At 65.2% G+C, this 230,686-nt stretch carries 186 protein-coding genes, 1 pseudogene and 2 riboswitches (2 of these 189 cut by a window edge); of the genes and pseudogenes, 91 read left to right on the forward strand and 96 right to left on the reverse strand.

The annotated features are described in order from the left end of the window. Positions 1 to 344 carry the start of a TonB-dependent copper receptor gene (locus ACFPPA_RS14495; protein ID WP_377321716.1) on the reverse strand. The gene continues 1,720 nt to the left of window position 1, outside the view, so only the first 344 of its 2,064 coding nucleotides appear in the window; its start codon is at positions 342 to 344; the stop codon falls past the left edge of the window. Positions 345 to 516: 172 nt separating this feature from the next. After that, complete coding sequence (locus ACFPPA_RS14500) at positions 517 to 900, reverse strand: DUF2946 domain-containing protein (RefSeq protein ID WP_377321136.1); 384 nt, start codon at positions 898 to 900, stop codon at positions 517 to 519. Positions 901 to 1,087: 187 nt separating this feature from the next. Between ACFPPA_RS14500 and ACFPPA_RS14505 the strand changes: the two genes are divergently transcribed. Next, the gene (locus ACFPPA_RS14505) at positions 1,088 to 1,411 is read left to right on the forward strand and encodes a hypothetical protein (protein WP_377321138.1); all 324 of its coding nucleotides are present in this window, start codon (positions 1,088 to 1,090) and stop codon (positions 1,409 to 1,411) included. A gap of 209 nt (positions 1,412 to 1,620) precedes the next feature. Here the strand turns inward: ACFPPA_RS14505 and ACFPPA_RS19075 are convergent. Next, positions 1,621 to 1,722, reverse strand: a pseudogene (locus ACFPPA_RS19075) (hypothetical protein); the annotation flags it as partial. Positions 1,723 to 1,860: 138 nt separating this feature from the next. On the opposite strand from ACFPPA_RS19075, the gene ACFPPA_RS14515 reads away from it, so the two are divergent. The 12 genes from ACFPPA_RS14515 (at position 1,861) to tatC (ending at position 14,132) form a co-directional block, all read left to right on the forward strand. Further along, complete coding sequence (locus ACFPPA_RS14515; RefSeq protein ID WP_377321140.1) at positions 1,861 to 2,973, forward strand: NAD(P)/FAD-dependent oxidoreductase; 1,113 nt, start codon at positions 1,861 to 1,863, stop codon at positions 2,971 to 2,973. 63 nt (positions 2,974 to 3,036) lie between these two features. Next, positions 3,037 to 3,342 (forward strand): high-potential iron-sulfur protein, encoded by a 306-nt coding sequence (locus ACFPPA_RS14520; protein WP_377321142.1) that lies wholly within the window; start codon positions 3,037 to 3,039, stop codon positions 3,340 to 3,342. A 68-nt stretch (positions 3,343 to 3,410) separates the two neighbouring features. Then, a complete protein-coding gene (locus tag ACFPPA_RS14525) occupies positions 3,411 to 4,478 on the forward strand; it encodes an FAD:protein FMN transferase (protein ID WP_377321144.1) in 1,068 nt (355 codons plus the stop codon). 1 nt (position 4,479) lies between these two features. Beyond that, the gene (locus ACFPPA_RS14530) at positions 4,480 to 6,681 is read left to right on the forward strand and encodes a 4Fe-4S binding protein (protein ID WP_377321146.1); all 2,202 of its coding nucleotides are present in this window, start codon (positions 4,480 to 4,482) and stop codon (positions 6,679 to 6,681) included. A 45-nt stretch (positions 6,682 to 6,726) separates the two neighbouring features. Then, positions 6,727 to 8,712 carry a TAT-dependent nitrous-oxide reductase gene (gene nosZ, locus ACFPPA_RS14535; RefSeq protein WP_377321148.1) on the forward strand — a complete coding sequence of 662 codons (1,986 nt, stop codon included), beginning with the start codon at positions 6,727 to 6,729 and terminating at the stop codon, positions 8,710 to 8,712. Positions 8,713 to 8,779: 67 nt separating this feature from the next. After that, positions 8,780 to 10,072, forward strand: a complete 1,293-nt coding sequence (locus tag ACFPPA_RS14540; protein ID WP_377321150.1) for a nitrous oxide reductase family maturation protein NosD — start codon at positions 8,780 to 8,782, stop codon at positions 10,070 to 10,072. After that, complete coding sequence (locus ACFPPA_RS14545; RefSeq protein WP_377321152.1) at positions 10,056 to 10,994, forward strand: ABC transporter ATP-binding protein; 939 nt, start codon at positions 10,056 to 10,058, stop codon at positions 10,992 to 10,994. Before ACFPPA_RS14540 ends, ACFPPA_RS14545 begins: the two co-directional genes overlap by 17 nt. Further along, the gene (locus tag ACFPPA_RS14550; protein WP_377321154.1) at positions 10,991 to 11,824 is read left to right on the forward strand and encodes an ABC transporter permease; all 834 of its coding nucleotides are present in this window, start codon (positions 10,991 to 10,993) and stop codon (positions 11,822 to 11,824) included. Before ACFPPA_RS14545 ends, ACFPPA_RS14550 begins: the two co-directional genes overlap by 4 nt. Then, positions 11,821 to 12,555, forward strand: coding sequence for a nitrous oxide reductase accessory protein NosL (locus ACFPPA_RS14555; RefSeq protein WP_377321156.1), 735 nt, complete (start codon positions 11,821 to 11,823; stop codon positions 12,553 to 12,555). The genes ACFPPA_RS14550 and ACFPPA_RS14555 overlap by 4 nt, the downstream gene beginning before the upstream one ends. A gap of 10 nt (positions 12,556 to 12,565) precedes the next feature. Continuing rightward, positions 12,566 to 12,940 (forward strand): twin-arginine translocase TatA/TatE family subunit, encoded by a 375-nt coding sequence (tatA, locus tag ACFPPA_RS14560; RefSeq protein WP_377321158.1) that lies wholly within the window; start codon positions 12,566 to 12,568, stop codon positions 12,938 to 12,940. Positions 12,941 to 12,949: 9 nt separating this feature from the next. After that, positions 12,950 to 13,381: a Sec-independent protein translocase protein TatB gene (tatB, locus tag ACFPPA_RS14565; protein WP_377321160.1), complete on the forward strand. Its 432-nt coding sequence runs from the start codon at positions 12,950 to 12,952 to the stop codon at positions 13,379 to 13,381. After that, positions 13,368 to 14,132 (forward strand): twin-arginine translocase subunit TatC, encoded by a 765-nt coding sequence (tatC, locus tag ACFPPA_RS14570; protein ID WP_377321162.1) that lies wholly within the window; start codon positions 13,368 to 13,370, stop codon positions 14,130 to 14,132. The genes tatB and tatC overlap by 14 nt, the downstream gene beginning before the upstream one ends. A gap of 214 nt (positions 14,133 to 14,346) precedes the next feature. Here the strand turns inward: tatC and ACFPPA_RS14575 are convergent, their stop codons facing one another. The 4 genes from ACFPPA_RS14575 to azu form a co-directional block, all read right to left on the reverse strand. Further along, positions 14,347 to 15,819, reverse strand: coding sequence for a UbiD family decarboxylase (locus ACFPPA_RS14575; RefSeq protein WP_377321164.1), 1,473 nt, complete (start codon positions 15,817 to 15,819; stop codon positions 14,347 to 14,349). A 121-nt stretch (positions 15,820 to 15,940) separates the two neighbouring features. Next, complete coding sequence (locus ACFPPA_RS14580; protein ID WP_377321166.1) at positions 15,941 to 16,789, reverse strand: prephenate dehydrogenase/arogenate dehydrogenase family protein; 849 nt, start codon at positions 16,787 to 16,789, stop codon at positions 15,941 to 15,943. Positions 16,790 to 16,859: 70 nt separating this feature from the next. Further along, the gene (locus ACFPPA_RS14585; protein WP_377321168.1) at positions 16,860 to 18,824 is read right to left on the reverse strand and encodes a pyridoxal phosphate-dependent decarboxylase family protein; all 1,965 of its coding nucleotides are present in this window, start codon (positions 18,822 to 18,824) and stop codon (positions 16,860 to 16,862) included. Between the two features lie 261 nt (positions 18,825 to 19,085). Beyond that, positions 19,086 to 19,532, reverse strand: a complete 447-nt coding sequence (gene azu, locus ACFPPA_RS14590; RefSeq protein WP_377321169.1) for an azurin — start codon at positions 19,530 to 19,532, stop codon at positions 19,086 to 19,088. A gap of 601 nt (positions 19,533 to 20,133) precedes the next feature. Here azu and tpx point away from each other — a divergent pair. Continuing rightward, positions 20,134 to 20,637, forward strand: a complete 504-nt coding sequence (gene tpx, locus ACFPPA_RS14595; protein ID WP_377321170.1) for a thiol peroxidase — start codon at positions 20,134 to 20,136, stop codon at positions 20,635 to 20,637. Between the two features lie 8 nt (positions 20,638 to 20,645). On the opposite strand, the gene ACFPPA_RS14600 is transcribed toward tpx, so the two are convergent. Next, a complete protein-coding gene (locus ACFPPA_RS14600; RefSeq protein ID WP_377321171.1) occupies positions 20,646 to 21,056 on the reverse strand; it encodes a group III truncated hemoglobin in 411 nt (136 codons plus the stop codon). Between the two features lie 161 nt (positions 21,057 to 21,217). Between ACFPPA_RS14600 and fdxA the strand changes: the two genes are divergently transcribed. Continuing rightward, positions 21,218 to 21,541, forward strand: a complete 324-nt coding sequence (fdxA, locus tag ACFPPA_RS14605) for a ferredoxin FdxA (protein ID WP_377321172.1) — start codon at positions 21,218 to 21,220, stop codon at positions 21,539 to 21,541. A 202-nt stretch (positions 21,542 to 21,743) separates the two neighbouring features. Further along, on the forward strand, positions 21,744 to 24,047 hold the full coding sequence (locus tag ACFPPA_RS14610; RefSeq protein ID WP_377321173.1) for a nitric-oxide reductase large subunit: 2,304 nt from the start codon (positions 21,744 to 21,746) through the stop codon (positions 24,045 to 24,047). A gap of 69 nt (positions 24,048 to 24,116) precedes the next feature. Here the strand turns inward: ACFPPA_RS14610 and gap are convergent, their stop codons facing one another. Continuing rightward, a complete protein-coding gene (gene gap, locus ACFPPA_RS14615) occupies positions 24,117 to 25,118 on the reverse strand; it encodes a type I glyceraldehyde-3-phosphate dehydrogenase (RefSeq protein ID WP_377321175.1) in 1,002 nt (333 codons plus the stop codon). A gap of 184 nt (positions 25,119 to 25,302) precedes the next feature. On the opposite strand from gap, the gene ACFPPA_RS14620 reads away from it, so the two are divergent. Continuing rightward, positions 25,303 to 26,118: a S1/P1 nuclease gene (locus tag ACFPPA_RS14620; protein ID WP_377321177.1), complete on the forward strand. Its 816-nt coding sequence runs from the start codon at positions 25,303 to 25,305 to the stop codon at positions 26,116 to 26,118. A gap of 15 nt (positions 26,119 to 26,133) precedes the next feature. Here the strand turns inward: ACFPPA_RS14620 and ACFPPA_RS14625 are convergent, their stop codons facing one another. Next, entirely contained in the window at positions 26,134 to 28,134 is a 2,001-nt protein-coding gene (locus ACFPPA_RS14625) for a S9 family peptidase (protein WP_377321179.1), read from the reverse strand. A 215-nt stretch (positions 28,135 to 28,349) separates the two neighbouring features. Between ACFPPA_RS14625 and pyk the strand changes: the two genes are divergently transcribed. The 3 genes from pyk (at position 28,350) to ACFPPA_RS14640 (ending at position 31,492) form a co-directional block, all read left to right on the forward strand. Then, on the forward strand, positions 28,350 to 29,819 hold the full coding sequence (pyk, locus tag ACFPPA_RS14630) for a pyruvate kinase (RefSeq protein ID WP_377321181.1): 1,470 nt from the start codon (positions 28,350 to 28,352) through the stop codon (positions 29,817 to 29,819). A gap of 95 nt (positions 29,820 to 29,914) precedes the next feature. Continuing rightward, positions 29,915 to 30,355, forward strand: coding sequence for an energy transducer TonB (locus ACFPPA_RS14635; protein ID WP_377321183.1), 441 nt, complete (start codon positions 29,915 to 29,917; stop codon positions 30,353 to 30,355). A gap of 132 nt (positions 30,356 to 30,487) precedes the next feature. Continuing rightward, positions 30,488 to 31,492 carry a class I fructose-bisphosphate aldolase gene (locus tag ACFPPA_RS14640; protein WP_377321184.1) on the forward strand — a complete coding sequence of 335 codons (1,005 nt, stop codon included), beginning with the start codon at positions 30,488 to 30,490 and terminating at the stop codon, positions 31,490 to 31,492. 100 nt (positions 31,493 to 31,592) lie between these two features. Here ACFPPA_RS14640 and ACFPPA_RS14645 read toward each other — a convergent pair whose 3' ends face one another. Together ACFPPA_RS14645 and ACFPPA_RS14650 are read right to left on the reverse strand one after the other, a co-directional pair. Next, positions 31,593 to 32,192 carry a porin family protein gene (locus ACFPPA_RS14645; RefSeq protein ID WP_377321185.1) on the reverse strand — a complete coding sequence of 200 codons (600 nt, stop codon included), beginning with the start codon at positions 32,190 to 32,192 and terminating at the stop codon, positions 31,593 to 31,595. A 209-nt stretch (positions 32,193 to 32,401) separates the two neighbouring features. Next, positions 32,402 to 33,061: an outer membrane beta-barrel protein gene (locus ACFPPA_RS14650; protein ID WP_377321187.1), complete on the reverse strand. Its 660-nt coding sequence runs from the start codon at positions 33,059 to 33,061 to the stop codon at positions 32,402 to 32,404. A 262-nt stretch (positions 33,062 to 33,323) separates the two neighbouring features. On the opposite strand from ACFPPA_RS14650, the gene tkt reads away from it, so the two are divergent. Further along, the gene (tkt, locus tag ACFPPA_RS14655; RefSeq protein ID WP_377321189.1) at positions 33,324 to 35,333 is read left to right on the forward strand and encodes a transketolase; all 2,010 of its coding nucleotides are present in this window, start codon (positions 33,324 to 33,326) and stop codon (positions 35,331 to 35,333) included. Between the two features lie 92 nt (positions 35,334 to 35,425). Here tkt and ACFPPA_RS14660 read toward each other — a convergent pair whose 3' ends face one another. Then, the gene (locus ACFPPA_RS14660) at positions 35,426 to 36,064 is read right to left on the reverse strand and encodes an HAD hydrolase-like protein (RefSeq protein WP_377321191.1); all 639 of its coding nucleotides are present in this window, start codon (positions 36,062 to 36,064) and stop codon (positions 35,426 to 35,428) included. Further along, positions 36,064 to 37,245 (reverse strand): phosphoglycerate kinase, encoded by a 1,182-nt coding sequence (locus tag ACFPPA_RS14665; protein ID WP_377321193.1) that lies wholly within the window; start codon positions 37,243 to 37,245, stop codon positions 36,064 to 36,066. The genes ACFPPA_RS14660 and ACFPPA_RS14665 overlap by 1 nt, the downstream gene beginning before the upstream one ends. Positions 37,246 to 37,434: 189 nt before the next feature. Between ACFPPA_RS14665 and maiA the strand changes: the two genes are divergently transcribed. After that, positions 37,435 to 38,106 (forward strand): maleylacetoacetate isomerase, encoded by a 672-nt coding sequence (gene maiA, locus ACFPPA_RS14670; protein WP_377321195.1) that lies wholly within the window; start codon positions 37,435 to 37,437, stop codon positions 38,104 to 38,106. A gap of 128 nt (positions 38,107 to 38,234) precedes the next feature. Here the strand turns inward: maiA and ACFPPA_RS14675 are convergent, their stop codons facing one another. After that, positions 38,235 to 39,347, reverse strand: a complete 1,113-nt coding sequence (locus tag ACFPPA_RS14675) for a PilT/PilU family type 4a pilus ATPase (RefSeq protein WP_377321197.1) — start codon at positions 39,345 to 39,347, stop codon at positions 38,235 to 38,237. A gap of 200 nt (positions 39,348 to 39,547) precedes the next feature. Between ACFPPA_RS14675 and ACFPPA_RS14680 the strand changes: the two genes are divergently transcribed. From ACFPPA_RS14680 to glmS, 5 genes are all read left to right on the forward strand, one after another. Then, positions 39,548 to 39,994, forward strand: a complete 447-nt coding sequence (locus ACFPPA_RS14680) for a DUF4398 domain-containing protein (protein WP_377321199.1) — start codon at positions 39,548 to 39,550, stop codon at positions 39,992 to 39,994. Further along, entirely contained in the window at positions 39,991 to 40,650 is a 660-nt protein-coding gene (locus tag ACFPPA_RS14685; RefSeq protein ID WP_377321201.1) for a hypothetical protein, read from the forward strand. The genes ACFPPA_RS14680 and ACFPPA_RS14685 overlap by 4 nt, the downstream gene beginning before the upstream one ends. Positions 40,651 to 41,005: 355 nt before the next feature. Next, positions 41,006 to 41,233 (forward strand): YdcH family protein, encoded by a 228-nt coding sequence (locus ACFPPA_RS14690; protein ID WP_377321203.1) that lies wholly within the window; start codon positions 41,006 to 41,008, stop codon positions 41,231 to 41,233. A gap of 166 nt (positions 41,234 to 41,399) precedes the next feature. Then, positions 41,400 to 42,770, forward strand: coding sequence for a pyridoxal-phosphate dependent enzyme (locus tag ACFPPA_RS14695; RefSeq protein WP_377321205.1), 1,371 nt, complete (start codon positions 41,400 to 41,402; stop codon positions 42,768 to 42,770). A 136-nt stretch (positions 42,771 to 42,906) separates the two neighbouring features. Further along, the gene (gene glmS, locus ACFPPA_RS14700; RefSeq protein WP_377321207.1) at positions 42,907 to 44,736 is read left to right on the forward strand and encodes a glutamine--fructose-6-phosphate transaminase (isomerizing); all 1,830 of its coding nucleotides are present in this window, start codon (positions 42,907 to 42,909) and stop codon (positions 44,734 to 44,736) included. An 80-nt stretch (positions 44,737 to 44,816) separates the two neighbouring features. Here glmS and ACFPPA_RS14705 read toward each other — a convergent pair whose 3' ends face one another. From ACFPPA_RS14705 to rfbB, 5 genes are all read right to left on the reverse strand, one after another. Further along, positions 44,817 to 46,229 (reverse strand): mannose-1-phosphate guanylyltransferase/mannose-6-phosphate isomerase, encoded by a 1,413-nt coding sequence (locus ACFPPA_RS14705; RefSeq protein ID WP_377321208.1) that lies wholly within the window; start codon positions 46,227 to 46,229, stop codon positions 44,817 to 44,819. A gap of 195 nt (positions 46,230 to 46,424) precedes the next feature. Then, positions 46,425 to 47,360, reverse strand: coding sequence for a dTDP-4-dehydrorhamnose reductase (rfbD, locus tag ACFPPA_RS14710; RefSeq protein WP_377321210.1), 936 nt, complete (start codon positions 47,358 to 47,360; stop codon positions 46,425 to 46,427). Then, complete coding sequence (rfbC, locus tag ACFPPA_RS14715) at positions 47,357 to 47,914, reverse strand: dTDP-4-dehydrorhamnose 3,5-epimerase (protein WP_377321212.1); 558 nt, start codon at positions 47,912 to 47,914, stop codon at positions 47,357 to 47,359. The genes rfbD and rfbC overlap by 4 nt, the downstream gene beginning before the upstream one ends. Continuing rightward, positions 47,911 to 48,801 carry a glucose-1-phosphate thymidylyltransferase RfbA gene (gene rfbA / locus ACFPPA_RS14720; RefSeq protein ID WP_377321214.1) on the reverse strand — a complete coding sequence of 297 codons (891 nt, stop codon included), beginning with the start codon at positions 48,799 to 48,801 and terminating at the stop codon, positions 47,911 to 47,913. Before rfbA ends, rfbC begins: the two co-directional genes overlap by 4 nt. Further along, positions 48,798 to 49,847 (reverse strand): dTDP-glucose 4,6-dehydratase, encoded by a 1,050-nt coding sequence (gene rfbB, locus ACFPPA_RS14725; protein ID WP_377321216.1) that lies wholly within the window; start codon positions 49,845 to 49,847, stop codon positions 48,798 to 48,800. The genes rfbA and rfbB overlap by 4 nt, the downstream gene beginning before the upstream one ends. Before the next feature lie 202 nt (positions 49,848 to 50,049). Between rfbB and ACFPPA_RS14730 the strand changes: the two genes are divergently transcribed. The 7 genes from ACFPPA_RS14730 to ACFPPA_RS14760 all read left to right on the forward strand — a co-directional run bounded on the left by ACFPPA_RS14730 (position 50,050) and on the right by ACFPPA_RS14760 (position 60,632). Continuing rightward, positions 50,050 to 51,216, forward strand: coding sequence for a trans-sulfuration enzyme family protein (locus ACFPPA_RS14730; RefSeq protein ID WP_377321218.1), 1,167 nt, complete (start codon positions 50,050 to 50,052; stop codon positions 51,214 to 51,216). Between the two features lie 115 nt (positions 51,217 to 51,331). Further along, positions 51,332 to 52,180, forward strand: a complete 849-nt coding sequence (locus tag ACFPPA_RS14735) for an ABC transporter permease (protein ID WP_377321220.1) — start codon at positions 51,332 to 51,334, stop codon at positions 52,178 to 52,180. Between the two features lie 25 nt (positions 52,181 to 52,205). Continuing rightward, entirely contained in the window at positions 52,206 to 53,585 is a 1,380-nt protein-coding gene (locus ACFPPA_RS14740; protein ID WP_377321222.1) for an ABC transporter ATP-binding protein, read from the forward strand. 70 nt (positions 53,586 to 53,655) lie between these two features. After that, on the forward strand, positions 53,656 to 57,918 hold the full coding sequence (locus ACFPPA_RS14745) for a rhamnan synthesis F family protein (protein WP_377321224.1): 4,263 nt from the start codon (positions 53,656 to 53,658) through the stop codon (positions 57,916 to 57,918). A 36-nt stretch (positions 57,919 to 57,954) separates the two neighbouring features. After that, positions 57,955 to 58,809, forward strand: a complete 855-nt coding sequence (locus tag ACFPPA_RS14750; protein WP_377321226.1) for a class I SAM-dependent methyltransferase — start codon at positions 57,955 to 57,957, stop codon at positions 58,807 to 58,809. Between the two features lie 177 nt (positions 58,810 to 58,986). After that, entirely contained in the window at positions 58,987 to 59,919 is a 933-nt protein-coding gene (locus ACFPPA_RS14755) for an NAD-dependent epimerase/dehydratase family protein (protein ID WP_377321228.1), read from the forward strand. Between the two features lie 131 nt (positions 59,920 to 60,050). Then, positions 60,051 to 60,632, forward strand: coding sequence for a hypothetical protein (locus ACFPPA_RS14760; RefSeq protein ID WP_377321230.1), 582 nt, complete (start codon positions 60,051 to 60,053; stop codon positions 60,630 to 60,632). A 150-nt stretch (positions 60,633 to 60,782) separates the two neighbouring features. On the opposite strand, the gene ACFPPA_RS14765 is transcribed toward ACFPPA_RS14760, so the two are convergent. The 3 genes from ACFPPA_RS14765 to ACFPPA_RS14775 form a co-directional block, all read right to left on the reverse strand. Then, complete coding sequence (locus ACFPPA_RS14765) at positions 60,783 to 62,942, reverse strand: hypothetical protein (RefSeq protein WP_377321232.1); 2,160 nt, start codon at positions 62,940 to 62,942, stop codon at positions 60,783 to 60,785. Positions 62,943 to 63,281: 339 nt separating this feature from the next. Beyond that, positions 63,282 to 64,361: a glycosyltransferase family 2 protein gene (locus ACFPPA_RS14770; protein ID WP_377321234.1), complete on the reverse strand. Its 1,080-nt coding sequence runs from the start codon at positions 64,359 to 64,361 to the stop codon at positions 63,282 to 63,284. A gap of 23 nt (positions 64,362 to 64,384) precedes the next feature. Continuing rightward, positions 64,385 to 65,326, reverse strand: a complete 942-nt coding sequence (locus ACFPPA_RS14775) for an NAD-dependent epimerase/dehydratase family protein (RefSeq protein WP_377321236.1) — start codon at positions 65,324 to 65,326, stop codon at positions 64,385 to 64,387. Positions 65,327 to 65,736: 410 nt separating this feature from the next. Here ACFPPA_RS14775 and ACFPPA_RS14780 point away from each other — a divergent pair, with 410 nt between their 5' ends. Further along, a complete protein-coding gene (locus ACFPPA_RS14780; RefSeq protein WP_377321238.1) occupies positions 65,737 to 66,603 on the forward strand; it encodes a lysylphosphatidylglycerol synthase domain-containing protein in 867 nt (288 codons plus the stop codon). A 1-nt stretch (position 66,604) separates the two neighbouring features. On the opposite strand, the gene ACFPPA_RS14785 is transcribed toward ACFPPA_RS14780, so the two are convergent. From ACFPPA_RS14785 to ACFPPA_RS14830, 10 genes are all read right to left on the reverse strand, one after another. Further along, entirely contained in the window at positions 66,605 to 67,228 is a 624-nt protein-coding gene (locus tag ACFPPA_RS14785) for a class I SAM-dependent methyltransferase (protein ID WP_377321240.1), read from the reverse strand. A 124-nt stretch (positions 67,229 to 67,352) separates the two neighbouring features. Then, positions 67,353 to 68,528 (reverse strand): NAD-dependent epimerase/dehydratase family protein, encoded by a 1,176-nt coding sequence (locus tag ACFPPA_RS14790; RefSeq protein WP_377321717.1) that lies wholly within the window; start codon positions 68,526 to 68,528, stop codon positions 67,353 to 67,355. A 443-nt stretch (positions 68,529 to 68,971) separates the two neighbouring features. Beyond that, positions 68,972 to 70,042 carry an acyltransferase family protein gene (locus ACFPPA_RS14795; RefSeq protein ID WP_377321242.1) on the reverse strand — a complete coding sequence of 357 codons (1,071 nt, stop codon included), beginning with the start codon at positions 70,040 to 70,042 and terminating at the stop codon, positions 68,972 to 68,974. Positions 70,043 to 70,124: 82 nt separating this feature from the next. Continuing rightward, entirely contained in the window at positions 70,125 to 72,158 is a 2,034-nt protein-coding gene (locus tag ACFPPA_RS14800; RefSeq protein WP_377321244.1) for a hypothetical protein, read from the reverse strand. Next, positions 72,155 to 72,856 (reverse strand): class I SAM-dependent methyltransferase, encoded by a 702-nt coding sequence (locus ACFPPA_RS14805; protein ID WP_377321246.1) that lies wholly within the window; start codon positions 72,854 to 72,856, stop codon positions 72,155 to 72,157. The genes ACFPPA_RS14800 and ACFPPA_RS14805 overlap by 4 nt, the downstream gene beginning before the upstream one ends. After that, positions 72,834 to 73,226, reverse strand: a complete 393-nt coding sequence (locus tag ACFPPA_RS14810; RefSeq protein WP_377321248.1) for a GtrA family protein — start codon at positions 73,224 to 73,226, stop codon at positions 72,834 to 72,836. Before ACFPPA_RS14810 ends, ACFPPA_RS14805 begins: the two co-directional genes overlap by 23 nt. Beyond that, positions 73,226 to 74,428: a glycosyltransferase family 2 protein gene (locus ACFPPA_RS14815; RefSeq protein WP_377321250.1), complete on the reverse strand. Its 1,203-nt coding sequence runs from the start codon at positions 74,426 to 74,428 to the stop codon at positions 73,226 to 73,228. Before ACFPPA_RS14815 ends, ACFPPA_RS14810 begins: the two co-directional genes overlap by 1 nt. 169 nt (positions 74,429 to 74,597) lie before the next feature. Then, the gene (gene galE, locus ACFPPA_RS14820) at positions 74,598 to 75,572 is read right to left on the reverse strand and encodes a UDP-glucose 4-epimerase GalE (RefSeq protein ID WP_377321252.1); all 975 of its coding nucleotides are present in this window, start codon (positions 75,570 to 75,572) and stop codon (positions 74,598 to 74,600) included. Positions 75,573 to 75,643: 71 nt separating this feature from the next. Continuing rightward, positions 75,644 to 76,588, reverse strand: a complete 945-nt coding sequence (locus tag ACFPPA_RS14825) for an electron transfer flavoprotein subunit alpha/FixB family protein (protein ID WP_377321254.1) — start codon at positions 76,586 to 76,588, stop codon at positions 75,644 to 75,646. A 122-nt stretch (positions 76,589 to 76,710) separates the two neighbouring features. Continuing rightward, positions 76,711 to 77,457, reverse strand: coding sequence for an electron transfer flavoprotein subunit beta/FixA family protein (locus tag ACFPPA_RS14830; RefSeq protein WP_377321256.1), 747 nt, complete (start codon positions 77,455 to 77,457; stop codon positions 76,711 to 76,713). A gap of 299 nt (positions 77,458 to 77,756) precedes the next feature. On the opposite strand from ACFPPA_RS14830, the gene ACFPPA_RS14835 reads away from it, so the two are divergent. Together ACFPPA_RS14835 and ACFPPA_RS14840 are read left to right on the forward strand one after the other, a co-directional pair. Next, on the forward strand, positions 77,757 to 78,743 hold the full coding sequence (locus ACFPPA_RS14835; protein ID WP_377321258.1) for a glycosyltransferase family 2 protein: 987 nt from the start codon (positions 77,757 to 77,759) through the stop codon (positions 78,741 to 78,743). Further along, positions 78,736 to 79,683, forward strand: coding sequence for a glycosyltransferase family 2 protein (locus tag ACFPPA_RS14840; protein WP_377321260.1), 948 nt, complete (start codon positions 78,736 to 78,738; stop codon positions 79,681 to 79,683). Before ACFPPA_RS14835 ends, ACFPPA_RS14840 begins: the two co-directional genes overlap by 8 nt. A 26-nt stretch (positions 79,684 to 79,709) precedes the next feature. Here the strand turns inward: ACFPPA_RS14840 and ACFPPA_RS14845 are convergent, their stop codons facing one another. Then, positions 79,710 to 81,311 (reverse strand): electron transfer flavoprotein-ubiquinone oxidoreductase, encoded by a 1,602-nt coding sequence (locus ACFPPA_RS14845; RefSeq protein WP_377321262.1) that lies wholly within the window; start codon positions 81,309 to 81,311, stop codon positions 79,710 to 79,712. 173 nt (positions 81,312 to 81,484) lie between these two features. On the opposite strand from ACFPPA_RS14845, the gene ACFPPA_RS14850 reads away from it, so the two are divergent. The 7 genes from ACFPPA_RS14850 (at position 81,485) to ACFPPA_RS14880 (ending at position 90,349) form a co-directional block, all read left to right on the forward strand. Then, a complete protein-coding gene (locus tag ACFPPA_RS14850) occupies positions 81,485 to 82,882 on the forward strand; it encodes an amidase (RefSeq protein WP_377321264.1) in 1,398 nt (465 codons plus the stop codon). A 288-nt stretch (positions 82,883 to 83,170) separates the two neighbouring features. Continuing rightward, positions 83,171 to 84,085 carry a sulfate adenylyltransferase subunit CysD gene (gene cysD / locus ACFPPA_RS14855; RefSeq protein ID WP_377321266.1) on the forward strand — a complete coding sequence of 305 codons (915 nt, stop codon included), beginning with the start codon at positions 83,171 to 83,173 and terminating at the stop codon, positions 84,083 to 84,085. Next, the gene (gene cysC / locus ACFPPA_RS14860) at positions 84,085 to 85,986 is read left to right on the forward strand and encodes an adenylyl-sulfate kinase (protein ID WP_377321268.1); all 1,902 of its coding nucleotides are present in this window, start codon (positions 84,085 to 84,087) and stop codon (positions 85,984 to 85,986) included. The genes cysD and cysC overlap by 1 nt, the downstream gene beginning before the upstream one ends. 87 nt (positions 85,987 to 86,073) lie before the next feature. After that, complete coding sequence (gene gcvT / locus ACFPPA_RS14865; protein ID WP_377321270.1) at positions 86,074 to 87,174, forward strand: glycine cleavage system aminomethyltransferase GcvT; 1,101 nt, start codon at positions 86,074 to 86,076, stop codon at positions 87,172 to 87,174. A gap of 102 nt (positions 87,175 to 87,276) precedes the next feature. Continuing rightward, complete coding sequence (gcvH, locus tag ACFPPA_RS14870) at positions 87,277 to 87,672, forward strand: glycine cleavage system protein GcvH (RefSeq protein WP_377321272.1); 396 nt, start codon at positions 87,277 to 87,279, stop codon at positions 87,670 to 87,672. 735 nt (positions 87,673 to 88,407) lie between these two features. Then, entirely contained in the window at positions 88,408 to 88,998 is a 591-nt protein-coding gene (gene metJ, locus ACFPPA_RS14875; RefSeq protein WP_377321274.1) for a met regulon transcriptional regulator MetJ, read from the forward strand. A 325-nt stretch (positions 88,999 to 89,323) separates the two neighbouring features. Continuing rightward, entirely contained in the window at positions 89,324 to 90,349 is a 1,026-nt protein-coding gene (locus ACFPPA_RS14880) for an energy transducer TonB (RefSeq protein WP_377321276.1), read from the forward strand. 82 nt (positions 90,350 to 90,431) lie between these two features. Here the strand turns inward: ACFPPA_RS14880 and ACFPPA_RS14885 are convergent, their stop codons facing one another. After that, positions 90,432 to 91,721, reverse strand: coding sequence for a serine hydrolase domain-containing protein (locus ACFPPA_RS14885; RefSeq protein ID WP_377321278.1), 1,290 nt, complete (start codon positions 91,719 to 91,721; stop codon positions 90,432 to 90,434). A 55-nt stretch (positions 91,722 to 91,776) separates the two neighbouring features. On the opposite strand from ACFPPA_RS14885, the gene ACFPPA_RS14890 reads away from it, so the two are divergent. Next, on the forward strand, positions 91,777 to 92,364 hold the full coding sequence (locus tag ACFPPA_RS14890) for a LemA family protein (RefSeq protein ID WP_377321719.1): 588 nt from the start codon (positions 91,777 to 91,779) through the stop codon (positions 92,362 to 92,364). Positions 92,365 to 92,420: 56 nt separating this feature from the next. Next, entirely contained in the window at positions 92,421 to 94,337 is a 1,917-nt protein-coding gene (locus ACFPPA_RS14895) for a M48 family metallopeptidase (RefSeq protein WP_377321280.1), read from the forward strand. Between the two features lie 107 nt (positions 94,338 to 94,444). Here ACFPPA_RS14895 and ACFPPA_RS14900 read toward each other — a convergent pair whose 3' ends face one another. Then, on the reverse strand, positions 94,445 to 96,028 hold the full coding sequence (locus ACFPPA_RS14900) for a GMC family oxidoreductase (protein WP_377321282.1): 1,584 nt from the start codon (positions 96,026 to 96,028) through the stop codon (positions 94,445 to 94,447). A 117-nt stretch (positions 96,029 to 96,145) separates the two neighbouring features. On the opposite strand from ACFPPA_RS14900, the gene ACFPPA_RS14905 reads away from it, so the two are divergent. After that, positions 96,146 to 97,411, forward strand: coding sequence for an NTP/NDP exchange transporter (locus tag ACFPPA_RS14905; RefSeq protein WP_377321720.1), 1,266 nt, complete (start codon positions 96,146 to 96,148; stop codon positions 97,409 to 97,411). Positions 97,412 to 97,441: 30 nt separating this feature from the next. Here ACFPPA_RS14905 and ACFPPA_RS14910 read toward each other — a convergent pair whose 3' ends face one another. From ACFPPA_RS14910 to mtgA, 3 genes are all read right to left on the reverse strand, one after another. Then, complete coding sequence (locus tag ACFPPA_RS14910) at positions 97,442 to 97,870, reverse strand: CBS domain-containing protein (protein ID WP_377321284.1); 429 nt, start codon at positions 97,868 to 97,870, stop codon at positions 97,442 to 97,444. Between the two features lie 96 nt (positions 97,871 to 97,966). After that, entirely contained in the window at positions 97,967 to 98,905 is a 939-nt protein-coding gene (locus tag ACFPPA_RS14915) for a glycosyltransferase family 2 protein (protein WP_377321286.1), read from the reverse strand. Positions 98,906 to 98,967: 62 nt separating this feature from the next. Then, complete coding sequence (gene mtgA / locus ACFPPA_RS14920; protein ID WP_377321288.1) at positions 98,968 to 99,708, reverse strand: monofunctional biosynthetic peptidoglycan transglycosylase; 741 nt, start codon at positions 99,706 to 99,708, stop codon at positions 98,968 to 98,970. 99 nt (positions 99,709 to 99,807) lie between these two features. Here mtgA and hslO point away from each other — a divergent pair, with 99 nt between their 5' ends. After that, a complete protein-coding gene (gene hslO / locus ACFPPA_RS14925; protein WP_377321290.1) occupies positions 99,808 to 100,707 on the forward strand; it encodes an Hsp33 family molecular chaperone HslO in 900 nt (299 codons plus the stop codon). A gap of 78 nt (positions 100,708 to 100,785) precedes the next feature. On the opposite strand, the gene ACFPPA_RS14930 is transcribed toward hslO, so the two are convergent. Further along, complete coding sequence (locus ACFPPA_RS14930; protein ID WP_377321292.1) at positions 100,786 to 103,695, reverse strand: bifunctional diguanylate cyclase/phosphodiesterase; 2,910 nt, start codon at positions 103,693 to 103,695, stop codon at positions 100,786 to 100,788. 250 nt (positions 103,696 to 103,945) lie between these two features. Between ACFPPA_RS14930 and ACFPPA_RS14935 the strand changes: the two genes are divergently transcribed. Beyond that, on the forward strand, positions 103,946 to 104,857 hold the full coding sequence (locus tag ACFPPA_RS14935) for a hypothetical protein (protein ID WP_377321294.1): 912 nt from the start codon (positions 103,946 to 103,948) through the stop codon (positions 104,855 to 104,857). Between the two features lie 88 nt (positions 104,858 to 104,945). On the opposite strand, the gene ACFPPA_RS14940 is transcribed toward ACFPPA_RS14935, so the two are convergent. From ACFPPA_RS14940 to ACFPPA_RS14960, 5 genes are all read right to left on the reverse strand, one after another. Next, positions 104,946 to 105,848, reverse strand: a complete 903-nt coding sequence (locus tag ACFPPA_RS14940) for a DUF4097 family beta strand repeat-containing protein (RefSeq protein WP_377321296.1) — start codon at positions 105,846 to 105,848, stop codon at positions 104,946 to 104,948. Positions 105,849 to 105,865: 17 nt separating this feature from the next. Then, positions 105,866 to 106,306 carry a hypothetical protein gene (locus tag ACFPPA_RS14945; RefSeq protein WP_377321298.1) on the reverse strand — a complete coding sequence of 147 codons (441 nt, stop codon included), beginning with the start codon at positions 106,304 to 106,306 and terminating at the stop codon, positions 105,866 to 105,868. Continuing rightward, entirely contained in the window at positions 106,303 to 106,848 is a 546-nt protein-coding gene (locus ACFPPA_RS14950; RefSeq protein ID WP_377321300.1) for an RNA polymerase sigma factor, read from the reverse strand. The genes ACFPPA_RS14945 and ACFPPA_RS14950 overlap by 4 nt, the downstream gene beginning before the upstream one ends. 157 nt (positions 106,849 to 107,005) lie before the next feature. Next, the gene (locus tag ACFPPA_RS14955; RefSeq protein ID WP_377321302.1) at positions 107,006 to 108,820 is read right to left on the reverse strand and encodes a phosphoenolpyruvate carboxykinase (GTP); all 1,815 of its coding nucleotides are present in this window, start codon (positions 108,818 to 108,820) and stop codon (positions 107,006 to 107,008) included. A 131-nt stretch (positions 108,821 to 108,951) separates the two neighbouring features. Further along, a complete protein-coding gene (locus ACFPPA_RS14960) occupies positions 108,952 to 109,530 on the reverse strand; it encodes a TetR/AcrR family transcriptional regulator (RefSeq protein ID WP_377321304.1) in 579 nt (192 codons plus the stop codon). A 143-nt stretch (positions 109,531 to 109,673) separates the two neighbouring features. Between ACFPPA_RS14960 and ACFPPA_RS14965 the strand changes: the two genes are divergently transcribed. Then, the gene (locus tag ACFPPA_RS14965) at positions 109,674 to 110,573 is read left to right on the forward strand and encodes an alpha/beta fold hydrolase (protein WP_377321306.1); all 900 of its coding nucleotides are present in this window, start codon (positions 109,674 to 109,676) and stop codon (positions 110,571 to 110,573) included. A gap of 12 nt (positions 110,574 to 110,585) precedes the next feature. Next, the gene (locus tag ACFPPA_RS14970) at positions 110,586 to 113,054 is read left to right on the forward strand and encodes an acyl-CoA dehydrogenase (protein ID WP_377321308.1); all 2,469 of its coding nucleotides are present in this window, start codon (positions 110,586 to 110,588) and stop codon (positions 113,052 to 113,054) included. A gap of 115 nt (positions 113,055 to 113,169) precedes the next feature. Here the strand turns inward: ACFPPA_RS14970 and ACFPPA_RS14975 are convergent, their stop codons facing one another. From ACFPPA_RS14975 to ACFPPA_RS15000, 6 genes are all read right to left on the reverse strand, one after another. Further along, entirely contained in the window at positions 113,170 to 114,177 is a 1,008-nt protein-coding gene (locus ACFPPA_RS14975) for a diguanylate cyclase domain-containing protein (protein ID WP_377321310.1), read from the reverse strand. After that, positions 114,174 to 114,743, reverse strand: coding sequence for a chemotaxis protein CheB (locus ACFPPA_RS14980; RefSeq protein ID WP_377321312.1), 570 nt, complete (start codon positions 114,741 to 114,743; stop codon positions 114,174 to 114,176). The genes ACFPPA_RS14975 and ACFPPA_RS14980 overlap by 4 nt, the downstream gene beginning before the upstream one ends. After that, positions 114,740 to 115,603 (reverse strand): CheR family methyltransferase, encoded by an 864-nt coding sequence (locus ACFPPA_RS14985; RefSeq protein ID WP_377321314.1) that lies wholly within the window; start codon positions 115,601 to 115,603, stop codon positions 114,740 to 114,742. Before ACFPPA_RS14985 ends, ACFPPA_RS14980 begins: the two co-directional genes overlap by 4 nt. A gap of 7 nt (positions 115,604 to 115,610) precedes the next feature. Next, the gene (locus ACFPPA_RS14990; protein WP_377321316.1) at positions 115,611 to 119,264 is read right to left on the reverse strand and encodes a response regulator; all 3,654 of its coding nucleotides are present in this window, start codon (positions 119,262 to 119,264) and stop codon (positions 115,611 to 115,613) included. Between the two features lie 67 nt (positions 119,265 to 119,331). Beyond that, positions 119,332 to 120,279 carry a CPBP family intramembrane glutamic endopeptidase gene (locus ACFPPA_RS14995; RefSeq protein ID WP_377321318.1) on the reverse strand — a complete coding sequence of 316 codons (948 nt, stop codon included), beginning with the start codon at positions 120,277 to 120,279 and terminating at the stop codon, positions 119,332 to 119,334. 87 nt (positions 120,280 to 120,366) lie between these two features. Continuing rightward, positions 120,367 to 121,968 (reverse strand): peptide chain release factor 3, encoded by a 1,602-nt coding sequence (locus tag ACFPPA_RS15000; RefSeq protein WP_377321320.1) that lies wholly within the window; start codon positions 121,966 to 121,968, stop codon positions 120,367 to 120,369. A 109-nt stretch (positions 121,969 to 122,077) separates the two neighbouring features. Beyond that, positions 122,078 to 122,250, forward strand: a riboswitch (yybP-ykoY riboswitch). Positions 122,251 to 122,255: 5 nt separating this feature from the next. Between ACFPPA_RS15000 and ACFPPA_RS15005 the strand changes: the two genes are divergently transcribed. Continuing rightward, positions 122,256 to 122,822 (forward strand): manganese efflux pump MntP, encoded by a 567-nt coding sequence (locus ACFPPA_RS15005; protein WP_377321322.1) that lies wholly within the window; start codon positions 122,256 to 122,258, stop codon positions 122,820 to 122,822. 90 nt (positions 122,823 to 122,912) lie between these two features. On the opposite strand, the gene ACFPPA_RS15010 is transcribed toward ACFPPA_RS15005, so the two are convergent. The 9 genes from ACFPPA_RS15010 to ACFPPA_RS15050 form a co-directional block, all read right to left on the reverse strand. Then, positions 122,913 to 124,310 (reverse strand): M20/M25/M40 family metallo-hydrolase, encoded by a 1,398-nt coding sequence (locus tag ACFPPA_RS15010; RefSeq protein ID WP_377321324.1) that lies wholly within the window; start codon positions 124,308 to 124,310, stop codon positions 122,913 to 122,915. 192 nt (positions 124,311 to 124,502) lie between these two features. Next, positions 124,503 to 126,632: an elongation factor G gene (fusA, locus tag ACFPPA_RS15015; RefSeq protein ID WP_377321722.1), complete on the reverse strand. Its 2,130-nt coding sequence runs from the start codon at positions 126,630 to 126,632 to the stop codon at positions 124,503 to 124,505. A gap of 340 nt (positions 126,633 to 126,972) precedes the next feature. Beyond that, a complete protein-coding gene (locus tag ACFPPA_RS15020; protein WP_377321326.1) occupies positions 126,973 to 127,335 on the reverse strand; it encodes a response regulator in 363 nt (120 codons plus the stop codon). Then, the gene (locus ACFPPA_RS15025) at positions 127,335 to 130,808 is read right to left on the reverse strand and encodes a chemotaxis protein CheB (protein ID WP_377321328.1); all 3,474 of its coding nucleotides are present in this window, start codon (positions 130,806 to 130,808) and stop codon (positions 127,335 to 127,337) included. Before ACFPPA_RS15025 ends, ACFPPA_RS15020 begins: the two co-directional genes overlap by 1 nt. Before the next feature lie 194 nt (positions 130,809 to 131,002). After that, complete coding sequence (locus ACFPPA_RS15030) at positions 131,003 to 131,290, reverse strand: hypothetical protein (protein WP_377321330.1); 288 nt, start codon at positions 131,288 to 131,290, stop codon at positions 131,003 to 131,005. 534 nt (positions 131,291 to 131,824) lie between these two features. After that, entirely contained in the window at positions 131,825 to 132,499 is a 675-nt protein-coding gene (locus tag ACFPPA_RS15035) for a M24 family metallopeptidase (protein WP_377321332.1), read from the reverse strand. A 77-nt stretch (positions 132,500 to 132,576) separates the two neighbouring features. Then, on the reverse strand, positions 132,577 to 132,945 hold the full coding sequence (locus ACFPPA_RS15040) for a DUF1304 domain-containing protein (protein ID WP_377321334.1): 369 nt from the start codon (positions 132,943 to 132,945) through the stop codon (positions 132,577 to 132,579). A 142-nt stretch (positions 132,946 to 133,087) separates the two neighbouring features. After that, positions 133,088 to 134,257: a fatty acid desaturase family protein gene (locus ACFPPA_RS15045; RefSeq protein ID WP_377321336.1), complete on the reverse strand. Its 1,170-nt coding sequence runs from the start codon at positions 134,255 to 134,257 to the stop codon at positions 133,088 to 133,090. A gap of 137 nt (positions 134,258 to 134,394) precedes the next feature. Next, complete coding sequence (locus ACFPPA_RS15050) at positions 134,395 to 135,120, reverse strand: 2OG-Fe dioxygenase family protein (RefSeq protein ID WP_377321338.1); 726 nt, start codon at positions 135,118 to 135,120, stop codon at positions 134,395 to 134,397. 355 nt (positions 135,121 to 135,475) lie between these two features. Further along, positions 135,476 to 135,593, forward strand: a riboswitch (SAM riboswitch). An 87-nt stretch (positions 135,594 to 135,680) separates the two neighbouring features. Here ACFPPA_RS15050 and metX point away from each other — a divergent pair. The 3 genes from metX to ACFPPA_RS15065 are packed head-to-tail and all read left to right on the forward strand — an operon-like array spanning position 135,681 to position 139,091. Then, on the forward strand, positions 135,681 to 136,712 hold the full coding sequence (gene metX / locus ACFPPA_RS15055) for a homoserine O-succinyltransferase MetX (protein WP_377321340.1): 1,032 nt from the start codon (positions 135,681 to 135,683) through the stop codon (positions 136,710 to 136,712). 40 nt (positions 136,713 to 136,752) lie between these two features. Beyond that, positions 136,753 to 137,940, forward strand: coding sequence for a cystathionine gamma-synthase (metB, locus tag ACFPPA_RS15060; protein WP_377321342.1), 1,188 nt, complete (start codon positions 136,753 to 136,755; stop codon positions 137,938 to 137,940). A gap of 50 nt (positions 137,941 to 137,990) precedes the next feature. Then, entirely contained in the window at positions 137,991 to 139,091 is a 1,101-nt protein-coding gene (locus ACFPPA_RS15065; protein WP_377321344.1) for a homoserine dehydrogenase family protein, read from the forward strand. A gap of 11 nt (positions 139,092 to 139,102) precedes the next feature. On the opposite strand, the gene ACFPPA_RS15070 is transcribed toward ACFPPA_RS15065, so the two are convergent. The 5 genes from ACFPPA_RS15070 to ACFPPA_RS15090 all read right to left on the reverse strand — a co-directional run bounded on the left by ACFPPA_RS15070 (position 139,103) and on the right by ACFPPA_RS15090 (position 146,790). Beyond that, entirely contained in the window at positions 139,103 to 141,340 is a 2,238-nt protein-coding gene (locus ACFPPA_RS15070; RefSeq protein WP_377321346.1) for an alpha-N-acetylglucosaminidase, read from the reverse strand. A gap of 120 nt (positions 141,341 to 141,460) precedes the next feature. Continuing rightward, positions 141,461 to 142,429, reverse strand: coding sequence for a DMT family transporter (locus ACFPPA_RS15075; RefSeq protein WP_377321348.1), 969 nt, complete (start codon positions 142,427 to 142,429; stop codon positions 141,461 to 141,463). A 67-nt stretch (positions 142,430 to 142,496) separates the two neighbouring features. Further along, complete coding sequence (locus ACFPPA_RS15080) at positions 142,497 to 143,321, reverse strand: AraC family transcriptional regulator (RefSeq protein ID WP_377321350.1); 825 nt, start codon at positions 143,319 to 143,321, stop codon at positions 142,497 to 142,499. A 160-nt stretch (positions 143,322 to 143,481) separates the two neighbouring features. Next, positions 143,482 to 145,146, reverse strand: coding sequence for an APC family permease (locus tag ACFPPA_RS15085; RefSeq protein WP_377321352.1), 1,665 nt, complete (start codon positions 145,144 to 145,146; stop codon positions 143,482 to 143,484). Positions 145,147 to 145,407: 261 nt separating this feature from the next. Continuing rightward, on the reverse strand, positions 145,408 to 146,790 hold the full coding sequence (locus ACFPPA_RS15090; protein WP_377321354.1) for an L-serine ammonia-lyase: 1,383 nt from the start codon (positions 146,788 to 146,790) through the stop codon (positions 145,408 to 145,410). A 69-nt stretch (positions 146,791 to 146,859) separates the two neighbouring features. Between ACFPPA_RS15090 and ACFPPA_RS15095 the strand changes: the two genes are divergently transcribed. After that, a complete protein-coding gene (locus ACFPPA_RS15095; RefSeq protein ID WP_377321356.1) occupies positions 146,860 to 147,096 on the forward strand; it encodes a glutaredoxin family protein in 237 nt (78 codons plus the stop codon). Positions 147,097 to 147,208: 112 nt separating this feature from the next. Here ACFPPA_RS15095 and ACFPPA_RS15100 read toward each other — a convergent pair whose 3' ends face one another. The 5 genes from ACFPPA_RS15100 to ACFPPA_RS15120 form a co-directional block, all read right to left on the reverse strand. Continuing rightward, on the reverse strand, positions 147,209 to 148,576 hold the full coding sequence (locus tag ACFPPA_RS15100) for a DUF697 domain-containing protein (protein ID WP_377321358.1): 1,368 nt from the start codon (positions 148,574 to 148,576) through the stop codon (positions 147,209 to 147,211). A gap of 12 nt (positions 148,577 to 148,588) precedes the next feature. Next, positions 148,589 to 149,140, reverse strand: coding sequence for a YceI family protein (locus ACFPPA_RS15105; RefSeq protein WP_377321360.1), 552 nt, complete (start codon positions 149,138 to 149,140; stop codon positions 148,589 to 148,591). Then, entirely contained in the window at positions 149,137 to 149,718 is a 582-nt protein-coding gene (locus ACFPPA_RS15110) for a cytochrome b (RefSeq protein ID WP_377321362.1), read from the reverse strand. The genes ACFPPA_RS15105 and ACFPPA_RS15110 overlap by 4 nt, the downstream gene beginning before the upstream one ends. Further along, on the reverse strand, positions 149,715 to 150,341 hold the full coding sequence (locus ACFPPA_RS15115; RefSeq protein WP_377321364.1) for a YceI family protein: 627 nt from the start codon (positions 150,339 to 150,341) through the stop codon (positions 149,715 to 149,717). Before ACFPPA_RS15115 ends, ACFPPA_RS15110 begins: the two co-directional genes overlap by 4 nt. A 119-nt stretch (positions 150,342 to 150,460) precedes the next feature. Further along, positions 150,461 to 151,465: a polyprenyl synthetase family protein gene (locus ACFPPA_RS15120; protein WP_377321366.1), complete on the reverse strand. Its 1,005-nt coding sequence runs from the start codon at positions 151,463 to 151,465 to the stop codon at positions 150,461 to 150,463. Between the two features lie 191 nt (positions 151,466 to 151,656). Here ACFPPA_RS15120 and ACFPPA_RS15125 point away from each other — a divergent pair, with 191 nt between their 5' ends. The 3 genes from ACFPPA_RS15125 (at position 151,657) to ssb (ending at position 154,654) form a co-directional block, all read left to right on the forward strand. After that, on the forward strand, positions 151,657 to 152,853 hold the full coding sequence (locus ACFPPA_RS15125) for an MFS transporter (RefSeq protein ID WP_377321368.1): 1,197 nt from the start codon (positions 151,657 to 151,659) through the stop codon (positions 152,851 to 152,853). Between the two features lie 124 nt (positions 152,854 to 152,977). Continuing rightward, positions 152,978 to 153,964 (forward strand): VTT domain-containing protein, encoded by a 987-nt coding sequence (locus ACFPPA_RS15130; protein ID WP_377321370.1) that lies wholly within the window; start codon positions 152,978 to 152,980, stop codon positions 153,962 to 153,964. Positions 153,965 to 154,144: 180 nt separating this feature from the next. After that, positions 154,145 to 154,654 (forward strand): single-stranded DNA-binding protein, encoded by a 510-nt coding sequence (gene ssb / locus ACFPPA_RS15135; protein WP_377321372.1) that lies wholly within the window; start codon positions 154,145 to 154,147, stop codon positions 154,652 to 154,654. Between the two features lie 189 nt (positions 154,655 to 154,843). Here the strand turns inward: ssb and ACFPPA_RS15140 are convergent, their stop codons facing one another. Then, positions 154,844 to 155,701, reverse strand: coding sequence for a LysR family transcriptional regulator (locus ACFPPA_RS15140; RefSeq protein WP_377321374.1), 858 nt, complete (start codon positions 155,699 to 155,701; stop codon positions 154,844 to 154,846). Between the two features lie 325 nt (positions 155,702 to 156,026). Between ACFPPA_RS15140 and ACFPPA_RS15145 the strand changes: the two genes are divergently transcribed. After that, positions 156,027 to 156,551 (forward strand): lipocalin-like domain-containing protein, encoded by a 525-nt coding sequence (locus ACFPPA_RS15145; RefSeq protein ID WP_377321376.1) that lies wholly within the window; start codon positions 156,027 to 156,029, stop codon positions 156,549 to 156,551. A 530-nt stretch (positions 156,552 to 157,081) separates the two neighbouring features. On the opposite strand, the gene ACFPPA_RS15150 is transcribed toward ACFPPA_RS15145, so the two are convergent. The 9 genes from ACFPPA_RS15150 to ACFPPA_RS15190 form a co-directional block, all read right to left on the reverse strand. After that, the gene (locus ACFPPA_RS15150) at positions 157,082 to 158,731 is read right to left on the reverse strand and encodes an ArnT family glycosyltransferase (protein WP_377321378.1); all 1,650 of its coding nucleotides are present in this window, start codon (positions 158,729 to 158,731) and stop codon (positions 157,082 to 157,084) included. Between the two features lie 154 nt (positions 158,732 to 158,885). Then, entirely contained in the window at positions 158,886 to 159,905 is a 1,020-nt protein-coding gene (locus ACFPPA_RS15155; RefSeq protein ID WP_377321380.1) for a glycosyltransferase family 9 protein, read from the reverse strand. Between the two features lie 179 nt (positions 159,906 to 160,084). Further along, the gene (locus ACFPPA_RS15160; RefSeq protein WP_377321382.1) at positions 160,085 to 160,888 is read right to left on the reverse strand and encodes an SDR family oxidoreductase; all 804 of its coding nucleotides are present in this window, start codon (positions 160,886 to 160,888) and stop codon (positions 160,085 to 160,087) included. A 19-nt stretch (positions 160,889 to 160,907) separates the two neighbouring features. After that, a complete protein-coding gene (locus tag ACFPPA_RS15165) occupies positions 160,908 to 161,561 on the reverse strand; it encodes a tetratricopeptide repeat protein (protein WP_377321384.1) in 654 nt (217 codons plus the stop codon). After that, complete coding sequence (locus ACFPPA_RS15170) at positions 161,558 to 162,232, reverse strand: TenA family transcriptional regulator (RefSeq protein WP_377321386.1); 675 nt, start codon at positions 162,230 to 162,232, stop codon at positions 161,558 to 161,560. Before ACFPPA_RS15170 ends, ACFPPA_RS15165 begins: the two co-directional genes overlap by 4 nt. Further along, on the reverse strand, positions 162,219 to 163,700 hold the full coding sequence (locus ACFPPA_RS15175; RefSeq protein ID WP_377321388.1) for an AMP-binding protein: 1,482 nt from the start codon (positions 163,698 to 163,700) through the stop codon (positions 162,219 to 162,221). The genes ACFPPA_RS15170 and ACFPPA_RS15175 overlap by 14 nt, the downstream gene beginning before the upstream one ends. Before the next feature lie 8 nt (positions 163,701 to 163,708). Further along, positions 163,709 to 164,446: a thermostable hemolysin gene (locus ACFPPA_RS15180; protein WP_377321390.1), complete on the reverse strand. Its 738-nt coding sequence runs from the start codon at positions 164,444 to 164,446 to the stop codon at positions 163,709 to 163,711. A 171-nt stretch (positions 164,447 to 164,617) separates the two neighbouring features. Further along, a complete protein-coding gene (locus ACFPPA_RS15185) occupies positions 164,618 to 165,118 on the reverse strand; it encodes a type 2 periplasmic-binding domain-containing protein (protein ID WP_377321392.1) in 501 nt (166 codons plus the stop codon). Positions 165,119 to 165,121: 3 nt separating this feature from the next. Then, complete coding sequence (locus ACFPPA_RS15190) at positions 165,122 to 166,222, reverse strand: hypothetical protein (RefSeq protein ID WP_377321394.1); 1,101 nt, start codon at positions 166,220 to 166,222, stop codon at positions 165,122 to 165,124. A 210-nt stretch (positions 166,223 to 166,432) separates the two neighbouring features. On the opposite strand from ACFPPA_RS15190, the gene ACFPPA_RS15195 reads away from it, so the two are divergent. Both ACFPPA_RS15195 and ACFPPA_RS15200 read left to right on the forward strand, forming a co-directional pair. Then, the gene (locus tag ACFPPA_RS15195) at positions 166,433 to 168,190 is read left to right on the forward strand and encodes a sensor histidine kinase (RefSeq protein WP_377321396.1); all 1,758 of its coding nucleotides are present in this window, start codon (positions 166,433 to 166,435) and stop codon (positions 168,188 to 168,190) included. A gap of 10 nt (positions 168,191 to 168,200) precedes the next feature. Beyond that, positions 168,201 to 169,580, forward strand: coding sequence for a sigma-54-dependent transcriptional regulator (locus ACFPPA_RS15200; protein WP_377321398.1), 1,380 nt, complete (start codon positions 168,201 to 168,203; stop codon positions 169,578 to 169,580). 50 nt (positions 169,581 to 169,630) lie between these two features. Here the strand turns inward: ACFPPA_RS15200 and ACFPPA_RS15205 are convergent, their stop codons facing one another. The 3 genes from ACFPPA_RS15205 to ACFPPA_RS15215 form a co-directional block, all read right to left on the reverse strand. Continuing rightward, complete coding sequence (locus ACFPPA_RS15205) at positions 169,631 to 170,857, reverse strand: AGE family epimerase/isomerase (protein ID WP_377321400.1); 1,227 nt, start codon at positions 170,855 to 170,857, stop codon at positions 169,631 to 169,633. Further along, entirely contained in the window at positions 170,854 to 171,828 is a 975-nt protein-coding gene (locus ACFPPA_RS15210; RefSeq protein ID WP_377321402.1) for a carbohydrate kinase family protein, read from the reverse strand. Before ACFPPA_RS15210 ends, ACFPPA_RS15205 begins: the two co-directional genes overlap by 4 nt. A gap of 63 nt (positions 171,829 to 171,891) precedes the next feature. Then, complete coding sequence (locus ACFPPA_RS15215; RefSeq protein ID WP_377321724.1) at positions 171,892 to 173,124, reverse strand: sugar MFS transporter; 1,233 nt, start codon at positions 173,122 to 173,124, stop codon at positions 171,892 to 171,894. Positions 173,125 to 173,370: 246 nt separating this feature from the next. Between ACFPPA_RS15215 and ACFPPA_RS15220 the strand changes: the two genes are divergently transcribed. From ACFPPA_RS15220 to ACFPPA_RS15235, 4 genes are all read left to right on the forward strand, one after another. Then, positions 173,371 to 175,692 (forward strand): GH92 family glycosyl hydrolase, encoded by a 2,322-nt coding sequence (locus tag ACFPPA_RS15220; RefSeq protein WP_377321404.1) that lies wholly within the window; start codon positions 173,371 to 173,373, stop codon positions 175,690 to 175,692. A 91-nt stretch (positions 175,693 to 175,783) separates the two neighbouring features. Beyond that, positions 175,784 to 177,565 carry a sensor histidine kinase gene (locus tag ACFPPA_RS15225; RefSeq protein WP_377321406.1) on the forward strand — a complete coding sequence of 594 codons (1,782 nt, stop codon included), beginning with the start codon at positions 175,784 to 175,786 and terminating at the stop codon, positions 177,563 to 177,565. A gap of 9 nt (positions 177,566 to 177,574) precedes the next feature. After that, positions 177,575 to 178,021, forward strand: a complete 447-nt coding sequence (locus ACFPPA_RS15230) for a response regulator (protein ID WP_377321408.1) — start codon at positions 177,575 to 177,577, stop codon at positions 178,019 to 178,021. 102 nt (positions 178,022 to 178,123) lie between these two features. Beyond that, entirely contained in the window at positions 178,124 to 179,701 is a 1,578-nt protein-coding gene (locus ACFPPA_RS15235; RefSeq protein WP_377321410.1) for a sensor histidine kinase, read from the forward strand. A gap of 103 nt (positions 179,702 to 179,804) precedes the next feature. On the opposite strand, the gene ACFPPA_RS15240 is transcribed toward ACFPPA_RS15235, so the two are convergent. From ACFPPA_RS15240 to ACFPPA_RS15255, 4 genes are all read right to left on the reverse strand, one after another. Continuing rightward, the gene (locus ACFPPA_RS15240; protein ID WP_377321412.1) at positions 179,805 to 181,205 is read right to left on the reverse strand and encodes a sigma-54-dependent transcriptional regulator; all 1,401 of its coding nucleotides are present in this window, start codon (positions 181,203 to 181,205) and stop codon (positions 179,805 to 179,807) included. Positions 181,206 to 181,321: 116 nt separating this feature from the next. After that, entirely contained in the window at positions 181,322 to 182,398 is a 1,077-nt protein-coding gene (locus ACFPPA_RS15245; protein WP_377321414.1) for an alpha/beta hydrolase, read from the reverse strand. 72 nt (positions 182,399 to 182,470) lie between these two features. Then, positions 182,471 to 184,729, reverse strand: coding sequence for a glycoside hydrolase family 65 protein (locus tag ACFPPA_RS15250; RefSeq protein WP_377321416.1), 2,259 nt, complete (start codon positions 184,727 to 184,729; stop codon positions 182,471 to 182,473). 50 nt (positions 184,730 to 184,779) lie between these two features. Beyond that, the gene (locus tag ACFPPA_RS15255; protein ID WP_377321418.1) at positions 184,780 to 186,045 is read right to left on the reverse strand and encodes an MFS transporter; all 1,266 of its coding nucleotides are present in this window, start codon (positions 186,043 to 186,045) and stop codon (positions 184,780 to 184,782) included. Positions 186,046 to 186,408: 363 nt separating this feature from the next. Here ACFPPA_RS15255 and ACFPPA_RS15260 point away from each other — a divergent pair, with 363 nt between their 5' ends. Further along, positions 186,409 to 187,368 carry a LacI family DNA-binding transcriptional regulator gene (locus tag ACFPPA_RS15260; protein WP_377321420.1) on the forward strand — a complete coding sequence of 320 codons (960 nt, stop codon included), beginning with the start codon at positions 186,409 to 186,411 and terminating at the stop codon, positions 187,366 to 187,368. Here the strand turns inward: ACFPPA_RS15260 and ACFPPA_RS15265 are convergent. After that, positions 187,365 to 188,951 (reverse strand): tetratricopeptide repeat-containing sulfotransferase family protein, encoded by a 1,587-nt coding sequence (locus ACFPPA_RS15265; protein ID WP_377321422.1) that lies wholly within the window; start codon positions 188,949 to 188,951, stop codon positions 187,365 to 187,367. The two genes, ACFPPA_RS15260 and ACFPPA_RS15265, sit on opposite strands and share 4 nt — an antisense overlap. 109 nt (positions 188,952 to 189,060) lie before the next feature. Then, positions 189,061 to 190,881 carry a beta-L-arabinofuranosidase domain-containing protein gene (locus ACFPPA_RS15270; RefSeq protein WP_377321424.1) on the reverse strand — a complete coding sequence of 607 codons (1,821 nt, stop codon included), beginning with the start codon at positions 190,879 to 190,881 and terminating at the stop codon, positions 189,061 to 189,063. Positions 190,882 to 191,198: 317 nt separating this feature from the next. Here ACFPPA_RS15270 and pgmB point away from each other — a divergent pair, with 317 nt between their 5' ends. From pgmB to ACFPPA_RS15285, 3 genes are all read left to right on the forward strand, one after another. Beyond that, entirely contained in the window at positions 191,199 to 194,288 is a 3,090-nt protein-coding gene (gene pgmB / locus ACFPPA_RS15275; protein WP_377321426.1) for a beta-phosphoglucomutase, read from the forward strand. Between the two features lie 99 nt (positions 194,289 to 194,387). Beyond that, positions 194,388 to 196,976: a TonB-dependent receptor gene (locus ACFPPA_RS15280; protein WP_377321428.1), complete on the forward strand. Its 2,589-nt coding sequence runs from the start codon at positions 194,388 to 194,390 to the stop codon at positions 196,974 to 196,976. A gap of 217 nt (positions 196,977 to 197,193) precedes the next feature. Next, positions 197,194 to 199,017: a tetratricopeptide repeat protein gene (locus ACFPPA_RS15285; protein ID WP_377321430.1), complete on the forward strand. Its 1,824-nt coding sequence runs from the start codon at positions 197,194 to 197,196 to the stop codon at positions 199,015 to 199,017. A 32-nt stretch (positions 199,018 to 199,049) separates the two neighbouring features. On the opposite strand, the gene ACFPPA_RS15290 is transcribed toward ACFPPA_RS15285, so the two are convergent. Beyond that, complete coding sequence (locus ACFPPA_RS15290) at positions 199,050 to 199,700, reverse strand: TIGR02466 family protein (protein WP_377321432.1); 651 nt, start codon at positions 199,698 to 199,700, stop codon at positions 199,050 to 199,052. A gap of 201 nt (positions 199,701 to 199,901) precedes the next feature. Continuing rightward, on the reverse strand, positions 199,902 to 201,494 hold the full coding sequence (locus tag ACFPPA_RS15295) for a winged helix-turn-helix domain-containing tetratricopeptide repeat protein (protein WP_377321434.1): 1,593 nt from the start codon (positions 201,492 to 201,494) through the stop codon (positions 199,902 to 199,904). A 119-nt stretch (positions 201,495 to 201,613) separates the two neighbouring features. On the opposite strand from ACFPPA_RS15295, the gene ACFPPA_RS15300 reads away from it, so the two are divergent. Further along, positions 201,614 to 201,838 (forward strand): tautomerase family protein, encoded by a 225-nt coding sequence (locus tag ACFPPA_RS15300; protein WP_377321436.1) that lies wholly within the window; start codon positions 201,614 to 201,616, stop codon positions 201,836 to 201,838. 67 nt (positions 201,839 to 201,905) lie between these two features. Here ACFPPA_RS15300 and ACFPPA_RS15305 read toward each other — a convergent pair whose 3' ends face one another. The 3 genes from ACFPPA_RS15305 to ACFPPA_RS15315 form a co-directional block, all read right to left on the reverse strand. Further along, complete coding sequence (locus ACFPPA_RS15305; RefSeq protein WP_377321438.1) at positions 201,906 to 203,273, reverse strand: glycoside hydrolase family 125 protein; 1,368 nt, start codon at positions 203,271 to 203,273, stop codon at positions 201,906 to 201,908. Beyond that, complete coding sequence (locus ACFPPA_RS15310; RefSeq protein ID WP_377321440.1) at positions 203,270 to 205,450, reverse strand: alpha-galactosidase; 2,181 nt, start codon at positions 205,448 to 205,450, stop codon at positions 203,270 to 203,272. The genes ACFPPA_RS15305 and ACFPPA_RS15310 overlap by 4 nt, the downstream gene beginning before the upstream one ends. Before the next feature lie 104 nt (positions 205,451 to 205,554). Further along, positions 205,555 to 207,153, reverse strand: coding sequence for a sensor histidine kinase (locus ACFPPA_RS15315; RefSeq protein ID WP_377321442.1), 1,599 nt, complete (start codon positions 207,151 to 207,153; stop codon positions 205,555 to 205,557). Between the two features lie 286 nt (positions 207,154 to 207,439). Here ACFPPA_RS15315 and sucC point away from each other — a divergent pair, with 286 nt between their 5' ends. From sucC to ACFPPA_RS15330, 3 genes are all read left to right on the forward strand, one after another. Further along, a complete protein-coding gene (sucC, locus tag ACFPPA_RS15320) occupies positions 207,440 to 208,642 on the forward strand; it encodes an ADP-forming succinate--CoA ligase subunit beta (RefSeq protein ID WP_377321443.1) in 1,203 nt (400 codons plus the stop codon). A gap of 11 nt (positions 208,643 to 208,653) precedes the next feature. After that, the gene (sucD, locus tag ACFPPA_RS15325) at positions 208,654 to 209,526 is read left to right on the forward strand and encodes a succinate--CoA ligase subunit alpha (RefSeq protein WP_377321445.1); all 873 of its coding nucleotides are present in this window, start codon (positions 208,654 to 208,656) and stop codon (positions 209,524 to 209,526) included. Positions 209,527 to 209,599: 73 nt separating this feature from the next. Continuing rightward, entirely contained in the window at positions 209,600 to 211,231 is a 1,632-nt protein-coding gene (locus ACFPPA_RS15330) for an NAD+ synthase (protein WP_377321447.1), read from the forward strand. Between the two features lie 138 nt (positions 211,232 to 211,369). On the opposite strand, the gene ACFPPA_RS15335 is transcribed toward ACFPPA_RS15330, so the two are convergent. Then, the gene (locus ACFPPA_RS15335) at positions 211,370 to 212,203 is read right to left on the reverse strand and encodes an outer membrane protein assembly factor BamD (protein WP_377321449.1); all 834 of its coding nucleotides are present in this window, start codon (positions 212,201 to 212,203) and stop codon (positions 211,370 to 211,372) included. A gap of 103 nt (positions 212,204 to 212,306) precedes the next feature. Here ACFPPA_RS15335 and rluD point away from each other — a divergent pair, with 103 nt between their 5' ends. The 3 genes from rluD (at position 212,307) to clpB (ending at position 216,812) form a co-directional block, all read left to right on the forward strand. Next, positions 212,307 to 213,281, forward strand: a complete 975-nt coding sequence (gene rluD, locus ACFPPA_RS15340; RefSeq protein ID WP_377321451.1) for a 23S rRNA pseudouridine(1911/1915/1917) synthase RluD — start codon at positions 212,307 to 212,309, stop codon at positions 213,279 to 213,281. A 69-nt stretch (positions 213,282 to 213,350) separates the two neighbouring features. Next, the gene (gene pgeF, locus ACFPPA_RS15345) at positions 213,351 to 214,100 is read left to right on the forward strand and encodes a peptidoglycan editing factor PgeF (RefSeq protein WP_377321453.1); all 750 of its coding nucleotides are present in this window, start codon (positions 213,351 to 213,353) and stop codon (positions 214,098 to 214,100) included. A 114-nt stretch (positions 214,101 to 214,214) separates the two neighbouring features. Continuing rightward, positions 214,215 to 216,812, forward strand: a complete 2,598-nt coding sequence (gene clpB / locus ACFPPA_RS15350) for an ATP-dependent chaperone ClpB (RefSeq protein ID WP_377321455.1) — start codon at positions 214,215 to 214,217, stop codon at positions 216,810 to 216,812. A 151-nt stretch (positions 216,813 to 216,963) separates the two neighbouring features. Here clpB and ACFPPA_RS15355 read toward each other — a convergent pair whose 3' ends face one another. After that, complete coding sequence (locus tag ACFPPA_RS15355; protein WP_377321457.1) at positions 216,964 to 217,701, reverse strand: CsgG/HfaB family protein; 738 nt, start codon at positions 217,699 to 217,701, stop codon at positions 216,964 to 216,966. 642 nt (positions 217,702 to 218,343) lie between these two features. Here ACFPPA_RS15355 and ACFPPA_RS15360 point away from each other — a divergent pair. From ACFPPA_RS15360 to tolB, 14 genes are all read left to right on the forward strand, one after another. Further along, positions 218,344 to 218,685 carry an FmdB family zinc ribbon protein gene (locus ACFPPA_RS15360; RefSeq protein ID WP_377321459.1) on the forward strand — a complete coding sequence of 114 codons (342 nt, stop codon included), beginning with the start codon at positions 218,344 to 218,346 and terminating at the stop codon, positions 218,683 to 218,685. A 126-nt stretch (positions 218,686 to 218,811) separates the two neighbouring features. Next, on the forward strand, positions 218,812 to 219,414 hold the full coding sequence (locus tag ACFPPA_RS15365) for a DUF3011 domain-containing protein (protein WP_377321461.1): 603 nt from the start codon (positions 218,812 to 218,814) through the stop codon (positions 219,412 to 219,414). Positions 219,415 to 219,554: 140 nt separating this feature from the next. Then, positions 219,555 to 221,327: an aspartate--tRNA ligase gene (aspS, locus tag ACFPPA_RS15370; RefSeq protein ID WP_377321463.1), complete on the forward strand. Its 1,773-nt coding sequence runs from the start codon at positions 219,555 to 219,557 to the stop codon at positions 221,325 to 221,327. A 106-nt stretch (positions 221,328 to 221,433) separates the two neighbouring features. Next, on the forward strand, positions 221,434 to 222,084 hold the full coding sequence (locus tag ACFPPA_RS15375; RefSeq protein ID WP_377321465.1) for an esterase/lipase family protein: 651 nt from the start codon (positions 221,434 to 221,436) through the stop codon (positions 222,082 to 222,084). An 88-nt stretch (positions 222,085 to 222,172) separates the two neighbouring features. Next, positions 222,173 to 222,907, forward strand: a complete 735-nt coding sequence (locus ACFPPA_RS15380; RefSeq protein WP_377321467.1) for a YebC/PmpR family DNA-binding transcriptional regulator — start codon at positions 222,173 to 222,175, stop codon at positions 222,905 to 222,907. Positions 222,908 to 222,942: 35 nt separating this feature from the next. Next, positions 222,943 to 223,464 carry a crossover junction endodeoxyribonuclease RuvC gene (gene ruvC, locus ACFPPA_RS15385; protein WP_377321469.1) on the forward strand — a complete coding sequence of 174 codons (522 nt, stop codon included), beginning with the start codon at positions 222,943 to 222,945 and terminating at the stop codon, positions 223,462 to 223,464. Beyond that, positions 223,461 to 224,057: a Holliday junction branch migration protein RuvA gene (ruvA, locus tag ACFPPA_RS15390; protein WP_377321471.1), complete on the forward strand. Its 597-nt coding sequence runs from the start codon at positions 223,461 to 223,463 to the stop codon at positions 224,055 to 224,057. The genes ruvC and ruvA overlap by 4 nt, the downstream gene beginning before the upstream one ends. 15 nt (positions 224,058 to 224,072) lie before the next feature. Then, complete coding sequence (locus ACFPPA_RS15395; RefSeq protein ID WP_377321473.1) at positions 224,073 to 226,004, forward strand: potassium transporter Kup; 1,932 nt, start codon at positions 224,073 to 224,075, stop codon at positions 226,002 to 226,004. Positions 226,005 to 226,097: 93 nt separating this feature from the next. Then, the gene (ruvB, locus tag ACFPPA_RS15400; protein WP_377321475.1) at positions 226,098 to 227,147 is read left to right on the forward strand and encodes a Holliday junction branch migration DNA helicase RuvB; all 1,050 of its coding nucleotides are present in this window, start codon (positions 226,098 to 226,100) and stop codon (positions 227,145 to 227,147) included. Continuing rightward, on the forward strand, positions 227,140 to 227,559 hold the full coding sequence (ybgC, locus tag ACFPPA_RS15405) for a tol-pal system-associated acyl-CoA thioesterase (protein ID WP_377321477.1): 420 nt from the start codon (positions 227,140 to 227,142) through the stop codon (positions 227,557 to 227,559). The genes ruvB and ybgC overlap by 8 nt, the downstream gene beginning before the upstream one ends. Before the next feature lie 34 nt (positions 227,560 to 227,593). Beyond that, a complete protein-coding gene (gene tolQ / locus ACFPPA_RS15410; protein ID WP_377321479.1) occupies positions 227,594 to 228,280 on the forward strand; it encodes a protein TolQ in 687 nt (228 codons plus the stop codon). Between the two features lie 14 nt (positions 228,281 to 228,294). Beyond that, positions 228,295 to 228,747, forward strand: a complete 453-nt coding sequence (gene tolR, locus ACFPPA_RS15415; RefSeq protein ID WP_377321481.1) for a protein TolR — start codon at positions 228,295 to 228,297, stop codon at positions 228,745 to 228,747. Next, a complete protein-coding gene (gene tolA, locus ACFPPA_RS15420) occupies positions 228,734 to 229,681 on the forward strand; it encodes a cell envelope integrity protein TolA (protein WP_377321483.1) in 948 nt (315 codons plus the stop codon). The genes tolR and tolA overlap by 14 nt, the downstream gene beginning before the upstream one ends. 8 nt (positions 229,682 to 229,689) lie before the next feature. Further along, positions 229,690 to 230,686, forward strand: the 5' portion of a protein-coding gene (tolB, locus tag ACFPPA_RS15425) for a Tol-Pal system beta propeller repeat protein TolB (RefSeq protein ID WP_377321485.1). Its footprint extends 320 nt past the window's final position; only the first 997 of its 1,317 coding nucleotides appear in the window; the start codon lies at positions 229,690 to 229,692; the stop codon falls past the right edge of the window.

The following is a 230,686-nucleotide window of genomic DNA, read 5'->3' on the forward strand; positions in this document are numbered from 1 at the left end:
TGCGGCGCGATGTAGGCGGTCGGCGGATCCATCCGCGAGGGACAACCACCGCCGAGCTGTCCTCCGTCGATGAGGATATCCAGGCGTGAGCCGACCATGCCGCGCAGCACGGGATCTCCGTTGCTGCCGCCCTTGCGGATGGTGGAGAAGCCCGGGATGCTTTTCAGGAAGTCGGCACCGTCGCTGGCAGGAAGCGGTTGCCTGGGTGTCTTGGGACGGGTGATCACGGTGAGTGGCGTGTCCTGCATCGGCGCGGTGACCACGATCGGTTCCAGCGTCTGCGCGGTCGGGCCCTCGCCGGCCAGCAACGACATGGGTGTGAGGTTCAGCGCCAGGGCAATCATCACGCATGGGTGGCGACAGCGCGGCCGATGCAGTGAACGAGATGCAGGTGGGGACGGCGCGATCGCATGGGCGCGCTCGGAAGAGATGGGATGGGACACGGGTATACCTCGAATTTTTCCGACAGAGAGGCACGCGTCGGAGTGAACCGCCGCGTATCCTGATCAACGATGTTCAGTCGTGCGCGGAAAGCGGCGGGCCGCGGGGGGCGGCTGCGAGGATGGTGTGTACAAAGCGGCTGTGCCGAGTCGATCCAATTCGCAGGGGATACGGCAGCGGCACCGGCAGGGCGGCTTGCCAGTCGGAGCTGGCGAGTGCCGACGTGTGATGAAACAGGCTGCAATACCCGCAGAACGTCATCGGGTGAGGATGCGGATGTTTCGTGCCCGGCGAGCATGGCTGTTCCATGTGCGCCATCGGCTGCACGCCCGATGCCGTCGGTGCCGCGCCGGAGCGAGCCGCCAGGGTTTGCGATACGACGGGCGCGACGATGGTCAGCCAGATGGCCGCCATCGCCAGCCATGCCGAACGCTTCCCCATGCTGCGCGTGCGGATCAAGTGCTCCCCTCTGGCCGACCATTGGCCGGCGGAAGTGTTTCACGCTGCCTCGCGGCACGTGCTGTGACACGGTGTCGCGTGTGCCTGATGTGCCTCATGGCAGCGATTCCCGATGCTCATCCAGAATGACTGCAGGCAAAAGAAACTGCCGCAGAGCGCTGCGGACCAGATATCGCGAGGCGAGTGCATGCCCGACTACATCCAGGCCTGGCAATGCGTCGGCTGCGGCAAGATCGAGGCGCCGCAACCGTGCATCGGCGTGTGTCGCGATCGGAAGATCCTGATGGTGGGCAAGGACGAGCACGAGCAGGTGCTGGCCGAACTGGCCGACGTGCAGCAGCAACTCCAGGGACTGCAGGCGGTATTGCTGCAGCTGGCCTGGTCGCAGCCGCGCGACGGACAATGGGAGCGTTGTTGGCGGGCGCTGCAACTTCGGGCGCGCGAGTGGATTGCCGATCCGGGCGAGGGCGCTGTGGAGATAGGCGCAGTCGACCCCTCAGCCGGGAGCTGAACCGGCAAGCGTCGTCCACAGTGCATCGACCCAACGCTCCACCGCGGGATCGAGCATGATCGGCTTGCTCCACGTGCGACTGGTTTCGGACGGCCATTTGTCGGTGGCGTCGATGCCGGGTTTCGAGCCGAGACTCGGCGTCGGACCGGAAAATCCAGGCAGTCGATCGGGCTGTTCTCGACCAGCATCGAGTCGCGCGCCGGATCGACCCGGGTCGCCAGTGCCCGGATCACCCGCGACCAGTCGCGCACGTCGATGTCGTCGTCGGTGACGATCACGAACTTGGTGTAGGTGAACTGGCGCAGGTCCATACGCGCGGAACATATCCTGCGATGCGGCCTTCGGTCACAGGCCCGGGGCGCCTGAAACTGATCGAAATCAAGAGCACTCCTGCCATGGTCGTGCAGACTTCCAACTCTGCGGCGATTTTGCCAGAGGCGTGCATTTCAATGAGCGAAAGGTCGATTTGTACGGACGCGGTGATCGTGGGTGCCGGGCCCGTAGGATTGTTCCAGGTGTTCGAGCTGGGTCTGCTGGGCCTCGGCGCGCACATCATCGAGTCGATGCCGCAGGTGGGCGGCCAGTGTATCGAGCTGTATCCCGACAAGCCGATTTACGACATCCCGGCGGTGCCGGTATGCAGTGCGCGCGAGCTGATCGAACGGCTTCAGGAGCAGGTTCGGCCGTTCGCCCCCCAATTCCACCTGGGCGAGACGTTGACCACGGTCGATCGTCTGGAAAGCGGCCGCTTCAAGCTGACCACCAGTGCCGGAACCTCGTTCGATACCGGAGCGCTGATCATTGCCGGCGGTCTTGGGGCATTTTCGCCACGCAAGCTCGCACTGCCCGGCGTCGACGCCATGGAAGGTCGCTCGGTCCACTACAAGGTGGTCGATGCCAGCAAATTCGATGGCAGGGACATCGTGATTGCCGGCGGTGGCGATGCCGCACTGGATTGGTCGCTGGCACTGGTCGATCGTGCCAGGAGCATCGTGCTGGTGCATCGTTCGACCAAGTTCCGGGCGGCACCTGCCCACATCAAGCGCATGCAGGAGCTGTGCGATGCCGGGCGCATGCAATTCTTCGAAGGCGACATCGTGGGGCTGGATGCGCCACGAGGCGAATTGAAGTGGGTACGCGTACGGGCACGCAGTGGTGTGGTGCAACGAATCGAGGCGGAGCAATTGCTGGTCTTCTGGGGATTGCATCCGGCACTCGGTCCGATCGCGGAATGGGGCCTGCAGCTCGATCACCAGCAGATCGCGGTCGATACGGCCACGTTCCAGACATCGACGGCCGGCATCTATGCCGTCGGCGACGTGAGTACCTACCCCGGCAAGAAGAAACTGATCCTGTCCGGTTTTCACGAGGCAGCCTTGTGCGCCTTCGCGGTGAAAGAGCACCTCAACCCGGGCGAGAAGGTGAATCTGCAATACACGACCACCAGCCCGATCATGCACAAGCGCCTTGGCATCGCGGCCGGTTCCGATGACAAACCGGTCGAACCCCTGGTGGGCCGGGGTGGTGCGGGCAATACAGGGGTTACGACCCGCAAGCAGTGAGATGCATGCCGGCACGCGGCATGCGTGTGTGAAACGAAGCAACCAGAGCCTCAGGAGATATTCATGAAAAAGAACGATGTTGAATTCGACGCCAGCCGCCGAACTTTGCTGAAGAGCGGCGCCACGATCGCGGTGATCGGTGCCGTAGCCGCAACCGGCCTGCTGAAGACCGCGCCGGCACGGGCGCAGGCCGGCAAGGCCTCCCAGGCGGTGGCGATGTATCAGCCCAAGCCGCACGGCAAGGACCAGTGCGACAACTGCATCCATTTCATCCCCGGGAAAACGCCGAAAGATGCCGGGACCTGCAAGGTCGTCGACGGGAGCATTTCGCCACAGGGCTGGTGCGTCATGTACGCGCGCAAAGCCTGAGGCAGGGCTGCAGTTGCCTCGTCTGAAAGGCTTGTCTGATTGGTTTGCAGTGGCGGGAGGGTGATGTCATGCGAGTTCCGGAAGCAATGGAAGAGCCGTGTTCGCCGGACAGGCGAAGACTGCTCAAGGCCATTGCCGGTGTGGCGGCGGCTGCAGGAGTGGTTGGCGGATCGGGCTGGTTCGTGCTCAGGCGCGAACGCAACCTGTTCGAGGTGCGCCGCGAACAGACGCTGATGCAGACCTCCGTTGCGATCACCTGCCTGGCCGACGATGTCGACAAGGCAGGGGTCGCCATCGATGCCGCGTTCCGGCGCATGGCGGACGCGGTTGCGGTTCTCACCCGGTTCGATCCGGCCAGCCCGGTGGCGCGCCTGAACCGTGATGGCCATCTGGAGAACCTGTCACCGGAGCTGAGAGAGGTCTTGCAGCGTTCGTTGGCGATCTCGGCGATAACGGACGGCGATTTCGACATCAGCGTCCTGCCGGTGCTGGAGTATTTCGAGTCGATGCGCCAGCCCGCCGTGCTCGATACGCGCGATCGCACGCAGATCGGGCAGAGGGACCAACTGATCAACTACCGCCGCATCGCGCTGAACGCGCGCGGCGTGCGGTTCACCCAGGCCGGCATGGCGGTGACGCTGGACGGGCTGGCCAAGGGCTACGTCATCGACCAGGGCATCGTCGCGTTGCGGGCAGCGGGTATCGAGCATGCCCTGGTGGATGCCGGCGGCGACGTGCGGGCGATCTCCGGCAACGATTTCAGGCATCAGTGGCACGTCGGCATCGTCGACCCGGGCAACATCGACCAGATCGCGTCCGTCGTGACCTTGCGCAATGCCGCGCTGGGCACCTCCGGCAACTACCGGATCTTCTATTCCTCCGACAAGAAGCTGTTCCACGTGATCAACCCGCATACCGGTTATTCCCCGCTGAACTACTCCAGCGTCACGGTGATGGCGGAAACGTCGGTGGACGCCGATGCCATGAGCGTCGCCGCCGCCTCGATGCCGCTGCCGCGGTTGCGGGAAGTGATGGCCGCGCAGAACGATCAGTGGCTGGTCTTCTCCAGGGACGCCCGCAACAGCTGGCGTTCCCGCGACCTGCCTCAGGTATCGGGCCAGGCAGAGGTGGCCTGACATGCGCGCACCGCCGTTCAAGCATCCCGGCCGCGATTCGGGCAGCCTTGCCAGCCGGCTGCTGCTGTTGTGCATGGCTTGTCTTCTGCTGCTCGTCTCGATGGATGCCGTTGCCGGCATCGATCAGAAGTTTCCCGAGGTGCGGGGTTATTTCCCCGGCGCGACGCGGTTCGGCGACATCTCCGGCAAGCCACCAGCAGCCACGGTCTATGACGGCGACAAGGTCATCGGTTACGTGTTCGAGTCGGTCATGGTGGCGCCCGTCCCCGCGTATTCCGGTCAGCCGGTCAATATTCTCGTGGCGATCGACCGGGCCGGCAAGATCATCGGTACGAAGGTGCTCGAACAGCACGAGCCGATCCTGCTGGTCGGCATACCGGTGCAGCGGCTGTACGATTTTGTCGAGCGCTATGTCGGTCACAGCGTCAAGGACAAGATCGTCGTAGGCGGCAGCCGTGCTTCCGGTACGGTCAAGATCGATGCGATCAGCAGCGCCACCGTGACCTCGATGGTGGTCAACGAGACGATCATGAATGCGGCGCTGGATGTCGCCGTATCGCGGCATCTGGTCGCCGGGTCGCTGGCCAGCGAGAGCGCCCCCGCGACGATCCGCACCGACGCGTTCAAGCAGGCCGACTGGCGGCAACTGACCGGGAATGGCGCCTTCCGCCGGCTGCATCTGACCCGCGGAACCGTGATCGATGCATTCAAGGGTCAGCCCGAAAGCGGCCTGGTCGACGACCCGACCGCGCCTGCGCCGGGTCACGAAGGCGACACCTTCATCGATCTCTATTACGGCGACATCACCCCGCCGACGGTGGGCAGGAACCTTCTGGGAGACTCTGCCTACAGTTCGATGATGCGCGGCCTCAGCCCCGGCGACGAGGCGATCGCGGTCGTCGCCAACGGCCTCTATTCATTCAAGGGAGTGGGCTACGTCCGCGGTGGGATCTTTGACCGCCTGCATGTGATGCAGAACGGCAAGCTGTTCCTGTTCAAGGACACCGACTTCGTCTCGCTGGACGATCCGGCTCTGCCCGGCATGCCGGCGTTCAACGAGAAGGGCATCTTCATCCTGCACCACGGCAAGGGATTCAATCCCGGCGGCCCATGGACGCTGCAACTGCTGGTCAACCGTCAGGTCGGGCCGCTGAAAAGCATCTACAGCACGTTTACCGGGGGCTACCAGATTCCGGCCGACTACGTCACCCAGCCGAAGGTCAACAGCAGTCCGATTCCCGATGACGCGCCGTTGTGGGTGAAGATCTGGTACGGCAAGCGATTCGAGATCGCCGTGCTGGTGGCCGGGCTGTTCTTCCTGTCGCTGATCCTGGTTTTCCAGGACTGGGTGGTCAAGCGCCCGCTGCTGCTGGAGCGCCTGCGTGTGGGCTTTCTCATCTACACCGTCCTGTTCATCGGCTGGTATGGGCTGGCACAGCTTTCTGTGGTCAACATATTGACCTTCGTCAACGCGGTCATCCACGGATTCCACTGGTCCACGTTCCTGATGGATCCGTTGATCTTCATCCTGTGGACGTTCGTGGCGGTGTCCCTGTTGCTGGTGGGCAGGGGCGTCTATTGCGGCTGGTTGTGTCCGTTCGGCGCGCTGCAGGTACTGATCAACAAGCTGGCGGTGAAGTTCAAGGTGCCCCAGCTGGAGCCGCCGCCGTATGTGCACGAGCGGCTGTGGGCGATCAAGTACATCGTCATGCTGTTTCTGTTCGGCCTGTCGCTGCAGTCGGTCAACCTGTCCGAGCGATTCGCGGAGGTCGAACCGTTCAAGACCGCGATCAACCTGCATTTCATGCGCTCGTGGGGCTACGTGGCCTACGCGGTGCTGTTGCTGGGTGCAGCTGCCTTCACCAACAAGGTCTATTGCCGCTACGTCTGTCCGCTGGGGGCCGGTCTGGCGATCTCCGGACGCTGGCGCCTGTTCGAATGGCTGCGCCGGCGCAAGGAGTGCGGACATCCCTGCCAGATCTGCGCCAACGAATGCGAGGTCAGGGCGATCAGCCCGCTGGGTCCGATCAACTACAACGAGTGTCACTACTGCCTGGACTGCCAGGTGACCTACGAGAACGACCGCAAGTGCCCGCCGCTGGTCGAGCATCGAAAGAGAAAGGAGAAGGCGTCACGCCCGTTGCCCACACGTGTCGTCATGGAAACGGCAGACACGGAGGGACCGGCAGAAATACCCAGGTAGGCCAGCAAGCTGTTCGAGATGCCACTAATTTGAGGAACCATAGCCATGAGCGACAAGACAAACGACCAGAATCCGGAACTCAAAGCCGGCCAGTTCAGAGCGTTGACGGAAGCGGAGATTGCCTCGCTTCCCGGCCAGCCGGGTAACCCCGGCCGCCGGGGTTTCATGAAAATGGGCGCGCTGGCGGGCCTTGCCGGCGTCGGCGGCACGCTGCTGACCGGATGCGGTCGCGGGGCGACGGGCGACCAGCCCGTGGCGGGCAAGGCTCCTGCCGCGGCGGCCACGAGCATGCCGGAGGGTCACCCGACTGAAGTTGCACCCGGTCATCTGGACGAGTACTACGGCTTCTGGAGCGGTGGCCAATCGGGCGAATTGCGCATCCTTGGCCTGCCGTCGATGCGTGAACTGATTCGGGTGCCCATTTTCAACCCCAGCTTTGCGATCGGCTGGGGCATCACCAACGAGAGCAAGCGGGTGCTGGGCAAGGACTTCCCGCCGGGCGGCGACTTGCATCACCCGCACATGAGCCAGACGAACGGACGTTACGACGGCCGCTACCTGTTCGTGAACGACAAGACCGGCACCCGCGTCGCCCGTGTCCGCTGTGACGTGATGCGCGCCGACAAGATCATCGACATCCCCAACGTGGCGGACATCCACGGCATGCGCGTGCAGCGTGAACCGCGCACCGGCTACGTGTTTGCCAACTCGGAATTCAGGGTCCCCAGTCCCAACGACGGCCGCGACCTGGACGACCCGAAGAAGTACCAGACCATGTTCACGGCGATCGACGGCGACACCATGGAGGTTTCGTGGCAGGTCATCGTCGACGGCAATCTGGACAACACCGACTGCGACTACGAGGGCAAGTACGTAGCGTCCACCTGCTACAACAGCGAGGAGGCGGTGGACCTTGCCGGCATGATGCAGAACGAACGCGACTGGGCTGTCGTGTTCAACATCAAGCGCATCGAGGCGGCGGTCAAGGCCGGCAAATTCAAGACCATCGGCAAATCCAAGGTGCCGGTGGTCGATGGTCGCCACGGATCTCCGCTGACCATGTACATCCCGATTCCGAAGAGCCCGCATGGACTCAATGCTTCCCCGGACGGCAAGTATTTTGTCGCCAACGGCAAGCTGTCGCCGACCTGCAGTGTGGTCGCGTGGAGCAAGGTCGACGACTATTTCGACGGCAAGCTGAAGGACCCGCGCGACGCGGTGATCGCCGAGCCGCAGCTCGGACTGGGCCCGTTGCACACCTCGTTCGACGGTCGTGGCTATGCCTACACGACGTTGTTCATCGACAGCCAGATGGCGAAGTGGAACATCCAGGACGCGATCGACGCCTACGCGGGCAAGAAGGTCAACTACCTGCGGCAGAAACTCGACGTCGCCTATCAGCCCGGTCATTGCCATACCTCGTTGGGCGAAACGCGCGACGCGGATGGCAAATGGCTGGTGTCGCTGAACAAGTTCTCGAAGGATCGCTTCCTGCCGGTCGGCCCGCTGCATCCCGACTGCGATCAGCTGATCGACATCTCCGGCGACCAGATGGTGCTGGTGGCGGATACGCCGGTATTCTCGGAGCCGCATGATGCCGTGATCGTTCCGCGCCAGCTCATGGCGGGCAAGATCAAGCGCATCTGGGACCGCAAGGACCCGTTCTTTGCCGAAACCGTCGCCCAGGCCAAGAAGCACGGCGTCGTTCTGGAGAAGGACAGCAAGGTCATCCGCGAGGGGAAGAAAGTCTTTGTCTACATGACCAGTTCGGCGCCGAAGTACGGGCTGGACAGCTTCAAGGTGAAGAAGGGCGATGAAGTGACCGTGGTGGTCACCAACGTCGACGACATCGAGGACCTGACCCACGGATTCTGTCTCAGCAACTATGGCATCAACATGGAGATCAGTCCGCAGGAGACTTCGTCCGTCACCTTCATCGCCGACAAGCCGGGAGTCTATTGGTACTACTGCACGTTCTTCTGCCACGCGCTGCATCTGGAGATGAGAGGCCGGATGCTGGTGGAGGCGTGATGAGTGGCTCGATCCGCCGGAGCCTCCGCTCCGGCGGGTCCGCCTCGTCCTCGGCTAGAGGTGACCATTGAACTTCCGCAGCCTTTGGCTCCTGCTCCTGCTGGCGGCACCTCGTGCCTGCCCGGCGGCGCAAGCGCCATATTCCCTCGAGAAGGCAGTCGCCGCGGCGGCGACCGGGGCCGTGGTGAACGTCCCCGCCGGCGTTCACCACGTGCACCTGCACCTGGACAAGTCGATATCGCTGGTGGGCAGTCCCGGGGCCGTGCTCGATGGTGACGGCTCGGGCGACGTGATACGCGTGTCGGCGTCCCACGTGCGCATCGATCACCTGACGATCCGCCACTCCGGTTCGGACCTGACCGCGATGAATGCCGGTATCTACGTCGACCGGGCGCTGGACGATGTGACGGTCTCGAACAACAGGATCGAGAATGTACTGTTCGGCGTCTATCTGGATGGTGCCAATCATGTCGTGGTGAACGGCAACACCATCGTCGGCATGCCGGAGCTGCGCGTACCGGATCGGGGTGACGGGATTCACCTGTGGAATGACACCGGCTGCACGATTTCCGGGAATGACGTGAGCAAGACCCGGGACGGCATCTACGTCTACATAAGCCCGGACAACACGATCGAAGACAACCGGATTCACGACGTGCGCTACGGCGTCCATTACATGTATTCCAAGCGGAATTTGCTGCGCGGAAACATCAGCCACGGCAACACCGCCGGCTTCGCGCTGATGGCGTCAGATCATCTGCACATCATCGGCAACCAGGCGTATGACGACATGTCGTACGGGCTTCTGCTCAACTACGTCAACTACAGCGAGATTCGCGGCAACGAGGTGCGCAACATCCAGGGACAATTCGATACCGACGGGCAGGTCATCGCCGGTGCCGAGGGCAAGGCGATCTTCGTGTATCTCTCCCAGGGCAACACGATCGCGGACAACCTGCTGGAGCATTCGCGTATCGGCATCCATGTCACCGCGGGCTCCGACCAGAACACCATCTACGGCAATGCCTTCGTCGACAACAAGACCCAGGTCATGTACGTGCAGAACAACGCCGAGGAATGGTCATGGGACCGGCGGGGCAATTACTGGAGCAACTATCTGGGTTGGGATCTCAACGGCGATCGCATCGGCGATGTCCCTTACCGGCCCAACGATGGCGTCGATGTGCTGCTGTGGAAATATCCGAGCGCACGGGTATTGATGTCGAGCCCCTCGATCCTGCTGATGCGTTATGTGCAGCACGCGTTTCCGGTGTTCACTCCGCCCAGTGTGCAGGACAGCCATCCCCTGATGCGAATTCCCGAAAATTCGAGAGCGCGAGCACATGACCAACGCCATTGATATTTCCGCTCTCGGCAAGCAGTACAAGGGTGTCGCAGCCCTGGCCGGCGTCTCGGCGACCGTGCCGATGGGCAAGGTGGTGGGTCTGCTGGGCCACAACGGCGCCGGGAAATCGACGCTGATCAAGCTGATCCTGGGACTCATCGAGCCGACCAGCGGTCACGTCGAGGTATTGGGCGAGTCCCCGTGGGGAAGTCATGCCGTCTCGCTGCGCCGTCGCATCGGGTATCTGCCCGAGAGCGTGGCGTTCTACGGCAACCTCACCGGAAGCGAGGTGATCGACTACCTCGCGCGGCTGAAGCGTGCATCGCGGCAACAGGCCGGCAAACTGCTGGAACGCGTCGGCCTGGAATACGCCAGGGACCGACGCGTCTCCACGTATTCCAAGGGCATGAGGCAACGCCTCGGCCTGGCGCAGGCGCTATTGGCGTCGCCCGAACTGGTGGTGCTGGATGAACCGACCGGGGGCCTCGATCCCCAGGCGACGCGCGAGCTGTATGAGATCGTTGCCGAACTGCGTGCCGAGGGGCACAGCGTGCTGGTGTCGTCGCATGTGCTTGCCGAACTCGAACCGCATATCGACAGTGCCCTGATCCTGCGTCAGGGCGAGTTGCTCGCGGCCGGCAGCGTCGGCGACTTGCGCCGGCAGTCGGGGCTGCCCGATATCGTCGTGGTACGGCTGAAGGAGGCTGCCGACCCGGAATCATTCGCTCGGGAGCTGGCCGAGCACGGGCTGGCACACGACGTGCGGCGCGACGGCCAGTTCGAGATCCGGATCGCCGAAGGGGGCAAGCTGGCCCTGCTGCAACGGCTTGCCGCGGATCCGGCGATCGACGACATCGTGATCAAGGAGGCATCGTTGGCACGCCTGTATGACTACCTTGGCGCCGGCACGGGACGGCAAGAGGAGGGAAAGGCATGAGCAGCATCCTGATCATTGCCAGGAAGGAGTTTCGCGACGATTTCCGCAATCGCTGGACGATCGCCATGGCCGTGCTGTTCGCCGTGCTGGCGCTGAGCATTTCCTACTTCGGCGGCGCCGCGGCCGGCAAGATAGGCTTTACCTCGTTCGACGCGACCTTGGCCAGCCTGACCACGCTGGCGGCTTTCGTGATTCCGTTGATCGGCCTGCTGATCGCCTACGACATGGTGGTTGGCGAACAGGACAACGGCACCCTGTTGCTGGTGCTCAGCTACCCGATATCGAGAGTCGAACTGGTCGCCGGCAAGTTCGTCGGTCATTGCAGCGCGCTGGCCACGGCCACCCTGGTGGGCTTCGGCGTGGCGGTGGTGATCATTCAGATCATGCAGCCCGAGGCGCGAACCACCGCAGCCTGGCTCAACATGGGCAATTTCGTGCTGAGCGCCTCGATGCTCGGCGCAAGCTTCGTCGCATTGGCCAGCGTGATCAGCGTGATGACCCACGACAAGGCGCGTGCGGCAGGCCTGGCCCTGGTGACCTGGTTGGGCACGGTGATCATTTTCGACCTCTGCCTGCTGGCGGTCCTGGTCTTCAGCGGCGGCAACCAGTGGGAGCAGTCTCTCTTCCCGCATTTGCTCTACCTGAACCCGATCGACGTCTTCCGGCTGATCAACCTGACCACGCTCGGGTCGGGCAGCGGGAACGAGCTGTTCATGGGCATGACGGCGACCCATGTCTATCGCCCCTGGGTGCTCTACCTGGTCATGTCGCTGTGGATCGTCATTCCGTTTGCGCTGGCGCAGTTTCTGTTTCGTCGGAAGGAAGTATGAAAATCCACACATCACGCCGGCGGGGCCCGCACGCGGTGACCCGTGTCCTCGGACCGTTGCTGGTAGCACTGGCCATTCTCTTGCTGGCCGCTTGCGAAAGCGACCGGCCACCGCCGCCTCAGCTCGCGGTGGACATCCATGAGGGCGATGTCTGCGCGGTGTGCGGCATGTATATCGAGGCGGGACCCGGGCCGCGCGGGGAGGCTTATGTTCAGGGCTACAAGGCCCCCCTGAAATTCGGCTCGACCCGCGATTTGTTCGCCTATGCCTTGCAACCCGAAAACAGGACCCGGCTGCAGCACCTGCTGGTGCAGGACAGCGCCCGGATCAATTGGCAGCATCCCTCCAACGAAGCCCGTACGTTTGTCGATGCGCGGACCGCCTCCTACGTGGCCTGGCAGCCACTGAGTGGCCTGATGGGACCGACGTTTGCATCGTTTGCCTCCAGGAAGGACGCCGAGGCATTCGTTCGCACGCACGGCGGCGAAATATTGAGCTTTTCCGATGTGACTCCCGAGCTGACCTCGATGCTTGGCTTCGGCTGCCCAACCCGGGGTTCCCCCGCATTTGCCCTGGCCAGGGCCTGCCTTGCGCCGGAGCATTCCGCCGATTCGCCGCAGCTGGCGCAGGACGAACGTCCCGATCCGCTGCACGCTCCGGCCGTCATGCACGAGATCGACCCGGGGCTGCGAAGGAATCGCCCCGCTCCGCTTGATGGGCGGAAGCACTGATGTCGGGAACATGCCCGTTGCGCGGGAGCTGGAAACCGATGTCGTGGCGGCAGCATTCGCCGGCTTGCCGGGGCCGCCGGCATCGCGTGCCGACTGGCCTGGAAGACAGCCTGTTCACGAATTCTTCCATTCTGAAATTGCATCAGGAATACCTATGAGCATTTGGCATCTGATCATCCTTGTCGTCGTGGTGGTATTGGTTTTTGGTACAGGAAAATTGAGCAGTATCGGTCCGGATCTGGGCGCCGCCATCCGGGGCTTCAAGAAGAACCTGAATGGCGAGGACGATCGGGATCCAAAGGCGGAAGGCCAGTGGACGGCAGAGGTCCTGTCATCCGAAAGCGACGTTCGACAAGACGCTCGCGAGCGCGCCAGCAAGCCCTAGGGGTCTCGGATGATTGATTTCGATATCGGCAAGCTGTTCCTGCTTGCGTTGATTGCACTGGTCGTTCTTGGCCCCGAGAAGCTGCCCGTCGCTGCGCGCACGGCGGGCGCGATCATGCGTCGAATGCGCGGCGGCTGGAACAGTGTTCGTGCCGAGGTGGAGCGCGAACTGCAGGTCGCCGAGATAAGACAGGCAGCGCGCCATGCCTCGGAGCATGTGGCCTCGGCGCAAGCGGAACTCGACGCAAGCCTTGGTCCGCTCCGCAAACCACTCGATAGCCGGGCACTGAATACGCTGATGCAGTCGACGCCGCCTCGTGACAGCGCATCACCGGACTCATCCCGTCAGGTTCCGCCGGGGCTGACTTCCGCGGCCGGGTCCTCCAGCGAGTCGCCTGGTCAGGGCCAGGCCACCGAGGATCTCGCGCATGACCTCGGTTGAATCAGGCAGTACCGCCGAGGCGTTGCAATCGGGTCTGTTTTCCCATCTTCTCGAACTGCGCTCGCGGTTGCTCAAGGCGACCGCGTTCGTGCTCCTGGTGTTGCTGGGGCTGGTGCCGTTTGCGAACAGGCTCTATGCGCTCCTGGCGGCGCCGCTGGTCTCCCGCTTGCCGACCGGCGCCCATTTGATAGCGACCGAGGTGACCAGCCCCTTTTTGACCCCGTTGAAACTCGCCCTGTTCACCGCACTTTTTGTCAGCATGCCGATGATCCTGTACCAGCTGTGGGCCTTCGTGAGGCCCGGCCTGTACGCGAGTGAAAAGCGACTGGCCCGGCCATTGCTGGCAGCCTCGCTGGTGCTGTTCTACCTGGGATGCGCGTTTGCGTTCTTCCTGGTCTTGCCGGCGGCTTTCAGGTTTCTCGCGGCGGTAACTCCGCAGGGTGTGGAGATGATGACCGACATCACCCACTACCTCGACTTTGTGATGTTGGTGTTCTTCGCCTTCGGTCTTTGTTTCGAAGTGCCCGTGGCGGTAGTGATCCTGGCTGCGGTGGGTGTGGTCGATCTTGCCGGGTTGCACGGCAGTCGCCGCTACGTGATCGTCGGCGCGTTTGCCATTGCCGCGGTGATCACGCCACCGGACATCACCTCGATGATCATGCTGGCGGTGCCCATGTATCTGCTGTACGAGTTGGGCGTGCTGACGGTGAGGTGGCTGATCGTCCCGCGCGTCCCGGCAGCCGAACATTGAGATCCTGTCTTCACGGGACGATTCAGTCCGACGCACTCTTCAGCGCGAAGCTCCCGCGGATCGGCGACGGATGGAAGGGCGCCGACCGGGGGATGGCCCGGTCGGGATCGGAGCCGCGCGACGGCCACCGGCAGCATCCGTGGACCGACACCGGTCGCAGGTCGCTCGCCGGCCATCGTTTCCCGGGAACGCTCTGCCGGCGGCTCACGGCCGGCTAGCGTGATCGTTCCAGCTCTTCCCACAAGGCATTCATCCGACGCTCCACGGCGGGATCGGACACGATCGGCTTGCTCCACGTGCGACTGGTTTCGGACGGCCATTTGTTGGTGGCGTCGATGCCGAGCTTCGAGCCGAGACTCGGCGCCGGACTGGAAAAATCCAGGTAGTCGATCGGGGTGTTCTCGACCAGCATCGAGTCGCGCGCCGGATCGACCCGGGTCGCCAGCGCCCAGATCACCTGCGACCAGTCGCGCGCGTCGATGTCGTCGTCGGTGACGATCACGAACTTGGTGTAGGTGAACTGGCGCAGGTACGACCAGATGCCCATCATCATCCGTCGCGCATGGCCGGGGTACTGCTTGCGGATGCTGACCACCGCGATGCGGTACGAGCAGGCTTCCGGCGGGAGGTAGAAGTCCACGATCTCCGGGAACACCTTCTGCAGGATCGGCACGAAGATCTCGTTCAACGCCAGCGCCAGCACCGAGGGTTCGTCGTGCGGGGCGCGGCCCATGTAGCTGCCGTGATAGATCGCGTCCTGGCGCAGGCGCATGCGCTCGATCGTCAGCACCGGGAAATGGTCCTGCGCGTTGTAGTAGCCGGTGTGGTCGCCGAACGGCCCTTCCAGCGCGGTATCGCCGGGATGGATGAAACCTTCGAGCAGGATCTCCGCGCCGGCCGGTGCATCCAGGCCCGTCAGCCGGCTTGGCCATACGCGCGTGCGCTGGCCGCGCAACAAGCCGGCGAATTCGTACTCGGACAAGGTGTCGGGTACCGGCGCCACCGCCGCCAGCATGGTGGCCGGATCGGCGCCCAGCGCCACCAGCACGGGAAACGGCCGGTCCGGGTGCGCGACCTTCCAGTCGGCGTAGTCCAGCGCGCCGCCACGATGCGGCAGCCAGCGCATGATCACCCGGTTCGGTCCGATCACCTGCTGGCGGTAGATCGCCACGTTCTGCCGCGGCTGCCGGGTGCCGCGGGTGACCACCAGGCCCATCGTGATCAGGCGTCCGGCGTCGCCCGGCCAGCAGTGCTGGATCGGCAGGCGCGCGAGGTCGATCTCGCCGCCCTGCAAGGTTTCATGCTCGAACGCCGCCTCGCGTACCCGCTGCGGCGCCACGTGCGCCAGCTGCGCCAGTTCCGGCCAGGTGGCGAGCGCCTGGCGCAGGCTGGAGGGCCAGCGTGGTTCCTTGATCGCGGCGAGCAATTGGCCCAGTTCGCGCAGGCTCGCCAGCGGTCGCCCGGCCAGCGCCAGCTCGATCCGCCGGCGGTGGCCGAACAGGTTGCCCAGCATCGCGTGGTTCGAGCCGACGGCCTGTTCCATCAGCAGCGCCGGGCCGCCCTCGCGCAGCGCACGCAGGCACAGCGCGGTCGACTCCAGCCGGGGGTCGACCGCGCTGGCGACATGGACCAGCTGCCCGCTCTGCTCAAGCCGGCTCAGGAAGGAACGTAAATCGTGGAAGCTCATGCGCGAATGCCCGATCGGGGCATGCAGCCTCGCCGGTTCCCGCCCGATGCGCACTGACCCAGGTCAAGCCGGTCTCGCCGGCGTCCGCGCTCGAGCGGCGCGCGGGGAATCCCATCGAAAATCAGGCGGGATGTTCGGGCCGGTCCGGAATGGCCAGCGTCGCGTCGTCGGCGTCGCCCTGAAGCTGCTCGTGGATGCGGCCCAGCGAGGCGATCAGTCGGGTGCGCGCCTCGGCGGCAAACGGATTCTCCTGCTGGATCGCGGCGAACAGATGGCCGGCGTCACCGCGCACGGCCGCCAGCATGTGCTTCAGGCCCTGGAACGAGGGCGGTGCCACGGTCAGGTCGTCGTCCACGCCCATGTCGACCAGACCCTTGGCGATGAAGAACGCCAGCGCGTGGGTACTGGCCATGGCCTGGTCGTGGGTCGACGGATCCTGCGCGATCACCTCGCAGCCGAGTCCGGCAAGCATGTCGGTGGTTCGGCTCGCGGCCTCGGGATGCCGCGGGCTGGCGCAGATCACCGCACGCAGCGGCCGTTCGCCGCGGGCGAGGCTGAGCGGGCCGAACAGCGGATGCGTGCCGGCATGGGGAATCTGCGCGCCCAGCACTTCGTCCAGCAAGGCGCAGGGATGCAGCTTCACGCTGCCGACGTCGATCACGGTGTGTGCGGGGCGAAGATGCGGCCGCAATGCGAGCAGGGCGTCGCGCATGTGCGGTACCGGCATCGCCAGCACCACCCACCCGGCCCGATCGACGGCCTCCGCGGCGGTGGCGGTCGCGTACTCGGCCGGCACCGCCGCATGCGGGTCATGGATGCGCACCGCATGGCCGGCCTGCAGCACCAGTTCGGCGAACGCGCGACCGAAGCGGCCGTAGCCGAGGATCGCGAACCGCTGCGCGACGGCGTGCGGCGGATCGCCGCGTCCGGCGGTGTTGGCAGGAATCGCGCGGGGAGCTTGCGGCGTCATCGGTGCGTCTGTGGCAGGAGGGTGCGCTGACCATCCTGCATGTGACCGCCCTGCGCAAGGCCCTGCCGGTTCATCCCGTGGCCGCACGCGCCGTCAGGGCCGACGCGCGCACCTTGCGCTGCAGGAATTCGAAGTAGCGCTCGATGTAGCTGATGCCGTTTTCATGGTCGATCAGGAACGGGTTCATCAAGGTGTGTCGCAGGATCACCAGGCGATCGTCATCGCCGTCGCCGGCGAGACTGTCCGGTTCCAGATCCAGCGCGTCCAGGATCCGCTGCATCTCCGCGGGCCCCAGCATGTCCGGTCGCAGGCTGGTGACCGAGCCGAAGAATTCCTTCATCTGCAGCGGCTGGCTGGGATCGCAGCGCAGGGTGTCGTGCAGTGCGCGGAGCCACGCGTTGGCCCCGGCCACCTCGCGGTTGCCGCGTGGATTCATGGCAAGGCAGACCAGGTTGCTGTCCGGGACGAACGGCAACAGCACGTGCATCACGTCGGCGACCTCCAGCGCAAACCGTTGCGCGCACGCGGTGAAGATCTCGGCGGCGCGTACGGTGGCCATGGGCAGCCGGCCGAAGTGTCGATAGTCCAGCGGCAGCACCTTGTGCGTCACGTACACGGCCGCCGCCGCGGCGCCGGACTTGGAGCCCTCCGGCACGAACTGGCCGAGACTGCGATAGCGCGTCAGGTAGTCGCCGGGCGTGCTGCCGTGGAACACGTAATCGGCGCGTTCGGCCAGCAGCGTCATGGCGCGGTGATCGCGGCAGATGAAGGCGCCGGCGCCATAGGGGAGATAACCGAGCTTGTGCGGATCCACGGTCACCGAGTCGGTGTCGCCCAGTGCGGCGAATGCCGCGTGCACCTCCGGCGTGGGGAAATGCACGTAATCGGCGGCCACTTCGGTGCGCGTGCGCAGCCTGCCGTCCTGGTGCCGGAACAGGGTGGCCAGGTAGCCGCCCCAGGCGGCGTCCACATGCACGGAGAAATCCAGCCCCTGCGTGCGGACCCCCTTGCGTGCGGCCAGCACGGCATCGACCGGATCGATGGTGCCGTACTCGGTGCTGCCCAATACCGCCACGCACATCAGCACCGGTTGCCGCTCGCGCGCGCAGGCGGCCAGCGTCGCGTCCAGCGCCTGCGGATCCATCCGCATGCCGCGGGTCGGCACCAGGCGCAGCTGATGGCTGCCCAGGCCGAGCAGCTTCATCCCCTTGCTCCAGGAGTAATGGGCGGTCACCGGCGCCAGCACCAGCGGCACGCGCAGGGTGGGGTGCACGGCGAAGAAGTCGGCCAGCCCGCGGTGCTCGATACGTTCAGCCTCGACCCGCTGGTGCCATCGCTTGCGCTCGCCCTGCGTCTGCGCGGCCAGCCACGCCTGCCATCGTTCCTGCAGCGCAATGGTGTCGGCCGCGGCGAGGTTGAACGCAGCCCAGTCATCGGTCGGCAGATCCAGTTCCGGTATCCCGGCGGCCCGCAGCGCCACCGGAAACGCCTTCAATGCCAGCGCCAGCCGCAAGGCCTGGTAGTTGGCCACGGTGCCACCGGAGGTGAGGTGGCCGAAGGCGCAGGCCGGCAGCGCGGGATCGTGCGGATAACCGAGCATGCGCGCCAGCTGCAGGCCTACCTGCACCTCCATGTCGACGGTGACCGGCGCGGCATCCTCGCTGACGTTGTTGGGGTTGTAGGGCAGGGTCAGCATCTGCGCGGCCAGCCCCGGCAGCAACAGGTCGGACACCATGTGGCCGACGTAGCGGGGGCTGTGGAACGGCACCGACTTCTTCAGCGCGGCCGACAACAGGTGCAGCTCGCGCCGCATGCGCGATTCGAACGCGAGGTAGTCCGGATGGTGCGCGGCCGCGGTGGCGATCGCCGGCGGATCTTCCGGGTGGAAATTGCGCCGCCAGTAGACATGGTCGCGCAGGAATTCGACCAGCAGTTTTTCCAGCAACGCATCGTTCTCGCCGTACGGGCCGAGAAAGCAGGCGTCCAGCGTGTGGTCGCGGGTGCCGTGGGCGGGCAGTGGCAGGGCGGCCATCATGCGGGCCGTGACCTCGGGCTTGTTGCGGTGCGCATCGTCGATCTTCCGGAAAACGGGAGTCTCATGCTGGAGGCATGCCGGAGTGGGTGCACTGATGCACGTCAATTGCAGGGCGGGTTGCCGCGCACCGGGTCGGGCGGCGTGCTGACTTCGGTTGCCCGCGATGGCTGCCGGCAGCCCGTGCCGCCCAACGCGAGAACGCGACGCCATCGGTGATGGCGTCGCGTTCCAGGGTTTGGTTCATCTGACGACCGTGTCGATTCAGTTGAGGACGACGGTGCCCTTCATCAGTGACGCGTGTCCGGGGCAGGTGCAGAAGAAGCTGTATGCCACGCCGGGCTTGAGCGCTGCCACCTTGAACGTGGTGGAGGTGGTCTCGCCGCCGCCGATCAGCTTGGTGCTGGCGACGACGCGATCATCGTTCGGCTTGACGTAGTCGTGATCGATACCGGCCGCGGCGCCATCGTTGATGACTGCCTGTTCATCGGCCTTGGGCGCGATCACCACGTTGTGACCCATCACCGAGCGCGGCATGCTGCCGACATTGTCGAGGGTCACGGTGAAGGTCGTGCAGGTCTTCGGCACTTCGATGGATGCCTTGTTGAAGCGCAACATGTCATTGCCTTCGACCTTCGCAGAGCAGCTGGCTGCCCAGGTGGGGGCGGCGACGAGGCCCAGCAGCATCAGGGCAAAGATTTGAAGTTTCATGGGGTGTCTCCAGTGGTGTTTGAATGTCTTGCCGAACAAGTTATCGGGTTCGCATGGGCCGGCATTTGATCTGGATCATCTGGCGGCAGCGGGGCACCGGACTGTTCAGCTCATCGAGCGACTGCCGATCGGCCGGCCGCAGGAAAGGCACCGCGGCCAGCGGCGCCGGTATCGGCGTCGGCAATGGCATCGCCGGACCCGGCAGGCGCAGGATCTTGATCCGGGCGTGCTGCCGAAAAATGGCCTGGTGGCGCGGTTTGCGCCCGGTGCGGTGGAGCGGGCGCGATCGCCATGTCGTTCACGGCCAGCCACGGCGATACCGGGTCGGAAACGCCAGGGGGAACGGTGCACGGGGGCTGGATCGGCGCGCCGCGTCGAACCGGCGCGGCAATCTGCCGCATGGTCGCGGCGATCGTCCGGGGCGCGATTCGTTCGGTTCGCGACCACTTGCGCCGGGTCGGGGCCGCCCGATGATGCGACCGGGACAAGTGGCATCGGCCGGGGTCATCCGGGCCGGTGCGTCCGGCCTGAGGACGGGCATCGTATTTCCGGCCGCGACCATGTTTTACTTGCCGCCGTCCATTCAATCACGGGGTGTGCCATGTCCGACGTCACGTTCAAGGGTCAGCCGATCAGCATCAACGGTCAGTTTCCGCGGGTGGGGAGCACGGCACCGGGGTTCGAACTGGTGGGTGGCGACCTGTCCGACGTCGCGCTGTCGGATTACGCCGGCAAGCGCAAGGTGCTGAACATCTTCCCCAGTATCGACACACCGACCTGCGCCATGTCGGTGCGCCGTTTCAACGAGCTGGCAAGCCGGTTGGACAATGTCGTGGTGCTGTGCATCTCGGCCGACCTACCGTTCGCGCAAGCACGTTTCTGCGGTGCCGAGGGACTGGACAGGGTGGTCAACCTGTCGCTGATGCGCGGTCGCCAGTTCCTCAACGACTACGGTGTGGCAATCGCCAGCGGCCCGCTGGCGGGTCTGGCCGCGCGCGCGGTGCTGGTGCTGGACGAGCACGACAGGGTGATCCACGCCGAGCTGGTCGGCGAGATCGCCCACGAGCCGGATTACGAGGCCGCGTTGAAGGCGCTGGGCGGCTGAGCGAGTGCCTACGCCTGACCGACGCTGACGATCGGTACGCCGAACGGACGTGCCTGCGCGTTCAGCCCCAGGCCGTACTTGAGGCTGCGTCCGATCCGTCGGGCGTATTCCACCATCTGCGCGGCGCTGGCTTCGTCCAGTACTTCCGCGCAGGTTTCCAACCACAGCGCGATCCAGTGGTCGAAGTGTTCGGCGCGGATCGGGTGCGGTCGATGTGCCGCCATCGGGTTGCCGCGGTAGCTGCCCGCGCGCAACGCCACCGACGACCAGAACGAGGTGAGCAGGGCCTTGTGTTCGTCCCAGTCGTGCACCGCCGCGTTGAACACCGGCCCCAACTGCTCGTCGACGCGCACTTTCTCGTAAAAGCGATCGACCAGGCGGGCAATGGCGGCTTCGTCAAAGGGTATCGCTGGATTCATGCGGGACAGGTTGGGTGGGCTGGACAGGACGGGATGGAGGGAGACCCATCGCGGGCATTCTGCAATGACGGAGGAGGGATCGCCCTGACCTGGATCATGGCCGGCACGATCATGCTCGCCCACACTGCCGCCATGCCATGCCGGGTCCGACAGGAGACACGATGACCCACGTCGTCACCGAGAACTGCATCAACTGCAAGCACACCGACTGTGTCGAGGTGTGCCCGGTGGACTGTTTCCACGCGGGCCCAAACTTCCTGGTGATCGATCCAGACGAATGCATCGACTGCACGCTGTGCGTGGAGGAGTGCCCGGTCGGCGCGATCTTTCCCGAACTCGACCTGCCGGCGGGACAGGAAATCTTCACGGCCATCAATGCGGAACTGGCGCCGGAGTGGCCGGTGCTGACCAGCAAGATCGCCGCGATGGAGGATGCCGACCGATGGGACGGCGTGCCGGACAAGCTGCCGCTGCTGAAACGCTGAGCCTGTCCGGCAATTCGTTGTTCTCGCAAAGGCGCCATCTGGCGCCAAATGGCGCTATGGTGTGCGAAGTCGCGGGCACGGATCGGTTCCGCATCCATCCGGCCGGCGTGGGGCAGGCTGAATCGGGGTGTACAGCCGGCGCAGGGTTACCTGTCTGCACGTCACGGGCTTGCAACCTTTCGCTCTACCGGGGAGAGCAACGATGAATGAAGCAGCACAACCCTTGACCGACCACGATAGCGAGCTGTCGCCCTGGTGGTTGCGAGTCGTGGTGATCGTGATGGTGCTCGGCTTTGCCGGTTTGATCGCGATCACCTCGCTGGCGTACCGCAATGCGCCGCCGATTCCCGCCCAGGTGGTGGATGCTCAGGGCGCCACGCTGTTCAGCGGCGATGACATCCGCGATGGCCAGGCGGTATTCCTCAAATACGGCCTGATGGACAACGGCAGCATCTGGGGCCACGGCGCCTACCTCGGACCAGACTACTCGGCGGAAGCCCTGCATCGCCTCGGCGAGAACACCGCTGCCGCCATTGCAGTGAAGCAATATGCCGAACCGCTTGCCGCACTGGATGCACAGCAGCAGGCGGCGGTGCATGCCGCAACGGCGGTGGTCCTCAAGACCAATCGTTACGACGCCCGGAGCGGTGTCCTGCGCCTGATCGAGCCGGAGGCGATCGCCTACCGCCAGCAGATCGGCTACTGGACCGACTACTTCAAGGATCCGACGAAAAATGGCGGGCTCAAGCCGAACCTGATCAGCGATCCGGCGGAACTGCACCAGTTCACCGCCTTCGTCAGCTGGGCCGCATGGGCGTCGGTGGCGAATCGGCCCGGTACCCAAGCCTCCTACACCAACAACTTTCCGTACGACCCCAGCGTGGGCAATGTGGCTACGCCGAACGCGTTGCTGTGGAGCGCACTCAGTCTCTTGGTGCTGCTGGCCGGCATTGCGATGGTGCTGCTGGCGTTCGGCAAGTTTGATTACCTGGGCTGGGTCAGTCGCGACCATCACGTGCACCCGCAGCTGCTGCCAGGACAATCCAGCGCGGGCCAGCGCGCTCTGATGAAGTTCTTCGTGGTGGTCGCGCTACTGTTGCTGATGCAGGCGCTGGTCGGTGGTGGCGTGGCCCATTACCGCGCCGATCCGGGCAGCTTCTACGGCTTTCAGCTGGAAACCATCTTCCCAAGCAACCTGTTGCGTACCTGGCATCTGCAGACCGCGATTTTCTGGATTGCCACGGCCTACGTGGCAGCCGCGCTGTTCCTCGGGCGCTCGTTGCGTGCCGATGAACCGCGCTGGCTGGCTGGCTGGATCCATCTGCTGTTCGCCGCCTTCGTGGTGGTGATTGGGGGCAGCCTGCTCGGCGAGTGGGCCGGCATGGTGCAGAAGCTGGGGCACTGGTGGTTCTGGCTCGGCGATCAGGGCTGGGAGTATCTGGAACTGGGACGAATCTGGCAGTACCTGCTGGTAGTCGGCCTGCTGGTATGGTTCGCGATCCTGTGGCTGCTGGCGCGCCCGCGTGCAGTCGCCAACGTGGCTGCACGACCGCTGGCCAAGATGTTCCTGTTCGCGGCGATCGCCATCCCGGTGTTCTATGTGCCGGCGTTGTTCTTCGGCGCCAGGACCAATTACACGGTAGTGGATACCTGGCGCTTCTGGATCATCCATCTGTGGGTCGAGGGATTCTTCGAATTCTTCGCCACCACGGTGGTCGCGCTGACCTTCTACCAATTGGGTCTGACCCGGCGCAACGTGGCGTTGCGGGTGATCTACCTGGACGCGATCCTGTACTTTCTCGGCGGTCTGATCGGCACCGGTCATCACTGGTATTTCAGCGGTCAGAGCAACTTCAACATGTCGATGTCGGCGATGTTCTCGGTGCTCGAGGTGGTGCCGCTGACCCTGCTGACGCTGGACGCCTGGGACTTCGTGCGCACCACCCGCGGTGATTGCGATGTCTGCGGCAAGTCAGTCTCGGTGCCGCACAAGTGGACGTTCTACTTCCTGATGGCAGTGGGCTTCTGGAACTTCGTCGGTGCCGGCATGTTCGGTTTCTTCATCAACCTGCCGATCGTCAGTTACTACGAAGTGGGCACCCAGGTCACGCCGACCCACGGCCACGCGGCGCTGATGGGCGTGTTCGGCATGCTGGCGATCGCGCTGATGGTGTTCTGCCTGCGCCAGACCAGCAGCGACGCGCGCTGGCTGGGCATCGAGAAGTACGTCAGGGTAGCTTTCTGGGGCACCAATCTGGGTCTGGCGATGATGTTGCTGCTGAGCCTGTTCCCCAGCGGCGTGCTGCAGCTGTGGGACGTGGTGCAGCATGGCTACTGGCATGCACGCAGCATCGACTACATGAGCATGCCGCGTTCGCACGTGATCGAGTGGCTGCGTCTGCCGGGCGACCTGCTCTTCATCATCTTCGGCGCCATCCCGCTGGTGATCGCCTCGATCAAGGGCTATCTGGGGGTGCGTGCAGACGCGGCGGTGCAGACGCACTGAGCCGTCCCCGCCATGAAAAACCCGCGCCGCTGAAGATCGGCACGGGTTTGGGGAGGGTAGACGAATCGATTACTTCGCCACCACCCGCACCATCTCCAGGCACTTGTTCGAGTAGCCCCATTCGTTGTCGTACCAGCTCACCAGCTTGACGAAGGTGCTGTCCAGCGCGATGCCGGCGTCCGCGTCGAACACCGAGGTGCAGGTCTCGCCGCGGAAGTCGGTGGCGACGACCTTGTCCTCGGTGTAGCCGAGCACGCCCTTCAGCGCGCCCTGGCTCTGTGCCTTCATTTCCGCGCAGATCTCGGCGTAGCTCGCATCCTTGACCAGCTCGACCGTCAGGTCGACCACGGACACGTCCGAGGTCGGCACGCGGAAGCTCATGCCGGTGAGCTTCTTGTTGAGCTCGGGGATCACCACGCCGACGGCCTTGGCCGCGCCGGTGGACGAGGGGATGATGTTTTCCAGGATGCCGCGGCCGCCGCGCCAGTCCTTGTTGGACGGACCGTCGACGGTCTTCTGCGTCGCGGTGGCGGCATGCACCGTGGTCATCAGGCCGCGCTTGATGCCCCACTTGTCGTTGAGCACTTTCGCGATCGGCGCCAGGCAGTTGGTGGTGCACGAGGCATTCGAGATGATCGCCTCGCCCTTGTAGGTCTTGTCGTTCACGCCGAACACGAACATCGGCGTGTCGTCCTTCGACGGCGCGGACAGGATCACTTTCTTCGCGCCGGCATCCAGATGCTTCTGCGCGGTGACCTTGTCCAGGAACAGGCCGGTGGATTCGATCACCACGTCGGCGCCCACCTCGCCCCATTTCAGCGCGGCCGGATCGCGCTCCTGGGTCAGCCGGATCTTCTTGCCGTTCACCACCAGCTGGCCGTCCTGCACCGCCACGTCACCCTTGAAGCGGCCGTGCACCGAGTCGTAGCGGAGCATGTACGCGAGATAGTCCGGCTCGAGCAGGTCGTTGATCGCCACGATCTCGATGTCGCTGCCGAAGTTCTGTACCGCTGCACGAAGCACGTTGCGACCGATGCGGCCGAAGCCGTTGATGCCGACCTTGATGGTCATGAGGGGGCGTCCTCCAGAAGGGAATGAAAACGGGACCGCGGCAAGCGGCCGGCAAAGCCGCGATTTTACAGCCAATCGGCGTCGGGCGCTCGCGGGCGCGGGCAGGCGATGCCCGACGCACGATGCCATCAAGGTTCAAACCGGCTGTGGCAGACTGGCCCGATTGCCCCGCCGGATCATCCGCATGACCTTCAGCCGCTGCGCCATCGCCGTCCTGCTCGCCTGCCTCGCCAGCATTCCCGCGCAGGCGTGGGGGCCGCTGGGTCACAGCGTGGTCGCCGACCTGGCGCAACGGCACCTGAGCCCGGCGGTCGAGGCCGAGGTGGAGCGCCTGCTGGCGCCCGAGCACACCCGTTCGCTGGCCGACGTCGCCAACTGGGCCGACCAGCTGCAGGACGATCCGGCTCGCGCGGCGCTGTGGAAGCAGACCCGCAGCCAGCACTACATCAACTTCCGTGGTGGCAGCGATTGCGACTATGTGCCGCCGCGCGATTGTCGCGACGGGCGTTGCGTGGTGTCCGCGTTGCGGTATTACGTCGGTGTGCTGGGCGATCGCGGCCAGCCGGACAACGTGCGCCGCGAGGCGCTGAAGTTCGTGGTGCATTTCGTCGGCGACATCCACCAGCCGCTGCATGCCGGCTATCGCGACGACAAGGGAGGCAATACCTACCAGGTGCAGTTCGACGGCAGGGGCAGCAACCTGCACAAGGTATGGGACTCCGGCATGCTCTACAGCCGCGGGCTCGACTGGCAGGACTACGCCCGGGAGCTCGATTCGGCGGTGCCGGTCGCCTTGCCGACGCCGATCGCGCCGCTGGACAATCCCTATGCGCAGTGGGCCGAGGAATCCTGCCGGATCAGCGCCGTGCCCGGTTTCTATCCGAGCGGCCACCGCATCACGTCGAGCTACGTCAGGGCCGAGCTGCCGGTGGCCGACCTGCGCCTGCGCGAGGCCGGCCGGCGCCTGGCCGCCGTACTCAATCGCGTGCTGGCGCCGTGAGGCGCCGCCCCGGGGTCAGCGGGTGATGGCGTCGGCCTGGCCAATCGAGCGGTCGAGGAAGTCGAGCATCTTGCGGTAGGCCTCGACCCGGTGGGCCTCGACGAAGAAGCCGTGGCCCTCGTCGGGCTCGACCAGGGTGTCGTAGCTCTTGTGCCGCGCGTCCAGCGCCGCGGTGAATTCGCGGAAATTGCTGAACGGAACGCGTTGATCGGCGCCGCCGTGGATCAGCAGCAGGCGCGCCCTGATCCGCCCGACCCCGGCCAGCGGCGAGTGCGCCAGCAGCTCGGCCGGGTCGCTGCCCATGGTTTCGTGCATGTAGTTCAGCCCGGCGTTGGTGGACTGCGTATCGCCCTTCTGCAGTTGCACGCGCATGTCGTAGACCCCGGCGTAGCCGATCGCGCAGCGATACAGTTCCGGTTCGCGCACCACGGCCTCCAGCGCGGCATAGCCGCCGTAGCTGGCGCCGTAGATGCACAGCCGGGCCGGATCGGCGTAGCCCCGGCTGACCGCCCAGTGGGTGGCATCGACCAGGTCGTCCTGCATCGCCCGTCCCCACTGCCGGTAGCCGCGGCTGATGAAGCGCGTGCCATAGCCGCCCGAACCGCGATAGTTGACCTGCAGCACCGCGTAGCCGTGGCCGGCCAGCATCTGCACCTCGGGGTCGAAGGTCCACTGGTCGGAGATGCCGAACGGGCCACCGTGCACCATCACCACCAGCGGATAGGGTGCATGACCGGACGGCAGGGTGATGAAGCCGTGCAGGGCCAGTCCGTCGCGCGCGGTGAGCGCGATCGGCTGCACCGGACGCATCTGCAGCGGATCGATCCGGCGATACGCGCTGAGCAGATGATGTGCGCTGTGGGTGGTCAGGTCGAGCAGGAAATAGTCGCCGGGATTGCGGTCGCTCTGCTCGTGGATGATCGCGCGCTTGCCGTCGGCACTGAAACTGGACAGATACACCAGCCGTCCCGGGAACTGCTTCGCCAGCGCGCGGTTGAGCCGGGCTTCGGGGCTGTCGCTGTCGATGTAATGCAGGTCGGGCCGGCCGTCGGCGGTGATCACCGCGTAGTAGTCCCGGCCGTCCGCGCTGGGCAGCAGGCGCAGCGGATCGGCGAACTGGCCGCGGTAGACCAGGCTGCGCTTGCCGCTGGCCATGTCCATCAGTTCGACCGCGTCCGGTTTGTCGCCCTGGCTGCTGCTGATCACGTACAGCTTGCGGTTGTCCCGATCGAAGCCGATCGGCATCAGCACGACGCCGGAGCGCGCCGGGTCGTTGCGCAATACCCATGCGTCGCCGTCGCCCTGCCTCGTCCACAGCCGCGTGTCGAGGTGGTCGGTGCTGGCGTAGGCGACCCGCACGCGACCCGCGTGGTCGGCGACGAAGTCGGCATCGTGGGCCGGTGAACCGCCGATGCGCCGTGCACTGCCGGTCATCACGTCGATCGTCTCGACGCTGTTGTCCACGCCCTTGCGGCTATCGCTGTACGGCCGCGTGGCGATCACGATGCGGCCGCGGTCGGCCAGCTCGGTGCTGACCACCCACGCGAAAGCGGCGCGCTGTTCGCGCTGGCCGAGGCCGGTTTCGGTGTTGGCGTGGGCGCGGAAGCCGAACAGGGTGAGTGGACGGCTGCCATCGGCGCCGATCGCAAACAGCTCGCCGGTCGGGATCGGCGTGTCGAGCCCGTCGAGCTTGATCGCCACCGTGCCGATCAGCCGATGCTCGCCGGCCCAGCGGTAGTTGCTGATCAGCTGGTACGAGCCGGAGTTCAGCGCCCGCAGCGGCCTGGCCGTGGCGGCGTCGAGGATGACCAGCTGGTTCTGCTGCGGCTTGCCGGGAACGGGTGCCAGCGCGGCCAGGTAGTGACCGTCCGGCGAGATGCTGACGTGGGAGAAATCCGGATCGCGCGCGAACTCGTCGATGCCGTTCCGGCCTGACGCCGCCGTATCCGTGGCGATCGCGCAGCTCATGCCGACCATCGCGGCGAGCAGCACGATCCATCCCGAGATCCTTGCCATGATGTCCCCGCAAGCATGAGCCCGGTCCGCAGCATGGATTCCCGCGCTGCCGCTGACAAGTCGCCGGCCGGCGGTCCACCGTCGGAGCGGTCCCGAATCTGCCCGGCTCCGTCGTCGCCTGCTGGACGTGTCGGCCGTCGCATCTGGACGCCCATACTTCCATTGCATACGTTTGCATCGTGGCACCGCCGCCGACTTCTGCTAGCCTCGGCGACATGACCAATACACCTTCACGCCGCACCAAGATCGTCGCCACCCTGGGTCCCGCCACCGATGCGCCGGGCATGCTCGAGAAGCTGATCGCCGAAGGCGTCGATGTGGTTCGCCTGAACCTGTCGCACGGCGAGCCGGACGATCACCGCGCCCGCGCCCGTGCCGTGCGGGCGGCATCGGTCGCCGCCGATCGCGAAGTCGGCATCCTGGCCGACCTGCAGGGGCCGAAGATCCGCATCGAGACGTTTGCGAACGGGCCGGTTCAGCTGGTCGACGGCGCGCCGTTCGTGCTGGATTGCCGTCCCGACGTGCCACCGGGCGACGCCACCCGGGTCGGCGTCAGCTATTACGCCTTGCCGCAGGACGTGCATGCCGGCGACGTGCTGTTGCTGGATGACGGATTGATCGCCTTGACGGTGCTGGACGTGGTCGGCAGCGAGGTCCGCTGCGAGGTGCTGGTCGGCGGCAAGCTGTCCAACCGCAAGGGCCTCAACCGGCAGGGTGGCGGGCTTTCGGTCACCGCGCTGTCGGACAAGGACAAGGCCGACATCAAGCTCGCGGCCGAGATCGGCGCGGACTTCCTGGCGGTGTCGTTCGTGCGTTCGGCCGATGACATGCACCAGGCCCGTCGGCTGTTGCAGGAGGCCGGCGGCAGCGCGGCGCTGGTCGCCAAGATCGAGCGCGCCGACGCGATTCCGGTGCTGGGCGAGATCATCGACGCCTCCGACGTGGTGATGGTGGCGCGCGGCGACCTGGGCGTGGAGATCGGCGATGCCGAATTGCCCGGGCTGCAGAAGAAGATCATCCGCGAATCGGTCGCACGCAACCGCGCGGTGATCACCGCCACGCAGATGCTGCAGTCGATGGTGCGTTCGCCGATCCCGACCCGTGCCGAGGTGCTGGACGTGGCCAACGCGGTGATCGACGGCACCGACGCGGTGATGCTGTCCGAGGAGACCGCTGCCGGTGCGCATCCGGACAAGGCGGTGGCCGCGATGCGCCGCATCTGCCTCGGTGCCGAGCGCCAGTTCGAGCCGAAGGAAGACCTGAAGGCGGGCGGGCATCGGCTGGATCGCAGCGATCAGGCGATCGCACTGGCGGCGATGATGCTGGCCGGCGAGCTGGGCGTGCGCGCGATCGTGGCGCTGACCGAATCCGGCGCCACCGCGCAGTGGCTGTCGCGCTACCGCACGGCGGTGCCGATCTATGCCCTGTCGCCGCAGGCCAAGGCGCGTCGGCGCATGCTGATGCTGCGCGACGTGCAGCCGGTGGCGTTCACTCACCAGGGTGCGAACTCCGCAGCCAATGCACTCGCCGCGGTGCAGCAGCTGTTCGCCCAAGGCCGCCTCAGCGAAGGCGACCGGGTCGTGCTCACCCACGGCGATCATGTGGGCCAGGGCGGCGGCACCAATACGCTGAAGCTGCTCTCGGTCGGCGTCGACGGCATGGTGGAGAGCCTGCGCGATCTGTGATGCTGACGGGCGGCTGTCCGGTCCTCCTGGGTTGACGTCGGGTGGATGGCCGGGCGGTTACACTTGAACCCGTCCTTCCCGTACTGGAGCTCACCATGAAGACCGTATTCCGTCCGCTGCGCCAGGCTCTGTTGCTGGCGCTGACCCTGGGGTTCGTGGCGCCGGTGCTGGCCCAGCCGCACAAGGTCGATCAGCAGAATCTGTACCGTTACTGGATCCTGCTCAATACCAAGGTGCAGATGGATGTGCCCAACAGCGGGCTGAATCTGGACAAGCCGGGGTGTGCGGCGGTGACCTACACGGTCGGTTCCGATGGCGTGCCGCTGGACGTGCGGGTGGTCAAGGTGGTGCCCAAGAGCGACCTGGGGACGGTGGCACGCAGCGCGGTGTCCCATTTCCGCTACGGCCCGTCGCTGAACAACAAGATCGGGCAGCCCGTGGCGACCTACTACATCGTGCCGTTCAATGCGCCGAAGGACCCGGCGGCCCGCCAGCAACTGACGGATGCCTGCAAGTTGCCCGGTTACGGCTCGTAACGCCCGACGTCGGGCGGCCCGGCCGGCCCGGCGAATCTGGCCTATAATCCCCGTTTTGAACCACGCCGCTTCGACCCCGAGGCGGCGTCAACCTTGTGCTGGCGGGTCCCGCCCTCGCACCACGGAGTCGTCATGAGTATTGAAGATCTCGAAAGTATTGCCCTGGCGATGGTCGCGCCCGGCAAGGGCATCATCGCCATCGACGAGTCGACCAAGACGATCGCGAAGCGGTTCGAGGCGGTCGGTATCGAGAATACCGAGGAGAACCGTCGCGCCTACCGTGAGATGCTGCTGACCACGCCCGGCCTGAACGAGCACATCTCCGGCGCGATCCTGTACGACGAGACGATCCGCCAGTCGACCAGGGACGGCGTGCCGTTCACCCAGTTGATGAAGAAGCTCGGCATCATTCCCGGCATCAAGGTCGACAAGGGGCCGCAGCCGCTGGCCGGTTTTCCCGGTGACGTGGTCACCGAGGGCCTCGACGGCCTGCGCGAGCGCCTGCAGGAATACGCCCGGCTCGGCGCGCAGTTCGCCAAGTGGCGTGCGGTGATCAACATCAGCGAGGAAAACCCCAGCTCCACCGCGATCGAGGCGAACTGCCACGTGCTGGCGCGCTACGCCGCGCTGTGCCAGGAAGCGGGCCTGGTGCCGATGGTGGAACCGGAAGTGCTGATGGACGGCGATCACAGCATCGAGGTCAGCTACGAGGTGCACGAAGCCGTGCTGCGCAGCCTGTTCAATGCGCTGTACGAGCAGAACGTGATGCTGGAAGGCACCATCCTGAAGATCAGCATGGTCATCCCGGGCAAGGACTGCGAGGAGCAGGTCGATGTCGAGGAAGTCGCCGAAGCGACCGTGCGCGTGCTCAAGTCCACCGTGCCGGCCTCGCTGCCGGGCATCGTGTTCCTCTCCGGTGGCCAGTCGGACCAGCAGTCCACCGCGCATCTGAACGCGATGAACCAGATCGGTCCGCATCCGTGGCCGCTGTCGTTCTCGTATGGCCGCGCCATGCAGCAGGCGGCCCTGAAGTTGTGGTCGAAGGACATGAAGGCGAACTACGCCGAGGCACAGAAGACCGTGTATGCGCGGGCACGCGACAACGGCCTGGCCGCACTGGGCCAGTGGAACGGCTGATCCGCAGCATGCCCCGCCGCTGAAACGGTGCGCGGGACCGGACAGGAAAAGGGCGCCTTGCGGCGCCCTTTTTTTGGCCTTGCGACCTGTTGCAGGTCTATCAGAAGCGGTATTCCGCGCTGACCGAGACCATGTCCGAGCTCAGGTTCACGTGGTCCTTCTTCGCGTCGTAATAGTCGTAGTTCAGACCCACGCTGACGTTGTTGCTGAAGTCGTAGCCGACACCGGCACCGGCGTACCAGCTGGTGTTGTCAAAGCCCTTGCGAACCGGGTTGGCATCGTTGCTGAGGCCGTGACCCTGCCAGCCGTAGACGCCGGTACGTGCGCTGACGTACCAGTTCGGGGTGACGTTGAAGTGCCCGTTCACGCCGGCAGTCCAGCCGTGCAGCTGGGACTTGTTGTCCGCCACGACCGGCTGGTTGTTGAACACGTTCTTCGCATGGATGTTGCCCAGGTCGTTGTAGCCCACCTCGGCACCCACCGCGACGGCCGGGCTCAATGCCCAGCGGTAGCCGCCATTGATGGCGTAACCCGTGCTGGTGTCGTCATACGCGCCGTGATTGAGCGAGGCCTGACCGACATTGCCGTTGACGAACCAGCCATCGTTGTGGGTCGGGGCGCTCTGCGCGAATACCGCGGGGACGGCCAGCAGGCCGGCGGTGCTGAGGGCGAGGGCAAGCAGGGTCTTCTTGATTTTCATGTGGAGATGCTCCTAGTTGTCATGGCAGTCGGCCTGGGGGGGAGTTGGCCGCTGCTGAAAGTGCGCTACCCAAATCAGGCGGCGACACTGGACGGTTAGATGAGGCGCTGGCGGAAAGATTCAATACCGGCAAGTTTATTATTAAGCCAGTGTTAATCCGGCGACCGCGGTACCCGGGGGAACGAGTACCCGACGCCTCATGCCGTATCTCAGAAACGGTATTCGGCACTCACCGAGGCGGTGTCGGTGCTCAGGTCGATGCCGTGCTTGTTGGCGCGGTAGTAGTCGTACGACAGGCCCAGGCCGAAATGGTCGGTGAAGTCGTAGCCCACGCCAGCGCCGCCGTAGAGGTCGACCTGGTTCAGATCGTGGCGGTTGATGTCCTGGTCGCTGTAGCCGTGCCCTTTCCAGCCATACACACCGGCACGACCGCTGAGGTACAGGCCCTGCCAGACGTTGATGCGGCCATTCACGCCCGCGGTCCAGCCGCGCAGGGCCTGACGCTGGGCGGTCTGATTGACGTTGTTGCTGTTGAACGCGTTCTTGAGCTTGAAATTGCCCAGGTCGTTGTAACCCACGTCGACGCCGAGGCCGAGATCAGGGCCGACCTTCCAGCGATAGCCGGCGCTGAGCGAATAAGTGGTGGGATGAGCGTCGTACGGGCCCTTGTTGATGTGCGCCTGACCGACGCTGGCGTCGATCAGCCAGTTGCCGCTGCCGATCGCCTGACCCGGCTGGTAATTGCCGCCGGCCTGGGTGTCGCTGGCGGCGGGGCTGCTGTCGATCGGGGCAGGGCTGTCCTGTGCCAGCGCGGGCAGGGCACAAACGGCGGCCGAAACCAGTGCGAGGGCAAGTAGTGTCTTTTTCATGGGGATACCTTCTTGACTGCTTATGACAACGCGCTGCCCGATCCCTGGGGATGGGTCGGGCAGCGGCGCATGGAAACCACACGCCGCGCCATTGGACGGGTTCGAGCCTGAAGCGTTTCGGTATCCGTCAATGAAAAATTAAGGCTGAATTAATCTGCCGCCGGAAAACGGGCCCCCATGGGGCGTGCGCCACGGGTCCGGCGCGACAGCGAACGTCCGGATCAGCGACAATGCGCGTTTTGCGCCTGCCGGAGACTGCCCGATGACCACCCGCCGCGAACTCGCCAACGCCGTGCGCGCCCTAGCCATGGATGCCGTCGAGGCCGCCAAGTCCGGCCACCCCGGCATGCCGATGGGCATGGCCGACATTGCCGAGGTGCTGTGGAACGACTTCCTGCAGTTCAATCCGGCGAACCCGAAATGGTTCAACCGCGACCGCTTCGTGCTCTCCAACGGTCATGGCTCGATGCTGCAGTACGCGCTGCTGCACCTGACCGGGTTCGACCTGCCGATGGACCAGCTGAAGCACTTCCGCCAGCTGCATTCGAAGACTGCCGGCCACCCGGAAGCCAGCGAGACACCCGGAGTGGAGACCACCACCGGCCCGCTCGGCCAGGGCCTGGCCAACGCCGTCGGTTTCGCGCTGGCGGAGAAAGTGCTGGCGGCGCATTTCAACCGCCCCGATCACGCCGTGGTCGACCATCACACCTATGTGTTCCTGGGCGACGGCTGCCTGATGGAAGGCATCTCGCACGAAGTCGCCTCGCTGGCCGGCACCTGGAAGCTGGGCAAGCTGGTGGCGATCTATGACGACAACGGCATCTCGATCGACGGCGAGGTCCAGGGCTGGTTCACCGACGACACGCCGGCCCGTTTCGAGGCCTACGGCTGGAACGTGATCCGTGGCGTGGACGGGCATGACGCGGAGGCGATCGGCAAGGCGTTGAAGGCAGCAACAGGCCAGAGCGACAAGCCCACGCTGATCTGCGCCAAGACCATCATCGGTTTCGGCGCGCCGCACAAGCAGGGCAAGGAAGAAAGCCACGGCGCACCGCTGGGCAAGGACGAGGTGGCGGCCGCCCGTGAACAGCTGGGCTGGCACTACGGTCCGTTCGAGATTCCGGCCGACATCTATGCCGGCTGGGATCACAAGGGCAAGGGCGCGCAGTGCGAACGCTCGTGGAGCGAAGCGTTCGAGGCCTACGCCCGGGCGTACCCGGAACTCGCCGCCGAGCTGAAGCGCCGCGTCGCCGGTGAGCTGCCCGCCGACTGGGCCGGCAAGTCGCAGGCGTACATCGCCAGGCTGCAGGCCGAAGGTCCGGAAGTGGCCTCGCGCAAGGCCTCGCAGATGAGCCTGGACGCGTTCGGCCCGCTGTTGCCGGAGCTGATCGGCGGCTCGGCCGACCTGGCCGGTTCCAACCTCACCAAGTGGAAGGGCAGCCTGGACGCGGCCACCGGCAACAGCGCCGACGGCAAGGGCAACTATGTGTATTACGGCGTGCGCGAGTTCGGCATGACCGCGATCGCCAACGGCCTGGCCCTGCACGGCGGCTTCATTCCCTACGACGCCACCTTCCTGGTGTTCTCCGACTACGCGCGCAACGCGGTACGCATGAGCGCACTGATTCCGGCCCATGCGATCCACGTCTACACGCACGACTCGATCGGCCTGGGCGAGGACGGCCCGACCCACCAACCGGTCGAGCACATGGCCAGCCTGCGCTACATCCCGAACAACCAGCTGTGGCGTCCGTGCGACGCGGTGGAGTCGGCGGCGTCGTGGAAGGCCGCGATCGAGCGCAAGGGTGCGCCGTCCTGCCTGGTGTTCTCGCGGCAGACGCTCAAGCATCAGCAGCGCAGCGAGCAGCAGGTCGCCGACATCATGCGCGGTGGCTACGTGTTGTCCGATCCGCTGGATACCCGCTTCAAGGCGATCCTGATCGCCACCGGCTCCGAAGTGGAGCTGGCGATGGAAGCGGCACGCGCGCTGGCGCAGCAGGACATCGGCGTGCGGGTGGTGTCGATGCCGTGCACCGAGGTGTTCGACGCGCAGCCGCTGGAATACCGCGAGGGCGTGCTGCCGGGCTGGTGCCGTGCACGCGTGGCGGTGGAAGCGGCCACGGCCGACTTCTGGGCCAAGTACGTGGGCCTGGACGGCGAGGTGGTCGGCATGACCACGTTCGGCGCCTCCGCTCCGGCGCCGCAGCTGTTCGAGCACTTCGGCTTCAGCGTGGCGCACGTGGTCGATGCGGTGAAGCGCACCCTCAAATAAGGTTCGTCGCGATCGCCTCCTCTCCCCTTGGGGGAGAGGATTGAGTGAGGGGCGGGTGCTCGCGGGAATGGCTGTCTGGACGTCGGGTCGGCTCAGGCGAGCAGCAGCGCGGCCAGTTCGTCCGGCGTCGCCGCCATGGCATGGGCGCCGGCCAGTTCCAGTTCGGCCCGGCTGCCGAAACCCCACAGCACGCCGATGCCGCGGACGTCGTTGGCCACCGCGCCGTCGATGTCGAAGTGGCGGTCGCCGATCATCACCGCATCGGCTGGCTTGCAACCGAAGTCCGTCAGCGCCTCGGCGATCATCGAGGCCTTCTCGCTGTGCGGGCTGTCGGGGTGGGGGCCATACAGGCGCAGGAAGGCCTCGCCAAACGGCAGATGGGCAATGATCGGAGCGGCGTGCCGGTGTGGCTTGCTCGTCACCACGGCCAGTTGGTGGCCGGCAGCAAGCAATCGCTCGATCAGCCGCGCGATGCCGGGGTAGATCTCATGCTCGCGCCAGCCATGCGTGTTGAAGCGCTCGTGGTAGTACTCCACGGCCGCCTCGATCCGCCCGGCGTCGTGAGCCAGCAGCGGCGCGAAGCTGTGCCGCAGCGGCGGACCGATCCAGCGACGCAGTTCCTCATGCGCCGGCGCGGGAACGTCCAGCCTTGCCAGCGCATGTTTCACGCACGCGGTGATGCCCTGCTCGGAATCGATCAGGGTGCCGTCGAGGTCGAACAGGCAGAGCATTATTTCGCCGCGCGTGCCTTCAACGCGGTGACCGCGGGCAGTTCCTTGCCCTCGAGGAATTCCAGGAAGGCGCCGCCGCCTGTGGAGATGTAGGAGACGCGGTCGGCGATCCCGTATTTTTCGACCGCGGCCAGCGTGTCGCCGCCGCCGGCGATCGAAAACGCACTCGATTCGGCGATCGCATGCGCCAGGGTTTCGGTGCCCTTGCCGAACGCGTCGAACTCGAACACGCCGACCGGGCCGTTCCACACCACGGTGCCGGCCCTGGCGATCAGCTCGGCGTAGCGCCGGGCGGTCTGCGGGCCGATGTCGAGGATCATCTCGTCGTCGTTGACCTGGTCGACCGCCTTCACCGTGGCGGTCGCCTGGGCGGAAAAGTTGGAAGCCACCACCACGTCGACCGGCATCGGCACGTCGACGCCACGGCGCCTGGCGTCGGCCAGCACCTTTTTCGCGGCATCGACCAGCGCCGGTTCGACCAGCGAGTTGCCGATCGAATGGCCCATCGCCATGATGAAGGTATTGGCGATGCCGCCACCGACGATCAGCTGGTCGACCTTGCCGATCAGGTTGTCCAGCAAGGTCAGCTTGGTCGAGACCTTGGAGCCGGCCACGATCGCCAGCAGCGGTCGCGCCGGATGTTCCAGCGCCTTGCCCAGCGCGTCCAGTTCGGCGCACAGCAGCGGGCCGGCCGCGGCGACCGGGGCGAAGCGGATCACGCCATGGGTCGAGGCCTGCGCCCGGTGCGCAGTGCCGAACGCGTCCATCACGAAGATGTCGCACAGTGCGGCGTACTTCTTCGCCAGCGCCTCGTCGTCCTTGCCTTCGCCGACATTCATGCGGCAGTTTTCCAGCACCACGACCTCGCCGGCGGCCACCTCGACGCCGTCCAGGTAGTCCGCGACCAGCCGCACCGGCGTGCCGAGCTTGTCGCCCAGCCACCGCGCCACCGGCGCCAGCGAGGCCTCGGCGTCGAACTGGCCTTCCTTCGGACGACCCAGGTGGGACATCACCATGACCCGGGCGCCGGCATCGCGAGCGGCCATGATCGTGGGCAGCGCCGCATCGAGTCGCTGGGTCGAGGTGATCTGCCCGTGGTCGTCGAACGGCACATTCAGATCCTCGCGGATCAGCACGCGCTGGCCGCGCAAATCGAGGTCACTCATGCGGATGACGGACACGGCGGATCTCCGGTGATGGGCTTGAATCGTCCAGAATGGACGGCAGCCGCGTATTGTCCGGCCCGTTGCGCCCCGATGCAAACCGGAGTCGGGTCATCGGGCGGCGGGCGACGACGTTGCAGTCGCCCATGCGCCGAGGCCACACTTGTGGCTAAACTGGCGCTTACGTGCAGGGGGAGAGGACGGCTCATGGCTACCGGTCTGGTGCTTTATGGCTACTGGCGCTCCAGCGCCGCGTATCGGGTGCGCATCGCGCTCAACCTGAAAGGGGTGGAGTACGAATCGCGGCCGGTACACCTTGTCCGCGAGGGTGGCGAGCAACATGCCGCGGCGTTTCGCGAGGTCAATCCGCAGGAGATGGTCCCCTGCCTGCTCGATGGCGACCGGGTGATCACACAGTCGCTGGCGATCATGGAATACCTCGACGAGAAGTATCCGGAGCTGGAGACCTCGCTGCTGCCGATGGATGCACGTGGGCGTGCGCGGGTGCGCGCGCTGGCGATGGTGGTGGCCTGCGATACCCATCCGCTGGGCAATCTGCGTGTGCTGCAGCGGCTGGAATCGCAATTCGGTGCCGACGAGGCGCAGCGCGCGGAGTGGTCGCGGTACTGGATCGACACCAGCTTCAAGGCGCTGGAGGTGATGCTGGCCGACAATGCGGCCACCGGCCGTTACTGCCACGGCGATTCGCCCAGCATGGCCGATATCTGTCTGGTGCCGCAGTACTACAACGCCTTGCGCTGGAAGCTGCCGCTGGATGCCTACCCGACCGTGCGCCGGATCTGCGAGGCCTGCAACGAACTGGAGACATTCCAGCGCGCGGCGCCGGAAGCCCAGCCGGATGCGCCGGTACCTGCCTGAAGCGAATGGTTCGCGGACCTAAAGCCCCTCGCGCTGGCCGGGGCGGTTTCCCGGCGAAAGGCGATCTTGCCGGTCCGTCGCCGCGGTAACGGGCCGGCCGGCCGTTGTTGCCGATGTCCGACAGACTCCTAGAAGCCCATGCCGTAGGGATCGTTGCCGGCCAGTTCCTGATCGCTGTTGCCGCTGTCGGCGAGCCGGATCTTCAACGCCAGGCCGTCACGCGAATCGGACTTGTTGAGTACCTCTTCCAGCTCCACGCGGCCGTCCTTGTACAGCCGGTACAGCGACTGGTCGAAGGTCTGCATGCCTTCCTGCAGGCTGCGATCCATCGCCTCCTTGATCTCGTGGGTCTGGCCGCGGCGAATCATGTCGCGGATCAGCGGGGTATTCAGCAACACCTCCGCGGCGGGAATGCGGCGGCCGTCCTTGCCGATCACCAGGCGCTGGCTGATCACTGCGCGCAGATTGAGCGAAAGGTTCATCAGCACGTTCTTGTGTGCCGATTCCGGGAAGAAGTTGAGGATGCGCTCCAGCGTCTGGTCGGCGTTGTTCGAGTGCAGCGTGGCCAGGCACAGATGGCCGGTCTCGGAAAACGCGATCGCCGCTTCCATCGTGTCGGTGTCGCGGATCTCGCCGATCATGATGACGTCCGGCGCCTCGCGCATCGCGTTCTTCAGGGCCTCGTGATAGCTGTGCGTGTCCAGGCCCACTTCGCGCTGGTTGACGATCGATTTCTTGTGCCGGTGCAGGTATTCGATCGGATCCTCGATGGTGAGGATGTGGCCGGCCGAATGCGTGTTGCGCTGGTCGATCATGGCCGCCAGGGTGGTGGACTTGCCCGAGCCGGTGGCGCCGACCACCAGGATCAGCCCACGCGGTTCCATGATCAGGTCGCGGAAGATGCCTGGCAGCTGCAGCTGGTCGATGCTGGGGATTTCGCTCTTGATCGCGCGGATCACCATGCCCACTTCGCCGCGCTGCTTGAACACGTTGATGCGGAAACGGCCGGCTTCCTTGACCGCGAGCGCCATGTTCAACTCGAGATTGCGCTCGAATTGCGGCACCTGGCCTTCGTCCATCAGCGAATAGGCGATCTTCTTCACCATGCCGCCGGGCAGGCCGGTATTGCCCAGGGGATACAACTTGCCCTCGACCTTGATGTTCACTGGAGCGCCGGTGGTCAGGAACATGTCCGACGCGCCCTTGTCTACCATAAGCTTGAGGAAGTAGCCGATATCCACGTTTGTCCCCTGTTTCCCAATGCGCATTGCAATGATGGATTATGCCTGTCCACAATACGTCGCGACACACCATGAGGAATGTGATGCACATCTTTTCCCCGCTGGCCGGATCCGTTGGCCGCACCTGTATGGCAACGGCTGCCCTGGCACTGACACTGGCGCTGTCCGGCTGCGCCACGGCGCCCCCGCCGAATGATTCGATGAATCTTGCCCAGACGGAGTTGCAGGCGGCGCGCGAGGCCGGTGCGGCCGATTACGCGCCGGTCGACCTGGGCTTTGCGCAGGACAAGTTCCAGCAGGCCCAGGCGGCCATGGCCGAGCGCAAGTATGCCGATGCGGCCAATCTGGCCGGGGAATCGAGTGCCGACGCCGAACTGGCGCGGGCCAAGGCCCGGCTGGGTGCGGCGCGGGCCCAGATCCAGAGCAAAATGCAGGAAAACGATCGCCTGCGTCAGCTGGGCGAACAGTCCGCGACCGACGCGCCGCCCCAGCCACAGGCCCTGCCCTCCAGTCCGCCAGCTACCCAGGACATGCCGGCGCCGGCATCGTCGGTCCTGTCGGCACCGCCGGGCAATGGTTTCCAGACCGTGCCCGCGGACCACCAGCTGCCGGCCTCGGGCTCCAGCACCTCCGGAGGCCAGCCATGAAGCGTCCCACTGCCATCCTCGCCTTTGTCCTGCTGGGTCTGGTCGCCATGGGATCGGCGCACGCGCGGCAGGATGACATCGACATCAACCGCCTCACCAGCAGCCTCGACCAGCTCGCCAACGACCCGAGCCTGGGCGGTTATGCGCAGGCCGAGCAGGCGCGTGCGCGCGATGCGATCAACCGCCTGGCGCAGGCGAGCTCGCGCGAACGGGCGCATGACCTGTACCTGGCGGAACGTCGTGTGGATCTGGCCAAGACCGCGGCGCAGCTGCAGGATGCCCAGGTCAAGCTGACCCAGCTCGATCGCGAGCACGACCAGATCCTGCTGGACAACAGCCGGCGCGACGCGGAAATGGCGCGCCGTGAGCTGGAGCGCCAGCGCCTGCAATACCAGCTGGCGCAGGAGGAGGCGGCCCGGCTGCAGCAGCAGGGTCAGGAATACTCGCAGGCAGCCGAGCAGGCACGGGCCGAAGCCGAGCGCGCGAACAAGCTGGCGGCGGCGCAGAGCAAGGTGGCCAGGGCGGCCCGGCGCGAAGCCGCACTGGCCGCGCAGGCCGCCAAGGCGATGCGTTCGCAACTGGAAGACAGCAACAGTCCCGCCAAGGCCCCGGCCGAGCACAAGAAGCCCGCGAAAAAACCCGCCGGCCATCGCTGAAATCGGCGTATTCGAGCCACCCGCAAGCGCCGGCCGGCCAGTGCCGGCTGGCGCTTGCGGGTGGCCGATTTGGCAAATGTAAAATACTGTTTTGACAGGTATTTCACATAGTGCCGATGCCCGCACACCTTCATGAAATCGGGCTTGCGGCGCCCTTGTCGGGAGAGTAGGGTCGAAGTCCCACGAGGCATCCCCGCCTTGTGGGTCATCGACCTGAACCATGCGCCTATCCCACGTTCAAATCTCCCCTCGCGTTCCGGTATCCCGGCGCGGGTCGTGGTTGCACGCGTGCGTTCGGTCGTCCGCGGATGTCGCGGTCGTGGCATCCGCCAGTCCACTCGCAGGAGGTCGGATCATGTTTGAAAACCAGCAGCGTGATGATGTCGAGGCATTGATGAAGGCCGATGCCGAATTCCGTCGGCTCTATCAGCATCACAAGGAACTCGACAGCAAGGTGCACGACGCCGATATCGGCGTGCTTCCCATCGACGATGTCACTCTCGCCAGCATGAAGAAGGAGAAATTGCTGGCCAAGGCGCGACTCGAGCGCATGTGGGCGGACCGGGTGCACCTCATCCACTGACTCTGCGGTTTCATCACACACACGGCCCCGGGCCCTTCCTGCTCATCGGAAGGGTTGTCGGGGCCGCGGTGTGTCTGACGGGCGGTCGGGCGGCTCGGTTATGATGGCGGTCTTGCCGGAACGATACGCAGCCCGCGTGACCGGTTTCCCCAGCCACGGAGCCCCCATGACGGTTCACCAGAGTGTTCTTGAACTGATCGGACACACCCCGATGGTGCGTGCGCAGCGCCTGGAGACCGGGTTGTGCGAGTTGTTTCTCAAACTCGAGAGCACCAATCCCGGCGGCTCGATCAAGGACCGCATCGGCCTGTCCATGATCGAGGGTGCCGAAAAGGACGGCAGGATCCGCCCGGGCGACACCCTGGTCGAGGGCACCGCCGGCAATACCGGGCTGGGCCTGGCCCTGGTCGCGCAGCAGAAGGGCTACCGCCTGATCCTGGTGGTGCCGGACAAGATGAGCCGCGAGAAGATATTCAATCTCAAGGCGATGGGCGCCGAGGTCGTGCTGACCCGTTCGGACGTGGCCAAGGGGCACCCCGAGTACTACCAGGACATGGCCGAGCGCATCGCGCGGGAAACGCCGGGGGCGTACTTCATCAACCAGTTCGGCAATCCGGACAACCCGGCGGCGCACATTGCCACCACCGGGCCGGAGATCCTGGAGCAGATGGACGGCAGGGTCGACGCCGTGGTGCTCGGCTGCGGTTCGTCCGGCACGCTGAGCGGGCTGTCGAAATATTTTGCCGAGCATTCGCCGCGGACCGAACTGATCCTGGCCGATCCGGTCGGCTCCATCCTCACCCAGTACATCAACGAAGGCACGCTCTCGACCAAGTCCGCCAGCTGGATGGTCGAAGGCATCGGCGAGGATTTCCTGCCGCCGATCAGCGACTTCACCCGGGTCAGGAAGGCCTACGCGATTCCCGACCGGGAGAGCTTCCTGACCGCGCGCGAGCTGCTGGCGAAGGAAGGCATCCTGGGCGGCTCGTCCACCGGCACGCTGGTGGCCGCGGCGCTGCAGTACTGCCGCGAACAGACCGGCCCGAAGCGGGTGGTGACCCTGGTCTGCGATACCGGCAACAAGTACCTGTCGAAGATGTACAACGACTACTGGATGCTCGACAACGGCTTCATCGAGCGCGAGAAGCACGGTGACCTGCGCGACCTGCTGCTGCGCCCGTTCGCCCAGCGCGACACTGTGGTGGTCGGCCCGAACGAGCTGCTGATCACCGCGTACAACCGCATGAAACTGTACGACGTGTCGCAGCTGCCGGTGATGGACGGTCACAAGCTGGTCGGCATCGTCGACGAGTCGGACGTGCTGATGCATGTGCATGCCGACGAGACCCGTTTCCGCGACGCGGTGTCCACCGCGATGATGACGAACCTGCAGAAATTGCCCCTCAGCGCGCCGATCGAGTCGTTGCTGCCGGTGTTCGAGCGGGGCCACGTGGCGATCGTGATGGACGGCGAGCAGTTCATGGGCCTGATCACCCGCATCGACCTGCTGAACTACCTGCGGCGCAAGGTGAACTAGGACGCTGGTGGGCTTTGATCGGTCGGCCGGTCATGGACTGGCCGCCGCGAAAGCCTGGCGTAATGCGATCACCGCAAGATGCAGCCTGTGACGGAGCCGCTCCGGGTTCCGCCTCCTTGCAAGGGAAGTCCTGCCGATGTGTGGAATAGTTGCCGCCGTTGCCCAGCGCGATGTCGCACCGCTGCTGATCGTGGGCCTGAAGGCGCTCGAATACCGTGGCTACGATTCGTCGGGCCTGGCCGTACTCGATCACGGGACGGTCAGGCGCGTGCGCGCCAAGGGCAAGGTGCGCGAGATGGAAGCGCTCTACCTCGCCGACCCGTTCCCCGGCGGTACCGGCATCGCGCACACCCGCTGGGCCACGCATGGCGTGCCGAACGAGGTGAATGCGCATCCGCACGTGGTGGGCCGGGTCGCGCTGGTGCACAACGGGATCATCGAGAACTATGCCAGCCTGCGCCAGGAGCTGCAGGCGCGCGGCCATGCGTTCAGCTCGGAAACCGACACCGAGGTGATGGCGGCGCTGATCAACCAGCGCATCGACCAGGGCATGCCCCTGCGCGAAGCGGTGCTGGTGACCGTGCGCGAGCTGGAAGGTGCCTACGCGATCGCGGTGATCAGCAGCGACGAGCCCGACCGCGTGGTCGGTGCGCGTCGCGGCGCACCGCTGCTGGTCGGCATGGGCATCGGCGAGAACTTCCTCGGCTCGGATGCGCAGGCGCTGATCCAGGTCACCAACAGGATGGTCCATCTCGAGGAGGGTGACGTGGTCGAGATCACCCGCGACAGCGTGCAGGTGTTCGGCCTGGACGGCCAGCCGGTCGAGCGGGCGGCGTACGAGAGCGAGCTGTCCAGCGATGCGGTCGAGCGCGGCGAGTACCGCCATTACATGCAGAAGGAAATCTTCGAGCAGCCGCGTGCGGTGGCCAACACGCTGGAAGCGCGGATCGGCCCGCACGGGGTGTTGCCGAACATCTTCGGCATCGACAGCGCCCCCTTGCTGCAGGCCACGCGCGGCCTGCACATCATCGCCTGCGGCACCAGCTATCACGCCGGCATGGTCGCCAAGTACTGGATCGAGGAATTTGCGCGGCTGCCGGTCAGCGTGGAAGTGGCCAGCGAATATCGCTACCGCGATACCGTGGTGCCGCCCGACACCCTGTTCGTGGCGATTTCACAGTCCGGCGAGACCGCCGATACCCTGGCGGCACTGCGTGAGTCGCGCCGGCGCGGCTACCTGGGCACGCTGGCGATCTGCAACGTGCCCGAATCGTCGCTGGTGCGGGAGGCGGATCTGAAGCTGATGACGCGGGCCGGTCCGGAAATCGGTGTGGCCTCGACCAAGGCCTTCACCACCCAGCTGGCCGCCCTGGGGTTGCTGGCGCTGGACCTGGCGCACCGCAACGGGCTCGACCCGCAGCGCTATGCGGCGCTGTGCGCCGAACTGCAACACCTGCCGCGGGCGCTCGAGGATGCACTCACTCTGGAGCCGGCGATCATCGAACTGGCCGCCGAGTTCATCCATCGCCAGCACGCGCTGTTCCTCGGTCGCGGCGTGGAATATCCGGTGGCGCTGGAAGGCGCGTTGAAGCTCAAGGAAATTTCCTACATCCACGCCGAGGCGTATCCGGCCGGCGAGCTCAAGCACGGTCCGCTGGCGCTGGTCGACGAGGACATGCCGGTGGTGGCGGTGGCGCCGAACGGCCCGCTGCTGGACAAGCTCAAGTCGAACCTGCAGGAAGTCCGCGCCCGAGGTGGCCGCCTGATCGTGTTCGCCGATGGCGCCGCCGGCATGGACGACATGGCCGGCCACGGCGAGATGCTGCGGGTGGAATCCGGCGGCAGCTTCATCGCGCCGGCCGTGTTCACCGTGCCGCTGCAGCTGCTGGCCTATCACGTCGCCGTGCTGCGCGGCACGGATGTCGACCAGCCGCGCAACCTGGCCAAGTCGGTGACGGTCGAGTAGCAAAAGCTTCGTGGAGAGGAGTGGGAAAGGCGTTGGATCAGCGCTCGCTTCCCGCTCCCGCCTCTTCTCGCTCTTCGTTCTCAGGCGCGGCCGTAGACGTCGTCGTAGCGGACGATGTCGTCTTCGCCCAGATAGCTGCCGGACTGTACCTCGATCAATTCCAGTGCAACCTTGCCGGGATTGCGCAGGCGGTGCTTGCTGCCCAGCGGGATGTAGGTGCTCTGGTTTTCGCCGAGCAGGAACACCTTGTCGTCGCAGGTAACTTCGGCGGTGCCGGACACCACGATCCAGTGCTCGGCCCGGTGGTGATGCTTCTGCAGACTCAACGACGCGCCCGGCTTGACCACGATGCGCTTGACCTGGAAGCGTTCGCCGGCTTCGAGCGAGTCGTAGTTGCCCCATGGCCGATGCACCACCCGATGCAGCGAATGCTCGCTGCGGCCGGCGGCCTTGAGCTGCTCGACGATCTTCTTCACATCCTGCGCCGCATCGCGATGCGCCACCAGGGTCGCGTCCGGCGTGGTCACCACGATCAGGTCGTCGACGCCGACGGTGGCGATCAGATGGCGGTCATGCGAGCGCAGCAGCGAGTTGCGAGTGTCCACCGTCATGGTGTCGCCCTCGCGCAGATTGCCGTCGGCATCCTTGTCGCCGGTCAGCCACAGCGCCGACCACGAGCCGATGTCGCTCCACGCGCAGCTGACCGGAATCACCGCGGCGCGCCGGGTCTTCTCCATCACCGCATAGTCGATCGAGTCGTCCGGGACCGCCGCGAAGGCATCACGGTCGATGCGCACGAAGTCCAGGTCGACGGAGGCTTTCGCATGGGCGGCACGCACGGCCGCCAGCATGGCCGGCGCGTGCTCGGCCAGCTCCTCCACATAGCGTGATGCCTTGAACAGGAACATGCCGGAGTTCCAGTCGTAACCGCCATCGGCGAGGTAGGACTCGGCGGTGGCGAGATCGGGTTTTTCGACGAACTGGCCGACCTGGTAGCCGTTGTCGTCGATGGCCTGCGCACGACGGATATAGCCGAAGCCGGTTTCCGGGCGATCCGGACGAATACCGAAGGTCACCAGCCAGTCCCGGGCGGCCAGCGGCATGGCCTCCTGCACGGCGGCGACAAACGAGGCGGTGTCGCCAATCAGATGGTCGGCCGGCAATACCAGCAGGATCGCGTCGGCATCATGCTGCAATGCCTGCAATGCGCCCAGGGCGATCGCCGGGGCGGTGTTGCGCGCGACCGGCTCGAGCACGATGCTGGCGTTTTCCACCCCCGCCTCAAGCAATTGGTCGGCGGCGAGAAAGCGGTGGTCCTCGCTGGCCACCACGATGGGTGCGCCGACATCCGGCAATTGCCGGGTGCGGGCGATCGTCTGCTGGAACAGTGTGCCGTTGCCGACCAGCGGCAGGAACTGCTTGGGCAGGTTCTTGCGCGATACCGGCCACAAACGGGAGCCGCTGCCGCCGCTGAGGATGAGGGGAATCAACACGGGTTCGCACCTTCCTGGATTAAACCGAAAGACCTCCGGGATTATCGCCCAGGCATGCCCCCCTGTCTGCAGGCAGCCCCCCCGTAGGAGCCCACCCTGTGGGAGCGGCTTCAACCGCGATGCTCCTGTCTTGGTTCAGTGCAAAAGCATCGCGGCTGAAGCCGCTCCCACAAAAGCCGCTCCCACAAAGGTCGCCTACCGGGTGAGCGAAGTGAGCTGGTGCATGACCTCGCGCAAGCCTTGCTGCCAGTTGGGCAGGGTAAACCCGAACTGCTGCTGGAAACCACGGTTGTCCAGCAGCGACCAGGCCGGGCGGCGGGCGGGAGTGGGGTAATCGGCCGTGTGGATCGGGACCACGTTCGGTGCCCGCTCGATCAGGTCGGCGGCTAGCGCCTGCTCGAAGATCGCAGTGGCGAAACCGTGCCAGGTGGTACTGCCGCTGGCGACCAGGTGATGGACCCCGCGCAGTTGCGCGCGTTGCGCGGTATCGGCCCGCTGCCAGCGGTCGAGCGCGGCGACGCTGGCGTCGACGATCAGCCCAGTGTCGGTCGGTGCGCCATGCTGGTCGGCCACCACCCGCAGCTCGTCGCGCTCGGCGCCCAGCCGCAGCATGGTGCGCAGGAAATTCTGGCCGTGCGCGGCATACACCCAGGCAGTGCGGAAGATCAGATGATCCGTGCCGCTGTCGCGCAGCGCCTGCTCACCGGCCAGCTTGCTGCGGCCGTAGGCGCCCAGCGGGTGGGTCGGCGCATCGACCGCATACGGTTGGGCCTGCTCGCCATCGAACACGTAGTCGGTCGAATAGTGGATTACCAGGGCCGCGTTGGCCGTCGCCCAGCGGCCGAGTACGCCGACCGCCTCGCCATTCACGCGCGTGGCCAGCGCCTCTTCCTGCTCGGCACGGTCGACCGCGGTATAGGCGGCGGCATTGACGATCACGTCGGGTTGCAGGCGGTCGAGCAGGGCCGGCAGGCTGGCCGGTGCGGCCAGATCGGCCGCTTCACCATGACCGCCGTGGGCGAGCGCGCCGTCGCGGCTGGCCGCGATCACCTGGCCGCGCGCCGCCAGGCCGGGGTGGTCGAGAAACGTGCGGCCCAGCTGACCGTTGGCGCCCAGCAGCAGGATCTTCACGGCATGAAAACCGGCAGACGCTCCGCCGGGACATCCTGCAGCAATGGCGTCTTGCGGTCCTTGTCGGAAAGCAGCGGCTCGCTCAGCGGCCAGTCGATGCCCAGCGCGGCATCGTTCCAGCGGATGCCGGCATCGGCGCTGGCGTCGTACAGCGCGGTGCACTGATAGGTGAAGGTGGCGAACTCGGACAGCACACAGAAGCCGTGCGCGAAACCTTCCGGCACCCAGAAATGCCGATGATTGTCGGCAGTCAGCATCACCGCGGCCGATCGCCCGAAGGTCGGCGAACCGCGACGGATATCCACCGCCACGTCGTAGACCTCGCCCTCGAGCACGCTGACCAGCTTGCCCTGCGGATTCGGCCACTGGTAATGCAGGCCGCGCAGCACGCCTTTTGCCGAGCGCGAGACGTTGGTCTGGATGAACTCTGCCTCGATGCCCGCTTCCTGCCACCTGCCCTTGTTGTAGCTTTCATAGAAGAAACCGCGGGCATCGCCGAACACCTGCGGTTCGATGATCAGTGCGCCGGGCAGGGCCGTCTCGATCACCTTCATCGGGCGTGCCCCTCGCGCAGCAGGTTCTGCAGGTATTGTCCGTAGCCGGTTTTGGCCAGCGGTTCGGCCAGCCGCAACAGCTGTTCGTCGTCGATCCAGCCGTTGAGGTGGGCGATCTCTTCCGGACAGCACACCTTCAGGCCCTGCCGGTTCTCGATCGTCTCGATGTAGTTGCCCGCTTCCATCAGCGATTCGTGAGTGCCCGTGTCCAGCCAGGCGAAGCCGCGGCCCAGTTGCTCCAGGTGCAGCGAGTCGTCGTCGAGATAGCAGCGGTTGAGGTCGGTGATCTCCAGCTCGCCGCGTGACGAGGGCTTCAGCGCCGCCGCGTAGTCGCAGACCCGGGCGTCGTAGAAATACAGGCCGGTGACTGCGTAATGCGACTTCGGCCGGGCCGGCTTTTCCTCCAGCCCGACGACTTTGCCGGTGGCGTCGAACTCGGCCACGCCGTAGCGTTCCGGATCCTTCACCCAGTAACCGAATACGGTGGCGCCGTGGTCGCGTGCGGCTGCGCGCTTGAGTCGTTCTGTGAAGCCGTGCCCGTAGAAGATGTTGTCGCCCAGCACCAGGCAACTGGGCTTGCCGTCGATGAAATCCCGGCCGATGGTGAATGCCTGGGCCAGCCCGTCCGGCGACGGTTGCACCGCATAGCGGATATCGAGTCCCCACTGCGAGCCGTCGCCGAGCAGACGCTGGAACATCTCCTGCTCATGCGGGGTATTGATCAACAGGATCTCGCGGATACCGGCCAGCATCAGGGCGGCCAGCGGGTAGTAGATCATCGGCTTGTCGTATACCGGCAGCAGTTGCTTGCTGACCGCGCGGGTGATCGGATACAGCCGGGTGCCGGAACCGCCGGCCAGGATGATGCCCTTCTGCGTGGTGGTCATGAGCCGAGGCGCTCCATCCGGTAGCTGCCGTCCAGCACGCGTTGCACCCAGGGCTGGTGCTCGAGGTACCAGTCCACCGTCTGCGCGATGCCGCTCTCGAACGTCTGCGATGGCCGCCAGCCCAGTTCGCCTTGCAGCTTGCGCGAGTCGATCGCGTAGCGGCGATCGTGGCCGGGGCGGTCTTTCACGAACGTGATCAACGAGCTGCGCGGGCTGCGATCGGCCAGCGGCCGGCGCGCATCGAGCAACGTGCAGATCGCCTCCACCACTTCGATGTTCGTGCGCTCGGCGTTGCCGCCCACGTTGTAGGTCTCGCCGACGCGGCCGCCATCCAGCACGCGGCGGATCGCGCTGCAGTGGTCGCCGACGAACAGCCAGTCGCGGATGTTCAGGCCATCGCCGTAAACCGGCAGCGGTTCGCCGGCCAGCGCCTTCTGGATCACCAGCGGGATCAGTTTCTCGGGGAACTGGTACGGGCCGTAGTTGTTCGAGCAGTTGGTGGTCAGCACCGGCAGGCCGTAGGTGTGATGGAACGCCCGCACCAGATGGTCGGACGCCGCCTTGGAGGCCGAGTAGGGCGAGTTCGGCGCATAGGCGGTCTGTTCGGTAAACTTGCCTTCGTCGCCGAGCGAGCCGTAGACCTCGTCGGTCGACACGTGCAGGAAGCGGAACGCGTCACGCGCCGTCCCTTCCAGCCCGCGCCAGTAATCGCGGGCGGCCTCCAGCAGGGCCAGCGTGCCGACCACGTTGGTCTGCACGAATTCGGCGGGGCCGTCGATCGAGCGATCCACGTGCGATTCGGCGGCAAAGTTCACGACGGCGCCCGGGCGATGCTCGGCCAGCAGGCGGGATACCAGCGCGCGGTCACCGATGTCGCCATGCACGAACACGTGCCGCGGGTTGCCGTGCAGCGACGCCAGGGTGTCCGGATTGCCGGCATAGGTCAGCTTGTCCAGGTTGACCACGTGCAGCCCGTCGGCGACCGCCTGCAGCACGAAATTGGCGCCGATGAAGCCGGCGCCGCCAGTAACCAACAGAGTTTTCATGAGGCCTCGATCAACGTCCATATGAGCGCGGATTATGCCATGCCGACCAGCTGAATCCGACCGCAACGCCCTCTCCGGAAGTCTCGGCCCTTGCTGCAATCGTTGCCGTTAAGGCAATTCGCGTGGCTTCGCGGGTATCATGACAGGCTCGCTCCCTGTGGCATGGTCGCCGACCCAAGCCGCACCAACCAAGATGCCAGTCATGACCAAAAAAGCCACCCTTCCTCACGCACTGGGCACCCGCGCCATCCACGCCGGCCAGCATCCCGACCCCAGCACCGGTGCGATCATGACGCCGATCTATGCCACCTCGACCTACGTGCAGGAGAGTCCGGGCAAGCACAAGGGTTACGAGTACTCGCGCTCGCAAAATCCCACGCGGATGGCTTACGAACGTTGCGTGGCGGATCTGGAAGGCGGCGTGGCCGGTTTCGCGTTCGCCTCGGGCCTGGCTGCCGCCGCTACCGTGTTGGACCTGCTCGACTCGGGCAGCCATGTCATCGCGATGGACGACCTGTACGGCGGCACCTATCGCCTGTTCGAAAAGGTGCGCCGCCGCTCGGCCGGGCTGGATTTCAGCTTCCTCGACCTGAACGATACGGCTGCGATGAAGGCGGCGCTGAAGCCCAATACGAAGATGATCTGGGCCGAGACGCCGACCAACCCGATGCTGAAGCTGGTCGACCTGGCCAAGGTCGCCGCCTTCGCGAAGAAGCACGGGCTGATCCTGGTGGTGGACAACACGTTCTGCTCGCCGATGATCCAGCGTCCGCTGGAATACGGTGCGGACCTGGTGCTGCATTCGGCCACCAAGTACCTCAACGGTCATTCGGACATGGTCGGCGGCATCGTGGTTGCGCGCGACAAGGAAATCGCCGGGCAGATGGGTTTCCTGCAGAACTCGGTGGGCGCGGTGGCCGGTCCGTTCGACTCATTCCTCGCCATGCGCGGCCTGAAGACCCTGCACCTGCGCATGAAGGCGCATTGCGAAAGCGCGCTGGAGCTGGCGAAGTGGCTGGAAAAGCACCCCGCGGTCGAGCGGGTAATCTACCCCGGTCTCAAGAGCCATCCGCAGCACGCGCTGGCCAAGCGCCAGATGGATGGTTTCGGCGGCATCATCAGCATCGAGATCAAGGGTGGGCTGAAAAAGGCCAAACGCATGCTGGAACGCTGCAAACTGTTTGCGCTGGCCGAATCGCTCGGCGGTGTCGAAAGCCTGATCGAACATCCGGCGATCATGACCCACGCTTCGGTGCCCGCGGCCAATCGCAAGCGGCTGGGCATCAGTGATGGGTTGATCAGGCTGTCGGTGGGTGTGGAGGATATTCGTGACTTGCGTGGCGAGTTATCAACGATTTTGGACAGCTGATTAATTACGCCGAACTGCTCATGCCGCTACTACGAAGGTACTGCTGCCATGTGTACTCACGGCAATTCGCCAAGTGCTCAAATGCCGCGGTTGCCCGCAACCCCTATGATTTGACATGGAATGCGACGCCTTTATGAATCCACATGACAACAGGCCCGCCACGCCGATTTCCGCTGCAACCAGTATCTGGAAGAACAGGGAGCTGATCGTGCAGATGACTCGGCGCGAAGTCGTGGGGCGCTACAAAGGCTCGACGCTGGGTCTGCTCTGGTCTTTTCTCAACCCAATGCTTCTTCTGTTTGTCTATACCTTCGTCTTCTCCGTGGTATTCAAGGCGCGTTGGGGTACCGATATCGGCGAAACCAAAACCAAATTCGCGATAATATTGTTTGTGGGCATGATTGTGCACGGATTGTTTGCTGAGGTCATAAACAGGTCTCCGGAATTGATTTTGGGTAACGCCAATTTCGTGAAAAAAATCATATTTCCACTCGAAATTCTTCCAGTAATAACGCTGGCGTCGGCGCTGTTTCATGCAATGGTCAGCACTGCGGTGCTGCTGATCTTCCTCCTTGTGATCAATGGCCATCTGTCATTGACCGCAATGTACATTCCTTTGGTGATACTACCGCTTGTAATGCTCACTCTCGGCTTATCCTGGATATTTGCATCTCTCGGTGTGTTCATTCGAGACATCGGTCAAATTACCAGCATCATCACCATGGTGATGATGTTTTTGGCGCCAGTATTTTATCCGATCACCGCGCTGCCCGAAAACATTCGGCCGATCATAATGGCCAACCCCTTGACCTTCATTATAGTGCAGGCTCGTGACGTTCTTGTTTGGGGGAGGGCGCCTAATTGGGTTGGTCTGGCGACCTATGCGTTGGTCAGCGTAGTCATTGCTTCGCTTGGGTATTTTTGGTTCCAAAAAACTAGAAAGGGCTTTGCAGATGTCATCTGACCAGGCCAAAGCCGCGGCATCGATAATGTCCACGCAAGTGTCAACTGTTGCCAACGACAACATCGCCATTGCTGTTCATAATGTCAGCAAATGCCATCTTATTTATGACACGCCGCGTGACCGTCTTAAGCAATTCCTGATGCCGAGATTGCAGCGGATGGCCGGGCAGCGGCAAAAGACGTATTTTCATGAATTTTGGGGCTTGAAAAATGTCTCGTTCGAAGTAAAGCGAGGCGAGACCGTTGGTGTCATCGGCAGAAACGGCGCGGGTAAATCGACACTGCTTCAGATCATCTGCGGAACGTTGACTCCGACAATTGGCAGAGTGGAAACAAAAGGCCGAGTGGCCGCGCTGCTTGAGCTGGGCGCAGGGTTCAATCCTGAATTCACTGGCCGCGAAAATGTCTATTTGAATGCTGCATTGCTCGGTTTGACGAAGGAAGAAATCGACAATCGTTTTGATGATATTGCGGCCTTCGCTGATATTGGAGAATTTCTCGAGTTGCCGGTCAAGACATATTCGACGGGCATGTCGGTACGGCTTGCCTTTGCAGTACAGTCCGTGATCGATCCTGACATCTTTATTGTCGATGAGGCGCTGGCTGTCGGAGACGAGAAATTTCAGAGAAAATGCTTTACCCGGCTCGAGAGTCTGAAGAACAACGGCTGCTCGATTCTATTTGTCTCGCACTCGCCAACGAGTGTGGTTGAGTTGTGCGATCGCGCATTGTTTCTGGAAGCCGGCGAGCGACTTATGTACAGCGGGGCTGCCAAGGCGGTGCGCGCTTACCAGAAGCTGATTTATGCCGCGCCTGAGGTACAGAAGGAGTTGGCCGAACGCTATCGAGTCACCGATCAATCTGGTGAAGTGGCGGAGTTTCAGAGCGACGATTTACCGTGTGCTGGCGATACCACTGGGCCATCAGATGCCTTCGATCCAGGATTGGTGCCTGAAACGACAACGAGGTACGCAGTTCAGGGCGCTGAAATCGAGGGTATAGAAATTCGCAATGCCAGCGATCAGATAGTTAATTTGTTGCGCCCCGGTGGGGATTACCAATTCATAATTACGGGTGAATTTCGCAAAAGCTTTCCTAAAGTTTATTTTGGGGTGCACATCAAAACCATTTCCGGAGTGGAGGTCACGGGTCAGCGATATCCGCAAGAGGGCACGTATGTGGAGAACGTGCAAGCGGGGCAGAAATTCGCGGTCAAGTTTGGCTTCAAGATGGCGATGCTTCCGGGGGTGTATTTTGTGGGTGGTGGAGTATGGTCATCCGAAGAGCCCACGTGTTTGCATCGAATGCTTGACGCGCTGATGTTCCGGGTTATCTCACTCGGTCGAGCGAAATCCTTCGGCTATGTGGACGTGTCTTCCATGGAACCAGAAGTCATCTTGCGATGATTGTCATACTTGGGCGTCGGTCAATATTGTGTATTAGTCATCGGTGATGACGGTTAATGGTATTCACCAAATGGATAGTATCGATAATTTGCCATTCTCGAAGAGCGAGCCTGTCTGGACCCACCTTAGGTGGAACAGCTATCTGTCGTTGCGTCATAAATTGCTCTACGTTGCGACGCCAAAAGTTGCCTGCACGTCGCTGAAGTGGTGGTTCGCTTCGCTAGAAGGATACGCGGAGGCTTTGCGTGCCCCTAACGGGAGTCAGGAGACCGATCCGGAACTTGTTGTCCACGATACCTTTCACATAGTTGCCCCGGAGGTCACTGGACTGCTCCCGGAAGCTTTGGTTGAGTCGCTCACTGCTGATGATTACTTCAGATTTGCGGTGGTGCGAAATCCTTTCAAGCGAATCTTCTCCGCCTGGCAGTCAAAGGTTCTGCTTAGGGAGCCCTTGCAGATGGACACATTTCTGCAACAGGACTTTGTAAATCATCCGATTGGCGACCTAGGCGATATTTCAAAAGCCTTCGAACGATTCCTTGAGCACTTGGTTGCTAGCGAGACGCCTGCGTTCCGCGATGTTCACTGGATATCCCAAGTCGACATTTTACGCCCCGATCTAGTCAGCTATTCCATGCTAGCGAAGATCGAGGATACCGCAGCCCTCAGTCAGGCGCTGTCGGATCGACTAGGCCATGGTGTTGAGGACCCGTTCGCGGCTAAGCGTTCGAATGAGAGTTTGATTCCCTATCTGCCCGATCTGATTACTCCCCGTAGTCTTCAGCTGATGCGTTCGATTTATGCTGCTGATTTTGAAGCGTTTGGATATGCGACGGGTGCACCTTCTGGTAATGAGACGTTCTCCGCGGAGCAATGCGATATAGCAATCAAGGCGATTAGCATGCTTCGTGGCAGGCACCAGCGTTTCACTGAGGTCCGCACGGTTCACAAATCTCAAGTGTCGGTGCTGGATCGGACGGTGGCCGAGAAGGAGGCGGAAATCGCTGCGCTTTCGCAGGCGTTGGCGGAACACGAAGCATCAGCGAGCGTGCTTGGCGCGGAGGCGCATACGCGGAATGCACAGCTTGCCCGGTTTGACGGGCTAATATTGGATCGAGACACAAAGCTCAGTGAGCTGGGCGAATCGCTGGCCGAACGTGCAGCGCATCAGCAGTATCTCGAGCATGCGCTAGAGGAAGGTAGAAGCGAAGTAATTCAGCTCAAGGCCGAAAAGGATATGCAGGCTGCCCGGTTTGAGGGGGCAGTGCTGGAACGGGACGCGAAGCTCGGTGAGCTGAGCGAATTACTGGCCGAGCGCGTCGTGCAACAGCAGCGCCTTGAGCACTTGTTGGAGCAAAGCACGAATGAAATCATCCAGCTCAAGGCCGATCGGGATGCGCAGAGCGTCCGGTTCGAGGGGGCATTGCTCGATCGGGACACGAAGCTCAGTGAGCTGAGTGAATCGCTGGCCAGGCAGGCTCTACAAATGGATGACGTTGTCGGCGATTTGGCGGTAAAGAGTTGCGAGCTGGCAAAGTTCCGTAGGTTGCTGGATGAATCCGGCATCGAGCTCAGAAAGTTAACGGTAGCCAAGGAAATGCTTGAGGACATGAATAGTCGAATGAAGGAGACATTGGTTTGGCGGCTTGCGAGCAAACTTAGCCTGGTCAAAACGCCGGTCACCGGTCAAGACAGTATCGAGACGACAGGTACGAAGGTACCCAAGGGATTCGATGCAGCCTGGTATTTAGAGGAATACCCCGATGTGGCTGCCAGCGGCATGGATCCCTATCAGCATTATGTATTGAATGGGAAGAGTGAGGGTCGTCAGCCCGCTGCGAGAACTGTCTCTCGCTCACGCCTGAAAAAAGTTCGGGTCTTGCGCTCCGGATTGCTGTCGGCGGTGAAGCAGGCGGGCGGCATGCGTAAGGCGGTTGAAAAATTGGCTACGGTGGCCAAGCGTGATGGATGGTTTGTTTCGGATTTCGACGAAGCATTTTACCTAGAAAATTATCCAGACATCTGTGAAGCGGGGGTCGATCCCTATGAGCACTTTGTGCAGCATGGCAGGGCCGAAGGCCGTATAGGTCGAAGCCCTCGGCTGCAATTGCAGAAAGGCTCGTTGCCTCTGGACTCCAATAAGAAGACCGTGCTGGTGGTCAGTCACGAAGCGTCGCGAACGGGTGCTCCCATCCTCAGCCTCAACATTGCCAGAGAACTGCAGAAGCGATTCAACGTCATCGTTCTCGTACTGGGCGATGGGCCGATGATACCGGCCTTTTGCGAAGTCGTACCATTGGTGGTCGGCCCCATGCCCGTTAACGGCAACGTCGGCTTGGCCGGTGCCGTCATAGCGCAACTGGCGCTGTCTCACGAATTTGAGTTCGCTATCGTCAACAGCATCGAGTCGCGGTTTGTGCTCAGGAGGCTGATGGAATTATCGATACCGGCTATCAGCCTGATCCATGAATTTGCAGGGTATACACGTCCGCTGGATGCCTTTCCCTTTGCCATCTTCTGGTCGGCGGAAACGGTGTTTTCGGCGCGGATAACCCATGAGAATGCAGTGGCTGGGAACGCAGAGCTGGCGGGGCAGCCGTTCCACATCATGCCGCAGGGGCGCTGCACCATGCTTGCTCACGCGGTCGACCCCGGCGCTGACGCGCTTGAGAGGAGTCGCTTATTGCGCATTCTTCGCCCCGACGGCGACGCTGACAAAGGCACCATCGTCATTGTCGGCATAGGGTATGTGCAGTACCGTAAGGGCGTGGATCTTTTCCTCGAATGCGCTGCCAGGGTGATCAGGTCCGAGGGCGGCGAGCGCTGCCGGTTCGTCTGGATCGGCAAAGGCTACGACCCAGTGAATGACATGGCCTATTCGGCCTACCTCGCCGAACAACTTCAGAGATCAGGCCTGCAGCGGCAGTTCACCTTCATGGGAGAGACCGCCGCCATCGAGCAGGTCTATGAGTCCGCAGATATCCTGATGCTGAGCTCTCGGCTGGATCCCTTACCCAACGTGGCAATCGACGCCATGGCGCATGGGCTACCGGTGGTGTGCTTCGCCAATACGACCGGCGTTGTGGACGCCTTGGTCGATAGTGACCTGTCCGAAGAGTGCGTGGCGCCATACCTGGACACCGCCGCCATGGCGGAACTCGTGCTCAATCTCGCCCGCTCAAAAGATCTAAGGAATCGGGTGGGCACGCGGTTGCAACAAACAGTGCGTGACCAGTTCGATATGGAGCGCTATGTGGCCGGCCTCGAAGGCCTCGCCAGGGAGGCAAGGCTTCGGCTCGCCAACGAGGTCGAAAGCACCAAGGTCATACTGGAATCCGCTGTGATGAGGCCTGACTTCTTCTTGCGCCTTTATGACAAGTACGCGACACCTGATGAAATGGTGCGGTACGGATACGTGCGAAGCTGGGGTGCGGGCATCTCGAGAAGGAAACCTTTCCCCGGATTTCATCCGGGCATCTACGCAGAGCGGCATGGTGTGGAAAAGCCCGGGTTGGATCCCTTGGCCAGCTACGTGCGCGCGGGTCTGCCCGAGGGTCCTTGGCGCTTCGAAATCATCAGTTCAGAAGATGTCCCGGGCAAAACACTGGGAGAGGTTCGCGTTGCGCTTCACCTGCATGTCTACTACCCGGATCTGCTTGGCGAAATACTGGAACGCCTGAGCATGAATGTCACCCGACCCGACCTGTTTGTCAGCGTGCCCAATGAGAAAGTCGCAGCCGTTGTTCGAAAGATGGTCAGGAAATATACGAAACAGCTTGTGAGGATCGAGATCGTCCCCAATGTGGGGCGCGACCTCGGGCCGTTCCTGACGACTTTCGGTGGCGCCTTCATCGATCAGTACGACATCGTCGGGCACCTGCACACGAAGAAATCCGTCGACATCGCCGACGAGGACACTGGGAAGGCCTGGTCCCAATTCCTGATGGAAAACCTGTTGGGCGGAAAAGCCTGCATGGCGGATATCATCCTCGGGCGAATGGCCGCGGACCCCTCAATAGGCATCGTATTTCCCGACGATCCAAACATGGTCGGGTGGGGCGCCAACCGGCCATACGCGGAGCAACTTGGCAGCAAGCTGGGTCTGGATGATTTTCCGGAAAATCTCGCGTTCCCGGTGGGCTCGATGTTCTGGGCACGAACCGAGGCCATCCGGCCGTTCTTTGATCTTCGCCTCGACTGGCAGGACTATCCGGCGGAACCGCTGCCCTACGATGGTTCAATGCTGCATGCTATCGAAAGGATGCTGCCTCTTGTCGCTGAGAAGCAAGCCCGCCGCATTGTCTTGACGAACGTGGTTGGAGTGACAAGGTAGCTCATTGACATTTATCCCACTGGAAGGACTGGTCTTATGATCGACTATAGTTTGGGTTGCAAATTGCCAGTGGAAGACTGGGCGAACCTCAATCGCAGCGGAGTATTCGAGGACCCATCGTTGAGCAAATACGTGGGCCCGTATCCGCCCGATGACTTGATGTACAACACAACGGGTGTGAGCCGCCAATCCGAATTCGCAGCCCACGGCGCGGATTTCTGGGTTGCGCTTTCGCGGGCTTCTCCCAAGACACTGAGCGGGTATTCCAGTGTCCTCGATTTTGGCTGCGGCTGTGGGCGCCTAGCGCGCATGTTCAAGGGACATCCGGGTTACGTGGCTGGTTGCGATATCGATCATCGACACGTTGAATGGTGTGCGTCGGCGATCGATCACTTCGACGCGAGGCTTTCCAAGGTCAAGCCACCGATTCCGTTCACGACGAATGAATTTGAGGCGGTCATCTCCATCTCGATTTTCAGTCACCTGAACGAGAAGGGCCAGGATGAGTTTCTGCAGGAACTTGCCCGTGTCTGCAAGCCTGATGGGCGGCTATTCCTGACCATCCACGGTCAGCGTGCAATGACGAGAGCGTTAGCCGAGCCGAAAATCAAGAGCATGCTGGACATGCCGGAAGAATCTTTTGAAAGAGCTCGGAAAAAATTTGAAAGCGACGAGTTGGCTTTTGTCTTGCAACATGGGCATTTGACGACAGTAATCGATGGAGTAGCGATTGCCGGCAAGGTAATTTCTGATCCCTTCGAATACGGTATCACGTTCATGTCGGAGACCTACGTTCGCGCGCATTGGAGCCAGTGGTTTGATATTCTTGATTATCGCTCTGGCGGGATTCACGATTTTCAGGATATTGTAGTTCTCCGGCCGAAGAAATAAGTGGAAGGGACTCCCATTTTATCTACGAATCAGTGTGAGAAATGAATGGGGCGTTGACCTTAAGTTTGTAGAGTTTTCGCTGTTTCCCTAATCGATTTTTATCTTCGTCCGGTCTTGGTGTTTCTTCAGCCACTATGACGAAAGCCTCTGAAGCATCATGTTGGAGCAAATCAAGCAATGAAATGCGTCATTTTCGGAGGAGGGGGGTTCATCGGTTCGGCGATCGCTGACAGGTTGCTCAGGGATGGTCACGAGCTGCGGATATTCGAGCGTCCCCGGGTCGAGCCGTATCGAAAATTCGTCGACGGCGAGCAAGTGGAGTGGGTGACTGGCGATTTGCAAAGCGTCCACGACGTGGGCGTTGCGCTCGAGGGAGCCGACGTTGTGCTGCATCTTGTCTCCACGACGTTACCAAAGAGTTCGAACGACGATCCGATCTATGACGTTCAGAGTAATTTGGTGGCAACCCTGCAGATGCTGGACCTCATGGTGGCAAAAAATGTCCGACGGATGATTTTCATCTCCTCCGGTGGAACGGTATACGGTCCTCCGGAAAAACTTCCGGTGGACGAGGATCATCCCACCCGGCCGCAAATTTCCTATGGCATTGTCAAACTGGCCATCGAAAACTATCTGCTGATGTATCAGCGCTTGCACGGTATCCGTACGACCATTCTGAGGGTGGCCAATCCGTTTGGCGAGCGCCAGCGCGTTGAGACGGCGCAGGGTGCGGTCGGCGTATTTCTGCATCGTGCATTGTCTGGCCAGCCGATTCAGATATGGGGCGACGGCGAAATCGTAAGGGACTACATCTATATCAGCGACGTGGCTGATGCGTTCGCTGCAACCTTGAGCTATGCAGGCACAAAAAGCGTGTTCAATGTCAGTTCGGGCGCAGGCATGAGCTTGAATGGCCTGGTTGCCAACATCGAACAAGTGCTGGGCCGGTCCGTGGAGCGACAGTATCTGTCGGCGCGCTTGATCGACGTGCCGATCAGCGTCTTGAGCAATCGGCTTGCCTTGGCAGAGATGGGCTGGTCTCCGAAGGTTTCGTTTTCGGACGGACTCACCAGGACCGCCGAATGGATGGCTGACGTCCTCGCCAGGTAAGCGTGCATTGCAGACCCTTCCGAGGAAGGTGACAGCCGCCTTTCATATTCGGTGTGAAATAATTCCGAATCTCAAATATCTCGCAGCGGCTTGCTGCGATCTTCCAATCCTTTGCCTAAAGAGGTGCTGTCATGTCCTTTTCTGGAAGAGTCGCATTGCTGTTGGCGCTCGGAATCTTCACCGCGGGCTGCTCACCTTCGGACGGGCCAGCGGATCATGCCGATACGGGATCACCCGCTGCGGCCGATGCTTCGCCAGGTAGCGTTGCGGCATCAGCTGCCGCGACGGGCTTCATGCCGCTAACCGCTGACGAACTGAAAGTGGCGAAGACTGCCTCCCCGGGCAGCTGCAACGTCGAGGCATTGGGCAATACCGTCTTCGGCTCGGCCCCGCTGGACGTGAAGGATAAATCCACCACGGTTGGAGGCTGGTTTCTCTCTGCCGTCTCCAGGAAGTCGGGAGTGCCGGCACAACTGCGCGTCGTGAACATGGCGGGCACCGAGGGCTGGCAATTGCCGATCAGGAGCTGGGTTGCTCGACCCGACGTCATTTCCACCATGCACGCCGTCGATTCCGGAAATGTCGGTTTTACGCAAGCAGTGGATTTCAAATCGTTGCCAGCGGGGCAATATCATCTGCTGGTGACGTTCAAGAATGCCGGGCAGGCTTATGCGTGCGACAAAGGGAGCATCATCAAGATAAGTATTGATTAACTGGCAGCTGCCCCGCGAGCGGGTCCGGCGTTTGAACGCGGCGCGTGTTGCGATGGACCAACCCCGCCAGCAGTTTGGTGCTGAGACGCCGCTGACCCTGCACCCGCGAGTGCGCACGCGGTGCGTGTAAGGGTAGTTGTCGCCTGTTTCTTACCCACTTGAGTTGCCGCTGAGGCGCTGCTGGCAGAGTTGTTGGATACGGTCCGTCCCGGTGCGAAGGCGGTCTTCGCACAGCGCCAAGCTGGCCGAAAGCCGCTTGTATGCCGCCCAGACTGGGCTTGAGCCGTTACCGGGTCTGCGTATTCCATCTGTCATCGCTTTTAGCGCAGCAAAAGACAGCACTACGGCTATGCACATCAGCACATACGCTGGTGCAAGCAAGCGTGGCTGCATGCCATGGAATGAGGAAATGTCGACAATCCCCAGCAGTAGCAGCCTCGATGCAATCAGGGCCCAGACCGCTGCTGCGAGGACCGTGATTTTGTCCAGTCGGCGTTTGAACACCGCTAAACCGGCGACGAGGAACATGGCCAGCAAGGCTGCTCCCGCAAGCCATGGTAGTAAGAGCGAATAGGTGCGGAGAAAAAACCGATGTACCGCCGTCGAAGCTCTGGCCTGAATCTCCGGGCGGGCATCGTGATTGGGGTATTTGGAGAGTGCATCGATGTTCAAGGTTGCCGCGCCGAAAGAGGATTGAAAGCGTTGGCCAGCCCGTTGCAAGAGATTCAGCGGCAGGGTTGCGCCTTGATCATCCACGAAGTTGAAGTGGCAGGGCGTTCCGCACGCGACCGTAAAGTCGAAGCGATCCTTCGCAGCGCCCGGATCATTGAGGCCCGCCATCAGGTCCGGACTGGCGACGCGCGAAATGGGGAAGCTCCGGGTAGGGCCGTTGGCTTGGTCGACCTGGCCGGAGATCCAGCTGTGTGACGGGGATATATACCAGCCCGCAATGTGAAACTTGTCCTCGTTTGCGTCCCGCTCCGAATTTACTGGCGTGATGACCGGATTCCCGAGAAACGCGAGATTGACATTCAGATCCTTCGGGCTGCCGGCACTTATCCCTGGATTGAGATCGACGGGTTCTTCGTCAGTTATGAGGCGTATTCCCTCGAGCAGGCTGGCGGGAAGGTTACGCCACTCGTCTTCCGAGATATGGGGCAGGAGTGCAAAAAGGGATGGCGAACACTTGAGGCGATGGTCGCGACAGGCTCGAGTTACTTCACCGGTCAGGTTCTGGAAGAAGTCTGCAGCCCGATCTGGAGACGCGTAATACCCTTTGGTGGCTGCGGCATCGCGGAGAGCCCACATGAACCAGCCACCCGCAATATCGCCGCATGTTTCTGGATACATCGAGCAGCCAAATTGCCAGAGCGTCTTTCCGTTGGCCGGATCAAAATAATCCTTCAGGCTTCGGAAGCTGGGACTCACGGCGTATATGGCGAATCGCGCCTGCCGCGAAACCGGTAGGTAGGGAGTGCGTGGCCCGGCGTCCACCGACTGCAGCGCCGCAAGCGCATTCTTGAATGGCGCGCTGTTCATTTCCACCCCCGTGGCCCTGCCGTAGGCGACCCAATTGAGGCAGGAGAAGCCGATCCGGCATGTCACGAGGGCAGCGATCATCACCAGCATGGGCGTGAGGACGTGATATACGAACATGCGCTTGCGCCATGCAACCCATGCGCCGTAAAGCACGAAGATGCCGATTCCTGGAGCGATCCAGATGCCTTCTTCCCGGGTCAGCGCCATCCAGCCGGCCAGCATGCCCGTCAGCAGGGCCCATCCAAGACGGGCTTTAGGCCTAAATTCCCCGAATAACGTGTAACTCAGGGCGGCCAACACCAGTAACGTTTGGCCCGGGTAGATGCTTTCCCGCAGGACGTGCGGGAGGTAGGGTGCTGGCGCCCAGAGCGTGAATATGAACCCGAATACTGCCAAGTTGGGCATTTTGGCGAGTCGAGCGAACACCCAGAAAAACAGGGCGATGGCGCCGCAATTGAGCGTGGCCTGGGACAAACCGACAGGCAAGCCCAGCCATGAATTGAGCGCCAGGAAAAGCGGATAGCCCGGTCCTTTCGCCAAAGTATTCTGGCCGTAGGGACCCAACCAGTGACCGGCAGCGAGGTATCGACCCAAGGCCATGAAAAGACCATCATCCTGTAAAAGATTGGTCCGGACGACGATGGGAGTGTGGGACGCTACGATCAGGAAGGCGATAGCCGCGACAGAAGCAACGCCCCTACGCATAGACGCTGGCGAGGTGAGCCTATAGCGGAAAAGCCGCGAGCCGAGCGAATTGGCAAGTGTATTCATCAGGTTGACCGTGGATCCCATTGCGAAGCGCGACCTTGGAACGGAGCCAAAAGAGGTCCCAGCGTTGCATCCTGAACCCTAATGCACTTCAGGCCCTAAATCATATTGAATAATCCAAAACAGCTGGCGAGCGAGAGCATGGGCGCACATGTTAGTGGACGGCTGCCGCAGAGATGGGTTTTTGTCATTTACGTTGATACCGAGATTGAAAGGAGCACGCGGTTTGGTAGGGCCGGCGCTGACTCCCAGTGCGATACCGATCACCATATTTCGCAGGCGTGCCATTGGAAAATATCCGACCAGGACATGCGCTATTAAAACCAACGCAGTTAACGAAATTTATCTGTAGCGAATCCAGGTGAAAAACAACACGGAGCAGAACTTGATGGCGTAAGACAGATCGTTGCCCTTCTTGCTTTTTCCGGAATGTCTCTGCTTGAAATGTATCGGTACCTCCCGAAAGCGAGCCCCTGTCTTGGCAGACAACATCAAAAACTCGGATGCCTGAAATTGATCCTCATGCAAATTCAAAAGCTTCAATGAAGATACCTTTATCGCCTTGAAACCGCTGGAAATATCCGTTATTTGTTGTCCGCTAAGTAAATTGAATAAAGCCGTGAAGAATTTGACTCCCCAGTGACGCCAAACAACCGTGATATCGTGTTTTCCTAGTATCCTCGATCCAATCACCATATCCGCTTCGTCTTTCATCAAGGGCTCTACCAAGGAGGGAATTTCTTCCGGGTTGTTCTGGCCGTCGGCATCGATCGTCACTACATACTGATACCCCAAATTGATTGCCAGTTCGTAGCCAGCGCGCAACGCGGAGCCCTGGCCCCGATTCGTCATTTGTCGAAAATATACGCAAGGCGATGCAACAACAATATCACGGGTGTTATCGCTGCTGCCGTCATCTACAAGCAGAACGGTCAGCGATTTCCCAAAATCGATAAGGCTGCTGAATCGATCAATCAAATGAGAGAGGTTTTCAGCCTCGTTGTACGAAGGGACAATGCACAATACCTGCCGTTGATCCTTTTGAGGAATCTTTTTATATTCGTCAGAAGTGTAAAAATTCGTCAAGGAAAACTCTCTGTTCAATAAATCCAGCTTGCGCTTGTTTACTTCGCTCTTGTCCAACAGCTGCAAAATAAGCATGAACAAAATGCCGATGGCGAGGATCATGGACAGAATGATGCCGCCGTTCTGGGCGGGAGAAAGTCCGAAAAGTCTGGCCGTCGATCGAATAACTACATGTAAGGCGCTGATCACGATCAGCAATACGCCGGCGACGAACAGATACTTATCTTGTACTCGCGCTGTCGTGAAGTCACGCAGGCGCTTGCCTGAGAAAAACATCAGCAACAGTCCGACGACTACACTGAAGGGACGAAAGGAATTGAAGAATAATTCATACATTTGAGCTGTTTCCTTCCACGTTGCTACAATACGTGTTCTTTGTACCATTTTATGGTCTTTTCCAATCCATCCGGAAGCGACGTTTCAGGCTTGAACCCGAGTTTTTCCTGAGCCTTGTCATAAATTGCAAAGTTTTTATCCACCTCGCCAACTCTCACAGGTTCATACTTGATCGGTATGACCTTGTTCGGAAAATGACGATAAATGGCGTCGGCCAGCTGCGAAATGCTAGTACCTTGTCCCGTTGCCAGGTGGAAAATATCGAAATTTTCCGTATCCTTGTTCAATGACAAAATAATTCCATTACATAGATCTTCCACATAAATGTAATCGCGCACGGAAGTTCCGTCGCCATATATTGTAATAAACCGACCTTCGTGAATTTCCTTGATGTATCGCGTAATCACACCTTGTTTGTGCGCGCTGTACTTTCCGTATACGTTAGCAAATCGACAGCACACTGTCTTCATGCCATACGATGCTGCATATGCGCTGCAATACCCTTCTCCTGTCAGCTTGCTCGCGCCGTATGGGGATATTGGTTGCGGTACTGATTTCTCATTGACGGGAGGTGTGGCATTACCCATCAATGCGCCTCCTGTTGAGGCAAATACGAATTTCCTGACATTTGAAAGTCGTGCGGCTTCAAGGACATTCAATGTCCCCTGTGCGTTCACGCGGAAATTGTCTATCGGAGTTTGGACTGAGTCGACTACATTACCAAAGGCTGCCAGGTGAATAACCGCATCCACATTTGTGAAACACGGAAGGATTTCATCCAATTGACGGATGTCTCTCCGGTGAAATTGGACATCAACGCCATCCAGATATGAATTACGGCCTACCGACAAATTGTCCACGACGACTATTTCTTTGCCGTGATCACGCAACTGACGAATTAGGTTTGCGCCAATGAAGCCAGCACCGCCAGTTACCAGAATCCGGTGATAATTGTAGTAGTTCATTGTTTTTCGGTCTATTTTTGGAATCAAAGGCGATTGCGTGACCCCGGTTCGATCGAAACCGCTCGCGAAAAGATATCCCGAGTCACTTCGTTCACAATTTCCTAATTGCGATCCTTGATCTTTCAATGACAATTATTTGAAGTCATGCGGTTCATTGCGAGAAAAACCAGCACCCCCAAGCTGGGACGTTATCGATACAACCTTATCCAAAGCCAACTTGAAGCGCAAGGAACGATGGCTGTCGGGACGGTGCGGAACCAGCTGTTGCAAGGTGAGCGTCCACCACCTGCTAGGATGGCGTGACACGACTTTGGTGCGAAATGAGCGTTCACCCTGCGCTTGCGAAGGCCAAATATTCCTGTTCAGGCTGGAATAGACATGGCGTTGACTGTGGATGATAGATATCTACCATGAACAAGCTTTTACGGAATTCATTGCGCCTGTTGGTCCTTTTGGCTACAGCGGGAGTCTTCAGTTACTACTTGAAGAATCATCCCGATCTGCTCAAGCAACTCGTGCGTACTCCGCCACATGTGGTGGCGGTGCTCGTGTTGCTGTACCTAGCTTGGTTTGGTGCAATGGCGTTAACTGTTCAAGCTACCCTGCGTATCTGTAACTGCACCCTTGGCGTGGGAGAAAATCTATTGCTCAACACGTACTCTACGCTGGTCAACTTCTTCGTGCCCGGGCAGGGTGGTGTGGCCGTGCGAGGGTTATATCTGAAACGTCGTTACCAGCTGGGCATGCGCCACTTCATTCTGGCGACGTTGATTTACTACATGAGTTACGCCATTGGCAGCGCGTTCATGCTGCTTGTCTCTAGTCGGCCATGGTGGCAGACCACGCTCGGCGTGACACTTGTTGTGATGGGAAGCATATCGATAATGTATTTGTACGAGCGGCGGTCAGGGGCGAGAACAGACGCACTTGACATGCGATTTGCGAACTTTGGTTTTCTTTTTGTCGCGACCATGATACTGCTGATTGCGCAAGCGAGTATCTATGCCTACGAGTTACGTTCGATCAACCCCGGTGTAACTTTGCAGCAGGCGGTGACCTATACCGGCGCTGCCAATTTTTCAGTGTTTGTGGCTTTGACACCCGGGGCCATCGGTATTCGTGAGTCCTTTCTGTTCTTCAGCCAGAAACTGCATCATGTCGATACATCCACGATCATGGCGGCAAACGTTTTGGATCGCAGTATATTTCTTGTTTTCCTGGGGCTCCTGTTTATTTTTAGTCAGGGAGCTCATATCAAGAAAAGCCTCGATTTGTAGCTTACTGTTCGTCAGGGTGGGGAAGCTTCCTGAGGACAACCAGCTGGTTGCCGCCGAACTGAAATTTCTGGTACCGCTCAATTTTGAAGCCGAATTCAATACAGGCGTGCATAAAAAGCTTTTTGTTGAAAATTGTGACGTGATCGTCAATTACGTCTTTACGTACTAGTCCGATAAATGCAAGCGCCCGGAGGATGACGTGATTCCCATAGGGCGTCGGTGTTGTAATGATGACAAGCCCGTCGTCGATCAATATCCTTCTCAGATTCAAGAATATCGCCTTGAGATTCCAGAGGTGCTCTATTACCGCCAGCGCCAACACGCAGTCGTACTTTTCTTCCAGGGGCCAGGTGATCGTGTCGAGATCGAATGAATAAAAGGAATGGTCTGGATACCTGGTCCGAAGTTCGGAGATGCTGCTTTCCAGGGCCTCGACTCCGGTGTAAGACGAGATCGCTTTACGCACTTCACTGGAATCTAGGATGGTGGCCGCTCCACAGCCGAGTTCGAGCATGTCGCCCTTGAGGAATGGGACAACCCTGTTCGTGCGCGCCGATGCGAGCCATTTGGTGAGGGGTGCTGCGTCATTTAACCCGACATAAGGGGTTTCGTTTATTTCTTTCATGGATGTCCGGCCCGAAGATGCATTGCCTGAGATTGACGAAAACGCTTCGAGGTCCGCGCTGAGCGTCTGACATGTGCGCGAGGCTTCGAAGGGTTTACGATTTGCTGTTGGCCCATGACGTCGATCAGGTCTTGCTGGTGGCGACGTCCCGGTTCCACAGCGATACGCACGGGATCCTGCTGCGGTCGCAGCGGTAGGCGTACTTCTTGGCGATTTCCGTGACTTCCTCCATCAGGCCCTCGCTTAGCGTGATCGGGTCCAGGCCCAAGTGCAGGAAGCGGTCGTTGGCCACGTGCAGCTCGTTCTCGTCGGCCTCGTTGCGCGGGTTGGGCAGGTTATCGATCTTGGCGCCGGTGCGGTCGGCGATCATCTTGGCGAGGTCGCGCACGCGGTGGGTTTCAGTCATCTGGTTGAAGATGTGCACGCGGTCCCCCTTTTTGGGCGGATTCTCCAGCGCGATCTGGATGCACTTGACCGTATCTTGGATGTGGATGAAAGCGCGGGTCTGGCCACCCGTTCCATGCACGGTCAGCGGGTAGTCGACCGATGCCTGCATCAGGAAACGGTTGAGGACGGTGCCGTAGTCGCCATCGTAGTCGAAGCGATTGATCAGGCGCTCGTCCATGCGGGTCTCGACGGTCTGGGTGCCCCAGACGATGCCCTGGTGCAGGTCGGTGATGCGAACCTTGTCGTTCTTGTTGTAGAAGTGGAACAACAGCTGATCCTGCGTCTTGGTCATGTGATAGATGCTGCCAGGGTTGGTGGGATAGAGAATTTCGCTCTCTACCAATTCGCCACCCTCGACTTCGATCTTCACCTTGAGGTAGCCCTCGGGAATCTTCATTCCTGCAGTGCCGTAGCCGTATACACCCATGGTGCCCAAATGGGCGATGTGGATGTCCAGTCCGCTTTCCACAACTGCGGCCAGCAGGTTGTTGGTGGCGCCGATGTTGTTGTTGACGGTGTAACGCTTGTGCCTGCTCGACTTCATCGAGTAAGGGGCTGCGCGCTGCTCGGCAAAGTGAACGACGGCGTCGGGTTTCCACGTGCGAATCACGTCCAGCAGGCGGTGGTAGTTCACGGCCACGTCGAAGTTATGGAATTCGATGTCCTTGCCGGATACCTCTTTCCACGTGCGCAAGCGCTCGCCCATCGGGCGGATTGGTGTGAGTGACTCGCACTCCAGCTCGATGTCGATATTGCGCCGCGACAGGTTGTCGACGATCAGTACGTCATGGCCCTGGGCCGAGAGATGCAGTGCCGTCGGCCATCCGCAGAAGCCATCACCGCCAAGAACCATCACTTTCATCGTGCTTCTCCTTCAGTTCGATCGGGGCGCTTCGGCCCGTTCTGTTTTCGTGCTTGGAATCTCGTTGTTGTTGCCGGTTGGATTCGCCGCCAGTGCGGCCGGTGCGTCCATGCAATTCTGGTCTCCCGGTTGGGCGCGTTTTAGATGGCGGGTTAAGGGTCGAACTGCAGGCCGCATTCCCTGGACGCTTCATGCTCCCCCACCAGCGTCCCGCATGTTCTCCCTCGCCGAATCCGGTGGCCTATGTGCGAGGGGGCATGATCAAGATAAGTTGACGGTTGAGTCTCCTTCAATGGCAGCCCGCTTCAGGCGGCTTACATAGTGAGGCCACCGGTCGCTACAGACGATGATGCCCTTTTGGGGCGCGCTATGCGAGCGCGCGTCGCGAGATATCACGGCGGTCCGGTGGAAGCTTCCCCCTCTGACACGCCGGCTTAACCAGCCGCCTCAGCCGATTCGGCTAGCCCGCGACCTTTCGCAGGCCGCTCTCCAAAAGATGGCAGCTTCTTCCTGAGGCCCATTGCCGGTTTTTCGATCAGGCGCCATGACAAGTAGGCGATGGGAAAGACAATCACAGTCGAAAGAAGGATGTTCATATAAGCACTTTGGCCTGGTCTCCATACCAATTGCTGAATTGGCCAAGCATAGATATAAACGCCATATGAAATATCCCCCAGCCGATCCATGTCGAAGTGAGGTAGTCGGTAAGTGAAGATAAACAACAGATAAGTAAGGCAGATCGGGTACACATACTCGAAGTGCCCGAATTCCACCGCGGCAAAGGGGCCAATCGAGGCGGCGATTGCGAGAGCCCAATTCAGTGGCAGCGCCGTTCTGTTGATCCATGCCAGCGAGCCAAGCAGGAAGAACGTCAGCGGACTTGCAAAACTACTCGACTGCTCAAACAGCGGCAGCGAGCCCGAGCTGAAATGCGTGACGGCCAGCAATATAACCAGTGCAGCACTGGCTCTGATGCGTGTGTCGAGTACACCAAAAAATCCCAGAAGTACCACGAGCAGGTAGCATCGAAGTTCAACCGGCAGAGTCCACGATGAACCGTTAGTAGCCCCGGCAAAGTGGTTGTGCGAAAAGACATAAGGCAAGTTGTACTTCCACTCCCACAGCGTGGCATTCCACATATTGGCCCAAGGGTTGGAATGGAAGTATTGTTCGAGGGATACGCTGGTGCACAGGGGGCCGATTAACAGTATGGCAACCAGAGAATAGACGATGACCGCCGGGTATAGCCTCAGTGCGCGGGAGGCGACGAATGCGGTAGCCCCTCTTTTTGTAAATGAGGCGGTGACCAGATAGCCGCTAATTGCGAAGAACCCGCTGACTGCGATACTACCTATCCATGCGTAAGGTAGCAGGAGTCTCGAGATGGGATCAGACCCATTTGCCGAAATTGGGAACGAGTGACCGATAAGTACTGACCACGCCAGAATGAATCGCAGAAAAGTGAAATTATTGTCTCGACGCTTTTCAAAATCTGACAGCATCATGAGCGCTCCTCGCTCGAGAACATCTCTTCGATTGTATGGCGACAATTGATAGCCACTTGCCTGGGGAGATGTGGGGCGGTCCTCATGAGTCTCGGCTCAGCTCGCGCATTCTTCGTATCGTTGCGTTTAGCGCAGCAAACGAGAGCACTACGGCTACGCACACCAGCACATACGCCGGCGAAAGATATGGGGTGATCATGCCCGGAAAGGCGGAAATATCGACTATCCCGAGTAGCAGCAATCTCGATACAAGCAGGGCCCAGACGGCAGTGGCCAGCACACTTATAGTCTCAAGCCGGCGCTTGAAGAGTGCTACGCCAGCGACGATCAGCATCGCCAGCAGGCCGGCGGCGGCTAGCCACGGCATGACGATGGAGAAGGCCCCGCCGAAGAAACGTCTTACCGCTGTCGCGGCCCTGATCTGGATATCCGGGCCGAGGGCTCCGGCGGAGTGCTCCGAGACCACATCGATGTTCAGGGTGGCCGCGCCAAGGGGGTATTGGACGTGTTGGCCAACCAATTGTCCAAGGTTCAGCGGTATGGAAGCGCCACGCTCGCCAACGAAGTTGAGGTTGCAGGGGGTGCTGCACACTATATTGAAGTCGAAGCGTTCCTGCGACGCGCCGGGGTCCTTGAATGCGGCCACCAGATCGGGGCTGGTGACGCGTGCAATGGGGATGATCCACGTATCGCCGTCGGTTTGCTCGATTTGGCCCGAGACCCAGTTGCCAGTTGGCGATCGGTACCAGCCTGCAACATGATAGTTGTGTTCAGGAGTATCTGCTTCTGAATGTTGCGCCGTTATAACCGGATTTCCAAGAAACGCGCGGTCGGCTTCAATATCCCTCGGGTTTCCGGAGCTCCGTCCCGGATCGAGGCTAGGTAGTTGTGCGTCAGTGATTTGCCGAGCTCCCGACAGCAGGCTGGCGGGAAGCTTCCGCCACTGGTCGGCAGAAATATGAGGCAGCAGTGCAATAGGAGAGGTCGAACACGTCAGTCGATGATTGCCGCAGGCCCGGATCACTTCGGCGGTCAGTTTCCGATAGAAGGCTGCCGCCTTGACCGGCGACGCGTAATAGCCCCTGGTGAAAACCGCATCGCGAAGTGCCCACATGAACCAGCCCCCCGCAATGTCGCCGCAAGTCGCTGGATAAAAGGAGCAGCCGAATTGCCAAGGTGTCTTTCCGCCAGCCGGATCAAAATAGTCCTTGAGGCTGCGAAAGCTCGGGCTCACGGCGTAAATCGCGAAGCGCGCCTGCCGCGAAACAGGCAGATATGGGATGCGTGGCCCGGCATCCACCGATTGCAGCGCTGCGAGCGTCTCCTTGAACGGCGCGCTATTGGTTTCCACACCTGTGGCTCTGCCGTAGGCAATCCAGTTGAGGCCGGAGAAGGCGCCCTGGGTCGCCACGAAGGCAAGCATCATCGCAAGCAACGGCAACAACGCATCGCGGGCAAGCGAATGCCTGCGCCAGGCGACCCATGCGCCATAGAGCACGATGATCGTGACGCCCGGAGCGATCCACACGCCTTCCTCGCGCGTCAGTGCGAGCCAGCCGGTGAACAGGCCCGATAGCAAGGCCCACTTGAGCCGTGTTTTTGGGGGTAATTCGGCGAACAGTGCGTAGCACAGTGTTCCCAGCACCAGCAGGGTTTCACCAGGGTAGATGGCGTCCCGCATGATGCGTTCGAGGTAGGGTGCCGGCGCCCAAAGCGTGAAGATGAACCCGCAGAGCGCGAGGTTGGGCATGCTCGCGAGTCGAGCGAAAACCCAGAAGAAGAGGGCGATGGCGGCGCACTGGAAGGCAGCATGGGACAAGCCAACGGGCAGCCCCAGCCAAGAATTGATGGCCAGGAAAAGTGGATAGCCCGGTCCCTTCATCAAGGTGAACTGACTGTAGATTCCAAGCCACTTTCCAGCGGCGAGCTGCTTGCCCAAGGCCATGAAGAGGGCATCATCACTTGAAAAATCGGCATGAATGACGATCGGAGTGTGGATCGAAAAGATAAGGAAAGCGATCGCAGTTATCGCGGCAAGGATTCTACGCACGAGAGTCGGTGAGACACGCCTCCAGTGCTTTGCATGCGCAGCCAGCGAATCGGGATGCGTCCTCATCGTTCCGACCTGTCACGCCGGAGAGCGATAATCAGCAAATTACTCGGCCAACCACCAAGTGCCACCGAGGAAACGCTGACATCGAAATCTGGCAGGGCTGCGGCAATACGCCTGCATTCCCTCGAGCTAAGTAAGTTCAGGTTTTCCTCAGAAGCGAAGAAGCTCATGCCACAGGCTCGAAGTGCCGCTCGAAACCAGGTTTTCGGTAGCCAATGCAATAGTGGCAACACAGTGTGAAACTCGACGGGAAACCAGCGATTTGGCGTAGTGAGAAAGACTGCTTTCCTGGAAACGCGAGCGCATTCAAGGACAAACTTGATCTGGTTCTCATACGAGCCCACGTGCTCGATTACAGCGGAGGAATGAACGACATCAAACGAGCGGTCCTCAAATGGCATGTCGAGACCACTTGCCTGAATGAACTTCATGCCGGGGTATTGCTGCTCGAGAAATGAAGCGTCATCAATGCCCAAAGCAGTGACTCGGTCTTTATGTGGATACCATGCCTCGATATAATTGGACGCCTCGTAGCTGCGATCGCTGGTGACTCCGACGTCGAGCAAGGAGTCGTTCTTGCATATCGCCACGTCTCGCAGGAATCGCGAATACATGCGCCGCCGCTGATAGGCCGCCAGTCTCACTGGCAAACTGTCCGGCTTGGCGATGTTGTATTGGCTATTGGGACGGCTTCGAGACATGAGAAAACACCCAGGTGGAGGACAGTACGAAGCTGATGCTTCCGGCGAGAACTGTGCTCACCGCGGCGATCACCATGTTCGACGAACTTGGATAGTAGTGTGCTAGGGCCTGCGTCGAGGCTGCGGTGAGAAGTGCGGCCAGCGCCTGTACTGCTGCATATCGCGGCAAAGTAACGGTGTGCGACGCATTGGATTCGAAGGTCCATGCTCGCTGCAATGCGTATGCGATACCGAATGAAATTAGGTATGCGGCAGCCGTTGCCAAGAACGGTGGAAATCCACCGCGCGCTTGCAACACCCAGGCGAGCGCAAAATAAAGGAGTGCGCAACCCCCGCCAACGACCAGAAACCTTGCCATTCTTCCGTGCATCAGCCTGGCTCACCTTGTGCCGCGTCGGGCTTCACGGGGCTTTTCACCTCGATATCGAGGAAGGCCGATAGAAAGCTGGTAAAGGCGACTTGGGTCGCCAATGCGATAGCGGTCCCCGAGACCAGAAGCAGGCGCAATATTTCACCGTACTGCAATGGCCCGAAATCGGCGTGTCGCCAGATATTGAGGCAGTGAAAGACACCCATGCCACCAGCAACCAGGAGAACGCCAGCGAACATCAGTGCGCGTTCCAGTGTCAGCGGTGAAACAGCCCTCCTGAGGCGATAGTCAGCCGGCAACAGTCCGCTCGAGGCGGCATATCGTCGGGCTACTACGGCAAACGATATGCATTGGGTCCCGATGATCATCGTGATACACCCGACGATGATGCTGTGAATATCGAGAGTGACGCCACGCGCTATCGTCACCGGTCCCGGAAACAATGCGAACGTCAGGATCGCACCCAGGACGAAGGTGATAAGTCCCGGATACAGGAACAGCCAGCGTGGGCTAAACAACAGCAGAAAACGCAGATGGCGCCAGCCGTCACGCCAGGTACGCAAATGTGGCGGTCGCGAGCGACCATCCTTGGAAAGGGTGGTGGCAACTTCGGTGATGGAGTACTTCGCCAGGGCTGAACGGACCACCAATTCGCTGGCGAACTCCATGCCAGTGGTCATGAGATTCAGCGCGAGAATTCGCTGGCGATTGAAGCCACGAAGTCCACAGTGGAAGTCCCTGACCGGGATGGAAAAGAACAGACGTCCGATGAAGCTCAGCACCGGGTTCCCCAGGTAGCGATGCAGAAAAGGCATGGCTCCCGCAGCGATGCCGCCCTTGAATCGGTTGCCCATGACAACGTCAAAGCCCTCGCGAAGCTTTTCAACGAAGGGAGCAAGTCTGCTGAAGTCGTAGCTGTCGTCAGAGTCTCCCATGATCACGAACTGTCCGTGGGCATTCGCGATCCCATGGGACAGGGCCGCCCCATAGCCACGAATGGGGACATGGACCACTCTGGCACCATGCCTCTCAGCAATTTCGATGGAACCATCAGTGCTGCCATTGTCGGCAATGAGCACTTCTCCCTGGATTCCGCTGCTCTGAAGAAACGCCCGCGCCTTGTCGATACATGTGGCTAGTGTTTCAGCCTCATTGAGGCAGGGCATCAAAATGGTCAATTCTAATGTGGATGTCTTGTCCATGTTAAACATGTTCTCCGAATATTGCCTTCAGACCGTCAAAGGAAGTAGTGCTTATCCAATGAGCTTCATCTATAGCCATTGACCAAGGGTCTAGTGACACAGGATGTCGTGCGTTCCGGGCTGTCGGCAAACAGCATTGTGCCCGGTCGTGCTGTTCATTGAGGCACAGTCAGTGCTTGATACGCCGATGCCAGCGCCAGGCTGTCTCTATGATGTCAGTGATATCAGTTACTTGTGGCGTCCATTCCATCAGCATCCTGGCTTTGTCGCCAGAGGCAACCAACACAGCTGGATCTCCTGTTCGTCGTTGTGCGTACTTGAAGTTGATATTTTCACCGGTCACATATCGGGCGGCATTAATCACTTCCAGAACGGTAAATCCCCTGCCGTTGCCAAGATTGAATACGTGGAATCCTTCACGCTCATTCATGAAGTGCATGGCTTTCAGATGAGCCGATGCCAGGTCATTTACATGAATGTAATCACGTACGCAGGTCCCGTCGCGCGTGGGGTAGTCATTTCCAAACACCTTCAATTCAACATCCTTGCCCAAGGCAGCAAGCAGCACGTTGGGGATCAAGTGCGTTTCCGGTTCATGCAGCTCCCCTATCTCACCGGATGGATCCGCGCCGGCAGCATTGAAATAGCGTAATGCGACCGAGCGCAAGCCATATGCCCCGGCCGCGTCAGCCAGCATCCGTTCAATCATCAGTTTGCTGGCGCCGTAGGGGCTTATTGGACGGGTGCTGTGATTTTCATCGATAAAATCATGTTCCGGATTGCCGAATACGGCGGCAGTAGAGGAGAAGACCAGCTTGCGCACCCCTGCCGCACGCATGGCCTGCAGCAAATTTAGGGTGCCGACGACGTTGTTATGGTAATAGCGGTACGGCTCAACGACCGACTCGCCGACTTGCGATAGCGCACAAAAATGCATTACCGCGTCAAACCGGCAATTCGCGAACAACTCGTTAAGTGCGGCTGAATCAAGGATATCTCCCTTGACGAATTGTGCCATTCCCACCGCCTCGCGATGTCCGGTCGAGAGATTGTCGAAAACTACGACTTCATGTCCGTTGGTGTTTAAATAGCGCACAACATGGGAGCCGATATAGCCTGCGCCACCACAAACCAGCACCTTCATGAAAAGTCCCTTAGCAAGTTGCCTGATGGAGCTGATGGGTCACTGCCATTCCCCTGTGCGGAGAAGGCCGGTCAGCCCAGCGCCTGCTCCAGCTCCGGAATGATCTTGAACAGATCCCCCACCAGGCCGAAATCGGCCACTTCGAAGATCGGCGCCTCGCCGTCCTTGTTGATCGCCACGATGGTGCCGGCGTCCTTGATGCCGGTGAGATGCTGGATCGCGCCGGAGATGCCGATCGCCATGTACAGCTCGGGCGCGATGATCTTGCCGGTCTGGCCGACCTGCATCTCGTTCGGGCAGTAGCCGGCGTCGACGGCGGCGCGCGAGGCACCCACGGCGGCGCCGATCCTGTCCGCGAATTTGTAGATGATGTCGAAGTTTTCCTTCGAGCCCACGCCGCGGCCGCCGGACACCACCTTGCTGGCGCCCTGCAGGTCCGGGCGGTCGCTGCTGCCCTGCTGCAGTTCGACGAAGCGGGTGTGGCTCGGCAGGGCGACATCGCTGGCCAGCGCCTCGACCGGCGCGTTGCCGGCGCCGCTGGTGGCGGCCGACCAGGAGGCGGTGCGGATGGTGGCGACCACGGTGTGGGCGGGATTCGCCTCGACCGTGATGATCGCGTTGCCGGCGTAGATCGGGCGCTTGAACGTATGCGAGGACTCCACGCTCATCACGTCGCTGACCTGGGCCACGCCGAGCAGGGCGGCGACGCGCGGGGCGAGGTCCTTGCCGAAGGTGGTGGACGGGGCGAACACGTGGCTGTAGCCCGCGGCGGCCTGGGCGATCTGCGGGGCGAGTACGGCGGCCAGCGGATGTGCATTCTCGGGCCTGGCGATGGTGAGCACCTTGCTCACGCCCTCGATCTTTGCCGCTTCGGCAGCGATCGCGTCGGGTGCGTCGGACAGCACCAGCACGTCGATGGCCTCGGGTTTCACCGCGACGGCGGCGCTGACCGCGCGCGCGGTGGCGGAGTTGAGTTTGCCGCCCAGGTGTTCGGCGATGATCAGGATCTTGCTCATGAGATGCGTTCCTTGTGTCTGCTGCCTTGTGGGAGGGACTTCAGTCCCGATGCTCTGCTGCTGGATGGATCAACGGCATCGCGGCTGAAGCCGCTCCCACAGGAGCGGTGCGGAATGAGGGGTTAAAGCAGGCCTTTCTGCCGCAGAGCGGCGACCAGTTCGGCGGCGTCCTTGACCATCACGCCCTTGCTGCGCTGGGCCGGCGGGGCAAAGTGGGTGGTCTTCAGATGGTCGTGCGCCGCGACGCCGAGCGAGTCGAACTCGATCGTGTCGATCGGCTTGGCCTTGGCCTTCATGATGTCGGGCAGCTTGATGAAGCGCGGCTCGTTCAGGCGCAGGTCGGTGGTGATCACGGCGGGCAGCTCGGCCTCGATCACTTCCAGGCCGGCGTCGACCTCGCGGGTCACCGTGGCCTTGCCGTCGGCGATCTCGACCTTGCCGGCGAACGTGGCCTGCGGGCGGCCCCACAGCGCGGCGAGCATCTGGCCGGTCTGGTTGGCGTCGTCGTCGATCGCCTGCTTGCCGAGGATCACCAGGCCGGGCTGCTCCTTCTCGATCAGCTTGAGGAAGACCCGGGCCGCGGTGAGCGGCTGCACCGCCTCGCTGGTGACCACGTGGATCGCGCGGTTGGCGCCCATCGCCAGGCCGTTGCGCAGGTGAGGGGTGAGATCGGCCGGGCCGATGCCGACCACGATCACTTCGGCGGCGACACCCTTCTCGCGCAGGCGCAAGGCTTCTTCCAGCGCGATGTCGTCGAACGGGTTGGCGGACAGCTTCACGCCATCCGTCACCACGCCGCTGCCGTCGGGTTTGACCTGGATGCGCACGTTGTAGTCCACGACACGCTTGTAGCCGACCAAGATTTTCATCAACGATTCCTTAGACATGCGCCCGTGCAGCGCGGGCGGTTAGTGACACAGCGGGCTATTCTAACCCGAGCGCTCGTCTTGGCATGGCATGTTGCCGACCCCGGCCCGGGCCGGGCTTGTTCGGCGTCGTCTGGGTATGATGTGCCACCGCTGTCAGTGAGTACCACCGGCGGGTTGGGGTCATCTGCCGTTCTGTCCCGGCGATGACCTGGGCCAGCCCCTTCTCCGACGACGAAGTCCTCGCGGCTGACCGGTTTCGATGTGGTCTTCCCCGTCAATATGTACAGAAGTGAGTGACGATGACATCACCCCGTCTTTCCATTGTGATCTGTACGTACAACGGGGCTCCCTTTCTGCAGCCTCAACTGGAAAGTCTGCTCGAGCAAACCCTGCTGCCTGATGAAATCGTCATCGGCGACGACGGATCGACGGATGCCACGCAGGACATCCTGCAGGCGTTTGCCGTGCGGGCGCGTGATGCCGGTATCGAGGTGCAACTGCGCAGCCATCCGCACAATCTTGGTTATGTCGAAAATTTCTCCGAGGCGATGCGCCTGGCCACTGGCGACATCTTGTTCCTGTGCGATCAGGATGACGTCTGGCGGCGCGACAAGGTGGCTCGGATGGCTGCAAGGTTCGAGGGCGACCCGTCGTTGCTCCTGTTGCACAGCGATGCCCGGTTGGTGGATGCGAATGGCGATTCATTGCGCTGCTCGTTGTTCTCCGCGCTGCAACTGACCTCGCAGGAGAAGCAGGCGATCCACGCCGGAGCGGCGTTCGAGGTGGTACTGCGACGCAGCTTCGTGACCGGAGCCACCAGCGCTTTCCGGCGCGAGTTGGTCACCCGGGCATTGCCGGTGGCGGCGAACTGGATTCACGATGAGTGGCTCGCCGCCGTGGCCGCCGCAACCGGGCGCATTGATTTCGTTGATGAGCCGCTGATCGATTATCGCCAGCATGGGGCAAACCAGATTGGTGCGCGCCGGCGAACGCTGGCGATGAAATGGGCTGACCTGCTGCTGCCGCGGGGACAGATGCTGGCGGGCGAGGCGGAGCGGTTGCAGCGTCTGGAAGAATTCATCCGGCAGGGTGAATTCCCCCGGGGTATCGAACGTGTCCAGCAAATTCGTCACAAGCGCGGGCATTTCGAACGACGCGCGGCGATCGGTCGATTGCCTCGAGGGCGGCGTTTGCCGGTCATCCTGCGGGAGGCGCGGCTGGGCGGTTACCGGCGTTACGGCACCGGCATCCGCTCGATGCTGCGGGATCTGCTGCGCCATGACTGACCATTCCGTGGCGACTGTCTGTGCGGTGATCGTGAGCTATCACCCCGAGCCGGCGGCCTTGTCGGCCCTGGTCGATGCGCTGGCGGCCCAGGTCGGCGCGGTGGTGCTGGTGGACAATGCCAGCAGCGGCGACTGGCAGATGCGGCTGGGCGAGGCGATCTCGGGGCGGGGCGGCGCGGTGCTGTGCCAACCGTGCAACAGGGGCCTGGCGGGGGCGCAGAACATCGGTATCGACTGGGCGCGAGCGCACGGCTATCGCCACGTGTTGCTGCTCGACCAGGACAGCATGCCGGGCGACGGCATGGTGGCAGCCTTGCTGGCGGCGCTGCAGACGCTGTCGGCAAGCAGCCGGGTCGCCGCGGTGGGGCCGCGTTTTCATGACACCCGCGAGGAGCGGCATGCCCCCTTCGTGCGGCTGGGCTTTCCGCTGAACCGCAAGCTCTGGTGCCAATCCGCCGGGCAGACCATCGCCTGCGATTTCCTGATCAGCTCCGGTGCACTGATGCCGATCGCGGTGCTGGACCGGGTCGGCCCGATGGATGAGGGGCTGTTCATCGACAATGTCGATCTGGAATGGGGTTTCCGCGCGCGTGCGCAGGGCTACACGCTGCATGGCGTGTGCGCCGCCACGATGCATCATTGCCTCGGCGATGCCCGCCAGGCGCTGCCGTTGGGCCTGGGTCAGATCGTGGTGCACGGGCCGGCGCGGCTGTACTACATGATGCGCAACCGCATCCGCCTGTACCGGTTGTCGCATACGCCGCGGGTATGGATCGCGCAGGATCTGCCGCGGGTGCTGGTCAAGCTGCTGTTGTTCGGCGTGTTGATCGGGCCGCGCCGGCGCAACCTGCGCTGCATGTTCCACGGGCTGTGGGATGGCGTGCGCGGCCGCCAGGGCGAAGCTCCCGCGTGGCTGAGGGAGACGGCCCGATCCGGCTAGCCGGATCGGGCGGCGAAGAGCTTGCCTCACATGTTCTGGTAGTTCGGCCCGGAGCCGCCTTCGGGGGTGACCCAGGTGATGATCTCGTACGGATCCTTGATGTCGCAGGTCTTGCAGTGCACGCAGTTGGCGGCGTTGATCTGCAGGCGTCGCCCGGCCTCGTCCTCGACGATCTCGTAGACGTTGGCGGGGCAGAAGCGGGTACACGGGTTGCCGTATTCGGTGGTGCACTGGTCGATGCAGATCGAGGTGTCGGCCACGTGCAGGTGGATCGGCTGGTCCTCGTCGTGCTCTGTGGCGGCGAAGTACACGCCGGCAAGGCGATCGCGCGGTGCCAGCGTGCGCTGGAGGTAGTCGCGTTTGGGTTCCTCCTGCGCGCCGAGCTTGTGCAGCGACGACCAGTCGGCCTTGTTCTTCAGCGTCCACGGCGAGAGCCCGGCGGTCACGGTTTCCCAGGCGGCGTTGAGCATGCCGAACCACAGGCCCTTCTTGAAGGCGGGTTTGATGTTGCGCACCTTCTTCAGCTCGGCCATCACCGCCGAGCCGCGCAGCTTCGCGTCGAAGCCGGCCGCATCGAGTCCGCTCGCGGCGAGGTGCTCGGCGGCCAGCATGCCGCTCCTGATCGCCTGGTGGGTGCCCTTCACCTTGGGCACGTTGAGCAGGCCGGCGGTGTCGCCGATCAGCAGTGCACCGGGCATTTCCGTCTTCGGCAGCGACTGATAGCCGCCGGTGACGATGGCGCGCGCACCGGCCGACAGGATCGTGCCGCCTTCCAGCATCGGCTTGGTCAGCGGGTGGTTCTTCCATTGCTGGAAAGCCTCCCACGGCTGGTAGTTCGGGTCGGTGTAGTCGAGTCCGCTGACGTAGCCGAGCGCGACCCGATCGCCGTCCAGGTGATACAGGAAGCTGCCGCCGTAGGTGTGGCTGTCGGCCGGCCAGCCGAAGCTGTGCACGATCTTGCCCGGGGTGACCCGGCCCGGCGGCAGCTGCCACAGTTCCTTGATGCCGATCGAGTAGCCCTGCGGATCGCTGCCGGCGTCGAGCCTGAAGCGCTTGATCAACTGCTTGGTGAGGCTGCCGCGGGCGCCTTCGGCCAGCACGGTGACCTTGGCCTTGATGTCGATGCCTTCGGTGTAGCCCGGCTTGTGCGTGCCGTCCTTCGCCACGCCCATGTCGCCGATGCGCACACCGGCGACCGAACCGTCCTCGTTGTGGACCACGTCGGCCGCGGCGAAGCCGGGGAACACGTCCACGCCCAGCGCCTCGGCCTGCGGCGCCAGCCACGCGCACATCGCGCCCAGCGAGACGATGAAGTTGCCGTGGTTCTTCATGCCCGGCGGCACCATGATCTTGCGCCCGCCGGTCTTGCTGAGCAGCCAGAACTCGTCTTCGCCGGCGGCCACGCAGACCGGCGGCGGGTTGTCGCGCCAGCCGGGCAGCAGCGCATCCAGCGGCTGCGGCTCGATCACCGCGCCGGACAGGATCTGCGCGCCGATGGTCGAGGCCTTCTCGATCACGCACACGCTGACGTCGGGCTTCAGTTGCTTGAGGCGGATCGCGAACGACAGTCCGGCCGGACCGGCGCCGACCACGACAACGTCGTATTCCATGGTTTCGCGTTCGCTCATGGCGGACTCCAGCTGGGATGGTGCGGGTGAAGGGGTGTTCGGCGCCGTGTCGGCACACGATACTCCCGCGCATTGTCCGGTTTCGCGCCGCGCGCGGCAACGCGTGCTGCGCTACCGCTTGCAATCGCTGCACGGGACACGGCGATAATCGAGGTCAATAACAAGGAGTATTCATGAATTCGACCCCGCCTCTCGCTGATCTCGACCTGCGCCGCGCATCGTTGTGCCAACTGCTGCACTGGCTGGCGGCGGGTCGTGTTCAGCCGGAGGCGCTCGCCGATGCCTATCAGCAGGCGATCGAGCGGATCAACCCGCAGCTCAACGCCTATGTCGACCAGCGCTCGGGCCTGATGCAGGAGCAGGCGCACATGGCCGACCGCCGCAGGCGCGACGGCGTGATCGGGCGGCTGGACGGCATCCCGCTGGCTCTGAAGGACAATTTCGACATGGCCGGCTGGCCGACCCGGGCCGGGCTGCCGGGGCGGCACAAGCCGGCGGAAGGTGACGCGCACGTGGTGGCGCGTCTGCGTGCGTCCGGCGCCGTGCTGGTCGGCAAGACCAACATGGATGAGGGCGCGCTGGGTACGGCCACCGACAATCCGCATTTCGGCGCCACCCACAATCCGCACCGTCATGGCTACAGTGCCGGCGGTTCCTCCGGCGGGGCGGCGGCCGCGGTCGCCGCGGGGCTGGCGGTGGCTGCGGTCGGTTCGGACAGCCTGGGGTCGATCCGCATCCCGGCCAGCTACTGCGGCGTGTATGCGCTGAAACCGACCCATGGCGAGATCTCCGCCCGCGGCATGGTGCCGGCAGCGCGCCGGCTCGATGCGGTCGGGCTGCTGGCGCGCAGCGCCGACGATCTGACCGTGCTGTTGCAGGTGCTGGCCGGCTACGACGCCGACGACGCGCGCTCGCGGCGCCGGCGCGTGGCGTTCGCGCTGCCGGACTGGGAACCGGGCAACCTGCGCGCGGGGCTGCTGCCGGATCTGGCCGCGCTCGGTGTGCAAGCGGACGTGATCGAGGTGTTCGAGGCCGCCATGGCGAAGCTGCCGCATGCGCTGGGCGACCGCCGCACGGTCGATTTCTCGGACTGGGATTTCGCCCGTACCCGCCGCGCGGGCCTGTTGCTGATGGAGGCGGAGATGCTGGGCACGTTCGCCGCGGACCTGGCCAACACGACGCATCCGGTGTCGGAGCGGTTCCGCCGCATGCTCGGCTTTGCCGCCGGCAAGAGTGCCGCCGATTATGCAGTGGCCGATCGCGTGCTCGATGCGGCCACCCTGAAGATGCGCCGCCTGTTTTCCCAGGTCGACGTGCTGGTGCTGCCGACCACGCCGCAGGGTGCGTTTCCGCTGGACGGACCGGTGCCGGATTCGGCGGCCGACCTCACCAGCTTCGCCAGCCTGGCCGGTTGTCCGGCAGTGAGCCTGCCGATGGGCAACCTGCCGAACGGCTTGCCGGTCGGTCTGCAGCTGGTCGGCGCGCGCGGTTCGGATCTGCGCCTGCTGGAGCTGGCGGCGGTATGCGCGGCGACGCTGGATGTCGAGCCGACGTATCCGGTGCTGGCGTAGGAGCGCACGCTGTGCGCGATGGCCGCGGCCCTTGGCAAAGAACATCGCGCACAGCGTGTGCTCCTACGCATCCGATCTGGGTTGTTTCGAGCTGCCTTCCACTGTGGTGCGGCAGAAGCGGCCCTTGCACGCCTGTGGTTATGGCCTCAGGCTATGTCGATGTGAAAAATCATTTGGACGGCCATTCGGTGAAAGCGCGAGTGCAGGTCCTAGAATGGTCTCTCGCGCGCGTTGCCAGTTTTCTTTTGGTGTTGCCTTTCCAGTCACCGATTTCGGGATTTTGATGCCATGACTCTGACTTCCGCATCGCGCTCCCACCTCGATAATCTCGAGGCCGAGAGCATCCACATCTTCCGTGAGGTGCAGGCGGGCTTCCATCGCCCGGTGATGCTGTACTCGATCGGCAAGGACTCTTCGGTGCTGCTGCACCTGCTGCGCAAGGCGTTCCACCCGGGGCGCTCGCCGATCCCGCTGTTGCATGTGGATACCACCTGGAAGTTCCGCGAAATGATCGCGTTTCGCGAACAGGTGGCCGCCGATGGTGACGTCGAGGTGCTGGTGCATATCAATCAGGATGGCGTGCGTCAGGGCATCTCGCCGCTGACCCATGGCGCCACCGTGCACACCGACGTGATGAAGACCGCCGCGCTGAAGCAGGCGCTGGACAAGTACGGCTTCGACGCAGCAATCGGTGGCGCCCGCCGCGACGAGGAGAAGTCGCGTGCGAAGGAGCGCATTTTCTCGTTCCGCAATGCGCAACACCGCTGGGACCCGAAGAGCCAGCGCCCGGAATTCTGGAATACCTACAACACGCACATCCGCAAGGGCGAGAGCGTGCGGGTGTTTCCGCTGTCCAACTGGACCGAGATGGATGTGTGGCTGTACATCCAGCGCGAGAACATCCCGCTGGTGCCGCTGTATTTCGCCAAGCCGCGGCCGGTGGTCGAGCGCGACGGCGCGCTGATCATGGTCGACGACGAGCGCTTCACCCTGCGCGAGGGCGAGCGGGTGGAAATGCGCGAAGTGCGTTTCCGCACGCTGGGCTGCTATCCGCTGACCGGCGCGGTGGAATCCTCGGCCGATACGCTGGAGAAAGTGATCGACGAGATGATCCGATCGCGCAGTTCGGAGCGGCAGGGGCGGGTGATCGACCAGGACCCGACCGCCTCGATGGAGCGCAAGAAGCAGGAGGGCTACTTCTGATGACCACGTCGACCCCGAGCCAGGCCGCCGCGCCCGCCAAGAGCCTGCTGCGCTTCATCACCTGCGGCAGCGTGGACGACGGCAAGAGCACCTTGCTGGGACGCCTGCTCTACGACGCCGGCATGGTGCCCGACGACCAGCTGGCAGCGCTGGCCCGCGACAGCCGTCGCCAGCATGCCGAGGCCGGTGACACGCTCGATTTCTCGTTGCTGACCGATGGTCTCGATGCCGAGCGCCAGCAGGGCATCACCATCGACGTGGCGTACCGCTACTTCCACACCACCCGGCGCAGCTTCATCGTCGCCGACTGCCCCGGCCACGAGCAGTACACCCGCAACATGGCCACGGGCGCCTCCAACGCCGAAATGGCGGTGGTACTGGTCGATGCACGCAAGGGCCTGCTGCCGCAGACGCGCCGGCACACATATATATGTGGCCTGCTGGGTATCCGGCAGGTGGTGCTGGCGGTCAACAAGATGGATCTGGTCGACTTCGATCAGGCCACCTACGACGCCATCGCGGCCGACTATGTCGCGCTGGCGGAGAGCCTCGGGATCGACCAGGTGCATTGCCTGCCGGTGGCGGCGCCGACCGGCGAGAATGTCGGTTCGCGTTCGACCCGCATGCCCTGGTACGACGGCGCCTGCCTGCTGGAACTGCTGGAGACGATCGACGCGGCGGCGTTTCGTGCGGAAGACTTCCGCATGCCGGTGCAGTGGGTCAATCGGCCGGACCAGTCCTTCCGCGGCTATGCCGGCACCATCAGCGGCGGCAGCGTGGCCTGCGGCGACGAGATCGTGGTGCAGCCGGGCGTTCATCGGGCCCGCGTCGAACGCATCCTGGGCCCGGCCGGCGACCTGCCGCGGGCACAGGCCGGCGAGGCGGTGACCTTGTGCCTCAGTCGGGAGGTCGATGCCAGCCGCGGCGACGTGATCGCCGATGCACTGCGTCCGGCGCCGGTGGCCGACCAGTTCAACTGCCACGTGCTGTGGCTGGGCGATGCCGCCCTGCTGCCCAACCGCACCTACCTCCTGAAGATCGGCACCCGCACGGTGAATGCGCGGGTGATGTCGATCAAGCACAAGGTGGACGTCAACAGCCAGGCCAAACTGGCTGCGCGGCATCTCGAACTGAACGAGGTGGGTTACTGCACGATCGGGCTGGACGACGAGATCGCGTTCGAGCCTTACGCGACCAACCACACGCTTGGCGGCTTCATCCTGATCGACCGCCACAGCCATGCCACCGTGGCCTGCGGCATGCTGGACTTCGCCCTGGGCCGATCGGCCAACGTGCACTGGCAGCACGTCGATATCGACAAGAGCGTGCGCGGCGCCAGCAAGGGCCAACGGCCGCTCTGCCTGTGGTTCACCGGACTTTCCGGCGCCGGCAAGTCGACGATCGCGAACCTGGTCGAGCGCAAGCTGCACGCGCTGGGTCATCACACCTACCTGCTCGACGGCGACAACGTGCGCCACGGCATCAACAAGGACCTGGGCTTCACGCCGGAGGATCGCGTCGAGAACATCCGTCGCATCGCCGAGGTGGCCCATCTGATGGTGGATGCGGGCCTGATCGTGCTGGTCAGTGCGATTTCGCCGTATCGCAGCGAGCGTCGCTCGGCGCGCGAGCTGTTCGCCGAGGGCGAGTTCATGGAGGTATTCGTGGACACCTCGCTGGAGGAATGCGAACGGCGCGACCCGAAGGGGCTCTATCGCAAGGCCCGCGCGGGGGAGATCCGCAATTTCACCGGCATCGACGCGCCCTACGAGCGGCCCGAGGCGCCGGACATCCACCTGCTCGGCGGCGGTCGGCGGGCCGAACAGCTGGCCGAGCAGCTGGTCGAGCAGATCGCGGCGCAGCTGCTGGTCAGCCCGGATATCCACCACGGACACGAGTGACGGTGGCGGGTCGTCGGACCCGCGCCGCTTGGATTGCTCCGGGCCGGCGGCGATAATGCGGGACTTACCCCTGCAAGGCGCCCCGCGATGACCGACAAGACCGTACTCAACGCCACCCACCGTGCGCTCGGTGCCCGCATGGTCGATTTCGGCGGCTGGGACATGCCGATCAACTACGGTTCGCAGATCGAGGAGCATCACGCGGTGCGCCGCGACGCGGGCATGTTCGACGTCTCGCACATGACCGTGATCGACCTGCATGGTCCGCGTACCCGCGAATTCCTGCGCCACCTGCTGGCCAACAGCGTCGACAAGCTGAAGGTGGTCGGCAAGGCGCTGTACTCGTGCATGCTGAACGAGCAGGGCGGGGTGATCGACGACCTGATCGTGTACTACCTGGGCGAGGAGTTTTTCCGGCTGGTGGTCAACGCCGGTACCCGCGCCAAGGATCTGGCGTGGATCGAGAAGCAGGCTGCCGCGTTCGACGTGCAGGTGAAGGAGCGTCCCGAGTTCGCGATGATCGCGGTGCAGGGGCCGAATGCGCGGGCCAGGGTGCTCGGCCTGCTGCACGAGGTGGATCGCCCGCGTATCGAGAAGCTCGGCAAGTTCGCGGCGGCGGCGGCACAGGGGCCGCACGGCATGCCGCTGTTCATCGCGCGTACCGGCTATACCGGTGAGGACGGTTTTGAGATCGTCGTGCCGCAGGAGCATGCCGTCGCGCTGTGGGAGGCGTTGCTCGCCGCCGGCGTGGCAGCGGCCGGGCTCGGTGCGCGCGACACCCTGCGACTGGAAGCGGGCATGAACCTGTACGGCCAGGACATGGACGAGGGCGTCACGCCATGGGAGGCGAACCTCGGCTGGACCGTCGCGCTGGACGAAGGCCGCGATTTCATCGGCCGGGCCGCGCTGGAACAGCAGAAGGCCGCCGGCGTGCCACGCGTGATGGTGGGTCTGGTGCTGGACGAGAAGGGCGTGCTGCGCCACGGGCAGCGCGTACTCACGGCAAATGGCGTGGGCGAGATCCTTTCCGGCAGCTTCGCGCCGACCCTGGACAAGGCGGTGGCGTTCGCGCGGATTCCGGCAGGCGCGCCCGGCGACCTGCGTGTCGACATCCGCGGCCGCGAAGTCCCGGTTCGGCTGGTGAAGTATCCGTTCGTGCGCGATGGCAAGGCCTGCGACGGCATCTGAACGACTTCGTGCGTTTTTCCTCACGGCGGATTGGTTAGCGTGCCACCGCGCACTAGAATCACCGCCTGTACCCTGACTCAAACCCAACGACTGGACCCGATCATGAGCGAGATTCCTGGCGATCTTAAATTTCTCAAATCCCACGAGTGGGCACGGGTCGAAGACGACGGCCTGATCCGGGTGGGCATCTCCGACCACGCGCAGGGTCAGCTCGGCGACCTGGTCTACGTCGAGCTGCCGGAAGTCGGCGCGGCGGTGAAGGCGGGCAACGGCGTCGCGGTGGTCGAATCGGTGAAAGCCGCCTCGGACATCTATGCGCCGGTTTCCGGCGAAATCGTCGAGGTCAACGAACTGCTCAACGACAAGCCGGAGATCATCAACGAGGATGCCTTCGGCGAAGGCTGGATCTTCCTGATCCGCCCGAGCGATCGCGCCGAGCTCGACGAGCTGCTCGATGCGAACGACTACGAGGCGCTGATCGAGAGCGAAGACCACTGATCGCCAGCCATCGCGTGTGACGTTGCCGGCCGCCTTGTGCGGCCGGCGTCGTTTCCGGGCCGCCGTATCGAGGGGCTTCGAAAGGGTCGGCGCGGAGTGAGGTGTCCAGGACGCTGGGGGAATCCGCGTCGCGGTAAATCGCATCGGCTGCGAACCCGCATCGGCCGATCGGGACGGACGTCTGTTCTCGTTTTCGATGAGGGTGCGTCGGAACATGGACGCCGCGGATGCGTGGTCGCACATCGAGTGCCTGTCGGGAAAAAAATTGCCGCATCGGTTGCCTCGGGTGGACCGGAATCGGCGGTCGCGAGATGGGGTGGCCGGCATCGTCGAGGTTCGTACTGGACGCATATCGAACATTTTTCCGGCCGATCGGCTCCGCGGCGGATGTTCTTCGGTTGTGCACGGTTCATCTGGCGAACGCGAAATGATCGCCCCGGATGCGATCCCTGGCGAGGTGCATTTCCGACAATGCATGTATCGATGGTTGATGAGGCGATTTTTGAGAAACCGCCGTGCGGTAGCGGTTTAAGCGGTCTTTATGATAATCGCGAAAATTGTATCTGGACGTATGGACGTCCATTTACTTGATACCCGTGACAGGCCGGAAGCCTTGTCGGGCCGGGGCCATGGCCGATTCGCCCGGGCGACCCGGACGAATTGCGTGGCTGAAATCAATTGACACCAGAAATCTTCAGGGATAGCTTTCGCAGCAGATCACGGGGAATGCGCGTTATGGCAACAGCAAAATTCATCAAGCCTTATGTCGAACACGGTGAAAAGGCCAATGCAGTACGCAAGATCACGGTCTCGATTCCGTTGCATGTTCTGCGGCGGCTTTCCGATTTGCGCACCCACCGTCAAGTGAACAATCTTCGGCACGCCACCAACAGCGATTTGTTGGTTGAGGCGTTCCTGCACGCTTTTACTGGGCAACCACTGCCAACTGATGAGGAGCTGAGACGAACCATGGCCACTGCCAAGAAATCCGCTGCAAAGAAACCGGCCGCCAAGAAGGCCGCCGCCAAGAAATCCACCGTGAAGAAGGTCGCCGCCAAGAAGCCGGTTGCCAAGAAGCCGGCTGCCAAGAAGGCCGCCGTGAAGAAGGTTGCCGCCAAGAAGCCGGCCGCCAAGAAAGTTGCTGCCAAGAAAGTTGCCGCCAAGAAGCCGGCAGCTGCCAAGAAAGCCGCCGTGAAGAAAGTGGCGGTGAAGAAGGTCGCGAAAAAGGCTGCGCCGAAGAAGGCCGCCGTCAAGAAAGCTGCACCGGCCAAGGTGGTCAAAGCCACCAAGACCGCAAAAGCCAAGGCCTCCAAGGCCAAGAAGTAAGCAACAATCGCTGAACCACAATAAGACACGCTGTCGATTTCTTTCCCCGCGGTGCCCAGCGCGGGGAAAGCACTTCGAGAAGATTCGTCCCGGCCTGGCCGGGACGCTTCGTTTGTGGGGTCGTGGAATTTCGTGCCGCCGGTTGCCCGCCGCCTGCCTGGGCGCCGGACAGGTTCCAACTGCAACCATTGGATGGCGACGGCTATTTGCCGTGCTGCGTCATTGGGGTTACCTTTCGCACATCCGCGCCGCGGCGAGTCCGGGGGACTCACCGCTCCTACAGGGGGAAAAAGCGCGGGTATCTGTCGACACTCAGTGAGAGACCATGGATACCCGATACGTACTTGATACACGCCGGCATGCGCGTGGGGCCGTCAGGCCTGTAGTCATAGCCATCATTGCCGTGATCGCCCTGCTCGCCGTGGGCGCATGGTTCCTGATCATCAAACCTCACCAGGAGCTGATCATGGCCGACTCGGGCGGCCACCCGTCGACGCCGGTGGTGGCCGCGACGCTGGCGGCGCCACCACCTCCGGCCAATGTGGCGGAGATGGACGTCAACCAGCTGATCGGGGAAGCACGCACGGCGATGAGTGCGCAGCGCTACCTGGCACCGGCCGGCAACAATGCGTTCGAGTTCTACCTGCGTGTGCTGGAAAAGGATCCCGGCAACAAGGTGGCCTCCGACGCCTTGCGTGAGACGTTCCCGTTCGCCGCTACGTCGGCGGAACAGGCGATCAACTCGCGCGACTTCAATGAGGCACAGCGCCAGATCGATCTCCTGGCCAAGGCGGATCCGACCAACTTCACGTTGACCATCCTGCGCTCCAAGCTCGATGCGCAGCGCAAGACGCTGGACAAACAGCAGCAACTGGCGCTGGACCAGGAGAAGGCGCAGCAGTTGGCGGCACAGAAGGCGGCGGCCGAGAAGCAGGCGGCGGATCAACTGGCCGAGCAGCAGAAGACCCAGCAGGCCGAGCAGCAGAAGACGGCCCAGGCCAGTGCTGCGAAGAAGTCGACACAGCCGACCGAGGCCAATCCGGCAGCCGGCGGGGACACGGCGGGCGGTGCAACCGGTGGCGAGACCCATGGTGCGGTGCTGACGCAGGCAGCAGCGCCGCATTACCCGCCATCGGCCGTGCGCTCGCGCCAGGAAGGCTGGGTGCAGCTGTCGTTCAAGATCGATACGGACGGACGAACCAGCGACATCAAGGTGGTCGAGTCGCAGCCGCGGCGCGTCTTCGATCGTGCCGCGATGGAAGCGGTGCAGCGTTACCGGTTCACTCCGGCGATGAAGAATGGCGTGGCGGTTTCCACCACCAAGCAGCAGCGGATCGAGTTCAAGCTCTAGTCGATCCGTACTTGGTGCCACCACGGCAACCGGGCGGCGCATGGTTCTCATGCGCCGCTTCTCGTTGCGGGCAAGCGGGGCGTCAGTGATGCCGTGTGGAACGGTGCCTGCGATGTCTTTTCCTGGGTGTTTCGGCCGGTGCCCTGGCGTTGCCTTCGATGCCCGCCCAGTCCACATGCGGCAGGCCAAGCAGATCGTCGAGCACCATGGGCATGAGCCCGCCGAGGGTGGGCCCGGTGGAATTCCACAGGGTCACCACCCCGGCATGGTATTTCGGGAAAAAGCCGATCATGGTTCGATAGCCAGCCACGGCGCCGGCGTGATAGATCAGCGTTTCGCCGCCGTACCGATAGACCCGCCAGCCCAGCGCATAGTGCGCTTCGGTCAGTCGCGCGCGGCGCCACGGCGTGGCGTGCAGCTCGCTGGGCGTGGCCACACCAGGGGTATGCAGTACATCCAGCAAGGCCGTGGGCAGAACGTCCGGGCGGCCGCCCATCTGCGCAATCAGCCATTTTTCCATGTCGTGCAGACTGGCATTGACGCCGGCCGCCGGCGCGACACGGTAGTAGGTCTCGTTGGGTTCGAACGGGACCCAGCCATGGCGGGACGCATGATGCGGGTGCGCCCAGCTCTTGCTGGATTCCAGTGCGGCGCGGCCGTAGCTGGCCGTGGTCATGCCCAGCGGGTAGAAGATCCGCTTGTCGACCTGGTGATAGAAGAAATCGCCGGTGCGTGCGAGAACCACATCCCCGATCATGCCGAACGCCACGTTCTGGTAGCCGTAGCACTGGCCGACACCGCAGGTCATGTCGACCTCGTCCAGTTTGCGCACCAGTTCCTCGTAGGGGATGTCGCCCTCGAGCATGTTGTCGTAGGTGTTGCGCGGCAGGCCCAGCTTCTGACCGAGGATGTCGGCGACCGTGGCCTGATCGGCGGCCTGCATGTCCTTGAGCTTGAAATACGGCAACACGTCGACCAGCTTCGTGTCCCAGCTCAGCTTGCCGTCGTCCACCAGCAGGCCGGTGATGGCCGTGGCGAACGCTTTCGAGAGCGAGGCGAGCCGGAACACCGTGTCCGCGGTGACCGGCTGCCTGGTGGCCGCATCGGCATAGCCGACGGTGCCTTCATAGACCACCTTGTCGTCGATCACCACGGCGGTGACCAGGCCGGCCACGGCATCGCGTTCGGCAATACGGTTCAGCCAGCGCTTGTAGTCGGCAATGGTTTGCCTGATGCGCGCCGGTGGCAGGCTTGCGGGCGCGCTGCGAGTGCTTTTGGGTGAAGGGGACGTGGCGGGAGAGGTGGCGCAAACGGGCGTGCAGGCCAGTCCGAAGGCGCCCGCGATCAGCAGGAAGATCTTTTGATACTGCATGGTATTCTGGCGGGGTTCCGGCGTGGGGATGCGCCTCAGGGTGGAGAGCTTGACGATGGGTCTGATCATTTTTCTGGTTGTTGTCGTACTGATTGTCTTGTACTTCGTGGCGATCTACAACGGACTGGTCACCTCACGCAACGGCTACAAGAACGCCTTTGCACAGATCGACGTGCAACTGACCCGCCGGCATGACCTGATTCCGAATCTGGTGGAAACCGCCAAGGGCTACCTGGCCCATGAACGCGGTACCCTCGAGGCGGTGGTGCAGGCCCGCAACGCGGCAGTCAGCGGGCTGGCCGGTGCCAAGGCCAACCCGGGTGATCCGGCCGCGATGCAGCAGCTGGCGAGCAGTGAAAATGCTTTGACACAAACTCTGGGTCATTTGTTCGCGCTGCAGGAAGCGTATCCCGACCTGAAGGCCAACCAGACCATGATGCAGCTCTCCGAGGAATTGACCTCGACCGAGAATCGGGTTGCCTTCGCCCGCCAGGCCTATAACGACTCGGTGATGAGCTACAACAACCGACGCGAGGTCTTTCCCGCCTCGGTCGTGGCGAACAGCTTCGGTTTTTCCGTGGCCGAGCCGCTGAAGATCGAGGATCCGGCCGTGCGTGAGGCGCCGAAGGTTTCCTTCACCTGATTGCCGCTGCGTCGCGGCGATTGCCGCGACGCATCCTTTCAGCCGCTGGAGACTCCATGGATTTCTTTGCGCAACAGGCCCGCGTACGCGGCAGCAGCCGGCGACTGGTCGGGTTGTTCGTGCTGGCCGTGATCGCGATCGTGGTGGCGATCGATGCGGTGGTGTGGTTCAGCATGGGCCATCACCCGAGGGCCGGCGAGCCGGCGCCATCGAACCTGCCGCTGCTGTTCGCCAGCACCATGCTGGTGCTGGGCGGGATCGTGCTCAGTTCGCTGTTCCGCATCATGAGCCTGTCCGGTGGCGGCAAGAGCGTGGCCGAGAGCGTGGGTGCGGTTGCGGTGCCTCCGGACACCAGCGATCCGCAACTGCGCCGCCTGCGCAACGTGATCGAGGAGGTGGCGATCGCGTCGGGTGTGCCGGTGCCGGACATCTACCTGATGGCCGACGAGCCGGGCATCAACGCGTTTGCCGCCGGATACTCGACCGCCGATGCGGCCGTGTGCGTGACCCAGGGCTGCCTCGACAACCTGAGTCGCGACGAGTTGCAGGGCGTGATCGCGCATGAGTTCAGCCATGTCCTGAACGGCGACATGCGACTGAACATCCGCCTGATGGGCTTGCTGTTCGGCATCCTGGTACTGGCGATCGTGGGGCGCCGGGTGATCTGGTTCGGCGGTGGTCGCAGCAACCGCCGCGACGGTGGCGGCGGGCAGGTCTGGATGATCGGCCTGGCGTTGATCGTGGTCGGCTATATCGGTTATTTCTTTGCGCGGCTGATCCAGGCCGCCGTGGCGCGTTCGCGCGAGTCGCTGGCTGACGCCTCGGCCGTGCAGTTCACCCGTCAGACCGACGGCATCGCCGGTGCGCTGAAGAAGATCGCGATCCTCAGCGAAGGCTCCCGCCTGCAGGTAGCGAACAAGCACGAAGTGGCTCACATGCTGTTCGGCGAGGCGGACTCGTTCAATGCACTGTTCGCCACCCATCCGCCGTTGCTGCAGCGCATCCGTGCGCTGGAGCCGGGCTTTCGCGAGGAAGAGCTGGGCCGGCTGGCCGAATCGATGCAGCATGCCGCGCAAGCGCCACCCGATGCGACGGAAACCTCGAAGCCCGGCCGCCCGTTGGGAGTGCCGGGCATGGCGATGCCTCCGGTATTGCCTGCCGTGCTGGCGGGTGGCGCGGCGGCAGCCGGCGGCCCGGCCGCAGCAGCAGCGGGCTTCCAGCGAGCCGCCGCTGTGCATCAGGCGATGCCGGCGGCATTGAGCGAGGCCGTGCAGCATCCCGAATCCGCGCTTGCGGTGATGCTGGCGCTGGCGCTGTCACTGCAAGCCGAACTGCAGCCGGCGCAGCGCCGCATCGTGGCCGATGCGTTTGGCGACGATGTGCTGCAGACGGTGCAGACGATGGCGGGCGAACTGGCGACGCTGGCGCCGATCGCGCGCCTACCGCTCGTCGCGATCGCGTTTCCCGCGTTGAAGCAGCTGCCGGACGGACGTCAGCAGACCCTGCTGGACACGCTCGATGCTCTCGTCAAGGTCGATGGCAGGGTCGACCTCAACGAGTATTGCCTGGCCCGGCTGCTGCGCCTGCAGTTGCAGGAAGCGAGGCAACCCCGCCGTGCGCCGATCGATGGCCTGAAGAAACTCCCGGCCTGTCGCGACAGCGTGATCCTGGTTTGCGCCGTCGTCGCGGCGGCTGGCTGTTCCGACGAAACGAGCGCGCGCCGTGCCTGGCTGCTGGCGATGCAGCAGGCCTTTCCCGGCGAGGCGATCGAGTGGGTACCGCCACCGGCGGCGTGGCAGGCCCCGTTCGAGCGCGCGCTGGACGACCTGGACGGACTGATGCCGCCGGCCAAGGAGCTGGTGATCCAGAGCCTGGCCCGCGCCATTCATGCCGATGGCGTGGTCAGCGTGGAAGAGGCCGAATTGCTGCGCGTGATCTGCGCCAGCCTGCACTGCCCGGTGCCGGCGCGCTGACGGGGCGCTTGTGGGAGCGGCTTCAGCCGCGATGCTCTCGTCGTGATGATCCAGAGCAGAAGCATCGCGGCTGAAGCCGCTCCCACAGAAGTCGACCCTGCATCCGCTCAATCCTCGTCCAGGATCAGCGCACTCGCCCGCTCGGCAATCATGATCGTCGGCGCATTGGTGTTGCCGGTGGGCAGGTTCGGCATCACCGAGGCATCGACCACGCGCAGGCCCTGCACGCCGCGCACGCGCAGCTCGCTGTCGACCACGGCGCGGTCGTCCTTGCCCATGCGGCAGGTCCCCACCGGGTGATAGACGGTTTCCGCCTTGCGCCGGATGAAGTCGGCGTACTCGGCGTCAGTGTCCAATGCCCGTTCGGGGAATACCGGTGCGCCCCGGTAGGCATCGAAGGCCGCTTGTGAAAGGATTTCGCGCGACAACCGGGCCGCCTCGATCATCCGCTTGAGGTCATGGCCTTCCGGGTCGCCGAGATAGTTCGGGTGGATCGCGATCGGCTGGGCCGGATCGGCCGAGTGCAGGCGCAGGCGGCCACGGCTGCGCGGGTGCAGGTAGCAGGCGTGCACGGTGTAGCCGTCACCGGGCAGGCGATGGCGACCGTGGTCGTCCAGCAGCGCGGGCACGAAGTGGAACTGGATGTCGCAGCGCTCATCGTCGGCCAGACTGCTGCGCACGAAGCCGCCGGCCTCGGCGATGTTCGAGCTGCCCGGGCCGTCGTGGTGGCGCAGCCAGCGCACCGCCGTGGTGAGCTCGTTGAGGTGATCGTAGGTCAGCTTCTTCTGCGTGCTGCCGACCAGGGTGCAGATGTCCAGGTGATCCTGCAGCTCGCCGCCGACATCGGGCAGGTCGGCGCGCACGTCGATGGCGTGCGCGCGCAGATGATCGGCCGGGCCGAGCCCGGACAGCATCAGGAGCTGCGGCGTGTTGATCGCACCGGCGGCGAGGATCATCTCGCCCGCCTCGATCCGCTCCGAGCCGCGGCGCAGTAGCACCCCCACGGCACGGCCATGTTCGATCAGTACGCGCTCGACCAGCACGCGGGTGCGCACATGCAGGTTGCTGCGCCCGCGCACGGGCTTCAGGAAGCCCGTGGCGGTGGAGCAGCGGCTGCCGTCGCGCTGGGTTACCTGATACAGGCCGAAGCCGGCCTGTCGCGCGCCATTGAAATCGTCGTTGCCCGGATGGCCGGCGCTGGCGGCCGCGTCGATGAAGGCGCTCGACAAGGGGTTGTGATGGCGCAGGTCGGAGACGCCCAGCGGGCCGCCGGTGCCATGCAGCGCACCGGCACCGCGGCTGTTGTCCTCGCTGTGGACGAACCACGGCAGCACCTGCTGCCACGACCAGCGGTCGTCGCCGGTGGCCCGTGCCCAGCCGTCGTAGTCGGCCGGCACGCCGCGCACGTAGCACATGGCATTGATCGAGCTGGAACCGCCCAGGGTCTTGCCACGCGGCCACCAAAGCCGGCGTTGGTTGAGCTGCGGCTCCGGTTCGGTGTGGTAGTTCCAGTTCACGCTGCGCTGATTGACCAGCCGGGCCAGGCCGGCCGGCATGTGGATCAGCGGATTCCAGTCGGACGGACCGGCCTCCAGCAGCAGCACCCGCGTGGCGGGATTCGCGCTGAGCCGGTTGGCCAGCACGCAACCGGCGGAGCCGGCACCGACGATCACGTAGTCGTAGTTGACCAAGGGAACCTCCAAGCGCAGTGGAGTGGCATGATCGCCATGCTAGTCTTTTTGCGCCCCCGACTGGATGTATCCGTGAATCTGCCTCGTCCTGCCGTTGCGGAACAAGCCGCCGCGCCGATGTTGTCCGCACTGGCGTTCTTCTTCGTGATGACGTCGTACTACATCATCCGGCCGGTCAGGGACCAGCTCAGCGGCGCGGTCGGCTCGACCTCACTGCCGCTGTTCTATGGCGCGGTGTTCGTGGTGATGCTGCTGCTGACGCCGGTATTCGGCCTGCTGGTGGCGCGCTTTCCACGCAAGCGGCTGCTCGGCTGGAGCTACGGGTTTTTCATTCTGTGCCTGCTCGCGTTCGTGCCGGCATTCATGGCGCAGGACCGCATCGGCGCGCGCGAACTGGGCGTGATCTTCTTCGTCTGGGTCAGTGTGTTCAACCTGTTCGTGGTGTCGCTGTTCTGGAGCTTCATGGCCGACATCTTTTCCAGCGGGCAGGCGCGCCAGGTGTTTTCGTTGATCGCCCTGGGCGGCATGGCGGGCGCGGTGTTCGGCCCGCTGGTGACCAGGCTGCTGGTACAGCTGATCGGGGTGGCGCCGTTGCTGCTGGTCTCGGCGATCGCGCTGGGCCTGTCGCTGATGCTGCTGCTGCAGCTCTCCATCCGGTACGACCGGCAGCCGGGCAGCCGCGGCGAGGAGGCGATCGGCGGTTCGCTGTGGGCCGGGATCAAGGAGCTGTGGTCGCGCCCGTTCCTGCGCTACATGGCGCTGCTGATGTTGTTCGGCGACGGCATCGGTACGCTGGCTTATGCACTGGTGGCGGACTATGCCAAGGCACATTTCACCAGCACCGTCGCGCGCACGTCGTTCTACAACGACCTCGATCTGGCCACCAACCTGCTTGGTGTGGTACTGCAGCTGAGTCTCACGCCGTGGTTGCTGGTGCGTCGCGGCGCCGGCTGGGGACTGGTTGTGCCATCGCTGGTGAATCTGGTCCTGCTGGCCGGAGTGGCGCTGATCGGCGGCGGCAGTGTCCCGTTCTTCGGCTACAAAATGCCGCTGCTGCTGGCAGTGATGCTGGTGATCACGCGTGGCTTCGCCTACGGCATGACCAAGCCGGCGGTGGACGCGCTGTACACGCGGGTGCCGCGAGAGACGCGCTACAAAGGCAAGAACTTCATCGAGACGGCGGTCTGGCGCTTTGGCGACGTGGTAGTGACCAGCGCGGTGAGCGGATTGCGCATGCTGGGCTGGGGCATCGGTGGCCTGGCCCTGCTCGGCACCGGCGTCGCGACGTTGGCAGCGGTGGTGGCAAGGCGCGCCGGCTGGTCGCCGGATCTGGCGCCGGACGAGCGTGTGCCGACCGGGGAAGACGGCACGCTGTCGCGGTGAGCGCGGCCTCGACCGCGCCGCGCTTCCCGTTCAGCCGGTGATGTAGCGCTCGAGGTGCTCGATCTGTTCGGCCTGGGCGTCGATCACCGCCTTGACCAGATCGCCGATCGAGATCACACCGACCACCTTGTTGCTCTGGACCACCGGCAGGTGCCGTATGCGGCTGTCGGTGCACAGGCGCATGCAATCGAACACGTCGGTGTCCGGCCCCACCGTCAGCGGCGTGCTGCTCATGATGTCGGACACGGAGGTCTCCGACGAGGAGCGCCCCTGCAGGATCACCTTGCGGGCGTAGTCGCGCTCCGACACCACACCGACCAGTTCGTCGCCGCGCATCACCAGGAGTGCGCCGACACCATGTTCGGCCATCCGCTTGATCGCCTCGAGCACCGGGACATCCGGCGCAATGCTGAAGATCGTGCTGCCTTTGTTTTCCAGCAGATGTTTGACCTGGCTCATGCTTGGGTCTCCCATCGGCCCGGGCGGGCCGTCTGGGCCGAGTTTAGCGCCGCTACCGGTTCGACGTGTAGCAAAGGCGTGAAGCCCGGGACCTGCTCAGGGCTGGCGGCGTGGCAGGTGCTGCTCCTCGACGAAATACAGCGGCCGCTGCTTGCTCTCGGCATAGTTTCGCCCGAGGTATTCGCCGATGACGCCCAGCGCCAGCAACTGCACCCCGCCCAGGAACAGGATCACCAGGATCAGGGTGGGATAACCGCGCACGGGATCGCCGTACAGCAGTGCATGAATCAGCACCCACAGGCCATAGACGAAGGCGAATCCGGCCGCGCCCACGCCGACCCAGGTGGCCAGCCGCAGCGGCGCGGTGGAAAACGAAGTGATGCCCTCGATCGCCAGCTGGGCCAGTCGCCAATAGTTCCATTTGGTGGTGCCGGCCTCGCGCGGTTCGCGCAGGTAGCGCACCGAGGTCTGCCGATAGCCGATCCAGCTGAACAGGCCTTTCATGAAGCGCTGGCGTTCGCGCAGCTGGCCGAGCGCATCCAGGGCGCGTCGCGAGAGCAGGCGGAAGTCGCCGGTATCGCGCGGGATCGCGGTGTCGGACAGCCGCTCCATGCTGCGGTAGAACGCCGCCGCGGTGAACCGCTTGAACGGGGTCTCGCCCTCGCGGGCGCTGCGCGTGGCGTACACCACGTCGTAGCCGGCCTGCCATTGTTCGACCAGCGCCGGGATCAGTTCAGGCGGATCCTGCAGGTCGGCGTCGATGACCACCGCCGCGTCGGCGGTGACCGCGTCGAGCCCGGCGGTCAGCGCGGCCTCCTTGCCGAAATTGCGCGACAGCTTGATCGCCCCGGTGCGCGAGTCGAGGGCGATCAGCGATTCGATGATCGACCAGGTGTCGTCGCGGCTGCCGTCATCGACGTAGAGGACGTTGCAGTCCAGCGGCAATTCATCCAGCACCTGCTGCAGCCGTCGATGGAACGACTTGAGCACGGCCGATTCGTTGTAGGCGGGAACGACGATGGTAAGTTGCGGCATGGGCAGCGCCAGCGAGAGGTGGCGTCATCCTAACCGGCTGACGGCTGCCGGGCGAGTCGCGCTCAATGCGGCGGGCGGGGCGGTGCATGGCCTTCGAGGTAACCGGGGCCGCCGAGCTGCTCCATCTGCTGCTCGATCCATTGGGTGCGACGCTGCACATAGGCGCTGGGCCGATCCGCATGCAACCGCCGCGGGCTCGGCAGCACGGCCGCCAGTCGGGCGGCCTGCGCCGGGTCGAGCCGCGCCGGCGTGGTGTGGAAATACACCTGGCTGGCCGCGCCCACGCCGTAGATGCCGTCGCCCAGCTCGGCGATGTTCATGTACACCTCGAGGATGCGCCGTTTCGGCCAGGTCAGCTCGATCAGTACGGTGAAATACGCTTCCAGTCCCTTGCGCACGAAACTGCGGCCGTTCCACAGGAACAGGTTCTTGGCGGTCTGCTGGCTTAGCGTGCTGGCGCCGCGCAGGCGCTTGCCCTCGTCGGCGGCGTCGAGGGCATTCTGGATGGAGTCGAAGTCGAAGCCGTGGTGGTAGGGAAATTTCTGATCCTCGCCGGCCACCATCGCCAGCGGCACCCAGGTCGACACCTGCTTCCATGGAACCCAGTGCTGCTGCAGCCGGAAATCCTTCTCGCCGTGCACCCATGCGCCCAGCCGGCGTTCCAGCATCACCGCCGACGTCCATGGCGGCACGAAGCGCAACACGAGTACCGCCAGCCAGCTCAGCGCCATCCAGGCCAGCACGAGGATCCCCAGTGAGCGCAGCAGGCGGATCAGCAATGAACGGCGGAACATGAGAGGCATGGCGGTACGCGCGGAAAGATGCAGGCAGTATAGGGGGCGTTGTCTGGATGCCGTGGCGTCCCCATCTGTATCGGCCGACCTCAAGCGAGCGCGCGTACCGTGGAAACCCTGCCTGTCGATGATGTGTTGCACCGATTCCTGCTGGAACATGCCGGTGTTCGCGGTGCCCTGGTGCGCCTGGGCCCGGCGTGGCGCGAAGTAGTCAGTCACGCCGACTACCCGCCGGCCTTGCAGGCGTTGCTGGGCGAGATGCTGGCCGCCAGTGCGCTGTTGACCGGCAACATCAAGCTCGACGGTGCGCTGTCGGTCGAGTTGAAGAGTTCCGGGGCGTTGCGCCTGCTGTTTGCCGAATGCTCCGACCGCGGGCGGTTGCGCGGGCTGGGTCGCTGGAACGAGCCACTGCCCGAGCCGCTGGCGCTGGATGAACTGGCCGAAGCGGTCATGGCGATCACCATCGGCAACGTGGAGCGTGGCCAACGCTACCAGGGGCTGGTCGAGCTGCAGCATGCCGGGCTGGCCGAATCGCTGGAAGATTATTTCGTGCGGTCCGAGCAGTTGCCGGCGCGCATCGTGCTGGTCGCCGACGGCGAGCATGCGGTGGGCCTGATGCTGCAGAAGATGCCGGACGAGGGCGGCCATGGCGCCGCGCTCGATGACGATGCATGGAATCGCATCGTGCATCTGACCGCGACATTGCAGGCCGGGGAATTGCTGGCCAGCGCACCGGAGCAGCTGCTGTACCGGCTCTACCACGAGGAGGCGGTACGCCTGTTCGAGCCCCGCTCGCTGGCGTTCGGGTGCAGCTGCAGCCGCGAGCGGGTGACCGGGATGCTGCGCTCGCTCGGTCGTGACGAAGTCGAGGCGGCGCTGGCCTCGCGTGGCGACGAGATCGAGGTGATCTGCGAATTCTGCGCGCAGCACTATCACTTCGATCGCATCGATGCCGAATATCTGCTCAGCGATGCCGCGGCGCCCGATGCGCCGGAAACCCCGCAATGAACCGTGCGCAATGAATCGGCTGCGATGCATGTGCCGCGCCGCATGCATCGCGGCACGAAGCGGAGTACCCGCGGCGGATCAGGCCAGCAGCAGCGGTTTGTCGGCGTGCAGCCAGGTGGCTGCCGGCTGCGGCGTGGCGAACAGGAACCCCTGGCCATAGCGGCAGCCGACCCGCATCAGCGCCTGCCGTTGCGATTCTTCCTCGATCCCTTCGGCGATCACCTTCATCCGCAACGAGTCGGCCAGCACCTGGATCGCGCGCACCAGCGCGAGTCCCTGGGTTTCCTCGTCACCGGGAGGCAGCTCCGTGATGAAGGAGCGATCGATCTTCAGCGTCTCGAACGGGTACTGGTGCAGGTAGCTGAGCGAGGAATAGCCGGTGCCGAAATCGTCCAGTGCGATGCCCACGCCATGGCTGCGCAGGTTCTGCAGCATCTGCTTGACCTGGGTCGGGTTCTCCAGCAACGCATGCTCGGTCACCTCGATCCGGATGCAGCGGGTCGGCACGGCGTACTGGTCGAACAGCGCGAGCAGCCGCTGGTCGAGGTCGGCGGAGCGGAAATGCCGGCCGGAAACGTTGATGCTGATGAAACCCTCGGTACCGATCAGGCGTACGGCCTGGGTGCAGACCTGTTCGAAGATCTGCCAGTCGATCGCCTCGGCGCAGCCGCATTCCTCCGCGATCAGCAGGAAATCATGCGGCGGCAACAGGCCGCGCTCGGGGTGATGCCAGCGCAGCAGCGCCTCGTAGCCGGTCACGCGACCATCGGCCAGTTCGACGATGGGCTGATAGTACGGCTCGAACTCGTTGCGACTGAGCGCGTGGCGCAGGTCGCTTTCCATGTCCAGCAGCGACAGCGCCTCGCGGCGCAGCCGGTCGTCGAACATCGCCGCGCGGTGGCGGCCACCATCCTTCGCGTTGTACATCGCCGCGTCGGCGTCGCGCAGCAACTCCTCCGGTTGACGGTAATGCGGGCCGGACAACGCGATGCCGATCGACGCCGACGTGAAGATTTCCTTGGTGCCGAGCCGGAAAGGCGTCTGCAGCTCACTGATGATGCGTTCGGCGATCAGCAGGGCCTTGTCGGTGTCGACGATCCCTTCCAGCAAGACGGCGAATTCGTCACCGCCCAGGCGCGCGACCACGTCGCGGGTTTTCAGGCAGGCGCGGATGCGGCCGCCGACCTGGAACAGCAGGTCGTCACCGACCAGGTGACCGACCGAGTCATTGATCACCTTGAAGCGATCCAGGTCGATGAACAGGACCGCGAATTGCTCACTCGGATTCGCGTGGTAGCGCTGCATCGCCTGTTCCAGCCGCTGCAGCAGCAAGGTGCGGTTCGGCAGCCCGGTCAGCGAATCGTGCAGGGTCTCGTACTTGAGCCGGCGCTCGACGCGTTCGCGCTCGGCAATCTGCTCGCGCAGGTCGCGGTTGGCCAGCGCCAGCGCGCGGGTACGCTCGGTGACGCGCCGTTCCAGCCCGGCATTGGCCTGTTTCAGCGACGACGCGGCCTGCTTGCGCTGCAGTGCATTGGCGATGTGGTAGCTGACGAAGGTCAGCAGTTCCTGGTCGCGCTCGTTGTAGGTGTGCTCGGGCGAATAGCTTTGCAGCGCCAGCACGCCCAGGGCCTTGCCGCCCCAGATCAGCGGCACGCCCAGCCAGCATACCGAGCGGGTACCGAAGTGGCTGATCTCGCCAAGCGCACTCAGCCGGTCGATCTCCACCGGCGTGGCCAGCAACGGCTTGGCATGGCGCAGCACGTACTCGGTCGCGCCGCGACCATGCGCGCGTGCCGGCCGCACGCTGTCGACATCGTCCACCGAATAAGGAAAGGTCAGCTGACCGCTGTCCTCGTCGACCAGCGCAATATAGAAATTGCGCGCATACAGCAGGCCGCTGATCACCTGATGGGTGGCGGCGTAGAATTTTTCCAGGCTCTCCGAGGTGTTGGCCAGTTCGGCAATGCGGAAGAGCGCTGCCTGCAGGCGTTCGCCGCGCTGGCGCTGCAGCACCTGCTGGCGCAATACGCGGTTGGCCTCGCGCAGTGCCGCGGTGCGGTCGGTGACCCGGCGACCCAGTTCGATGTGGGCTTCACGCCGCTCCAGCGCGGTCTGCACGTGCTGGCCCACATAGTTCAGCAGCTCCAGATCATGCTGCGAATAATGGGTGTCAGGGCGATAGCTCTGCATCACGATGCCCCCGACCACCTGGCCGCCACGCAACAGCGGCGCGCCCAGCCAGTGTTCGCAACTGGGGCCGATCAGGGTAAAGCGGTTGCCGAGCTGCTGCTTCAGTTCCTCGATCGAACCCATCAGCGGACGACCTTCCTGCAGAAGATTCCAGGTCAGGCTGTGCAGCATGTCCTGCATCGGCAGGTCCTGGTCCGGCGGCGGCGGATCGGTATCGGCGATGTCGACGTAATAGGGAAAGCGGACACTGTCGGTGGCTGCGTCGTACAGCACGATGTAGAAGTTCTCGGCATACATCAGGCTGCTGACGATGGCATGCAGCGAACGCATCATCTCCGGCATGTCGTGCTCGGCGCCCGCTTCTTCGGCGATCGCATAGAGCGCGCGTTGCAGTCGCTCGGCCAGGGCCAGGCGGGAGATGGCTTCGTACAGGCGACTGGTCTCGGCCAGCTGACGCAGGCGGGTGTCGGCCAGCCGGCCCAGCCAGCCCAGGCGGTCGAGCATGACCTCGGGTGGCGGACTATCCGCCCATTCCAGGGTCAGCGTACGCATGGCCTGGGGGTCTTCGGCCAGGTCGAACTGGCGCTGTCCGGCCGCCGGTGGGGGTGTCGCATCGTCCTTGTAGCGCCAGCGCAGCCGGCCATGGATACCGAAGTTGGCCAGCATCAACTCGCAGATTTCCATCACGCTGGCGGTGTCCGGAGCCTCGAACAACCGTTCGACAGCCCCGTGCAGGGCCGCAAGACCCCTCGTCACCTGGGGTGGCTGGGGTGAACGGGTCGTCGGAGTGGCACTCATCTGGATTGTGGTCAGTTCCGGAACGATCTGGCGGCATCGACGTCAGATCGTCTCCATTCGAGGAGTAGATTGGCCCCATCGTCCGCTGTGGCTAGGCGGGAACCTGCGTTATCCCGACGGGTCAAAGCTTGACACAAACCCGCATCATTCTGTGAGTCGGTAGGTATTTTCAGGGTGTTAGTAAAACGTAAAGCGGCGTATACTGGACACCGAGTTCCCCACCACTGAACAGAGTCATTGGTCCAAGCCCATGCGTCGCCTGTCCATCCTGTCGCTGATTGCCCTGTTGCCGCTTGCCGCGGCAGGACAGTCCGTGAGCGACAACAGCATGGCCGAGCACCTGCTGGCGCAGCCATCGGTGCACGCGACCGGGGACGTCAAGTCGGGTATCACGGTGCCATTGTGGCGTGGCGTCGATGGTCGTCAGCTGATGCTGAAGACAGACAGCAGCACGGGTGCCGATGCGCTGCGGTTGAACACGCCGCTGGCGCTGCAATCGGCCGGTGCGGCCAGTGTAATGACGACCGGCCTGCAATATGGCCTGGGACCCAGGCTGCAGGCGCACGCCGAGATCAGCGAGCACTCATGGGTGAACCAGAACACGCGGATTCTTGGCAGCGAAGTGGGTGCCACGTATGACGCCGGTGCCTACAGCCTTGGCCTGAGTGTGGGTTCCACCAGCACGCCCGACAACAACGCGGTATTGCCGCGGGTGCTTCCCGGTGCCGTGCCCGGCGTGGATGGCCTTTCCAGTTTCGACAGCAGCTCCCAGCTCAACGCCCGCGGCCGGCTGGTCCTGGGTAGCAGGAGCGGCATCGACCTGGGCGCCAGCATCGGTCGCATTCACCTGCTCCCGGGCAACCTGCTGGGTACCAACGTGCTGGATCAGAAGGCCCTGAGTTTCGGCATCGATCATGGCTCGTTGAGTGGTGTGCTGATCGGTCGAACGATGCAGCCGGAGGCGGGCATTCCGGGCGGTTTCAACGCCGACCGGCGCTGGAACAGCATCGATCTTGGCGTAACCTGGCGCCTGCCGTGGCGTGGTTCGCTGAGTGTCGGTGCACAGAATCTGTGGTCGTCCGGTACGCCGGCCAACACGCCGGTCGGTCCCGAGCCGGATCAGTCGCGCACGCCGTACGTGCAATACCACCAGGATCTCTGATCCGCGCCTTCAGTTGAGCCGTTGACGCCGTCGCCTGTGCGACGGCGTTTTCGTTCGTGGCCGAATGACTTGCTCGATCGGTCCGATATCAGCCCTGCTTGCGGACACGCAGGTCGCCGCTGAAGGTCTCGATGCTGATCTTGCCGCGGCCATCGCCGAGGCGGACATCCAGCGAGCTGCCGGGGCCGTGTTCGGGTTCCTTCGGCGTACCGAAATCGCTGCGCAGGTCACCGCTGAAACTGCTGGCGTGCAGTCTGCCGGAAGTGTCTGCTGGCAATTGCAACTGCACGTCGCCGCTCATGCTGTCGATGCTGAGGTTGCCGTCGGCGGCCAGGCCGCCGGACAGTTGCACGTCACCGGATACCGTACTGAGGGTGAGCTTGCGCCACGGCCCACCGGCCACCTGAATACGGCCGGAGATGGTCTGCAGCTTCACCTCGCTGCCCAGTGCGGGCGCCAGGATTTCGCCGCTGACGGTCTGCAGTTCGGCCCGTTCGGCATGTCCGGCCAGCTCGATGCCGCCGCTGACGCTGTCCACTTTCAGCGAAGGCGTCCGTGCATTGATGCGTGCCTTGCCGCTGACCGTATTGACCTGGATGTCGCCGCCGTCGAGGCCGTCGATGACCAGCGGGGCGCTGACCACCTCGACGTCCAGCGACGCGGCCCTGGGGACGTGCAGCTCGAGCGTGGTCGGTGCCATCCGGGTGCGGCCACCCCAGCTGAGCCAGCCGGAGCCGCCCTGCGGCTCGACCTTGATGGTCAGGTCGCCGTCGCTGCCGGTGATCGACAGCGGCTTGGCACCCTCGCCGAGCTGGCCACCGACCTGCACCTCGTTGCGATCCCAGGCGGTCACGTTCACCGAGCCGGCGATGTTGCTGATGGTGACGTGCGCGGTCGGGCTGGCGTCATGGCTCAGCCGGATCGGGGTGTCGGCCAGGGCCTGGCCGATGCACAGGCTCAGCAGCAGCGGAAGATAGCGGATGGTTTTCATGGTCATTCCCGAGAGTTTCAGCCGGCCTGGTGGCTGGCCAGTCGACGCAATTGCGTCTGTTGCAGTTCGGTGCGTGTGAGCAGGCGCTGCAGCGCCGCCGAGTCGGGCGCCTGCTGAATCGCCAGCTGCAACTCCATGCGGGCGGCATCCAGCTCGATCGCGGCGCCGGCCAGGCGGGGGTCGGCCGGTTTCCAGCCGGTGCGGGCGGCGCTGGCGACCGTCGGGGTCGTCGGCGGCTGGAGCAGGTGCCAGCCCAGACCGGCAGCCAGCACGACGGAGGCCGCGAGTCCGACACCCAGCAGCCAGCGTCGACGCCGGGGCAGGACCCGGGGGGCAGGCGGCGCATCAACGCGTTCCGCCTCGTCCAGCGAAGCCTCGATCGAGGCCCACAGGTCGCGCCCGGGCGCGAGTGGCTGGCGCAGTTCGCGCAACTGGCGACGCCATTCGAACTCGTTCATGACTTCTCTCCCAATAGTTTGCGCAGCAGGCCGCGGGCGCGGTGCAATTGCGCTTTCGAGGTGCCGACCGCCATGCCCAGCTCACTGCCGATCTCGTCGTGCCGCCAGCCTTCGATATCGTGCAGCACCAGTACCGCACGGGCGCGTGGAGGCAGCTTGCCGATGGCGCGTTCCAGTTCATCGCGTTCGGCCGCGCAGAACGGTGTCTCGCCGGCGTCCAGCAGGTGCTCGTCATCGAGCATGCTGACCGGATCGGCGCCACGTGCCCGGATGTCCATCAGGGCCACGTTCACCGCCAACCGGTACAACCAGGTACCGAAGGCGCTTTCATGGCGAAAGCCCGGCAGCTTCTGCCAGGCGCGGATGAACGCGTCCTGGGTGAGATCCTCGGCGCGGGCGTGGTCGTAGCCGGCGAGCCGGTAAACCGCGCCATGCACACGACCCGCATGCAACCGATACAGGCGCTGGAAGGCATGGCGATCGCCGGCAGCCGCGGCGCGCACGTCATCGGTGTCGTTGGCTCCCGTTGAGGCAGGCGACATGGAGCGTCCAATGGCAGGGCAGGCGGCGTTCATCTTGCCAGCTTGGATGCATCGTCAGGCGAAAGGGTTTGAACGAAGAGGGCGTGAGAGCCCGGTAACGCGGGCCTGACGGGGCGGTCGCGGGCAGCCGTGCAAGCCTGCCCGCGACCGGGTTCGCTCAGGACGCGACGGCTGCGCGCCGGGGCTGGCCGGAGGCTTCGTTCAGGGCGCGGGCCACGCGCTGCTGTTCCTGACGCAGGCGCGGCGGCAGCCGCGTGCCGAAGGTCTCGAGATACTCGCCGATGGCGGCAAGTTCCTCCTGCCAGCGGTCAAGATCCACCGCGAGCAGGGCGTCGAGTTGTTCCTGGCCGAGCCGGACTCCGTCCAGGTTCAGCTCGCCCGGCCCGGTGCCGGCGTGCGCAGGCAGGATGCCGATCGGCGTCTCGGTGCCGGCGACGCGCCCCTCGACCCGGGCGATCATCCATTCCAGCACGCGCAGGTTGTCGCCGAAGCCCGGCCACAGGAACTTGCCGTCGGCACCCTTGCGGAACCAGTTGACGTGGAACACCTTCGGCAAGCTGGCACCGGGCTGGTCGAACGACAGCCAGTGCGCGAAATAGTCGCCGTAGTGGTAGCCGCAGAACGGCTTCATCGCCATCGGGTCCCGGCGCAGCACGCCGACGGCTCCGGTGGCGGCGGCGGTGGTTTCCGAACCCATCGCGGCACCCATCAGCACACCGTGGCTCCAGTCACGGGCCTCCATCACCAGCGGCAGCAGGGACGGTCGCCGTCCACCGAACACGATCGCGCTGATCGGCACGCCCTGCGGTGCCTCGGCCTGATCCGACCAGGTCGGGCACTGCCGCGCACTGACCGTGAAGCGCGAATTCGGGTGCGCAGCCGGTCCGTTGGCCGGGTCATACGCACGACCCTGCCAGTCGGTGACCGGGGTGCCTGGCAGGCCTTCCCACCACGGCTGGTTGTCGGCGGTGACGGCGACATTGGTGAAGATGGTGTCGCGCGAAATGCTCTTCAGCGCGTTCGGATTGGTCGACTCGCTGGTGCCCGGCGCCACGCCGAAGAAGCCGGCCTCCGGGTTGATCGCGTAAAGGCGTCCGTCCGCGCCGGGGCGCATCCAGCAGATGTCGTCGCCCACCGTCCACACCTTCCAGCCGTCCTGCCGGTAGCCCTCGGGCGGAATCAGCATCGCGAGGTTGGTCTTGCCGCAGGCGGACGGGAACGCGGCGGCAATGTAGTGCGTGTCGCCCTGCGGGTTCGAGATGCCGACGATCAGCATGTGCTCGGCCAGCCAGCCTTCGCTGCGCGCCTGATGGCTGGCGATGCGCAGGGCATGGCATTTCTTGCCCAGCAGCGCATTGCCGCCGTAGCCGGAGCCGTACGACTTGATCGTGAGCTCCTCGGGAAAATGCATGATGAAGCGGCGCTCGGGGTCGAGCTCGCCGGTCGAATGCAGCCCTTTCACGAACGCGCCGTCCGGGAGCAGGCCCTCGCGCTCGATCCGCGCCTGCGCAGCCGCGCCCATGCGGGTCATGATCCGCATGTTGGCGACCACGTACGGACTGTCCGTGATCTCCACGCCGCAGCGGGCCAGCGGCGAATCGATCGGCCCCATGCAGTACGGGACCACGTACATGGTGCGACCTTCCATGCAGCCGTCGAACAGGGCATCGATCTTCGCGTGCGCTTCGGCCGGATCCATCCAGTGGTTGTTGGGGCCGGCGTCCTCCTGGCGTGGAGGGCAGACGAAGGTCAGGTGCTCGACACGGGCAACGTCGGAAGGATCGGAGCGGTGCAGATAGCAGCCCGGGTGAGTCTGCTGGTTCAGCTCGATCAGGGTACCGGCCTGCAGCATCTGCTGCAGCAGCGCCTGGTATTCGGCATCCGAGCCATCGCACCAGTGAACTTCTGCGGGGCGGGTCAGGGCGGCCACCTCGTTTACCCAGTGCGTGAGCGCTTCCAGCTTGCTGGCCATCGTGTTCCTCTAAGGTCTTGTTGAAAAATGGAAGCGAAACGGTAGTTTGCGTGCACTGGTATTGCAAGGCACGACGCAACAAAAACGGCGCCATGTGGCGCCGTTCGGGGCTTGCGGCTGTTCTGTCCGGGTCAGGCCGGAATCAGCGTCGCGATCATGTGCTCCACGTAGGCCTCGAATTCCTCGTGGTTGATCCGTGGCAGCCCGAGCGTGAAGTTCAGCTGCAGGAAACCGACATAGGCGGCGTAGGTCAAGCGCGCCCGGTTCAATGCCTGCGGCGGTGGCAGGCCGGCCTCGCGGTAGGCAGTGGTCAGGAATTCCATGCGCCGCTGCGACACGCGGGCCATCACCGGCACCACCTGCGGATGATCCAGCGCCTTCAGCAAGGCGGCGTACACCCGATGCGGCTGCAACTCGTGCGCGACCCGGCGGAACAGTTCCGGCAGGCGCTTGCGCGGATCGGCAATCAGTTCGATCTCGCTGATGATCTCGCGCTCGCCGTACTGCTCCCAGCGCTCCAGTGCCGCATTGAGCAGGGCTTCGCGGGTACGGAAATGCCAGTAGAAACTCCCCTTGGTCACGCCCAGCTGGCGTGCCAGTGCCTCCACGGCCAGGGCACCGACGCCCTGTTCGGCGATCAGATGCAGGGCGGCGAGTTCCCAGTCCTCGGCGGACAGGCGCGTACGTTCTGGCTTGCTGCTGACATTCATGTGCGTATGGTAGCCATACGCCGCGCATTTGTAATGGTGCCCGGCAGCGAACCCATCGAAAAGCCCGGGCGACGCCAGCCTTTCGCCGGGATGGCCGCCGGAGAGGTTGACGGCCTGTATCGAGGCAATCCATACTCATCCGTATGGTCAATCTCAGTCACTTTCCCGAAACGATTGCCCGCTTCCCCGTCGCGGACCTGAGCCTGGCGGTGGAGACGCGCAATCCCGCCGGCCGCCCGGCGCTGTTGTTCGCGCATGGCTTTGGCCAGACCCGTGGCGCCTGGAACGGCGCCGCCGCGGCACTGGCCGGCGTCGGCTGCCGTTGCGTGACGTTCGACACCCGCGGGCACGGCGAGAGCGAGCGTGCGACCGGTGGCGAGTACCACATGGATCAGTTCGCCGACGACCTGCTGCGGCTGGCACTGGCGCAACCCGAACCGCCGATCCTGGTCGGAGCGTCGATGGGCGGCCTGCTGGGCATGGTGCTCGCCGGCGAGATCCGGCCGGCGCCCTTCCGTGCGCTGGTGCTGGTCGACATCACCCCGCGCTGGGAGACGGCCGGGGTCGAGCGCATCCTCGCCTTCATGCAGGCGCATCCGGACGGCTTCGCGGACTATGCCGAGGCGGCCGACCGGATTGCCGGCTACCTGCCGCAGCGCCGCGAACGCAAGAGCGAGGAGCAACTGCGCCCGTTACTGCGCGAAGGCGCCGATGGCCGGCTGCGCTGGCACTGGGATACGGCGTTGCTGGCCGGCGTGGTGCACGAGAGCGAGCGTTACCAGCCCCGCCTGCAGGCGGCGGCGGCGAAGATCGACATTCCGGTGCTGCTGCTGTCGGGTGCGCGCAGCGACGTGGTGTCGCGCGCCACGGTCGACGAGTTCCTGCAACTGGTGCCGCATGCGCAGCACGTGGAACTGGCGCAGGCCACGCACATGGTGGCAGGCGATGCGAATGATGCGTTCACGCGTGAAGTCAGCCGCTTCGTGCAGAATCTTGATTCATTATCAGTCGACCGGCGGCATGCCGGCGCTGTTCAACCGTGATGAGGTGCTGAGATGTCCGTGATACTGACCCTGTTGGCGGCGCTGCTGGCCACCGGTGCCTGCGCCTACCACCGCACCAGCCTGCGCACGTGGGCCATCGCCACGATCGCCACCACCCTGGTGGTCGGGCTGCTGGTGCATGCGCCGTGGACCACGGCGATCCTGCTGATCATCGAGGCGGCCATCGCACTGCCGCTGCTGCTGGTGGATTTCAGGCGCCGGCAGATCAGTGCGCCGCTGCTGAAGCTGTTCGCCAGTGTCACTCCGAAATTGTCCGAGACCGAGCAGACCGCGCTGGAAGCAGGCACGGTCGGATTCGAGGGCGAGCTGTTTTCCGGCAAGCCGGACTGGCACGAGTTGCTGAAGCAGCCCAAGCCCGAACTCAGCGTCGAGGAGCAGGCCTTCATGGATGGCCCGGTGGAAGAGCTCTGCAGCATGATCGACGACTGGCAGATCACCCACGAGCTGGCCGACCTGCCGCCGAACGTGTGGGAATTCATCAAGAAGCACAAGTTCTTCGGCATGATCATTCCCAAGCGCTACAACGGGCTGGAGTTTTCCGCGCTGGCCCACTCCGCGGTGCTGCAGAAGCTGGCCACGATGTCCGCCACGGTGGCCTCGACGGTGTCCGTGCCGAACTCGCTCGGGCCGGCCGAGCTGCTGCTGCACTACGGCAGCGAGGAACAGAAGAATCACTACCTGCCGCGCCTTGCGGTGGGCGAGGAAATCCCCTGTTTCGCGCTGACCGGCCCGTACGCCGGTTCCGATGCCACCTCGATCCCGGATGTCGGCATCGTCTGCAAGCAGGTCGTCGACGGCGTCGAGACGATCGGCTTCAGGCTCACCTTCGACAAGCGCTACATCACGCTGGCGCCGGTCGCCACCGTGATCGGCCTGGCATTCCGCATGTACGACCCGGAACACCTGCTGGGCGACAAGGAAGACCTCGGCATTACGCTCGCCCTGCTGCCGCGCTCCACCCCGGGCCTGCAGATCGGCCGTCGCCATTTCCCGTTGAACGTGCCGTTCCAGAACGGCCCGATCCACGGCAAGGACGTGTTCGTGCCGATGTCGACCCTGATCGGCGGACCGCAGATGGCCGGCCATGGCTGGCGCATGCTGGTCGAGGTGCTGTCGGTGGGACGTGCGATCTCGCTGCCTTCCAACGCCACCGGCGCGTTGCGCGGCGCGGTGGCCGCGGTGGGCGCCTATGCGCGCATGCGCAAGCAGTTCGGTCTGGCGATCGCCCGCTTCGAGGGGGTCGAGGAGGCGCTGGCGCGGATCGGCGGCCTCACCTACGCCACCGCGGCACTGTCGCGCGCCACGGCGGCGGCGGTCGATCGCGGCGAGAAGCCGTCCGTGCCGTCGGCGATCGCCAAGTACCACGCAACCGAATGGGGCCGCCAGGTCGCCGGTGACGCGATGGACGTGCTCGGCGGCAAGGGCGTGCAGCTGGGTCCGAACAACTATGCCGGTCGTGCCTGGCAGGGCGTGCCGATCGCGATCACGGTGGAAGGCGCCAACATCATGACGCGCAGCCTGATGATCTTCGGTCAGGGCGCGATCCGCTGCCATCCGTACGTGCTGAAGGAAATGCAGGCGCTGTCGATCAGCGACCGCGACGAGCAGCTGAAGACGTTCGATCGCCTGCTGTTCGGCCATCTCGGTTTCGGCGTGTCCAACGCGGTGCGCAGCTTCGCGATGGGCCTCACCGGCTCGCGCATCGGCGAAAGCGCCGGCGATGCCTACACGCGCCGCTACTACCGCAAGCTCGATCGGTATTCCGCGGCGCTGGCGCTGTGTGCCGACGTGTTCATGGGCGTGCTCGGCGGCAAGCTGAAGTTCAAGGAGAAGCTGTCCGCCCGCCTCGGCGACGTGTTGAGCTACCTGTACATCGCCAGCAGCATGCTCAAGCGCTACGAGGACACCGGCCGGCCGGAAGCGGATCGCCCGTTGCTGGCCTGGGCGTTCCATCAGTGCGTGTGGAACATGCAGATGGCGCTGGACGGTGCGATCCGCAATTTCCCGGTGCGCCCGGTGTCATGGTTGCTGCGGGTGCTGGTGTTCCCGTTCGGTCGGCGCGAGGTACCGCCATCCGATCGCCTGGGCCGCCGTGTCGCGGCGCTGATCACCGCGCCAAGCGAGGCACGCGATCGCCTGATGGAATGGGTCTATCTGACCCCGACGGCGAACAACACGGTCGGCCGCATGAATGCCTTGCTGCCGGACGTGATCGCCGCCGAGCCGGTCGATCGCAAGTTCGGCAAGGCGCTGAAGACCGGCCAGTTCAAGTCGCACGACTACCTCGGTCAGCTGGCCGAAGCCGAACAGGCCGGCGTGCTCGATGCCAGCGAGGCGGCCCTGCTTCGGCGCGTGCGCGAGGCCGTGTTCGAGTTCATCTCGGTGGATGACTTCGATTCCGAGGAACTGCGCTCCGCGGTGACCCGCGGGGACAAGCACAAGCTCGCTGACGCCGCCTAGGCCCGCCGGCTCACGACGAAGCCCGCGCCACGGCAGCCGCCCGGCGCGGGCTTCGTCGTTTCAGCGTCGGCGATGGGTCCCGGATGGGTCGTGCAACCGATGACGCCGCCGAGGGTCAGGCCTGGTCGGGCGCGGCCAGCGCATAGCGGTTCCGGCCGGCATCCTTGGCCTGGTACAGCGCGCGATCGGCCGCCTGGATCAGGTGCTCGTCGCTGGGTGCGTCGGCGCTCCACAAGGCGATGCCGATGCTCACGCTGACCCGCACCGCGGCATTGCCGTCGCGCCCGTGCAGCGGGTACGGCAGTGCCAGTTCGTCGCAGATGTGCTGGCAGCGCTGCAGCAATGGGGCCAACCCGTCGATGTCCTCCATGATCACGGCGAACTCGTCGCCGCCGAGCCGCGCCACCGTGTCGTTCGCGCGCCCATGCGCCTCGAGCCGGGTGGCGATCGCCTGCAGCAGCGCGTCCCCGGTCGGATGTCCGTGCGTATCGTTGACCGCCTTGAAGCCGTCGACGTCCAGCAGCAGCAACGCGAAGCGGGTGCCATGCCTGACCGAACGCTGGGTCGCGGTGTGCAGGCGGTCATGGAACAGAGGGCGGTTGGGCAGGCCGGTGAGCATGTCGTGGGTCGCCTGGTGGCGAACCTGCTTCTCGATGCGCTCGCGCTCGGCGATTTCCACCTGCAACTGCTGGTTGCGCTGGGACAGCTCGTTCAAGGTCGATTCCAGCTGCATGCGGGCGTTGTACAGATCGAGGAACACGCGCACTTTCGACTGCAGGATCGCGTCGTTGATCGGCTTTGCGATGTAGTCGACGGCGCCCGAGCGGTAGCCCTTGAGCTTGTTGAGATCGTCGGCATAGGCCGCCGTCACGAAGATGATCGGCGTCTCGCACAGCTGCTCGCTCTCGCCGAGCAACGCGGCCACCTCGAAGCCATCCATGTCGGGCATGTTGACGTCGAGCAGGATCAGCGCGAACTGGTGATCCAGGCACAGCGCCAGCGCCCGGTTGCCGCTCTCGGCCTCGATCAGTTCGGCGCCGCAACCGGCCAGCAGCCGACGCATCGCGACGATGTTGGCGTGGGTGTCGTCGACCACGAGAATCTTCGGGCTTGGAGCGTTCATGGACTGCACAACTGATTGAGTAGGGGGGCGATCGCATCGAGCGATACGCAATGGTCGGCGCCGGCGAGATCGAGGGCGGCCTGGGGCATCGTGCGGGCCACGGCGCTCTCCGGAGTCTGCACGATCGCGCAACCGCCGTGGCGACGCAGCTGGCGCAATCCTTCCGCGCCGTCGGCATTCGCGCCGGTGAGCACTATCCCGACCAGGGTGTCGCGCCATACCTCGGCCGCGGAAGCGAACAGCACGTCGATCGAAGGCCGGGCATGGCATACGCGGGGATCCGCGGACAACGCGAAATGCCCGCTGCCCTCGATCAGCAGGTGATAACCGGCAGGGGCCAGATGCACGATACCGCCACGCACCGGATGGCGTTCGATCGCCTCGGCGACGGGCAGCGTGGAAACCCGCGCGAGCAGTTCGCACAGCAGGTCGACCGTCTCCGAACCGCTGTGGCAACACACCAGCAGCGGCTGCGAAAGTTGCCGGTCCAGTCCGGCCAGCAGGATCTTCAGCGCATCCAGTCCGCCGGCGGAGCAGCCCACCACGATGGCTGACGGTCGCTTCATCGCGGCGCGTGCGATTCGAGCAGCGGGCCGTTGCGCCGGTAGATGCGCAGTGCGGCATCTAGGGCCGAGAAATCGGTGGCCGTCGGGGCGAAGTCCATGCTTTCGCGCATGCCCAGGCAGAGGAAGCCGCCGCGCACGAGCGAATCGCGGAACAGGCCCAGGCAGCGATCCTGCAGCGGGTTGGAGAAATAGATCAGCACGTTGCGGCAGAGCACCAGATGGGTTTCGCTGAATACCTTGTCCGAGACCAGGTTGTGCTGCGCGAACGTGACGTTGCGGCGCAGCCGGCGGTCGAACTTCAGCAGGTCGTAGCGGGCGCTGTAATAGTCGGCCAGCGAGCGGGTGCCGCCGGCGGCCTGGTAGTTGCGGGACCACTGCTGTGCCTCGCGCGCGGGATAGATGCCTTCCCTGGCCTGCAGCAGCGCGTCGGCGCTGAGATCGGTGGCGAAGATCTGGCTGCGCTCGTACAGCCCGGCTTCCTCCAGCAGGATCGCCAGCGAGTAGACCTCCTCGCCGTGCGCGCAACCGGCCTGCCAGATATTGATCCGTGGATAGGAGGCGAGCACCGGCAGCACCCGTTCGCGCAGCACGCGGAATACCGCCGGATCGCGGAACATGTCCGACACCGGTACCGACAGGCCGGCCAGCAGCTGCGGCAGCACCCCAGGTTCGTGCAGCAGCCGGGCGGTCAGCGCACTGATCGTGCCGGTCTCCAGCTGCGCCACCAGCTGGAGCACGCGCCGCTTCAGCGAGGCCGGCGCGTACTGGCTGAAGTCGTAGCCATGACGGCGCTGCAGCGCCTGCACGAACAGCTCCAGTTCGATGCCTTCCCGTTCGAGATCGTCGTGTTCGGTGGTCATCACGGCCTCAGCGCCGCAGCCACACGCGGATCAGCGAAGCCAGCTTGTCGATATCGATCGGTTTGGACAGGTAGTCGCTGGCGCCGGCTTCCAGGCACTGCTCGCGGTCGCCGCGCATCGCCTTGGCGGTCAGCGCAATGATCGGCAGATGGGCGAACGCGGGCTGCGCCCGGATCGCGCGCATCGTCTCGTAGCCATCCATGCCGGGCATCATGATGTCCATCAGCACCAGCTCCAGCGTGGCGTCGTCGGCCAGCATGCTGAGCGCCTTGTGCCCGTCCTGGGCCAGGCTGACCTGGATGCCCCAGTCGCGCAGCACCTTGGACAGCGCGAACAGGTTGCGCATGTCGTCGTCGACCAGCAACAGCTTGCGGCCCTGCAATTCCTGCGGGTTCGACGGCTCGGTCTGTTCCTTCGCCGTACCGTGCCGGATGCTGTGCAGGAACAGGCTGACCTCGTCGAGCAGGCGGTCGGGCGAGCGTGCACCCTTGATCACGATGCTGTCGGTGTACTGGCGGATCTTCAGGTTTTCCTCGCGGCTGAGGTCGCGACCGGAATACACCACCACCGGCGGGATGCTGCCGCTGCCGGCCAGTTGCTCCAGCAACTCCATGCCGGACATGCCGGGCAGGCCGAGGTCCAGCACGATGCAGTCGTAGCCGGTCTGCCCGATCTTCTGCAAGGCCTCTTCGGCGGAGCCGGCTTCGTCGATGATCACGTCGTCCTGGCGCAACAGGGTGCGCACCGCGCTGCGCGCATCGGCATCGTCGTCGACGATCAGCAGATGGCGGGTGCGCCCGGCCGCGAAATGCAGCAGCCGCTCGAACGCGTCGTTGATCGCCTCGCGGCTGACCGGCTTGGTCAGGAAGCCGACCGCACCCAGATCGCGGCCGCGCTCGACCTCGTCGGTGGCGGACAGGAAGTGCACCGGGATATGCCGTGTGGCGGCATCCGCCTTCAGCCGCTCGATCACGGTCCAGCCGTCCATGCCGGGCAGCATCACGTCGAGCAGGATGCCCAGCGGGCGATAGCGGAGCGCCAGCTCCAGCCCGTCCTCGCCATTGGCGGCGATCAGGATGCGCTGGCCCTTCTTGCGCACCATCTCGGCCAGGATGCGCGCGAAGACCAGGTCGTCCTCGATGATCAGCACGGCCGAATCGCCCGGCGCCAGCTGGTCGCGGTCGTCGCGCAGGTCGGCGGAAAGCTGTGCCGGCATGGGGATCGGTCGCATGACCGGGGCCGCCACCGGTGCCGCCGTGGCGTCCGGCAGCGCGGATTTCTCCATGCTGCGTTCGGTCAGCAACAGGGTGAACTCGCTGCCGCGGCCGGCTTCGCTGCGCAGCACGATGTCGCCGTCGAGCAGTTCGGCCATCCGCCGTGAAATGCTCAGGCCCAGGCCGGTACCGCCAAACTGGCGGCTGGTGCTGGCATCGGCCTGCTCGAACGCGTTGAACACGCCTTCCCGCTTGTCCGCCGCGATGCCGATGCCGCTGTCGCGCACGCTGATCGCCAGCAGCGGCCGATCGGCGAGCAGCGCCGGCACCGGCAGATCCGCGTCGGGGCGGCCGATGCGCACCCGCACTTCACCGCTGGCGGTGAACTTGAATGCGTTGCCGAGCAGGTTGTTGATGATCTGTTCCAGCTTGCCCGGATCGGTATGGATGTGCGTCGGCAGTTCCGCCGCCAGCTCCACCGAAAAATCGAGCCGCTTCTCTTTCGCCACGTGGTCGAACGTACGTCCCAGGCTGCGCGCCAGATCCTGCAACGGATAGTCTTGCAGGGACAACTCCATCTTGCCCGCTTCGATCTTGGACAGGTCGAGGATGTCGTTGATCAGGCGCAGGAGGCTGCTGCCGGCATCGTGGATGATCCGCGCCGACTCGATCTGTTCCCCGTCCAGGTTGCCCTCGCGATTTTCCGCCAGGTTGCGCGACAGGATCAGCAGGCTGTTCAGCGGCGTGCGCAGCTCATGCGACATGTTGGCGAGGAACTCGCTCTTGTACTGGCTGGCCCGGGCCAGCTCTTCGGCTTTCTCCTGGGTATCCTGCTGCAGAACCTGCAGGGTGCGCTTCTGGTCGTGCAGGATGTCGGACTTCTGGCGCAGTTCCTCGTTGGAGGCCTGCAACTCCTCGGTCTGCGCACGCAGCTCTTCCTCCGAGGCAAGCAGCCGCTGTGACTGTTCCTCCAACTGCAAGGCCTTGGCCTGCAGGGTGTCATTGGCGTCGCGCAGGGCCTCTTTCTGCTGGCGCATGGTGACGCTGGACAGGCGCAGCTCGTCGGCCTGCTGCCGGGTCTGTTCGAGCAGATCCTGGGTGTTGATCGCGCGGGTGAGGTTTTCCAGCTGCAGGGCCACGGCCGGCAGCAACTCGGCCAGCAGCTGACGATGCAGCGGCGCCAGCGAGACGAAGCCGGCCAGCTCCAGCACCCCGAGCAACCGGTCGCGCAGCATCAGCGGCAGGATCGCGACGTGGCGGGGCAGTGCGGTGCCGCTGCCGGAATCGATCCGCAGATAATCGCCCGGCACCTCGTCCAGTTCGATCGCCTGGCGGGTCAGCGCGCACTGGCCGACCAGCCCTTCGCCGGGAACGTAGCGTACCGACGCGTGCCCGCTCAGCCGCAGCCCGTAGCTGCCAAGCAGGTCGAGTCGCTGACTGGCATCGTCGTAGCCGTAGAACAGGCCGACCCCGGCGTTCACCAGCGGCATCAGCTCGCCGGTCAGTCGCTCGGCGAAATCGCGATGGGTGCTGGTCTGCTGCAGGCTCTGCGAGATCGCGGTGACCCGGCTTTTCAGCCAGGTCTGCTCGTATGTCTCGATCGCCATCTGCTTGAACACCTGCAGGGCGCGGGCGATCTCGCCGATCTCGTCGCGGCGTTCCGTGCTGCGTATCTCGATGGTGTGGTCGTGGGCAGCCAGCCGCCCCATCAGGTCGGTCATCCGGCGCAGCGGCCGGGTGACCATGCGCGAGCTCAACGACATCATCAGCAAGCCGAACAGCAGGCCGACAGCGGCGAATACCGCATCGAGCACGCGGGCCATGGTCAGCACCTGGTGCAGGTCGCGGTTGCGTAGCGCCAGCAGCTCCCGTTCCGTCGTGGCCATCTGCCCGATCGCCGCAGTGATGTCCCCCACGCTTACCGTACGCCGTGCGAGATAGGCTGCCGGAATACGCTTGAGCTCGGTCAATGCCTGCAGCGTGCCGTCATTGTGCACCTTGCCCAGCGGCTCGATGACCATGCCGGTCACTTCCCGGTTCCAGCGCTCCGCCATCGCGCCGATGCGGTCCAGCCGCGATTGTTGCAGCGGGTTGTCCGCGGTCAGCTGACGCATCTCGGCCAGGCCCTGCATCAGCTCCTGCCGGCTCTGCCGGAATCCGGCCAGCTCCCGCGGATCCTGGTTCAGCATGTAGTCGCGCATGCTGACCTGCCCGGTTTGCGCGGCGCGCTCCAGCTTGTCCAGCCCGAGCAGTACGCTGTAGCTGTGGTCCGACCAGTGGCGGCTGTCGTTCTGCTGCCGCAACGAATCCAGCATGACCACGCTGCTGATCAGGAACAGGCCCAGCAACAGGCTGATCGCCAGCAGCATCTTTCCCTGGATCGACAGGTGGGCCAGCCAGGAATAATGCCGCCTGGAACCCCTGGAGTCTCGTTCGCCTGCCGTCATGGGTCGGGCCTTCAACGTAAATGGAGAGGAAGCGATTCGCCGTATCCGCGGGTTGGCCGACCGCAGATCAGCCGCAAGGCTGCAATGACGATAGCAGCGTGCCCGATGCTGCGACGTGACGACTTGCCAGCGGCGGCACGATAGTGCGGCGGCGCAGCGCGATCACCAGCAAGGCGGTGGAGCACAGCAGGCACAGCACTAACGCGATGACCGACGCCTCGGCGCCGAAGATGCCGCCGCTGAGCCAGCGCGGGCCAGTGCGCGTGGATAGCAGCCAGCCGTCGGCCTTGAGGCCGGAGACGGGGATGCCGTAGATGGTGCCTTGAGCAAAGTTCCAGGCTGCGTGCACGCCCATACACAGGTAGAGCGAGCGCGTGACGTGGTACAGCAGGCCGAACAAGAGTCCCGCCTCGATCGCAATCGCCACCGAGCTCCACAGCGTGGCACCTGGGTTGAAAATGTGCGCGACGCCGAAGAACAGCGCCGATACGATCAGTGCGGCCCAGGTGCCTAGTCCCTCCTCGACGATGCGGTAGAGCACGCCGCGAAAAAGGATCTCCTCGCTGATGCCTGCGGCCAGGCCATACACCAGCAACTCAGGCAACCAGGGTGGGTCCGGATTGAACCCGGTGACGTGGTAGCTCCCCAGGAGGTACAGCATGCCGACGACCGCGCTGAACAGCACCGTGCCGAGCAGCAGGCCGGCCGCGCCGTATGGCAGCAGCTTGTTCGGTGTCAGTTCGGAAGGGCTGCGTCGTTCGACCAGGCCTGCCAGCAGCAGGTAGGCGACGATGGCGGGCAGCGCGCGGCCGATGAGCAGGCCCAGCGGGTGTTGCAACAGCGTGGTCGACTTCGTGCCCCACCCCAGCACGCTCGACAGGAAGCCGATCACGAATCCGGTCAGCAAGAACAAGGCGACGAAAATCACGATGCGTGCCAGCGGCGAGAACAACAGCCAGCGTTTCCATGCCGGCGCTCTGGCGGGAGTGATGAAAGCTATAGATGGATCATGCATGTGGCGGTTTCCCCTGTGGAATGACCGCACGCTAGCAATCAGTCAGCAAGCTGCCTAGTGGCGCCGGCCATAACCGTTCGCCGACGCTCAGGCATCGACGGCGGCAGCATGCTCGCGCGTGTTGGCGAAGCGCACTTGCGGCCAGCGTTCCTGCGCCAGTTGCAGGTTGACCCGCGTGGGGGCGATGTAGACCAGTTCGCCGGCGCCGTCGATGGCCAGGTTCATCGCGTTCTTCTCGCGGAACTCGGCCAGCTTCTTCTCGTCGTCGCAGTGCACCCAGCGCGCGGTGGTCACCGTCACCGGCTCGAAGCTGGCGTCGACGTTGTATTCGTCCTTCAGCCGGTAGGCCACCACGTCGAACTGCAGCACGCCGACCGCGCCCAGGATCAGGTCGTTGCTCATCAGCGGACGGAAGAACTGGGTGGCGCCTTCCTCGCTCAACTGCGCCAGGCCCTTCTGCAGCGCTTTCATCTTCAGCGGGTCGCGCAGGCGGGCGCGGCGAAAGAGCTCGGGCGCGAAGTTCGGGATGCCGGTGAAGTTGATCGACTCGCCCTCGGTGAAGGTGTCGCCGATGGTGATGGTGCCGTGGTTGTGCAGGCCGATCACGTCGCCCGGGTAGGCGGTCTCGACGATCTCGCGATCGCTGGCCATGAAGGTCAGTGCATTGGCGATGCGGATGTCCTTGCCGGTGCGGGTCTGGATCATCTTCATGCCGGCGCGGTAGGTACCCGAACACACGCGCATGAACGCCACGCGATCGCGATGCGCCGGGTCCATGTTCGCCTGGATCTTGAACACGAAGCCGGTGAGCTTCTCCTCGGCCGGCTCCACCACGCGGGTAAGCGTGTCGCGCGGGCGCGGCGAGGGCGCGTTCTCGACGAAGAAATCCAGCAGCAGCTGCACTCCGAAGTTGTTCACCGCCGAGCCGAAGAACACCGGCGTCTGCCTGCCGGCCAGGTATTCGTCGATATCGAACGACGGCGCGGCACCCTGCACCAGTTCGAGTTCCTCGCGCAGTTCGCGCATGGCTTCGTCGCCGATCTTCTCCAGCAGGCCCGGAGCGTCGAGGCCCTGGAAGATGGTCGAATCCTGGCGGGTGAAATTCTTGCCCGGCTCGAAGATGTGCACCTCGTCCAGCACCAGGTGGTAGACGCCCTTCAGCCGCTTGCCCATGCCGATCGGCCAGGTCACCGGGGCGCAGGCGATGCCGAGCACCGACTCGACCTCGTCCATCAGCTCGATCGGCGAGCGGCCCTCGCGGTCGAGCTTGTTGATGAAGGTCATGATCGGCGTGTCGCGCAGGCGGCACACTTCCATCAGCTTGATCGTGCGCTCCTCCACGCCCTTGGCGCAGTCGATCACCATCAACGCCGAATCCACCGCGGTCAGCACGCGATAGGTGTCCTCGGAGAAGTCGGCATGGCCCGGCGTGTCGAGCAGGTTGACGATCTTGCCCTCGTACGGGAACTGCATCACCGAGGAGGTCACCGAGATGCCGCGCTCCTTCTCCAGCGCCATCCAGTCGGACGTCGCATGGCGCGCCGCCTTGCGCCCCTTCACCGAGCCGGCCATCTGGATCGCACCGCCGAACAGCAGCAGTTTTTCGGTCAGCGTGGTCTTGCCCGCGTCAGGGTGGCTGACGATGGCGAAGGTGCGGCGGCGGCGGGTTTCTTGCAGATGGGTGGACATGGGCAGCGGGTCGGCTTGAGCGCGAACCGGCAATTGTAGCGTGGATCGTCGGCACCCGACCCCGCCCTGTGCTAGAGTCGCCGCCGGATGTCCCGGCGCTGCCGGGGTGTCCCCATCCCTTGGGGAGTAGCCTGCCTCGTTTCGACGAGGCGTCTTCGTCAACATGCTCGGCAAGCCTGCCGTGGCGAAGACACCGATCCTGGTTGGCGAGACCAACGGCTGACGGCGTCACTGCGATCGGGCGCGCCGTCGTGCCGTTGTGCCCAGCCCGACCGATCCGGCCATCCATGAATCCCATCTCCATGCTTCTGCTTGGCTTCGCCATGTCCACCGACGCCTTCGCCGTCGCGATCGGCAAGGGTGCCGCCATGGTCCGGCCACGCTTCAGCCAGGCGCTGCGGGCCGGGCTGATTTTCGGCGTGATCGAGGCGATCACCCCGGTGCTCGGCTGGCTGCTGGGCAAGGGCGCCTCGCGCTATATCGACGCGTGGGGCCACTGGATCGCGTTCGGTCTGCTGTTGCTGCTGGGCCTGCACATGGTCTGGAATGGCTTCAAGCCGGAGACGGACGAGCCGGTCGACGAAGCGAAGAAGCACGGCTTCGCCACCCTCGCCATTACCGGCCTGTCCACCAGCATCGATGCGCTGGCGGTGGGCGTGGGCCTGGCCTTCGTCGACGTCCCGATCGCCGCGGTGGCCCTGGTGATCGGCCTGTGCACGTTCGTCATGGTGACGCTGGGCATCATGCTTGGCCGCGTACTCGGCGCGATGGTCGGCAAGCGCGCCGAGGTGATCGGCGGGATCATCCTGATCGGCGTGGGCGCGGCGATCGTGTACGAGCATCTTTCCGCGTAGTCGTCGAACGCCGGCCGGAACGCGCCGCGGCCATGGCTGGCCGGGCGCGGAACATCATCGGCATGGCTCGACGGGCCGGACCGCCGCTTCCTACTTCGCCAGCCGGGTCAGCACCCGATGCCAGAACTCCAGGCCCGCGGCGACTTCCGAGGCCGGCAGCTTTTCGTTGAGGCCGTGGGCGAAGGTGTCGTCGGGTTTGGTGAAGGCGGCATCGATGCCGTAGCTGGGCACGCCGGCATTGCGGAAGTACATGCTGTCGGAGGCGCCGGCGGACATGCCGGGGACGATCTCCACACCGGGGAAGCGGTGGTGCACGGCGTCGCTCACGGCGGCGATCACATCCTTGCGCAGCGGCGAGGCGGGGCTGGCCACCGGCGGTGGTGGCAGCACGGCGACGGTGGCGGACTTGTCGTCGATCACCCTGATCAGCGTGTCGCGCACGCTGTCCACGGACGTGCCGGGGAAGATCCGGCAGTTGACGTTGAGGCTGGCGCTCTGCGGCAGCGCGTTCAGCGCATGGCCGCCGTTGAGCATGGTGGCCACGCAGGTGGTGCGGATCTGGCCGACATAGGCCGGATCCGCCGAGATGGTGGCCGCGGCGGCCGCATCGTCGGGGTGGGCCGCGAACTGCATCATCGCCGCGCCCAGCGGACCGGGCGTGTGGGCGCCGGTGGCGTGCAGCGAGGCGCGGGTGATCTCGTTGATCATCGGCGGAAACTGGTAGGCCGCCACGCGGTCGATGAGCCGTGCCAGCCGATAGATCGCGTTGTCCGCGTTGGGTTCGCTGGAATGCCCGCCGGCCGAGGTCAGGCTGATATGAAAGTCCGCATAGGTCTTCTCGGCCGCCTGGATCCGGTAGATCACCGGCTTGCCCGTCGTGGGGTTCAGGGTGCCGCCGCCGGCATCCGCATTGAGCAGGAACTCGGCGTCGTGATAGCGCTTCGCCAGTTCGCGGGTGGAGGCCATCGCGGTCTCCTCGTCGCCGGACAGCAGCAGGATCAGGTCGTGACGCGGCTTGAAGCCTTCATGCTTGAGCCGGATCAGCGTCTCCACCAGTACCACCACCGCGGTCTTCATGTCCGCCGAGCCGCGACCGTAGAGATAGCCGTTTTCCTCGATCAGGGTGAACGGGTCGCGGGTCCAGTCCTTGCGCTTCGCCGCCACCACGTCCATGTGGCCGGACAGCAGGATGGGCTTGCCTTCGCCGGTGCCGCGATAGCGCGCCACCAGCGCGGCGGTTTCGCCCACCGGGATGATCTCGATATCGCCGGCGGCAAAGCCGGCGGCCCTGAGCTTGTCGGCCAGGTACGCAGCCAGCACCGGCACCTGATGCTCGCCTTCGACCGTGTGCACGCCGATCGCATGCTTCAGCATGCCCATGGTGTCGGGCAGTGCCTCGGCCGTGGTGCTGGCCTGGGCCAGTCCGATGCCGGCGCAGAAGGCCAGTGTGGCCGCGGCGGCGGGCCCAAGTGCGCGTGCTGCTTTCATGCGGAATCCCCTGTGCATCGCTGATGGATGATCGAGTATGCCCGGCGGCTCGCGCGCCTGTATATGCCGATGCGGCTGCGCCGATACCGGTTGCCGCCCCGGCGACGGACACAAAAAAGGCCCGGGGATCGCTCCCCGGGCCTTTCGTTCCGGCGCCGGCCGCGAGGCCGACGTCAGGTCGAAAGCGAAGGCTTACTTCGCTTCCTTCTCCATCAGCTTCTCGACCATGCTGGCCGGCACTTCCTCGTAATGATCGAAGATCATGCTGAAGTTGCCGCGGCCGCTGGTGGCCGAACGCAGGAAGTTGATGTAGCCGAACATTTCGGACAGCGGCACGAAGCCCTGCACGAACGCCGAGATACCCTTCTGGCCCTGGTCGGTGATGCTGCCGCGACGACGGTTGATGTCGCCGATGACGTCGCCCAGGTAGGTCGCTTCGGTCACCACTTCCAGCGCCATGATCGGCTCCAGCAGCTTCGGCTTGGACAGCTTCTGCGCTTCGCGGAAGCAGGCACGGCCGGCGATTTCGAAGGCCAGTGCCGAGGAGTCGACGTCGTGGTACTTGCCGTCCACAAGGCGCGCCTTGAAGTCCAGCACTTCGTAGCCGGCGACCTGGCCCTGGCGTGCCTCGACCTCGATCGCGTGCTGCACCGCCGGGATGTATTCGCGCGGGATGCGGCCACCGACCACTTCGTCGGAGAACACCACGCCGCTGCCGGACTCACCCGGCTCGAAGATGATCTTCACTTCGGCGAACTGGCCCGAACCGCCGGACTGCTTCTTGTGCGTGTAGGTGTGCTCGACGGTCTTGCCGAAGGCCTCGCGGAAGCTGACCTTGGGCTTGCCCATGCTCGCTTCCACGCCCAGCTCGGTGCGCATGCGGTCGATGGTGATTTCCAGGTGCAGCTCGCCCATGCCCTTGAGCACGGTCTGGCCGGTTTCCTGGTCCACTTCCATGCGCAGCGACGGATCGGCCTTGACCATCTTGTAGAGCGCGGTGGACATCTTGTCGACGTCGTTGCGGCTCTTCGGCTCGACCGACACGCTGATCACCGGGTCGGGGAAGCGCATGCGCTCGAGCAGGGCCGGGTGCGCCGGATCGCTCAGCGAGTCGCCGGTCTCGGTTTCCTTCATCGACACGAAGGCGCAGATGTCGCCGGCGCGGACCTCGTCGATTTCCTTGGTGGCGTTGGCCTGCACTTCCACGATGCGGCCCACGCGCTCCTTCTTGCCGCGGGTGACGTTCTGCAGGGTATCGCCCTTCTTGATCACGCCCGAATAGACGCGGCAGAAGGTCAGCGTGCCGAACTGGTCGTTGATGACCTTGAACGCCAGCGCGCGCGCCGGTGCGTCGTCGGTGACTTCCTGCTCGCCGATGATGTTGCCGTCCTCGTCCACCATCGAGATGCCGCCGTTCTCGCCGGGGTAGGGCATGTAGTCGACCACGGCGTCCAGCAGCTGCTGCACACCCTTGTTCTTGTACGACGAGCCGCAGAACACCGGCACCAGCTTGCCGCTGACGCAGCCCTTGCGGATGCAGGTCTTCAGCATCTCCGGGTCGTGCTCGCCGGTCTCGATCAGGCGCGTGAACGCCTCGTCGTCCATCGCCAGCGCGTGCTCGAGCAATTCCTCGCGCAGCTTCGGCAACTGCTCGACCCAGTCGTTGTCGACGGTGGAGCCGAACTTCAGGCGGTTCTTCGCCTCCTCGAAGGAGACGGTTTCCCACTTGCTGTCCTTGTCGTCGGAATGCCAGATGTAGGCGACGTTGGCGACCAGGTCGGCCATGCCGCAGAACTCGTCGCTGCTGCCCAGCGGAATCTGGCACAGCAGGGCCGGCGCGGCCAGGCGCTCGCGGATGCCCTTGACGCAATGGGCGAAGTTGGCGCCGATGCGGTCCATCTTGTTGATGTAGCACACGCGCGGCACGTTGTACTGGTCGGCCAGGCGCCAGTTGGTCTCGGTCTGCGGCTCCACGCCGGCCACGCCATCGAACACCACCACGGCGCCGTCGAGCACGCGCAGAGAACGGTTCACCTCGATGGTGAAGTCGACGTGTCCCGGGGTGTCGATGATGTTGACCTGGTGACCCTTCCACTCGGTCGACACGGCGGCGGACTGGATCGTGATGCCGCGCTTGCGCTCCTGCTCCATGTAATCCGTCGTGGTCGAGCCCTTGCCATCTTTCGTGTCATGCACGTCGATGATCTGGTGCTTCTTGCCCGTGTAATACAGCACGCGCTCGGTGGTGGTGGTCTTGCCGGCGTCGATGTGCGCGATGATGCCGATGTTGCGATAGAGCTTGAGGGGTTTCTGGCGGGCCACAGTCTGGATTCCGTTGAAGGTCATGAAGGCAAAAGTGCGGGAGGACAGGTCAAATGCCGTCCGCCGGGAATATTTTCAATGTGCCTGCGGGGTGCTGCTGGATCTGCGCGAGCCCGGCAGGCAGGGCGCGAACGCGTCAAACCCGGCATGATAGCCGGTAGACGGAAAAACTGCTTGGTTCGGTTCGGCTGCCGCCCGGCGAATGGATCCGCGCGGGCCCGGTCGCGGCCCCACCCGAACGCCCGGTCCCCGGCCGCGACGGCCTGAAAGGCCTGTCGTGACGGCGTTCATGGCCGCCGTTGTCGCGGCGCGCAAGGGTGGCAGCGTGGGACCGTCCGGCTCAGGCGTTGCGCAAGCCGTTCAGCATCGAGATCAGCTGATGGGTGTCGTAGGGCTTCTGCAGGACCTTCTCGCCTTTCCAGGCCGCGGGCAGGCCGTCGTCGCCGTAACCGGAGGAGAACACGAACGGGATGCCACGGCGCCGCAATACCTCGGCGACCGGAAAGCTGACTTCGCCGGCCAGGTTGATGTCCAGGATGGCCACGTCGATCGCCGCCGACTCGGCCAGGGCCAGGCAGGCGGTCAGTCGCGCGGCCTTGAGCACCTGGTAGCCGAAGTGCTCCAGGCGGTCTTCCAGCATCATCGCCACCATCATTTCATCTTCGGCAAGCAGTACGCAGGCTTTCGTCGTGGCGTCGGGCATCAGCTGGTTCCATTGGAAAGTGGCACGTCGATCACGCAGGTGACGCCGTGGGTCAGGAAGGCGAGCGTCACCTGGCCATCCAGTTCATACGGCAGCCCTTCGTTGATCAGGCGCGAGCCGAAGCCGTGATGCTCGGGGGGTACCACGACGGGGCCGCCGGATTCCGCCCACTGCAGGTGCAGCCGGCGGCCCTGCAGGGTCTTCCGCGTGGTCCATCCGATGCTGACCTGCCCCGTCGCTACCGACAGCGCGCCGTATTTGGCAGCGTTGGTGGCCAGTTCGTGGATCGCCATGCTCAACGCCAGCGCGTGCTTGGGCAGCAGGGTGAGATTGTCGCCGTGCAGCTGCACGCGCAGTTCGTCGCCATGGCTGTAGGGTGCCAGTTCGTTGTTGATGATGTCGGCCAGCGGGGCGCCGTTCCAGGCGTCGCGGGCGAGCAGGTTGTGGGTGTTCGACAGCGCCAGCAGCCGGGCCAGGAAGCTCTCGTTGAAGCCCTCCAGATCGGTCGCATTGACGGCGGTCTGCTGGGCCACGGCCTGCACCGTGGCCAGGGTGTTCTTCACCCGGTGGTTGAGCTCGCCCAGCATGATTTCCGCATGCCGCAGGGCGCGATGGCGTTCGGTGACGTCGCGTGCGATCAGGCGGCCGGCGACCGCCTGGCCGTCGGCGTCGCGCACCGGCGAGTAGGACAGCTCCAGCGGGACCGAACTGCCATCCGGGCGCGTCCAGCTTATCTCGAAATCCTCGAGCTGCGGTTGCCGTGCCTGGCCGCAGAAGAAGGCCCTCGCCTCGGCGGAGGCGTCTGCTGGCAGAAGCATGCTCAGTGGCTGGCCGACGACCTGGCTGGACTTCAACCCGAAGATGCGCTCGGCACTGGCATTCCAGCTGCTGATGCGGTCATCCAGCGAAAAGCCGAAAATGGCGTCGCGCGAGGAATTGACGATGGCGGCCAGGCGCGCGTGCTCGTTGCTCAGGCGCTGGCCCTGGGTGATGTCGACGAAGGTCAGCACCACGCCGTCGACGACGTTGTCGATGGTCAGGTAGGGGCGCATGCGCAGCAGGAAGGTCGGCGCGTTGTCGATACCGACCAGGGTGCGCTCGGTGACGGTGAGTTCGCGCAACACGCGGGCCACGTCGTCCTTCAGTTCCGGGTAGGCGATCAGCGGCGAGATCTCGGTGATCGGGCGCCCCTTGTCGCCTTCGCGCAGGTGGAACAGCTTGGTCATCACCGGCGTATAGCTGCGGATCGCCAGATGGCGATCGAGGAACAGGGTGGCGATGTGGGTGCTGTCGAGCAGGTTGCGGATGTCGCTGTTGACCTGGTTCAGCGCGTCGTTCTTGCTGCTGAGCTCCGCATTGACCGTTTGCAGCTCCTCGTTGATCGACTGCATCTCCTCGGACGAGGTTTCCAGTTCCTCGTTGGCGGACTGCAACTCCTCGTTGACCGACTGGTATTCCTCGTTGGCCGATTTCAGCTCTTCGCTGGCGACCTCGTGCAGGTCGATCGCATCGTGCAACTGCACGCGGGTAATGCGCAGTTCGTCCTCCAGCGCGTGGAGGTCGGTGGAATCATCGGCGGGCCCGTCGCTCGTGGACGCTCCGGCGGAGCGAGGCGCGTAGTCGATTTCATGGAACGCCACCATGCACATGTCGAACTTGTCGTCGTCCGCGTCCGCTCTCAGCGGTTCCACGATCAGGCGCAACGGCCGCTCATGGCCGTTCACCATGGTGCTCAACCCTTCCCGCAGCACCCGCTGGCCGCTGGCGAATGCCTGCAGCACGGCTGCACGCACCACGCCGCGCAACGGCCTGTCGAGCAACTGGAACAGGTTGAGGGTGGCGGTGCCGGACGACGGCCCCAGGTAGCGTCCGGTGTCGCCGCCGAAGTGCAGCACCTCGTGATGGGTATCGACTACCACATAGGCCGGTGACCAGGGCGCCAGCGCCTGGCGTACCTGCTGTTCGATCACGTTCTCGACGCGCCTTGTCGCCACCGGTGCGGCAGGTCCGACGTGATTGGTCGGTCGGGTCCTCGAGCTGGGGAAATTCCGCGGGTGGGTGCGCACGTCTTCACGGCGAACATATAGCCGCTGCTTCTTGTCCACCTCGGTGAACAGGCGGGCGCTCCTGGCCAATCGTTCCGAGCTGCCCAGCAACAGGAATCCCTGCGGCCGCAGCGCGTAGTGAAACGACTGCACCAGCTGCTCCTGCAGGTCGTTGTTGAGGTAGATCAGCAGGTTGCGGCAGGACACCAGATCCATTCGCGAGAACGGCGGATCCTTGATCACGCTGTGCGGCGAGAAGATGCACATTTCGCGGATCTGCTTGCTCACGACATAGTGGTCGCGATCCTTGCTGAACCAGCGCGCCTGCCGTTCCGCCGAAATGCCGCTCAGCGGCGAACGATAGCGCCCGGCGCGCGCCGTTTCGATCGCCTGGTCGTCGATGTCGGTGGCGAAGATCTTCACCTTCGGACCGCGTTGCGGGTCCATCGCTTCGCGCAGCGCGATGGCGATCGAATACGCCTCCTCGCCGCTGGCACAGCCGGGGACCCACACGCGCAACACGTCGGCGCTGGTCTTGCCTTCCAGCATCTTCGGAATCGCGATGGTCTGCAGCGCTTCGAAGGCGGCCGCGTCGCGGAAGAACTCGGTGACCCCGATCAGGAACTCGCGAAACAGCAACTCGTGTTCGTTCGGGTTCTGGCGCAGGTAGTCCACATAGGCCGACAGGGTCCCGGCCTGGACCACCAGCATGCGACGTTCGATGCGCCGCAGCAGGGTCTTGTCCTTGTACTGGCCGAAGTCGTGGCCGACGCCGGCATGCAGCAGTTCACAGATGGTCTTCAGCTGTATTGCCGTCTCTTTTTCATTCCCCGCCACGGCATCCTTGCTGCTCGGGTGACGTGCCGTCCGCATCTGCTCCTGATAGGCGAGCAGCCGCCTGGGCATCTGGGCTGCCGGCAACACCGCGTCGACCAGGCCGGTGGCCGCGGCATTCGCCGGCATGCCGGTCATGGCCTCGTGGTCGAAGCCCGACTGCGCCAGCGCCAGGCCGCCGTGTTCCTTGATCACCCGCAAGCCGCGGGCGCCATCGCTGCCGGTGCCGGCCAGCACGATGCATACGGCCCGATGGCCCTGGTCCTCGGCCAGTGAAGTGAAGAACGTATCGATCGGCCGGCGATGCTCCCGCGGCGGTGCCGGTTTGGACACCTGCAGTACACCGTTGGTGATGGCCAGCGTGGCATTCGGTGGAATCACGTAGATATGCCGTGCCTGGACCCTTGCGCCGTCGGTGGCCTCGAGCACCGGCATGCTGGTGCTGCGGCTGATCAGTTCGACAAGCAGGCTGCGATGATCCGGTGCCAGATGCTGGACCAGCACGAACGCCAGCTCGCAGTCGGCCGGCATGTTCGAGAAGAACTCCTTGAACGCGTCCAGTCCGCCAGCGGAAGCGCCGATGGCGACGATCATCACGTGCTCTGGCGGTGTCTTGCGTATTTTCGCCGTTCGGCTGCCGGCACCGGCGGTGGGGGCAGGGGACTTGGCTGGTTTTGACGGCGAGGGCATGCGGTGAAGCCTGGAATCCAGGCAACGCCCGGATGAACCGGCAGCATAACGCAGGGCATTGTTTACACCGCGCGATTGCGGCTGCGGTGGACGCCGGCTCAGTGCGAGGCGGCAAAATCCGTGTCGTTCCGCGCCGGGTCACCCAGCTGACTCAACAGGATCGCGGTGCGCACGGTGAATTCGTTCCAGCTCGGCAGCGCGGCAATCTCCAGCCAGTCGCTCCATTCGGGTGACACCGAAGCATCCGTGCTGTCGGCGGCGGCGCGCCGACCGGCACCGATCGCCTCCCTGATCGCGGGCATGCTGGCGAGGAAGTGGCGCATGGTTTCCCTGTCGCCCTCGGACAGGCGGCTTGCCGGCGAGGAGGCCAGCCATTCGCAGGCCATCTCCATTTCCCACTGGTACTCGGAGGCGAGGAACCACGTGAAGGCATCACCTTCCGCCCGGCCGCACGCGATGGCACGGGCATGCTCCTGAAACGTCCGCAGTGTCGACGCGAACCGGTCCACGGTGGTGCAGGGAATTTCAGTCATCGCCAACATGTGCAAGCCCTCTCGCGGGACGCGCCGAAGAATCACGGTATCGGCAATCCGGGTTGGCGCGATTCCTCATCCCGCCTGCCGTGGAGCTATGCATGGGCAATGCCAATGCCTTTGCGCCGCGGCCGCCGCCGGATGAGCGCGAGCTCGCGTGACGGCCCCGGGAGGCAGCGGGCGCGGGCCCTCGCCGGTGGGGATCCGCCGCGCAGCCACGCCATCCGGCGGGCACCCGTCATCGCGCGGCGGGCGGGTATCGGCGCGAGGGGCCACGATGGGCGTGCGTCGATGCCGGCGCTTTCGCGCGTTGCGTTCAGCCGGGGGCGAGCGGTGCCCGGCGACCGTTTGCGTCACGTTTTGACGGGGTGACGTGAAAATGAGGTGTCAGGTCGTCACGCCGTGGCTCAGCAGATCCTCGTGGAAGGCGCCGAACGGTTCGCTCGGATGGGCCAGCTGGATCTCCAGGATCCACAGCCCGTCCGACGGTGGCGCCGCCAGGTCGCCGAGGTCGCCGCCCTTGTGGATCGCGTGCGGGAAGTCGCTGACCCGGTGCCCCTTGATCGCGTGGTTGAGCCGCCAGCCCATCGCCTCGGCACGCGCGCCCGCAAACGCATACAGCGCCTGGCCGCTCAGCGCGCGGGTGCGCCAGGCATCGGCCACTTCATGGAACAGCGTCCGCGCGGCCTCGGCGCAGGCCAGCCGTTCCGGTGCGTCGCCCACCACGAAGGTGTCGCCCACATCGCCTTCGTGACCGTCGAACACCAGGCCCAGGTCGATGAAATAGCTGTCGTTCGCGCCCAGCCGCACGTTCGGCTCGGAGCGCTGGCGATAGGTCCTGGTGGTGTTCGGCCCGATCCGGATCAGCACCGGATGCCACAGCCGCTCGCAGCCCAGCTCGCGGAACACCTCGGCTGCCTCGAACTTCGCTTCCTCCTCGCTGATGCCCGGGCGCATGCGCTGGCGGATGCCATGCAGCGCGGCCCAGGTCTTCTCGCGCGCCCGTTGCATCAGGGCGGGGTCGAAGCGCCGGCCTACGGCTTCGCGTTCCGGGTCGGTCATCAGCTCTCCGGTGATTCGTGGGGGATTTGCGTCGATAGGGGGTATCTTCCCGCGATCACCCCGGGCAGTGCACCCGATCAGGCCGGCGCTTGGCTCAGTAGCAGGAGGCCGAGCCCGATCGCGGCCGGCAGTGCCTGGATCCACAGGATCTTCCGGGCCGCGGTCAGCCCGCCGAAGATGCCGGCGACCAGCACGCAACCGAGGAAGAATGCCTTCACGCCGAAACCGGCGCTGCCCAGGTAAAGGCCCCAGGCCAGCCCGGCCGCGAGGAAGCCGTTGTACAGCCCCTGGTTGGCGGCCAGTGCCCTGGACTGCTCGGCGAATTCCACGCTGAGACCGAAGGCGCGCCGACCGGAGGGCCGGGTCCACAGGAACATTTCCAGGATCAGAAACCACAGGTGGAGCAGGGCGATCAGGGCGATCACGATGTTCGCGGCGAAGGACATGGCGCGGTTTCCCCTGGATGGCGACAGTTGACGGCTGCAGCGCGGAGTGTCGCAGCAGGCTCATCGGCCTGCAATTGCGTGCGGGCAGCGTCGGGTCGCCGCCGGGTTCGGCGACCCGGCCGACGCGGATCCGCGGGATTGCTCAGCCCGGCGGCAGGACGGGGACCGGCATGCCGTCGATCGCCGGCTCCGACGCGCCCAGCCGGCGCAACAGCCGGTAGTGCGAGGCAATACCCGCGGCGAAGCTGCGGTGGGTCAGGTAGGGCACGCCGTGCTCACGACAGGTCGCCTCGACCACGCGGGCGACCATCGGGTAATGCACATGCGATATGCGCGGGAACAAGTGGTGTTCGATCTGGAAATTGAGTCCGCCGATCAGCCAGCTCAATACGCGGCTGTCGCGGGCGAAATCCACCGTGGTCTGCATCTGGTGGATCGCCCACGGCGTGTCGATGCGCCTGCCGCTGGCGTCGGGCAGCGGAAAAGCCGCCTCTTCCACCACGTGGGCCATCTGGAATACCAGCGCCAGCAGCACCCCGGCGACCGCCGAGACCAGGGTGTAGAACAGCAGTACGGTGCCGAGCGGGTGGAACATCAGCGGCAGGCCGAAGGCAAGCGTGAAGAACACCAGCTTCCCCAGCAGCAGCCGGGCCAGGTCCCAGCCGCGCGGGCGACTGAACGGGCGTTCGCCGATGGTGCCGCTGATCAGGTCGCGAAAGTCGCCGTACAGATGCCAGCGGAGCGCGGTCACGCCGTACAGCAGCCACAGGTAGATGTGCTGCCAGCGATGCCATGGCCGCCGCGGTTGCGACGGCGACAAGCGTCCCAGCACGCCCAGCTCGATATCGCTGTCGTGCCCGGAGACATTCACCCAGGTGTGATGGAAGCGGCCGTGCTTCCATTGCCAGATGTACGAGCTGCCGCCGACCATGTCCAGCGCAAGCGCCATCAGGCGGTTGACCCGGGCGTGCCGCGAATACGCCTGATGGCCGCCGTCGTGCATGATGTTGAAGCCGATCAGGGCCGTCGCGGTGCCCAGCACCAGGGCGAGGCCCAGCCCCTGCCACCAGCTGACGGCGAACCACACCAGCGCCACGTAGCTCAGGGCGAACGTGGCCAGGATGATCGTCGTCTTGAGGTACATCTGTGCGCTGTCGCGCTGTCGTGTACCGGTCCGCTTGAACTCGGCCTCGACGCGCTGCCGCAGTTCGCGATGGAACGAGTTGTCGCCGCTGAACTTCAGCGGCTCGTCACGGATACCCGGTGGTTCGGCGAAAGCATGGCCCCCGCGATGTGATGAATCGAGGGACATGGCAAGGCCTGGCGAACGATAAGGCCGCAGTCTACCTTGTCGGGCGTAACGCCTGCGTCACGGCCGTGCATGGCAGGCGTGAGCAGGAAGCCGTGCGTCGGGACGCGTTCGCGGGAACGTGCGGCACCGTCGCCTGGTCAGGTCGCGGCCTTGAACGTGACGACCAGCACGTCGCGATGCGCCGGGAGGGCCGGATCGAACGCGGTCACCGCGGTCACCCCGTGGCTGACCCGGGCGTCGTCCACCAGGGCCGCATCCAGCGGATGGGTGAGGGTGAAGCTGCCCAGCAGCCCGCCGTCGTCGGCGTGGATGGTGGTGGTGCCACTCTCGATGTTCTGGCGATCGATCAGCAGCACCAGCACATAGTCGACGCCGTCACGGTGCACGCCTTCGGGTGTCGGTTCGCCGGCTTCGCCGGCGCTGGCCTCGATGCGGAACTGGTGCGTCTCGACGTGCCAGTGGCGGTTGTCCGGTGCCAGCGGCGCAAACAACTGGTAGCCGAACTCGATGATGCGGCGCAGGCTCGTGCCATCGGCCAGGGCCGGGCTGATCGGCCGGAACCAGCGCTGGATGTCGCCCTGCAGCGGATTGTGCTGCAGGCTCTGGAAGTGCGGCTGGTGGGATTCGCGCTGCAACCGGCCCTCCGGCCCGATCGAAAACGTGGCATGGCGCCGGCGTCTGCGGCGCCCGGTGGCGGCAAGGTAGGTATCCGGCGCGAGGTCGTTCCAGCTCGCGGCAAACGCCGGCCAGTCGTCCATCGACGCTCCGTCCAGCATGCCGCGCATGACGTCTCCGGCAACAAATGCAAATCCATCGGCTCGCAGCGTGGCCTGCAGCATGGATGTCGAGGGCGATACGGTCATGTGGTCACGGTAGCAGGCGGGGCCGGGATTGTATGCGGCTGGCTGCGCCCGGTGAAGTCGAGTGGCCTGGAATGCCTGCGTCAGCCGGTCCGGCCTGGGGTGCCGGTTTGCGCGGCAGCGGGGTACGGCTGGCGACGGCGGCAAGATCGGACTGGATGTTCGTGGCGTCGGGGACCTGCGCCAGTGAACGCCGCGGCGGTTGCCGTGGCCGGCGGAAGCATGCGCGAACGGACGGGTCCGCGACGGATCGTGCCGGGTGGTGCGGACGGATCGTTCGATCATGCTTTGAAAGCATATACGTTTAGATGTTTAGACGTCTATTGACAATGGCAAAACGAACATCCAATATCCGCTTCACTCATCGAGACCGGCTGAGGGACAGGCCCTTTGAAGCCGGGGCAACCTGCGGAGCATTTCCGTCACGGTGCCAACTCCTGCGGAGGTGCCTCGCGGCACCTGCCGGTAGATGGGCGTCATCCATGTCGCGGCGGCTTGCCGTCGATCCAGGGGCGACGACCTTTCCGGTACCTCGCAGGGCGATGCCTACCGGAGAGAGTTCCATGACGTTCCAGCCCGAAACCAGCCATGTCGAAGCCGGCCATGCGGCGTTTGCGGACATCGTGGAGCCGCCGTACACGCGGCGGCAGCTGACCACACTGCGCGGTTCGCGGCAGCTCCAGCTCACCCCGAAGTACGGCGACGGCCCACGCGAGGTCGAGGTGCGCTATCTGTGGTGCGGTGCCCCCGAGGCGCCGACGCTGATCGTGCAGGGCGGCATCTCGGCCAACCGCGACGTCGCCACGCTGGAGGACGATGCCGCCCCCGGCTGGTGGCAGGCGCTGGTGGGCCGTGACGCGGCGATCGACCTTACCCGCTGGCGGGTACTGGCGATCGACTGGCTGACCCCGGTCCAGCTGGGCGCGAGCGCGGTATCCAGCGAGGACCAGGCAGATGCGCTGGCGGCACTGCTGCCGGCGCTGGGTATCCGCCACGTGCATGCCTTCATCGGCTCCTCCTACGGCGCGATGGTGGCGCTGGCGTTCGCCGCGCGGCATCCGCTGCAGCTGGGGCGCCTGCTGCTGCTGGCCGGCGCCCACCGGCCGCATCCGCTGAGCACCGCGCAGCGCAGCGTGCAGCGCGGCATCGTGCGGCTCGGGCAGGCCAGCGGCCGGGTCGACGAGGCGCTGGCGCTGGCGCGTCAGCTGGCGATCACCACGTACCGCGGCAGCGCCGAGTTCGGCCGGCGCTTCGCCGGCGGCCCGGAGTGGCGCGACGATCGGTTCCACTTCCCGGTCGAGGACTATCTGGAACACCAGGGGCGGCGCTTCGTCGAGCGCTTCGATGCGGATCGCTTCCTGGCCCTGTCCGAGTCGATCGACCTGCACGACGTGACACCGGAGCAGATCCCCACGCCGGCCACCCTGATCGGTTTTCCGTCCGACCGGCTGGTGCCGCTGGCCGACCTGTGCGAGTTGCAGCGGCGGCTGCATGGTCCGGCCACGCTGGAAGTGGTCGAGTCGGTGTATGGCCACGACGCATTCCTGAAAGAACCCGAGCAGCTCGCGCCGCTGTTGCGCGACGCGCTCGCCTGACTGCCTGCCCACCGAACATCAGCCGTAATGGAGACACCCCATGAGTGAGTCCGCCCCCTGTACCCGCGCCGTGCGCGCCGGCATCGAGAGCGACACCCAGCACGGCGCGGTGGTGCCGCCGCTGCACCTGTCGACCAACTACAGCTTCGAGGGTTTCGGGCGCAAGCGCGCCTACGATTACTCGCGCAGCGGCAACCCCACCCGCGACCTGCTCGGCGAGGCGCTGGCGGAGCTGGAGCAGGGCGTGGGTGCGGTGGTCACCTCCAGCGGCATGTCGGCGGTAGCGCTGGTGCTGGAGCTGGTGCCGGCCGGGGCGACGGTGCTGGCGGCGCACGATTGCTACGGCGGCACCTGGCGGCTGCTGGATGCGTGGGCGAAGAAGGGCCGCTTCAAGGTGGTGTTCGCCGACCTCAGCGACAGCGTGGCGCTGGCCGCCGGCCTGGCGCACAAGCCGGCCCTGGTGTGGGTGGAGACGCCGTCCAACCCGCTGCTGCGGATCACCGACATCCGTCACGTGGCGCACGCGGCGCATGCGATCGGGGCGCTGCTGGTGGTCGACAACACCTTCCTCTCGCCGGCCTTGCAGCAACCGTTGCTGCTGGGCGCCGACGTGGTGGTGCATTCCACCACCAAGTACATCAACGGCCACAGCGACGTGGTCGGCGGCGCGGTGGTGGCGCGCGAGGCGGCGGTCGCCGAGCAGCTGAAGTGGTGGGCCAACTGCAACGGACTCACCGGGGCGCCGTTCGACAGCTACCTCACCCTGCGGGGACTGCGCACGCTGAGTGTGCGGCTGCGCCAGCACCAGGAGAACGCCACCCGCATCGCCGAACGTCTGGACGGCCATCCGGCGGTGCGCAAGGTCTATTACCCCGGCCTCGAGCATCACGTCGGACATGCGCTGGCGTCGCGCCAGCAGCAGGGCTTCGGTGCGATGCTGAGCTTCGAGCTGGACGGCGAGGTGAGCCAGATCGAGGCCTTCGTCGACGGCCTGCAGTATTTCTCGCTGGCCGAGTCGCTGGGCGGGGTCGAGAGCCTGATTGCCCATCCGGCCACGATGACCCATGCATCGATGGCGCCGGAGGCCCGCCGCAACGCCGGCATCGCCGACAGCCTGCTGCGGCTGTCGGTGGGCATCGAGGACGGTGACGACCTGCTGCGCGATCTCGATGCGGCGCTGGTGCGCGCCGCCGCGGTGGAGAAATCCAGACGCCGGGTGATCGCATGAGTGCCGTGCTGGATGCCGGGAGGGCAGCTGTGGGAGCGGCTTCAGCCGCGATGCCATCGTCGTCAAGAGGCATCGCGACTGAAGTCGCTCCCACAGTCGCTTCGGCAGCAGCGGCTTCATCCACCATCGCGATCGTGCTGCTGGGCACCGGCGTGGTCGGCGGGGCGTTGCTGAAATTGTTGAATACCTCCGCTGCCGCCCGCGTGCGGCTGGTCGGTGCGGCCAATTCGCGCCGGCAGCAGACCGATCCGGCCCGGCTCGCCAGCCGCGGCCTGCGCGAGCAGCTCAACGGTGCGGGGGAGGCGCGCGACAACGCCCGTCTGCTCGCCGCGCTGGATGCCAGCGGTGTGCCGGTCAAGGTGATCATCGACGCCAGCGCCAGTGCCACGCTGGCCGCGCGCCATGCCGAATGGCTGGCGCGCGGTTACCACGTGGTCACCGCGAACAAGGCGCTGGCCGGCGGCGAGCTGAGCGGTTGGCGGGCGCTGCAGGCGGCGCTGGCCACGGGCGCGCGCTATGGCGATTCGGCCACCGTGGGCGCGGGCCTGCCGGTGCTGTCCACCTTGCGCCGGCTGCTCGGCTGCGGCGACAGCCTGCTCACGCTGGAAGGCGTGTTCTCCGGTTCACTGTCCTGGCTGTTCAACCAGTACGACGGCAGCCGCCCGTTCTCCAGTCTGCTGCGCGAAGCACGCCAGCTCGGCTTCACCGAGCCCGATCCGCGCTCGGACCTGTCCGGCGAGGATGTCGCGCGCAAGCTGTTGATCATCGCCCGCCACGCCGGTTTCTCGATCGGCAGCGACGAGGTGGTGGTGGAAAGCCTGGTGCCCGAGGCACTGCGCGGCATCGACGGTGCCGTATTCCTGGCCCGGCTGGAAGAACTGGATGCGCCGCTGGCGGCCCGTCACGCCGAGGCGACTGCGCGCGGCAACGTGTTGCGCTTCCTGGCCCGGCTCAACCAGCGCGGGCACGCCCGCATCGGCCTGGTCGAGGTGGCGCCGACCCATCCGGCAGCGCGCCTGTACGGCACCGACAACCTGTTCGCCCTCACCACCACCCGCTACAACGCCCAGCCGCTGGTGATCCAGGGGCCGGGGGCGGGGCCGGAGATCACCGCGCAGGCCATGCTTGCGGATGTGCTGGCGCTGGGCTGAGCCTGGCCGGATCAGGGCGGCGGCGCGGGTGACCCGGCCGCCGTGCCGTCGAGCAGATGCAGCGCGTTCGCCACCGCCGTCGCGATGCGGTGGGGATCGCCTTGCGGTTCGCTCGCATAGCGTTGCGTGCCGTGGTTCCAGGCATCGCCGAACGCATACCAGTCGATCGGTTTCGCCGGCTGGCCGGTGCGCAACGCCGTGTCGAGCGAAGCGAAGTAGCGCTGCCAGCGCGGCAGGTAGTAGTCGCCGGTGAGGCCGGCCCAGTCCTTGTTGCCGTAGTCGTGCAGCTCGGCGCCCTCGCTGGCCTTGCGCTCGCCCCAGGTGGTGAGGATCGAGCGGGCGTCGTGGTTCAGCCGCCCGAGTTCATCGGGCGTCGAGGCCCACGCCGGCACCCGTGCCAGCCAGCTGCCGAGCAGGAAGCTGCGGTCGCTGGCGAGCAGCCGATCCTGCAGTCGCATCAGCTGCAGCCAGCGCGACGTCAGCGCTTCGAAGCGGGCGCGATCCTTGCTGTCATAGGCCGCCTTGATCCGCGGCAGCAGCCGGCGGCTCTCGTTGGCCAGGGTCTGGCGGGCGATGTCGACCAGGTCGTACCGATAGGTTTCGCTGCCGCGCAGCGCAGGCGCCACTTCGAGCATCTCGGGCAGGGCCCGCGCGAACGCGGCGGGGTCGTAGCGCATCGCCTCGGGCGACCAGTGCGAGGCGCGGTTGGTGGTCAGGCTGGGCTGGGCATCGAACAGCGATTCCTGCGCCGCGTCGCGCTCGCTGTTGAACTCCACCTTGTCGATGCGGATGTCGTACGCGGTGGCGAGCAGGATCTTCCACGCGGCCAGCGCATGCGGATCGGCGGCGCCGTAGCGCCGGCGCACGTAGTCGGCGGTCCACTGCGCCAGGTTGACCGGCGCGCGGCGCCAGGCCATCTCGGTGAACAGGTCGAAGGCGAACGGGTTGGTGTCCATGCCCTCGGTGAACAGCGCGGTGCCGACCATGTTCGGGTTGCTGCTGCCCATCCGCTGCAGACGCGCGGTGAGGTTCTGGCTGCTGGCGCCGAGCGTTGTGCGTCCGCCGAATTCCCACAGCCCGCCGAACAGGAACGGCGCGCCCTGGAAATCCTTCTGGCGATCGTCGCGCGGCACGCGGTCGTGATCGATGTCGATGATGAACAGGTGCTTGCGCTCGACCCCGGTGAGCAGGTCCTGGCGTGGGTTGCCCTGCCAGGCCAGCATCATCCAGTCGGCACCCGGATGGGCTTGCTGCAACGCCGCCTGCACGTCGCGCGCCGCCTCGGGCACCGGCACGTCGCCGGAGCTGCCGCCTTCCTGGAACACCTCCATGTCGTAGATGCCGCTGTCGCCGAACAGTTCGCGCTGGTGGCGGTAGAACGACGCCGCGATCTTCGCGAACATCGGATCGCGCGGGTCCAGCCAGCCGGGCCGGGTGAAGCCGGCCCACTCGCCCTGCGGCAGCACGTGGGCGGCGGGGAACTTCTTTTCGAAGTCGGCCGGCACGATGCCGTAGAAGCCCGGCAGCACCGGGGTGATGCCCAGCTCGCGCAGGCGCGCGACGATCCGCTGCGCCGACTTCACCCGCTCGCGCATCAGCACCTGGCTGATCGGGCCGTCGAAGCAGCACAGGTTGCCCATCAGCTGCCAGTTCTGGTGTGCCGGCTGGGTGATCCAGGCGCGGATCTCGCGGTCGGAATAACCGAAGTCGCGGAAGGTCGCGTACAGCACGCTGTCCATGCCGCGCTCGACGATCATCGCGTTGATCCCCGACAGCGCCAGCACGTCGATCTCGCGCTGCCAGCGCGGCCAGTCCCAGTACGGCATGGTGTAGCCGTCGGTGTTCTGGTTCAGCGCGTAGCGGTAGCGGTACAGCGCGTCCTTCTCGATCGTTTCGCGCGGCAGCGGCAGCCTGCGCGGTGCGCCGAGCCGGTCGCCGTTGGGCGAGATCTGCACCTGCGCCACGTATTTCAGGTACCAGTCGACCCCGAACAACAGGGCACTCGTGCTGCTGCCCTCGACCCGGACGTGGCCGTCGGCGCTGGAGATGCGAAAGCGTTCGTGGCCGTCCTTCGACGCGAGCGTGCCGAGCTGGATCTGCGCCGCCTCATGCGGCAGCAGCCGGTGCAGCACGCCGGCGGCGGGGCGCAGATCGAAGGCCGGCGTGTCCGCGGCATGGGCCACGGAAAGCGACAGCGACAGCAGCAGGCCGAGCAGGGCGGCGACGAGAGGCGAGGCGGGCGAGCGCATGCGTTGCATCTTAGTCCCGTGGAGGAGAGTGACCAAAGCCCGATGCCCGACGACGCACGATGTTTCCCGAGCCGTGCCGGTACGGCGCAACGCCGGGCGGCATGCCTGCATCGCCTTCGCTCAGGGGTCGAGATGGGCCTCGGCGATCGCCTGCGGCTTCAATCTGGCCGCCCGGCTCACGCCGGCGATCAGCAGCAGGATCCCGAACAGGGTCAGTGGTGCCGGCATGTTGCCGCGCAGGATGTAGGTGTAGCCGAGCGCCGCCAGCGTCTCGAACACGATCAGCTGTCCCACCTGCGCGGGGGGCATGCGCTGGCTGGCCTGGTTCCAGCACAGCGTGCCGAGCCACGAGGCAAACAGGCCGATGGCGAACATCAGGCCGACGAAGAACGCCGGACGCGGGCCGAACGGCATCGCGAATGCATGGCCGGTGGCGAGCATGCCCAGCCACAGCACCGCGTAGCCGATCAGTGCCAACGGCAGGGTGGCGAGCCCTTGCGCCGTGGCCCAGGTGAGCGGATTGCGTTCCGCGTGGGCGCGCAGCCAGTCGGCGTTGCGCAACGGGTACCAGGTCCAGCAGGCCACCGCCGCCAGGGCAAACAGCGCGCCGTGTAGGTAGCGCGTCGGGTCGGCATGCGCATCCCGGCGCAGGGCGGCCAGCTCGACATGATTCACGCAGGCGACGCCGAGCGCGATCAGTGCCAGCGATGGAATCAGGCGGAGCCAGGGCAGGCGGCCATCGCGCTGGACCCGACGCCCGTTCGCGGCCACTGCGATCACCACCGGCAGGGTACCGATGATCATCGTCGGCAGTGGGGCCCCGGCGCGCTGGATCGCGCTGGCCAGGCACAGGTAGTAGAGCAGGTTGCCGATCGCCGCCAGTTTGAACGCCTCGCGCCAGTCCGAACGCGTGAGCTGGCGCAACCGGCGTCTGTCGAGCCAGCTCAACGGCAGCGCGAGCAGGCCAAACGCGAGGTAGCGTCCCACGGACTGCAGTGCTGCCGGATACCCCGGCAGCAGCAACGGACCGACAAAGACCAGGCCCCACATCAGTCCGGCCGCCAGTGCATAAAGGATTCCACGCCACATGGACGGCGAGCCTAGGGCGCGGCAGGCCGTGGGTCTTGCACCAGATTGCGGTCGCCATGCATGCGGCTCAGCCGCGCAACTGCCGCTGGTAGCGTGCCGGAGTCACGCCATAACGGTGCGCGAAGGCGCGCGTCAGATGCGCCTGGTCGGTCATGCCTGTGGCGGCGGCGACCTGCGCTGGCGGCTGGTTGACAGCGAGCAGGCGCTTGGCCTCGAACAACCGAAGCGCCATCAGCATCTGCTGCGGCGTCACGTGGTGCTGCGCCTTGAAGGCGCGCAGGAAATGGAATGGGCTGAGGCCCGCCACACGAGCCAGTTCCTCGAGCGTGAGGCGGCGCCCCAGGTGGGTGCGCAGATAGTCGATCACATCCGCAAACCGGTGCGGGCGGTTCGCCGCGGCGGGCGCGGGCACGCGTGCATGTCGGCGGAAGGCGGCGAGCACTTCGTAAAGCAGGCTGTCGAACGCCAGCGGCTCGTGCGCCTGCCACAGGCGGTCGAGCAGATCCGACACGTGTCGGGCATCGGAGGGCTGGTGACATACGGCATCGTCGAACCACCAGTCGCCCTCTCCGGCGACGCGGGTCATCAGCCCGGAATCCACGTAGATCATGCGGTAGCGCCAACCGGCGGGGGTGTCGGCGCGGCCGGTGTGCAGTTCGTCCGGATTCATCATCACCAGCGAACCGGGTGCGGCCAGATGCTCGGCGCCGCGATAGCGGAAGCGCTCGGCGCCCGCTTCGATCGCGCCCAGTCCGAACGCCTCGTGCGTATGCGGTTCGAAGGCATGGCGCACGATATGGGCGCGATAGAGCTCGATGCCCTGGCGATGCGCGGGACGGCGGAATTCGGCCACGTCGCGGCGACATTCGAAGGAGAGGGGGACGCCGTTCATTCGACGATGATGGCACGGTGCGGACGCGGCGGCGCACCGTGCGGACGGCGGCGGATCGGGCACGCCCGGCGCCGGATGATCGCGGTCGTGGCCGTGCGGGCGCCGACACGAAAACGCGCGGCAATGAGCCGCGCGTTTTCGTTCGATCCGGACCCGAGGCTCAGTGCCCGGTGATGCGCTCCGCCTCTTCCTCGTCCGGCGGCACCAGCGGCGCGTCCGGATGCTCGTGGGCTTCCAGTTGCGCCGCTTCCACCGACGGCGTGCGCCAGCCGGATTTCACGCCCCACAGGTAGAACACCAGGCCGATCACCGCGACCACCACCAGGTCCCAGCCGTAGGGCAGGTAGTCGAGGCCACCGAACTTCGCGCTGCCGATGCGCGAGACGATCGCCAGCGAGACCAGGTAGAACACCAGCCACCACGCCCCCTTCAGCTGCTTGCCGAATTCATGCCAGCCACTCTTGTACTGGTAGTACAGGTACACCGGCAGGGCAGCCACCACCAGCACGATGATCTGCCCGGTCAGTGGCCACTTGGCCCAGTACAACAGTTCGGCCGACATGATGAAGGCGATGCCGGCGATCACCGGCAGGCCGTGCAGGCGGAACGGACGATGCAATTCCGGCGCGGTGCGGCGCAGCGTCATCACGCTGACCGGGCCGGTCAGGTAGGAGATGATCGTGGCCACCGAGATCACCGCGGCCAGCGAATCCCAGCCGCGGAAGAAGAACAGGAACAGGAACGACACCACCAGGTTCAGCCACATCGCCGGGCGCGGCACGCCCCACTTCGGATGCACCATGCCGAAGATCTTCGGCAGCGTGCCGTTGCGCTCCATGCCGTAGATCATGCGGGCGGTGGAGGCGGTGTAGGTCATGCCGGTGCCGCTGGGGCTGACGAACGCATCGGCGTACAGCAGGATCGCCAGCCAGTTGAGGTTGAGAATGACGGCCAGCTCGGCGAACGGCGAGCTGAAGTCGATGCCGTGCCAGCCGGCCTTGGCCAGCATGTCCGGCGGCACCGCGCCGAGGAAGGCGACCTGCAGCAGCACATAGATCACCGTGGCGATCACGATCGCGCCGATGATCGCGAACGGAATGCTGCGGCCCGGGTTGCGCGCTTCGCCGGCCAGGTTCACCGGGCTCTGGAAGCCGTTGAAGCTGAACACGATGCCGGCGGTGGCGACCGCGGTGAGGATCGCCGCGAAATTGTTCGCGTGGTGGCCGCCGTTGGCACCGACCGAGAAATTCTCCGCATGGAAACCGCTGGCGATCAGCGCCACGCCGGTGGCCGCCGGGATCACCATCTTGATGATCGTGATCACGCTGTTGGAGCGCGCGAACAGCTTGACGCTCCAGAAGTTCAGCAGAAAGTAGATCACCACCAGCACCGCGGCGATGCCCAGTCCCACGTGGCTCAATTCACCGTGCTGGCCGGGCACCCGCTGGTACAGGTCCTGCGCCCACTGCCACTTCCAGCCCGACATGTACTGCACCGAGGCCTCGGCCTCGATCGGGATCACCGACACGATCGCGATCCAGTTGCCCCAGGCGGCGATGAAGCCGACCAGCGAACCGTGCGAGTAGTGGCCGTAGCGCACCATGCCGCCGGATTCGGGGAACATCGCGCCGAGCTCGGCGTAGGTCAGCGCGATCGTCATGATGATCGCCGCGCCCAGCACCCACGCCCAGATCGCGCCGGGACCGGCGAGCCTGGCGGCGTTCCAGGCACCGAACAGCCAGCCGGAGCCGATGATCGAACCGAGGCCGGTATACATGAGGGCCATGGGGCCGACTTCGCGGTGAATCGCGCGTTCCTGGGACATGGAGACTCCTGCGTCGGCGCGTGATGCGCCCCAAAGTGGGTGATGGTTGCAGAGTTGGGCGGCGGATGTCATCCATCGGAGGTCACCCGCCTCGATGTGCCCTCGGACACCTTGATGCGCAGGCCCGCCGTCCGGTTGTCCCTGCGAAGGCAGGGACCCGGTGACTGTGCCGCTAGTGGGGTCTTGGGGACAGGGCTTTCGCGCGCCGGCGCATGAAAGCTGTTGTCTTTGATCGACGCGAGCGCAAGCGCCAGACGTTCCTCAGCACTCGATCACATTCACCGCCAACCCGCCCCGCGATGTTTCCTTGTACTTGTCCTTCATGTCGCGCCCGGTATCGCGCATGGTCTTGATCACCTTGTCCAGCGAGACGCGGTGCTTGCCGTCGCTCTTCAGCGCCATGCGGCTGGCGTTGATGGCCTTGACCGAGCCCATCGCGTTGCGTTCGATGCAGGGGATCTGCACCAGGCCGCCGATCGGGTCGCAGGTGAGGCCGAGGTTGTGCTCCATGCCGATTTCGGCAGCGTTTTCCACCTGCATCACGTTGCCGCCGAGCGCGGCGGTGAGGCCGCCGGCGGCCATCGAGCAGGCCACGCCGACTTCGCCCTGGCAGCCGACTTCGGCGCCGGAGATCGAGGCGTTTTCCTTGTACAGGATGCCGATCGCGGCGGCGGTGAGCAGGTACTCGATGATGCCGTCGTCGTTCGCCTTGGGGCAGAAGCGCAGGTAGTAGTGACCGACCGCGGGCACGATGCCGGCCGCGCCGTTGGTGGGCGCGGTGACCACGCGGCCGCCGGCGGCGTTTTCCTCGTTCACCGCCAGCGCGTAGAGGTTGACCCAGTCCAGGATGGTCAGCGGATCGCGCAGCGCGGCTTCCGGCTGATTGCGCAGATCCTCCAGCATCGCCGGCGCGCGGCGGCCGACCTTGAGGCCGCCGGGCAGCACGCCGGGCGAACGCAGGCCGCGGCTGACGCAGTCCTGCATCGCCTGCCAGATGGTCAGCAGGCCAACGCGGGTTTCCGCCTCGGGACGCCACACCGACTCGTTCGCCATCATCAGCTGGGCGATGGTCATGTCGTGCTGCTTGCACAGCGCCAGCATCTGGTCGCCGCTGGAAAACGGGTAAGGCTGTTCGGTGGTGTCGGCGACGATGCGGTCTTCGGCCGCCTCGTCGGTGTTGACCACGAAGCCGCCGCCGACCGAGTAGTAGTCGCGTGTGGCCAGTTCGTTGCCGGCGGCGTCGAAGGCGCTGAAGCGCATGCCGTTGGTGTGGAACGGCAGTTTCTGGCGCTTGTTGAAGATCAGGTCGCGCTTTTCGTCGAAGGCGATCTCGTGCCGGCCCAGGATGCACAGCCGTCCGCTGCCGCGGATGCGTTCCAGCATGGCGGGAATCCGGTCCGGGTCGACCGTGTCCGGATGCTCGCCTTCCAGGCCCAGCAGCACCGCCTTGTCGGTGCCATGGCCGCGACCGGTCAGCGCCAGCGAGCCATACAGTTCGGCCTGCACCCGCGCGACCTGGCCGAGCACGCCCTTTTCCTCCAGCCAGCGTTCGGCAAAGCGGGCGGCGGCACGCATCGGCCCCACCGTGTGCGAGGACGATGGTCCGATGCCGATCTTGAACAAGTCGAATACGCTGACGGCCATGGGCGCTGCTGCTGGGTGAACGGGGAGAACCGGCTATTCTACGCGGCGTCCCCAGCCATTCGCAGCCGCATGTCCGATCTGATCCTGTACCAGCGCGATTACTGTCACCTGTGCGATCTGGCGCTGGCCGTGCTGGCCGAGGCGCGGGCACCGGACTTCGACAGCGTGTGGGTGGACGACGCGGCCGTGCTGGAGCAGCGCTACGGCACCCGCGTCCCGGTCCTGCGCGATGAGCGCGCGGACCGGGAGCTGGACTGGCCGTTCGATGCGGCGGCGGTGCGGGCGTTTCTGGGCAGCACTCGCTAGGCGCGCCCTGCGGGAGCGATTTCGGTGGGAGCGGCTTCAGCCGCGATGCTTCTGCTCGGAGCTGTCCAAAAACAAGAGCATCGCGACTGAAGTCGCTCCCACAAGGGCCGCGCTACCCGCGTCGCGATTTCAACCGCTTGAGGATTTCCTCGCGCGCCTCGCGCAGGATCGAGTCGCGGTCGAGGCTGGCCACGATGTCGGCGACCGCGCGCTTGGCGCCGGCCTCGCCCCAGGACTTGCCGGCGATCAGGTAGCGTTCGGCGGCGCGACCGATCAGTACCGTGGCATACCAGCCCAGCGCGCCCTGCGCCGCGGCGGTGACTACCACCGACAGGCCGGCGCTCATACCCTTCAGTGCCGAGGCGACCAGCTGCATGCCCCAGATCGCCCCCATCAGGGCGGCCAGCTGGGCCGAGATCACCGCCACCAGACGGCCGGATTCGCTGCGTGTCAGCGGCAGCCCGTAGACGCGCGACAGCTGCAGCACCATCGCCGCATCCAGTCCGGCGGCGGCGAGCAGGTCGGCGACCGGAATCGGATTCAGTGCGACGGCCACCCCCTTGGCCAGGCAGTAATGACGGATCAGTTTCGCCGCCACCGCCTGGCGCGTCTGCGCGATGCGCGCGCTGACCTGGTCGGTGAGCCGGCCCGCGTACAGGCCGGCGTTGATCGCCGACAGCGTCTTGCCTTCGTGTGCGGCGATCGCCAGCAGGCGCTCGCGCAGGGCCGCGACATCCGCCGGGCGCGCCTGCTCGACGACCCGCTCGTGCCCGTGGGCGTCGACCTCGACCCGCCGCTGCGCCGCCGGACGCGCGGCGGTCGTGAGGACGTCCTCCGGCCGGATCAGTCCGGCCACGCGCAGGCGCAGATGGGCCAGCAGTCCGGCGAGTTCGTCGCTGCCATAGCGATCGGCCTTGTTCAGCGCCAGCAGCAGCGGGCGCTGGGTGGCGGCCAGGGTATTCAGCGCATCGAGTTCCTCGCGGGTGAGGTCGCCATCGCAGACGAACACCACCAGGTCACTGACCTCGGCCACCTCGAACGCCAGTTGCTCGCGCGCTTCACCGTCGAGTTCGTTGATGCCGGGCGTGTCGATCAGCACCAGGCCGTCGTGCCGCGCCTCGTCGAGCGTGGCCTGCTCGGCATCGGTGGTGGTGCCGTGCAATACCCCGACGCTGAATGCCTCGCGGCCGAGCAGGGCATTGCCCAGCGCGGATTTGCCAGTGGAGACCCGGCCGAATACCGCCACATGCAGTTCGCCCCGCTCGAGCCTGGCCAGCATGCTTTCGATGCGACCGAAGTCGGACGCCAGCTCGTGGCGCACCGAGGCGGGAATGGTCGGATCGTCCAGCAGGCTGCGCAGGCTGTCGGCCACCCGCGCCGGGCCGCTGGCGTCGACACGGGGCCGGGGCGTGGCCACCGGGCCGGCGGGCCCGGCCGAAAGCCAGCCGCGCAGGCGGCGCCACAGGTTGTCAGTCGACATCGCAGCGGATGATTATTTCGAATCGAGCTGCAGGTGCGCGGTGATCTTCACGGTCGGGCCGATCACCGAGGTATCGGCGTAATCGCCGCTGCCCACGCCGAAGTCGAGCCGCTGCACGTGTCCGGCCACGTCCAGGGTGGCGCTGTTGGGACCCTGCGTGCGGAACACCACGCCCAGGCTCACCGGCCTGGTCACGCCGCGCAAAGTGAGCAGGCCGTCCGCGATCACCATCTTGCCGTCTTGGTGGAAACCGGTGGTGACGAAATGCGCGGTCGGGAACTTCGCCACGTCGAAGAAGCTCTCGCCGGGCAGGGCGTTGTCCTGGTCGTCGTCGCCGGTTTTCGCGCTGGCCAGGGTCACCGTCACGTCGAACTTCGAGTGGGCCAGGTCGGCCGGGTCGTAGCTGATGGCTGCCGTCCAGTCGCGGAAAGCGCCCGAGAACGGAGCGCCCTGGTAGGTGCCGTGGAAATTCAGTCGGCTCAGTGCCGGACGCATGTTGTAGTCGGTGGCCGCTGCGGCGCAGGGCAGCGCGAGGGCGAGCAGCAGGATGGCAAGGCGTTTCATGGTCGTTCTCCTTCGGAAGTCGAACCGCTGCGCACGCGCGCGAACGGCAGCATCCGGCGCAGCACGTCATCATTGTCCGACAAATGATGCTTCAGTGCCGCACCGACATGCGCCACCAGCACCAGCAACAGGAACCAGAACAGATATTCGTGCACCTCGAGGACCAGATCGTGCAGCGCCTGGTTCTTCGACACCAGCGCCGGCAGGTTGAACAACTTGAACCATTGCAGCGGCTTGCCGGTGACCGAATTGAACCACCAGCCGCTGAGCGGCAGCGCCAGCGCCAGCACGTACAACGTGGCGTGCACCGCGCGTGCACCCCAGTGCTGCCAGCGCGACGCCGGCGTTTCAGGCGGACGGCCGTCGAACCAGCGCCACAACATCCGCAACAGCGCCAGCGCCAGTACGGTCAGTCCGATCGACTTGTGCAGGGCCAGCCAGTTGATCTTCTGCATCGGCGAGCGGGCCAGGTCCATCAGCAGGCCGAAGGCGCCGTTGCCGAGGATGCCCAGCGCGATGACCCAGTGAAAGCACTTGGCGACCGCGCCCCATTTCCGGTCATTGCTGCGCAGATTCATGGTTGTTCCCCGGGTGCGGCAGGGTGGCGATCGTCGCGAATGGCTTCCAGCTCCAGCCACACGCTGACCTTCAGTCCGATCGAGCCGGGGTAGGCGGTGATGCCGAACGCGCGGCGATCCAGCGTGGCGGTGGCCGAAAACCCGGCGACACGGTGCAGTCCGAAAATGGTCATGGCGGCACGGTTGAAGGTGAAGGGCAGGTCCAGCGGCCGGGTGATGCCGCGCAAGGTCAGTTGCCCATGCAGCACCCCGTGGTGGTCGTCCTTGCGTTCGACACCGATGCTGACGAAATGTGCGTAACGGTTGCGTGCACAGTCAAGCAACGCCGGCCTGCACACGGCCTTGCTCCAGTCGGGGTCGCCCATGTCCACCCCGGCCAGGTCGATATCCAGCTCGGTGGCGGCGGTGCTCCAGTCGTCCGGATCGAATCGTAGCCAGCCACGAGCGATATGCAGCCGTCCAAACGGATGCGAGTAGCCATCGTGGTCGACGCCGAAAAGGATCTGGCTGTGCACCAGGTCGTAGCGGTAGCTGGCGGCACTGGCCGGCACCGCCGCCAGCAGCAGCGGCAGCACGCTCGCGACGAGGCGGAACAGCCAGCGGGTTGGGCGGGAACGAGGCATGGCGGAAGTCTGGCCGATTGATCGTGACGCCGCCAGCACCGCTGGCTGAACGATGGGTTTCGGCAGAGGATCCAATCCGCCGGTGCGACCCGCCCGTGCGGCGGGGTCGCGGACGGCAATCAGAACGTGCGCTGCACCGAGTAGTCGGCCAGGGTGGCCAGCGCGTCGCGGTGGCTCGAGGCGGGCAAGGCGACCAGTGCATCGCGCGCGGCCTGCGCGTGGGCCAGGGCGCGCTCGCGAGTGCGCTCCAGTGCGCCGGAGTCGCGGATCGAGGCGATGATGCGGTCGAGCGAATCTAGGCCGCCGTGCTCGATAGCGTGGCGCAGCGACTGTGCCTGCTGCGGGTCGGCCTTTTCCAGCGCGTAGATCAGCGGCAGGGTGGGTTTGCCCTCGGCCAGGTCGTCGCCGATGTTCTTGCCCAGGGTGCCGGCATCGGAGACGTAATCGAGCAGGTCGTCGGCGATCTGGAATGCGTAGCCCAGCTCCATGCCGTAGCGGCGCAGCGCCCCGATCTGGGCCTCGGGCAGGCCGCCGAGGATGCCGCCCAACTCGGTGGCGGCGGCGAACAGCACGGCGGTCTTGCGTTCGATCACCGCCAGGTAGGCCGCCTCGCTGACGTCGGCATTGCCGATGTTGAGCAATTGCAGCACCTCGCCCTCGGCGATCGTGTTGGTGGTGTCGGCCAGGATGCGCATGATGCGCATGTCGTCCAGCTCCACCATCAGCTGGAACGAGCGGGAATACAGGAAGTCGCCGACCAGCACGCTGGCGGCGTTGCCCCACAGCGCATTGGCGGTCTTGCGGCCGCGGCGCAGGTCGGATTCGTCGACCACGTCGTCGTGCAGCAGGGTGGAGGTATGGATGAACTCGATGATCGCGGCGAGCTTGGTGTGATGGTCGCCGCGATATCCGGCGGCACCGGCGGCCAGCACGTGCAGCATCGGGCGCAACCGCTTGCCGCCACCGGCGATGATGTGGTCGGCGATCTGGTTGATCAGCACCACGTCGGAGGACAGCCGTCGGCGAATCAGGGCATCGACACGCTGCATGTCGGCAGCCGCGAGATCGCGCACGCGGGCGAAGTCGTTTGAGGGTCCGGTGAGGTGTTCGGCGGGCGTGCTCATGCGAGCCTTCGTGAAGGTGTGGGCGCCGATTATAGGGGGTTGCCGCCGGCGCCGCCGCCGGCCTGGCGGGTGCCGTGCCGGGCGGGTGTCGACCCGCCACGCCGTCGGTCGTGGCGTTCTGTCGCACGGAGGCGGGATCCTACCTGCCTATAATCGAACGCTTCCGTGGTCATCAAGTGTGGTCTGTTGCCGTGAGCAAACTCAGCAAAGGTGAATTGAAGACGGCCTTTGCCCTCTCCAGCGTGGTCGGTCTGCGCATGTTCGGCCTGTTTCTGATCATGCCGGTGTTCAGCGCCTATGCGCTGCACCTGGCGGGGGCGACGCCGCTGCTGATCGGGCTCGCCATTGGCGTCTACGGCTTCGCGCAGGCGTTGCTGCAGGTGCCGGTGGGGCTGTTGTCCGACCGGATCGGCCGCCACGTGACGATCACCCTGGGTTTGCTGGTGTTCGTGCTCGGCAGCGTGGTGGCGGCGATGTCCCATGGTATCCACGGGATCATCCTCGGCCGCGTGCTGCAGGGCATGGGCGCGGTGTCCGGAGCCAGCCAGGCGCTGGCCGCCGATCATTCGCGCGACGACAATCGCGGCAAGGTGATGGGGATCATCGGGGTCAGCATCGGCTTTGCCTTCGTGTTGGCGATCATCCTCAGTGCACCGCTGGCCGGGGTCGCCGGCCTGTCCGGCCTGTTCGGTCTCACCGCGGTGCTGGCACTGGTCGCAATCGGTCTGCTGTGGGTGCTGGTGCCGCGTCCCAGACACCACCGCGCTCCGGCTTCGGCGCGACCGGGGTCGGTGCTGCGCATGCTGGTGACACCGCAGTTGATGGTGCTCAACGTGTCGATCTTCATGATGCATACGATGCTGACCGCCGCGTTCGTGGCTTTGCCCCTGATGTTGATGCGCAACACCGGCATGGCGCTGGATCATCAGTGGCGGCTCTACCTGCCGGTGATGCTGGTGTCCGCCGTGGTCATGGGCGGCGTGCTGCGGCGGGTGACGTCGGTGGCCGGCAGCATGCGGTTGGTACTGGTCTGCGCCGTGGGCCTGGGCCTGGCGTTGTGCGGTTTCAGCGCCGTTGGCAGCGGCCATCTGCTGTTGTGGCTGGCGGCGATGGTGTTCTTCAGCGCGTTCAACCTGCTCGAGGCCAGCCTGCCCAGCCTGGTTTCCCGACTGGCACCGGCGCATATGCGTGGCGCGGCGCTGGGGGCCTATGCAACCAGCCAGTTTCTCGGTGCCGGGGTCGGTGGCGTGCTGGGCGGCGTGATGCTGCAGCACATCAGCCTGTCCGCGGTCTTCGCCGCGGCGGCAACGTTGACCCTGTTGTGGCTGCCGCTGCTGCTGTGGGGGCGTTCACGGGTGGTGGCTGCCGACGCGGCCGTCACCGTCTGACCCGGGTGGCTGCCCCGCCGGTCCGGTGCGGTCAGGAATCGATGCCGGACCTTGAATAGCGGCAGCGAGACCCTAGAATGGTCTCGTGCGCGGTTCGCCCGGCCGCGCCTTCGCCGGCGTCCCGATGGCTCATGACATCATCCTGCTGATTGCCCATTACGGCTTGTTGCTGATCTTCTGCAACGTGCTGATCGAGCAACTCGGCGTGCCGGTGCCGGCGGTACCCACCCTGATCGTCGCCGGTGCGCTGGCCTCGAACGGCCATTTCCCGCTGGTCGCCGTGGTTGTGATCGCCGTGCTCGCCAGCCTGCTCGGCGACCTGCTCTGGTATGGGGCGGGGCGCCGCTTCGGTGCCGGCGTGATGCGCACGATCTGCCGCATCTCGCTGTCGCCGGACTCCTGCGTGAAGCAATCCGAGTTGCGCTTCCAGCGCTGGCGCGGCCGGGTCCTGCTGATCGCCAAGTTCGTGCCCGGGCTGTCCACCGTGGCGCCGCCGCTGGTCGGCGCGATGGGCCTGCGCCTGCCGAGCTTCCTGCTGCTCGACGGTCTGGGGTCGCTGCTGTGGGCCGGCAGCGCGATCGGCCTCGGCTATGTCTTTGCCGCGCAGGTCGACGATTTGCTGAACGCGCTGGCCAGTGCCGGGACGCTGGCGTTCGAGGGGCTGCTGTGCCTGCTGGCGCTCTATATCCTGGTGAAGTGGTGGCAGCGCCACCGCCTGCTGGTGGCCCTGCGCATGGCGCGCATCACGGTGGACGAACTGAACCGCGCGATCGAGGAAGGGCAGGCCCCGGTGGTGGTCGATGTGCGTTCGGAGGCGGCACGGCTGCTCGATACGCGGATCATCCCCGGTGCCCTGCTGGCCGATCTGAACGGCATCGACCAGACCGTCGGGCACCTGCCCTCGGATCGCGAGCTGGTGATCTACTGCAGCTGCCCGAACGAAGTCTCCGCGGCCAAGGCAGCCAAGCTGCTGATGGCGATCGGCTATCGCCGGGTGCGTCCGTTGCTGGGTGGTCTGGATGCCTGGGACGCGGCCGGGTACGCGGTGGCGCGGTTGCCGTCCGCTGCCCTCGGCGACGGGCAGGAAGAGGTCGTCCTGGCTGGGCGCTGAGCAGCCGGATCGTTGCCGTGCGGTCATCCGGGACGCACGGATGCTGTCGCCCGGCGCCTGCGGTGGGTCTGGCCCAAGGCGCTCTGGATTCGGCCGGCGGCGAGGTTATGATAGCCAGCCTGATTCACCACTCCGGCCGTAACTACTCCTGACGTACGGTCGGCCCAACGAGGACATCCCATGGCACGCGGTATCAACAAAGTCATCATCGTCGGCAATCTCGGTGCGGATCCGGAAATGCGCCACACCGGCGGCGGCACCGCGGTCACCACGCTCAACGTGGCCACCTCGGAAAGCTGGACCGACAAGCAGAGCGGCGAGAAGGTCGAGAAGACCGAATGGCATCGCGTGAAACTGTTCGGCCGGCTGGCCGAGATCGCCGGCGAATACCTGAAGAAGGGTCGGCAGGTCTACATCGAAGGTTCGCTGCGCACCGACAAGTACACCGACAAGCAGGGCATCGAGCGCTACAGCACCGACATCATCGCCAGCGAGATGCAGATGCTCGGCGGCAACGAAGGCGGCGGCGGTGGTGGTCAGCGCGAACGTCCGCAGAGCGCCGGCGGTGGTCAGCGCAGCGGCGGCAATTACGGTGGCCCGTCGCGCGGCAACGACGACCAGGGCGGCCCGTCGCGGCCGTCACCGGCGCCGGCCGACAGCGGCTTCGCGGATGACGAGATTCCATTCTAAAAGCTGCTTGCGACGTTACTTGCATTGGTTGTGCAGCAAAAGCCCCTGAGTGATCGGGGGCTTTTCTTTGCCTGCTCACGCTGTGTTTCGGTTCGTTTTGCAAGAGATGACGACGTCTCGCCGAGCGCACGCTTCTTTACAAAACGCCGGGTCACGCTGTGCCCTGTTGTCGATTGATCGGTCTTTCGACTAGGTGGTCCTGGACAGATTCTTGAAGGCCATCGCCAGCGTATGCAGCGCGTTGCGCGATCGTCGGTCATGCAACGCCGAATACAGCACCGCCTCGTGCGTGGGTAGCGGAGGCAACGAAAGCGCGTGGCCAATATCGATGGTGCCAGACGGCGCAGCGCGCTTCGGCAGCACGGCGACTGCCAATCCAATCGTCGCTGCGGCCCCCACCACGGCGGCACCCTTGCCGATGAACACCTCCGTCCAGGCGATGCCGGCACCATCGAGTGCGCGGACCGCTGCCGCACGGATGCTGCATGTTTCCCCCTGGGTCGATAGCGGCAACGGCTGACCTGCACGTGGCTGCCAGTGCGGGGCGGCGATCCAGGCGAACGATTCGGCGAACAGGAGTTCACCGTTGCGACGACGATCTTCCGGCTGCAAGACCAGGGCAGCATCCAGCACGCCGTCGTCGTAGGCCTTGAGTACTTCGTTTGAGCCGGCGACTCGCAGCTCGATCACCAGGTTCGGATCGTGCTCGCTCATCCAGCGAAGCAAACCGGGCAACTCGCTGCCCACCAGTTGGTGGCTGATGCCGATGACCAGTCGGCGCTGCTTCACTTCAAATGAGGCGATGGCGCGCTCATGCGCCCCGACCAACTCGCGCGCGGCCTCCATGAAAGCGGCTCCCTCGGCCGATAGCCGCACCTGGCGGGGCGTTCGTTCCAGCAATCGTCGGCCCAACTGATCTTCCAGTCGGCGCAATTTCAGGCTGATCGCCGATTGCGTGCTGTCCAGCGCGTCTGCGGCACGGGTGAAGCTCCGCAACTCAGCGGTCAGGACAAAAGCCTTGACGGCATCCAGGTCGAGGGATTTCATGGCTTATCCATGTCATTTTTAAATGACTGAAATATATATTCATATGTTTTATAAATGAATGGTAACGCACTACAGTGCGCCGCACACCATCAATCGAATCGGCAAATCTTTCATCGGTCGGCTTCCGACCATCATCTGAACAGGTACTTGCTCATGCGCTCGCTCTGGCACGGTCTGCTGACGCTGCACGGCCATGTCGTCGATTCGCGTCGCACGCTCCGCTGGGCCGATCCGTCCACATGGATGGCGCGGCAGAACGCCGAAAAGACGAATGCATCAGGCAGCAACGCAGCCGATTCGGCACAACCTCGCAGGACACCCCGTCATGAAATCAGCAAAGACATTTCTATTCGCCCTTCTGACCCTTCTCCCGCTCCATGCAGTCACCGCCTCGGAGCCCGATAAAATGAATGCAGTGGCCGCCATCGAAGGCACCTGGACGCTTGCCTTTGCCGACGTTGAACATCTGGACGGAACGCGCGTACACGACTACGGCGATGCCCCCAGGGGCAGGCTGCAAATTGACCATGCCGGGCACTATTCGCTGTTCATCTTCGACAGCTCTCGCCCCAGGTTCGCCGCCAATGCCAGGAACGCGGGAACGCCGGGTGAATTCCGGGCCGCCGCACTGGGAACGAGCGCTCATTTCGGCACCGTCGATATCGACCCCGTGAAGGGCACGCTGACCTTCCATATTGAGGGAGCGACGTATCCGAATTGGGAGGGAACTACCCAGGTGCGCAGTTATGTACTGAACGGTGACATGCTGAGCTACAAGGTGCCGCCGCGACCGAATGGCGATATCCCGTTGACGGGGTGGAAGAGACTGCGCATTGATCGAGGCATGTAGACATCCGTTTTCGAGATCCCATCGTGGACATCGCCGATACGGATCTCCGCGCTTCGGGATCGTTCGATGTACGGGGGAGGTCAGGCACTGCTGCAACCAGGCATCAGCCGACCGGTGCTACGCCTTTTTGACCTTCATCGGATGCATGAGGATTCGAATGGACGCCAGTTCGCCGATCCACGAGGCGTAGCGGTGCAAGCGGTGTCTCCTCCATTTCGAGCAGCACGGGGCTTTGGCATGCGACTCCATGAGTCGAGGACGTTCCATCGTCCTGTCGGGTTTCGGACGGATTTCGACTCGAGACGCAACGGCATGAGGGCGTGTTGCGGTGTTTCCTGATGCCGGACTGGCTTTGGAACCTGGCTGGCACCCGTTTCCTCGACCATCGGGCGGTAGGGACCGTTCCGGGTCACGTCCGGAAACCATGCCGATAGTCTGCATGCGCCCCCCGCGGAATCAGATTTTTCCTGCCCGTAGCGCGTGCTCCGCCGGGAAAGCCTCGCCTGATCGCGGCGCAGGGCCGGCGACGATCAGCGGTCAGGTCGGACTGCCTGTGGCTCCGGCTTTTCCGGGTGCGGGTTTCTCGTCGCCAGTCTGCGATCGAGCCCGGCAGCGATGTCGCTCGCATGCCAGATGGCGAGGCGACCACCGCGATAGGGCTGCTGGTGGATCGGCGTTGCCGTGCCGCCGTAGCTGTCGTCGCTGCTGATGACCCAGCCGCCCGGGTGCGCCCATGCCCAGGCCGCGACCTTCGCGGGGTCGCGCGCTGTCGGGATCGGTCTTGTCAGCCTTCCGGCAAAAGTGAGCAGCCCGTCCTGCGCACCCGCAAACAACAGTGGAACGTCCGCGCGCTGGGCCTGTGCGACACGCAGCGCGGTGGCACGCACGTCGTAGCGGGATTCGATGCTGAGCACAAAGGCGAACTTGCACAGCGCGAGGGTCGCCAGCATGCCCAGTGCGACCGTACCCGGCTGCAGCGGGTGTGCGCGATAGCGCACGAGCGACAGCGCCAGGGCAAGGATGAGTCCCCCGCAAATGATGGCGCCCGCGTTGACCGCGGGTACTGCAAGCCAACCCATGCCGAGCGCCACGGCAAGGCCGATCGCCGCCTGGATCAGGGCCACACGCCAGCCCACCACTCGCCATCTGCCCGTGCCCAGACGGGTCCCGCCCGCCAGGGCGAGGGCGGGAAGCAACGGCAACAGGTAATGCGGCTGCTTGCCGCTGACCAGACTGAAAATGACAAACGAGGGCAGGAATGCGCAGACGACAAAGCGATGGAGCAGGCTGGGCGCGTCCGTGCACGTCGTCGAGGTGGCCCCGGCACGTCCCAGGGCGGCGGACCAAGGCAGCAGCATCAGCGGCAACATCGGCAGGTACCACCACCAGGGACGCGCATGCGCGAAACTGTGGGTCAGGCGACCCATGGTCTGGCGCAGGAAGATGTCATCGGCATAGCGGGGGCCACCGGCATGGGCCGCGGCCAGTGCCCATGGCAACGCGATCAGCACGGCGGCGATCAGCACGCCAAGCAAGCGCAGGTAGAAGCCGGACGGGTGCGCGCGTGCCGAGGGCAGCCACCAGGGAGCGAGCAGGGCCGGTGCGCCGCCCGCCAGCAGGGCCACCGGTCCCTTGGCCAGGATGCCCAGACCCAGCGCCACCGCCATCACCATCGCGCCGCCTGTCCAGCGGGAACCGGCGAGGGCCAGCGTGCTTCGCCAGGCCAGCAGCGTGCACAGCGTGACCAGCATGTCGAACAGCAGCACATCGGCGTAGGTCGCAAACGCGGCGCAACCGAGCCAGAGCCACAGCGTGGCACGCACCGCGGCCCGGTCCATGCCCAGCCGCCGGCCGAGCGAGGCGAGCGCCGGCAGCGTGCCCAGCGCGATGAGCAACTCCAGCAGGCGCGCCGCCCAGGCATGCACACCGGTCACCGACCAGATCAGGTTGATCAGCCAGAACAGCAGCGGCGGCTTGTCCGAATACGGCGCGCCGTCGACCCACGGCACCAGCCACTGGCCACTCAGGTGCATGTTCCAGGCGACCGCCAGGTAACGCGTTTCGTCGATCGGCACCGGTTGCAGGGAAAACACCGGAGGCAGCAGCAGCAACGCAGCAAGCCAGGGCGACGGGCCGCCCGACTCGACCCCTGGCGATGCGGAGGCGACGGGTGGATTCACGGGCCGCAGACTGCTGCGCATGAGGCCTGCCTCTTTCTTCCCGACACATGGAGATGCAAGGCGCGCTGTCGATTTCGGGGTGAACGTAGGTCGTGACTCGAGTCAACCTCGAAGATAGCGCCCACTTCGTTCGTAAATCATGAACAGGGCGTTGTCAGTGGCCCGGGGTTCGGGCGGGCAGCTGCGTTTCCGCGTCGGGGCATCGTGTTGCGCTGTCCCTCGTGCGGCTCCCGCCATCAGCCGGCACACCGGCGAGCAGGCCACGGTGGGCGTCAATCGTCCGCTCGGCGCTTTCCCGCGCGGATCGACCGCTGGTGAGCAGCGCGCAACTGCCATTCCCGTACGGTTCGTACACGGCCATGTCGGTGACGCAGAACATCCCCACCGTGGGTACCCCGGCAGCGACGGCCAGGTGCATCACGCCGCAGTCGGCGCTGATCAGCAGATCCATGCCGGCCATCACGGCTGCCATGCGACGAATGTCGGACGAGTAGTAGCCAGGCCACGTCGAGCCGAGCATGGAATGCCCGTGCATGGGGATCAGTTCGACGATACGGATCGTCGGGCCGCTCTCGCACAGGGCCTCGATGAATTCGCGCCACCACGCTGCCGGATAGCGCTTCGCGCCGGTGGCGTTGGCGAAAATGCCGACGACGACGGCGAGCTTCGCCTGCGCCGGGCTGCCCGTCAGTTCGCGCAACAGGTTCAGCCCCTGCGCACGTTCCGACGGGGTCAGACGGATATCCAGTGCAGGGAAATCGCCCTCGTCCGTCGGCCCGGTGTCCGCTTGCCAGCGCAGCAGATGGATCGCGCGCCGGGCCATGTGACGCCCGGCGGCGGCCCGGGGTACGGCATGGCTCAGCCCCGATCCCCGCGGCCCATCGTCGAAACCGAGTTTGTAGCGGCCCCGGAGAAATTTCGTCAGCACGCGACTGAAATTCGAGCCGATGCAGGGGTCGATGATCAGGTCGTAGTGCGTCTTGCGCACGCGCAGCAACAGGCCGAGAAACGCCAGCGGGTGCTTGAAGCCGCGCCTGGGCAGGCAATGGATGTTCCTGACGCTGAAGCAGGTGGCGAACACGTCCCTGGCGATGTCGCCTTCGGCGAGGATGTCGATTTCCGCGCCCTTGTAGCGCTGCTCCAGTTCGGCGATGAGCGGTGTCAGCAGCAGCATGTTGCCCAGCCGATGATTCGGCCGGCAGACCAGTATCCGGTAAATGCCCCGGCGCGGTAGCGGCGGCATTCCGCTGCCGGCCGGGCGGGTGCCCAGGTCGGACTTCTGTCCGTCACGATCGTGACCCGGACCACCGGGTGGAGACAGCGTGACAGTGGAATGGCGAAGACTCCGGTGGCTCATGACAGGCCGCGTGCAAAGCGGGCGACCGCGGGCACGACTTTCCTGAGCGAACGATCGACTACGCCCGGCCACAGGCCGTTGAGCCGCGCGAAGAAGCTTTCGGGGAATCCCAGGTACGCCTCGTTCCTTTCCTGCTCGATGGCCCTGACGATGCGGGTGGCGACCCAGACCGGCTCGTCCATGTGCATCATCCCCTCGGCCGCCATGGCATGGACGGCATGCGGGTTGAACGGCGTGCGCACGGCCCGTGGGGAAACGTAGGTGACACCGATGCCGGTGTCGCTCAGTTCGCGTCGCAACGCCTGCGAAAAGCCGCGCAACGCGAACTTGCTGGCCGAATAGGTCGCGAAGCCGGGGTAGCCGATGCTGCCGAACATCGAGCCGATGTTGACGATGCGCCCGCTGCCCTGGGCGAGCATGCCGGGCAGCACCTCGCGGGTCAGCTGCATGGGAACCAGCAGGTTGATCTGCAGCATGCGCGGAATCATCGCCGGATCCGATGCGCCGAACAGCTGGAAGTCCATCAGGCCGGCCAGGTTGATCAGGACGTCCAACCCGTTGCAGGTGGATTGCATGAGTTGCAACACCCGCTCGCGGGCATGCGCGTCGGTGAGGTCCGCCTGCGCCACGACGGCGTCCATGCTGTTGCGGTCGATCAGGTGGCGCAGGCTGGCCATCGACGCGTCGGTACGTCCGACCAGGCACAGCCGCGCACCTCGCTGCGCCAGTTCCCGGGCCAGCTCGCGGCCGATGCCGCCAGCTGCGCCGGTGAGGAGAATGCGTTTGCCTTGAAGATTCATGGGTTGTCCGCGACCGGGGTCAATGGCTGGATTGGAGGGTCTGAATGAGCTTGCGCACCTGCTCGCGGCGACCCTTGTCGGCCAGCGGCTGATCGGGGCGCGGTGGAGCGGCCAGCGCCTTGTCCAGCGCCGCCAGCGCGGCGGTCCTGTCGTCGTTGCGGCTCAGGCAATCGCCGTAGAAGTAATTCGGGTCGATGCCGTCGGGGTTGATCCGCAGCGCCTGCTGCAACAGGGCGCGCGCCTTGTCCTTGTTGCCGAAGCCCAGCGGCCAGCCTGGCACCTGGCAGTAGAGGCTTCCCAGCGTGGTGTAGATCGACCCGTGCAGGACGTCGGGGCTGATCTTCCCGGCCTGCAGCAGCAGGTCGCGCGCCTGCTTCGCCATGGACAGCGCGCCCAGCCCGCCGTGTTCGCCGGCATGGGTGCTCAGGATGATCGCCTGCCAGACCTTCGGTTCGGCGCGTTGCGGGTAGTGCGCGCCCAGCTCCGCGGCCTGTGCCTCCAGTGCCGTGTAGGCAGCGTCCTGCGCCGTCTTCGGGAGCTCGTAGGTCACATGCGCCCAGGTGTGCTCGAGATTCGTTACCGCGGAGTCGACCGCGTCGGCGCATACCGCGGTCGGCAACCAGATCAGCACGCCCAGGACGAGCAACAGCGGCAGCGAGATTGCGGTTTTCATGGTGAGGGTCTCCCGCGCCCGCAGGCGTCGTCGATGGCCTGGAAAATGTCGCCGTAGAGTCGGTAGAAGCGGTTGGCGGCGTGGATCAGGGCGCGCTGGTCGCCGTCGTCATCGAGCCGGTTGACCAGGCTCTGGTAGAAGCCGACATGCTGCTGGTCCAGCGCACCGTGCGACGTCAGATAGCGCAGCGCCTTCCGGGGCAGGTCCAGTGCCTGGCCGATCGCATCGGCGGCCCGCGTCGCCAGCGCTGCGCTGGTGCCTTCGAGGACGAAGACCATGCCGAGAAAGCCGACCGGGTTGCCGCGGCGGATGGTGTCGTGTGCGTACGCCACCATCATTTCCGTCGCCGGCATCGGCATCGCGCGGCGAGCCGCGGCGGCATCGCCGCCGCTGGCCTCGATGTCGTCCAGGATCCACTCGTCGTGACCGATTTCCTCCTCGATGTACTCGGCCACCGCCGGCTGCATCCAGCGCAACCGTTCGGGCAGGTGGTAGCCCATGCCCATCATCAGTGGCACGGTCTGCCGTACGTGGTGATAGGCCTGTTGCAGGAACGCGAGGTATTCCTCGCGCACCACCTCGCCGCGCAAGGTGCGCTGGATGATCGGTATCGAGAGAAACGCGTTGCGGCTGATCTCGGTTTCCAGCACGAGGCGTTCATGCGTCGACATCGGCGGCCTGGCTTGCATAGAGGCTCTCCAGAGCGTTGGCGTAGTGATCGGCAATGGCGTCACGATCGAGCGCACCCGAGACTCGTGCCATGCCGTTGCGGGGCGAAAAGGGCGCGGCGGCGACATGCCAGGCCGCGATGCGTGCGTAATCGGGAAGACGTGCATTGGCGGCGGTCACCGCCGCGGTGATCTGCTCGGGCGTTGCCGCGGGATGGGGCACCAGTACGGCAACGTTGCAGGGACGGGCTTCACCGAACACGGCGGCCTGCATCACGGCCGGGCCGGCGGACAGCTCGCCTTCAACCCATTCCGGCGCCACGTTCCTGCCGAAGGCGGTGGCATAGGCGGTCTTCTTGCGACCGCTTACATGCAGATGGCCCGCGCTGTCGAAGCGACCGAGGTCGCCGGTCGCCCATTCGACGGGCGGTGGCGCATCGCTGCCCAGGTAGCCGCCAAACAGCTTGCCTGCCACCAGGATCTCGCCGTCCTCGGCCAGTCGCACCCGCACGTGCGGCAACGGGGTGCCGACGCTGCCGGGTCGCTGCTGGCCCGGCCGATTGAGGCTGACCACCGAAGCCGCCTCGGACAGGCCGTAGCCCTCGTGCACCGGCAGGCCGAGCTGCCAGGCGCGCTCGATCAGGTGGGCGGAGCAGGGTGCGCCGCCCACCGCGACGAAACGCAGCGAGGCGGGCAGGCGCGCGCCGGCGGCAATGCATTCCACCAGCAGCTTGAGCAACTGCGGCACCAGGATGGTGGCGCTGGGCGCGTAGCGATGGAACGCGGCCACCAGCGAGTCCGGCTGCACCGCGCTGGACCCGCTGAAGCCGCAGCTGGCGAGCGACGGCAGCATCGCCGTGCTGCCGCTGGCCAGCGCAGCGTAGATGCCGCCGACATTTTCCAGCAGGGTGGACAGCGGCAGCAGCGACAGGCTGCGGTCGTTCGGGCCGGCGTCGACCGCCTGCGCCAGCGCGAAGGTGACCGCCTCGATCGCGTCGCCGGACAGGCACACGCCCCTGGGCTGGCCGGTGGTGCCCGAGGTGTAGGTGACCTTGCAGGTGCCCGCCGGAAGCCGGCGCGACTTTGCCGTCGGGCGCGCAAACAGGAACACCTTGCGCCCGCCGACATCCAGTTCGCCGGACGGCGGCATTCCCGTCAGCGACGCAATCCGCCCGGGCTGGTCGCTCGCGATCAGGTCGGGGGCGGCGTCGTCGATCAGGTGCCGTATCTGGCCGTCGCTGAAGAATGGCGGGATCGGGATCGCCACCGTGCCGCGTTGCGCCAGGGCCAGATCGACCAGCGCCCACGCGCGGCCGTTGTCGAGCAACACGGCGACGCGGCTTGCGTCGAGCGCGTGCGCGACCCGTGCGACAGCGGGCGGCAGCTCGCCGTAGGACATCTCGCCAGTGTCGTCGAGCAAGGCCACCTGCCCGGGGCGAGCGGCTGCGTGGCGGGCGATGCGGTCGACCATGCCGTGCATCATTCGCCTCCACAGCATGACGAGGCCGCGCCCGTGACTCGCGCGGCCTGCCGATCCATGTCGGACAGCAGGGCGCGCAGCAGCGGCTGGTTGTGGCCGACATGACGCCGCAGTTTCTGGTAGCCCGAGTCGATGTCGCCTGCACACACCACCGGCCCGGCCTGGTAGTAGTCGCCCCAGTGCTCGCCGCGATCGTCCAGCAGCAGCGGTCGTGCGGCGGCCAGCGGCAAGGGCTGGAGACCCAGCCGCTGGAATGCGTTGATCAGCGTGCGCGTCGCGGTGAACAGCACCCAGCGATAGCCCAGTGCATGCAGGAACAGGGTCGATGCGGCGATCGCCCAGCGCGTATCGCCCGGGCTCTCGAGCGCGAGGTTGCCCACCTCCACCAGGTTCTCGCGCGCGATCGTGCGGCCGAGTCGCTCGCCGATCAGTTGCTCGGCCGCCGCGCCAAGGTATTGCTCGGCGAAAAGACGGCCGCCCTGGCCATCCCGCATGCCGACGGCCGCGCGCTGGCGCTGCGCATCGCGAAAGCTCAGCAAGGTGGGATAGAACGATTGCACGTCGGCGCGAAAGCGCAGCGCGAACACCCGGTGGATGAAAGCCTGCACCACGGCGCGTTCGGGGTGCCCCTGATCGAGCACGCGGGTGTGTATGGGCTCCTTGAGTTCGGCGAGGAGCGGTTGGACTCCCTCGAGGATGCAGGGATCGTGGTCGGGCGTTGCGTGCTGGAAGGGCATGGAGGCTCGCTCGGGGATGCGGGTCACCTACCCCCTTAGGCGAGATCCGTGCCATGCGTTCAAGTGATTGATAAAACTAGATAGTCACCTCAATCGAGCAGGCGTTCATGGCATGCGGAATTTGCAGTGCGCAAGAATTGTCTGCACGGATTGTCGGTTTTCCTGGCCGCTTCAGTGGCCGGCGGATCCGTCGCAGTCGGCCGCCACGGCGGCGGAGGCCGGCAGGCTCAGCGTCAGGACCACCTGCACGCTGGCATCGGCGTGGCAGGACGCCACGTAACCTATCGCGCCCGGCGTGGTGGCCACGAAGCGCACGACGGCCTGCTGCGAGGCCAGCACGTATGGCGGGCTCACGCCCTGGAAGTACTGGCGGTTCCAGTAGTCCTGCATCTGCACGTCGGGCATGTGGGTCAATTCACGGAAGAACGCCTCGCGCAGCGGCGAGGCGGGCGGCAGGTTCACCGGGATCAAGCGCTGGCCGTCGGCATCGACGAATATCTTCTTGAGGAAGATGTTGCGCAGCGTGGCGCGATCGAGCGTGAGCCGGGGTGCCTGCGGAGCGGTGATCACCGCCAGCCTGGGTGGGGCGGCATGGGTGTTGCTGGACCAGGCCGCCAGGCAGCCACAGGCGGCGAGCACGATCAGCGGCCGGCGGAGGAGGTCGCCCGGCATGACTCAGAACAGCACCGCGATCGACGCCAGCCAGCCGGACGGCGCCAGCTGGAGATCGTTGCTGCCTTCACGGTGCTCGACCTTCAACACGATGCCCTGGATCGGGCGATAGTTGATGCCGAACGTGCGCAGCGTTGTGCTCTGGGAGGGCAGCGACGTGTGGTAGCGCTCGTAGCGTCCGACCAGATAGAGGTGGCTGGACAACGGCAGCTCGGCCTCGAGGAAACCGCCGTGCTCGACCGGCACGTCGGCGCTGCCGCCGGTGCGGTGTATGGCCTCGCCGCTCAGGCTCAGGTAGCGGGCCGACCAGCTGAAATCCAGCCCGGCCAGCTGGTACTTCTGCCGTGGCAACTCCAGGGTGTAGTCGAGGTAGGACATGCCCACGCTCAGGCGGTCGTCCATCAAGTGGTAAAGCACGCGGGCGCCGAGCGCCTGCCGGAAATTGTTGCGGATGCTGCCGTCGGCGCCGAACGAACTGAACGCGTGATCCTGGTCCTGGCCGATCCCGAGACTCTTGCTGTCGTCGGCGAAAACCCAGTAGTCGAGGTCGCGGCCGTGCAGCGGCACCGTGCCGAACATCATGATTCCCGCGGCGTGGCGGGAGAATGCCGCCGATGTCGAGAGTGGCCGGGATACCGTCCAGGTCAGCGGGTCGGCATGGATCAGGTTCCACTGACCGACCGGGGTGAGGAACTTGCCGAGCCGGAAACTGATCGCCTGGCTGGCGTGATAGTCGACATAGAGCCGCTCGACATCGAGCTCCGAATCCTGCCCGCCGGAGTGACTGCCGGAGAGCTTCAGGGCGTCGCCGGCATCGACTTCGCCGAACAGCTGCCAGCGGCTGCCCAGGTCCTTGGTGACAAACAGGCTGATGTCCTGGAACCGCAGCGTGCTCTTCTCGCCCTCGACGTCGTAATAGTGCAGGTTGGCGTAGCCGCCGATGCGCAATCCCTGATCCGGGAAGTACAGTCCCTGTCCGAGCGAGTACGGCGCGTGCTGCCAGCTGTCGTCGGCGGCGCGGGCAGGGTTGCCGCAGCCCAGTGCAAGGCCGATCGTCGCCAGTACGGCGAAGCCGAGGCGGCAGCCGGGGAATTTCATACGCATGATCGCAAGCCGACATGGGACCCGGCGGATTCTGCGGCATTGCGTCACCGCCGGCAAAGGCGCGCCTGTGTGCGCTTGCCGGCGGCGCGTCGCCTCGGCCACACTGGACGGGGTGAACGCCGGCAGCATGCCTGCCCGGCCGGCGTTGTTCGGATTCCTCTCGGCAACCATGGCCCATCGCTTCTCCATCGCCATCGGCGGGTCCGCGCCGTGACCACACGATCGGCCCTGCTGCGGCTTCTTGTCTGGATGCTGCTCGGCACCGTGACCGTGGTGGGCGTGCTGTCGTTCTACCAGTTCCGCCAGGCATTGCAGTCCGAGATTGCCGGCAATCTGCAGTTCGGTGCCAGCACGGTGATGCAGCGCATCGATACGTTCATGTTCTCGCATGTGGAAAACATGCGGGTATGGCGCGGCCTGGAAGTGATGCAGGACATCCGGGTCAACGACGTGGACAAGCGTCTCTCGCACTTTCTCTCCGACCTGCGCGCAGGGCAGGGCACGGTGTATCGGTCGCTGCTGTGTACCGACCCGACCGGGCGCATCGTGGCGGCGAGCGACCCGGCGCTGATCGGTCGGCAGGCGCCTGCCGCGCCGGTCTGGCAGCCGATACCGGGGCAACGTCTGGACAGCGTCTCCATCGCGCCGGTGCATGGTCGCCAAGGCGAGGCGGTGCTGCTGCGCACGTCGATTCCGAACGCGTTCGGCGGCGGAACGATCGGCTACCTCTACGTGCTGATCGACTGGGACGCGATCCAGGGCCTGCTCGACGAGGCCGTCGGCACCGGGTCGCGCAACCTGCTGCTGCTCGATCACGATGGTCGGGTGATGGCCGTCTCCCGCGCGCTGCGCAACCGGCCTGACGTCGGTCGACTGCAGCTTCGGCGCTGGACCCTGCCGGGCGAGGGGACGGTTTCCTATATCCACGACGGTCGCGCGCTCGGCTACGGCGAACTGCTGGTCGGCGCGGCGACGTCCGGCGGCTACCAGCAATACCGCGGGCTGGGCTGGCACATCGTGATGGTGGAGCCGACGGCGGTCTCGTTCGGGCCGATATGGCACCTGCTCTGGGCCATGCTGGCCGTGCTGCTGGTGACCCTGCTGGCGGGGATCTGGATTTCCTCGCGCCTCGCCAATCGCATATCGCGACCGATCGTCGCTCTGACCGAATTCACCCGCCGCTTTCGCCAGGGCGAGGCGCAGCTGCCCGCGGTGCCGGCCACCACCATCGTCGAAGTGGAGGAGCTGCATCACGCCTACGTCGAGATGATCGCGGCACTCGAGCGGTCGCGCGAGCAGATCGTGCGCGCGGGAAAGCTGGCGGTGGTGGGCGAAATGGCGGCGATCATGGCGCACGAGGTGCGCACGCCGATGGGCATCGTGCGCAGCTCCGCCCAGCTGCTGCAGCGGCAGCCCGATCTGGGCGAGAAGGAGCGCGAACTGATCGGCTTCATCCTCAGCGAGACCGAGCGTCTCGACCGGCTGGTGACGATGCTGCTGGAGTGCGCGCGCCCCACGCCACCGGACTTCCGGCCGCATGACCTGCACGCGATCATCGACAACGTCCTTGGCCTGCTGGCGCCGCGGGCCGCGAACGCGGGCGTGGCATTGACGCGCGATTTCGCCCCGTTCGAGATGGTGCTCGATTGCGATCGCGAGCAGATGATGCAGGTGCTGTTGAACCTGATCCTCAATGCGCTGTCCTTCGTCTCTCCGGGGGGACGTGTGGCGGTCAGCACGTACCGCGACGCCAGCGCCCTGTGGATCAGCGTCGTGGATGATGGCCCGGGCGTGCCGGAAGCGCTGCGCCAGAGTATCTTCGACCCTTTCTTCAGCCGGCGCGAGGGCGGCATCGGGCTGGGCCTGACCATCGTGCAGCAGATCGTGCAGGTGCACGGTGGCGAGATCAGCGTCAGCGAGAGCACGTGGGGCGGCGCCGCGTTCAACCTGCGGTTCGAACAGCCATAGGCGGCGGATGATGAACGTCAAGCGGATTCTCGTGGTGGACAACGAAGCGAAGATGCGGCGCATCCTCGAGCTTTCGCTGAAGCACATGGGCCACCACGTCGAGCAGGCTGCCGATGGCGTGGAAGCGCTGGCCGCGATCGAGAGCGGTTCGTTCGATCTGGTGCTGACCGACCTGCGCATGCCGCGGATGGACGGCATCGCCCTGCTCAATGCGCTGAGGGAACGCGGGGACGACGTGCCGGTGATCGTGCTCACCGCCTACGGCACGATCGAGACCGCGGTGGCCGCGATGAAGCTGGGCGCCGCCGATTACATCATCCGGCCGTTCGAGATGGATACGATGGAGCTGGCCGTGACGCGCGTGCTGGCGATGCAGGCGGTGCAGCGCGAGAACCGCTTCCTGAAGGACGAACTTTCCCGCGGCTGGGGCGAGTTCATCGGCATCAGTCGGCCGATGCAGGAGCTCTATCGCCTGATCCAGCAGGTGGCGCCGGCGCGCAGCAATATCTTCATCGTCGGCGAGACGGGCACCGGCAAGGAGCTGGTGGCCAGGGCGCTGCACCAGGCCTCCGGCCGCAGTGGCCTGTTCGTGCCGATCAACTGCGCCGCGATTCCCGCCGAGTTGCTCGAGAGCGAGCTGTTCGGCCATGCCAAGGGCGCGTTCACCGGTGCCGTGCGCGAACGCATCGGCAAGTGCGAACTGTCCGGCGGCGGCACGATCTTCCTCGACGAGATCACCGAGATGCCGCTGGCCCTGCAGGCCAAGCTGCTGCGCGTACTGCAGGAGGGCACGATCGAACGGCTCGGCTCGAATGCCGCCATCGAGGTGGACCTGCGCGTGATCGCCGCGACCAACCGCGACCCGGCGCAGGCGGTCGATGCGGGTGCACTGCGCCGCGATCTGTATTTCCGCCTCAACGTGGTGCGGATCGACGTGCCGCTGCTGCGCGAACGGGCCGGAGACATCCCGTTGCTGGCCGATCAATTCCTGCAGAAGTACTCGCGCGAACTGGGACGCCGTGCACCCCGGCTGGGGCCGGAAGCACTCCGGCGGCTGGAGGGTTACGCCTGGCCCGGCAATGTCCGCGAACTGGAAAACCTGATCGAGCGCGCGGTCGTGCTTTGCACCGGCGAGGAGATCACGGCCGGGCATTTTCCCGCCGAGCTCGCGCGGCCGGTGGAAGCGGTCCGGTCGAATGACGCCCTGCCGTCGGGCGACATGCCGGCATCGCTTTCCATGAAGGTTCACGTCGAAGCGCTGGAGCGGCAGCTCATCGAGGAAGCCCTGAAACGCAGCGGAAACAACAAGGCCGCCGCCGCGAGGGCGCTTGAAATCAGCGAGCGGGCGCTCTGGTACAAGCTCAAGCGCCAGGACCTGCAGGGCGGCTGAGCATCGCGTCGCTGGCGGAATCCCGGCGAACGCATGCCCTCGGGCCGCGGTCAGCGTCCCGGCAATACCCGCAGCAACTCGTGGCAGGCGCCCATGGTGTGATAGTCGGTCTTGCCGGCGGGACTCTTCTCGTCGTCGAGCTTGCGGTTGTCGACCGTGAGGATGCGATACCAGGCGCCGTGGCGGTGATCGATGAAGTGTTCCCAGGCGTACGCCCACAACTTCCCGTACCACTCGTCGTAGACGGCCAGGCCGGTGCGTGCGTGCAGCAGCGCGGCGGCGACCAGCGACTCGGCCTGCACCCAGAAATACTTGTCGTCGTCGCAGACGCTGCCATCCGGCGCGAAGCCGTAGCAGATGCCGCCGTGGCGGTCGTCCCAGGCGCGCGCCAGCGCGGTGTCGAACAGCTTCATCGCGGTCGGCAGCAGCCAGTCTTCCTCGCGTCCGCGTTCGAGCAGCAGCGGCTCCAGGATCAGCAGCAGCTTGGCCCATTCGGTCTGGTGGCCGGGCTGGAAACCCCACGGCCGGAACAGGTGCTTCGGATCGTCGCGGTGGTAGTCCCAGTCGATGTTCCAGTCGCGGTCGTAGTGTTCCCACACCAGGCCGTCGGCCTGGGCCGCCTGGCGGCGGGTGATGTGGTCGGCCAGGGTCAGCGCGCGCTCCAGATAGCGTGGCTCGTCGCTGGCCTGGTAGGCGGCCAGCATCGCCTCGCACATGTGCATGTTCGCGTTCTGGCCGCGATAGTCGCTGAACTGCCAGTCGGCATCGGCCTCGTCGCGGTACAGCCCGGCCGCGGCATCCCAGTAGCGCTGCTCCAGCAACTGCCAGGTCTCGTCCATCCAGGCCGCGGCTTCGGTGATGCCGGCCTTGTGCGCGGTGGCGTAGGCGAGCAGCACGAACGCCACGCCATAGGCGTGGTTGGTGCGATCGTCCGGCTGGCCGTCGAGGATGGTCCAGGCGTAGCCGCCGCCCTGCGGATCGCGATGCACCTCGCGCAGGTAACGCAGGCCGTGTCGTGCGGCCTCGAGGTAGGCGCCGCTGGAGGCCGGGTCCTCGGCGAACTCGATCGCCGCCATCGCGTAGTTGAAGACGAAGCGCGTGCTGCTGACCAGATGGCGGTGGCGGCGATCGTAGATCGTGCCGTCGTCCTTGAAATAGTGGAAGAAGCCACCGGCCGGGTCGATCGCGCGCGGGTGGTAGAACGCCATGGTCTGCGCGATGTGCCCGCGCAGGAAGGCGGTGGAATGGAAGTCCGGTGCCGGCGGTATCGCGTTCATGCCTGCTGCTCCATGAAGGCCAGCACCTCGTCGCCGCGGGGCATCGCCGCGAACGAGCCCTGGCGCGTCACTGTGAGCGCGCCGCAGGCGGCGGCGAAGCGCAGCATGGCGTGCAGGCGCGGCAGTTCGCCCACCAGCTGGTCGATCCGTCCCGGTGTGGGTTCGAGTTCGGCCAGGCAGCACAGCAGACCACCCACGAACGCATCGCCGGCGGCGGTGGCGTCGACCACGCTGACGGCATAACCGGGCAACTCGCCTTCGGCATCGGGATGGAACCAGCGCAGCGGCCGTGCGCCGTCGGTCACCACCAGCAGGCGGGTGCGGCCCAGCCACAGCCGGTCCAGCGCCGCCTGCTCGCCATCCACCGCCAGCCAGGCGAATTCCTCGGCGCTCAGCTTCACCACATCGGCCAGGTGCAGGGCCGGCCAGACCAGCGGCAGCGGATCGACCCCGGCGGGCCACAGCGCGGGGCGCAGGTTCAGGTCGAAGCTGACCAGCGCACCGGCCCCGTGGGCGCGCTGCATGCCTTCACGGGTGGTCGCGGCCAGCGCCGGTTCGGTCATGCTGTTGGAGCAGACGTGGAACAGGGCGATGCCGCGAAACGCCTGCTCGCGGAAATGCCCGGCGCGGAACAGCAGGTCGGCCGACGGCCCCCGATAGAAGCTGAAGCTGCGTTCGCCGTGCGCATCCAGCGTGACGAAGGCCAGCGCGGTGTTGGCCGCGTCGGTGCGCGCCACGTCGTCGGTGCCGACCCCGGCGCGCTGCAGGCTGTCGAGCAGGAAATCGCCGAAGCGGTCGTTCGCCAGCATGCCGGCGAAGCGGGCCACGCCGCCGAGCCGCGCGGCCGCCACCGCCACGTTCGCCGGTGCGCCACCGGCGAACGGCACGAACTGCCGCGCAAAGCCGTGCTCATCGCTGCCGTCGGCATGGAAATCGATCAGCGCCTCGCCGAAACACAGAATCGGTCGCATGGTGATGTGTTGTCCTGGAACGAAGAAACGGCGGGGCGCCGTGGCGCCCCCACCTGGTCCGACTTATTCGACGGTGCGGATCCGCGAGCCGCTGAGGCCGTAGAACACGATGTACAGGTAGCACAGCAGCGGCAGGAAGAACGCATGTTGCAGCCCGATATGGTCGGCGAACACGCCCTGCACGAACGGCACGATCGCGCCGCCCACGATGGCCATGATCAGCAGGCTCGACGCCTTGCTGGTCATCGGTCCCAGCCGCTCGATGCCGAGCGCGAAGATGGTCGGGAACATGATCGAGTTGAACAGGCCGATCGCGATGATGCTGACCATCGCCACATTGCCGGTGCTCAGCATGGTGGTGGCCACCAGCAGCGCGTTGATCGCCGCAAACGTGGCCAGCAGCTTGCGCGGCGAGATCTTCGCCATCAGCGCCGAACCGATGAAGCGGCCGATCATTGCGCCAAGCCAGTAGTACGACACGTACTTCGCGGCTTGCTGTTCGCTCATGTGGCCGATGTCCGGCATCGACAGGTAGTTGACCATGAAGCTGCCGATCGACACCTCGGCCCCGACGTAGAAGAAGATGCCGAGCACGCCGAACAGCACGTGCGGATGGCGCAGCACCTCGACGAAACCGTGGCGCGCGTGGTCGCCCTTGTCGGTGGCCTCGGTGAGCGCGGGCAGGCGGAACAGCCAGACGAACACCGCCAGCAGGAACAGCACCACCGCCAGCCCGATATAGGGGCCCTGCACGGCTTGGGCCTGCTGGGTCTGGTAGGCCAGTTGGTCGGTCGGGGCGAGTGCGGCCAGCTCGGCCGGATTCTTGACCACGTTGGAAAGGATCAGCAGTCCACCGAACCACGGCGCGAGGAAGGTGCCGAACGAATTGAGCGCCTGGGCCAGGGTCAGCCGGCTGGAGCTGGTCTTCTCCGGACCGAGCAGGGCCACATAGGGGTTGGCGGCCACCTGCAGCACGGTGATGCCGGTGGCCAGCACGAACAGCGCGCCGAGGAACGCCGGGTACAGATGCAGGCCAGCGGCGGGCCAGAAGCCCAGTGCGCCCACGCCCGCGATGGCCAGCCCGGCCACGATGCCCTTCTTGTAGCCCAGTGCCGCGACCAGCCGGCCGGCCGGCATCGCCATCAGGAAATACGCGCCGAAGAAGGTGAACTGCACCAGCATCACTTCGGTGTAGTTGAGCTGGAAGCTCGACTTCAGGTGCGGGATCAGGATGTCGTTGAGGCAGGTCAGGAAGCCCCACATGAAGAAGATCGTGGTGAGCACGCCCATTGCCATCGGATTGTCGGTGTAGCGTTCGCGGGCGGCGCCGGTGCCCGGCGTGGTCGCGGACGTGGGAGTGGGCGGAGCGGCAAAAGCCATGGTGATTTCCCGGGTCGGAGGTTGGAGGTGGCTGGCGGCGAGAAGAACGGGCCGGCAACCGGGGCAATGTAACCGTTTTCATGCCTCTGCCAATCGCGCGGTGCAACATGCCGGTGCGCAGTGCTACCGTCAGCTTTTGCCCGGCCAGTGAAGAGACGCTCGATGCCACGAATCAATCTCCTGTTCCTGCTGCCGCTGGCGCTCGCGCTCAGCGGCCCGGCGGCCGCGGCCACCGGTCACGCGACCGACGTCGATCCGCGCATCGGTACCGGCGGCGACGGCCACACCTTTCCCGGCGCCACCGTGCCGTTCGGCATGATCCAGTTGTCGCCGGACACCGCGATGCCGGATTTCAGGCATGCGTACAAGTGGGCGGCCGGCTACCAATACGGCGACAGCAGCATCATGGGTTTCTCGCATACGCACTTCTCCGGTTCCGGTCATTCGGATCTGGGCGACGTGCTGGTGATGCCGATCGCCGGCGCGGTGAAGCTCGATCCCGGTGATCCGGCCAAACCGGGCAGCGGCTACCGCTCGCGCTTTTCGCACGCCAGCGAAGTGGTGCAGGCGGGCTATTACGCGGTGACCCTGAGCGACTACGGCGTGCGCGCCGAACTCACCGCGGGACGCCGGATCGGCTGGCATCGCTACACGTTTCCCGCGAACCGGCCGGCGCACGTGCTGCTGGACCTGCGCCCGAGCATCTACGACTACCCCGGCAAGGTGCTGTGGGCCAGCTTGCGTGTGCACACGGACGGCACGGTCACCGGCTGCCGTACCACGCGGGGCTGGGCGCCGGGGCGCGAGCTCTGCTTTGCGATGCGTTTCTCGCAGCCGATGCGCTCGCGCGAGCTGTACGACCGCGAGACCGATCTGCCCTACAAGGGCTTCAGCGGTCCCGGCCACCAGGCCGAGGATGCCGATGCGCAGAACGGCCGCGCGCTGGTCGGCGTGTTCGATTTCGGCAAGCTGAGGCAGCCGCTGGAAGTGAAGGTGGCGATCTCGCCGGTGAGTGCGGCGAACGCGGTGGCAAATCTCGATCAGGAGGGTTCGGGCTGGGATTTCGATGCCCGTCATGCCGAGGCCACGGCGGCATGGAACAAGGCGCTGGCGGTGATCGACGTCGATGCGCCGAAGCCGGCGCGCACGATGTTCTATACCGCGCTGTATCACGCGATGCTGTCGCCCACGCTGAGCATGGACGTCAACGGCGACTACCGCGGCCCGGATCATGCGGTGCATCGGGCGCAGGGTTTCGAGTTCTACTCGACATGGTCGCTGTGGGACGTGTATCGCGCGCAGCAGCCGCTGATGGTGCTGCTCAATCCCGGCCACAGCACCGACTTCATCCGCTCGCTGATCGCTGCGCGCGAGGCCAGCCCGTTCGGCATCCTGCCGGTGTGGGCGTACCAGGGGCTGGAGACGTGGTGCATGATCGGCTACCACGCGGTGCCGGTGATCGCCGATGCGTACGTGAAGGGCGTGCGCGGCTTCGATGCGGACGCGGCGCTGAGGGCCATGGTCGCCAGCGCCACCTACAAGCCGTACGGCGACCTGGGCGATTACATGAAGCTCGGTTACGTGCCGATCGACAAGGAGCCGGAGGCCGCGTCCAAGACGCTGGAATATGCCTACGACGACTGGTCGCTGGCGCAGATGGCCACGGCAATGGGGCGGACCGCGATCGCCGACACCTTCCGCAGGCGCGCGGCCAACTGGCGCAACACGTGGGATCCGAAGACCGGTTTCATGCGCGCCCGCCTGAGCGACGGCAAGTTTCGCGAACCGTTCGACCCGACCTTCGCCGGCTATGGCAGTGACTACACCGAAGGCAATGCGTGGCAATACTCCTGGTACGTGCCGCAGGACGTGCCCGGGCTGATCCAGGCGATGGGCGGCGATGCGAAGTTCATCGCCAAGCTCGACCAGCTGTTCGACGTCAAGGTCGATGCCGCCCATTTCAAGAACGTCGAGGACATCACCGGCCTGATCGGCTGGTATGCGCACGGCAACGAGCCCAGTCACCACATCGCCTACCTCTACGACTATGCCGGCGCGCCGTGGAAGACCCAGCAGCGCCTGAAGCAGATCATGGACAGCCAGTACGCGCCGCGGCCGGATGGCCTGAGCGGCAACGACGACCTCGGCCAGATGTCGGCCTGGTACGTGTTCACCGCGCTGGGCTTCTATCCGGTGACGCCGGGCAGCGATGAGTACGCGATCGGCCGCCCGTTCGTGAAGCGCGCCACGCTGCATCTGGAGAACGGCCATACGTTCACGGTCAGCGCGTCGCCGCTCGACGATGCGCATCCCTACGTGGGCAGGCTGACCCTGAACGGCCGGCCGCTGGATCGCCGCTGGCTGCATCACGCCGAGATTCTGGCCGGTGGCGAACTTCACTTCAGCATGCAGGTCGAGCCGGACCGGGCGCGCGGAAACGTGGCATCGGCGCGGGCGGCCCCGGCAGGAGGCGCCGGCCGCTGAGCGCTACGCGGTCAGCCGCGGACAAGCGACGAAAACATGCCAGAATGATCCGGTCCCTATCCACGAAGAGTCCGCCCATGCGGCATGCGGCATGAAAATCAGGGGCATCTTTCGCTGGCGCACCGCGGGCTTGCTGCTGGCCATCCTGATCATCGTCGGCCTGCCCTATCTGGTGACGCGGATCAGTACCCGCGACACCTTGCGGGCCAACGCCTGGGTCAACCATTCGACCGTGGTGAAATCGCTCGCCTACCAGATCGCCTATGTCGTGCACGACAGCGAGGCGGCGAGTTACCGGCTGCTGGCCGGCGATGCCGATGAGGCCACCCGGCGTCGCGCCGGGCATGCCGGCACGGAAGTCCCCACGCTGCTGCGGCAACTGCGCATGACGACCCGTGACAACCCCGATCAGCAAACGCTGATCGGATCGTTGGGAAACAGCGTCGCCGGTCACCTCACGCTGATGAACCAGGCGCTCGTGCGCTTGCAGCAGAACAATGTCCCGGGCGCGCGGCAGTCGCTGCGCGATGCCGACGACCTGTTCGGCATCGATGCCCAGATCACCAGCATCGTGCAGAACGAGCAAAACCTGCTGAGTGCCCGGCAGGCGGCGGCCTCCCGGCAGACCTCCAACAACCGGCTGGTGCTGACGATCACCGCGCTGGCGCAGCTGGTGTTGCTGGCGATCATCGTGATTGCCTCCGAGCGGCAGATCGGCCAGCGGCAACAGGCGGAAAGCCGCGAGGGTCGCGCGGTGCAGCGTTCCCGCCTGATCTTCCAGGCGGTGCGCGAACCGATCGCGCTATTCGATGCGAACCTGAACAGCCTGCTGGTAAACAATGCCTTCAGTGAACTGTACGGCGGCGACCTGCAGCAGCAGTCGAAGCCGCTGGAGGAGATCGGCAACGGCGCCTGGAGCGACAGCATGCTGCTGCAGCGGCTCAGGGACGTGTTGCTGCGCGATCGCGAGCTGTGGGATTACGACACCGTGCAGCGCACCGTCGATGGCCTGGATCGGCACGTGGTGATCAATGCGCGCCGGCTGCAGCAGCAGGACAGCGACGAACTGGCCCTGCTGGTGACGGTGAGCGACGTCACCGTGCGCGCGCTGGCCGAGCAGAAGGTGAACGAGCTCAATCGCCAGCTCGAGGGCAAGGTCAGCCAGATCTCGGACATCAACCGTGAACTGGAGGCGTTCAGTTATTCGGTGTCGCATGACCTGCGCGCGCCGCTGCGCCATGTTTCGGGCTTCGTGCGCAAGCTGGAGCAGCATCTGGGCGACCGCATCGACGACAAGGCCGGCCACTACATCGAGGTCATCGGCAGTTCGGCCCAGCGCATGGCCCAGCTGATCGACGACCTGCTGGTGTTCTCACGGCTGGGACGCGGCCCGCTGCGCCTGCAGGCCGTGGACATGCAGTCGGTGGTCGAGGAGGCGCGTGCGCTGGCCGAGTCGGGTCTGGAGGGGCGGCGTATCGTATGGACCGTCGCCGCGTTGCCGATGGTCATCGGCGATGCGAACATGCTGCGGACGGTATGGCAGAACCTGCTCGGCAATGCGGTGAAGTACACCGGCCAGTGTGAGGTGGCGCGCATCGAGGTAAGCGTGCGGCAGGGCCCAAAGGGCGACTATGAATTCACGGTGGCCGACAATGGCGCCGGTTTCGACATGCAGTATGCGGACAAGCTGTTCGGCGTATTCCAGCGCCTGCATCGCGCGTCGGAATTTCCCGGCAACGGCATCGGCCTGGCGAATGTTCGACGGATCGTGGCTCGCCATGGCGGTCGCGTCTGGGCCGAGGGCGAACCCGGGAAGGGTGCCCGTTTCCATTTTTCGCTGCCGGCCACCGATACGGCCGGGGCAAGTACCTGAGAGTCGAGCATGAACGGGAAAGAGTTGCGCACCATCCTGCTGGTGGAAGACAGCATGGCCGATGCGGAGATGGCGCTGGACGCGCTGCGCGAGGCGCATCTGGCCAACCCGGTGGTGCACGTGGAGGACGGCGTCGAGTGCATGGACTACCTGCATGCGCGTGGCGCGTGGGCGTCGCGCGCGCCGGGATATCCGGCGGTGGTGCTGCTGGACATCAAGATGCCGCGCATGAACGGGCTGGATGTGCTCACCCACATGCGTGCCGATGAGCGGATGCGGCGGATTCCGGTGGTGATCCTGTCCTCGTCGAACGAGGAAAGCGACCTGGCGCGCAGCTGGGACCTGGGCGCCAACGCCTATGTGATCAAACCGGTCGACGTGGATCAGTTCTTCGATGCGGTGCGTACGCTGGGGCAGTTCTGGGCGGTACTCAACGAAGCGCCCGAGCGGGATTGATGATGTCATGATGTCGTTCCAGCAGTGGAATGCGCCGGTCTGTTGCAGCTCGCACGAGCGACGGGTGCCAGGATGAACGCGAGAGGAGTCGAGGGAAACAACATGCCAAACCGACCGCGTCCAACCATGCCGACCATCCGCGTGCTGCAGGTCGAGGACAGTGAGCTCGATGCCGAACTGGTGCTGGCCGAGCTGGATGCCGATGGCATCACTTATGAGGTGCGGCTGGTCGATGACGAGGCGCGCTTCATCGCGGCGCTGGACGATTTCGATCCCCACATCGTGCTGTCCGATCTCAGCATGCCCGGCTTTTCCGGCCAGCGCGCGCTGGAACTCTTGCGCAAGCGCGACGAGGATCTTCCGTTCATCTTCGTTTCCGCCACGCTGGGCGAAGAGGCGGCGATCGAGGCACTGCGCAATGGCGCCACCGATTACATCCTGAAGCAGAATCCGGCACGGCTGGCCAGCGCGGTGCGTCGGGCGATGGCCGAGGCCGACGCGCGGCGAACCAGTCGCCGATCGGAGGCCGAATTGATCCGTGCACAGCGTTTCGAGAGCCTGGCGATGCTGGCCGGTGGCCTCAGCCACGATCTGCGCAATCTGCTGCAGCCGCTGCTGCTGGCCGGTGACAGCCTGCAGGATTACCAGGACGATCCGCGCCTGGCCCGGCTGGGCAAGTTGGTGCGCGATTGCGGCAAGCGCGGCCTGGACATGGTGCAGTCGATGCTGTCGTTCGCCAGTGGCGCGCGCCGTGCGGAACAGGTGCGGCTGGGCGCGCTGATCAATGCCTTCGATCTGCTGATGCAGGGCAGCGTGCCGCGCTCGGTGACGATGGAACTGGCCATCGAAGATCCGGAGCTGTCGTTCGAGGGCAACCACACCGAGTTGCAGCAGTGCCTGCTCAATCTCTGCCTCAACGCGATCCAGGCGATGCCCGAGGGCGGCAAGCTGCGCATCGAGACGTCGCAGAAGCAGCTGCCCGAGGATTTCTTTCTGGCGGAGGAGCAGCCGCGGCCGGGCAGTTACCTGTGCATCAGCGTGGTCGACAACGGCCCGGGCATGGATCAGGCGGTGCTGGAACGCTTGTTCGAGCCCTTCTTCACCACCAAGGAGGCCGGTACCGGGCTCGGTCTGCTGTCATGCCAGCGGATCGTCGCCAGTCACGGCGGGGTGATGCGGGTGGACAGCCAGCCAGGTCGTGGCACGCGCTTCGATCTGCACATCCCGCTCGATGAGCTGGTTGCCGACGATACCCAACTCGACAGCCTCGAGGGTCTGGAGGGTGCTGCCGAGCGCGTGCTGGTGGTGGTCGAGGAGGCGGGTCAGCTGTCCATACTGAGCGACACCCTGGGTGCCTATGGCTATCAGGCCCACGCCAGCCAGAGCGGCACCGCCGCACTGCAATGGATCGAGGCGGGCGGCCTGCCCGACCTGGTGGTGCTGGATGCGGACATGAACCTGTTCACCGGCGTGCGCACGCTGGCGGCGTTGATCGAGCATGGCTACAAGCGCGCGGTGATCCTGCTGGCCCGTCCGGGCGAGGCACCGGACCTGCACGAGTTGCCGCCACTGGAGCACCTCTACGTGATCGACAAGCCGGTCACTACCCAGGTGCTGCTGCGTACGCTGCGCAAGGCCGTGCGGGCGGTCGCCGATGGCAGCAGCAAGGATCCTGCATAGGCGCAGGGCTTGCTCCGCCACCACCTGCATGACCACCTGGGCAGAGTTCCGCGCCACCTCGGCTGATCCGATACCGCGAGGGTACGGTCTTGCTGCTCGCGTGTCAGTCGATGCCGAGCTTTTTCAGCTTGTAGCGCAGCGCGCGGAAGGTGATGCCGAGTTTCCGGGCGGCCGCGGTCTTGTTGTAGCGCGATTCCTCCAGCGCCTTGACGATGGCGGTGCGCTCGAGGTTGCTGATGTAGTCGTCCAGCCCGCCGTTCGCACTGGTGGTCGACGGTGCGACGGCCGGCGCCGCGTCATGACCCGATGCCGACGCCGCTGCATCGGAGCCGCTGCGCATGCTGCGCTTTGGCAGCATCAGGTCGAAGGCGTCGATATTCGCGCCGTCGCACATCGCCATTGCACGTTCGAGGATATTTTCCAGCTCGCGCACGTTGCCGGGGAAGTCATAGGCTTCCAGCGCGTCGCGAGCCGCCGGCGAGAGCTGGCCGATGCTTTCGCCGCTCTTGCCGGCCAGCGCCTTCAGGATGAACGCGGCCAGCTGCGGCACGTCGCCGCGACGCTCGCGCAGCGGCGGCACGCGCAGTTCGATCACGTTGATGCGATAGAACAGATCCTGGCGGAACTGGCCCTGCTCGACCAGTTGGCCGAGGTTCTTGTGGGTCGCGGACAGGATGCGCACGTCGACCGGGATCTCGTCGCGGCCACCGATCGGGCGCACCGCTTTTTCCTGGATCGCGCGCAGCAGCTTCACCTGCATGTGCAGCGGCAGCTCGGCGACCTCGTCCAGGAACAGGGTGCCGCCTTGGGCGGCCTGGAACAGGCCCTCCTTGTCGGCGCCGGCACCGGTGAAGCTGCCCTTGCGATGGCCGAAGAACTCGCTTTCCATCAGCTCCGACGGAATCGCGCCGCAGTTGACCGGCACGAACGGACCGCTGGCGCGCGGGCCCTGTTCGTGGATCAGACGGGCCACCAGTTCCTTGCCCACGCCCGATTCACCGGCGATGTAGACCGGCGCCTGGTTGCGCGCCAGCTTGCCGATGGTGGCGCGTACCTGCTGCATCGCGGGCGAGTCGCCGATCAGGCGTTCGCTGGAATCGCCGGCCTTCGCCGCGGCGGCGCCGTCGCGTTTTTCCTCGGCCAGGCGCAGGGCGGTGCGCACCAGGCCCCGCAGCATCTGGATGTCGACCGGTTTGGAGACGAAGTCGAAGGCGCCCGCCTTCAGCGCGTTCACGGCGGCATCGACGTTGCCGTAGGCGGTGATCATCGCCACCGGGGTATCCGGGCTGTTCTCGGCGATCAGTTCGATGATTTCCTGACCGTTGCCGTCGGGCAGCCGCATGTCGGTGAAGCACAGGTCGAAGCTGCGTTCGGCCAGCGCGCGGCGCGCTTCGGCCACGGTGCCAACGGCTTCGACCTGGAGATCCATCCGCCCCAGCGTGATGGTCAACAGTTCTCGGATGTCACGTTCGTCGTCAATGACCAGGACGGTCTGCAGGCTCATGGCACGTCGCGTGGCTGGTAAGGACGAAGAGGATACCCGTCGGTGCTTTCAAGAGCAAAGCGTGCGGCGGCGGGGCTGCGGTGGTGCCGGGGCTGGCCATGCGTGCGCTCCCCGGGCTATCGGCCGAGTTTCCGATCGAAGAAGCGGACGATGACCCGGTAGGCCTCGCGCGATTCGGGCAGTTCCGGATCGGAGAAGAACGAGTGCCACATGCCGTCCCAGACGTGCAGTTCGGCGTCGACGCCCGCCGCGCTGAGCAGGCGCTGGCTCTGGATCACCGAACTCAGCGTGAAATCGCGGGTGCCGGTGATCAGCAGGGTGGGCGGGAACTTCGCCAGCAGGGCAGGGGAATTCGCCGGGAATGCCAGCGGATCGCCGACCTTCGCCTGGCGGAAGTAGGGCAGGTCGGCCAGCTTGAGCGGCTTCGCCGTCAGCGGATCCCCGTTCAGTGCCGGCGCCATGTAGGTGGAGTCACCGCCCATGTCGGTGACCGACCCGCAGAAGGTACCGATCGCGCCGGGCACCGGCAGCTTCCTGGCGATGATCCAGGCCACCGCTTCGCCGGTCAGCACGCCACCGGCGGAACAGCCGTAGATGCCGATGTTCCGCGCTGGATACTGCTTGAGCAGGGCGCGGTAGACCGCGGCGACATCCTCGCTGGCCGCGGGGAAGACGTGCTCCGGGCCCTGGCGGTAGTCCACGCTGACCACCTCGATCCCGCCCAGGCTGGCGATCGGGATCGATTCCACCAGCCCCCCGCTGCCGGCGCCCCACAGAAAGGCGCCGCCGTGCAGGTTGATCAGCACGCGCTTGCGCTGTCGGGCCGCGATGCCCCGGGCGGGCATGATCACCTGGGTCGGGACGCCGCCGATGCGGCGGTTCCCGATCCTGACCGGGTAGAGCCGCCGCATGCGCTCGGCCCGGTCGCTGTTGATCCTGTCGTAGTAGCTGCGGCTGTCCGCGATCGGCCCCGCCAGCGGCGGGGCATGGCGCCCCTGCTCGAGGACGCGCTGGAACATCTGGCGCGCCTGTGGCGAGGCGTAACTCGAATACGGCACCGTGAAAGCCGGAATGTGCGCATTGCCCTGGCGGTCGACGCCCGCCCGTTCGGTGGCGGCAAGGGCCGACACGCTGAGCAGCCAGCCGGCGAGCAGGGCGAGTCGCTGCCATCGTGGGGGACTTTTCAGTTCCATGGAGTATCTCCCTGGCATGCCGGCTTCAGGCAAGGGTGAAAGATTCCGGTTGTCCGGCGCGGTCATGGGCATTCAAAGGGCCTTTCTCCGCAACCGCGGCTTGCCCGCAGCGTCGCGATCGATGGTGACGTCGTAGTGTTTGCCGCGGAACGTGATGTCCTTCAGCGTCATGGATTTCCAGGCGGACGGCAGCTGCGGTGGGTAGGCCTGGACCAGGCCGTCCGGTTCGATGCGCAGCCCGGTCAGGCCATAGATGAGGCTCTGCAGGAATCCGCCCGAGCCGGTGACGAAGTAGCCGGTGTTGTTGCTGGCCGTTTCCGGGCGCACGTTGAACGGCGGCTTGAACATGTCGGTGGCGGCATTGCGCTCCACCCAGCGGGTCGCTTCGGCCAGGTCGCTGGCGGCGGCCGCGGCGATCGCCACCGGTGCGAGTCCCATCGTGGTGGGTATGCCGGTGGACCGGTCCACGCGCGAGGCGACGATCGCGTAATCGTTGCGTCGCACCGGCGCGCTCATCGGCAGGTCGAGCGAGGGGAATGCCAGGAAGGCGAGGTCGCTGTCGCGGGGATCGTGCGGCACGCTCTCGTCCATGTCGAGATGGTGCTGCCCGCTGGCGGAAAACGGCAGGTACAGTTTCGCGGCGATGTCGGCCCAGCGAGGGTCGGGCTTGTCGCCAACCACCGCGGCTGCGGCGGTGGCGATGGTCAGTGCCCTGGCCGCATCGGCGTTGGTGTAGGTGTCGTTGGGAACGTCGTTGTAGTTTTCCTCGACCGAGGTGACGTGCAGGAGGTCGTAACGCTGCCGCGGCCGGTTCCAGCTCACCCGGCTGGTCCAGTAGCGGGCAACGTCGCGAATCACCGGCCAGCCATGCTGCTTCAGCCAGGCCCGGTCGCCGCTTGCCAGGTAGTACTGCCATTGCGCGATGGCGACGTCGGCATTGACGTGGATCTCGCGCTCGCCCAGCACCCAGGCCGCATGCAGGACCTGCTCGGTGCCGTTTTCCGGATCGGCTTCCCACGGATACATCGCGCCCTGCAGGCCGCGTGCGTGCGCCCGCTGCTGCGCCGCGGGCAGGGTGCGATCGCGGAACATCACCAGCGATCTGGCGCGTTGCGGGTGCAGCAGCAACAACGCCGGGAAGATCCATGAATCGCTGTCCCAGAAAATATGGCCGACGTAGCCGGTGGTCAGCCCGCTGGCACCCATCGCCCAGGCGGTGTCGGGCGTGGCGTTGGACAGCAGGTAGTAAAGATCCGAGTGCACGACCTGCTGCGCCTTCGGATCGCCGTCGATGCGGATGTCGCTCTGCCACAGCTTCGCCCATGCCGCCTGCTGCGCGCCGAGCAGCCTGGCGAAGCCGTCGCGACGCGCCGCCGTGGCGAGTGCGAGATCGGCCTGCGCGTCGCCGCCCCACCGGTCGCGCGACGCCGCGACGTACTTGGTGAAGGTGTAGGTCTGGCCCTTGTGCACGCGCACCTCGAGGTCGAGTGCGAGGCGATAGATGCTCTTGTGCAGCTTCGCCGCGACCGGCCTGAGTCCCTCGGGCAGGGCGATCGCGGCCGCTTCGGCCATGCCCGGGCCCTGCTCCGCGCGCCCGTCGAGCCACAACGTCAGGTCCCTGCTGTCACCGCCGTCGGCGAGCAGATGGGTGTCGCCGTGGTACCAGACGGCGGCACGATCCGGCGTGGCCGGAGGAATCGCCTGCAGCTTCAGGTTGTGTGCGGCGACCGCGATCTGCATCTCGTCGCCGGTCAACCGCGCCAGCGGCAGGCGCGGCTGGGACGGTGCCCAAAGGTTGAGCGCGAACGACAGCTGCACCACGCCGTCGAATTCCGGCGTGATCGAGATCCGGCTGGCCGCCAGGTGCGGCGATGCCTGGCTGACCAGGGTCACCACCTCGATCCGCGTGGCCCGGCCGTGGTCGAGGTAGCGGTAGCGGGTGGTCAGGGTGGCGTCGTGCATGTCCAGCACTTGCCGGTAGTCCTGGAACACCGACGGGCTCAGGTCGACCTGGTTCATCCAGAAATGACCGGCGTCGGACGGGCCCGTGCTGTAGTCGATTTCGGTCCAGCCCGGAATCGCTGCCGGCCGGGACATGTCGTCCCTGGCGTAGTCCATGAAGCCGACCAGGTAGGCGAGGTTGCCCTCGGTACCGCGCGGCGCGGTGAAGGTGGACAGGTAGCCGTTGGCCAGCTGGCCCGGGAAGTAGGTCGCGAAGTCCTTCGCGCTGGCGGTCAGCAGGAAGCTGGGGTCGGTCTGGCCGAACGCCGGCGCGGCGATCGCCGCCGCGACGAGCCACAGGCGGGCGAGCTTGAGCGGGCGAGGTTTCATGCGGACTCCAACGTGTCGTTACGTCCCGTCGGCAGTGTCGGGAACGGCACTTATTTGGCGGCAAGACCGACCTTCACCGGGATCATCGTTCCGTCGCGATCGGTTTCGCGCTTGAACAGGAACAGCGAGATCAGCAGCAGCGTCATCGGGATCAACGAAAAGTAGAAGGCGTGGATGCCGTCGAAGCGCGAGAACACGATCGCGGTGATGCGCGATCCCAGCGTGCCGCCCAGGGCCGAGAAGATCACGATCAGTCCGGTCATCGCGGCATGCGACGGCTTCGGCAGCGAGCTCAGCGCGACCGAATTGATCACCGGGTAGATCGGCGCCATCAGCAGGCCGATCAATGGAATCAGGTAGGCGGCGACCGGCGCGTTGAACCAGCCGACGTTCGCGCGCGCGACCACGTGCTCGGCCAGCGGCAGGGTCACCAGGACCAGCGCGCCCATGCCCAGCACGCAGATGTTCAGAAGGACGTACCAGGGCACCCGGCGCAGCACCTGGCCGGCCAGCAGGCGACCGATCGCGGTGGTGCCGGCCAGGATGCTGGCGACCTGGACGCTCATCGCGTTCGGCAGCTTCAGCACTTCGTTGTTGAAGGTCGGCAGCCAGGTGCCGAAGCTCTGCTCGATCAGCACGTACAGGAACGCCGAGATCAGGAACACATAGACCAGCGGGCGCAGGAACAGCTGCAGCATTTCCAGCAGCGAACCGCGCATCGAGTTGGTCTTTTCGGTGTGCGCTGCCGATTCGTCCAGCTGCGAGGTGGCCAGCAGCACGATCACCAGCGCGCACAGGCCGGCGAGCAGCCAGTAGACGTTGAGCCAGGACGGGTTCGCCGGCGCGGCGTGGTCGATGAAGGCACTGAAGATCCAGCCGCCGGCCAGCACGCCGACCATGAACAGGCCCTCGATGGTATTGGTCAGCCGGCCGTGCTCGGCCTTGTTGCTGGTCAGCAGTCCGATCGACGAATACACCGCCACCTTGGTCAGCGCGAACGACACCCCGATGCAGGTGAACAGCAGTTCGGTGGTGTGGAAGCCGGGGTAGAGCGGCATCAGCGTGCAGGCGCAACCGACGATCGCCAGCGCGAGCATCATCGCGCGTCGATAGCCCAGCAGGGGCAGGAAGGACGCCACCAGCAGCGAGGTCACCGCGATCGTCAGGTCCTTGAACAGCTCGAGCAGGCTGGCCTGGGGCTTGTCCACGCCGAAGCTGACGATCGCCTGCAGGATCACCGTGCCGACGCTGTTCAGAAGGATGGCGAACACCATGTAGATCAGGGCCAGCGCGACGATCATGCGGAATCGGTTCATGGACACCTGCTTCGTGATGCATCCGCGGGCGCGGAGCGGCCTGTGTCGCGATGGGATGCGAACTGGATCACCCCTGCGCGATGGAATCAGTCATTGGGGGCCGAGTGTGCCGACAAATGATATCGGTATCAAGTTATGGTAACGGTATCATCGACGAACCGGCCCACGGCGCCGAGCGGGCGGTGACGGGTTGGCGTCCTCGCCGGATGGCGATCCGACCACGGTTCGCGGCATGGACGCCTCTGGCGTAAATGGCCACACTGAGGCAGACCGGGTATGCGCCCGGGTTGCAAACGGGAGGACCTGGAATTGAGCCGGACAAGCAAGAAACAGGTAGGAAAGCTGCTTTCGGCCGGTCCGACCATGGCTGACCTGGCCAAACTGGCGGGGTTGTCGAAAATCACCGTTTCGAGGGCGCTGAGCGACAGTCCGCTGGTGAATCCGGAAACGCGCGAACGGATCCGCGAACTGGCACGCGAGCACGGTTACAAGCTCAACATCAGTGCCCGCAACCTGCGCCTGCGGCGCAGCCACACGGTGGCGGTGATCGTGGAGATGAAGCCGTCCAGCGACCGCACCATGTTCGATCCCTATCCGCTGGGTTTGCTCGGCGGCATTTCGCAGGAGCTGACGGCGGCGGGATACAGCGTATTGCTCACGACGCGGCAAGGCGCCACGGCCGCCGCGGTGCAGGCGGCCGACGGGCTGATCCTGCTGGGGCAGGGCGTGCATCAGGATGCCGTGCACCGGTTCGACAAGCTCGGGGTGCCGATGGTGGTGTGGGGCGCGGGCCTGAAGGGCGACTCGCATGTGGTGGTCGGCAGCGACAACCGGCTGGGTGGCGCGGTGGTGGCCGATCATTTCTTCCGCCTGGGTCGTCGGCACCCGGTATTCATCGGCAATCCCAGCCATCCCGAGATCTACGAACGCCTGAATGGTTTCGTCGATGCGCTGGGTGTGCACGGGATCAAGCCGCTGTTGATGCGGCGCGACGAGTTCACGGCGGACTCCGGCACCGACGCGGTGCACTCGCTGCAAGCGCGAAAGGTCGATTTCGACGCGATCTTCGCCTGCAGCGACTTGCTGGCGATCGGCGCGATCCGCGGTATCCAGCAGATGGGCCGTACGGTGCCCGGCGATGTCTCGGTGGTGGGTTACGACGACATGCCGCTGGGGGCCAGCTTCCTGCCGGCGCTGAGTTCGGTGCACCAGGACTGGCAGGAGGGCGGCATGCTGCTGGCGCGCAAGGTGCTGGCGCTGATCCGCGATGAGCCGGCCCAGTCGGAGACCTTGCCGGTCAGCCTGGTGGTGCGTTCGACCTAGTTGCCGTCGGGACCCTCTGGCGGTTCCGCCAGCGCCTCCCTCAGCGTGGCGAGGTAGGGCGCATACGGAGTCGATGCGCGCTCGGCGCGATCGTGGATGTCGCCCTGCACCTGTTCGGCGCTCAAGGTGGCCACCGGTGCCGTGTTGCTGCGCAAGTCGACGCAGCCGGGTTCGAACGCCAGTCCGCAATGCCCGAGGATTTCACGGGCGACGGTTTGCGGCGCATGGATCAACCGGCTGTAGGACACCTCGAGGATCCGCCCCGGCATGAGCCGATGCCAGTGCCGCATCAGCCGTTGGTATTGCCGATGGCGTGCGGCCACGGCGGTGAGGTCGTAGCTGTAGGCACAGTCGTTGCCGAAATACGCCTTGTAGTTGGAGAAGCAGACATCCATCGGCTCGCGCTGGATGTGCACGATCCGCGCCTGTGGCAAGGCGCGCGGGATGTAGCCGGCCAGGAAATAGTTCATCGGCAGTTTGTCGACGAACCGGGGCCTGTTGCCGGCGCGCCAGCGGGTCTGCGCCAGATAGCGACGACCGGCCTGTGCCAGGTCGGCCTGCGCCAGGCGCTCCGGCAGCTCGGGATCGATCAGGTAGCGGTCATGCCAGTCGGCCTGCCAGCGCAGCGCGCGGCTGAAGTCCTCGAGTTCGCCCGCGGCGGCCACCTGCGAGTGGTTGCCCAGGATACGTTCCAGCAGGGTCGTGCCGGACCGCGGCATGCCGATGATGAAGATCGGCTGCGGCCCCGCATCTTGCGCATCGGCGTGCTCCGGAACCGCTTCGGCCAGGCTGGCCGAGCGCGCGATGATCCGGTCGACCAGGCGCGCCTCGTAGGCCGGATCGCAGGGCAGGCGGGCGTGCATGATCGCGTTGCCGCGTTGCAGGGCCGACCAGGCGCCGGCGACGTCGCCCAGGGCGTCCAGCGCATGGAACCGGGCAAAGGCCAGCGCCGCATCGTCGATACTGCCGGCGTCGACGAATGGCGCGTGGTGCTGGAGCTCCCGCAGCGCCCGCGGTTCGGGCGCGTGCCCGCGCAAGCGGCCCAGCAACAGCACGGCCCGGCCGAATCCCGGCTGCAGGCGCAGGCAGCTTTCAAACGCGGCCCGGGCGGCATCGATGTCGCCGTTGAACAACCGTTGATGCCCCAGGAAATACTGGAATTCGGCACTGTCGAAGCCAAGCGCCTGCGCGCGATCGAGCAGCGCGAGCGCCTGGGGGTGTTCGCCGGTCGCCTGCCGGACCCGCGCCAGCGCCGCACAGGCTGCGCCGGAGTCGGCTGCCGCCGCCGTGGCCCGCTCGACGCAGTCGCGCGCGGCGAGGATCTCGCCCACGCGCAGCAGCGCCATCGCGACCGAAAACGCCTGCTGCGCATCGAGTGCCGGAAGCTCCGCGGCGTGGAGCAGGCATTGCGCGGCGTCGCGCATGCGGTGTTCCGACAGCAGGATGCTGGCGAGCTGCAGACGCGCGTCGATGTGTGCGGGATCGCGATTGAGAATGCTCTCGCAGGCGATCCTCGCGGCGATGGGCTGACCGTCGGACAGGTAGCGTTGAGCCTTGCTCCAGAGTTGCTCTACCGATGCCATGGGCCGGGTGCCTGTGATGCGGACGGCCACCCGCGCGGTCGGTGAAGCCGTGGTCCACGGGGTGGCGCCGCGGGCCGGGTGCGGAGTCGCGCCACCATGGAGAGCGGGTTCAAGTCGTGTCCACGCGCTGATAGGTGCTGTAGCCCTCGCCACCGATGTCGCAGAACGGGCGCAGCGTGACGGCGGCTGGGCCGCTGCCTGCACGCCACGACGAGGCGTTGCCGTGGACCGGTTGCGCCGACAGCAGCTCGCGACGACTCGGCGGGGCGGGCGGCGCGCCGTCGCGCAGGCGCATCAGCACCAAAGGGCCGGCGAGCAGGGCCACCGTGTCCGGGTGCTCGGCATCGACCGATTGCAGGCGCGTGTGCAATGGCAGGTCGAGTTCGATGCGATCGCCGGGGCGCCATGGGCGATGCAGCGTGGCGAAGGTTCCGGGTACCAGCGGAACCGCTTCGTGCCTGCCGTTGACGCGCAGGCTTGCGCCGGTGGCCCAGGCGGGGATGCGCAGGTTGACCGCGAACGTCTGTGGCGCCGACGTCTGCACGGTCATGCTGATCGCGCTGGCATGCGGATAGCGGGTGTCGATCAAAAGGCGGGCAGCATGGCCGTGCTGGCGCCAGCTCAGCTGTGCCGGCACATACAGGTTCACGTAGATGCCTTGCGCATCGGTGAAGGCGACGCTGATGCGGTAGTCCGCCGCGATCATCGGCAGGGTGCCGGAGCAGCACGGCCAGCGATCGGGATGGAAGCCCTTGTGCGCCTGCCGGGTGTAGTCGGAATAGTAGAACGCATGGCCGTCGGGCTGGATCGGCAACGCGCCCAGCACGGTGTTGTAGAGCACCCGTTCCATGCTGTCGCCGTAAGCGGGGTCGCGGGTCACCCGCAGCAGGTAGCGGGTCAGCTTGAAGTGCGCGTAGGAGCCGCACGGCGTCTCGAAACTCTTGTGCTCGGCCGCCAGGCTGTCGCCGAGCTTGCCGCTGCCCGGTGTCACGAAATGCTCGTCCGGTCCCCAGCCGCCGGTGGCGAAGCTTTGAGCGTCGACCATCGCAAAGCCTTGCCGCGCCGCCTGCAGGTACACCGGCTGGTCGAGCGACAGGTACGCCTGTGCCGCCGAGCTCAACGCGTTCATGTGGCTGTAGGCGTGCTTGCCCGGCAGCACGTTCTCCCCGCGTGCGAGCGGCAGGAAGAAGTCGTCGTAGAGGAAGCGCCGGGCCAGCGCCCGATGCTGCTCGTCGCCGGTGAGGCGGAAGGCGAGGAACTGGTTTTCCGGCAGCGTGTAGCTCTCGTCCCAGGCGTGCTGGCTGAAGTCCTCGCCCGGCCGGGCCGCTTCATTGCGCGGCATCGCGTGCGGCGGGAGGTGGGGCAGCGCCGCCCGGGTCGTGCGCCGCAGCGTGGCCAGTGCGATGTCGTTGCCGGCCAGCCGGCTTGCATCGAGCAGGCCGCCGACCAGCTTGTCGTAGATGTAGGACGGGAACCGGTTGTTGCGGTAGAACCTGCCGCCCGCATCGATCGTCGCGGCATAGCCGCGCACCATCCGGTCGACCTTGGCCCGCGTGGCGACGTCACCGGTGATCGCGTAGTAGCGCGCCAGCGCGCTCAGCCACTGGCCGAACGTGGCGCCCGGCGCGAAGCCCCAGGTGTCGTACCAGCCGCCCAGCTCCTGCCCCGGCGCGGGCAGGCCGCCCCGCAGGCGGAAGGGTCGCAGCAACGCATCCTCATCGAGATGCAGCACGAGGTGATGGTTTTCGCGCACCTGGCGTTCGAGCGGGCCAGGGCCGAGCTGCACCTGCGCATAGCCGAGTTCGCCCAGCGGCGCTGGCGTCATCGCGGCGGCCGCCGCCGAGTGGCCCGGCCACAGGGCCAGTCCCGCCGTCGAAAAGGCGCCGTATTTCAATAGGGCGCGGCGCGCCGGGTTGAACTCGCTGGTCATCACGACACCCGCAGGGCAAGGCCATTGCGATCCTACGCCGGGCCGCAGGCGGCTGTCACGGCGGCGCGTCGCGTGGCCCGCAACGGTCTCCGATGTGCATACGCAGCAAATGTTATCGGTATCTTGATATCGATAACAGTTCAATGTTAGGTTTGCGCTAAGACCTGCTCGCGTCGGGTACCCATCGATGCCTGTAACAGCGCGCCAAAAGTGGAGGGGAAGCTTGATCCGGAGAAATTCCATCGTTCGCCCGTGTGCGGACAGCGGTCGTGCTGTCGATCGCCGTCGGCCGGGTCTGGCCGACTTCGCGGGGTCCCATGAGCGCGATTAATCCGCGTACCCGGGAAGGCGCGGTCCAGCGCGGCGATGTCGCGGGCACGGGGCCGCATGCCCGCGCCTTCGATACGCCCGTCACTGGTGACGATTGCTGGCGCCTGCGCCAGTCGCAATGGCGGCCCGACCAGGCCGCGTGCGACGAGACGCTGTTCGCGCTGGCCAATGGCTCGCTTGGCGTGCGCGGCGGCTTCGAGGAGTCCGCCAGCCCCACCCAGGGAAGCTTCCTGGCGGGGGTGTGGGAGCGCGCACCGATCCACTATCACGAGCGTCACTTCGGTTTTGCTCGCCATACGGATACGCGGGTGCCGGTCGCCGAAGCCACGGCCATCCGCATCCGCCTGGGCGAGCTGCCGGCCGATCCGACCCAGGGCGAGGTTCTCGCGTTCGATCGCATGCTCGATCTCCACGAAGGCAGGCTCTCGCGCCATCTGCGCTGGCGCACCGCGCAGGGACACACCTTCGAGCTGGAGGCGGAGCGGGTGGTCCCGATCGCCCATCCGGGCCTGCTTTGCATCCGCATGCGCCTGCGTTCGATCGACTATGCCGGTCCGATCGCCCTCGAGTCGTCGATATTCGGCCATCAGGCGGCCGCCGCGCAGGGCGACGATCCGCGCTTCGGTACCGGCAGCGGCCTCGCACTGCAGGTACAGCATGCGGCCGCCACCGAAGCCGGGGCATGGCTCGCGCAGGCGACCCGCGAAAGCGCCATTTCCGTGGTCTGCCTGCAGCGCCACCAGGTCAGCGGGCTGGTCTTTTCCAGTGCCACCGCCGAGCGCGACAGCGTCCGGCAGGTCTATTCCGGCCACATCGGGGCTGGCGAATCGGTCGCGATCGAGAAATTCGTCGCCTACGCGTGGAGCCGGCCGCAGCAGGAGATATCCCACGAGGAATTGCACCTGCGTGCCAGCGGTTCGCTGGAGCGTGCCATCGGCGCCGGTTTCGACGAGGTAGTGCAGAGCCAGGCAAGTGACTTCGCCGCGTTCTGGGAGCGTGCGGAGCTGGCGATCGAAGGCGACCTGCCGAGCGAGCAGGCGCTGAAATTCAACCTGTTCCACATCTTCCAGTCGGCCGGCCGCGACGGGCGCGGTGGCAGCGCGGCGAAGGGCCTGACCGGGGAGGGCTACGAGGGGCATGTGTTCTGGGACTCGGAAACCTTCGTGCTGCCCGCGCTGGCGTTCATCGAGCCGGCGCTGGTCAAGGCGGGCCTGCTATGGCGCCTGCGCACCCTGGACCGTGCCCGGGCGCATGCGCGCGAGATGAACCATGCCCACGGCGCGCTCTATCCGTGGCGCACGATCGACGGCGACGAGTGCTCGGCGCATTACCCCAGCGGCTCGGCGCAATACCACATCAATGCCGCGATCGCGTTCGCGATCAGACTCTATGTCGAGGCCAGCGACGATCGCGGCTTCCTGGCCGAGGGTGGCGCGGAAATCCTGTTCGAGACCGCGCGGATCTGGCTGCAGGTCGGACACTTCAATGCACGCCGCGGCGGGGCATTCTGCATCAATGACGTCACCGGGCCGGACGAATACACCGCGCTGGTCGACAACAACTACTACACCAACCGGATGGCGCAGGAGCACCTGCGCTATGCCGCCGGGGTGGCGCGCGAGCTGGCCGACAGCTCGCCTGCGCTGTTTGCCGCGCTCCAGCAGAAGCTCGAGTTGCCGGAACACGAAATCGCCGACTGGTCGCGAGCGGCCGATGCGATGTACCTGCCGTATGACGAGCGCCTGGGCATCGTGGCGCAGGACGACACGTTCCTGGACAAGCCGCTGTGGGATTTCGCCGGTACGCCGCCGGAACAGTATCCCCTGCTGATGCACAACCACCCGCTGACGCTGTATCGGCACCAGGTGTGCAAGCAGGCGGATGCGCTGCTGGCGCTGGTACTGGCGGGCGACAACCTCGACCGCGCCGCCAGGCGCCGCAGCTTCGACTACTACGAGGCGATCACGGTTCACGACTCGACCCTGTCCGCGTCGACCTTCGCGGTGCTCGCCGCGGAAGTCGGCTACACGGAAAAGGCGCATGGCTACTTCATGGAAGGCCTGCGTGTCGATCTCGACGACCTGCACGCGAACACCAGTCACGGCGCGCACATGGCTGCGATGGCCGGAAGCTGGCTTGCGCTCGCCTGGGGATTCGGCGGCCTGCGCCGGCATGACGGTCTGCTCGGCTTCGATCCGGTGCTGCCTTCCGCATGGCGCGGCTACCGCTTCGGGGTGGTCTGGAAGGGGCGTTGCATCACGGTCGCGGTCGACGCGCAGACCGCCCGTTACACCCTCACCAGCGGCGCGCCGCTGACCGTCCTGCACGCCGGCCGGCCGCTGCAGCTGGTCGAAGGTGCGACGCAGTCGCTGGCGTTGACCGATCATGCCGATACAGCACCGGCACCGGTCGCGATCACGTTCCCGCGTGCGATCGAGGCGCTGATCTTCGATCTCGACGGCGTGCTGGCCGATACCGCGCATCTGCATCATGCGGCCTGGAAGCGGCTGGCCGGCGAGCTCGGGCTGCCATGGGACGACGACATCGGCGAGAGGCTCAAGGGTGTCGACCGCGCCACCTCGCTCGACCTTGTGCTCGGCGAAGCCGCCGGCAAGTACAGCGCCGAGCAGAAGCAGCAATTCGCCGATCGGAAGAATGGCTATTACCGAGAGGCCATCGGGACATTCTCGGCGCGGGACCTCCTGCCGGGCGCGCTGGCCGCGTTGACCGCGGCCAGAAGCGCCGGTCTGAAGATCGCGCTGGCGTCGGCCAGCCGCAGTGCCGGCGAGCTGGTCGAGCGGATGGGCATTGCCGAATTTTTCGATCATGTGGTCGACGCTTCGACGCTGGCGCGCGCGAAGCCCGATCCGGAGATTTTCCGGCGCGCCGCCGCCGCGCTGGGTGTCCCCCCGGCCCGCTGTCTGGGTATCGAGGACGCGCAGGCGGGAGTGGCTGCGATCAAGTCTGCGGGCATGGCTGCCCTGGGCATCGGCGACGCGCGGGTATTGCGCGACGCCGATGCTGTACTGCCCGATCTGACGTCATTCGAGCTGGGGAAATTTCTCGCGCCGGCTTGAGCGCGAACGTCTATCGGGTATCACGTGGTAGATCGAACTGCATCCAGGTTTACATCAAAAACAACCGGTGTTCCGGCACCGCCTTGAGGAGGGAGAACCATGAAGCACCCCGAACTAATCAGACTTGCCTTGGCTACCGCGATCGCTGCAGCACTCCCGAATATCGTGTGGGCGGCTGCCGATCAGAATGCTCCCGACCAGTCGACATCAGGTGCGACACCGGCCAGCAAGGCGGCCGCACGCAGCCAGCAACAGGCGGCCAGCCAAAGCGATGCGAAATCGCTGCAGGCCGTCGTCGTCACCGGCAATGCCCTCGGTGTCAGGAAGATCGACGCGAGCTACAACATCGTCTCGGCCAACCTCGCCCAGATCAAGGAAGCCGTGCCGGTCAGCACGGCCGACCTGCTGAAGATCTCGCCGGGAATCTGGCCGGAGTCCAGCGGTGGCCAGACCGGCGCCAACATCGAAATCGCCGGCTTCCCGGGCGGCGGCGATGCGCCGTTCTTCACCAACATGGTCAACGGCACGCCGCTGTACGGCATGCCGTCGCTCTCCTTCATGGACAGCAGTTCGTTGTTCCGTCTGGATGACACGATCGAACGCGTCGAAATCGTGCAGGGCGGTCCGGGTGCCGTGTTCGGCCCGGGGCAGATGGGCGCAACGGCCAACTTCATCCTGCGCCAGGGCACCGAGACGCCCTCGGGCGACATCGGGGTGACCTACGGCTCGGAGGGCATGTATCGGGTGGACGGTTTCTACGGCTTCCCGATCGCCGAGAACTGGTACGGCAGCGTGGGCGGGTTCTGGCGCAAGTCCGATGGCGTGCGCGATCCGCAATTCCCTGCCGACAAGGGCGGTCAGCTGACCGCCACCCTCACCCATGACATGGATAACGGCACCGTCATGTTCTGGGCGCGCGCGCTCAACGACAAGAACCAGTTCATCACGCCGATTCCGCTGATCCAGGGCAATGGTTCCTCGTTCTCTGCCTATCCGGGCTTCGACCCGCTGACCGACACCTACTACAGCAAGGCGATCCAGCACGTGAACGTGCCCGATGCCTATGGCCGTCTGGTGGGAGCGAACCTCGCCAACGGTCGCGGCGGCAAGCTGAACTATTTCGGCGGCAGCTACGACGGCGAATTCGGCGGCTGGACCATCTCGGACCACTTCGTGTTCGGTGGCGGCGATCTCAATACCAATGCGCTGTTCTCGGGCAGCAATCCGAAGCCGCTGAGCTACTACCTCTACGGTTGCAACATGGCGCAACCCGCCGGCTTCTGCGACAGCGCCAATCAGCCGGTCGACGGCGATACCCTGAACTACCCCACCAGTCAGAACGTCAGCGCCAACTATGTCGGCGGTGGCACGGTGGCGCCGGGGCAGAGCGTGATCCACCAGGGCTGGTGGTACATCCAGAAGCACCTGCGGACGATCAACAACGATTTCCGCATCAGCAAGGAAATCTTCGAAGGCAATACGCTGACCGTCGGCCTGTACCTGGCCCGATCCACCGACAACGACAATTGGTCGCTGGGCAACCAGATGCTGATGACCAATACGCCGAATGCCAAGCCGATCACGTTGAGCTATGACCAGAACGGACAGACCATCTATGTGACCAACCCGCAGGGCTTCGTCAGCTTCAACGGCAATTACGACATCGCCGAAAACGGCAAGGCGATCAACAAGGCGCTGTATCTGTCCGACTCGTGGAAGATCGGTCGCTGGTTGTTCGATGCTTCCGGGCGCGTGGAAAACCTGCATGCCACGCAGAACACCTGCAACCGGACCAACGTCGACCTGGATGGCAATCCCAATACGCTGTATGACAACACCACGCCGGTCTGCAACGGCACGTTCGATCACGAGGACTACAACAAGACGCATCCCTCGTTCACGGTCGGCGCGAACTACGAGCTGGCCGACAACATGAGCGTGTACATCCGGGCCAACACCGGTGCGCACTTCGACGATTTCGACAATGGCATCCGTGGTGCCGGTGGCGACTTTGCGCCGATGGCAAAAATCCGGAACCTGGAAGGCGGCTTCAAGTACCAGTCCAGCAGCATCTACCTGGACCTCAGCGCCTACCACCGCACGTTCACCGGCCTGCAGTACCAGGAAACTGATATCGCCGGCAATCCGATCGGCAAGATATCGACCTACGGATCCTCTACCAAGGGTGTGAACCTCAACGCGACATGGTCACCGATCGAAAACCTGAAGCTGGCGTTGATCGGCAATTACATGGACGGCCATTACACCGGCTACAACGGCTGCGCCCCGTACTTCGACATCAACGGCAATTCGACATGTATCGGCCTCAATGGCCAGCCGTTGCAGCGGCAGCCGAAGTTCCGCTTCATGTTCACCCCGAGTTACAAGGTGGTGACGGGGTGGGGCGACATCACCGGCTGGGTCACCTACAGCCATATCGGTCAACGCTACGAGGATCAGTCGGGCCTGCAACCGCTGGGCGCGTATCACACGTTCGACGCAGGCATCGTGGCCAACTACCAGCAGAACTGGCAGTTCAGCCTGCTGGGCAGCAATCTCACCAATGAAATCGGTCTGACCGAAGGCAATGCACGCGTGTTTGGCGTCAACACCGGCGTCGGCGGCGTGATTCTGGCGCGTCCGTTGCAGGGCCGCGAAGTCAATTTCCAGGCCAAGTACAGGTTCTAGACTGTTGCAGCGCCAGCATCAGCGCTGACGGCCCGGATCGCACCCTCCACGATCCGGGCCGTTTCTTTTTTCCCGCTGCGGCTGTTCCGGGCTCGCCGGAGACCCGGCATTCGCCGACTTCCCGCCAGCCGGGTCGGCAGGTTGCGCCCCAGGGTTCATACTTCAGGTGGCCGGGTCTTGCCTATCGGGCCCGGCTGCCGGTTAATCTGGTCGCCTGATGTCCACGATCTCTCCTTCCCTCATCGATGCCATGCGGCGCATCAGCGCGCTGCTGCAGGCGGGCAGCTTTCGGGACGCGCACGATCGGCTCGAAGCGGTCGTGGCGGACAATCCCGGGTTCGCCGAGGCACGACGTCTGCTCGCCGGGACCCGGCAGGCACTGGGTGATGCGGTCGGCGCCGAAGCGCTGCTGCGCCAGGCGCTCGCGCTCGATCCGGGCTGGACACCGACGCTGGCCACCCTTGGCGAGCTGCTGCTCCACAGCGGGCGCGCCGGCGAGGCCGAACCACTGCTGCAACGCGCGGTCGCGGGTACACCGCCATCGCCGCGGGCGGCGCTGGTGCTGGCCCGTTACTACAACGACACCCAGCGCCCGGCACAGGCGCTCGCCGTCGCCGCTCCGTATTGCACCGGCCCGAACGCCGACGCGGAGCTGGTCACCCAGCACGTGGCCGCGCTGGCGGCGCTGGGGCGCCAGCGCGAGGCGGTCGCCGCCTACCGGCAGGTGCAGGCCGCCGCGCCCGACAATCCTGTCGCCGCGCATGCGCTGGCGATCGCCCTGGATGCGGCGAACCAGCCGGCGGAGGCCGAGCAGCTGGCGCGCCAGGCCTTGGGCACGGGATACCGTTCCGCCGCGCTGTACCACACCCATGCCCGCAGCCTGATCGCGCTGGGCGACTTCGAGCGCGCCGAAGCGGCCCTGCGCGATTGCCTGCGGCTGGAGCCCCGACTGCTCGACGCCCACAGCCATCTCGCGCGGCTGGTCTGGATGCGCACCGGTGACAGCGCCGAGGCGACCGCCACGATGGATCGGGCCCTGCAGACCTTCGCCAACGACGATGCACTGTGGGCGGCCAAGGCCGCGGTCCTGCAGGGTGCCGGCGATCCCCGCGGCGCCTATGCCTGCCTGGCTTCCCAGGCGGCGCGCCCGCAGGCCGCGCCGGCGCTGCTGGTGCGCGCGGGCCTGGCGGCGCTGGAGTTCGATCCGGCCATCGCGCTCGGCCTGGCCGAGCGCGCGTTGCGCGCACTGCCCACCGACAGCTCGGCACGAAAGCTGATGGTGGCCGCCCAACTGGGCATCGGCGATGCGCGCGGCAGCCTGCCGCACTGCGAGGCCCTGCTGGCACAGGCACCCGACGATCAATACCTGATCGCCCTGCAGACGACTGCCTGGCGCCTGCTGGGCGATCCGCGCTACCACGAGCTTTGCGACTATCCGCGACTGGTGCTGCCGCAGCGGCTGGAGGCGCCGCCGGGCTGGTCCGACCTGGCCGGTTTCCTCGCCGACCTGCGACGCAGTCTCGATCGGCTGCACGACACCCAGAATCACCCGCTGCTGTTCCAGTCGCTGCGTCATGGCACCGAAACCACCGGGGATCTGACGCGCACGGCGGACCCGGTGATCCAGGCGTTGTTCAAGGCCTTCGAAGCGCCGATCCGCGGTTATCTGGAGCACATCGGCCATGGCGCCGATCCGCTGCGCCGGCGCAACCACGGCGGCTGGCGTTTCAACGGCAGCTGGTCGGTGCGGCTGCGGACGTCCGGATTCCACACCAGCCACGTGCATCCGCGCGGATGGCTTTCGTCGGCCTGCTATATCGACCTGCCCGACAGCATGGCCGACGCGCACCGCCAGGATGGCGTGCTCACCTTCGGTGAACCCAGCATCGCGACAACACCGGTTTGCCCGGCCGAGCACGTGGTGCGTCCCGAGGTGGGCATGCTGGTGCTGTTTCCATCCTATTTCTGGCACGGCACCGTGCCTTTTTCGGGCGACCGCCCGCGGCTTACGGTGGCGTTCGACGTGGTGCCCGACCGCTAGCGCGGCGTGCCGCCCGGTCGACCAGCAAGCGTCTATCCCGCGATGGCATTGAAGGAGATCGAGATGCGCGGCTCGTCGTTGTCGTGGGGCTCGACGAAGTGCTCCATCCAGCACGGGAACAGCACCAGCAGGCCGGTCTCGGGGGCGAGCCGGATGTCGCTGTAACCATTGGGCACCGCGCCCTTGAGAAAGCCATGGATCACGCCCGGCCGCGGATCGCGGAACACCAGTTTGCCGGCGCCGGCGGGCACGCTCAGGTAGAAGCAGCCGGACAGCAGGCTGCCCTCGTGCACGTGCAGGAAGTTGAAGCCGCCGCGGTCATGCAGGTTGACCCAGGATTGCAGCTGGAACGGGACGTCGCGCACGCCCATCTCGCCCAGCGCACTGGTGCAGGCCGCGCGTATCGCCTGCTGCAACGGGGCGAATGCGGCCTGTTCGAGTACCGCCATGTCCTCGCTGTTCCAGCCGTGCCGGTTGGTCCGGCCGGCCGGTTGGGGATGGGCTGCGCGCATCGCCAGCACCGCGGCGACCCACGGCTGCAGGTGCGGCGCGAGGGCGGCCAGGCTGGCCTGCCAGATCCGGGTCGGGAAAAGGTCGAAGTAGCGCAGCGTCGGCCCGATGGCGGGTGTCGCCGGCTTCATGCTGCCCGGCGGCCTGAACGTGAGGGTGAAATTTCCGGCCATCCGTTGTTTTCCTGCGTGGCCCCGGTGGGTCGAGCGGTGAAGGGTGTCGTGCGGGATACGGCCGGAATAGTGCGCGTGCGTTTGCGCCACATGCAAGTTTCCGGCGTCACCTCGGCGCGCCGGGCGGCCATTCGCGGGCAGGCACCGCGGCTGCCTGCGATTCGCCGTCCGGGATGCGCCCGGCCGGTTGGCACGGGCGTCTCAAAAGCCGAACCGGGCGAGCGCCTGCGCGACCCGCTCCCTGGTCGTCGCCGACTGCATCGGAAAGGCGCGGAAGAAGTCGTCGCGGGTCAGTGCCGGGTTGCGCGAGCGCACCTGGACCGCCCACGAGGCCGCGCGCAACCCGTCACCGGCCAGCGCGTGGGCGGCGACCGCAATCATCGCGATCAGCACATGCGCGCCCGGTGAGCGCGCCGCGCGTTCGGCCCACTCCGCGGCCTCGGCATCCTCGCCCCGCATCATGTGGGTGAACGCGCGGGTTCCCAGCATCGCGTAATAGAGCGGATCGAGCGGGCTGAGGCGCATCGCCAGATCGACATGCCGGCGTCCTTCGAGACTGTGGTCGGCCAGCGTTTCGGTCCAGCCGCGGGCGTAGATGCCCTGTGCATAGTTCGGGCTGATCGAGGTCGCGCGCTCGAGCCAGGCGAGGCTGCTGCCCAGGTCGCCCTCGAGCCAGAAACTGCGACCCATCGCGAAATTGACGAAGGGATCGATCGGGTCGAGTTCGAGGCCGCGCAGCGCGAAACGACGCGACAGTTCAATCTCGCCCGCGAGATCCTCGGTGTAGTGCATGAACGCGGTCTGGAAATGCACGAACGACAGGCCTGCATGGGCGCGCGCGAAGCCGGGGTCTTTCGCTATCGATTGCTGGAACAGCGCCGTGGCCGCCGCATTGTCGGTGCGGTTGAAGCGGTACATGTGCTGCAGGCCCAGGTGGTAGGCCGACCAGGCATCGAGATTCTCGGTCACGGTCAGCCGCGCGAGAGCGGCCTCGTGCAGCGGAATCCGGATTTCCAGCGCCGCGAGGATCCGCGAACGGATGTCTTCGCGCACCTGATGCACCTCGTCGATCGCGCCGGAGAATTGCTCGGCCCAGACGATGCCGCCGTCGCGCGTGTCGGTCAGCTCGACCGTCACCACGAGCCTGGTACCGGTGGTCTCCACCGTGCCCGCCAGGTAGTAGCGCACACCGAGCAGACGACCGATTTCGGCTGCGTCGGCATCCGCGCCGCGCAGCCGGAACGACGATTCCCGCGCCGTGACGAACAACCAGTGCAGACGTGCAAGCTCGGTGATCAGCTCATGCGGCAGGGCGTCGGCCATCGCCGCATACGGCCCCGTCGCGCCGAGACGGCGAAACGGCAGCACCGCGATCGACGGTCGCGAGCCGTGCTCGGCAGGTGGCGTGCCGCAGGGTTCCATGGGAGTCGACGCCGCGCCGGCGGTCCCCGCGACCTTCGCATCCGCCACGAAGCGGAAGCCCTGCCGGTGGATGGTCTTGATGAAGCGCTGGGTCGTGCCGTCATCGCCCAGCGCCTGACGCGCCGACTTGATCCGGCTGGCGATGGCCGAATCGGAAACGATGCGCCCGTCCCACACCTTCTCGACGATCTCGTCCCGGGACACCATGCGCTCGCGGTTCTCGACCAGCAGGGCGAGCAGGGCGAACACCTGCGGTTCCACCGGCCGCACTTCGCCATCGGCGCGAAGCTCGAACTTCGCCATGTCCAGCTCGAACGGGCTGAAGCGGTAGATCATGGATTCAGCATAGAGCACCGCGGTGCAATCTCCCACGAACCTCCAGGTTTTCTCCACGGGGTCTTCAAGCAGGGGCCGCCGGCGCATGTTGAACTTCGTTCGACGGTGCCGGAACGGTTCCGGCGCCGGTGTTCAACCCCCACAGGAGACACGACATGCCAATGGTAACCATCGACGTCATCAAGGACGTCTTCACTCCGAAACAGAAACAGGACCTCATCGCCAAAGTCACCCGCGCGATGCTCGAGGTCGAAGGCGAGAACCTGCGCAGCGTCACCTCGGTGCGTATCGCGGAGTTCGAAGGTGGCGACTGGGCCATCGGCGGCAAGGCACTGAAGGCATCCGACGTGCATGCGCTCGCCGCCGGGAAGGCGGCCTAGCCGGGCGCTGTTCGCGTGAGTCGGGGCGACCATCGCAGGATGCCGCCCCGACCGCGCGCGACCGGGGTCAGTGCGCCGCCTGGCCGGCGAATCGCAGGTCCGCCGTGCCGGGCGCCGGATGCGCGGGCGCACCGTGCAGCTTCGCGACGTATTCGGTGAAGAACGCGTTCGGCCAGCCGAAGTCTTCGCGGGTGAATTTCCTGGCGTCGTGCGGATCGAAGGACTCGTGCAGGCGGTGGTCGCCGGGGTCGCTGGCCAGCAGCATTTTCAGCACTTGTTGCTGTTCGGCCGGGACGCTGGTGGTGAAGCCCTGGGCCAGCAGGCCCAGCGGCCAGACCATGCCCGGCGGGGTGTGCGGACTGCCCAGCCCGGCCGCCAGCGGGCCGGAGTAGTAGAACGGATTGGCGCGGGAGAGCACGAACCGCCGCGTGTTCCGGTAGACCGGGTCGATGCTGCGGACATAGCCGAAATATGGCGCGGCGAGCAGGTTCGGGATGTTCGCGTCGTCCATCAGGCGGGCGTGGCCGAGCCCGTCGACCTCGTAGGCATAGACCGGCTTGCCGTCGGGGCCGTTCACGATGCCGTATTTCTGGATCCCCGCGTGCACCTGCCGGCGAAGTTTTCCGGCGCGGCTTGCCATCGCCGGATCGTGATAGACCGCGGCAATGTCCCGCAGCGCCGACAACGCCTGCACCGCCATCATCTCGGCAGGGATCAGGTAGTTGTAGACACACGGATCGTCCGAGGGGCGGAAACCGGTCCAGATCATGCCGGTCCAGGCCACCGGGTGGACCCCCGCTTCCTGCGTGTCGGACTTGAAGCGGTACTTGCTCAGGCGCCGGTGATGCTGCTCGATCTGCATGACGTCGAGCACGCGCAGGAAGGCGTGCCGGAGCTCGGGCGTGAACACCGATGCATCGCCGGTCACCTTGTAATACTTCCACGCCAGCAGGATCGGGTAGCACAGCGAGTCGAGCTCGAACTTGCGCTCCCATACCGTATAGTCCTGCCTGAACGCGTTCGCATACGGATCGACGATCAGGTACTTCGCCTGACGCTGGATCACTGCCTTGAACAGCGCACGCACCTGCGGGTCGGCGGCGTAGTCGAGGTACGTCGCCTCGACCTGCACGCTGGAGTCGCGCAGCCACTCGGCGGGAATGTCGCCAGTCTTGACGTAGGCGGTGCCGTCGGCCGCCGCCACGATCTGGGTGCCGGTGTTGAGCAGGGCCGAACGCACCATCGCCTGCAGCGCAGGATCCGGGTCCCGGAAAGCCCTGGCGGCCGCGACGATCACCGCGGGCTGGACCACCAGGCCGCTGCCGGAATGTTCATGGAGCACCGGCTGGCCGGCGCCGACGGTGCTGTGCGCGGTGGCGGATGCGCAGAGGCAGAGCAGGGCCAGGCCCAGCGACCAGCGAGGGTGGCGCGTCATGGCAAGCCCTCGATCACGACCAGTTCGGAGGCATCCGGCATCGGCAACGACACCGCGAGACCGGACTGCATCAGCTCGGTTCCGTCCAGCACCCGATCGGGCGAGGAATGGTCGCGGAAGTGCACGCGGTACCGGTGCCCGCTGCGCAGCCCCCGCAGCTTGAAGCGGAACACGCCCGGCGCCGGCGCGCTGCCGTGGAAGGCATAGAGCACGCCCCGGTTGCGTGCGGCATCGAAGTATTCGGTGCCGTCCCAGCCCTTGCCGTCCGGGCGCGGGCCCACGTGATACAGATCGGCATCGCGGATCAGCGGGCGCAGGGTCGATTGATAGAACGCGATCTCCCGCGCCGCGGCGGCATGCTGCTCGCCGGTCCAGCTGTTGGTGTCGATCATCACGGTGAACCAGCCCATCATCCCGCTGCGCAGCATGTAGCGGAAATTCTCGATCCGTGGCGTCGGCCACGCCTTCACGTAGGTCTCGAGCATGGCCGGCGGCAGCACGTGGCTGGCGTCGTAGAACGCCTGCCGGTTGGACAGCGGGTCGTAGGAATCCACGATCGAGAAGTAGTCGCCGTGCGCGGCGCTGCCGAAGTCGACCATGCGCCCGCCGTCGTTGCAGATCTCCAGCAGCAGGCCGGGGTGCTGGCGCTTCAGCGCGTTCTGGATCTCGTAGTAGGCGCGCGTGGCATGCAGGCTGACGTCGGTCGAATTGGCGCTGTCGACCCAGAGGAAGTCGTCGTCGCTGTAGCGGTGCGTGCCGGTCGGATCGATCGGTGCGTGCGGATGATCGCTGCGGTCGCAGCCCTGGGCGACGACGTAGCCATCGTGCTCGAGCATGTCGACGTGGTAATCGTGCACGATGCGGCGGGTCTCGCCGGTCGCCCACGCCTGTGCCGCGGGCACGCCCAGGTCGATCGTGATGCCCTTGAACTCGGCCGGCTTCCAGCCCGGCGGGGGGTCGGTGATCAACCAGTGGCGCACCTGCGGATCGGCCACGTTGAGCGCGCCTTCCCCGGTGCTGGTGCCGGCCTGGGCCCAGTCGGCCCAGAGGCCGAATTTCAGGCCGTGCCGGTGCGCGTAGTCCGACAGCGCCGCGATGCCGTGCGGGAATTTCTTCGGGTCCGGGTGCCAGTCGCCGACTGCGCGGAACCAGCCGGCGTCCAGGTGAAACATCTCGAAACCCAGTCGTTGCGCATCGTCGATCATGTGCCGCGCCTGCGCCTCGGTGATCGCCATCGCGCTGCCCCAGCTGTTGATGGTCACCAGCGGGTAGTCGGGGTTGCGCAGCGTGGCGGGTTCGTTCAGCACCTGGCGGACCCAGCGGTGCAGCGCATTGCCGGTATCGTCGATGTCGCCGTCGCTGGCGCCGACGAAGACGGTCGGGGTGGCGAAGGTCTCGCCCGGCGCCAGGCGGGTGCGGAACGGGCCGGGTTCGGGGTTGAGCCCGACCGTGCCCTCGAGCGCCGCGCCGTGCCGCTGCAGGGTCATCGCGATGCGGCCGCTGAATTCCACTCCCACGTACCAGCCGCCTACCCCGGGATGGGTGCCGCGAACCATGAACCAGGGAATGATCTCGCGTGCCTGGCCCGGGAGGGGGTGCGCAAACGTGCTCGATTCTCCATGCCAGTCATGACCGTCGGCGATCGACACCCGATGCGTGCCGACCGGCGGCGGCTCGCCGGCGCCCTTGTCGATCCACAGCTGCTGCAGCGGCAGATCCGCGGGGATTTTCCAGGCGAAACGGAAGCTGGCCTGCAACGGAATCCACAGCTCGTGCCCGCTGCGATTCTCGATCCGGATCACGTGCTCGAGCGGACCGTGCCGCGCCGGCGCGCGCCATTCCCAGTACAGCCGCAGCCCGGCCGCACGATCCTCGTAGACCAGGCTGGCCGAATGCTCGTCGCTGCGGCTGCTGTCGGGGTCGAAGCGCCAGTGCAGCGGAATTTCCCTGCGCCCGACCGTGACCTGTCCGATCAGCGGCGTGGCAGCCATGCCCTGCCAGGCGGTACCGCCCGTGCGCACCAGCTGCAACAGCTCGGGTGCCGCGGCGCCGGATTGCAGGGTGATCCGGTTGTCCGCGTTGCCCACCCGGATCGGGGCGGGCGGGGCCGGTGCCGCCATCGGCTGCGAAGAGAAAAGGCCGAGCAACAGGCATATCCAGGCGAGACGCTTCATCATCGTGTGGCCCATTCCGGTAGCGCAGCCACGATACCCGCAACCACCCGCGCCGGGAACGGTGGCTGCCGCGAGTCCGGACCGGATCGACGGCATGGCCGGGGCGGTCAGGACTCCTCTTCGCCGGTGGCCTTGCTCATCTGCGCCGGCGTCAGGATCAGACGGAAGCAGCTGCCACCGCCGGCCACGCGCACGTATTCCAGCGCGGCCTGGTTCGCTTCGCTCATCTGCCGGGCCAGGTACAGACCCAGGCCGGTGCCGTATTCGTGGGTGGTATAGAACGGCTCGAAGATCTGCGCGGCCACTTTCGGGGCGATGCCGGGCCCGCGGTCGATCACCTCCAGGATCGGCACGCCGTGTTCGCCCTGCCGCGCCACCACCATCACCCGAGCCGGCTCGCCGGGCAGGCGGCCGTAGCGCAGCGCGTTTTGCACCAGGTTCCAGACCACCTGCTGCAGTTGTTGCGGATCGGCCACCGCGGTGACCGGCACGGCGCTGTTGGTGATCACCCGCAGCGAATCGGCGCCGAGGTCGTTGCCCTGGCTGTATTCCTCCACGAAGTCCTGCGCCCAGTGGCCCAGGTCCAGCGTCTCCGGGCGGGAGCGCTCGCGCCGCGACAGCTGCAGGATGTTCTCGATGATCTCGTTGAGCCGGATGCAGTGGTTGTTGATGATCTCGACCATGCGCTGGTCGGTGCTGTCCATGCTCTTGGACTCGGCCAGCAACTGGGCCGAATAGCGGATCGCCGCCAGCGGGTTGCGGATCTCGTGCGCGATCGAGGCGGACAGCCGGCCCAGCGAGCTCAGCGTGAGTTCCTCCGCCCGGCGCGACAGCAGCGAGGTGTCGTCCAGGAAGATCAGCACGTGCGAGTCGTCGTTCGGTGCCAGCCGGGTGAAGCGCGGCACCACTTCGGGCACGCCGTCGGCGAGCTGGGTCGCGGTCTCGTCCAGTTTGCCGGAGGTCATCCAGTGGTACAGCCGACGCGACAGTTCCGGTGCCAGCTGGCCGAGGTCGCGCTGGTCGGCGCCGGGGTTGCCCAGCAGCATCCAGGCCGATTCGTTGATCTGGTGGATGCGGTTGGCGTCATCGACCAGCAGCACGCCGGTCTTCATGCGGCGGATGATCAGTTCGTTGACCTGCGACAGGTTGGCCAGGTCGGTGCTGCGTTGCTCGGCCAGCGCCTCGGTGGCGCGCAGCTGCCGGCCCAGCACGCTGCACAGCGCGGTACTGGCGAAATAGGCCAGTCCGAACAGGGCGGCTTCGAGCAGGTCGCGATCGCCGGGGCCGTTGGGCGTGGACGCTCCGAAAAAGGTGTGGCCGAGCATGCCCAGCGTGGCCAGCGCGGCGAAGAAGCTGGATATCCGCAGCGGCAGGATCAGCGCGCCGGCGCTGAGGTTCACCGCCAGCATCATCGCGATACCGATGCGCGCATCGTGCATCGCGGAAGTCGCCAGGATGGCCGCGGTGATATCCACCACCAGGGTCACCGCCACCGCGGTTCTCACGTAGGCCATGCTGCGGCGGTTCAACAGCAGCGCAACCAGCGCAAAAACCAGGTACAGCATCGCTACGGTGCGCGCGAAGTCGGGCGTGTCCAGCTCGGGCCAGCCCATCCCGGCGGGGCTGAAGGCGAGGCCGGCATACACCAGTGACTGCACGACCCGGAACACATTCAGGAAGGAGAGCTCGTGGCGGATCGTGGTCATGCCTGTCTGCGGATCGGCGAAAGGTGGTGCGCTGGACACGTGGCGGGCACTCCATGGCGGTTCCGGGCGAGTATAGACGGGCTGACCGGGGCCGTATCCCCGCGCCAAACCGCATGAAACGGGCCGCTGCGGCCCGCCCGGACAGGTTGCCCTTTCCATTGCCGCCCGCTTCCGCGAAAATAGGCGGCCGTATTGCGTGGTTCAGCCAATTGAGTGGCCCGCGCACTGCATTCCGGCTGCGCGTCACTCCGCCGTCCGACCCCATGACCCACGCGGGTGTTCACGCGTGCGGCCGCCATGTTTTTCCGTTCGCTCGAGGTATCGAATGAATTTCCACGAATACCAGGCCAAAGAACTGTTCGCGCAGTACGGCATCGCCGTCCCGCCGGGCAAGGTCGCCAACTCCGCCGACGCCGCCGTCGATGCCGCCAAGGCACTGGGCGGTTCCCAATGGATGGTCAAGGCGCAGATCCATGCCGGTGGCCGCGGCAAGTCCGGCGGCGTCAAGTTCTGCCGCAGTTTTGACGAAGTGCACGCTGCCGCCAAGGGCATGCTCGGCACCCACATGGAAACCTACCAGTCCGCCGGCCGTGCGCTGCCCGTGAACCTGGTACTGGTGACCGATGCGACCAATATCGCACGCGAGCTGTACCTGTCGATCCTGACCGACCGCGACAGCAAGTCGATCTCGTTCATCGCCTCCAAGCATGGTGGCGTGGACATCGAGCAGGTCGCCAAGGAGACGCCCGAAGACATCCACACCATCGTGGTCGACTTCGTCGAAGGCCTGCAGCCGTACCAGTGCCGTCAGCTCGGTTTTGCGATGGACCTGACCGCCAAGCAGGTCAACCAGCTGACGAAGATCATGCTGGGCCTGTACAAGCTGTTCAACGAGAAGGACCTGGCGCTGGTCGAGCTCAATCCGCTCGCCGTGCTGGAAGACGGCAATCTCGCTGCGCTCGATGGCAAGGTGAACTCCGACGACAACGCCGAGTTCCGTCACCCCGATCTGGCCGCGATGCGCGACCTGACCCAGGAAGACCCGGCCGAAGCGGCGGCCCTGCTGAACAACCTCAACTACGTGACGATGGACGGCACGATCGGCTGCATGGTCAATGGCGCCGGTCTGGCGATGGCCACCATGGACGTGATCAAGCTGGCGGGCGGCGAGCCGGCCAACTTCCTGGACGTGGGCGGCGGCGCGACCAAGGAGCGGGTGACCGAGGCATTCAAGCTGATCCTGTCCTCGGACAAGGTGAACTGCATCCTGGTCAACATCTTCGGCGGCATCGTGCGCTGCGACCTGATCGCCGAAGGCATCATCGCCGCGGTCAAGGAAGTGGGCCTGAAGATTCCCGTGGTGGTGCGCCTGCAGGGCACCAATGTCGAGAAGGGCCGCGAACTGCTGGCCAATTCCGGCCTGGCGATCACGCCGGCCGACGATCTCAACGACGCGGCGCAGAAAGCCGTGGCTGCGGCCAAGGGCTGAGGAGCAAACGAATGAGCGTTCTCGTCAACAAGAATACCAAGGTACTGGTGCAGGGTTTCACCGGCCAGCAGGGCACTTTCCACGCCGAACAGGCGATCGACTACGGCACCAAGATCGTCGGTGGCGTGACCCCGGGCAAGGGCGGTTCCGAGCATATCGGCCTGCCGGTGTTCAACTCGGTCGATGAAGCCGTGCTGGAAACCGGCGCCGACGCGTCAGTGATCTTCGTGCCGCCGCCGTTCGCGGCCGACTCGATCCTCGAGGCGATCGACGCGGGCATCAAGGTGATCGTGGCGATCACCGAGGGCATCCCGGTGCTGGACATGCTGCGCGTGAAGAACGTGCTGGCGCAGCATCCGGAAACCGTGCTGATCGGGCCGAACTGCCCTGGCATCATCACCCCGGGCCAGTGCAAGATCGGCATCATGCCGGGCCACATCCACATGCCGGGCAAGGTCGGCATCGTGTCGCGTTCGGGCACGCTGACCTATGAAGCGGTGTTCCAGACCACCAACGAAGGCCTGGGCCAGTCCACCTGCATCGGCATCGGCGGCGATCCGATCAATGGCCTGAGCTTCATCGACTGCCTGAAGCTGTTCCAGGACGACCCGCAGACCGAAGGCATCATCATGGTCGGCGAGATCGGTGGCTCGGCCGAGGAAGACGCGGCCGAGTTCATCGCCGAGTACGTCACCAAGCCGGTAGTGTCGTTCATCGCTGGCGCCTCCGCGCCGGCCGGCAAGCGCATGGGTCATGCCGGTGCGATCATCTCCGGTGGCAAGGGTACGGCGGCGGCGAAGTTCGCTGCGCTGGAGAAGGCGGGCGTCACCACGGTGAAGTCCCCGGCCGATCTGGGCAAGGCGATTGCGAAGCTGATGAAGTAAGTCAGGGCGACTGTGCTCTAAAATGCAAAGGCCGCGATTCGTCGCGGCCTTTGTCTTTTTCTGGAGTGCATGCATGACGAGGCTGCGTCTGGCGCTGGCCCAGTTCGATTTCCCGGTCGGCGCGGTGGCGGCGAATGCCGCCCGGGCCGCGGACCTGATCGCCCGGGCGCGCAGCGGCGGGGCCGCACTGGTGATGTTCCCGGAGCTGACCCTGAGCGGCTATCCGCCGGAGGATCTGCTGTTGCGTCCCAGCTTCCTGGCGGCCTGCAGCAGCGAACTGGGCGCGCTGGCCGCCGCCACCCACGGCATCGCGGCCCTGGTCGGTCACCCGCACAGCGCGGGCGAGGTATTCAACGCCGCCAGCCTGCTGCGGGATGGCCGGGTGGAATGCACGGCGCACAAGCAGGAACTGCCGAACTACGGCGTGTTCGACGACAAGCGTTATTTTCGTGCCGGCCACGGGTCGGTCACGGCGGTCATCGAAGGGGTGACCGTCGGCCTGCTGATCTGCGAGGACGTATGGGTGCCGGAGCCGGCGGCGCGGGCTGCCGCGGCCGGGGCGGAACTGCTGCTGGTGATCAATGCCTCGCCGTGGGACGACGCCAAGCAGGCCGAGCGCGAGGCGGTGCTGGTGGCGCGGGCGCGCGAGACCGGCTGCGCGATCATCTATCTCAACATGGTCGGCGGCCAGGACGAGGTGGTCTACGATGGCGCCACGCTGCTGGTCAACGGCGACGGCTCGATCGCCGCGCGCGCGCCAGCGTTCGTCGACGCCCTGCTGTGGGCCGGGTTCGACCCCGCCATGCGCACGCTGCACGCGGAGGAGTGGCCGGTCGCCGCCGACACGTCGCTCGAGGCGACGCTGTACGCCGCGCTGGTGCGCGGCACCCGCGATTACATCGACAAGAACGGTTTCGACGGCGTACTGCTGGGTCTGTCCGGCGGTATCGATTCGGCCCTGACCCTGGCGCTGGCAGTCGATGCGCTGGGCGCCGAACGGGTGACCGCCGTGATGATGCCGACGCGCTACACCTCGCAGCTGTCACTGGACGGCGCTCGCGCGCAGGCCGAGCAACTGGGCGTGGATTATCACGTGATCTCGATCGAGGCCACCTGTGGGGCATTCATCGAGGCGCTGACACCCGCGTTTGCCGGCAAGGGCGCCGATACCACCGAGGAGAACCTGCAGTCGCGCACCCGCGGCGTGATGCTGATGGCATTGTCCAACAAGCACGGCCGGCTGCTGCTGGCGACCGGCAACAAGAGCGAGATGGCGGTCGGCTACGCCACGCTGTACGGCGACATGTGCGGCGCCTACGCGCCGTTGAAGGATGTCTACAAGACGGTCGTGTATCGGCTTTCGCGCTGGCGCAACGCCTATGCCGCGCAGGTCGGTGAAGTCGAGCGGATCCCCGCGGCAGTGATCGAGCGACCGCCATCGGCCGAGTTGCGCGAAAACCAGACCGATCAGGATTCACTGCCGCCGTACGACGAACTGGACGCGATCCTGGGCCGCTTCATCGAGGCCGAGCAGTCGCAGGCGGAAATCGTCGCGCAGGGTTTCTCCGCCGACACCGTGCGCCGGGTGGTGCGGCTGGTGTTGCAGAACGAGTTCAAGCGCCGGCAGTCCGCGCCCGGGCCGCGAGTGACGACCCGGGCATTCGGGCGTGAGCGGCGTTATCCGATAACGTCCGGATGGCATTGAGCGCCGGACGACAGAACGTCTGGCGCTCAAGCGAAGCCGCTCCGCATTCGGCGGCCGGAGGCTGGATCGGGCGCCATGTCCACAAAAAAGGCCGGCGATCACTCGCCGGCCTTTTTTTTCGCGGGCGATCCGCTGCGCTCAGTGATGGGCCGAGAAGGGCACCATCTTGCGCAGCGTGGATGGCGCGTGCGGCCACTTGGCATCGGTCAGGTAGGGATGATTGGGGTAGTTCATGGCCAGCACCTGGCGGGTCTGGTCGGCCAGGTCCTTGTGATCCAGTGCCAGGTAGCTGCGGGTGAGAATGGCCAGTGCATCGCCGGCCTGCGGTGCCTGCTGGTAGTGTTCGATCACATACTGCGAACGGTCGGCGGCGGCGATATAGGCCTTGTGGCGCAGGTAGAACTCGGCCACGTTGATTTCATGCTGCGCCAGCAGGTTGCGCAGGTAGATCATGCGCTGGCGCGCGTCCGCGGTGTAGGCACTGTCCGGGAATCGGCGTGACAGCTCGGAAAAGTCATCGAATGCCTGCAGGTTGTAGCCCTGGTCGCGACGGGCCTGTCCCTTGGAGCCCCCGGTAAAGCGCTCCAGGAAGCCGTTGGTGCGATCAAAATTGATCAGACCGCGCAGGTAGTAGGCATAATCGACATGTTTGTTGGCCGGATAAGTCTTGATGAAGCGGTTCACCGTCGACAGCGCCTCATCCGGCTGATTGTCCTTGTACTGCGAGTAGGCCAGATCAAGCTGGGCCTGCTCGTTGTACTCGCCGGACGGGAAGCGGGCGATCAGGCGCGTGTAGGACCTGGTCGCGGCGGCATAGTCGGCGTTTTCCAGCGAGGTATGTGCCTTGTTGTACAACGCCTCGAGCGGCATCGTGTCGTCGGTCTGCCGCTTGGAACCGAAGATCGAGCAGGCGCTCATCGTCATGACGAGCGCGAGTACGGCAAGCACCTTGATGGCAGGCAGTGGGAACATCGACAACTTGGGCAAGCCGATTGATAGGCGCATAGGAATGAATTCAGATGTTTGAACGAAAAGGCATGATAGCCGAAACCGGCCGCCACCCGTGGTGGGCAGCATGACCACGATCCGGCACGAGGCGGAGGTACCGCTGACCGCAGCGGGACGCAGGTTCGACCAGGCCTTGGCCGAGATGTTCCCCGATTATTCGCGTTCGCGGCTCAGCGGCTGGATCAAATCCGGCGCGGTGACCCTGGATGGCGTGCAGGCGCCGTCGCGGCAGCTGTTGCGCGGAGGCGAACATGTGCGGCTGCAGGTCGAGCTGGAAAACGAGACAAGCAGTGCGCCCGAGGACATCGCGCTGGATATCGTCCATGAAGACGAGCATCTGCTGGTGCTGAACAAGCCGGCCGGGCTGGTGGTGCATCCGGGCGCGGGCAACCCGGCCGGTACCCTGCTCAACGGGCTGCTGCATCACGATCCCGGGCTGGCCGAACTGCCGCGGGCCGGCATCGTGCACCGACTGGACAAGGACACCTCCGGCCTGATGGTGGTGGCCAGGACGTTGCCGGCATGCACGGCGCTGGTCGATCTGCTGTCGCGGCATGAGGTGGAGCGCCAGTACGAAGCCGTGGTGCTGGGCACGATGGTGGCCGGCGGCACGGTGGACGAGCCGATCGGCCGCAGCATGGGCGACCGGCTGCGTCAGTCGGTGCGCGACGAGGAAGACGGCAAGCGTGCGGTGACCCATTACCGGCTGCGCGAGCGCTTCCGGGCGCACAGCCTGCTGCAATGTCAGCTGGAAACCGGTCGCACACACCAGATTCGCGTGCATCTGGCGCATATCGGCCATCCATTGATCGGCGACCCGCTTTACGGCGGCGGACTGAAATTGCCCAAGGGGGCCTCGGCGGAACTGGTCGGTACGTTGCGTGGCTTCCGCCGACAGGCGTTGCATGCCGAGAAATTGTCATTCGTCCATCCGATCAGCGGCGAGCCGTTGTCGTTCAGTGCCGAGCGGCCGGACGATCAGCGGGTACTGATCGAGGCGCTGCGTGCGGATCTGCTCGAGCACGGCTCGGACCACTATTGAACGGCCGGGGCGGGAACGGCAGCGAAGGTATGCGATGCTTCGATTTCCCAGCCACACCCCTCGCGCCGCATGACTGAGACCTGGATCTTCCCCGACTGGCCCGCCCCGCCGCAGGTGCATGCGGCGATCACGACCCGTCTCGGGCCGGGTATCTCGCAGGCACCGTTCGAGCGGTTCAACCTCGGTCTGCGCAGCGGCGATTCCGCCGACGCGGTGGCCACCAACCGCAGCGCCTTGCAACAGGCACTGGCCCTGCCGGCCGCACCGCGCTGGCTGCGCCAGGTGCATGGCGTCAACGTGGCCGAACTGGGGCCGTTACCCACCGTGCAGGAGCCGCAGGCGGATGCCGCGGTATCGCACCTGCCCGGCACGGTGCTGGCGATACTCACCGCCGACTGCCTGCCGGTGCTGTTCTGTGCCGACGACGGCAGCGCGATCGGTGCGGCCCACGCGGGCTGGCGCGGACTGGCGGGCGGCGTGCTGGAAGCCGCGGCGGAGCAACTGCAACTGCCGCCGGAACGGCTGCTGACCTGGCTCGGTCCGTGCATCGGCGCCGCTTCCTACGAGGTGGGCGAGGAGGTCCGTGCGGCATTTGTCGACCATGATCGCGCGGCAGCCAGATGCTTCACGACGACCCGGCCGGGACACTGGCACTGCGATCTCGCGGCGCTGGCCAGGCAGCGCCTGACGGCGGCGGGGATCGCCCGAATCCATGGTGGCGGCTTCGATACGCTGACCGACCCGCGCTTCTACTCGTATCGTCGCGAAGGGGCCCGCAGCGGCCGCTTCGCCAGCCTGATCTGGTTGCAGGACCACTGAGCCCGCGCCGCCATCGCGGCCGTCTTTGACTTGAATCACGTGCCGCTGTCCGCATTTGTCGGACAGTGGCCGGGTATCGGCCGATGCCTTTCATCTCTGGACGGAGAGCGATTCATGCGGATGGACAAACTCACCTCGCGCTTCCAGCAGGCGCTGGCCGACGCGCAGTCGCTGGCCGTGGGCCGCGACCACAACATGCTCGAACCGGCGCACGTGATGGCGGCGCTGCTCGATCAGCAGGGCGGCTCGACCGCGCCGATGCTGACCCAGGCCCAGGTCAACGTGCCGGCGCTGCAGCAGCGGGTCAACGCGATCCTGGAACGGCTGCCGAAGGTCAGCGGGCAGGAAGGCAACATCAATGTCGGCAACGACCTGAACCGGCTGCTCAACCTCACCGACAAGCTGGCGCAGCAGCGCGGCGACCAGTTCATCGCCAGCGAGCTGTACGTGCTGGCCGCGCTCGACGACAAGGGCGAGCTGGGCGCGGCGCTGAAGGCTGCCGGCGCCACCAGGGCGAACCTCGAGGCGGCGATCGAGAAACTGCGCGGCGGCGAGAAGGTGCAGAGCGAGAATGCCGAGGAACAGCGCCAGGCGCTGGAGAAGTACTGCATCGATCTCACCGAGCGCGCCGAGAAGGGCAAGCTCGACCCGGTGATCGGTCGCGACGAGGAGATCCGCCGCACGATCCAGGTGCTGCAGCGGCGCACCAAGAACAACCCGGTGCTGATCGGCGAGCCCGGCGTGGGCAAGACCGCGATCGTCGAGGGGCTGGCCCAGCGCATCATCAAGGGCGAGGTGCCCGAGGGCCTGCGCGACCGCCGCGTGCTGGCGCTGGACATGGGCGCGCTGATCGCCGGGGCGAAGTTCCGCGGCGAGTTCGAGGAGCGGCTGAAGGCCGTGCTCAGCGACCTGTCCAAGCAGGAAGGCCGGGTGATCCTGTTCATCGACGAATTGCATACGATGGTCGGCGCGGGCAAGGCCGAGGGCGCGATGGACGCGGGCAACATGCTCAAGCCGGCGCTGGCGCGCGGCGAGCTGCATTGCATCGGCGCCACCACGCTGGACGAATACCGCAAGTACATCGAGAAGGACGCCGCGCTGGAACGCCGCTTCCAGAAGATCTTCGTGGGCGAACCCAGCGTCGAGGACACCATCGCGATCCTGCGCGGGCTGAAGGAGCGCTACGCGGTGCATCACGGCGTGGAGATCACCGACCCGGCGATCGTCGCCGCCGCCACGCTGTCGCATCGTTACATCCCCGACCGCCAGCTGCCGGACAAGGCGATCGACCTGATGGACGAGGCGGCCTCGCGCATCCGCATGGAGATCGACTCCAAGCCGGAGGAGCTCGATCGCCTCGAGCGGCGGCTGATCCAGCTGAAGATCCAGCGCGAGATGCTGAAGAAAGAGAAGGACGACGCCAGCAAGCAGCGTCTGGCCGACCTCGAGGACGACATCGGGAAACTCGAGCGCGAGTTCTCCGACCTCAACGAGATCTGGAAATCGGAGAAGGCCGCGCTGCAGGGCGCGACGCGGGTCAAGGAACAGATCGAACAGGCGCGCCTGGAGCTGGAGACGGCGCAGCGCGGGCAGGACTACGCGAAGATGAGCGAGATCCAGTACGGCCGCCTGCCGGAACTGGAAAAGCAGCTGGCCGCGGCGCAGGCGGCCGAGCAGCAGGACTTCAAGCTGCTGCAGGACAAGGTCACCGCCGAGGAGATCGCCGAAGTGGTGGCGCGCTGGACCGGCATTCCGGTCAGCAAGATGCTCGAAGGCGAGCGCGAGAAACTGCTGCACATGGAGGACGACCTGCACAAGCGGGTGGTCGGCCAGGACGAAGCGGTACATGCCGTTTCCGACGCGATCCGCCGCGCCCGTGCCGGCCTGTCCGATCCCGACCGACCCAGCGGTTCGTTCCTGTTCCTCGGCCCCACCGGAGTGGGCAAGACCGAGCTGTGCAAGGCGCTGGCCGAGTTCATGTTCGACACCACCGATGCGATGGTGCGCATCGACATGAGCGAGTTCATGGAGAAGCACGCGGTGAGCCGGCTGGTCGGTGCGCCTCCCGGTTACGTCGGCTACGAGGAAGGCGGCTATCTGACCGAGGCGGTGCGTCGCCGGCCGTACAGCGTGATCCTGCTGGACGAGGTCGAGAAGGCCCATCCGGACGTGTTCAACATCCTGCTGCAGGTGCTCGACGACGGTCGCCTCACCGACGGCCAGGGCCGCACCGTGGACTTCCGCAACACCGTGATCGTGATGACCTCGAACCTGGGGTCGCAGATGATCCAGGACGCGGCCGAGAACAACGAAGGCCGCGATGCCGAAGAGCAGTACACGCAGATGAAGGCGTCGGTGCTGGGCGTGGTGCAGGCCCATTTCCGGCCCGAGTTCATCAACCGGCTCGACGAGCTGGTGGTGTTCCGTCCGCTGGACAAGACCCAGATCCGTGCCATCGCGAAGATCCAGCTGGCCTATCTGGAAAAGCGCCTGGCCGAGCGGCAACTCAAGCTGGAAGTCAGCGAGGAAGCACTGGCCTTGCTGGGCAATGCAGGTTTCGATCCGGTCTATGGTGCGCGGCCGCTGAAACGGGCGATCCAGCAGCAGCTGGAGAATCCGTTGGCGCGGCAGATCCTCGAAGGGCGCTTTCTGTCGGGTGACACGGTGAATGTCGCGGCCGAGGGCGGCCACCTGGTCTTCGACAAGAGTTGAGGGAACCTGCGCCTGAGCGCAGGACTTCCCTCAGGAAAACCGGGCAGTTCGCTCGGCGGAGCGGTCCGTGCCGGCGGATGGCGTCATCGGCAATGGCCAGGGGTCGGGAGGCCCCGCATTCCCTGGCCGCCGACATCGTCGTCCGCGTGATTCAGCCGTCGAGGTCCAGCACTTGCTTGTCGCTGTTTCGACGGCGCTGTTCCTTCTGCTCGTAGCGGGCTTCGCAGCCGTCGCGCTTGACCATCGCGCAATCGAGATAGTCGGTGGCCTCGATCAGGGCCGCACGCACCGCCTTGCTCGCCGGAGTCTTCTGCGAATGCCCGAAATCGCCGCCGATGCCGCCGCCGACGTAGCCGCCGAGATGCACGTTGCTGCCCGAGCTGCGGCCCTCGACCGTGCGCGAATACACCACTTCGGACGTCTCCGCGTCGATCACGCGCAGGTCGATGGCGACATAGGCCTGCTGCTTGCCGCCGCCCAGGCGGAAGCCGGCGATGTTGAGGCCGCCACCGGTGTTGGAGACATCCTCGGTATAGGCGGCGACGCTGCCGGTGATCAGGTACTGGGCGCCGGTGACGTTGCCGGTATGCGGGCTGCTGCCCGGGCGCATGCGGTAGGAGCTGGCAAGATCCTGTTCGGCCAGCACCGCATTGATTTTCTGGCGCTCGATCACCTTGAAGTCGCCGGTCGCGCTCAGCTCGTTGCTGAGTACATCGGCGAGCTGGTTGCCGACATCGCCATTCCACCAGTTCGCCGAGCTGGTCTGGTTGGTGAAGTCGATCACGGCCACGGTCATGGTGGGTGCTTCGCGGGCGATCGCCGCACCGGTCACGGTCATGGCCAGGGCAAGTGCGCTAACGAGAATGCTTGTACGGTTGACAGGTTTCATGATCTCCCCTCCGGTTGTTGACGTGACGCTGCCCCTTCAGTCGTCGATCCCGTGCTGGATTCCGCGCATGTACGCCGTGTCCCGGACACATCTCCCCGATGAGGAAGGGCGGCGGCTCTCGCGCGAGTCCCCTGGACGGCATCGCGCCAACATGCACCGATGCATGTTACGCCGGATCGTCGGTGTCAAGTGACGAGTAGGCGGGCGACTCCTGGAGTGGGGCATTATCCGCACGCCATGGCGTTTCCGGCTGTCGGCGCCGGCGACACGCGCTGTCAGCGAAACCCGTCAATGCATGGCAGGGATGGGGACGGGCGGGAGGTGGATTGCCGGACAACGTCCGTCGATGCCGATGCATCGCCCCGGCCGCTGATCCGGCCGAATTCCGCGGGCGCCGCGGGGTAATTGCCTTGCCGGGGCATCGGTTCATCCATCGCCAGGCCGAAGTCGCTGCACGAAGGTTCTCCGGCGGTGGGCATGCACGTATCGCAACCCACAGGCGGGGCCATGTTTCGTCGTGACGGCAGGCGGCGCCGGCGACCTGTCCGCGGTCGAGCGACCGTCGGGACGTTGAAATCCGCTCGATCGCGCCGATAATGGCCAGTTGCCAGCTCAATCTTGACTGGACCGCACGGAGTTTTCATGCCCATTTACGAATTCGAGTGCAGCAGTTGCGGCCATCGCTTCGATCGCCTGCAGAAGTTGTCCGACACCGATCCCTCGATCTGCCCGGCCTGCGATGCACCGCATTTGCGGCGCATGGTCAGTGCGCCCTCGTTCCGGCTGGCCGGCAGTGGCTGGTATGAAACCGATTTCAAGAAGGAAGGCGACAAGAAGCGCAATCTGGCCGACGGATCCGGCGGCGAATCCAGGCCTACCGACAGCGGTGGCAAGCCGGCGCCTGCCGCATCGACGACTCCGGCGACTCCGGCGGCATCGCCGGCTCCTGCGGTCTCGGGCAGCAAGCCTTCCTCTGCCGACTGATCCCGCCGGGTCGTCGCGGATACCTCACGCCGGGTGCGTATCATCGGTCCCCACGCATGCCCCCGGGGCAGCTGAACCGTTCGGCCGGTCGCCGCGAGCAGGACTATTCGGGCAGAGGTATACGCGATGCGTATCTTGGACAGGCTGTTGATTTGCGGGGCGATGGCTGCACTGGCCGTCGTGTGGTTTTCTCCGCCCGTGCAGGCACAGGAGCGGGCGGGCGACCGGATTCGCTGCGAAAGCATCGATGGGAAATTCAATCGCTGCGATGTGCCCTGGCGCGACGCCGAACTGGTCCGGCAGGAGTCGAAGGGTGCGTGCATCCGCGGTCAGAGCTGGGGGCTCGATCGGGAGGGTCTGTGGGTCGATCGCGGCTGCCGCGGCCAGTTCGCCGAGGCGTTCAATGAAAGGCGTGGCGGGTGGGATGATCGCGATGACCACGATGGCGACCGCCACCGCGACCATGGCGGCCGGGATGACCGCCGCGACGGGGACGGCGGCTGGCAGCCGGGTGCCGACTGGAACCGGCAGATTCGCCTGCAGTGCGACAGCCACCAGGGTCGCTATCAGATGTGCCAGGTCGATGTGGGTCGCCGGGGGCGTGTCGAGCTGGTGAAGCGGCTATCCGGTGCTCGTTGTACCGAAGGCGAAAGCTGGGGCTGGAACCGCGCCGGCGTATGGGTCGATCACGGCTGTCGTGGCCAATTCGTGGTCGATCGTCGCTGGTAGCCGATGCGCGTGCGGGCGATGGCAGGGGACAAGGTTCCCGTCATCGCCCGCGCGGACATCCGCCCGCGCGTGCCGCGGTGGTAAGATTCCCGGTCTTTTCCACCCGTTTCAGCCGCTCCGCGGCCCGGAGTTTCCAGCGCATGCGCACGCATTACTGCGGTCTTATCGATGAGTCCCTGATCGACCGGACCGTCACCCTGTGCGGATGGGTCAATACCCTCCGCCTGCAGAGCCACGTCGCCTTCGTCGATCTGCGCGATCACGAGGGACTGGCCCAGCTGGTGATCGAGCGCGACAACGCGCCCGCATTTGCCGTCGCCAACGAGATCGGCAACGAGTACTGCCTGCGTGTCACCGGCACGATCCGCCGGCGCGTGTCGGTCAACGACAAGCTGAAGACCGGTACGGTCGAGCTGGTGGCGGATTCGGTGGAGATTCTCAATGCGGCCCGGGACCTGCCGTTTGCGCTGCACGAGAATCCGAACGAGGACATGCGGATGACCTACCGCTACCTCGACCTGCGCCGCCCGGAGATGCAGGCGATGATGCGCAAGCGCATCAAGCTGGTGCAGACACTGCGCCGCTACCTCGACGAGCGCGGCTTCCAGGACGTCGAGACGCCGATCCTGACCAAGGCGACGCCCGAGGGCGCGCGTGACTACCTTGTGCCCAGCCGCGTGCATCCGGGCCAGTTCTACGCGCTGCCGCAGTCGCCGCAGCTGTTCAAGCAGATCCTGATGGTGGCCGGCTTCGACCGCTACTACCAGATCGCGCGATGCTTCCGCGACGAGGATCTGCGCGCGGATCGCCAACCGGAATTCACCCAGCTCGACCTCGAGTTCGCCTTCGTCGAGGAGAAGGACGTGCAGGACTTCGTGGAGGAGCTGATCCGCCACGTGTTCCGCGAGGTGCAGGGCGTCGAGCTGGATGCGAGCTTCCCGCGCATGACCTGGGCCGAGGCGATGCGCCGCTTCGGTTCGGACAAGCCGGACCTGCGCATCGCGCTGGAGCTGGTCGATATTGCCGACGCGGTGAAGCACGTGGAGTTCAAGGTGTTTTCCGGCCCCGCCAACGAGCCCTCGGGCCGCGTCGCCGCGCTGTGTGTGCCCGGTGGCGGCACGCTGAGCCGCAAGGACATCGACGGGCTGACCGAATACGTCTCGCGTTACGGTGCGAAGGGCCTGGCCTGGCTGAAGGTCGAGGACCTGGCCAAGGGGCGCGACGGGATCAATTCGCCGGTGGCGAAGTTCCTCGACGACGCGGCGCTGGACGGCGTGCTGAAGGCGACCGCCGCGCAGAGTGGCGACATCGTGTTCTTCGGCGCCGGCAACTGGAAGACGGTCACCGACTTCATGGGTGCGTTGCGCCTGAAGGTCGGCAAGGATCGCGGCCTGCTCGAGGACAGCTGGAAGCCGTTGTGGGTCACCGATTTTCCGATGTTCGAATACGACGCCGAGGAACAGCGTTTCGTGGCGCTGCATCACCCGTTCACCGCACCGAGGGTGGACGACGCCGCCCAGCTGCGTGCCGATCCGCACAACGCGGTCAGCCGCGGCTATGACATGGTGCTCAACGGCAACGAGATCGGCGGCGGTTCGATCCGTATCCATCGCCCGGACATGCAGAGCACGGTGTTCGAGTTGCTCGGCATCAGCGCGGAAGAGGCGGAGATGAAGTTCGGCTTCCTGCTGAAGGCGCTGAAGTTCGGCGCACCGCCGCACGGCGGGCTGGCCTTCGGCATCGATCGCATCGCCGCGCTGATGGCCGGTACCGAGTCGATTCGCGACGTGATCGCCTTCCCCAAGACCACCAGCGCGCAGGATCTGATGACCGACGCACCGTCGACGGTCGCTGCAGCGCAGTTGAAAGAGCTGCATGTGCAGGTTCGTTCCACCGAGGTGCCGGGCGCCTGAGTACGCGCTCCGGGACGTCAGCCGTTGATGTCGACCCGGTCGGCATGGCGGCGGCCTGCGCCGGTGTCATGATGTTCCCGATGTATCAGGTCGCTTGCTTGAAATCATGCCCGAACACGTAATCCTGCTGCACGGCCTGTGGATGCGCGGCTTCGCGCTGGCCATGCTGCATCGGCGCCTGATGGAGGCGGGCTTCGGCGTGCGCCGGTTCGACTATCTCAGCGTAGCGGCCACCCAGCAGAGCATCCTGGATCGTCTGCGCGCGCAGATGGTCGAGCTGGCCGCGGGCGACGGTATCGTGCATCTGGTCGGTCACAGCCTCGGCGGCCTGCTGGCGCTGCGTGCCTGTCTGAATGCCGACGGATTGCCGCCGGGCCGCATCGTGTGTCTCGGCTCGCCGCTCAAGGGCAGCGCGGCAGCTCGCGGCTTTGCCGGCTGGGGCCGCGGCGGCGAGGTGTTGCTGGGACACAACCGCGAGTTGCTGGAGCAGGGCTTCGAGCGCTGGGAGGGGCCGCGCGAGGTCGGCATGATCGCCGGCTGCATGCCGTTGGGCCTCGGTTCGGTGCTGGGTCATTTCGAGGGCCAGCATGACGGTACCGTGGCGGTGGAGGAGACCCGTCTGGCGGGTCTGGCCGATCATTGCGTGGTCGAGGCGAATCACACCGGGCTGCTGTTTTCGCAGGATGTGGCGCAGCGGGTGGCGTGGTTTCTCCGGCATGGCCACTTCAGGCCGGTGCCGGGCGACGCCGCCAGCTGATCCCGGCGCCGATGGGCGGAACCGGCACGGCGGCTGAAATCAGGTAAAATTCCCGGCTTGTCCATCGGATCCAAGTGCAGGCAATGTCATGGGTAGAGGCCCGTCCATCGAAGGTCGCAAGAACGCCGAAGACGCCAAGCGCGCCAAGGTGTTCACCAAGCTGATTCGCGAAATCACCGTGGCAACCCGTGCGGGGGTGGCCGATCCGGCCAGCAATTCGCGGCTGCGCGCGGCGATCGACAAGGCGCTGTCGGCGAACATGACCCGCGACACCATCGACCGTGCGGTCAAGCGTGGCTCGGGTGCCGATGGCGGCGCCGACATGCAGGAGTTGCGCTACGAGGGCTATGGCCCGGCCGGCATCGCATTGATCATCGAGACCTTCACCGACAACCCGGTCCGCACGGTGGCCGAGGTGCGCCATGCGTTGAGCAAGCATGGCGGCAATCTCGGCACCAGCGGCTCGGTGGCGTTCCAGTTCAATCGCTGCGGCGAGCTGGTGTTCGCCACCGCCGGTGATGCGGCGGCCGAGGAGAAGGTGCTGGAGGCAGCCCTCGAGGCCGGTGCCGACGACGTCGTCAATGAGCATGGCGAGAGCACCGTGCTGTGCACGCCGGAAAATTTCGAGGCGGTGCAGCAGGCCCTGATCGACGCCGGATTGAGTGCCGTGCACGCCGGCGTGGTGATGCGTCCGAACAACCGGGTCGAGGTTCCGGAGGACGCGCTCGAGGCACTGCTGGATCTGCTCGAGAAGCTCGATGCGCTGGACGATGTGAGCGAGGTGTCGCACAACGCCCTGCTGCCGGCCGAGGTTGCCGAATAAGTCGGAGGCCTCGTGCCCTCCGCTTCGCATCAGCGATGACCCGCATTCTTGGCATTGACCCGGGCAGTCAGCGTACCGGCGTCGGCATCATCGACGTCGACGACGCGGGCAAGTTGACCCATGTCTTCCACTCGGCGCTGGTGGTGGCCGGTGAGGCCAGCTTCCCGCTGCGCCTGAAACGCATCTTTGACGAGCTGTGTGACATCATCGCCACCCATCGGCCGGCCGAGTGCGGAATCGAGCGCGTGTTCATGGCGCGCAACCCCGATTCGGCGTTGAAGCTGGGCCAGGCACGCGGCGCCGCGATCTGCGCGGTGGTCAGTCAGGGGATCGTGGTGCACGAGTACGCAGCAACCGAAGTGAAGCAATCCGTGGTCGGCAGCGGGCGCAGCGACAAGACCCAGGTACAGCACATGATCGGCGTGCTGCTGGGTCTCAAGGGGCCGCTGCAGGCCGATGCGGCCGATGCGCTGGCGATCGCGGTGACCCATGCGCACACCCGTGCCAGCCTGGCCCGGGTCGGCATTCCGCGCTCGGCCTGGAGGCGGCGCCGATGATCGGGCGACTGCGCGGCATCCTGGTCTCCAAGCAGCCGCCGGCCTTGCTGGTCGAAGTCGCCGGCGTCGGTTACGAAGTCGAAGCGCCGATGTCGACCATCTACGACCTCCCCGGCGTGGGCAAGGAAGTGATCCTGCTGATCCACCACGCGGTGAAGGAAGACAGCGTGGCGCTGTACGGTTTCCTGCACGAGAGCGAGCGGGTGCTGTTCCGCAACCTGCTGAAGGTCAGCGGGATCGGCGCGAAGATCGCGCTGGCCGTGCTGTCCGGCGTGTCCACCGACCATTTTGCGCGACTGGTACACGCCGGCGACGTGGTCGCGCTGACCAAGATTCCCGGCATCGGCAAGAAGACCGCCGAGCGCATCGTGGTGGAGTTGCGCGATCGCCTAGACGGCATGTCCGGCCTTCCCGGCAGCTCGATGCAGGGGGCCGGGGCGCCGCTGGACGCGTCCGGTGAAGCCACCGTGGCCTTGCAGCAACTGGGCTACAAGCCGGCCGAGGTGAGCCGGCTGGTGCAGAAGGTCGCGGCCGAAGGCGACGACGCCGAAACCATCATTCGCAAGGCGCTGCGCGCCGCACTCGGCAGCTAGGCAGCCAGGATATCCATGAACGAGCAAGCGCATAAGCAGGCATCATCGCCGGCCACCGGTGAGACCGGGAACGGCCATGGTGCGCGATCGACCCTGATTCTGGGCGCGATCGGCATCGTGTTCGGCGACATCGGCACCAGTCCGCTGTACACCATGCACGAGACGTTTCTTCCCGAGCACGGCCTGCACCCGCGTCCGAGCACGGTGCTGGGGATTCTTTCGCTGATCACCTGGTCGTTGATCATGGTGGTGGCGGTCAAGTACGTCAGCCTGGTCATGCGTGCCGACAACAAGGGCGAGGGCGGCATCATGGCGCTGATGACGCTGGCCCAGCGCGCCAGCGGCAAGTCGCTGGGCATGCGTCGTGCGGTGATGTTCATGGCCCTGCTGGGGGCGGCGCTGTTCTTCGGCGACGGGGTCATCACGCCGTCGATCTCGGTGCTCTCTGCCGTCGAGGGCCTGAAGGTGGCGGCACCGGGCCTGGAACACTGGGTGGTGCCGATCACCGTGCTGGTGCTGCTTGGTCTGTTCTGGCTGCAGCGCCACGGCACGGCCAAGGTCGGCGCGATCTTCGGCCCGGTGATGGTGCTGTGGTTTCTGGCGCTGGGCGTGATCGGCGTGTGGAACATCATCCAGGCGCCGGGTGTGCTGTACGCGCTCAATCCCTGGTACGCCGTGCAGTTCTTCATGACCCACGGCAGTACCTCGATACTGGCGCTGGGCTCGGTGGTGCTGTGCGTGACCGGGGCCGAGGCGCTGTACACCGACATGGGGCATTTCGGCCGTTTTCCGATTCGCACGGCCTGGTTCTTCTTCGTGATGCCGGCGCTGCTGCTGAACTACTACGGCCAGGGTGGGCTGCTGCTGGTGCATCCCGAGGCGATCGCCAACCCGTTCTACCATTCGGTGCCGACCTGGGCGCTGTACCCGATGATCGGCCTGGCTACCCTGTCGACGGTGATCGCGTCGCAGGCGGTGATCTCCGGCGCCTTCACGGTGACCCGCCAGGCGATCCAGCTGGGTTTCCTGCCGCGCATGGAGGTGATCCATACCTCGCGCGAGGCGATCGGGCAGATTTTCCTGCCGTGGGTCAATCGCGCGTTGATGGTCACGGTGATCGCCACCGTGGTCGGCTTCGGTTCGTCCAACGCGCTGGCCGGCGCCTACGGCATCGCGGTGACCGGCACCATGGCGATCGACACCGTGCTGGTGATGATCGTGGCCAGGCGCATGTGGCAATGGAACCGTGCACTGGTGATCGGCCTGGGCCTGGTGCTGCTGAGCATCGACCTGAGCTATTTCGGCGCCAACACCCTGAAGATCCTGCAGGGTGGCTGGTTCCCGCTGGTGCTCGGCCTGCTGATGTTCGCCGTGATGACCACCTGGCGCCGCGGCCGCGAACTGGTCGTGCGCGAGATCAAGCAGGGCGGGCTGGCGCTGGCGCCTTTCATCGAGAACATGACCGAGCATCCGCCGCTGCGGGTGCCCGGTACGGCGATCTTCCTCACCGCCAACCTCAGCGCGGTGCCGCATGCCCTGCTGCACAATCTCAAGCACAACAAGGTGCTGCACGAGCGCAACGTACTGCTGACCGTGGCCATTCTGGAGACGCCGGTGGCCGAGGCGGACGAGCGCATCCAGCTCACCGCGCTGACGCCGTCCACCGACGATTTCTACGCGCTCGAACTGCGCTTCGGTTTTGCCGAGGATCCGAACATCCCGCTGGCGCTGTCGCAATGTTCGAGCGAGGGTATCCAGTTCGACATGATGAACACCACGTTCTTCCTCTCGCGCGAAAGCATCGTTGCCGATGCGCGGCGTCCGGGCATGGCGCTGTGGCGCGACAAGCTGTTCGCCTTCATGTCGCGCAATGCGCTGCCGGCCACGGCGTTCTTCCAGATTCCCGGCAACCGGCTGATCGAGCTGGGTGCGCAGGTGGAGATATAGGAATGAGTGTGGAGAAGTGAGAAATGAGTAAATGCGGCAAGGCCGACTCGCTGCTCACTCCTCTCCGCTCGTTTCTGCGGCCATAATGCCGGCATGACCGAAGCCCGTATCATCACCGCTGCCGCCCAGTTCGACGACGACGCGCTGGAAGCCACCATCCGTCCCAAGCGGCTGGCCGAATACCTGGGCCAGCAGTCGGTGCGCGAACAATTGTCGATCTACATCGAAGCGGCCAGGAAGCGCGGTGGCGCGCTCGATCACGTGCTGATCTTCGGGCCGCCGGGCCTGGGCAAGACCACGCTCAGCCATGTCATCGCCAATGAGCTCGGGGTCAACCTGCGTTCGACTTCCGGTCCGGTACTGGAACGCGCCGGCGACCTGGCGGCGTTGCTGACCAACCTGGAGGCGAACGACGTGCTGTTCGTCGACGAGATCCATCGGTTGTCACCGGTGGTGGAGGAGGTGCTCTATCCGGCGATGGAGGATTTCCAGATCGACATCATGATCGGCGAGGGGCCGGCCGCGCGTTCGATCAAGCTGGACCTGCCGCCGTTCACCCTGATCGGCGCAACCACCCGCGCGGGCATGCTCACCGCGCCCTTGCGTGATCGCTTCGGCATTGTGCAGCGGCTGGAGTTCTATACAGCTGAAGAGCTGGCCGCGATCGTGCGCCGCGCCGCGCGCATCCTGGGCATCGTCTGCGCACCGGAAGGGGCGCAGGAGATCGCGCGCCGCTCGCGCGGCACGCCGCGCATCGCCAACCGCCTGCTGCGCCGGGTGCGCGATTACGCCGAAGTGCGTGCCGGCGGCGAGATCACCCTGGCGGTGGCGCAGGCCGCGCTGGACATGCTGAAGATCGACCCGGAGGGTTTCGACGAGCTGGATCGGCGCCTGCTGGGCCTGATCGTGGAGAACTTCGACGGCGGCCCGGTCGGGGTGGAATCCCTGGCCGCGGCGCTCAGCGAGGATCGCGGCACGCTGGAGGACGTGGTCGAACCGTACCTGATCCAGCAGGGTTACCTGGTGCGTACCGCCCGCGGACGCATGATCAGTGCGAAGGGCTGGCGTCACCTGGGACTGGTGCCGCCGCCGCGGCCGGCGCCGGCCGCCGACCTGTTCAATGCCGAGGCCGACGATGTCTGAGCCCGTGCCCGTGCTGCCTTTCAGCTGGCCGGTTCGGGTGTACTGGGAAGACACCGACGCCGGCGGGGTGGTCTATCACGCCGGCTACCTGCGCTTCATGGAACGCGCCCGCAGCGAGTGGATGCGGGCGCTCGGCGTCGACCAGCTGGCGTTCAAGCAGGCGACCGGCCTGGCCTTCATGGTGCGCGACATGCAGATCGACTTCCTCAAGCCAGCCCTGCTGGATGATGAACTGTCGGTAACGGTCGAAGTCAAAGAACGGCGCGCAGCCAGTATCCTGTTCACCCAGACGATCACGAAGATGGATGGCTGCTGCCTGGTTCGCGCCAGCGTGCGGGTGGCCTGCGTGGATATCCGGCGCATGCGTCCGGCACCGATTCCGACCGATCTGATTCCAGAACCCGCACCCTAGACAACCAAGCCGACTGGCGGAGAACCTTCAAGCAATGAATGGTGGACTGAACATTTTCTCGCTGATCGCGGATTCGAGCATTCCAGTGCAACTGGTGCTGCTGGTGTTGCTGGTATTCTCGTTCCTGTCCTGGGTGATCATCATCCGCAAGTACACCCAGACCAAGGCGGCGCTGGAAGACGCCGAGGCGTTCGAGGAACGCTTCTGGTCCGGCGGCGATCTGGCCCAGCTGTTCCGCGAGGTCAGCAATCGCGAGGCCAACAATGGCGGCATCGAGAACATCTTCGAGTCGGGCTTCCGCGAGTTCGCGCGCCAGCGCCAGCGCAAGACGCATGACACGCGCAGCGTCATCGAGGGTTCCGAGCGCGCGATGCAGGTTGCCGGCACGCGCGAGATCGGACTGCTCGAGCGCAACCTGGAGTTCCTCGCCAACGTCGGTTCGATCAGTCCCTACGTGGGCCTGTTCGGTACGGTGTGGGGCATCATGGGCGCGTTCCAGGGCCTGGGCGAGATGAAGGACGTGACCATCGCGGTGGTCGCGCCGCACATCTCCGAGGCCCTGATCGCCACCGCGATGGGCCTGTTCGCGGCGATCCCGGCGCAGTGGGCGTACAACCGCTACGCGACCAAGGTCGAGCGCATCGCCTCGCGCTACGACGTGTTCCAGGAAGAGTTCTCCTCGGTGCTGCAGCGGCAGATCCAGACCGACGACGTCGCCTGAGCGGAGCAGCAGCCATGCGAACCTCCGGGCGCCAGAAGCGCTACAAGCTCAAATCCGAAATCAACGTCGTGCCCTACATCGACGTGATGCTGGTGCTGCTGATCATCTTCATGGTCACCACGCCGATGATGAATTCCAGTGTCGACGTGCAGTTGCCCCAGGCCAACGCCAAGTCGCTGCAGCAGAAGAAGGACCCGGTGCTGGTCTCGGTGCTGCAGGACGGCCAGCTCTACCTGACCCTGAGCGGGGCGAAGAAGGAACTGGTCGACGAAGACACGCTCAAGCTCAAGGTGGGCGCGTTCGTGCGCCAGAACCCGGAAGTCAGCGTGCTGGTCGGCGGCGACGAGCGCGGCCCCTATGGCGGCGTGTTCAAGGTGCTGGCCGACCTGCAGCAGGCGGGTGTCGCCAAGGTGGGCCTGATGGGTCAGCCCGAGCAGGGCAAGAGCACGTCCAATGGACGAAAGTAAGGCGACACCGAAGGCGGTCGTACTTTCCGCCATCCTGCACATCGGCATCGTGGGCTTCCTGTTCCTCGCGATCCTGCCGTGCTCGAGCTACGAGCATGTCTTCGATGCGCTGGGCCTGCCCAGCTGGATGAACCCGATCACCTGTTCGAGGCCGCTGGAGCTGCAGGGACCGATCATCGAGGCGACCCTGATCGGCCCCACCGGCAGCCCGCCGCCGAAGGCGGTCAAGGTCAAGCCGGTGCCCAACAGCGTGCCGCCGCCGCCCACGGTGCCGCCGCCCCCCACACCGCCGACGCCGGAGAAGCCGGTGGTGAAGACGTTGCCGCCGCCACCCGTGCATCCGGACGTGGTGGACCAGGAGAAGGTGGTCGCCGACGCCATGCAGAAGGCCGAGGACGCCAAGAAACTGCAGGAGGAGAAGGAACGCCAGCGCCAGTCCGAACTCGACGCGCAGGTGGCGAAGAAGAAGGAGGAGGAGAAGAAGAAGCTCGACGCGCTGTTTGCCAAGCTGGACGCCGCTTCGCTCCAGACCAAGAAGCTGGACAGCAAGGCCCGGCAGGCCAAACAGCAGATGGAGGACCTGAAGAACGCGCAGGACGACGGTCAGCCCGACCTGCCCGCCGCGGCGCAGCGCCAGACCGGCAACAACAGCCAGAACAGCAGCCTGGCCGATGAGTACGCTGCGGCCATTCAGAATGCGGTCACACCGAACTGGCTGCGGCCGGATAACATGCCGAGTGTTCCGTGTCAGGTGCATATCGTGCAGTCACCTGGTGGTGACGTGATGAGTGCCACCGTCGATTCCAGTTGTCCCTACGACGATGCCGGCCGGCGTTCGGTCGAAAATGCGGTGTTGCGTACCAAGACCTTGCCCTACAAGGGCTTCGAAAGTGTGTTCCAGCGCCACCTTACCTTCACCTTCAGGCCGCAATGATCAAGCCCATGCGCAAATTCAGCTCAAGCTTCGCCGTCATCCTGCTGGCCATCGCAGCCCTTTTTGCTGGCCCGGTCGCCGCCCAGTCGTTGAATGTCGACATCGTCGGGGGGGTCAAGACGGCCACCCCGATCGTGGTGGTCCCGTTCGCCCAGCAGGGCGGCACGCCGCTGTCGACCGACGTGGCCGACGTGATCCGCAACGATTTCAACCGATCCGGCAAGTTCCGCTCGCTGGCCAAGAGCGATATCGTGGAATTCCCCGCCACGGGCCCGGACATCAAGTTCGCCACCTGGCGGTTGCTCAAGCAGGACTACATCACGGTCGGCCGCATCAGCGATGCGGGCAGCGGCATGCTGAAGGTCGATTTCGAGCTGTGGGACGTCAACAAGCAGACGGAACTGGCCGGCGGTACCTACACCACGCCGGCCGGTGACCTGCGCGGCGTGGCGCACCAGATCGCCGACCAGATCTATCAGAAGATCACCGGCGTGCGCGGTGCATTCTGGACCCGCATCGCCTACATCACGGCCGTCGGCCTCGGCAACAACACCACCTATTCGCTGATCGTGGCCGATTCGGACGGCTACAACCCGCAGGTGGTCGCCCGATCCAGGGAGTCGCTGCTGTCGCCGTCGTGGTCGCCGGACGGCAAGAAGATCGCCTACGTCTCGTTCGAGAGCGGCAACTCGAACATCTACATACAGGACATCACCACCGGCTCGCGCCAGCTGGTCGAATCGCATCCCCGCGGCATCAACGGCGCGCCGGCCTGGTCGCCGGACGGCACCAAGCTGGCAGTGGCGCTGTCTTATGTAGGCAACCTCGAGCTGTTCACGCTCGACCTGGCCACCCACAAGGAAACGCAGCTGACCCACAGCCTGTCGATCGATACCGAGCCGGTCTGGGCACCGGACGGCCAGAGCATCTATTTCACCTCCGACCGTTCGGGGCGACCGCAGGTCTACCAGATCGCCGCCACCGGCGGTACGCCGGAGCGGATCA

The organism is Rhodanobacter ginsengisoli (assembly GCF_042657065.1).
In the GTDB taxonomy this organism is placed as follows: Bacteria; Pseudomonadota; Gammaproteobacteria; order Xanthomonadales; family Rhodanobacteraceae; genus Rhodanobacter; species Rhodanobacter ginsengisoli.

Coding starts and splice junctions, on each gene's coding strand:
- ACFPPA_RS15065 (WP_377321344.1), top strand. CDS start 137,991: ATGCCATCGTCGTCAAGAGGCATCGCGACTGAAGTCGCTCCCACAGTC.
- ACFPPA_RS15230 (WP_377321408.1), top strand. CDS start 177,575: ATGAACGGGAAAGAGTTGCGCACCATCCTGCTGGTGGAAGACAGCATG.
- ACFPPA_RS14750 (WP_377321226.1), top strand. CDS start 57,955: ATGATCGACTATAGTTTGGGTTGCAAATTGCCAGTGGAAGACTGGGCG.
- ACFPPA_RS14885 (WP_377321278.1), bottom strand. CDS start 91,721: ATGCAGTATCAAAAGATCTTCCTGCTGATCGCGGGCGCCTTCGGACTG.
- ACFPPA_RS15270 (WP_377321424.1), bottom strand. CDS start 190,881: ATGACCAGCGAGTTCAACCCGGCGCGCCGCGCCCTATTGAAATACGGC.
- ACFPPA_RS14550 (WP_377321154.1), top strand. CDS start 10,991: ATGAGCAGCATCCTGATCATTGCCAGGAAGGAGTTTCGCGACGATTTC.
- ACFPPA_RS15360 (WP_377321459.1), top strand. CDS start 218,344: ATGCCCATTTACGAATTCGAGTGCAGCAGTTGCGGCCATCGCTTCGAT.
- ACFPPA_RS15050 (WP_377321338.1), bottom strand. CDS start 135,120: ATGACCGTATCGCCCTCGACATCCATGCTGCAGGCCACGCTGCGAGCC.
- ACFPPA_RS14775 (WP_377321236.1), bottom strand. CDS start 65,326: ATGAACTACTACAATTATCACCGGATTCTGGTAACTGGCGGTGCTGGC.
- ACFPPA_RS15080 (WP_377321350.1), bottom strand. CDS start 143,321: ATGAACGGCGTCCCCCTCTCCTTCGAATGTCGCCGCGACGTGGCCGAA.
- ACFPPA_RS15095 (WP_377321356.1), top strand. CDS start 146,860: ATGTCCGATCTGATCCTGTACCAGCGCGATTACTGTCACCTGTGCGAT.
- gcvT (WP_377321270.1), top strand. CDS start 86,074: ATGACCGACAAGACCGTACTCAACGCCACCCACCGTGCGCTCGGTGCC.
- rfbB (WP_377321216.1), bottom strand. CDS start 49,847: ATGAAAACTCTGTTGGTTACTGGCGGCGCCGGCTTCATCGGCGCCAAT.
- ACFPPA_RS14830 (WP_377321256.1), bottom strand. CDS start 77,457: ATGAAAATCTTGGTCGGCTACAAGCGTGTCGTGGACTACAACGTGCGC.
- tolQ (WP_377321479.1), top strand. CDS start 227,594: ATGAATGGTGGACTGAACATTTTCTCGCTGATCGCGGATTCGAGCATT.
- ACFPPA_RS15005 (WP_377321322.1), top strand. CDS start 122,256: ATGAATCCCATCTCCATGCTTCTGCTTGGCTTCGCCATGTCCACCGAC.
- ACFPPA_RS15260 (WP_377321420.1), top strand. CDS start 186,409: ATGGCTGACCTGGCCAAACTGGCGGGGTTGTCGAAAATCACCGTTTCG.
- tpx (WP_377321170.1), top strand. CDS start 20,134: ATGTCCGACGTCACGTTCAAGGGTCAGCCGATCAGCATCAACGGTCAG.
- ACFPPA_RS15245 (WP_377321414.1), bottom strand. CDS start 182,398: ATGGAACTGAAAAGTCCCCCACGATGGCAGCGACTCGCCCTGCTCGCC.
- ACFPPA_RS14730 (WP_377321218.1), top strand. CDS start 50,050: ATGACCAAAAAAGCCACCCTTCCTCACGCACTGGGCACCCGCGCCATC.
- ACFPPA_RS14905 (WP_377321720.1), top strand. CDS start 96,146: ATGTTGTCCGCACTGGCGTTCTTCTTCGTGATGACGTCGTACTACATC.
- ACFPPA_RS15335 (WP_377321449.1), bottom strand. CDS start 212,203: ATGTTCCCACTGCCTGCCATCAAGGTGCTTGCCGTACTCGCGCTCGTC.
- ACFPPA_RS14990 (WP_377321316.1), bottom strand. CDS start 119,264: ATGACGGCAGGCGAACGAGACTCCAGGGGTTCCAGGCGGCATTATTCC.
- ACFPPA_RS14620 (WP_377321177.1), top strand. CDS start 25,303: ATGACCTTCAGCCGCTGCGCCATCGCCGTCCTGCTCGCCTGCCTCGCC.
- ACFPPA_RS14580 (WP_377321166.1), bottom strand. CDS start 16,789: ATGACGCCGCAAGCTCCCCGCGCGATTCCTGCCAACACCGCCGGACGC.
- pgeF (WP_377321453.1), top strand. CDS start 213,351: ATGACTGAGACCTGGATCTTCCCCGACTGGCCCGCCCCGCCGCAGGTG.
- ACFPPA_RS14575 (WP_377321164.1), bottom strand. CDS start 15,819: ATGAGCTTCCACGATTTACGTTCCTTCCTGAGCCGGCTTGAGCAGAGC.
- ACFPPA_RS15030 (WP_377321330.1), bottom strand. CDS start 131,290: ATGGCCTGCGAATGGCTGGCCTCCTCGCCGGCAAGCCGCCTGTCCGAG.
- ACFPPA_RS14785 (WP_377321240.1), bottom strand. CDS start 67,228: ATGAAAGAAATAAACGAAACCCCTTATGTCGGGTTAAATGACGCAGCA.
- ACFPPA_RS15210 (WP_377321402.1), bottom strand. CDS start 171,828: ATGCGACCGATTCTGTGTTTCGGCGAGGCGCTGATCGATTTCCATGCC.
- ACFPPA_RS14515 (WP_377321140.1), top strand. CDS start 1,861: ATGAGCGAAAGGTCGATTTGTACGGACGCGGTGATCGTGGGTGCCGGG.
- ACFPPA_RS15020 (WP_377321326.1), bottom strand. CDS start 127,335: ATGCCCGACGCCACGACGAAAGCCTGCGTACTGCTTGCCGAAGATGAA.
- ACFPPA_RS14965 (WP_377321306.1), top strand. CDS start 109,674: ATGGTCAATCTCAGTCACTTTCCCGAAACGATTGCCCGCTTCCCCGTC.
- ACFPPA_RS14735 (WP_377321220.1), top strand. CDS start 51,332: ATGGAATGCGACGCCTTTATGAATCCACATGACAACAGGCCCGCCACG.
- ACFPPA_RS14845 (WP_377321262.1), bottom strand. CDS start 81,311: ATGAGCGAACGCGAAACCATGGAATACGACGTTGTCGTGGTCGGCGCC.
- ACFPPA_RS15025 (WP_377321328.1), bottom strand. CDS start 130,808: ATGATCGTCGCCATCGGCGCTTCCGCTGGCGGACTGGACGCGTTCAAG.
- ACFPPA_RS15395 (WP_377321473.1), top strand. CDS start 224,073: ATGAACGAGCAAGCGCATAAGCAGGCATCATCGCCGGCCACCGGTGAG.
- ACFPPA_RS15215 (WP_377321724.1), bottom strand. CDS start 173,124: ATGGCAATGGGCGTGCTCACCACGATCTTCTTCATGTGGGGCTTCCTG.
- ACFPPA_RS15000 (WP_377321320.1), bottom strand. CDS start 121,968: ATGTCCACCCATCTGCAAGAAACCCGCCGCCGCCGCACCTTCGCCATC.
- ACFPPA_RS14940 (WP_377321296.1), bottom strand. CDS start 105,848: ATGAAAACCATCCGCTATCTTCCGCTGCTGCTGAGCCTGTGCATCGGC.
- ACFPPA_RS14650 (WP_377321187.1), bottom strand. CDS start 33,061: ATGAAAAAGACACTACTTGCCCTCGCACTGGTTTCGGCCGCCGTTTGT.
- ACFPPA_RS14805 (WP_377321246.1), bottom strand. CDS start 72,856: ATGTCTCGAAGCCGTCCCAATAGCCAATACAACATCGCCAAGCCGGAC.
- ruvC (WP_377321469.1), top strand. CDS start 222,943: ATGACCCGCATTCTTGGCATTGACCCGGGCAGTCAGCGTACCGGCGTC.
- ACFPPA_RS15175 (WP_377321388.1), bottom strand. CDS start 163,700: ATGGTCGACCGCATCGCCCGCCACGCAGCCGCTCGCCCCGGGCAGGTG.
- ssb (WP_377321372.1), top strand. CDS start 154,145: ATGGCACGCGGTATCAACAAAGTCATCATCGTCGGCAATCTCGGTGCG.
- gcvH (WP_377321272.1), top strand. CDS start 87,277: ATGAGCGAGATTCCTGGCGATCTTAAATTTCTCAAATCCCACGAGTGG.
- ACFPPA_RS15010 (WP_377321324.1), bottom strand. CDS start 124,310: ATGAAAGCAGCACGCGCACTTGGGCCCGCCGCCGCGGCCACACTGGCC.
- tolA (WP_377321483.1), top strand. CDS start 228,734: ATGGACGAAAGTAAGGCGACACCGAAGGCGGTCGTACTTTCCGCCATC.
- ACFPPA_RS15255 (WP_377321418.1), bottom strand. CDS start 186,045: ATGAACCGATTCCGCATGATCGTCGCGCTGGCCCTGATCTACATGGTG.
- ACFPPA_RS15285 (WP_377321430.1), top strand. CDS start 197,194: ATGTCCACGATCTCTCCTTCCCTCATCGATGCCATGCGGCGCATCAGC.
- ACFPPA_RS15160 (WP_377321382.1), bottom strand. CDS start 160,888: ATGAATCTTCAAGGCAAACGCATTCTCCTCACCGGCGCAGCTGGCGGC.
- ACFPPA_RS14685 (WP_377321201.1), top strand. CDS start 39,991: ATGAAGCGTCCCACTGCCATCCTCGCCTTTGTCCTGCTGGGTCTGGTC.
- ACFPPA_RS14895 (WP_377321280.1), top strand. CDS start 92,421: ATGGATTTCTTTGCGCAACAGGCCCGCGTACGCGGCAGCAGCCGGCGA.
- ACFPPA_RS14555 (WP_377321156.1), top strand. CDS start 11,821: ATGAAAATCCACACATCACGCCGGCGGGGCCCGCACGCGGTGACCCGT.
- tatB (WP_377321160.1), top strand. CDS start 12,950: ATGATTGATTTCGATATCGGCAAGCTGTTCCTGCTTGCGTTGATTGCA.
- ACFPPA_RS15280 (WP_377321428.1), top strand. CDS start 194,388: ATGAAGCACCCCGAACTAATCAGACTTGCCTTGGCTACCGCGATCGCT.
- ACFPPA_RS14765 (WP_377321232.1), bottom strand. CDS start 62,942: ATGAATACACTTGCCAATTCGCTCGGCTCGCGGCTTTTCCGCTATAGG.
- ACFPPA_RS14760 (WP_377321230.1), top strand. CDS start 60,051: ATGTCCTTTTCTGGAAGAGTCGCATTGCTGTTGGCGCTCGGAATCTTC.
- ACFPPA_RS14635 (WP_377321183.1), top strand. CDS start 29,915: ATGAAGACCGTATTCCGTCCGCTGCGCCAGGCTCTGTTGCTGGCGCTG.
- ACFPPA_RS14795 (WP_377321242.1), bottom strand. CDS start 70,042: ATGATGCTGTCAGATTTTGAAAAGCGTCGAGACAATAATTTCACTTTT.
- metJ (WP_377321274.1), top strand. CDS start 88,408: ATGGCAACAGCAAAATTCATCAAGCCTTATGTCGAACACGGTGAAAAG.
- ACFPPA_RS14505 (WP_377321138.1), top strand. CDS start 1,088: ATGCCCGACTACATCCAGGCCTGGCAATGCGTCGGCTGCGGCAAGATC.
- ACFPPA_RS14910 (WP_377321284.1), bottom strand. CDS start 97,870: ATGAGCCAGGTCAAACATCTGCTGGAAAACAAAGGCAGCACGATCTTC.
- ACFPPA_RS15250 (WP_377321416.1), bottom strand. CDS start 184,729: ATGAAACCTCGCCCGCTCAAGCTCGCCCGCCTGTGGCTCGTCGCGGCG.
- ACFPPA_RS14660 (WP_377321191.1), bottom strand. CDS start 36,064: ATGCTCTGCCTGTTCGACCTCGACGGCACCCTGATCGATTCCGAGCAG.
- ACFPPA_RS14975 (WP_377321310.1), bottom strand. CDS start 114,177: ATGAACGCTCCAAGCCCGAAGATTCTCGTGGTCGACGACACCCACGCC.
- ACFPPA_RS15205 (WP_377321400.1), bottom strand. CDS start 170,857: ATGAACGCGATACCGCCGGCACCGGACTTCCATTCCACCGCCTTCCTG.
- ACFPPA_RS14645 (WP_377321185.1), bottom strand. CDS start 32,192: ATGAAAATCAAGAAGACCCTGCTTGCCCTCGCCCTCAGCACCGCCGGC.
- ACFPPA_RS15225 (WP_377321406.1), top strand. CDS start 175,784: ATGAAAATCAGGGGCATCTTTCGCTGGCGCACCGCGGGCTTGCTGCTG.
- ACFPPA_RS15075 (WP_377321348.1), bottom strand. CDS start 142,429: ATGTGGCGTGGAATCCTTTATGCACTGGCGGCCGGACTGATGTGGGGC.
- ACFPPA_RS14960 (WP_377321304.1), bottom strand. CDS start 109,530: ATGAATGTCAGCAGCAAGCCAGAACGTACGCGCCTGTCCGCCGAGGAC.
- ACFPPA_RS14520 (WP_377321142.1), top strand. CDS start 3,037: ATGAAAAAGAACGATGTTGAATTCGACGCCAGCCGCCGAACTTTGCTG.
- tolR (WP_377321481.1), top strand. CDS start 228,295: ATGCGAACCTCCGGGCGCCAGAAGCGCTACAAGCTCAAATCCGAAATC.
- tkt (WP_377321189.1), top strand. CDS start 33,324: ATGACCACCCGCCGCGAACTCGCCAACGCCGTGCGCGCCCTAGCCATG.
- ACFPPA_RS15265 (WP_377321422.1), bottom strand. CDS start 188,951: ATGGCATCGGTAGAGCAACTCTGGAGCAAGGCTCAACGCTACCTGTCC.
- ACFPPA_RS15045 (WP_377321336.1), bottom strand. CDS start 134,257: ATGTCCCTCGATTCATCACATCGCGGGGGCCATGCTTTCGCCGAACCA.
- ACFPPA_RS14840 (WP_377321260.1), top strand. CDS start 78,736: ATGACTGACCATTCCGTGGCGACTGTCTGTGCGGTGATCGTGAGCTAT.
- ACFPPA_RS14935 (WP_377321294.1), top strand. CDS start 103,946: ATGCGTCGCCTGTCCATCCTGTCGCTGATTGCCCTGTTGCCGCTTGCC.
- ACFPPA_RS15305 (WP_377321438.1), bottom strand. CDS start 203,273: ATGACGCGCCACCCTCGCTGGTCGCTGGGCCTGGCCCTGCTCTGCCTC.
- fdxA (WP_377321172.1), top strand. CDS start 21,218: ATGACCCACGTCGTCACCGAGAACTGCATCAACTGCAAGCACACCGAC.
- ACFPPA_RS15200 (WP_377321398.1), top strand. CDS start 168,201: ATGAACGTCAAGCGGATTCTCGTGGTGGACAACGAAGCGAAGATGCGG.
- ACFPPA_RS14680 (WP_377321199.1), top strand. CDS start 39,548: ATGAATCTTGCCCAGACGGAGTTGCAGGCGGCGCGCGAGGCCGGTGCG.
- ACFPPA_RS15090 (WP_377321354.1), bottom strand. CDS start 146,790: ATGGCCGTCAGCGTATTCGACTTGTTCAAGATCGGCATCGGACCATCG.
- maiA (WP_377321195.1), top strand. CDS start 37,435: ATGGCTACCGGTCTGGTGCTTTATGGCTACTGGCGCTCCAGCGCCGCG.
- ACFPPA_RS15040 (WP_377321334.1), bottom strand. CDS start 132,945: ATGTCCTTCGCCGCGAACATCGTGATCGCCCTGATCGCCCTGCTCCAC.
- ACFPPA_RS14695 (WP_377321205.1), top strand. CDS start 41,400: ATGACGGTTCACCAGAGTGTTCTTGAACTGATCGGACACACCCCGATG.
- ACFPPA_RS14755 (WP_377321228.1), top strand. CDS start 58,987: ATGAAATGCGTCATTTTCGGAGGAGGGGGGTTCATCGGTTCGGCGATC.
- ACFPPA_RS14985 (WP_377321314.1), bottom strand. CDS start 115,603: ATGACCACCGAACACGACGATCTCGAACGGGAAGGCATCGAACTGGAG.
- ACFPPA_RS14740 (WP_377321222.1), top strand. CDS start 52,206: ATGTCCACGCAAGTGTCAACTGTTGCCAACGACAACATCGCCATTGCT.
- ACFPPA_RS15115 (WP_377321364.1), bottom strand. CDS start 150,341: ATGCCTCGTTCCCGCCCAACCCGCTGGCTGTTCCGCCTCGTCGCGAGC.
- ACFPPA_RS15085 (WP_377321352.1), bottom strand. CDS start 145,146: ATGTCCCAGGAACGCGCGATTCACCGCGAAGTCGGCCCCATGGCCCTC.
- ACFPPA_RS14915 (WP_377321286.1), bottom strand. CDS start 98,905: ATGCCGCAACTTACCATCGTCGTTCCCGCCTACAACGAATCGGCCGTG.
- ACFPPA_RS15105 (WP_377321360.1), bottom strand. CDS start 149,140: ATGAAACGCCTTGCCATCCTGCTGCTCGCCCTCGCGCTGCCCTGCGCC.
- mtgA (WP_377321288.1), bottom strand. CDS start 99,708: ATGCCTCTCATGTTCCGCCGTTCATTGCTGATCCGCCTGCTGCGCTCA.
- ACFPPA_RS14800 (WP_377321244.1), bottom strand. CDS start 72,158: ATGAGGACGCATCCCGATTCGCTGGCTGCGCATGCAAAGCACTGGAGG.
- pgmB (WP_377321426.1), top strand. CDS start 191,199: ATGAGCGCGATTAATCCGCGTACCCGGGAAGGCGCGGTCCAGCGCGGC.
- pyk (WP_377321181.1), top strand. CDS start 28,350: ATGACCAATACACCTTCACGCCGCACCAAGATCGTCGCCACCCTGGGT.
- ACFPPA_RS15165 (WP_377321384.1), bottom strand. CDS start 161,561: ATGAAAACCGCAATCTCGCTGCCGCTGTTGCTCGTCCTGGGCGTGCTG.
- ACFPPA_RS15300 (WP_377321436.1), top strand. CDS start 201,614: ATGCCAATGGTAACCATCGACGTCATCAAGGACGTCTTCACTCCGAAA.
- rfbC (WP_377321212.1), bottom strand. CDS start 47,914: ATGAAGGTGATCGAGACGGCCCTGCCCGGCGCACTGATCATCGAACCG.
- ACFPPA_RS14690 (WP_377321203.1), top strand. CDS start 41,006: ATGTTTGAAAACCAGCAGCGTGATGATGTCGAGGCATTGATGAAGGCC.
- ACFPPA_RS15130 (WP_377321370.1), top strand. CDS start 152,978: ATGGCTCATGACATCATCCTGCTGATTGCCCATTACGGCTTGTTGCTG.
- tatC (WP_377321162.1), top strand. CDS start 13,368: ATGACCTCGGTTGAATCAGGCAGTACCGCCGAGGCGTTGCAATCGGGT.
- ACFPPA_RS14945 (WP_377321298.1), bottom strand. CDS start 106,306: ATGAACGAGTTCGAATGGCGTCGCCAGTTGCGCGAACTGCGCCAGCCA.
- tatA (WP_377321158.1), top strand. CDS start 12,566: ATGCCCGTTGCGCGGGAGCTGGAAACCGATGTCGTGGCGGCAGCATTC.
- ACFPPA_RS15375 (WP_377321465.1), top strand. CDS start 221,434: ATGCCCGAACACGTAATCCTGCTGCACGGCCTGTGGATGCGCGGCTTC.
- ACFPPA_RS14600 (WP_377321171.1), bottom strand. CDS start 21,056: ATGAATCCAGCGATACCCTTTGACGAAGCCGCCATTGCCCGCCTGGTC.
- rfbA (WP_377321214.1), bottom strand. CDS start 48,801: ATGACCACCACGCAGAAGGGCATCATCCTGGCCGGCGGTTCCGGCACC.
- ACFPPA_RS14890 (WP_377321719.1), top strand. CDS start 91,777: ATGGGTCTGATCATTTTTCTGGTTGTTGTCGTACTGATTGTCTTGTAC.
- metB (WP_377321342.1), top strand. CDS start 136,753: ATGAGTGAGTCCGCCCCCTGTACCCGCGCCGTGCGCGCCGGCATCGAG.
- ACFPPA_RS14525 (WP_377321144.1), top strand. CDS start 3,411: ATGCGAGTTCCGGAAGCAATGGAAGAGCCGTGTTCGCCGGACAGGCGA.
- ACFPPA_RS15310 (WP_377321440.1), bottom strand. CDS start 205,450: ATGATGAAGCGTCTCGCCTGGATATGCCTGTTGCTCGGCCTTTTCTCT.
- ACFPPA_RS14930 (WP_377321292.1), bottom strand. CDS start 103,695: ATGAGTGCCACTCCGACGACCCGTTCACCCCAGCCACCCCAGGTGACG.
- ACFPPA_RS14745 (WP_377321224.1), top strand. CDS start 53,656: ATGGATAGTATCGATAATTTGCCATTCTCGAAGAGCGAGCCTGTCTGG.
- ACFPPA_RS14625 (WP_377321179.1), bottom strand. CDS start 28,134: ATGGCAAGGATCTCGGGATGGATCGTGCTGCTCGCCGCGATGGTCGGC.
- ACFPPA_RS14770 (WP_377321234.1), bottom strand. CDS start 64,361: ATGTATGAATTATTCTTCAATTCCTTTCGTCCCTTCAGTGTAGTCGTC.
- ACFPPA_RS15355 (WP_377321457.1), bottom strand. CDS start 217,701: ATGAAACCTGTCAACCGTACAAGCATTCTCGTTAGCGCACTTGCCCTG.
- ybgC (WP_377321477.1), top strand. CDS start 227,140: ATGTCTGAGCCCGTGCCCGTGCTGCCTTTCAGCTGGCCGGTTCGGGTG.
- metX (WP_377321340.1), top strand. CDS start 135,681: ATGACGTTCCAGCCCGAAACCAGCCATGTCGAAGCCGGCCATGCGGCG.
- rluD (WP_377321451.1), top strand. CDS start 212,307: ATGACCACGATCCGGCACGAGGCGGAGGTACCGCTGACCGCAGCGGGA.
- ACFPPA_RS15315 (WP_377321442.1), bottom strand. CDS start 207,153: ATGACCACGATCCGCCACGAGCTCTCCTTCCTGAATGTGTTCCGGGTC.
- ACFPPA_RS14980 (WP_377321312.1), bottom strand. CDS start 114,743: ATGAAGCGACCGTCAGCCATCGTGGTGGGCTGCTCCGCCGGCGGACTG.
- aspS (WP_377321463.1), top strand. CDS start 219,555: ATGCGCACGCATTACTGCGGTCTTATCGATGAGTCCCTGATCGACCGG.
- ACFPPA_RS14995 (WP_377321318.1), bottom strand. CDS start 120,279: ATGCATGATCCATCTATAGCTTTCATCACTCCCGCCAGAGCGCCGGCA.
- ACFPPA_RS14970 (WP_377321308.1), top strand. CDS start 110,586: ATGTCCGTGATACTGACCCTGTTGGCGGCGCTGCTGGCCACCGGTGCC.
- ACFPPA_RS15330 (WP_377321447.1), top strand. CDS start 209,600: ATGACGAGGCTGCGTCTGGCGCTGGCCCAGTTCGATTTCCCGGTCGGC.
- clpB (WP_377321455.1), top strand. CDS start 214,215: ATGCGGATGGACAAACTCACCTCGCGCTTCCAGCAGGCGCTGGCCGAC.
- ACFPPA_RS14950 (WP_377321300.1), bottom strand. CDS start 106,848: ATGTCGCCTGCCTCAACGGGAGCCAACGACACCGATGACGTGCGCGCC.
- galE (WP_377321252.1), bottom strand. CDS start 75,572: ATGAAGGTGCTGGTTTGTGGTGGCGCAGGCTATATCGGCTCCCATGTT.
- ACFPPA_RS14545 (WP_377321152.1), top strand. CDS start 10,056: ATGACCAACGCCATTGATATTTCCGCTCTCGGCAAGCAGTACAAGGGT.
- ruvA (WP_377321471.1), top strand. CDS start 223,461: ATGATCGGGCGACTGCGCGGCATCCTGGTCTCCAAGCAGCCGCCGGCC.
- gap (WP_377321175.1), bottom strand. CDS start 25,118: ATGACCATCAAGGTCGGCATCAACGGCTTCGGCCGCATCGGTCGCAAC.
- ACFPPA_RS14880 (WP_377321276.1), top strand. CDS start 89,324: ATGGATACCCGATACGTACTTGATACACGCCGGCATGCGCGTGGGGCC.
- ACFPPA_RS14810 (WP_377321248.1), bottom strand. CDS start 73,226: ATGCACGGAAGAATGGCAAGGTTTCTGGTCGTTGGCGGGGGTTGCGCA.
- ACFPPA_RS14780 (WP_377321238.1), top strand. CDS start 65,737: ATGAACAAGCTTTTACGGAATTCATTGCGCCTGTTGGTCCTTTTGGCT.
- ACFPPA_RS15100 (WP_377321358.1), bottom strand. CDS start 148,576: ATGTCGACTGACAACCTGTGGCGCCGCCTGCGCGGCTGGCTTTCGGCC.
- ACFPPA_RS15220 (WP_377321404.1), top strand. CDS start 173,371: ATGCCACGAATCAATCTCCTGTTCCTGCTGCCGCTGGCGCTCGCGCTC.
- ACFPPA_RS15140 (WP_377321374.1), bottom strand. CDS start 155,701: ATGAAATCCCTCGACCTGGATGCCGTCAAGGCTTTTGTCCTGACCGCT.
- cysC (WP_377321268.1), top strand. CDS start 84,085: ATGACCACGTCGACCCCGAGCCAGGCCGCCGCGCCCGCCAAGAGCCTG.
- sucD (WP_377321445.1), top strand. CDS start 208,654: ATGAGCGTTCTCGTCAACAAGAATACCAAGGTACTGGTGCAGGGTTTC.
- ACFPPA_RS15035 (WP_377321332.1), bottom strand. CDS start 132,499: ATGACCGACCCGGAACGCGAAGCCGTAGGCCGGCGCTTCGACCCCGCC.
- ACFPPA_RS15070 (WP_377321346.1), bottom strand. CDS start 141,340: ATGCGCTCGCCCGCCTCGCCTCTCGTCGCCGCCCTGCTCGGCCTGCTG.
- ACFPPA_RS14825 (WP_377321254.1), bottom strand. CDS start 76,588: ATGAGCAAGATCCTGATCATCGCCGAACACCTGGGCGGCAAACTCAAC.
- ACFPPA_RS14790 (WP_377321717.1), bottom strand. CDS start 68,528: ATGGTTCTTGGCGGTGATGGCTTCTGCGGATGGCCGACGGCACTGCAT.
- nosZ (WP_377321148.1), top strand. CDS start 6,727: ATGAGCGACAAGACAAACGACCAGAATCCGGAACTCAAAGCCGGCCAG.
- ACFPPA_RS15190 (WP_377321394.1), bottom strand. CDS start 166,222: ATGCGTATGAAATTCCCCGGCTGCCGCCTCGGCTTCGCCGTACTGGCG.
- ACFPPA_RS15180 (WP_377321390.1), bottom strand. CDS start 164,446: ATGCCCTTCCAGCACGCAACGCCCGACCACGATCCCTGCATCCTCGAG.
- ACFPPA_RS15170 (WP_377321386.1), bottom strand. CDS start 162,232: ATGTCGACGCATGAACGCCTCGTGCTGGAAACCGAGATCAGCCGCAAC.
- glmS (WP_377321207.1), top strand. CDS start 42,907: ATGTGTGGAATAGTTGCCGCCGTTGCCCAGCGCGATGTCGCACCGCTG.
- ruvB (WP_377321475.1), top strand. CDS start 226,098: ATGACCGAAGCCCGTATCATCACCGCTGCCGCCCAGTTCGACGACGAC.
- azu (WP_377321169.1), bottom strand. CDS start 19,532: ATGAAACTTCAAATCTTTGCCCTGATGCTGCTGGGCCTCGTCGCCGCC.
- ACFPPA_RS15240 (WP_377321412.1), bottom strand. CDS start 181,205: ATGAGCCTGCAGACCGTCCTGGTCATTGACGACGAACGTGACATCCGA.
- ACFPPA_RS14835 (WP_377321258.1), top strand. CDS start 77,757: ATGACATCACCCCGTCTTTCCATTGTGATCTGTACGTACAACGGGGCT.
- ACFPPA_RS15120 (WP_377321366.1), bottom strand. CDS start 151,465: ATGAGCACGCCCGCCGAACACCTCACCGGACCCTCAAACGACTTCGCC.
- ACFPPA_RS14955 (WP_377321302.1), bottom strand. CDS start 108,820: ATGGCCAGCAAGCTGGAAGCGCTCACGCACTGGGTAAACGAGGTGGCC.
- ACFPPA_RS14815 (WP_377321250.1), bottom strand. CDS start 74,428: ATGGACAAGACATCCACATTAGAATTGACCATTTTGATGCCCTGCCTC.
- ACFPPA_RS14850 (WP_377321264.1), top strand. CDS start 81,485: ATGAATTCGACCCCGCCTCTCGCTGATCTCGACCTGCGCCGCGCATCG.
- ACFPPA_RS15290 (WP_377321432.1), bottom strand. CDS start 199,700: ATGGCCGGAAATTTCACCCTCACGTTCAGGCCGCCGGGCAGCATGAAG.
- ACFPPA_RS15155 (WP_377321380.1), bottom strand. CDS start 159,905: ATGCTGCTGCTGACACCGCTCATCGCCGAACTGGAGCAGCGCTACAAG.
- cysD (WP_377321266.1), top strand. CDS start 83,171: ATGACTCTGACTTCCGCATCGCGCTCCCACCTCGATAATCTCGAGGCC.
- ACFPPA_RS15380 (WP_377321467.1), top strand. CDS start 222,173: ATGGGTAGAGGCCCGTCCATCGAAGGTCGCAAGAACGCCGAAGACGCC.
- ACFPPA_RS14640 (WP_377321184.1), top strand. CDS start 30,488: ATGAGTATTGAAGATCTCGAAAGTATTGCCCTGGCGATGGTCGCGCCC.
- ACFPPA_RS15235 (WP_377321410.1), top strand. CDS start 178,124: ATGCCAAACCGACCGCGTCCAACCATGCCGACCATCCGCGTGCTGCAG.
- ACFPPA_RS15145 (WP_377321376.1), top strand. CDS start 156,027: ATGAAATCAGCAAAGACATTTCTATTCGCCCTTCTGACCCTTCTCCCG.
- ACFPPA_RS15185 (WP_377321392.1), bottom strand. CDS start 165,118: ATGCCGGGCGACCTCCTCCGCCGGCCGCTGATCGTGCTCGCCGCCTGT.
- ACFPPA_RS14585 (WP_377321168.1), bottom strand. CDS start 18,824: ATGATGGCCGCCCTGCCACTGCCCGCCCACGGCACCCGCGACCACACG.
- ACFPPA_RS14530 (WP_377321146.1), top strand. CDS start 4,480: ATGCGCGCACCGCCGTTCAAGCATCCCGGCCGCGATTCGGGCAGCCTT.
- ACFPPA_RS15110 (WP_377321362.1), bottom strand. CDS start 149,718: ATGAATCTGCGCAGCAATGACCGGAAATGGGGCGCGGTCGCCAAGTGC.
- ACFPPA_RS14610 (WP_377321173.1), top strand. CDS start 21,744: ATGAATGAAGCAGCACAACCCTTGACCGACCACGATAGCGAGCTGTCG.
- ACFPPA_RS15365 (WP_377321461.1), top strand. CDS start 218,812: ATGCGTATCTTGGACAGGCTGTTGATTTGCGGGGCGATGGCTGCACTG.